This window comes from Providencia sp. M-27, assembly GCF_011077905.1.
Lineage (GTDB): Bacteria > Pseudomonadota > Gammaproteobacteria > Enterobacterales > Enterobacteriaceae > Providencia > Providencia huaxiensis.
This window is the reverse complement of the sequence record NZ_JAALBT010000003.1, coordinates 115,344-317,589: the sequence shown is the minus strand read 5'-3', so window position 1 is coordinate 317,589 and position 202,246 is coordinate 115,344. Positions and strand designations below refer to the sequence as shown.

Here is a 202,246-nt window from a genome sequence, read left to right as displayed (position 1 = left end):
CAAATGTCAGAGCCGTTATGCGCCTGTTAGGGCGCGGCTGGTAACAAAGCCTTATAGGCGCATATTAAAAACCTCCGGCTATGCCGGAGGATATTTATTAGCTATATTTATAAATCACATATTTTATTTTGTCTTGTTAGCTGAATTATTGTAATACGATAATTTCGCCATCGCGGATCACTGCTTTAGAAATAACAGTTCCATTTTCATCAAATTCGGTGAGAGTGCCAACGAGATCTCCATTTTTAAAAGTGCCAGTAATATTTGGCTTATTACTTGGAGTATTGTGGTAAATTTTAAATGGTCCTGATAATTTGCCTTGTAGCGCGGTTAATTCAACATCAATACGGCCATTTTCATGATAGTTACGGACAGTCCCATCTATCTTGCAGTTTTTTAGTTGAATTAGGGATTCTGGTTTGCCATTTTCATAATAGGTTTTGATGTATTTATCCAAGCATCCTTTAGATACCCATGCTTTGAATTTTGGCTGACCATTGTCATACTCAGTTTCAAATGCCCCTTCAGCAAGGCCTTTCGGTGCCTCTGTGGAAGGAAACTCCATCGTTTTTAACTCACTTAATTCTCCAAATTTTGAATCTGAGTTTGAATTGGAATTTGTAGAGCCTCCAAGTTGGCATCCAGAAACTAATAAAATTAAAGACAGTAATGCAACAGATTTAATTGGTTTTAGCTTGAACATGTAGCCCCTATTATTGCTGTAAAAAAATAATGTATTCAATTGCATATAAAACTATAGCCTTTTTATGACTATATATTGTGAGAATTATCCTAAACTATTTGCTTTAATGAATTATGAGCGATTTTTAGGATGTTGGAGTTGAACAAATATTGATGTTAGTCATCTTGATAATAAGGTAGTTTAGTAAGTTAATACGATTTGTATATTCAGGGAGTCATGAATGTTAGTTGTTGAAATGTTGAGTACTGGTGATGAAGTTTTGCACGGACAAATAGTTGATACAAATGCAGCTTGGTTAGCAGACTGTTTTTTTCAGCAAGGTCTCCCTTTGAGTAGCCGAACCACTGTTGGCGATAATTTAGAAAGTTTAGTAGCTACTTTTCTTGAACGTAGTTTATCTGCAGATGTTCTGATTGTGAATGGAGGGTTAGGGCCAACGAGTGATGATTTAAGTGCTTTGGCTGCGGCTAAAGCTGCGGGAGTTCCATTAGTTGAGCATTCGCAGTGGATTGAAGTTATGGAGCGTTATTTTATTGCTAGAGGGCGAGTTATGCCTGAAACAAATCGCAAACAAGCGCTACTTCCTGCCAATGCTGAATTAATTGACAACCCTGTAGGGACGGCTTGTGGCTTTTCCTTAGTTTTGAATGATTGTCTGATTTTTTTTACTCCAGGGGTACCTTCTGAGTTCAAAGTCATGGTAAATGAGCAAATTTTGCCAAGGTTACGTGCACGTTTTACTTTGCCAGAGCCGCCAATTTGTTTACGCCTAACGAGTTTTGGCCGCAGCGAAAGTAGCCTTGCGAAGCAATTTGATAGCTTACCTTTACCTGAAAATTGTGTTTTAGGTTACCGTTCTTCAATGCCTATTATTGAATTAAAATTAACAGGCCCTGCGTCACAAAAAGAGTTGATGGAGAGGGATTGGCAACTCGTGAAGCAAGGAGTAGGGGATAATTTGATATTTGAAGGTACTGAAGGTTTAGCTCAAAAAATTGGAAAATCCCTAAAAGAAAAGAAATTACATGTAGTCGTCAGTGAACAATTTAGTGCAGGGTTGTTAAGTTGGACATTAAATTCTGCAGGAATAGTCATGTCTTCCAGCCAAATCCTGTCACTTGATGCGGGACAAACATTAGAAACCCTTGTGCAAAGAGCTCAAAAAATAGCGGCTAATCATCCGTTATCTATTGTTTTAGTCGTTGGTGAATATCATGAGCAATATTTAAACGTTGTATTATCAACACCTGATAAGTGTTATGCGCAAAGAATTCACTATTTACCAAACAACCATTCACAGAAAGAAAAGCAAGAAGTCAGTGTAATGTTAATATTAGATATGCTGTCTCGTTGGTTAAATGGTCGAGAGGTTATTGGCTATTATGAATGGTTAGTACAAACTGAAACACTTATCCTTGAGAGTTAGCAGGTTATGAAGTTAAACGATTATGAGTATATTCCTGTTCTTAAAGAGAAACCGTTTCAATCGGAATTTAAGTTAATTATAACAGAATCTATTAATTGGCTTAGGTGCATATTAAAAGAAAAACTCCATAGCGTTTATGTGTATGGCAGTGTGGCAAAAGGCTGTGCAAAGCCACAACAATCAGATTTAGACCTGTGTATCATACTGTGTGATGGTCTTACTCAATTAGAGGCTACCAAACTTAATGAATTACAAATTCAATTTACGATTAATCACACCGAAGTCAGCAAAATTGATTTTGATATTGGTATTATTACGGATGTGATGAGTGAGGCTAATTTATATAGTTGGGGGTATTGGATTAAGCATCACTGCCGTTGCATTTATGGGGATGATTTAGCAACATGTTTTAGCCAATTTACCCCTTCACGAGCAATAGCCGAAGCCGTTAATGGTGATTTTGTTGATGTGCTTAATGCTTATGTCGACCAAATCAATCATTGTAATGATGACGCTGAGTTAAAGTTATTATATCGGGCGGCATCGAGAAAGCTTATTCGTTCGACTGATATTTTACGTTGGAAAAATGATAATGACTGGCCAGAAACATTATCTGAATATACACAGAAATTCGTTCAACGTTATCCAGAACGACAAAATGAAATAAATTATTTTTTATGTCAAAGTTTACAGCCTTTTGTTGATGAGCAATTCTTGGAACATTTAGTCCAGTTTATCTGCTGGTTGGATGTTGAACATTCAAATATTATTAATAAATGAGCCAATTATGGCTCATCCGGTTGTAGTGCATTAATGATGTAATTAATACTTGAAACCCCTTTCTTGCAGGCTTTGTCTTTTAAAACTGTCGGAGTTTTATCAATGGCCATTTTTACAGAAGACAATTGATCTGTGTAGGTTTGTGCTCCAATAATCTCAGGATTATTATTTAAGTATTCAATAACCTCATCGACTCTTTGATAAAATTGCTCACATGAGTCACCATCAGTTTCTAAGGCTTTTAGTTCATTAAGTGCGTTTGGAATAAGCTGCTTCGTTTGCAACTGTACTTGTTCGATATACTTCCCAGACTTTACTTGCTCAACTATAGTCATTACCTGATTTTTCATGTTAAAAAACAAAGTAATAGCTATAACTAAAGCAATGGCTAGAATAATATTGATGCTAATACTGATCCAAAGTAAGTATTTTTTCATTACATTCCTTGAGCGAAAAATAAATCTGTAATATCAATATATAGTTTAGTCTCGTGATTAATACTTGTATTTAAGATTAACACGAAAAAAAAGGTAACCGAACAATTGGCTACCTAGATTATTATAGTTGATAGAGGTTATCGAACAGTCAAAACAGAAATTTTTGAATTCTGAATAACCATCGATGCGGTTGAGCCTAAAAAATATGTGGACATGCCAGGGCGCTTTGAGCCAATAACGATTAAATCTGCTGAAATTTCTTCAGCAACACGTAAAATCTCATCCCTTGGTGTTCCCATTAAAACTTGTGCACTGTACTTATTACTAGGAATATTAAATTCTTTGATTATCTCAGCCAGCTGCTTCGTGACATTTTCATGTTCACTATCCGCTTTTTCAGCAAAACCAAACCCCATTGTGGTATAGAAAGGAACAGTAGGAATAACCGCTAGAAAATGAATGTGTGCTTTTTCATATTTAGCAAAGTATTGAATATGAGCCATAACTAATTGTGCTAAGCTTTTTTCTGTTATATCAATAGGAACCAAAATATTATTGTACATGTTTTTCTCCGGCTTTTATTTATTGAGTCCATGCAGTAATCGGGGTATTGGTTTATAAGGAGTAACTCAGTTAAATCAGTAAATGGCCTAGTTAATTAAAATAAGGTTAATTTACGTATAGGGCTTACATTATTCGGAATTTATGATAGCAGATTAATATGATAAATACTTTGACGGCGGATTCAACTTAAGCAACTTAGTGGTGTTGTTTGTAGGCTGTTTTTCATGCGCTTTGTGCTATGCAAAACTTGAGTACTTTGAATCATCATCCTCCTGTTATATGATCTATACATGGTTTGTATACATATCATATTGTTGAGGTTATTTTGGGTATCGTAAAAATTTCAGATGAACTGCATGATTATCTACGCCATGCGAGCCAGGTTATGTCCCGTTCAATTAATTCACAGGCAGAATTTTGGATTAAAATTGGTATGCAAGCTGAACTAAACCCGAATAAGACATTTACTATGTTAATCAATGAAATGTTAGAGAAAGAGTCAATTGAATTAAAAGGAAAGGTTCATGAATAATATTACAATTAAAACAGCAGAAGAAATTGAACTGATGCGTGAGTCTGGACGACTTTTGGCTAGTGTTTTCAAAATGTTGGATTCATTTATCGTACCGGGGATTTCCACGATGGAAATTAATGATAAAGTTGAAAGCTATATTGTTAATGTGCTAGAAGCAAGGCCTGCGAGTAAAGGCCAATATGGCTACCAATATGTTTTGAATACATCGTTAAATGAAGTTGTTTGCCATGGTGTTCCAAAAACAGATGAAATTTTAAAAACAAAAGACATTATTAATGTAGATATTACGCTAGAAAAAAACGGTTTTATTGCTGATTCAAGTAAAATGTATGTGATGCCTGAAGCTTCACCACTGGCACGTAAATTGGTCAAAGATACTTATGCTGCTATGTGGGAAGGTATAAAGCAAGTTAAACCAGGCGCAACGCTAGGTGATATTGGTTCTGCTATTCAACATTATGCGGAATCTAAAGGTTATAGTGTTGTGCGCGAATATTGTGGGCATGGTATTGGGCGTGAAATGCATGAAGATCCACAGGTTCTTCATTATGGCGTACGAGGAAAAGGGGTTGAATTAAAAGAAGGAATGACATTTACGATAGAGCCAATGATTAACCAAGGTGGAATGAAAATTAAAACAAAGAAAGATGGCTGGACGGTCGTAACTAGAGATAAAAAATTATCTGCACAATCCGAACATACGGTATTAGTCACTAAAGATGGATACGAAGTTTTAACATTACGTGATGAAGAAAAATAGCGTTAAAAATAGACTTTATAAGCTTGTTACCATAAAGGTAACAGGCTTTTTTTAGATTAATTTTTACTATTGTCTCAATGCTACTGCTATACGGTTAAACGCACTCATTAAACTAATAGCGATAGTTAAATCAGAAATTTGTTCATCAGAAAAATGGTGTTTTAATTCATTAAAGAGAGCATCTGATGTATTGCTGGTAGCTATATTAACGACAGCTTCGGTCCAAGCTAATGCAGCGCGCTCTAATGAATTAAAATGATGACTAACCTGCCAGCCAGCGAGTGTGTCTATTTTTTTGTTACTGACACCATTTGAACGTAATGAGCTTGCATGCATATCTAGGCAAAATGCACAGCCATTGATTTGTGAAACTCTTAAATAAACAAGCTCTATTAGTTCTTTACCTAACCCGCTTTTATCCAATGCATTTTTGCATTAAATAAGCCCTTTATAAGCTTCAGGTGATAAATTGTTATAAGCTAATCTCAGTTCGCTCATGGGGGGTTCCTTACATATTTTGTTGTCAGATGAAATGCAATGTTTGGTGCGGTTTAGTTGGAGGGTTGCGCTACTTTATTTTATAAAGAAATCAAGCTCAATAGCATTAAGTGGCATTTGTGGAAACCAATATTAGATTAGTACGACAAAAATCTATAAATTTTTGCTGAATATCGAGTGGAAGTTGGTTATCTGTAATAATATCTGTCAATTCGTCTATTTGAGCGACACGAAATAATGACCATTTACCGTATTTACTACTATCAGCAAGCATAACAGAGCGTGTAGCATTTGTTATTAGATCACGTTTTAGACCTGTTTTTTCTTCTGTTGGTGTTGTAATTCCTTTTTCTAAACTCCAAGAGTTACAACTAATGAATGCAATATCAGGATAAATGCTACGTAATAAAACACGCCCATGCTCACCAATACAAGATTGGCTACTATCGTCAATTCTTCCACCAACAATTGTGACTTCAATTTGTTTGAATTCAGAAAGAAAAAGGGCAATATGGAGGTCAGCGGTGATAACACGCAGGGGCATATGAGTGAGCTCTCGCGCTAGCTCAAGCATGGTTGTTCCTGCATCAAGTAGAACCGTGCTACCTGGTTCAATTAAACGGGCTGCCGCTTTCGCGATAGCCCGTTTCTCTCTTAGATTACGCTGGTTTTTTTCGGACGTAGTGGGCTGAACAGGAATGAAACGGTTTAGGGTTACACCGCCATGCGTGCGAGAGATAACCCCAGTTTCATCAAGTTTAATGAGATCACGCCGGATAGTGGCCGCTGACACGGATAATGCTTGTACTAGTTCCTCAACAGTGACGAGGTTATGCTGTTTAAGATACTCAAGTATTAAATCTAATCTATCCATTGTGCTCATTAGTTATACTACATTCATCGCAAGTTTAAGTGAGATGGCCATACTTTCAGGATTTGCTTTACCCGTCCAAGCAATATCAAATGCGGTTCCGTGATCGGCTGAAGTGCGCAAGAACGGAAGACCCGCAGTGATATTAACACCATCATAAAAACCTAATAATTTCAAAGGAATATGACCCTGGTCGTGATACATGGCAACAACCATATCATATTGCCCTTGATAGGCTTGTAAAAATACAGTATCTGGAGGACAAGGGCCATAAACATTAATACCTTCAGACCTTACCTGTTCTATAGCTGGTTGTAAATATACGATTTCTTCATCACCAAATAAACCATTTTCCCCAGCATGAGGATTAACGCCTGCGATCGCAATACGTGGTTTTTCATAGCCAACGCGTTTTAAAAAGTCTGATGCGATACGAGACACGGTTATGATACGCTCGCTATTTAATGTATCTAAAAATTTACGCAATGCAATATGTGTTGTGACATGGATGACTTTTAATTTTTCGGTATAAAGCACCATGGCATAATCTTTGGTATTGGTTAGCTGGGCAAGTAGTTCAGTGTGACCTGGGTAGTTGTGCCCAGCAAGGTGCAATGCTTCTTTATTTAAAGGTGCAGTGGCAATCGCTTTCACTTCACCTGCGAGAGCTAGTTCAGTCGCACGTTTAATACAACGAAATGCTAAGTCACCAGCTTGAGCTTGGACTTTCCCCGCAATAAGTGCGCTAGGGTCGGCTAGGGGTTCATCAATAATATTGATGGTATCCGCTGAAAATTGAGCTTCTTTGATATTTTGTATCACATTGATTTTTATCTGAGGAACTACCCCTGATTTAATTAATCGCTGCATTGTTGATGCACAACCGATAACAACGGCAGAGGCTCCTGCCAGTTCACCTTCTGCAAGGGATTTGACGATAATTTCTGGGCCAATACCTGCAGGATCTCCCATGGTAATAGCAACAACATTATTTTTCACAATAAATTTCCTCAATATATTTGATGGCTTCGCATAAAGTGGTTATTTGACCAAACCCTCCCGCTTTGGTGATCACGGGTAAGTCATCAATTTCACTGTCAATAAAAGTGCCGCAAGGTATACATGGCAGCACCTCAGATTGAATTCGATAACCTTTTGCTCCCAAAGTATTGGCAACCGCAATCGCAATATCTCCACCTGTTAAAAAAAGTCCCCCGATGCTGGCAACAGACAGCGTATTTAAGGTCAGCAAACTAATAAAGTCGCTGATATTTTTCCCCAATTCATTACGAGTCATACCGTAGGTATTGCATAGGTCATCAATATGATGCCTATCTTGCACATCTCGGCTGGTTCGTATGATGGTGTGTTTTTGTTGGTTTAATGTTTGACTAATTTCTTTGATGAGCGCAGCCATGTAGTTATCTTGTGTAGTGGCTGCAAGTACTTGTGTGACATCAACATCAATGACACTGGCATCACAATGTGTTTGTGCATAGTTTACCTGTTCAATTGTTGCGCTGCTCATTGAGCCAGCGACAATAAATAACGGTAGCCCTTGCTTTTTATCCATGAAAATATTCTCAGGCAATGCATTTGCAAAGCCCGCAGCTCCAACGAGTAGGCAAGGTTGATCTATTGAAAATACGGCTTCAGCAATTAGTGCTAAATCTTCATCATTTTCAGCGTCCGTGACGATGATACTGCCTTGCGTTGGCTTTTGTGCTTGTAACCATGTTGCGAATCGCCCTGAACGTATTTGGTCTAGATTCACTTCAATAACGGGCAGGGTAGTCTGCTGATGGAGAATAGTTTGGATACGTGATGAAACTATTGGTGTTTTAGGGTCAGAAGCAAATTCAGTTTCAATAAGTGCTTTTCCATGAACGAGACATTCACCATTTAACGTTACACGTCCTGCCGCAGGAATAGCTGCGGCAACAATAGCAAGTTTTAAGCCTGTTTCTGACATAATTGTCTCTATTTCTGCCCCGATATTACCGCGAAATGTTGAGTCAATTTTTTTATAAATGACAGGTTTATCCTTCTGAGATAAAAATGGTTTCAGGCTATTTCGTAGGTTTTCTGAAGCAACTTGTGCATTTAATGCGCGACTTTCTGTATTAAGCACAACGACATCAGCAAACCAAGAATGTTTTTGTGTATTATCAAGAAGTATCTCTGTGCGCGCATGCTTTTTAGCAAATTGAACACCGGTATCATTTGCCCCTGTAAAGTCATCCGCAATAACTAATAGTTTCATAAATAACTCCTTACTCTTCAGTTTGTTGGGGATGTCTTGCTTGTTGACGTTTAGCAACCCAAGAGGTCAGGATAGGGGTTAGAATAGCGGTGGTGATCACGGATGCAGCAATCAAAGGAGCCGCAGAAAGCGCAATAGCCTCTAAGGATGGGTCGGCTTGTGCGATAGCGAGTGGTGTTGCCACTGCATTTCCTGCGGTACTTGAGGCTGCAGCGCCTGCGATACCTGAACCTCCTACTAGACGGTCTGCTCGAATATTAAACCAGCCGCCAACAAACGTAGTCAGCACACCGAGCAAGATACCTGCGAGTCCACCTTGTAATAGCATTTCTAAGTTGATCCCTGCGCCTAGTGCAAAAGCGAAGAAAGGAATTAATATTGGCCCACCTTTTGTTAGAAAATCGCGCATATGTGGGTCTAGATTTCCTAAGATCATGCCAACAATTAACGGAACAAGAACCGCAACTAATGCCATTAAAGGGATATTTGCCATACCAGCTGCGCCTAGCGCAATCATGGTAAAGAAAGGCCCATCATTAAGAGATAAAATCGAGATAGCACCAACGTCTCGTTTATTACCAAACTCCCCAACTAAAGCGGCATATAAGCCACCATTTGAATTGCTCATTGCTGCAATAATTGCAACACCAGTTAAACCAAAAATCCCTTCCATTCCAAAGAGATAATCGACGCCTAGACCAAGAGCAATCGCAACGACTAGTTTTGTTAAGGTAATTGTACCTCCTTGTAATAAAGCTTGTGGCGCCGCTTTAAAACTAATTCCTGCACCCATACAAAGCAAGAATGCACCAATAAGAGCAGGGGCACCATTTTTAAACAGTGATGTTGTAAAGCCACCGATTTCGAGGGCTTGAGGAGCAAAGGTGTTGATTAGGGCACCGAGTACTAATGGCACAACCATCATGCCACCAGGTATACGTTCAATCGATTTTTTTATTTGCATGGTTTTCTCCGCCATGATTTATTTTAGTCACAATGATTATATTTAATCAATTAAAAACAACAGTGATCAAGATAGCAATAATTCCATTTACCATTAATTGAAATTTTACTCTGATTTTCATCATCATATTGGTTTAAAATAATATAAATTTGGTTTTTTGATGGGGTTAATGTTATTTAAAATGAACGAGATAGTGATTATAAATAATCATACATGTGTTTTATGATTGAAAATAAGCATTAATAATTTAAAAGGATAAAACTAGGTTTATAACAAAATTATCTGTAATGGCTCAGCGATTCATTTTTACCAAAATAGAAACAACAGATTTAGTGCTTTCAAATTTAGGAATGTTAGACTTGTAGTTAGAAAATAAGTGGTGACAATAAGGCGCTTTACTATAATTATTAATTTGATAGGGATTAACTCATGCAATTTAAATCAATGATTAAATTGGTTGTTGGCGCTGCATTACTTCTAGTTATTGGTCTCGTAGGTATTAATTCATACACTATTGTACAAGATGGCTCGGTTAAGGTGGGAACATTTTTAGGAAAAGTTGATCCAGTTGCCTATGATGCAGGTTTACATTTTCCAATTAACCCGTTTACAACGTTTGATACATACTCGACAAAAGATATCCGTGTATCACTTAAAGAACTTAGAGTACCTTCTCAAGATAAATTAAAATCTATTGTTGATATTACAGTGATGCTTCAGTTTGATGGTGCTAAAGCTCCGGTATTACGTATTAATGGTGGTACCGAAAGTGAAGCTTTAGATAAATATGTACGCCAAAAATTGATTTCAACTATTTTGGAATTTGGTAAAGATGTCGCTAATGCGCAAGATCTTTATACTGCAGATACACAAAGAAAATTACAAGAATCTATTCGTGATGCTATTCAAGGTTACGCTTCCCCTTATGGCTATACAATAAAAGAAATCATGATCCAAGATATTACTTTGCCTGAAGTTGTTCAAGAGCAAGTGGTTAATACTAAAATGCGTCAAGAGCAAATTAACCAAGCAAAAGCGGAGGCAGAAAAAGAGCGTGAATTAGCTCAGAAGAAGGTTGTTATTGCTGAAGCGGAGAGAGAGTCTGCGGAACAACAAGCCATCGCTAGAGAGCGTAATGCACAAGCAAGCTCATTTGCTATGCGCCAAGAAGCTGATGCAAAATTGTATGCTGCACAGAAAGAAGCTGAAGCTAATGCAATATTGCAACGTACTATTACCCGTGAAATGATCAATTGGAAACAGTTAGAGATTGAACAAATTAAAGCACACAAATATAAAGGTGAGGTACCTAATATTGTTGTTGGTGCAGATTACGATGGTAAAATGATTATGGATATGCGTAATAGCCAGTAATATTAATTAAAATAATTACTGTATTTAAAGCTCGTTCTATTAAGCTTGAAGTGGCACACACAAAGTTGTGTACTGTTAGTCAGCGGGTTGTATGGCCTGATTTCGATATTCAACCGGAATCAGGCCATTTAATTTATAGAATGGTACACCCAATTTTTCTATAAATTAATCGCAAGATGGTTTACCGGTACGATGATTCAACGCGCCGTTATCAATAAGGAATTTTTGCATTTCTGGAAGATTATTCTTACATGCATAAGTTAATGCACTTTGGTCATAAGAAAACATGGTCACATCATCAGTCGTTGTACTTCGGTTAATATCTGCACCTTGCGATAATAAGTATTTAACCGTTTCCATTCTATTATTACTCGCAGCTATCATGACTAATGTTTCACCATCACTTTCAATTTGTTGATTATTCAAATCTACTTCATTTTTCATTAGCTGATGGACTTTTTTTACAACATTGACATTATTACCAAGCACTGCTGATTTTAGTACGTTATATACGTCACCTGTATCGGTAGCCCAAAGATTTGCATTTTGCGATATAAGATAATCAACCATTGCTTCATCGCCAATAAAAGCAGCCCATCCCAGAGCCGTTTGGTCTAAGCTACCTGTGTCTTTGGCTTCTATATCTTGCCCCTCAGTAACCATTTGTTTTACTTTATCTAAATCTCCCTGCTTTACGGCATCAAACCATTCGGAATCGGCGCCTTCGCTAGGATTTTCATAGAAGACTCTCCAAGGTAAGCGTTCTTTATTCGCGAGTTCAAGCATCGTAGCGTAATCTGTTTTGAACTGCCTATATTTTAAAGGATTATTATTATTAATAACTTGGGCTTGAGATACTGCCCCAAAAGTAATTAATGAAAAAGCAAATATAAATTTTTTAATATACATATTGAAGCCTTGTTAATATTTGTTTAAGTATTAGTATTGAAAAATAAACGACACAAAGCAATACAAATCATACTCATTGTATTTTTATGTGGCTATTCTGGTTTATTTGAATATATTAATTTCTTGTTTTATTTATTTTACGAGCACTATTAGCGCGAAGTATTTTGTGAACTTATAGTCTAATATAATCGTGCGAAACGCCTTAAAGAGTTAGAACTACTAATAGTAATAGGATTGGTCATGATTGCGGTAAGCGCTTGTTTATTAGGTTATTGTGTAAGGTATGATGGGAAGCATCAATTATATACCCCTTTGAAAGAACTCTATGAGGATGGTCTGGTCATCAGTATTTGCCCTGAAGTTTTTGGTGGGTTACCAACACCAAGAGCATCGGCAGAAATAATGGGGGGAAATGGTGATGATGTACTCGCTGGTCGAGCTAGTGTGGTCGGTAGCGATAATGTCGATGTCACGCAGGAGTTTATTCGCGGTGCGCATATTGCATTAGAAAAAATCCAACTAATGAATGTGCGATTAGTTGTACTTAAAAGCAATAGCCCCTCGTGCGGTAGTCAGCATATCTATAGTGGCCAGTTTGATGGTAATTTAAAAGTTGGCATGGGTGTTTGTGCCGCACTATTTAAACGGCATAATATTGATATATTGGATGAAAACTCACCTGATTTAATCATGAAAATTAACGGTTATTTAGAAATATTGTAATGAAAATATCTATAGATAATCAATTTAGGGGAGGGGAGTACTGCATTAGTGAGTTTGTGCTTTATTGTTAGCTAATTGGGTGTCGTATTATGATACCTAATTGCTGTTATTGTCTGAAATTTAGTAAAAAAATAGTACTGCCTAGATAATTGTATTGTTCTTGTGCTATATCATTAGTAAATAAACTTTATGAGCTAATGCAATGTTCAATATTTCTGAGTTGATCAATGACTCTCCAATCGATTCCATTCTTTTATTTGTGATCACATTTATCTTGTTAGTTATTTCCGCTTATGTCGGTAAATATATTTTCAAGCGTAAATCAGCCCACGAAGAAGCGACAGATGATGAAGCTAAAATTATTTTAGGGGCGATTTTATCTTTATTGGGTTTATTGATAGGGTTTGTTTTATCAATTTCGATTAATGGTTATAACAACCGCCAACAAACAGAAGAAAATGAAGCTATTGCTATTGGTACAGCATACCAGCGAGCACAGCTATTGAGTACAGATGATAGAAGTAAAGCCTCACAGCTTATTCAACAATATTTGGAAGCTCGGATTGAGTTTTTTAAGTCGGGTATCAGTGACGAAAATAACCAATGGCGGATGACTTCTTTGGAGAAGCAAAGCCAGTTGTGGGAAATAGCAGTAAAGGAAGCCAGCCAAACACCAAACCCGATTGTGGCTTCTGTATTAAGTGCATTTAGTGACCTTTATCTTTCTCAACAAAAGACGATGGCAAGTTGGCGACACCAAATTCCAAATGCCACTTGGTTTTTACTGATCTTTTTTGCTATCTGTTCAAATATCCTTATTGGCTACAATATACGCGGAACAAAAGGGAAAAATTGGTTGATACTCATATTGCCTTCATTAACCACGTTGGCTCTATTTATGATTGCTGAAATTGATGTTCCTGGTGAAGGTATGATCCACGTGACACCGGATGATTTGATTTTATTACAGGAATTCTTATTTAGGGATGGTGTTTGGTTGGGAAAGTAGGGTAGCTGTAAAAAAACTCCCCGCTAGCAAATTTGCCATGGGGAGTTCTGTTTTAGCGGACGATAATGCCTAATAGAATTCCGATTGCGCCAAAGTCAGCGTCACTGAATGTAGTATTAGCAATACCAATATCCCCAAGAACAGGTAACAGGAATACGGGTAGGAAGGTAATCAATAGTCCTTGAGCGAATGCACCCAAGATAGCGCCACGACGACCGCCTGTTGCATTACCAAATACACCAGCAGCTGCACCTACGAAGAAATGGGGGACAACGCCTGGAATAATAACCGTCATATTTAATGCATATAGAACGAACATTCCCAAAACACCCGCAGCAAAACTACTTAAAAAGCCGACTAATACTGCGTTTGGTGCATATGGGAAGACCACTGGGCAGTCTAAAGCAGGTTTTGCGTTAGGGACTAATTTGTCAGAAATACCTTTAAATGCAGGGACGATTTCTGCAATAACCATACGCACACCTTGCAGGATAATGTATACGCCCGCAGCAAATGTAATAGATTGCATTAATGAGAACATGAACCAATTCTTACCACCACTGACTTCGCGAACGAAATCACCGCCTGCGAATAAGCATGTAATGATAAAAATAATGAACATGGTGAAAGAGATAGCGACAGGTGTATCTCTCAAAAATAGTAAGCTTTTCGGGACATTCATATCTTCTGTTGAATGTTCTTTATTACCGAATTTGCTTCCAATGAACCCTGCTAGGACATAAGAAATCGTTGAGAAATGGCCAATCGCAACATCATCTGAACCCGTCACTTTTTTCATGTAAGGGTGGGCAATGGCTGGGAAAAATACCATACAAAAGCCAACAATCAGTGAGCCAACAGTGACTAATAGTGTACCTTCCATTCCCGCGGTGGCTAAGATAACCGCAATCATCATGGACATGAATAAAGTATGATGCCCTGTGAGGAAAATAAATTTCCAAGGCGTTAAGCGGGCAATCAAGATATTGATTAGCATCGCAAAGAACATGATCATGGCCATTTCACGACCGAAGCTTTTTTGTGCAATAGAAACAATAGCTTCGTTATTTGGTACCACACCATTAATACCAAAAGCATGTTGGAAAATAGCTGAAAAATCACCTAGCGAGCTGACAACTAATCCAGCACCAGCACCTAAGATCACAAAACCCATGATGGTTTTGATGGTGCCTTTAATACATTCAGTTACTGGTTTTTTCTGCGCGATCAAACCAATAAGTGCGATTAAACCCACAAGAATGGCTGGCTCAGATAAAACATCCTGCATCAGAAAACGAAAAAATGACATAGTGCCTCCGCTTACATTGCACCAAGTTTTTGTAAAGCAACAGTCAGGCGTTCTTTCATTGCTACTTTATCAATCATATTTTCGAGAGCAACGATTTCGCCACCAACTTGTTGTGCAACTAATTGTTCTGCAATATCGCTTGTCCCAACAAAGATGTCACTCACAGTGCCTTTTGCAGATCCTAAATCGACATGGTCAACATCAGCGTTAACTTGCAAGTCTTTCAAGATATTTTTGATGCTCATTTCCATCATCAGACTGGTACCTAAACCATTCCCACAAACAACAGTAATTTTCATAATGTTTACCTTAATATTGAGTTTATTCGTATTTAGCGATGATTTTTAGAATGTCATCGACGTTTTCTGATTGCATGATGTTATCTACATCTTCTTGATTATCAAATAGTTCAGCTAATCTTGCGATAGCACCAATATGGCTATTGCTATCAGTTGCTGCCAATACAATTAATAATCTGATTGGGTCATTGCCTTCGGAACCAAACTCAACGCCTTGCTTAATAACGGTTAGTCCAAGAGATAGTTGGTTTACTCCGTCTTCTGGGCGTGCGTGAGGCATGGCAATACCGGGGCCTAATACATAGTAAGGGCCAATTTTTTCGTGTGATTGAATTATTGCATCAATATATCTAGGTTCGATGAATTTATTATTAATTAATGGATTACAGGCGATTTTTATCGCTTCTTGCCAATTACTGGCACTGTCGACGACTTGAATGACGTTAGGGGTCAGTAATGTCGTTAGCATCGGGTTGCTCCTGGTAGAGTGAAATTATTATCTTTGTAATGGTTGAATGAATAGTAGTGCTCTATGGTAGCGCTATCTAGTTGAATATTTCATTTTCGTGATAGCGCTATCATTTTAAGAAAATATAGCGAACAAATATGAAATGAGTACACTTGTCGGCTGATTAACAAATTCAACCTGTGGTAAGTTAACCCGAGTTGGTGATTTTTACTGTTTCTTTAGATTTAAGACAATCATATTGGCTGTTTTTAATGTATTAGTTTGAAAACACGAGAAAAAGTAAAAGTACAGGGTAAATGGCCACCAAAGATCTGAATATCTTAGGGTTAATAATAGTTTAGGCTAAGTAAAAGTATTACATGCAAAAAATACGAAAAAGAAAAAATACAGGGCGAGTCACATTGCAGGATGTCGCAAAATACGCAGGTGTTGGATCCATGACGGTATCTAGGGCTTTGCGCACACCTGAATTAGTATCCGATAAGTTACGTGAAAAAATTAATGCTGCAGTTGAAGAGCTTGGTTATATACCTAATTCAGCGGCAGGTATTTTAGCTTCAGGCCAAAGCCGTACTGTTGCTGTTTTAATTCCGTCTTTGCGTGATCATGCTAGTTCAGTTTTTCTGCAATCTTTACAAGAAGCGCTGAACAAAAATAGTTATCAAGTCGTTATTGGTAGCCATGATTACCAGCAAAAAAAAGAGTCTGAGGTCTTATCAACACTATTACAGAGCAACCCTGCAGCTTTGATTGTTTTTGGGGCGATAAACTCAGAAAGCGTTTCGAATTATTTGAAGAATTTAGATATCCCTGTGGTCAGTGTTGCGGGGGAATCTAATCATCCAGTCACGTTGAATATCAAAAGTAATGTTGGAGACGCGGTTAATTTTTTAACCAACTATATGTTACAAAAAGGGTATAAGAAGATAGGTTATATTGGTGCTCAAATGGACAGCAAAATGCAAAGTCAGCAACTAAGTGGCTGGAACCGAGCAATGCTGGCGTATAACCAAAGTGCAGACCAAAGTATTACAACTCCGTATGTTGCAACGATGGACTTTGGTCGCCAAGCAATTAGTGAGATGCTGACCCGCCAACCTGAGCTTGAAGCGGTGATTTGTAGCCATGAAATGATCGCGCTTGGTGTCATTTTTGAGTGCCAAAGGCGTTTAATTCAGATACCTAAAATGTTAGCGATTGCCTGCGTCGAAGGCTCTTCAAATTGTGATCACATCCACCCATCACTGACTTCAGTACGGATTGATTATAGTAAAATGGCTAGAGAGACAGCGAAAAGATTACAAAAATGGCTTGCTGATGCCGATTGTGATTTCATTGAACGTAAAGAAGGGGTTGTTTTCCCCTATAAATTTGAAGCAAGGCAAAGTGCTTAAATTTAATTTATCGTTATTGATCACGTTTTTTTGAATATCTTGCTTGTCCTTAGTAAATAATGGTGAATTTGCTCACTATTTCGGGGGCTGAAAAGTGGTTTTTTTTTCTCTCGAAATAAGATTGTCGGCTTGGTCACTATATCTTTTTTATTCTCTGTTAATGTATGAAAACTGCAGGTAGATGAATTCGGTTCAGCTAGGATTTTATTGAATGCTTGCACTATTTTGCCGTATTAGATATTAACAGGGGAAAATTATGAAATTACTAAAAACAGCCATCTCCAGCGCAATTTTATTTTCTTGTGGTGCGATGGCTACGATGACGGGTTCTGAAATTCTGAAGGTACAGGATGGGGGAACACCGAATAAAGTTTATACTTCAGACAAACCAACCATTAAAGTAGCCACTTATAACATTGGTAAAAATGAGTTGGCATCAGATGTCAGTGACCTTGATGGGCTGAACAAAGCGATTGCAAAAATAGATGCAGATGTGATTGTTTTAACTGAAATTGATAACAAAACAGCTCGCAGTAAAAAAGTTCACCAGCTAGAAGAAATAGCTAAAGCCAATAAGATGGATTTTGCTTTTGGTAAGGCTCTGGATTTTGATGGTGGAGAGTACGGTGTGGGAATTTTATCAAAATATAAAATCGATAAGTCTAAAGTGATTAATTTACCCTCTGGTGATGCAGAACAACGTGTTGTATTAATATCCCAGATATCAAAACCAGGCTTTGATGCGCCAATCATTGTAATGGGTACACACCTTGATTGGCAGAAAGATCCAACCATTCGCATTGGGCAAGTGCGCCATATTTTAGATGCGAGTATTGGGGATACGGATACGGGATTTGATAATATTGCGGCCTCAATAAAAATATTAGCGGGAGATTTTAATTCAACAGCTAATGAACAGCCTATCCAAGAAATTCGTTATATGTGGAACCCAGTTGAGTTAAAAGGTGTTGATTATCGTAGTTGGCCAGCTGTGAACCCAGCCATTGATATTGACCATATTTTTACATTTAAAGGCCAAGTTTGGGATGTGAAAAAAATGGAAATCCCAACGGATAGTAAAGAGTTTCAATGGTCAAATGTTAGTGACCACCTACCTATAATTGCTGAATTAGAGCTACAAGAGCAATAAATACTTAACAGAAAAATTTTCGATAAAAGGCCTCATTTAGTTTGTAGGCCTTTCCAACTGTAATGATAAGTTAATTGGCTAGTATTTTTTTCCTTTCAATATAGCGTTTTTCAGCTATGCCTAAATAATACTCAACTGTTGAGTATATCTGCTGCCGCTGCTCAGTTAATTGTTGTGATGTATCTAATGTTGCACTCGTCTGCTGTTTAAATACGGTAAGGAATTTTTGAATGCTATCGAAATGACCGACGATATTAGCATAGTAAAATTGATATACATAAGACTCTTGAGAGTGGCTTAGCTCTGTGTTGTTTTTGATGTTATTAGTTGCAAGTAATAGTAATTGAATATTTGTCATGGTTTACCCTTTTCTTTGGAAAGCAATGCTACATGAGATGGAAAAAATATTTTGTCAAATTTAGCCGGATAATTTTATGTATTGGCTAAAAGAAGCAATTCTTTCTAGGAATATTCTGTAATTTGATTTGGTGGGATATATCAAAAATTGGGAAAAAGTAGGTATATATAAGAGTCTAATGGTAAATTACTATATAGATATTGTTAGAAATTCTTATGTTTTTTGGGTTTGTTCATTATGATTAACTTTTTAATATCAAAAAATTAACATTTTAGCAATTGATTTGTTTGTTATTTTGTTTTTATTAATCAATTGGTTAAAATCTATTGCGCTTAAGGGAAAGCGGCAATTTGGCTAATTTATTCTAAAAAAAATGCAAGATAACGAGACGTTAAGAATAAAGATGGAAGATAATTTAAATCAATGTGAATATTTTCATTTAATTGAATTTAAAGTATTTTTTTGTTTTTGGCTGCGAGAGTAGGCCAAGGGGGACTTATTTGAAAATAACGAATAAATTATTAATTAATTCAAATTTACGCTTATATTGAGTTAAATCACCTACCAAGTGAGTTAATTAATATTTCGACATAACTATTATTGAATTGAATTATTTTATTACATATTCCTGCTCATTTTTGTTAAGTTATGATGAACACTTAAATCTTATTATTGTTTTCTGTTTTTGGTAAAATAATTTTTTTAATTAAAAAATACAAATTGAAACAGTTAATGTTTTAAGTACTATTTATATTCATAGTTTAATATTGACGTTTTTACTCTATTGGAGCGTGAAGTAGAGTATAAATACGGATGGTTATATAAAACTAATTGTATTTTTTTACTCTGCTGGTGGTAGCTATCGAGGGTGATAATTAGAAAAAGCAGGTCATCTAATAAGGTATTCTTATATAGATAGGGTTAACCATTATTAAAAAAATTATTATTTACTTACAACTGACTCAAGGTAACTATTTAAGTCTATTCTTGGGGCAAAATTTTTAGGTCATTTTGGTCAACTGGCTTGTTATTGAATAAATGAGAGCTTAAGAATATGAATATCATAAAGTTGCTCACAATTTTATTGTTAGCTGGGAGCTCTTTTATATTAGGAGTGACATTGAACTACTCCCCTAAACCTGATCTTGTGAAAATGGCAAAGAGTAGTGTTGAAGACTATTTATCTTTCCCAGAGTCTGCTTCATTTAGAAATGTGAAATATAATTTTATTCGTCAAACTACGGATAAGGGGGAGTTAGGTTATGTCTGTGGTGAAGTGTTTCGAATTAAAAATGCAAGGTTAGAAGGATATAAAAAATTCATTATGAAAGCGTATAGTGATAAACAAGGGAAAGTATCCTTGTCTATTCCAATGGTTGAGGGAGATTACGATTTGATGCCAAAGGAAATGGTTGATTCGCTATGGACAAGATATTGCTTTTAAAAGTGAGTTATAACACCCATCTTCTTATTGAATTAAACTTGATAGGTCATACGCGTTTTAATTAAAGAAAGCCGGTTTACGGCTTTCTTTAGTCTAAATATGGCTTGAGTGTTGTATCTACGTGATTAACCTTTTAACTCTCTAGCACATTGTTGCAAATGTAAGAAAGAGGCGAATCTTGCATCATGACGAGTCTTATAAGCGTTATTTGCTTGGTAGGTTAAGTCAATCGCACTAAATTGATCCATAGCCTGTGCGACATCCTCACAGACTTTCCCTGCAACTGCTCCAAGGATTGCAGAGCCAAGCAATACAGGCTCACTGGCTTGTGTTGAAATCACTGGGACACCACACGCATCAGCAAGTAGCTGGCGGATCAACGGGTGTTGACCAGCACCGCCACTGACAACAATATTTTCAATCGCAGCACCAGAATTTGCTTGTGCTTCAATGATTTGTCGTAATCCATAGCCAATTCCACACACACCAGCAACATAGAAAGAAAGTAAATTTTCCATGCTGTTATCCATGGTTAATCCCGCAATGACGGCTCTGGCATGAGGGTCGGCAAAAGGTGCTCGGTTCCCTAAAAACTCAGGAACTACGTGTATTTTTTCAGCTAGCTCAACAGACTGTGATGGTGAAGATGCTTTTTCTAATACTAAATCTGCTAACATAACAGGCAAAGGTTTGCCTTGCTCTTTTGCCGTGAGTTTTGCTTGTGCAAAAGCGGGATGCAAGGAAAGTAGCTGGTCAATTGCTGCGCCAGCCGCACTTTGGCCACCTTCATTTAGCCACATACCCGGTACCATTGCACTGAAATAGGGCCCCCATACACCCGGTATAAATACAGGTTCTTTGGTGGTTGTCATTGTGCATGAAGAGGTACCAAATACATATGCCATATTGGCGGTTGCATCGCCATTAACGCCAACAGTACCAATACCGCCTGCGTGAGCATCTATCATACCAGCAGCGACAGGAGTTCCTGCTAGCAAGCCCATTTGTTGGGCAGCGGCTTCAGTTAAGCCTTCACCACAAGGCGTGCCTGGTTCCACAATAAGCTGGCCAATACGTGCGAAATTTTCATCTGCCAGTTCAGATAAACCAATCTGTTGAAAGTAATCCTCATCCCAGCGTTTCTCATGGGCAAGATATGTCCACTTGCAGGTGACAGTACAGGTTGAGCGAGCTAAGGAGTTAGTCGATTTCCATGTTAAAAAATCGGCTAAATCAAAAAATTGCCATGCGTTATCATAGGATTGACGTAAATTTTCTTTTAGCCATAAAATCTTAGGCGTTTCCATTTCAGGCGAAATCTTACCGCCAACATAATTTAGAACAGGGTGTTTTAATTGATTAATGCGCTCAGCTTGCTCTGTCGCACGGTGGTCCATCCACACAATAATGTTGCGCTCAGGGTCATTCGATGGGCTAACAGTAATAGGCTGTTTATCTGAACCAATGACAACCAGTGAGCAGGTTGCATCAAAGCCAATACCTGCAACTTGTTGTGGTTTTACTGTTGATAATGCTATTGCTTGCTTGACACAATAACAAACAGCGTCCCAAATTTCGTTACTTGATTGCTCTGCAAAATTGGCATTGTCACGAAATAGCGTAATATCACGTTTGGCAGAGGCTAACATATTGCCTGACATGTCAAAGACACCTGCGCGAGCACTGCCTGTGCCAACATCGATACCAATAACGACTTTATCGTTATCTTTTATTTGTGTATGTAAATTATTCATTTTCCCTCCAAGGTGCTAACTGCAATGAATTGCGAGATGACAAGTTAGAGATCAACACTGTTTGGCACAATAACAAGGTCACGAATAGTGACATTGCGTGGGCGAGTTAACATAAATAATACGGCTTCAGCGACTTCAATCGGTTGCATTAAGCTACCATTTGCTAAGGCTTCTTCCATTTTTTCTTTTGGCCAATCATCGAGTAAGGCAGTGACAACAGGGCCGGGTAATACTGCACCAACACGAACACCATGTTCAGAGACTTGGCGGCGCGTTGAATGGACGAAGGCTTGAACAGCAAATTTTGATGCGGTGTAAATCGGTTCCCAGATCACGGGGACAACACCAGCAATTGAACTGGTGAATAATACATCACCGGATTTTTGGGCAATAAAATGAGGTAACACCGCGCGGACACAACGGAAAGCCGCATTAATGTTTAAATTTAATACCTTATCCCACACATCTGGGTCACCCTCAGCAACAGGGCCACCAATATAGGCACCGGCGTTAGCATGGAAAATATCTAAACGGCCAGCTTTTTGTAAGATGGCATCTAACATTCCATCAACTTGTTCTGGTTTCATTAGGTCGACAACTAATGGGATCGCGTTTTCACCTAATTCTTCAACAAGTTGGTTTAATCGCTCTTCTGCGCGGTCAATTAAAACGACTTTTGCGCCTGCTTTAATTAGTGTACGTGCACATTCAAGACCGATACCTGAAGCAGCTCCGGTAATTGCTGCGACTTTGTTCTCAATAGAAATGGCCATAATTTACTCCAATCGGATATTTTAGCGAGATGTAAGAATAAAAAGCGTCTGAAATTAATGAAACAGCAATGAGTCACAGGGATGGATAGGTGGCTACATGCGATGGTTGATAGTATTTATTTTGCAGTCTATCAACTCAGGCATCATCAATTTCAATGTTGCTCAATCGATGTAGCAGTATTGCGACTTTTCGACTTTGGTGTCAAGCTAGTAAAAAATGGAGATGAGAATCTGTGACAAAGATCAGACAAAATAAGAAAACAACGATCTATGACCTTGCTGAATTAGCCGGGGTTTCAGCGAGTGCAGTGAGTGCAATACTTAATGGTAATTGGCAAAAAAGGCGAATTAGTGCACAGCTTGCTGAAAAAGTGATCCGCATCGCCGAAGAACAAAATTATGCAGTCAATAAGCAAGCTAGCTTGTTGCGCAGTAATAAATCCAAAATAATCGGTATGTTAGTCCCGAAATATGACAACCGCTACTTTGGCTCTATTGTCGAACATTTTGAGGAAATGGCGCGTGAAAGAGGGCTGTTTCCAATCATTACCTGCACGCGACGTGACCCTGAGTTAGAAATAGAAGCCGCGCGCGCAATGATCTCTTATCAGGTGGATTGGTTGATTTCAACGGGGGCAACGAATCCAGATAAAATTACCGAAATTTGCCAAGCTTCGGGGGTTTCAACCTTAAATTTAGACTTACCGGGCTCGTTGGCGCCTTCGGTTATTTCAGATAACTATCTTGGTGCAAAAAATTTAACTCAACGTATTTTAAGTAAAAATAAGCCTCAAACATCAATAAATGAAGCCTTAATTTTCATTGGTGGTCGTGAACATGACCACAATACACGTGAACGTATTCGTGGGTTTATTGATGCACATAATGAAAAAGGTATCACGGTTCCACAAGAAAATATTTTGGCTTGTGGTTATGCCCCCGAAAAAGCAGAAAAAGCGCTTTCTCAGTTTTTTGAACAGAATAGTAATGATCCACAGAAAATAGTGAAATGCGGTTTATTTATTAATTCAACCATTTCATTAGAAGGGGTTATTGATTGGTTAGGTAAAAAGGGGTATATCGGTTCGCACCAACCTCATTTAGGCTGTTTTGACTGGGATCCCTTTGTTGCACTTTTAGGTAATGACATCGAAATGGTCAAACAGGATGTGCCAACGATGCTAAATCATATTTTTAAGTTGATAGATAATGAAAATAGCAAAGCACAATTAATTGAAGTGCTACCTGTGGGGGTGGTCAAAGGGTGATATCAAGAAAGTACCGCTTATCGTTGATGACCAATAAGCGGTGGGAGGTCATTATTTATTCAGTGTTGTAACCAATAATTGGTGGCGTTGGTTATAGAATTTTGTATAGGTCATATACCCAGCTAGTATGGTCGAAAGGCTGGCTGTGCCTAACAGCATAAAAGTCACCATAATCTGGTACTTAACGGCTTGTAACGGGTCAACTCCAGCAAAAATCAGCCCTGACATCATACCCGGTAAGCTGACAATTCCGACTGTTTTGGCTGAGTCCACCGTTGGGATCAGTGATGCACGAATACTGTCGCGAATTATAGATGCGGAAGCAATTTTTGGGGTCGCCCCCAAACTTAACATTTCTTGAATTTGTTGTTGCTGGCTTGAAAACCGTTGACCAAGGTTATTAAAGCATAGCCCTACAGCAATCATGGCGTTACCCGCAATCATTCCCGTTATAGGAATGACCTGCATAGGCGTAAATGCGATGGCATTGGTTAATATCAGAATTAACAATGTAAGAAATGTACCAGAGCTAATGGCTATTAATGCAGTAACATAAATTTTATCAATATATTTACTTCTTTTCTTGGCGTTCCACGCGGCATTGACGCAAATAAACATCACCAATGCAATCGTGAGCAATTCGTGATCCACTCTAAATATGTATGTTAGAATATAGCCTGCGATCAACAGTTGAATAATCGCTCGGCAAGTACTCCAGATAATATCTTTTTCAAGGGACAGTTTTTCTTTATGGCTAATAAAAATAGCCACTAGGACTAACAGGATAGAAAAGGTTAGTGATTCATTGGAAATCGTTGGTTGATGCACAGTGGTATCCTATGATTCGGTGTGGTGAACAGGAAGCGTAATAATTTCATTGGTATGAGCGATTTCATCTTGGTCATGAGTTACCCATAGCACCCCTATTTTTTTGTCACTTGCTAAATGATGAATAAATTCGTTCACTTTAATTTTATTTTCTTCATCTAGGGCACTGGTGATTTCATCTAATAGCAAGACTTGCGGAAGAAATTGTAAGTTTCGAATAAGTGACACTCGCTGTTTTTCCCCTCCAGAGAGCTCATTGATCCCTTTCTCTAAAATAGAAGGATGCAGAGAAAACAGCTGTAAATCACTGATGACTTTGTCTTTATTAAATGGCAATTTTCGGATTTGATACGGAAAAACGAGGTTGTCATACACGGTTTGCCCAAATAAAGTAGGCGTTTGAGTACAGTATGAAACCTGCTGACGATACGTCTCTGGGAGGATGGTAGTGATATCTTTCCCTTGAAACTTGATGGTTCCTTGAGTGGGGGAAATTAACGAGGCCACTATTTTTAATAAGGTACTTTTACCACAGCCAGAAGGGCCCGTAATCAGCTTAAAGTCGCCTGCCTGTAAGTTAATCTGCACATTATCAAGAATTGTTTTTTGCTCAATACTATAGCCAATGTTATTCAGTTGTAATAGCAAGTTACTTTCTTCCATATTATCAATAACCTATAAATTAAATGTGCAGTATTTAGTGTAAATGATATTCATTCCAATATCTTACTCAATAACTCACGGTTGATATTGTTCAATATCAATTTAGATATAACTAATATTATGCGCCAATTAACAGGAAAATTATAGGGGAAGAAAAAATACACTTTTGACGGGGTGTTACAACGTAAATGAATTTTTCGGAGGGTTTTCACAGTCAAAAATAAAGTACAAATATTCATTTAAATTATTATTTTGAACATATGCCCATTTAGAATTTAATGAGATATTTAATTTGAGAGATATCTCTTTTTTTTAGATGAATAATATAGAATTTAACCAGTGATAATATTATATTAATAACACCAAGTAATTTAACCTTCGCTTAATATTTTGTTGTCTCTCTAAGGCAACCCTATATTTATTTCACCTATATATTGAATATCACATCATGATATTAAGGAATTGAAATGAAAAAATTTAGTGGCTATAGCACCAACTTTTCACTCGATGGCAAAGTTGCATTAATTACAGGGGGAGCAGCAGGTATTGGTTTCGCGATTGCTCAATTGTATGTTGAAAAAGGGGCTAAAGTCGCCTTAATCGACAAGTCAGATAAAGTGATAAAAACTGCGGAAAAATTAGGGAATTCAATTGGTATTCAATGTGATATTACAAATTCTGAGGCAGTTTCTCAGATGGTAAAACAGGTTGTTGAGCATTATGGTACGTTAGATATTGTCGTCAATAGTGCAGGGATAGTCGCACTTGCTCCCGCTGAAAATTTAAGTGAATCAGACTGGGACTTAACCATGAATGTGAATTTAAAAGGGACTTTTTTGGTTTGCCAGGCTGCAGGTAATGTAATGATTAATAATGGAAAAGGGAAGATTATTAATATGGCATCTCAAGCTGGGGTGATTGCCCTAGACCAACATGCAGCCTACTGTGCCAGTAAAGCAGCGATTATTGGTTTAACCCAAGTATTAGCACTTGAGTGGAGCCCAAAAGGCATACAAACCAACGCCATTTCTCCAACGATTGTCATGACTGAACTCGGTAAAAAAGCGTGGGAAGGTAAAAAAGGTGATGAAATGAAAGAAAAAATTCCTGCAAGGCGTTTTGCGGAGCCATCTGAAATTGCCGCATGTGCGTTATTTTTGGCCAGTGATGCATCTGATATGATTACAGGTCATAATTTAGTAATTGATGGTGGTTATAGTATCCAATAAGGATATTAAATTAATAATGAATAAAGCGAGTATGGATAGGTACTCGCTTTTTTATTGTTTATGATTTTATTTAGATAAAAATAAGCCAAATAACATAGATATTATTTGGCTTGTAATAGGAAATTACAATGTAGGATAACAGATATTAATTATTGCTATATCAATTAATCATTAGGTTTTAATAATGAACGTGACATAGTAATAAGCTTTTCTACGGTAAAACCAAAATATTCAAACAATTTACTTGCAGGGGCTGATTCTCCAAAACTGTTCATTCCCATAACTAATCCATCAATCCCTACATATTTACGCCAGTAATCACTAATACTGGCTTCGATAGCAATACGATGGCGAACATGATTTGGCAAAACGCGCTGCTGGTACTCTAAGGGTTGTTGGTCAAAGGTATCTGTTGATGGCATCGAAATAACATTTACATGAAAACCTTGTTCAGTCAGTTGCTTCCATGCTTCAACCGCTAATGTGACTTCAGAGCCAGTAGCAATTAATAGTAATTCAGGCGTCTCACTATTGCTGCGCAAAATATATCCACCACGCGCAATATTAGCGAGCTGTTCGGCTGTTCGTGAATATTGAATTAGATTTTGGCGGGATAATACAAGTGCAGTTGGCTTTTGTTGATGAATGATAGCCTGTTTCCAAGCCACAGCGGTTTCTACTTGGCAACAAGGGCGCCATACCGACAAATTAGGCGTGGCACGCAGCGAAACAAGTTGCTCAACGGGTTGGTGTGTTGGGCCATCTTCACCTAAGCCAATTGAATCGTGAGTATAAATAAGAATTTGTGGCAATTTCATTAACGCAGCCATTCTCACGGCATTTTGTGCATATTCAGAGAACATCAAGAAAGTTGCCGTGTAAGGGCGAAAGCCGCCATGCAATGCAATGCCATTGGCAATGGCGGTCATACCAAACTCTCTGACGCCATAGTGAATATAGTTGCCTGAAGGTTGTTCATTAATTGGCTGTGACCCAGACCAATAAGTCAGGTTACTTGGGGCTAAGTCTGCGGAGCCACCGATTAATTCAGATAAAACAGGGCCAATAATATTGAGTGTATTTTGTGACGCTTTACGTGTAGCTATCGTTGCCGGGTTATCATTTAATTGTTGAATGAAGTTATCAATGATATCTGTAAATTTTTCAGGGAGTTGGTTGGATAATCGTTGCGTTAGTTGCTCTGCGAGTTCTGGGTATTGTTTGGCGTATTCTCGTAGTGCTTGTTCCCAACGTAATTGCTGTTCAGCACCACGTTCTAAGGCATTCCAAGGTTGGTATATTTCATCAGGGATCACAAAAGGCGGATACGTCCAACCGAGTTGTTGGCGAGTCAGTGTTATTTCATCTTGTCCGAGAGGCGCACCATGAGAATCTGCGGTACCGGCTTTATTGGGCGAACCATAACCAATCGTGGTTCTGCAGATAATGAGTGTGGGTTTCGAGGTTTGTTGGCGTGCTTGTTCGATAGCCGCTTTAATCGCAGGGCGCGAATGCCCATTAATTGATCTAATTACATGCCAGCCATAGGCTTCAAAACGCTTTGCGGTATTATCGGTAAACCAGCCTTCCACATCTCCATCAATAGAAATGCGGTTGTCATCATAAAACGCAATGAGTTTATTGAGTTTTAATGTTCCTGCTAATGAACACACTTCATGGGAGATCCCTTCCATTAAACAGCCATCACCTAAAAATGTATAGGTATAGTGGTCAACAACGGGGAACCCCGAGCGATTAAACGTGGCCGCTAGGGTTTTTTCTGCGATTGCCATACCAACCGCATTGGCAATGCCTTGCCCCAGAGGGCCAGTCGTGGTTTCAACACCGGGTGTATAACCTAATTCGGGGTGACCCGGTGTTTTGGAATGGAGTTGTCGGAACTGTTTTAAATCATCAATGGATAACTCATAGCCTGTTAAATGAAGCAAACTATAGAGCAGCATTGAGGCATGGCCGTTTGATAATACAAAGCGGTCACGGTTAGGCCAATGTGGGTCTGCGGGGTTGTGCTGTAAATAATCTCGCCAAAGAACTTCAGCAATATCAGCCATTCCCATTGGGGCTCCAGGATGGCCTGAATTGGCTTGTTGTACGGCATCTATTGAAAGAAATCGAATGGCATTGGCTAATTTATTTTGTGATTGAGTGGACATTACAAAGCTCCCAAAGTAAAAGCGCCTAAAGTAAAACTAACGTTCCCCATTTTCATACTCACTGATTCGAGCCACTTTCGGCGCTGACCGTCCCCCTTCATAATGGGAAGCTAGCCATGTATCGACAATGGTTTTAGCCAGTTCAGGGCCAATCACTCGTGCCCCAAAGGTAATAATTTGCGCGTCATTACTTTTCTGAGCTCGCTCAGCGGAGTATGTGTCATGGCACAGTGCTGCACGGATCCCTGTAACTTTATTGGCAACAATGGACATACCAATTCCGGTACCACAAATTAGAATACCGCGCTGGTGCTTACCTTGTACGATTGCAGTTGCAACCGCATGGGCAACATCAGGGTACATTTCATCTGCAACCCCTGTATTTAAGCAGTAATCAGTCACTTCAATGTTTAATGCTGCTAAGTGAGCCTTAATCAAATCTTTCATTTCAAATGCAGCGTCATCTGCGCCAATAGCAATAGATAGCATGATAGAGATCCTTATTGTTGAACAAAAGTTCATTAGTCAATCAAATGTGCTACTTAGAAAATAGGATCTTATGAACAAATAATCAATAGGTGAACATATGTTTTTATTTTTATGATGATGAATTCTGTGATCTACAGCTTCAAATTTAATTTTTTTTGCCAAAAATGTAAAAAACAGGCGTTTTAAGACGATTTCATGAGAATTTTTGCACTGAATCACACTTTCACACTCTCACTATGGGCAAGGATGAAGAAAAGAGGGTATGGTTAATTTGTATCTTCATTGAACTTATGTTCATTTTACAAACCGCCGAGGATAGAACTATGTGTGAACACTGTGATTCAAAAGCAACGATGAGCGCAGGCATTCCAGAAAAAATGAAAGCCGTGGTTGCTTATGCACCAAAAGACTACCGTTTAGAAACTGTCGATGTCCCTAAAATTAGTGAAGAAGAAATTTTGGTTCGCGTAGAAGCTTGTGGTATCTGCGCGGGTGATGTGAAGGCTTTTGAAGGTGCTCCTAGTTTTTGGGGTGATGCAGAACAGCCCGCTTATATCAAAGCGCCAATGATCCCAGGGCATGAATTTATTGGCCATGTTGTAGGCTTTGGCTCAAAAGTTGAAGGTTTTGCATTAGGTGACCGTGTTATTTCTGAGCAAATCGTACCTTGTTGGGAATGCCGCTTTTGTAAACGCGGTGAATACTGGATGTGTGAAAAACATGACTTGTATGGCTTCCAAAACAATGTGAATGGCGGTATGGCGCAATATATGAAGTTTACCAAAGAAGCCATCAACTACCATGTGCCTGTTGAGATGCCAATCGAAGATGCCATTTTGATTGAACCTTACGCCTGTTCTTTACATGCCGTGCAGCGCGCTAATGTCAAATTGGGTGATGTTGTCGTGCTTTCAGGGGCGGGAACATTAGGTCTCGGTATGATTGGAGCGATTAAAAAATCGGGTGCTGGTAAGTTAGTCGTTCTGGATTTATTTGATAAACGCCTTGAATTAGCAAAAGAATTTGGTGCCGATATCGTATTAAACCCTAAACGTGATGATGTAGACAAAATTGTCAAAGAGATGACAGAAGGTTATGGCTGTGACATTTACATTGAAGCGACTGGGGCGCCTAAATCGGTAGAGCAAGGCCTTAAGATGATCCGTAAATTAGGTACTTTTGTTGAGTTTTCTGTATTTAAAGACCCAGTGACCGTGGACTGGAGCATCATCAGTGACCGTAAAGAACTGGATTTATTAGGTTCTCACCTTGGCCCATATTGCTACCCATTAGTGATTGAAGGTATTGGTAATGGCGATTTCCCAACCAAGGGGGTTGTGACGGATATTTTACCTTTAGATAAATTTGCGGAAGGTTTTTCGATGATGGCGAAAGGCGACCCGCACATTAAAGTGGTTCTCGACCCGAACCTGTAGAGCTGTCGTGGGTTGAAAAAAAGACGAAATTAAAAATATAACGATAAAAATTGGACCTGAATAAATGTCACCCTACCAAGGCTTGTTATTCAGGTCCTAACCCAGCGAACAAGCACTGAGGTCAACAATATGATAATCAATAAACTGTCTAAAGTAACGGGGTTTTCACCAAAGTTACTACTTGGCTATTTTGGCGTCCTGATCTTTATGATGGGGGAAGGCCTAGAACAAGGCTGGCTGTCACCTTTTATAATTAGCCGTGGAATGAGTATTGAAGAATCATCATTACTATTTAGTGTGTATGGTTTTTTTGCTGCTGTCGCCGCGTGGTTGTCCGGTGTGTTGGCTGAAATTTATACCGCCCGTCGTGTGATGATTTTTGGTTTTGTGATGTTTGTCATTGGCTCGATTATTTTCTTGTCTGTTGGCTTACCGAGTAACAGCCTGTCTATCATGATCCCAACCTATGCGCTGCGTGGTTTTGGTTATCCAATGTTTGCCTATGGCTTCTTAGTTTGGGTGGCCTATGAGGCGCCAATTAAAAAACTGGGCTCTGCAGTCGGGATATTCTGGTTTGTTTATAGTGGCGGACTCGGTGTTTTAGGCGTGATGTATTCAAGTTATGCGTTGCCAGTTTTAGGTGAAATGGCAACGTTATGGAGTGGACTGATTTTTGTCACTATCGGGGCATTTATTGCTATCGCGCTTAACCGCAATAAAGCGGGAGACACAACGGACTCACCGAAAGAAAAAGTATCGCTCAGCTATGTATTTAAAGGGATCACCATCGCGTTTGAAAACCCCAAAATTGGTTTAGGTGGCATTGTTCGTACTATTAATACCTCTGCAGCGTACGGTTTTGTGATCTTCATGCCAATGTTTCTTGCTGACTTTGGTTTTTCCCGCACAGAGTGGTTACATATCTACGCGGCACTTTGGACAGTGAACATCGCTTTTAATCTGATCTTTGGTGTTGTCAGTGACCGTATTGGTTGGCGCAATATTGTGATTTGGTTTGGTTGTGTCGGCTGTATGGTTTGTACCTTAATGTTTTACTACGTGCCTTATTATTTTGGGCACAATTATACCCTGATGATGATTGCCGCTGGGTTATTCGGCGCATGTCTTGCCGGATACGTACCGCTTTCAGCCATCATGCCGAGTTTAGCGCCTGAAAATAAAGGCGCTGCAATGTCAGTCCTTAACTTAGGTGCAGGCTTAAGTACTTTTGTCGGACCTGCATTAGTTGGGCTCTTTATTAGTAGTGTTGGAGCCTTTGGCGTGATTTGGATCTTCTCAGGGCTCTATTTATTTAGTGCGATATTGATGAAATTTATTACTGTGCCGGAAGAATTACTTGAACAGACGGCAAAGATGCAGCTAACACCAGAAAATAAGTAAATGAGGGAATTATGAATAGAATCATTAATGAACCTGATCTCGTTGTTGAAGATGCGATTCAAGGTTATTTGAAAGCGCACCCTGAATATTTTGCACAAACTGATAACGCGCGCGTTCTAAAATACCCAAAAGCCCCAATACAAGGGAAAGTGGGCATTGTCACTGGTGGTGGTTCAGGTCATGAACCTGCGTTTTTAGGCTACGTGGGTGAAAACATGTTAGATGCGGTGGCCATTGGGGAAATTTTCTCCTCACCCACTGCGGGCGCTTTTTTAGACGCGTTTAAAGCAGCCGATAGCGGTGCGGGTGTTGCCTGTTTATATGGTAACTATGCGGGCGATAACATGAACGTCAAGATGGCGATGAAAAAGGCAGAAAAAGCGGGTATGCAAGTCAAAACCGTGGTTGCTACCGATGACGTCGCTTCAGCACCTGCGAGTGAAAAAGAAAAGCGCCGTGGCGTTGCTGGCGAAATTCTCATGTGGAAAGTGGGCTCTGCCGCAGCAAGCAAAGGCTATGATTTAGACGGTGTTATTAATGCAGCACAAAAAGCGATTAATAACTGCCACTCTATTGGTGTTGGGTTAACGTCTTGCACCATTCCAGCAGTGGGTCATCCAAATTTTCATATTGAAGACGGGATGATGGAGCTAGGCATTGGCCATCATGGAGAGCCAGGCATTGAAATCATGCCAATTCAATCGGCCGCGCAAATGGCACAAACCATGTTAGCGCCAATTTTAGATGATATGCAGGCAAAACAAGGTGATGAAGTTGTCGTCTTGGTTTCAGGGCTAGGTGCGACACCAGTTATGGAGCTGTACATCTACTATGCAGAGGTTGAAAAACAACTCAGTGAGAAAGGTGTGCGGATTGTTCGTAACTATGTTGGTAACTATTTTACCTCACTAGAAATGATGGGGGTCACACTGACATTAATGAAAGTGGATGATGAATTAAAAACATTGATGGATGTCCCTGCATATTCATTGGGTTTAACACAGGTTAAATAAGGAGACAATTATGCAAGTTATTTCAACGGGCAACGGCAAGGAAATTACCCTTGATTTAGTGAACATTATTGTTTCTAACCGTGAATACCTCAGTGAAATTGATGGCGCAATAGGGGATGGAGACCATGGCATTAATATGGCTAAAGGTTTTAATCTATGCGCTAAAGCAATTGCAGGCCGTGAATTATCACTCAGTGAAGGGTTTGAAGAAATTTCAGACGCCTTGATGGAAGGCATAGGTGGTTCGATGGGGCCACTTTATGGCAGCTTCTTTATGGGAATGTCAGACAGTATTTCAGGAAAAAATATGTTATCGCAACAAGATTTTCTCGATATGCTGAAAAATGGTTTATCTGAGCTGCAAGACATCAGCAGCGCGACAGTGGGTGATAAGTGCTTGATGGATACATTGATCCCTGCAGTTAATGCTTTTGAAGAGGCGACAAAAGCAGGGGAAAACTTTAAACAAGCGCTTGATGCGATGCAGGCAGCTGCTGTTGCAGGTCGTGATTCCACAGTAGATTTAGTGGCTAAAATTGGCCGTGCAAGCCGCCTTGGTGAACGTTCAAGAGGGGTATTGGATGCAGGTGCCACTTCTTGTTGTTTATTATTGTGTCAATTAGCGCAGAGTATTGAAAAACAGGATGCATTAGCTAATGCATAATTGTTTTATATAATTCTTTCGTGGATATATAGTCAAATATCATTGCTATATATCCACTCTCTTTTATAACTCACTTATTAATTGCCACTAGAAACGCTATACTAAAACCTTATCACCCTTGTTGCGATTAACACCAATAAAGAGGAAACCACTATCTTATGGATAGATCACAAACATCTTCCGAAATCGAGCTACTGACTGAAATTGCGATAGCTTATTATCGTGATGAAATTACTCAGGAAGAGATCGCCAATAAGTTTGGTATATCGCGAATTAAGGTAGGCCGCTTACTCAAGCGGGCAAAGGAAGAAGGTATTGTAGAGATCAATGTTCGCTATCATCCTATTTTTAGCACTCAGTTAGAACAACAGTTACTTTCTCGCTTCCCGATTTCCCGTGCATTGATTGCCCTCGATCATCCCGACGAAGAAGAGCAACGTTACCAAGTCGGCACTCTCGTCGCTAACTATTTATCAACAACGTTACGAGACAACATGATAGTCACGGTCGGCCAAGGTCGCAATGTTGCGGTAGTGGCTGATAGCGGTGGAGCCGTCCCTGAAAAAGATTGCCGTTTTATTTGTGGAATAGGCGGAACCCATCGCCCAGGTGATTCCATCAATGCGGATCATATCAGCCGTCGTTTAGCCAAAAAGTTTGGCGGAACCAGCGAAACCTTATACGCGCCTGCTTATGTCGAAAATAACGAATTAAAGCAATCATTTATGAAAAATGGCACCATTAAGGAAACCTTAGATCGTGCCCGTAAAGCGGATATTGCCTTAATTGGTATTGGCGATATGAATGAAGATAGCTATATGGTCAAGCTAGGCTGGTTTACACCGCGTGAAATTGTTGATGCGAGTTTGAATCAAGGGGTGATTGGCGATATCGCAGGTTATGATTTTTTCAATGCGCAAGGGCAACATGTTGATACCGTGATGAATGACCGCGTGATAGGCCTAAGTATAGACGAACTCAAGAAAATTCCTTGCGTAATAGCGATTGCCTCAGAGTCATCAAAAGCGATGGCGATTATGGGGGCCCTGCGTACGGGGGCGATTGATATTATTGCAACGAGTGCGAGTAATGTGCGGACGATTTTAAAGATGTCCCAATAGCTCGTCATACTTCAAGCCGTCGCGTTGTTGACTACGTTCATTCGCATTAGTCACATACTTGTGTATGCTCCTAATGACTCATTCACTTGTCGCCTAGCGACAACTTGAATTATTTAGAGCTATTATTTGTCATACTTCAAGCCGTCGCGTTGTTGACTACGTTCATTCGCATTAGTCACATACTTGTGTATACTCCTAATGACTCATTCACTTGTCGCCTAGCGACAACTTGAATTATTTAGAGCTATTATTTGTCATACTTCAAGCCGTCGCGTTGTTGACTACGTTCATTCGCATTAGTCACATACTTGTGTATGCTCCTAATGACTCATTCACTTGTCGCCTAGCGACAACTTGAATTATTTAGAGCTATTATTTGCCATACTTCAAGCTGTCGCGTTGTTGACGACGTATACTCAGTCATTGGTTCATTGTTTGACTATGACTCTAATTATTTAGAGTATCTATTATAAAATAGGTTTACATCACCTAATTAGTTACCTTATTATTTTTATATAAATCTTTGGGAGATGGCATTCCTCCTCATGTAAAACCGCCCGTTGAGGGCTGATGATGCCTACGTTAACCTTTTCATTTGATGGGGTACGTAGGTATTATGTGCCCTAATATAGGGCATAAATGATCTATACTCGTCATACTTCAAGTTACATGGTTGTTGACTGCACAGCACTAGCCAAATCACATACTTCTGTATGTTCATTGGACTATCTTCGCTTGTCGCCTACATGTAACTCGAATTATTTAGAGTATAACAGGGAGACTTTCCTTTCGTTTATCCCGCCAGACATTAAAGGAAGTTTCTATGTACGCCTCTTTATTTGCAATCGCGATTGGTTCTGTTCTTGGTGGATGGCTAAGATGGTTTGTTAGCCTAAGACTTAATCACCTTTACCCCAACATTCCCCTTGGTACGGTTGCGGTCAACTTAATTGGCGGCTTTGTTATTGGTTTTGCCATCTCTTACTTTGCCAATGCAAATATTAGCCCTGCCTATAAATTATTCATTGTGACGGGTTTTTGTGGCGCATTTACCACCTTTTCGACCTTTTCACTTGAAGTCTTGGTATTGATCCAAGAAGGTAAATTGGGCTTCGCCATTAGTACTATTGCCATCCATGTCATTGGCGCCTTAATATTTACCTTGCTTGGAATGTTATGCCATCACTGGCTAGCACAGGGGTGATTTATTAGCTAATAAATGATGTGCAGTAGCTTCATCGGTCACTAAACCTGTTACCCAACCACCATTCATAACGGCTTGAATGGCTTTTGTTTTGTGCGCGCCACCCGCAAATGCGATCACTGGTTTATTCGGGGAAGGGAAAAGTGGAACGCTGGTGTGCGTGTCATCTAGTGCGGTAGAAAGCCGTTCACCGTTAGCTTGGATAAAATGTCCCAATAACTCTGCGGCTACACCCTTTTCTAACAACATTTCCAATTGTTCATCCGTGACAAAACCTTCAGAATTGAGTGGGCATCCTTTGCCGACTTCACCAATACCAATAAAGGTAATATCTGCATTTAGGGCTTTTTCCGTGACTTCTTTATACACGCGATGTTGGCACCACATTGCTTTATCTTCAGGGCTATCGGCATAAAGCGGTGCAGGTAGAATGTAGTGCCGGCACTGTAATTTTTCTGCAAAACGTAATGGAATATCATAGCGTGTTGCTGAGCTATCACGAGCAATCGCACCTATTAGTGAAACACACTGGTGCTGGGCGGTTTCTAGGTAAGGAAGGGCATCAATAATACTGCGTAATGTTCTACCTGAACCGATACCAATAACTTGAGGTTTATCGGGGTCGATTAATTGCTCCATAAGCTCAGCACCGGCCACCGAAATCATATCGAGCGTCGCTTCTGTATCAAGTTGGCCTGAAGGGACAACAAAGCAATGTGTTAGGTGATACTTTTGCTGGATATCATTAGCGAGTCTTAAACACTCCGTAATCGGGTGCGTGATTTGCACCTGAACCATACCTTGTTCTTTTGCTAGTGAAATAAGGCGTTGGGCGACTTGTCTCGACAGCCCAAGTTCATGCGCAATTTCCTGTTGTGTTTTGCCTGCCACAAAATATAGCCATGCCGCACGTGCAGCTTGTTCCATTTTTTTTAATTCTTTCTGCATGGACATTCTCCTGCTGGTTTCGCTTATTGTAATTCTGGGCAATTGTTTATTAAAAGGGCAAAAGTTAATACTGTGAGCATTATCGCAGTAATTGTGATCGGATTGAAACTAAAATATAACAAACGGGCATATGCCCAAAAAAATAGCAATTATTTAATTTTAGGGTAAGGAGTCACAATGCTAAAGCAGAAATCAGTGTGGATGCACATCGGTGCTGGGTCATTTCATCGTGCTCACCAAGCGTGGTATTTGCACCGCTTGATTCAACAAGGGGATGATAGTTGGTCAATTGCCTTAGGGAATATTCGCAATGATGCGAATGCATTGCTTGATAACCTAACCAAGCAAAATGGGGAATATACCCTTGAAACAGTTTCACCTGAAGGTGAGCGCCATTATGAAAAAATCACTTCAGTGCGTAAAGTATTACATTGGGATGAGAATTTAAGCCAGTTAGTCGAACAAGGCCGTGATAAAGCAACACGCGTTATTGCTTTCACGGTCACGGAGGCGGGCTATTATTTAACCCCACAGCATGAGTTAGATGCAGAACAGCCAGATGTTAAAGCAGACTTAACGGGCAAAATGAGCACCATATATGGTGCATTAACACAAATTTTACGTGCACGTTTAGCGGCTCATGGTGAACCTGTGACCTTGTTAAATTGTGATAATTTGCGCCACAATGGCGAACGGTTTAGACACGGCTTTTTATCGTTTCTGCAATTAAAAGGTGAAACTGAGCTGTACCAATGGGTGAAAGAAAATACGCGTTCGCCGAATACCATGGTTGATAGGATCACGCCTCGCCCAACCCCAGATGTGGCTGAACGTGTAAAACAGCATACTGGTTGGGATGATAAAGCACCTGTTATGGGAGAGGCATTCATTCAGTGGGTGATTGAAGATGACTTTATTAATGGACGCCCTGCATTAGAAAATGTCGATGTAGAAATGGTTGAGTCCGTTTTACCGTGGGAAGAAGCGAAAATTCGTATTCTGAATGCGAGCCACAGTTGTATTGCTTGGGCAGGAACCTTAATTGGTTTGAGCTTTATTGATGAAAGCACCCGCCAATCTGCTATCAAACAAATGGCATGGAATTATGTCACACAAGACGTGATACCGTCATTGTCACCGAGTCCTCTCGATTTAGAACAATACCGTGATGTGGTACTTGCACGCTTTAGTAACCCTTATATTCAGGATACTAACCAACGTGTTGCCGCTGATGGTTTATCAAAAATTCCCGGTTTTATCACGCCAACACTGCAAGAATGTTATCAGCGCCAGCAGACTCCGGCTGCGACGGCTGTGCTGCCTGCTTTATTCTTCGTGTTTTTACAGCGCTGGGCTCGTGGTGAATTACCGTATGAATATCAGGATGGTGTGTTAGATGTGCCGCTATATCAAAAAATGATGAATAGCAGTGACGCATTGTCGCAATTTGTCTCAAGTGAAATGTTGTTCGGCTCACTCGCTCATTCTACTGAATTCCACGAATTGATGAGCAACACGGTTGAAAAAGTTGAAAATTGGCTCAAGTCACCTCAACAACCTCTGTAAGGAGAAAGGCGATGTACCTCGGAATTGACCTAGGCACTTCAGAACTTAAGGCTGTATTAATTAATGCTCAGGGCGAAATTGTTGCCTCAAGCCATATGGCATTAACCGTACAAAGGCCACATTCTCAGTGGGCCGAACAATCGCCAGATAGTTGGTGGGAAGCCACCAACGCGGTTGCGGCGACCTTGCGCCAAAAAGCCCCAGAAGCATGGGCAGCGGTGAAAGCGATTGGTTTATCAGGCCAAATGCACGGTGCAGTATTATTAAACAGCGAGCACCAAGTTCTTCGCGACTGTATTTTATGGAATGATACCCGCAGTGCGAAGGAGTGTGAATGGTTGATGGAAAATCACCCTGAGTTTCTAACGATTGGCGCTAATTTAGTCATGCCAGGTTTCACCGCACCCAAATTATTGTGGGTTGCACACCATGAGCCTGAAATATTCAAACAAGTTGCCAAGGTATTGCTTCCTAAAGACTATTTACGTTGGAAAATGACGGGGCAATTTACCAGTGATATGTCTGATGCTTCGGGGACATTGTGGCTGGATGTGGCTAAGCGTGATTGGTCCGATGAATTATTGGCTGCAACTAATCTAACTCGTGAACAGATGCCTTCTTTAGTTGAGGGTGCTGAACAAAGTGGTGTGTTACGGGCGGATTTAGCATCGCAATGGGGGCTGAGTGCCAATGTGATTATCGCTGGTGGAGGCGGTGACAATGCAGCCTCAGCAGTGGGCGTTGGCGCAATTAATGACGGTGATGCCTTAATTTCTCTGGGTACCTCTGGCGTCATTTTTGTGGTTAATAATCAATTACAAGCAGCACCACATCAAGGTGTCCATGCATTTGCTCATGCATTGCCAAATCGCTGGCACCAAATGAGTGTGATGTTAAGTGCTGCCAACTGTTTGCGTTGGCTTTGCCAGCTTCTTTCCACAACTGAAAATCAGCTGATGGACGAAGTGGGTCAATTGAGTGATGACCAGAAGAAGCAAGCTCCAGTATTTTTGCCTTACCTCTCAGGGGAAAGAACGCCCCATAATGACCCTTATGCAATGGGCTCATTTTTTGCGTTAAGAAATGAAACAACGCGAGCCCAGCTTGGTTATGCGGTAATTGAGGGAGTGACCTTTGCTCTGGCGGATGGCATGCAGGTTTTAACACAAACGGGAACGCAAATTAGCCGGTGTAGCTTAACAGGGGGAGGAGCGCGTAGTCCGGTTTGGGCGCAGCTGATTGCAGATGTGATTGATATACCGATTGTGACTCACCCAGCGAGTTCATCGGGGGCTTTAGGTGCAGCTCGTTTGGCATGGTTGGCAGATGGAGGCAATACAGAGATTGTGTGCCAGAAACCAGAAGTATTGAGTACTTATTTACCGCAAAAACAGTACCAAGTTTGGTTAAATCAACGGCTTGATGTTTTCCGTTTATTATACCAACAGCAAAAACAAACAAGGGAATTATTGCCACAATAGGCGAGTGTGGCGGTGTTTCCCTACACATCACCGCCACAGTTATCTCTTCGCGATTGATTAAAATAACAAAATTACAATGAGGAAACTGCAATGGAACAGAAGCAGTATTGGCTTGGTCTACCTAAGCATTTGTTCTGGGGTTTTATTGCCATCGCTATTTTTATGAGTGGTGATGGTTTTGAAATGGCTTTTTTATCGAAACATATTACTGATTTAGGGTTTACACCGGCACAATCAGCGATGGTATTTACTGTCTACGGCTTAATGGCAGCTGTTGCAGCATGGGCATCTGGCGTCGTAGCTGAAATTATCACGCCCCTAAAAGCCATGATGATCGGGTTTATTCTCTGGATTGTCATGCATGCCTTATTTATGGCATTTGGTTTAGGTATGAAAAGCTACAGTATGATGCTGTTATTTTATGGTATTCGTGGATTAGCTTATCCATTGTTTATCTATTCATTTATGATGATGTTGGTGCAAGTCATCCCTCGAGCGCATCTTGCTGCGGCTACCGGTTGGTTCTGGGCAATGTACTCGGTAGGTATTGGTGTTATCGGCAGCTATCTGCCTAGTTTCTCAATCCCAATGATGGGGGAAACAGGAACATTATGGATGGCCATCGGTTGGGTTGCACTTGGTGGTGCGATTGCGTACTTTAGCCTACGCAATGTTCCAGTTGACCGTTCTAAAGTCAATTTACCGATGAAAGATAAAATGGCCGAATTATCGCGGGCTGCCACCATTTTATTTACCAACAAAAACATCTTTATGGCGAGTTTAATCCGTATTATCAATACAATCTCATTGTTTGGTTTTGCGATTATCATGCCATTACTGTTTGTTGACCGTTTAGGGTTCACCATTTCTGAATGGTTACAGATTTGGGCTGTTTTCTTCTTTGTCACTATTTTTACGAATATTTTTTGGGGAATTGTTGGTGAACACATTGGTTGGGTTCGCCAAGTTAGATGGTTTGGTTGCCTAGGTATGGCAGTATCTAGCCTGATGTTCTATTACTTACCGGTTTATTTTGGCCATAATTTTGCGATTGCGTTAATACCTGCGATTTTATTGGGGATCTTTGTGGCGGCTTTCGTGCCGATGACAGCCGTTTTCCCAAGTATTGAACCTCACCATAAAGGTGCTGCCGTCTCAATTTATAACCTTTCCGCGGGATTAAGTAATTTTGCCGCACCCGCAATAGCCAGTTTAGTATTACCTTTCTTTGATATTGTGGGCGTTGTTTGGGCATATACAGGTTTGTATATCTTTGCAGGAATACTGACATTCTTTATTAAAGTGCCACAACCTGGGTTTGAAAATAATCGCAAAATAAAACCAGCTAAGGTAGCGACTGAACAACAAACGAGTCATTAAATTATTTTATCTATTACTCATTACGCCCCGTAGGTAGTTAATTATCTATGGGGTTTTTCTTTATTTAAATAAACTTTATTGCCAAAACAAACTAAATTGGAGAGGAAGGGGTATCATCCTTTTCAACGGCAATATAAAGAGAAACGGTTTAAAAATAAAATAAAGTAGAATATTTTCTATAAATAGAAATATTGGTCATCTTTATAAGGCGATTTTTCGTCATATTGCGATAATTATTGAAAATACAGCCATGGACAATAGAATATAATTTCATAGATTAAAAAATCAACTACAGTTGATTTGTTTATAAAAAATAACTTAAATGACATAAAATATTAACTTATAAACCTACATTTAGAGAATATTAAGGGGCTTGGCCCCTTTCAATGTTATATCTGACTATTTAGTTCACTGCATAGCTTTATTCCAAGCTGTTTAAATCCGGTTTAACTCTCTATACATCTGAATTTTCGGTGTTATGATGAATTTTGTTGCAATTTCGTGTATTTGCAGCGAAATACTCTCTATATTGGTGTTTTGTTGTGCTAAATAAAATTTATAATCTAATCCTAATTAAAATTAATAGTTTTCAATACCAAAAAATAATCTAATAAAAAAAGATAAGTGCGGGGAAAAAGTTATGTCACAGATGTTAGCTCTGTTTCTGATAGTGGGAATATTATATATCGGGGATGCTATAGCCGTTAGAACTAAGGCTTGGATCCCCTCCGTATTTGTATGCGCAGTGCTCTTTCTTTTAGGTTATTGGACTATTTTCCCGAAAGATATTGTAAGTATTGCCGGTATTCCTCAAGTAGTTGCGGTTACCTTGATGTATTTGTTAATTACAAATATGGGAACCTTATTATCGTTAAAAGAATTGTTGCGCCAATGGAAAACCATTCTTATCTCCTTAGCTGGGATTTTAGGCATCATTTTCTTAACCTTTATCATTGGGGTTGCCCTATTTGATTTAAATACTGTATTAGTTGCAGTTCCTCCGTTAGTTGGCGGTATTGTATCTTCGTTAATTATGTCAAAAGGTGCGGCTGAGGCTGGTTTAGTCGACCTTTCAGTTTTCGCTATTTTAATTTACGTCATGCAGGGGTTTGCGGGCTATCCATTAACAGCCATCATGTTAAAAAAAGAAGGGCGCCGAGTTTTAGAAAAATATCGCAATGGCCAATGGCAAGAAACCTTATCGGTAGACGGGGCAAAAGAGGTTGAAGTTAAAACGGTGGTATCTGAAGATGAAATGCCACGTATGTTCAAAAAAATCCCTAATCACTATAACACCAGCTATTTTAAATTCTTACGCTTAGCTGCGGTAGGGTATTTGGCTTATTTAGCCTCATCTTTTGCTGCTCCTTATGTGAGTATTAGCCCATTTGTGTTGTGTTTATTATTTGGTGTTATTGCCTCTTCATTAGGTTTCTTAGAAAGACAGCCGCTACAAAAAGCCAATGGCTTTGGGTTCGCTATTATGGCCTTAATGTTGTTTATCTTCGATACATTAAACCACGCGACCCCAGATATGTTATTGCGCCTAGTTTATCCGATGGTGGTGTTAATTTGCGCTGCGGTTATTGGGATGTACCTTGCATCATGGGTGGTTGGTAAAATATTAGGCGTCACCAAAGAAATGGCGTTTGCTGTTGCTCTAACAGCGTTATATGGCTTTCCAGCTGACTACATTATTACGAATGAAGCGATCAACGCGTTAACAAAAGACGAAAAGGAACGCCAAGTATTAACTAGCCATATGTTAGGGCCGATGCTAGTTGGTGGCTTTATTTCTGTGACCATGGTTTCTGTTGTATTAGCAGGTATTATGGTGGCTTATATTGTTCCAATTGCAGGGTAAAAATAATGGAAACAAGTACTTCAAGAATTCAGCGCCACTTAGAACAATTGGCAGAATATACCGCAACACCGGGTCAAGGTACTACGCGGATGAGCTACAGCGAACAAGATAAACAAGCGCGTGATTACCTAAAACAAGAAATGCGAGTCCTAGGTTTACAAGTCCGTGAAGATGCTATTGGTAATATTTATGGGCGCTTAGAAGGCCAGCAACCTGATTTGCCTGCGGTGATTGTGGGTTCTCATTTTGACTCTGTTCCTCATGGCGGGGCATTTGATGGCCCCGCAGGGATTGTCACCGGTTTGGATGTTGTCGCGCGTATTCGCGAGCAAAACTTAACACCAAAGTACCCCTTAGAAGTGATAGCCTTAGTTGAAGAAGAAGGTACCAGTTTTGGCCGCGGTTTGATGGCTTCAAGTGTAATAACGGGTTTGATTGGTACTAAAGAATTATACCAACTCAAGGATAGCCAGGGCGTGAGTGCTGCAAAGCGTATGGCAGAGGCAGGGTTCAATGCAGACAATGCATCCCAAGCTGTGCTTGACCCTAAAAAGGTTAAAGCATTTTTAGAGCTACATATCGAACAAGGCCCGGTGTTAGAACAGGCCAATGAAGATGTAGGGATCGTAGAAACCATCGTCGGTATCAGTCAGTTAGAAATTAAACTGACAGGTAAAGCTGGCCATGCAGGTACTACGCCAATGAATATGCGGGCCGATGCATTAGTGTGTGCTAGCCAAATTATCAGCCATATCCCTGAACTCGCAAAAGCGGCAGGGGATAATACAGTTGCGACCGTGGGACGTTTAGCGGTATTGCCGAATGGGGCGAATGTCATCCCAAGCGAAGTTACCTTTAGCGTTGATATCCGTTCTAAAAATGATATCGCATTACGTAAAGTGATTGAGCAAATAATTGAGTTAACAGAACAAATTAGTAATTCGTTAGCAATTTCAAGCGGTATTGTTCAGCCGTTATATGTTCAGCCAACGGAGCTCAATAGCGATATTCATCAACTGATGCAACAGCATGCCAGTGACCAAAACTTACGTTTTCGTTCAATGGTCAGTGGTGCAGGGCATGACACAATGATTTTTGCAGGTATTACTCAAACAGGGCTGATATTTGTGCCAAGCCGCAATGGATTAAGCCATCATCCAGATGAATGGACGGATTATGCACAAATTGCACGAGGGGCAGATGTGATGTTTGCTACTGTTAAGTCATTAATAGAATGCTAATTAATAAATAAGCCAGATACAGTATCTGATTGAGCAATAGGGTAAAAGGTAGAAAAATGATCAACAAAATAATTACAGCCGCAATCAAAAAACACACACCTGAAATGATTGCTTTTCGTCGTGACCTACACGCTCATCCTGAACTACCATTTGAAGAAATACGTACCACAAAACGTATTGCTGAAGAATTAGACAAAATTGGAATAGCGTATCGATTAACCGAGCCTACAGGCGTTATTGCTGAAATTAAAGGCGGTAAACCGGGCAAAACGGTAGCTTTACGAGCAGATATCGATGCATTACCCGTTTTGGAATTGAATGATTCATTAGAATATAAATCAACAATTGAAGGTAAAATGCATGCTTGTGGCCATGATGCACACACAGCGATGCTATTAACCGCAGCCAAAGCGCTGTATGAGGTGCGTGAAGAACTAGCCGGTAATGTGCGTTTAATTTTCCAACCCGCAGAAGAGATCGCCCAAGGCGCATTAGCCATGATCAAACAAGGCGCAATCGAAAATGTCGATAACGTTTTTGGCATGCACATTTGGACAACGACACCATCAGGAAAAGTGTCTTGTAATGTGGGAGGGTCTTTTGCTTCCGCTGATTTACTGAAAGTTACTTTTAAAGGTCGTGGTGGGCATGGATCAATGCCAGAAGCGACCATTGACGCTGCGGTTGTTGCTTCTGCATTTGTCATGAATTTACAAGCGATTGTGTCCCGGGAAACCTCATCTTTAGACTCAGCCGTGGTCACGATCGGTAAAATGGATGTCGGGACACGCTTCAATGTTATCGCAGAAAATGCAGTATTGGACGGTACGGTACGTTGTTTTGATATTGAAACTCGTAACCGCATCGAAGCCGCTATTCGCCGTTATGCAGAGCATACTGCGGCTATTTATGGGGCGACTGCACATGTTGATTATATCTATGGGACATTACCTGTTATCAATGAGGAACGTAGCGCGTTATTGGCGCAATCCGTGATTTCGCAAGCTTTTGGTGAGCAAGCTCTGATCCACGAAAGACCGACACCGGGCGGTGAAGATTTCAGCTTCTACATTGAAAATATCCCAGGGTGCTTTGCTCTGCTAGGCACAGGAAATGCCGAAAAGGACACTCAGTGGGCACATCATCATGGCTGCTTTAATATTGATGAAGACACGATGGCGACAGGCGCTGAGCTTCATGCACAATATGCATGGAGTTATTTACAGCAACAGGAGTTTTAATTGAGCCTGTTAATGCTATTAGGGTTAGTTGTTTTACCAATTCCGGGATTACCACTAACCCTACTGCCTATTTATTTTGGTTATTAAGATAAGTTAAGAGCGCGAATAGCGGCGAGTTGTGTGGCCGCTATTAATTATGATGAATAAAAATAGTGTCTCTTAAACGCTGTTGTTGTTCAAATCGTTGCTCTTGGTTGATCTGTGGGTCATGGGATAGCTGCATTAGCATTTCATTCATATTATGAACTGAGTTTTCATCAATCAATTGATTCACTTTTTCAACAATTTCATCATAGTAGGACATCACACAGCCTCCAATTAATATTCACTAGAGCTATCATAACGCAAAATCTATTGGTCTAGATAGGCGATTAATTCTGTTTATCGATCACCATAACTGCCATCGTATTCGGTTCTAAGGCTCGCATTATATGCGACTCATCTCCAGGGTAGTGAATATAGTCCCCAACTTGTAATTCAACAGGGTTATCCAATGGGCCGACTAATGCTCTACCAGACATAATAATGATGTGCTCGCTAACGCCACGCATATGAGGCTCTGAAATACGGTCACGGCCGGGCTGGGCAATCACAGTATAAATATCCCGTCGCGAATCAGCAGGGGCAGATGAGAGCAAAAAGGCCAAATAATTTGCGTGCTCAGCACTAACAGGTATTGCCTCCCCATGGCGGATCACTGTGATAGTTTCTTGTTTCTCTTCAATTAATCGAGCGAAAGGAATATCTAACGCGACACAAAGTGCCCATAAGGTTTCAATACTTGGGTTACCACTACCAGATTCCAATTGAGAAAGTGTCGATTTAGCGATACCCGCTTTGCGAGATAGCTCTGATAGTGATAGCCCACTTTTTTGTCTTTCACGGACAAGGGCTTTCGAAATCAACTCAATGGGAGGAGAAGGTAGATTCAATTTTAATTTCCTATTTAGATTGCACTTTATACTACGTATCGACATAATGAACGAATGTATTATATATAGAACGGTTTAGGAATGCTAACGTCAATAAGCTCAACATTAAATCATAGCACAGTGAAAAACATAGCTCTTGTCTGTTTTGCTGACTTAATTGTCGGCATTTCTTATGGCGCATTGGCGCTTTCACAAGGATTTGACTGGTGGGTACCACTCACTTTATCTATTTTAGTGCTCGCAGGGGCGTCTGAGTTTTTGTTTATTGGTGTTATTTTTGCAGGGGGAAGCCCACTTTCTGCTGCACTTGCGGGGTTGTTAGTCAATTCACGGCATATCCCTTTTAGTTTTGCGACCAGTGATTTAACGGGTAAGGGAGCAAAGTCATTACTGGGCTATCACATTATGAATGATGAGAGTGTTGTATTTGGTTTAGCTCAAGAAACTGAGTCAGAAAAACGTGCGGCCTTTTGGTTATGTGGAATAGGTATTTTACTGTGTTGGCCAATAGGTGTTGTGATAGGTGAGGTATTGGGCAGCTTTATTAGTGATACACATATATATGGGATGGATGCGATGTTTCCTGCGATTATTTTAGCGCTTTCATTACCTGCGTTATCGGATAAACGGCTTAGATTAACCGCTATTATCGGTGCAATCATTGCGGTTGCGACCACACCGATACTACCAGCAGGGATCCCCGTATTACTCGCACTATTGAGCTTGGTTATTTATATAAGGAAATAAATAATGACAAATAACCCATGGTTAATTATTAGCGGTATCTTACTGCTGGCGATTGGTACTTATTTAATGCGAGCGTCAGGCGCTTTGCTGCGCGGTCGAGCGGTACTTTCTGAAAATAGCAAAATGTTATTTTCAGCGGCAGCTATTGTTATTTTATTCTCAGTTGCGGCAACATCTACGTTATTTTCTGGTGATGAAGTTTCTGATTGGCCTAAAATTGTAGGGGTGCTAGTGGCAGGGGTACTAACGTGGTTTAAAAAGCCATTTATTATCATTGTATTGTCAGCTGCGATTGTGACTGCGTTACTTAGGTTAATTTAAGGGGTTAATTTGAGCTGGTTAATCTAAAAAAAGTTAATATGAACAATGGACTGGTCTGAGCCGTAGCTAATTGAATAGCGCTGATTTATGTAAATTATATAGTCAACAGCTAAAAATAGTGAACAGATAGGAATAGCTAGCAGATAAAAAAGTAGCCCCGACTTGAAAGGAGTGGGGCCACTGAAATTTACTCAGTTAGATCTTTTATTGTTTCAGAAGAGCCATTTTTTTGGACAGAGGCAATCCCTTTAAGCGCAGATTGCTTAGAAGCATACATTTCACTTTTAGCAATCACTTCATGATTCGCTGCTTTTAAAACGAAATAGTAAGGCTGAGCAACGTCTTTAGTGGATTTTTTTAATTCAAAATACCCCATGATAAGCTCCTGATTTTCTATTGAAAGGGTGTCAAACAAAGTGTTAATAAGTCGCAGTTATTAACAATCTGCTTGAATTAAGATTAGTCGCTATTAGGTGTTATTACTAGGGGAAAGGGTTCAATTCAGATAAACTTTTTTTCTAAAAAAAAAGCCTCTGGATACAGAGGCAATCGTAGGATATATAGAACTCTTTATTATTTAACTAAAATATCGGTTTTTTCTCTCAACAGCTATCTGGTTGTACATATCAATATAAAAGGTTTTGCCGATAACTTAATTAATATTCATTAATATTAGCTATTGATTTGCTGCTGGAGCACGCATTGGTTCCGGCGTTGGCATCGTATTCATTGCTTTAAATTCAGGGGCTTCCATCACTGTGACTTTGACCACATAGCGTTTGCCATCTTCAATTTTTGGGGTGCTATTGGCCAGTTTTTTTACAGTTTCATTTGGTGTCGTCGTTTGTTCTGTAACGCTATATACCATATTGTGGTGGTTACCCATGTGCTGACGAGGCATTTTGTGGTTAACGCCATTTGCTGCCGCAGTAAAACCGACGGTTAATAATGCTAATGCTAATAAACTGGTATTTAATTTTTTCATTTCAATTTCCTCTGTATTGGTGATGAGCAAATCATTCACCAATTCATTCTGTCTCGCAATCGCTTTTACCTCCCCTGACGGAAGCTTCATAATTACTGCATTTTTTATTCAAGCTTGTTCCATAATTTTTATAAAACAGTGGGTTAGTAGACGATAATTTACATTTTTAGACCACTTGTGCTAATGCAAGTTTCAGTGCTGGAGACATCAAAGAGGATAGTCTAGGATGGTAAGTTAGGTTCAATAAAACTCTTACAAAGTGAGTGTGTATGTCAGATAAAAAAATCCCCCTTTCTTTACTCGATCTTGCGCCAATTATTGAGGGTTCGACAGCGAAAGAGGCCTTTGCTCATTCCCTTGACATCGCCCAACTCGCAGAAAAACTGGGTTATCACCGCTATTGGCTAGCGGAACACCATAATATGACGGGGATCGCCAGCGCCGCTACGTCGGTATTGATTGGCTACCTTGCTGCGAATACGCAATCACTACGACTCGGTTCTGGTGGTGTTATGTTACCAAACCATTCACCGTTGGTGATTGCAGAGCAATTTGGCACATTAAATACACTTTACCCTGAACGTATCGACTTAGGTATCGGGCGTGCGCCAGGAAGTGACCAACGAACGATGCAAGCTTTACGCCGTCATATGAATACGGATATCGATAATTTTCCACAAGATGTGGCTCAAATTGTAAATTGGTTTGATGCAACTAACCCAGAGCCAGCCGTGCGCCCCGTTCCGGGTTTTGGTGAAAAAATTCCTGTTTGGTTATTGGGTTCAAGTTTATACAGTGCAAGGCTAGCCGCGCAAATGGGGCTACCATTTGCCTTTGCTTCCCATTTTGCCCCTGATTTATTGTTGCAGGCGCTGGATGTTTATCGTGTTAATTTCCAACCATCACAGAGACTCTCTAAGCCGTATGCGATGGTATGCATCAACATTATTGCCGCGGACACTCAACGTGAAGCGGAGTTTTTATTTACCTCGATGCAGCAAGCGTTTGTCATGTTACGTCGTGGCCAGCCTTCTCAATTGCCTGCCCCGGTCGAGAGCATGGAAAATATCTGGTCGCCTGCCGAGGAGTTTGGTGTTCAACAAGCACTAGGTATGTCATTGGTAGGGGATAAAACCAAAGTACGTCATGGGTTGGAAACGATATTGCGACAAACTCAAGCAGATGAAATTATGGTTAATGGCCAAATTTTTGATCATCAAGCTCGTTTACACTCTTTTGAGTTGGCAATGCAGGCCATGAACGAAATTATGTAGTGTATATAGTGGAATGCTTAACACCAATGCAAGGACGCATTTTCAGGCTGGGTTCAAAAAAGAGATAACCCAGAAAAATCTGGGTCATTGACGGCTAGCAAGCTATTTGTGGTTGATGAGGCTCTAAAGGGGGTAAACCATGAGCGGCACGTGCTCTATCGCAGGCCTCATTGTAAATACCATCCTGCCAAGATTGTTCGAACTCACGACACGGTGTGGGTCTTTGTGCATAAATCGAACAAGAGACACATTCACCTATCGTGCCTTCTAAGGCCTTACAGCGAGTATTTTGTTTTTGATTAGTCCCCTGCATACAACTCATAAAGGGGGTGACCTGCTCGGTTAAATGTTGGGGCACAATACCGCCTCCGCTCTCTGCTTCAGCCCAATAAAAAGAGACACGAAAATAGGCACAACACGCACCACAGCTGACACAAGGGTTATCTGAAGGATCAGTTTTTAGGATATGGACATTATTAGTCATATTAAAAAACCATAAATGATTGTTGATAAATCCCCATAGGAAATGGGGTGACGCAACACAAGCAGGAAGCTCAAGAAAACGTTGCTCAGGTTTTATTATCTTACGAAATTCCAGTTTATTGCAATGTTAATTAGCACAAAAAACTGGTTTTTTTGATATTCTCCAAGGTAAATAAAATCAGCATGTTTATAACAACGATAAAAAAAACCTGCCGAAGCAGGTTTCTAATATAGGTGACAGTTTAATTATTAAACATGTTTTAAATCTGCATCATCATTTTGATTGAATATTGCTTTATCTGTTTCACCCATCAACTGGCTGGTCACTGTACCTGCTGTCATTGAACCACTGACATTCAATGCAGTACGGCCCATATCAATTAACGGTTCAACTGAAATTAACAGGGCAACTAATGTGACAGGTAAACCCATCGCAGGCAGTACAATTAACGCTGCGAAAGTTGCACCGCCACCGACACCAGCAACACCCGCTGAACTGATAGTAACGATACCAACGAGTGTCGCTATCCATAGTGGGTCGAATGGATTAATACCCATTGTTGGCGCGACCATCACGGCTAACATTGCAGGATAGATACCCGCACAACCATTTTGACCAATTGTTGCACCAAAGGATGCAGAGAAACTAGCAATCGATTCAGGGATACCAAAACGACGTGTTTGTGTTTCAATATTCAGTGGAATACTTGCAGCACTTGAACGGCTAGTGAATGCAAAGGTTAAAACTGGGCCTGCTTTCTTAAAGAACTTAATCGGGTTCAAGCCTGTTGTCGCAACTAAAATGCCATGTACAACAAACATAATGCCTAATGCAACATAGGACGCAATAACAAAAGTTCCTAGGTTGATGATGTCATGTAAGTTTGAACTTGCTACGACTTTAATCATCAGCGCCATTACACCATACGGCGTTAAACGCATGACTAAGCGAACTAATTTCATTGCCCAAGCTTGCATAACATCAATCGCTGCTAAGGCTTTTTCACCACGTTCTTTATCGTCTTTAAACAATTGTAGTGCGGCAACACCCAGGAAGGCGGCAAAAATAACGACACTAATAATTGATGTTGGGTTTGCACCCGTTAAATCCGCAAATGGGTTTTTTGGAATAAACGATAAAATTAGTTGAGGTACGGTTAAGTCGGAAACTTTCCCAATATAGTTGCTTTCTATTGCAGATAAACGTGCTGTTTCGGATTGACCTTGAACTAAGCCTTCCGCAGTTAAGCCGAATACATTGGCAATTAAAATACCCACTAACGCTGCAATAGCGGTGGTAAATAACAAGGTGCCAATTGTTAAAAAGCTTATTTTACCTAGCGAAGATGCTTTATGTAGCCTTGCCACCGCACTTAGTATTGAAGCAAATACCAATGGCATAATCACCATTTGTAATAGCTGCACATAACCATTTCCGACAATATTAAACCACAGAATGGAGTCTTTTACCGTTTGGTGGCCACTACCATACACGAGGTGCAGTACTACTCCATAGGCAACACCGAAAACTAGGCCAACTAACACTTTTTTAGATAGGCTCCAGCCTTTAGCCCCTAGTTTTGCTAACAGTATTAGTAGTGCTACGAAGCCGAGCACATTAATAATTAGAGGAATATTCATTCCGAACTCCAAATCATATTTTTATAAGGTATGTTACTTGCCCTTTAGTCCTTATTGGTTATAAGGATTTAGTTGCTTCAAACAACTGGTTATATGTTATCAGCTGATAAAACACATTTCTTATATCAAAAAGTAATAAGATAGTATTATTCATACTTACATTATATTACAAAACTATAATTTATGTGGGGAGATATGTATCTATTTGATTATGAATATATTTTATGATCACATCAACATGACTATAAAAATCGAATTGATAACCAGCAGGTAACAAGCAGGCACAAACAGTCAAAACAATGGCGACAAAGCGTTCTCCACGTTGGCTATTTTTACCGCGGATCATGGGAAAACAAAAACGCTGGGGGAGTGGCCATAGTAACGGTACTCCCGAAGGCGTGAGCATATCGGCGACGAGATGACTGATATAACCCAATAAAAAGGCTTGGATAATATCAGCTGGGATTGCCCATTCAGAAGGTAGCCATTGATAACAAGAAATCATCAAGAGAAACCATGCAACTAGGCTATGAGTAAACCCCCGGTGCCCACACAGTTTGGATATGGGTAATGAAAAAATCCGCAGTAGTCGACCAGGAATTGAAGAAGGGTGGTCAATATCGGGCAATAATGCGCCTAATAAGGCCCCTGGAACCATGTGCAGCCAATCACCATGAGCAATCTCTGGGGTGATTTGAAGTTTATGAGCCATTATCAAAGAGGCGACGGAAAAAAGCAGATGCCCTTCAGCTGTCATGGTGGATAAAATACCATCTGTTTATCTATACAGTTGATTGGCAGTATAAAGTGTTTGAAAAGAATATGATAGTAGTAGAAAGGTAAAAAAACTCTTATTTATTAGCAGATAAGGGAAGAGTTTTATAATTTCACACAATTCCCCTACCTAAGTTAGATAGGGGAGAACACTTATTAGGCACACAAAGTGTTTTTAACGTAAATGTTCAGCTTTTAAGTCATTCAATGAGGCTAATTTGATATCCGCTAAACCAAAGCGCGGGTCATTAAAATGCTTGCTATCAGGCACCACAATTGAACGCATTCTGGCGGCTTTTGCAGAAATCATACCGTTAAATGAATCTTCTAATGAAACGCAATTGACTGGTTTAGTCAATAACTCAGCTGCTGCTTTAAGATAAACTTCAGGATGAGGTTTACTCAAAGGTAAGTCAGACGCAGAAATAACCGCAGAGAAATAGTCACGAATATCCAGAAGGTTTAATACTTTTTCCAACATATACAAAGGAGAGGCGGAAGCCAGTGCAATTTTTAAATCCATTGAACGGCAAAGTTCCATGGCATGCTGCACGCCAGGTAGAATAGGGCGAGTTTCTTCAACTAAGCCAACAACACGGTCAATGATACGTTGTGTGGCTTCTTCTTGGCTACATCCTTGCCAAGGGGAGGCGTGGTACCAAAGCTCCACCACATGGTCAATACGTAAACCTAAAGTATCAGGCAGGGTATCTGCAATTGAAACGTCGACACCCAATTGTGAAAAAATCTCAAGTTCAGCCTGTGCCCAAAACGGTTCCGAGTCGATCAGTAAACCATCCATATCAAAAATGACCGATTGGATGGGAAGATTATGGTACATGTCAAAACTCCATTCATGTCGTATCTATTAACGAAGGAGCAATGATATCAGTAAACTGACCTCAAGCGTATTACTTGAGTTAGTATTAAAACAATATTGAAGGATATTCGGACTGCATGAAGTAGAAATATCATGATAATGAATAACCACACTATTTTGATTAGTCTGAAAGTCTAAACATTGTTATCAATTATGAATTGAAATTTGGAGGCAATGAATATTTTCAGCTATGATTAGCCTTGAGAAATCATTGTAAAAACTTATCAAAAATAATAACGCTGAGGAAAAGCAGTAATGAATTACCATAATGCCAATTATGTCGCAGTCGGCAAACGTATTCTGGGTTGGGTTGTTTTTCTGTTAGCATTAATTTCGACATTGGTGTCTTTAATTAAATTGGCTGGCATGAAGGGGCTCGCAGGTGAAGGGGTCAATGCGGTCGCTAATGATTTTATTAAATTAATGGCGGAAATGACTCGTCAAACTACACCATTCCTAAATTTCTTTTGGAATAATTCACCAGTACCTCAAGTCGCTAATGGGTTTTCCGGCAGTAATATCAGTTTTATCATCATCTTTATTTTTATTTTTGTTGGGCTGGCGCTTAGTGCATCAGGTTTGCGCATGTACCGACAAATTAAGTTTATTCGTGAAAGTTTAGAAGATCACGTGATCATAGAAAAAGCAAAAGGCGTAGATATCTCGAAAGAAGAGCTTGAAGCTAAGGTGACTATTCCACGCCATACGATATTCACTCAATTTTTTCTTCTTTATTTTTGGCCAATTGTATTGGGGGTAGGGTTGTATTTTCTTCTGCGTTTCCTTAATTGGTAATTTTCGAATTTTCGTCATACTTCGAGCTGTAGCTGTGTTGGCTTCTTTCGGCTACTTGGGTCACATACTTGTGTATGCTCCCCAAGCTATCCTCAATCGCCGCCTTGCCACAGTTCGAATTATTTAGAAAATTAAATTTTTGTCGTACTCCGAGCTGTAGCTGTGTTGGCTTTTTTCGGCTACTTGGGTCACATATTTGTGTATGCTCCCAGAGATATCTTCATTTGCCGCCTACTCATAACGCAAATTATTTAGAAAATTAAATTTTCGTCGTACTCCGAGCTGTAGCTGTGTTAGCTTCTTTCGCTATTTGGGTCACATACTTGTGTATGCTCCCCGAGATATCTTCATTTGCCGCCTACTCATAACGCAAATTATTTAGAAAATTAAATTTTCGTCGTACTCCGAGCTGTAGCTGTGTTGGCTTCTTTCGGCTACTTGGGTCACATACTTGTGTATGCTCCCCAAGCTATCCTCAATCGCCGCTTTGCCACAGTTCGAATTATTTAGAAAATTAATTATTTGTCGTGCTAAATGCTAAAAAACAGGAGCTTATTTTTCGTTGAGTAGATTATCAATAATCGAGCGTGCTTGGTGGTAGCTTTGTTCGTTACCAAAGATATGGGCTTGGTTGAGTAGGTAATAGAGCTGATATATTGGCTGTCTATCTAAAAAGCCATTGGGAAGCGGCCAAACGCTTTGGTAGCCATCAATAATTTGGATCGGAAGATCTCGATATAATGGCAGCATCGCAATATCACATTCCCTATCGCCCCAATAACATGCAGGGTCATATAGCACCCCTTCAAGATTTTGAGTAATAGCACAGTTAGCTGGCCATAAATCACCATGTAATAAAGAGGGTTGCGGTTGATGCCCAGCAAGTTTGTCCTTAACAATATCGACAATTTGCTGAATATCAGCAAATACCATCCCTTTTTCAGAGGCGAGTTGTAATTGTAAGCCAATACGCTTTTCTGCAAAGAATGAATTCCAGCGCTTTTCCCAGCCATTAGGCTGCACAATTGTGCTTAGCATGGTATCAAAATCAAACCCGTAACTAGGCTGTTCTTCCCATTGATGTAAACGCGCTAATTGTTGACCAAAATGCCATGCATTGGTGTTATCGAAAGGTTTGAGAGGGAAATATTCGAGCAGAAGAAAACTGTGGTGCTTATTGCTGCCAACACCATAAACCTTAGGAACGGTTATCGTTTGGCTTTTAGCGAGCATTTCAAGTTGTTCAGCCTCTTGTTTAAATAAAGGCAAAAACTCACGCCGATTTTGTTTAATGAACACGGTGTGTTCGCCATAGTCAATTCTTAATGTATGGTGAATATCACCACCAGACAGAATGACTTTGTTACGTAGCTCCGCCTCTCCTAAGTGTTCACTTAATAAACGACACATTGCTTGCCACATGACTCACCTCGCTCTGCTTTGGTCTTCATTAATACAATACTATAGCGACAGTTTAGGAATTAACAGTGATAATTGTTTAAAAAGAAGAGGCTATCACGAAATTATAGAACAATTATCAGGTGAATAAACATTAATCTAGCCTATATTCAGCCAAATGAGAATGTTCAGATAATTTAGCCGGAGTGCAAGATCTTGACGCCATCTGTGAGCGATTTCAGGTAAACTGCAAAAAATACTTTCATACTTAAGGGGTGCTATGAACATGGATTTTCAAAAACCGCGTTGGTTAAGAGACTTACTGCGATTTATTCCACTGAAAAGCCAGTTTGTCCTATTTGGTAATGTTCGTGACCTACAAGCCAGCGAAATTGCGCCTACGGTAGTGACACCGCTGCCATTTAACCAAGCACTCTTTAATAACTTATTTCAGGCAGGATATGCCTATGTGATTACCTACACGCCACTTATTGGCTTCCAATGCGTGGCAAACCCCAAAGAAAACCCACAAGCGACTGCCACATTGATGCAAAACTTAGGTTTGCATATGGCTGATGATAAAGCCGCTGGTGGTATTGATATGCTAAATCATTTGCTGGAAAAATTTATTAACTACAAGCAGCAGCCAATTGCATTATGTATTGATTTCGCCTCTTGCTTGATTTCCCATCGCGATAATCTAACTCCGGCTGAGCACAGCTTATTTACTCGCGCTCTGGTGGTTTCTCATCAAGCCAAAGCGCGACCAACCGGGGAAAATAACCAGCCGTTCTACAATTCTATTTTTTGGATTGTGGAGAAAGAGACCGACCTGCCAGATTGGTTTTTAGTTAATAACCCACGAATAAGAGCCATTCCCGTGGCGAAGCCTGACAACCAAGTTCGTCGGGTCCTTACGCCAATGTTGCTTGCTTCCTTGGCGGATATTAATGGTATAGAACAGGCGAATAAAGACAGCTTATTTAATGATTTCATTGATGAAACAGAAGGTCTCTTATTATTAGACTTAACGGCAATAGTACAGCTTGCACGGATTGAAAATGTCCCTGTGACACGTATTAGTGATGCGGTACGGCGTTATAAAGTCGGCATAACGGAAGACCCATGGAAAAAAATTGATAAGCAGAAAATACATTACGCACCAGAGATTATTTCTCGCCGAGTGAAAGGTCAACAACACGCTGTCACCCATTTATTGGACATTATTAAACGTGCAATGACGGGAGTGGGGGGGCATAAAGGTGGTCGGCCTCGAGGCGTTTTGTTTCTAGCGGGGCCAACGGGGGTTGGGAAAACAGAGCTGGCGAAAACGGTCACTCAATTGCTATTTGGTGATGAAAGTGCCTACATCCGCTTTGATATGTCTGAATTTAGCGCTGAACATGCAGACCAACGCTTAATTGGTGCTCCTCCTGGCTATGTCGGTTATGACTCTGGTGGTGAATTGACGAATGCCATTCGTGAGAAGCCATTTAGCGTGGTGCTGTTTGATGAGATAGAAAAAGCGCATCCGCATTTAATGGATAAATTTCTACAAATTATTGATGATGGCGTATTGACCTCCGGCCGTGGAGATCGCGTCTATTTCTCGGAATCTTTGATTATTTTCACGTCAAATCTCGGTATTTATCGCTTGGATGCGAATGGTGAGCGAGTGGCGAATGTGCAACCCAATGAGCCTTTTGAAACGGTGACACGCAATGTGAAAAGTGAGATCGAACGTCACTTTAAATTAGTACTAAATAGGCCTGAGTTACTCAATCGAATTGGGGAAAATATTATTGTTTTTGATTTTATTCGCCCCGATGTGGCACAGCAAATATTCGAACAAATGGTGGACAATATTCTTTCTGGTTTGGAAAAACAATCGCTGACGATTACCATTTCCTCACAAGCCAAAGAGACGTTAAAACAACATTGCTTAGCCGATTTATCTAATGGTGGTCGAGGTATACGTAACCAATTAGAAAGCTATTTAATTAACCCGTTATCTCGTGCTGTTTTCGACCAAGATTTGCAACCTAATTCAGCTTATCAAATTGTTGAAATTGCCACAGGCGAAACCACGCAAATCACGTTAGCCGTGATGAGTAATTGATGTGGTGAATATTAGTATTTCACGGATCCATTTCCCAGTTACGGCCTTAGGCCCCGGAAAACGTATTGGTATCTGGTTCCAAGGTTGTTCATTACGTTGTAAAGGCTGTCTTTCTCCTGATACATGGCAAGTGAAAGACAATAACATCACGGTAGAACAATTGCTGGAGCAGATCACTGAGTGGCTACCGTTGGCAGATGGCATCACGATTTCTGGGGGAGAACCATTTGAGCAACCTGAAGCCTTATTCGCATTAGTTAGTGGGATTAAACAGCTAACAGACGCGGATATTTTAGTCTATAGCGGTTATCAATGGGATGACATCGAAAAGCGTATTTCACAAATGGCTCCCTGTATTGATGCCTTGATCAGTGAGCCATTCAAAGTGGATCTTCCGCAAACCCAAATGCTCAAGGGTAGTGATAATCAACAATTACATATGTTGACACCATTAGGAAAAGCACGATTTATGGCATATCAGCGCTCGACGACACCAGAAGATAAAGTACTGGATTTAGCGTTTGACGAGACTGGGCGGCTATTTTTGGCGGGTGTCCCTGAACGTAATGATATGTTGCGCCTACGTACCTTGATTGAGCAGCAAGACCAGTCTTTGCAACAACTAAAAAAATAATTAATTGGATGAATGGATGACCATGATACGTTTTTGCCCACATTGCCAAACAGAGAGACCATTAACTGAAATTTTTTGTGCGGGGCAAATTAAAACACCACAAGGAGATAATCAGTTTTGTGGTTGGGATTTAACCCTTGAAGCCATTCATGAATCTGGCTGGCGTCCTATTGATGAGCCCAATACATCGATTGAGCGTCCACAACTCAATATTGCTGAAAATAATCAAATTATTGAACAAAGAGTTTGTGTGAATGGGCATACCATGGATGAGGGGGATTTTATTTGCCTCGAATGTGGGGAAGATGCTGCGGTTGAGCCAAGCAATGCTGAGGAACAATCTCAACAACTGATAGGCAATTGGCGGCTTGAGCGACGTATAAATCAAAATGATAGTCTACGGGAGCGTTACTTAGTCACACATATTGAAAGTGAAAAAAGTGGCGTACTTACCTTATATCAAAAAGGTGAAGAACCTGATCCAACTATTTACCAAGTACTTCAATTGCTCCCAACAGACCACGTACCTGAATTTTATGAAACAGGCCGCTGGGAAAACCGTGCTTGGCATGTGACTGAATTACTGGAAGGTGGCTCACTCAGCCAATTTATTCAGCAAGGGGATTTTTGGCAACTTCATGAAGTTCCGAAATTAGTTGAGGAAATGGGGAAAGCGATAGCGGCATTTACCGAACATGGTTTGCGCCATCGCAACCTATGTCCCGCTAATTTATTGATCCGCAGCCGTGAGCCTTTAGATATCGTTGTTATTGAATATGGCTCTGCGAGTTTGTCTGAGTTTGACCTTGATATCGTGACCCCTTTGGATATTTCCCGTTATAGCGCACCAGAAACTTTAGCAGGCGGTGTAAGCGCTGCATCAGACTGGTGGAGTCTCGGGGTTATTCTATTAGAACAGCTAACCCGAGGACAGTGTTTCGCTCAAGTTCATGATAATGCGTTCTTAATTCAAGTCATGACCAATGGCATTGATTTACCTGATGATTTAGACCCTAACTTACAATTATTATTACGTGGATTACTGTGTCGGGATCGTTTTTTACGTTGGCAATGGCCACAGGTGTCAGCATGGCTAGAAGGGAAAGCCGTCCAAGCCCCACAAACCGCGATAGCAGGCTCGCCAGCTCAATACCATCAAGTCCAGTTTGCAGGTCAGCAATTTTCTCAGCCAGATACTTTTGCCATGGCTGCTGGTGAACAAGCTCATTGGGATGATGCTGTGCAATTTTTGTTACGCGGGGAGTTAACATCATGGCTCGCAAAATTTGATAATAGCCAGGAGCAGTTAAAGCAACTTCAGGGCTTTTTAGATAGTGAAAAATCGCTAGATGGATCCGTGCAAAGTGAAATTAATCAAGATATTAAGCTAACTTTAGCCTTAAAAATCCTCAACCCGAATATGCCATTTATTTATCGTGGCGAAATCATCACACCAGCGTGGTTATTAGAACAACCTATTCTTGCTTATACCCTCATTAGTGAACCATTAACTCAACATATTCAGAATATTGACCCACAACATTGGTTAGTGCAGCTCTACCACCGCCAGTGTTTAGTACGCCAACGCGCTGAACAATTGAATATATTACTCAATGAAGAAAGCTTGAAACTGTATTTGTTGATCACGTCAATAAGCCAGCTCGCTGCGCGTTGGGAATTGCTGCATAGCCAGTTTCCTGACGCTCATAACGAAAGCCTACAAGCCTTATTAGATAGACAAAATCGACAAGAAATTGATTATATTTTATTGCTAAGTGCTGATATTGGGCAATTTGTTTCACTGACCGCATTAGTCGAGCAATCTTTTGAATTAGCAAAACAAAATGATATCCACAGTTTTGATAGCGAAATAGCCAAAAACCAGCTTTTGTTACCAAGAGGGGAGCTATACCAGCTCATTAACCTCCGAGTCAGTGATTTTAAACGAATTGGGCTTCCTGAACTCGATAGTTGGGTGGATAACTTTTTATTAACGCGTCGCTTGCCATTAGAAAAAATACTCGTTTTGCTCGCTATTCCATTCGAACATTGGCAAGTCCCCGAGTCACAAAAATATGTTCTTGAAGTTCTAAGGTTTTTTACACAAAAGCTCACGTCAGTGACACAACGTGGAAACCTAGTGCGCATGCGTTTAACGCAAAATACTGGGCGAGTCGATTTAATGGAATGTGATAGCCCGGTTCGCCGTGCGAATATGCTACTCGAACACTTATTGAACCGTAAAAAAAGTGCGGTTAGCATTGATAGTGATTTATTATTGCAGCATCGGGGCGTCAATAGCCGATTACGGATCCTACAATCAGATACGCAGTTATATCAACGGGATACGGGTATTGATGGCATGTATCTTGGTTTCCCATTCTTATTATTGCACACACAGCCGAACCAAATTAAACCGCGAATAGCGCCTTTATTTTTATGGCCGGTTTCGTTGCGTACTTCTTTAGCTCAAAATAGCCCCATTCAGCTTAGTTTTGATCAGGAGCGGGGGGCAATACGCTTAAATCCAGCACTCGCAAGCTTTGCGGGTATACCTTCAGTGACTGAATGGCAAACAGTATTAGATAATTTATTATCTAAAGCGGGTTTAACCATTGAAGATATGATGGAAACACTTGCGCCTTTATTACCGATACAAGGTACGGAACTGACGCCACTTCCGTCGAACACGACCTCAATTGCAGAGAACAGTGCACAAATCTGTTGTTCAGCGGTACTCTTCCATACCTCGTTTATTGGCCAGGCGATGAGTAGCGATCTACAGCAAATTGCTGGGCTACCTATTTCCCAAACAGCCTTAGCGACAATGCTAAAAGTCTCACCGCTCAATAGCACGAGCGAAACGCAGCCAGGTAATTTACTTAACCAGTATGCGTTGTCATTGGCCGATCCATCACAAGAACAAGTTGTTCAAGCTGCACAAGCGAACACGGGGCTGCTGATTGAAGGGCCGCCAGGGACAGGGAAAAGTCAAACCATCGTGAGTTTGATTGCGGATGCAATAGGATGTCAGCAAACCGTTTTAGTGGTATGTCAAAAACCTGCGGCATTAGAGGTGGTCTATAAGCGTTTGATTGCTAATGGATTAGGAGATAGAGCGCTATATATCAGCCAAGGCCAAAGAGGCCGTGACACTATTTTGGCAGTGAGGGAGCAAATTGAGCAACTTTGGGAACAAGAAAAAAGCCAGCTCAGTGAGCGTGATTGGTCAGGAGAAAGAATTCATCTTGTTAATCGCGTTCAGCTATTTGAACGAAAATTAGACAACTACTTTCACTCGATGAATAATATCGACGAAAAGTTTCAAATTTCTTATAAACAAGTATTAACCCAATTGATTGAACTTGAAAAGCTTCCTCATTTTGATATTGATGAACAGAAAATTAAGCCATTATTAGCGCAACTTGATAGCCATACGATTGAGCAACTAACGGATGACTTGAAGTTACATGCATATACTTGGTGGCAATTGGATTATGAAAATAATGCACTAAACGCCTTAGCACAGTTTACGGTAGAAGAGCCTCAATATTTATTGTTTAATCAATCTATTACAAGGTTGATTGATACTGAAAAACAGCGTGATGAAGCTTACCAAACACAATATCAGCAAATTACGTTGACTCAATTATCGACTCATGAGCAATGGCTAATACAGCATGAAGTACAATTTAACCAATTAACGGCTGAACAATGGCGGGACTTCTCCCGTTGGTTACCTCTATTTAGCGGTGAAACGGGAAATTCCATTATTCGCCAACTTGAGCTGTTGTATCAGCGATTATTATCGATTAATGCAGAAAATATCGACCCGTTATTATTCCCTGTGTTTAGGGGGGTTGATAATCAGCATCTTGCCCAATTATCGCGAGCATTGATGGAAACAATGCAAGGGTCATGGTTACGTTTCTTGAACCCGTATTACTACCGTCGGCAAAACCAATTGCAGTCATTTATGGCAACGAGTGGCTTAGCGTCGACGACTGAAAAACAGACGTTAGTGCTTGACACCATTGGTGTTGAGCAACAATGGCGCTTACTTGAAAAAGAATTACAACCATTATATCAACAGCTTGGTCTTGAACTTCAGCCAAACCACCAGTGGCGTAGCACATTGCAACCGCTGGTCATGCAATTAAAACGAGTGGCAGATATGGCTGAGCTTCTCGCTCAGTATCCTGAACCTGTGCATTTTATAGACGCGATTATTCAGCAACAAAGAACGGGGTTTACTCATCAATGCTGTGAAATCAGAGCGGCAATAGCCAAATTACGCGCAAGAACGGAAAGCTTGAACCAACTGAGTGAGCTAGACAGTGTATTTTCACCAGAAACAGTTGAACGGTTTAAAGTGGCCGTGGCAAACGGCGAGTCATATACGGCTGAACTGGTGAAAATAGAGCAACAAAAAGAAAATTTATTGCGTTACCAATCATTTAGGTCGGATACGCAACACTTTTCACAACAGCATTGGGGGCTCCTTGTGCTATTAAAACCGGCAATCAAGCAGCTTATTGCCACTGACGGTTTCACAACGCAATGGCGAGAACAATTAGTCCAAACTGTTAACTATTACTTCTGTCTGTTCACTAAAGCGCAGTTAGTGGCAACATTGCCTGCATTAAGTACCAACCACGACCAGCTGATGTCGGATCTAGCCGAACTAGAGAATGCCCAAAGACAATTACAACAATTCAATAAATTGGCATTGACGGCGAATATAGATATCAAAATGTTAGGAAACCGCCGTGAATGGGAAGAAATTACTCGTTTAGCAGGGCCAAGAGCTCGACGTTTGAGGGAGTTTATACAAGAAGGTAGAGATATTGGGTTAATGCAACTACGGCCGGTTTGGTTAATGACACCCGATGTTGCGAGCCAAGTACTTCCACTTGAAAGCGCTATGTTTGACAGCGTAATCTACGACGAAGCCTCACAGATGCCAATTGAATTTGCATTATCGACCTTATTTAGAGCCAAACAGGCTATTGTGAGTGGCGATGAAAAGCAAATGCCGCCATCAAAATTTTTCACAGGTAAGCTAATTGAAGACGACATTGATGACGAAGACGATGACCAACAAGAATTGGCGGGAGAGCAATGGGATTATCGGCAAATCAGTGATTGTCCTGATTTATTGCATTTAGCGCGAACCGTATTACCTATTCATACATTGGATATTCATTACCGTTCTGCCTATCGAGAACTAATCAATTTCTCCAATTTTGCTTTTTATGAAAATAGGCTCAACATCCCAGCACAATTTTCTGCCAAAATGGTCAGTGAAATTAAGCCATTACAGCTTATTCCAGTTAATGGTACTTATGTTAACCAAAGCAATGAAGCTGAAGCTAACGCCATCGTGGAACATTTGGCTTCAATGTGGCAACGGCCTTTCGAGCAGCGGCCTTCTGTGGGGGTCGTCACGTTTAACCAAAAACAAGCAACATTAATTAACCAAATAATTCAATTACGTGCAGCACAGGATGAAGATTTTCTTCAGGCGTATACGCAGGAAAACCAACGCACTCATGATGACGAAGATATGTCATTTTTTGTGAAAAATGTGGAAAATGTACAAGGTGATGAAAGGGATGTGATTTTATTTTCTACCACATTTGGTCGTAATGCGCAGGGGACATTCAGGCGTAACTTCGGGGTACTAGGGCAAACTGGTGGAGAACGGCGTTTAAATGTCGCTATCACTCGTGCTCGCCAGCAAGTTGTGATTATGACATCGATGCCAATAGATGAAATTTCTGATTTATTAGCCACTTACCGCAAACCGGAAATCCCACGAGATTATTTACAAGGCTATCTGGCTCATGCATTAAATGCATGCAACCCATTGATGAAAAAAGAAAATGAAAAACTACTCCACCGCATGTGCCATACACAGTCTGCGGTTGGTAGCGAAGCACTCCCACAAAATGCGTTTGTCGATTCGGTCATGGGCTTTATTCGGCAAAGTGGCTGGCAGGTAACCACCTCAAGCCAAAATGGGGTATTCCATTTTGATGGAGTTGTTGAGGAGCAAACCAGCGGCCGTTTGCTCATCGGCATTGAATGCGACATGCCATCACACCCACTATTGAAAACAGCCCGTTCTAGGGAACTGTGGCGTAGCACTGTTCTGACGCGTGTGGTACCCGCACGCTATCGAGTGTCTATTATCGAATGGTATCAAAATCGCGATTTGGCACAGCAACAACTGCATGATGCCATTTCACAGGCTTTATTAACTTCATCACTCTCTCAAATAGAGAGCCAAAATCCGCAAGAAGGTGCGTTATGAGTTCATCGGTTCATCGTATAACTGTTAGGGAAATGAATGAAATTCAGTGCCGGCGTCAGCTTGCGGTAGCTAAACGTCGATTTAAACAGTGGCAAGTATTGGCAAATAGTAGCCAATATCATCAGTCGCGTATTGCACAAATCACGCAAGCTTATCAGCAGCTAATGGAAAATGCTGCTCAGCTTGCCACATTGTCATCACGCAATTTAAGCTTGTTGAATAACCAATTGGTTGAGTTCACTGGGACACTGAATAACGAAGTACAGGAAGTTCGTGAGCAACAACTTGAAAAACAAGCGCTATTAGCCCGGACAAAAAAACACAGAGAACATAATTTGGCTGAGTTAATCACATTGGTTCGTGAAAAATTGCCAAATGAAGCTGAACTACTTACACAATTAGTTTCGGCAAGTGAACAGGATGAAAGCCAATCTAATAAACTGATTTTTAAAGCATTAGCTATATTGAGCCAGCAATCAATGGTGCTAGCGCCAACAGCAGCGGCATTATTGGAACAGCTAAAAGCACAATCTGAAGGTGTAAAACAATTTTGGCAATCAGGCTTACCTCAAACACCGTTTGCCAAACAATGTGAACAGATCTTATTGATGATTGAAAAGCTGAAATTGATGACCTCAATTGATGATGCTCAACGTGCTGAGCAACAACTGGTTGAGCTTCGGGAGCTTAAAGAAGGAACACAGCGCCATTTACGTGCCGACTCATTGATCATGACATTGGCGGAGCAATTAAAGTTAAGCCAGCAACGCGTTGAACTTATCGATAAAATTGAACAGCTTTGTGATGAATTGGCTATTTTTGCGAGTGACGAAAATGAAGCCATGATTTCGAGTGCGTTAGCGAGTATACAATCAAGCTCGATAGAAGCGTTAACCACATGGGTCGATAAGCTAGGCAGCGCAGTGAGTATAGCCGAGCAACAAGTTGTTGCTGCTGCACAAAGGAAAACGGTCTTAGATGGGTTAGGGAAACTCGGTTATCAAGTTCAAGATACGGATGTTAAAGCATGGCTTGATGATGGCAAAGTGGTTGTCACACATCCTGCCACGCCGGGATATGGGCTTGAATTAGGCGGGAAACAAGCGCGTTTTCAAGCGCGTACAGTGGCTTTTTCTGCAGGGCGAGATAATTCACGAGACCAGGATGTTGATGCAATTTGGTGCAATCAGCACCAACAATTACAAGATATTATTGCCCAAACAGATGCGGAACTTGTTGTTGAACAGGCGATACCAGCAGGAAGTGGCGAAATGAAAGTGTATGAAACTCAATCTGAAGAGCAACGTCGCAATATAGCTGTAAACCATCCCAAAACACGCAGTAAGTAAATATGGCTAAAAAAGCTTTAGTCACATATTAGAAAATTATTTAAAATAAAAAAGCTGAATTCGTTAGGCGCGAATTCAGCTTTTTTGTTATGTCTGCCATTTATTATGCTGTATGCATACTTTGTGGGTTTGTTTGACTTCTTTTACGTGCAAGTACTAGCTTGCTATAGAGCAGGGCTATTACGAAATAAACCGCTTGAGTAACGACTATGGTTGGCCCGGTTGTCGCATTGATGTGAAAACTCAGGATAGTCCCAATAACACTCGATGTTACCGAAGCGATGATGGCGACGACGAGCATTTTGCCGAAGCTCCGACATAGAACAAATGCAATAATCCCCGGTGAGATCAGCATGGCAATAACTAAAATGATCCCAACCGCTTGCAGTGAAGCGACAATGGTTAATGCAAGTAAAGACAGTAAACCATAATGGATCAGTTTGACGGGTAGGCCAATCACACGGGCTTGGTTTGGATCAAAACAATACAGCATGAAATCTTTACGTTTCAGTAAGATAATTGCAATAGTTACCCCAGCAAATAACAGAATTTGCTTAAACTCGCTATCCGTGATCCCTAAAATATCACCAAATAAAATATGCGTAAGGTGCTGCTCGGTATCTATTTTAGCAAACATCACCAAGCCAATAGCAAACATTCCTGAGAAGACGATACCCATTACGGTATCTTCTTTTATCCGACTATTTTCTTTTAAATACCCCGTTGCGACAGCGCAGAATAAGCCAGAGGCAAACGCACCAATAGCCAAGGGAATACCTAATAAAGAGGCAATGATGATCCCGGGTAACACTGCGTGGGAAATAGCATCCCCCATGAGAGACCACCCTTTTAATACTAAAAAGCACGATAAAATGGCACACACAGTCCCACTCACAATTGCGGTGATCAAAGCTTTTTGCATAAAAGGAAATGCAAACGGAGCCATCAATAAGTCAATGAAATCACTCATGAGATGCTCCTTGTTGGTGTGATTGATGCAGCCGAGCTACTTCCTTTTTTGCTTTACGTTTTGAGGCAAAAATACCGTGTTTAGGCGCAAAGAAAAATGCTAGCAGGAAAATAATGGTTTGTAGGGTGACAATTAACCCTCCTGTAGCACCATTAAGGAAATAACTGATATAAGCGCCAACAGCACTGGTTACGGTGCCAATCGTGACGGAGATAATGAGTAAGCGTTTAAATTGGTCAGTTAATAAATAGGCGGTTGCACCTGGCGTGACGACCATTGCGATAACAAGAATAGCGCCAACTGTTTGCAAGGCAGCAACGGTACAAGCACTTAATAATGTGAAGAAAATTATTTTTAGGCGTAATGGATTCAAGCCAATTGACCGTGCGTGACTTTCATCGAAAAAAACGGCTAATAAATCTTTCCATAAACACAACAGAATAATAAATGAAACGCCGATAATAATTTCTACTTGTAATACGTCAGAATCCGCAATACCTAAAATATTACCAAAAATAATACTTTGTACATTCACAGATGTTGGGTTCAATGAAACGATCAACAAACCTGCCGCAAAAAAAGTAGAAAATATAAAGCCAATAACAGCATCTTCACGCAAACGAGTTAGATGTTTTATTAATGTCATGGCAAGTGCTGCAAGGATCCCGGTAAAAAAGGCGCCTGCCGCATAGGGTAAACCTAAAGCATAAGCACCAGCCACCCCAGGGACAACGGAGTGGGAGAGCGCATCTCCCATTAATGACCAGCCTTTTAGCATCAAATACGCTGATAAAAATGCACAGACAGCACCAACAATGGCGCTGACCCAAATGGCTTTTATCATGAAATCGTATTCAAAGGGCTGTGATAACATCTCAATCATTCGGAACCCTTAGCTTGGTTTTTTCGAACGGGAGCATCATGGTCATGACCATAGAATACAGCCGCTCTTTCATCATCGGTAATGACGGTGACAGAGCGTGGGTCATCGTCGTCATGAAGCTCTTGACCTGACAGGTTAATATGACGCAATACACCACCAAACGCGTTTTGTAGATTACGCTGTGTAAACGTGGTTTCGGTTGGGCCACTGGCTAACACCGTGCGATTGATTAAGATAACATGGTCGCAAAACTCAGGCACACTACCCAAGTTATGAGTTGAAACGAGGATCAGATGACCTTCGTCACGCAAACTACGCAGTAGGTCTATAATGGCATTTTCAGTTTTAACATCAACCCCAGTAAAGGGTTCATCAAGGAGTAAAACTTTACCTTCTTGTGCGAGCGCTCGTGCTAAAAAAACCCGTTTTTTCTGACCACCTGAAAGCTCGCCTATTTGGCGATGTTCAAGCCCTGCAAGGTCAACCCGTTCTAATGCCATTTTGACAGCATCTTTATCGGCTTGTTTAGGGATGCGAAAAAAACCCATTTTGCCATAACGCCCCATCATCACAACATCAGAAACGAGAACGGGGAAGTTCCAGTCAACTTCTTCCGTTTGTGGGACGTATGCAATCACGTTTTCTTTCAGTGCCGTTTTTATTGGCTGATCATTTAATGTCACACTGCCTGAAGATGGGGTGACAAGCCCCATAATGGTTTTAAATAGCGTTGATTTGCCACTGCCATTTACGCCAACTAAGGCACAAATAGAGCCACCAGAGATAGTAAAGCTTGCGTCGTAGATAGCGGTGTGACCATTATTATATGTTACAGTCGCATCATCGACGATAAGATTCGGGTGTTCGAATTGACTTGAATGATTCATATTACTGTGAAAATCCTTTCGCTATCGTGTCTACAGTCGTATTTAAAAGATCTATATAGGTTGGTACTGGGCCATCGGCAGTTGATAATGAGTCAACATATAATACGCCGCCGTATTTTGCCCCGGTTTCTTTACTGACTTGGCGAGCAGGCTTATCAGAAATTGTACTTTCACTGAATACCACAGGGATGTTGTATTTGCGGACAGTATCAATCACTTTTTTCACTTGTTGAGGAGAGCCTTGCTCTTCTGCATTGATTGGCCATAAATAGACTTCTTTAAAGCCGTAATCTTTCGTTAAATAGCTAAATGCGCCTTCACTTGAGACTAACCAACGTTCATTTTCTGGAATACGGTTTAAGCGTTCACGTAAAGGGGTATCAAGCTCTGCAATTTGCTGCGCATATTTTTTCGCATTGGCATTATATGTTTCTGCATTTTCAGGATCATATTTAACTAGAGCTTGGCGAATATTTTCAATATAAATTTTAGCATTAGCAGGAGACATCCAGGCATGTGGGTTCGGGTTGTCTTTATACTCACCTTCACGGATTGGCATTGGCTCAATACCTTCAGTGACTACGACAGCAGGGACATTCTTAAAGTTTTCAAAGAAACGTTGGAACCAAACTTCCAAATTCATCCCATTCCATAAGATTAAATCTGCGTCATAGGCTTTCATAATATCTTTAGGCGTCGGTTGATAACCGTGGATTTCTGCTCCAGGCTTCGTTATAGACTCGACAATTGCCGCATCTCCAGCTACATTTTGAGCGATATCTTGGATAATGGTAAAAGTGGTAACGACTTTAAATTTTTTAGCAAAAGCCGGCTGACTAAAAAAGATGACTGCTATCAAAGCAAACATGCTGGTTAGTAAAGGTGCAGATAATCGAGATACGTTCTTCTTCATAAAAGTTGACCCTGACATTATTGGTTTAGCGTTTTTTAACATACAGTTGTTAAGGTTTATAACAATTATATTTTATATCTCAACTGATAATGATTATCAATATCAATTGAGAAAAATAAACATAAAAAATGTGGAATAGCATTATTCGTCATTATGGGCTTCTAAGTCCCATGGTTATTTGTATGACTAAAACACGTCCTGAAGTAAAAGTTAAGTAAAAATTATTTTATTTTTCTTAGGATTAGTTATTCTGCCATCGGCTTCCATCGTAGAGGATTCGACAGTGAAAAAAATAATTGGCGGCACTTTTGCGCTACTGCTACTTGCAGGTTGTTCAAGCGAGCCAGATAGGCCTGTAACAAAACAGCGGATGCTAGAGCCTACAGGGCCTGTAACAGCACAAAATACGACATTCCCAAGAACGCCTTTTGATGAGTTTATTCGTGAGTCTGCGGCTCGTTACAGTGTTGATGAAGCTTTAATTAGGGCCATTATTGAGGTCGAATCCAACTTTAGGCCTGAAGTTGTCAGTAAATCAAATGCAATAGGTTTGATGCAGATTAAAGCTTCGACAGCGGGACGTGACGCATATCGTTATCAGGGAAAGTCGGGGGAGCCGAGTTCTCGTGACTTAAAAGATCCACAAAAAAATATTGATATTGGTACAACTTATATTCGTATTTTAAAGGAGCAACATCTTGCTGGAATTAGCCACCCTCAGACATTATATTATGCAACGGTTGTCGCTTATGTGAACGGGGCGGGGGCATTATTAAGAACATTTGATAATGATAAAGGCCGGGCGATTGCAATGATTAACAGCTTATCGCCGGAAGAATTTTATCAACACGTGCAAACAAAGCATCCTGCACCGCAAGCCCCACGCTATTTGTGGAAAGTTAAAAATGCTTACAATGCATTAGCGATGTCTTATTGATATTCCTTCATTAAATATGGGAGCTGCGCGACAATTTCAACGATGCCGTTGATAACAAATTGCACTCCCATACAGATTAATAAGAACCCCATCACCCGAGCGATTGCATCAATACCGCTATTACCTAACCACCTCATAATCGAAGTTGCGCCTTTTAAACCAATCCAAACGATAAAGCTTGCAATAAAAAAGGTGATAACGGGGGCGACTTTTAAAACCCATGGAGCGAAACTAACATTACCTTGTAATGATGCAGTGGAGCTGATGATCATGGCGATAGTACCAGGGCCAGCTGTACTCGGCATCGCAAGGGGAACAAAAGCAATACTAGGGGATTCTTGGCGTTTTTTGGGAACATTCGGGTCATCAAGGGCATTGGTAGTCGGGTCTTCTCCAACATCACTGCTAGGAAACAGCATGCCAAAGCCAATAAATGCCACAATTAACCCACCTGCAATTCTAAGACCTGGTATTGATATTCCAAATGTATTCATAACTAACTGGCCTGCATAAAAAGCGATAGTCATAATTGCGAACACATAAATAGAAGCCAATAATGATTGATGGTCACGCTGCTCTTTTGTCATATTAGCAGAAATACTTAACATGACCGCAATAGCAGTTAAAGGGTTGGCAAGAGGAAGTAGTAGCACAAGACCAATACCAACGGCTTGAAATAGCTCAAAAAAATTTGTCATGGAAGTTTGATTCAAGCTCCTGATTAATGTAAATAAAACACCTTATCTCAAATGATAGCAAAATTTCTTATAGATCTGTAGGTTAGCATTTATAGCTAGAGGGATACTTTATGAAAGGGGACGATTACAGTACTGATGGGTAAGAATTAATATCAACTATCATTTATTAGCTTGAAGATAATTGGAGTTGTTCACATTAACTGTGGATAACAATGGCCTTCATCTGTGAATAACTTACTTTATTTATTAAATAACAATGGGATACTGAGTTGTGGTAAAAGTATTCAATTTTTACAGGCAAAAAAAAACCTTTTTATAGGGGGATAAAAAGGTTAAGGGCATTTCGTAACAGGTTGTCTTTAAGTTGATATGGAATGTAGTATATCTGCTGCAATGTTATTTACTGATAATTTATGTAAATTCATTAAAAGAATTCAATGTAATAGGCAACCAAAGAGTAAAAAAATATGTTAAACGGAATCAACCACTTAACGTTAGCTGTAACTGATTTGGATAAAAGTATTGGTTTTTATCAATCACTACTTGGTATGAAGTTACATGCGAGTTGGAAAAAGGGCGCCTATATATCCTGTGGCGATTTATGGTTATGTCTATCATTAGATACAACTCGCCAATTTTCGTCCCCAGAAAAAACGGATTACACACACTATGCCTTTAACGTTGATGCGAAAGACTTTCTTATCGTTGTTGATCGGCTAATGCAAGCGAATGTCATTGTCTGGAAAGAAAATAAAAGTGAAGGAGATTCTTTTTATTTTCTTGATCCAGATGGCCACAAATTAGAATTACATGTAGGCGGTTTATTACAACGCTTAAAGAGCTGCCAAGAAAAACCGTATGAAGAAATGAAATTTTATTAAAAAAGTCATGGATTTCTTTACAAAGGATTTTTAATTTTAAAAATAGCTTTACGCAGAGTTGTATATCCTATTTTCAGTTAATTTTGAGTAATAGGAAAAAGAATGAAAAAACTTATAGCGACATTAGCCGGGGCGTCTATGCTATTAGTTTTGGCAGCCGCCATGTTACTAATCGTTTTTCCTCAGCAGTGGAAGCAAAGTATTTATCCGAATATATCCCAAGCCTTACCAACATCGCTCAGTGCTATTTTACCGCAGGGTTTAGCCAGTAATGATATTTGTAATAGCTTAGAGGATAACCTGCAAAGTTTTACTGATTATCTTAAAGTGAATCAGGACATTGTTGATGTTAAGGGAATGAATAGCTTAGATGAACAACTTGCCAATATTCAAACCAGAATTGATTCTATGCCCAGTGATGTGCGAAATTTAGTTTGCCAGCAAGAATATAGTAAACTAGAAGGTTTAAAGAGTGTGTTTTCCTTAAGTCCCAATAACTAATTATTTTTGTCGTTAATATCACTCCTCTATATGTTCCCCCACTCAAATTTATATATTCATTTATGGTATGTTAATAGCATCATTTTGGCTTGTAGGTAACATGATGAATATATTTAAATTACCATTATTGAATTGGTTAGTCGCTAATGGGGTAGCTGTATATTTTCTTTCCAAGCAAGGTCTTTTAGATTGGACGTTTTCTGGTTGGATGGGGATCTTAGGTATCTTAGTGGCACTTGAAAGTGTCAGTTGGGTCGCGACAAGCCTTTATTATTTTTATAAACATAAAACATCACCAAATCCTACGGTTAAGGCAACGCATTTAGTGACTAACGGGCCTTACCGATTTTCACGTAATCCAATGTATTTAGCTTTCACATCAATGAGCTTGGCTTTAGCTTTCTTCTCGCACTCTTCTTATTTCTTGATAGCGGGTTTGGTCTTTTGGTTAATTACCGACTTGTACACTATTCCGCAAGAAGAGCGATTTTTAGCGGGAAAATTCAATGAAGAGTGGGAGCGTTATCGCAAGCAGACACGACGTTGGCTATAATGACTAAAGAATTAGTCGTATCCAGTGGATCGCATTGGTATCGGCTTTCTTTCGCAAAAAAAGAGAAACTATTTCCTGCATTAGATAGCTTATTCGCCATTTAATCGGGAAGGTGTTGATTTTTCAGATGAAGAATAACAATTAGCGGCATTACGCTATCGCCATAAAATAGGTCTGTGTTATCATTAGTAGTTGAGTTACTCACGATGTAACGAAATAGGGCGCTTAAGTTGCCCATATTTGTGTACATATCTTGCATAGTGAAGTGAGAAATCGTTAGTAACGTATTGATTTATAACTTTGGAATAATCAAGCAAGTGATCTTTCGTGTGGGTCACCACTGCTGATAAGGATTTTTTAATGCCTGTTATTACTCTTCCTGATGGAAGTCAGCGTCAGTTTGACCATCCCGTTTCAGTGATGGATGTTGCTCGTGACATCGGAGCGGGTTTAGCTAAAGCCTGTATCGCGGGTCGAATTAATGGTGAACGTGTTGATGCATGTGAAATAATTGAACATGATGCAAACGTGTCCATTATTACGAGCAAGGATGAAGACGGACTCGAAATTATTCGTCACTCTTGTGCTCACCTGTTAGGCCATGCCATCAAGCAATTATGGCCAAATACGAAAATGGCGATTGGGCCTACTATCGACAATGGTTTTTACTATGATGTCGATTTAGACCACATGCTGACGCAGGAAGACTTGGAAAAGCTTGAAAAGCGTATGCTTGAGCTTGCCAAAACAGATTATGAGGTGGTGAAAAAACGTGTTTCTTGGAGCGAAGCTCGTGAAACTTTCGTTGCCCGTGGCGAAGACTATAAAGTTGAAATTTTAGATCAAAATATTAGTCAAGATGACCGCCCAGGTTTATATCATCACGAAGAATATGTTGACATGTGTCGCGGTCCACACGTACCAAACATGCGTTTTTGCCACCATTTTAAATTACAGAAAGTGGCTGGCGCATACTGGCGTGGTAACAGCGATAACAAAATGCTGCAACGTATTTACGGCACCGCATGGGCTGATAAAAAACAATTAGCAGCTTATTTATTACGTTTAGAAGAAGCAGCTAAGCGTGACCACCGTAAAATTGGTAAACAATTAGATTTATACCATATGCAAGAAGAAGCGCCGGGTATGGCGTTCTGGCATAATGACGGTTGGACAATTTTCCGTGAACTGGAAACCTTTGTACGCACTAAACTGAAGGCCTATAATTATCAGGAAGTGAAAGGGCCATTTATGATGGACCGCGTATTATGGGAAAAAACAGGTCACTGGGATAACTATAAAGATGCCATGTTCACGACTTCATCTGAAAACCGTGAATATTGTGTCAAACCAATGAACTGCCCGGGTCACGTACAGATTTTCAACCAAGGTTTGAAATCATATCGTGACTTACCATTGCGCATGGCAGAATTTGGTAGCTGTCACCGTAATGAGCCATCAGGTGCGTTGCACGGCTTAATGCGTGTGCGTGGCTTTACTCAGGATGATGCACATATCTTCTGTACTGAAGAGCAAATCTTAAGTGAAGTAACCAGCTGTATTGAAATGATTTATGATGTTTATGCAACTTTCGGTTTCGAAAAAATTGTTGTAAAACTATCAACTCGCCCTGAAAAACGTATCGGTACTGACGATATGTGGGACAGAGCGGAAGAAGATTTGGCTAATGCCCTGAAATCAAAAGGTATTGAATTTGAATACCAACCAGGCGAAGGCGCATTTTATGGTCCGAAAATCGAGTTTACACTGTACGACTGCCTTGACCGTGCATGGCAATGTGGTACTGTCCAGTTAGACTTCTTCTTGCCGGGCCGTTTAACAGCTTCCTATGTAGGTGAAAATAACGAACGTATCGTTCCTGTGATGATCCACCGTGCTGTGTTAGGTTCACTAGAACGCTTCATTGGTATCTTAACAGAAGAGTATGCGGGCTTTTTCCCAACATGGTTAGCACCACAGCAAGTGGTCGTAATGAACATTACTGATAGTCAAGCAGACTATGTTCAAGAATTAGTTAGCAAGCTGCAAAGTGTTGGCATTCGTGCGAAAGCGGACTTACGTAACGAGAAAATCGGCTTTAAGATCCGTGAACACACGCTGCGTCGCGTCCCTTACATGTTAGTATGTGGTGATAAAGAAGTTGAATCAGGTAAAGTTGCTGTACGTACCCGTCGTGGTAAAGACTTAGGTAGCCTTGATGTCAACGAATTCATGACAAAACTGCTTGAAGAGATCCGCAGTCGTCAACTCAATCAGATGGAGGAATAAGGTATTAAAGGCGGAAAAAAACTCCCAACAGCGCGTCCAAATCGTATTAACGATGAAATTCGCGCAACAGAAATCCGTGTCACTGGTTTAGACGGTGAACAACTTGGCGTAATGAGTGTGCGTGAAGGCCTCTTTAAAGCAGAAGAAGCTGGTGTCGATTTAGTCGAAATCAGCCCAAATGCCGAGCCGCCAGTTTGTCGTATCATGGACTACGGTAAATATCTTTATGAGAAGAGTAAGTCTCAAAAAGAACAAAAGAAAAAACAAAAAGTTGTTCAAGTGAAGGAAATTAAATTCCGTCCAGGAACAGACGAAGGCGACTACCAAGTTAAACTACGTAGTTTAATTCGCTTTTTGGAAGATGGTGACAAAGCTAAAGTAACACTGCGTTTTCGTGGTCGCGAAATGGCTCACCAACAGATTGGCTTAGAAGTGCTTAACCGCATCAAAACCGATCTGGATGAACTGGCATCAGTTGAATCATTCCCATCAAGGATTGAAGGACGCCAGATGATCATGGTATTGGCACCAAAGAAAAAATAATTAAGCCAGTATGGTTATAGCGAAGTATCGCTAGAGTCTAGCAGCGCTCATTTGGGCGCTGCTTCTCTGTTTTATTCGTGATGAAAAATTTTATTATTGATGAAAGTAATGCCATACCAGCTAAGGTAATCGGTATATTTAACGTCTTGTTATTTTCTTCATTAATGAATCAAAGTAATTGTGTCAAAGCGATAATTGGACTCAAAAGCCAAGTTTTCAAACAGTTCAGAATGATTTATTGCAAGAATTACTTGAGTAATCCAGCAAGAAGCATTAAAATCCGCGGTCGAATCACTTTGTCAGCGCATAGCGCATTAGGGCAAACTAAGAATATCGTACATGCGTCAAGTAGTAACTATTGAGTGACGGGTGTATTTGCTTGAGAGAAGCAAATCTCTTTATCCAATTGGAGGAATGAAGTATTAAAGGCGGAAAAAGAATCCCAACAACACGTCCAAATCGTATCAATGATGAAATTCGTGTTCCAGAGGTCCGTTTAACAGGTTTAGACGGTGAACAGTTAGGCATCATGAGCGCACGCGAAGCGCTTGAAAAAGCTGAAGAAGCAGGCGTAGACCTCGTTGAAATCAGCCCAAATGCTGAACCGCCAGTTTGTCGTATCATGGATTACGGCAAATTCCTTTATGAGAAGAGCAAATCTCAAAAAGAGCAAAAAAAGAAACAAAAAGTTGTTCAGGTGAAGGAAATTAAATTCCGCCCTGGTACAGATGAAGGTGATTATCAGGTCAAACTACGCAACCTGACTCGCTTTCTAGAAGATGGTGATAAAGCTAAAGTTACGCTGCGTTTTCGCGGTCGTGAAATGGCTCACCAGCAGATCGGTCTGGAAATGCTTAATCGCATCAAAGCTGATCTGGAAGAGCTGGCATCCGTGGAATCTTTCCCTTCAAGAATTGAAGGACGTCAGATGATCATGGTGCTGGCACCGAAGAAGAAATAATTAGGCCTGCAAGTAATATTCGTTTATAGCAATATAGATGTTATTCGCCTAATTAATTCGTAGCTAATCACAATGCGAAGTTGGAAATAAAAGAAATGCCAAAGATTAAAACTGTACGTGGCGCAGCAAAGCGCTTTAAAAAAACTGCAGGCGGTGGCTTTAAGCGTAAGCATGCAAACCTTCGTCATATTCTGACTAAAAAGTCAACTAAGCGTAAACGCCATTTACGTCCGAAAGGAATGGTATCTAAGGGCGATCTGGGTCTGGTAGTAGCCTGCCTGCCTTACGCATAAGTAAACAATTTAGTTAATTAAGATAAAAGACGATAGGAGATAGCTATGGCTCGCGCAAAACGTGGTGTAATCGCACGTGCACGTCACAAAAAAATTCTGAAGCAGGCGAAAGGTTACTATGGTGCACGTTCACGTGTTTACCGCGTAGCGTTTCAGGCGGTAATTAAAGCTGGTCAATACGCTTACCGTGACCGCCGTCAACGTAAACGTCAGTTCCGTCAACTGTGGATCGCACGTATCAACGCTGCGGCTCGTCAGAACGGTCTGTCTTACAGCCGTTTCATCAATGGCTTGAAAAAAGCTTCAATTGAAATCGACCGTAAGATCTTAGCAGACATCGCAGTTTTCGATAAAGCAGCATTCACTGCTTTAGTAGAAAAAGCGAAAGGCGCTTTAGCTTAATTGTTTGCTTGAAAAGAGGAGGGTAACTTCCTCTTTTCATTTATAGTTATTTGTGTTAATACTTTAGATACAGTCAGTTATTGAGAGTTAGTTACATGCATTCTGTTATTTTTCGTTTCTTTTTTTACTTTAGCACCTGAATATCGGGGGCTTTTGCGCGTAAATAGAAAGAAGAAATGAAAGATTACGCTAAAGCCTCCTTAGGGAGGCTTTTTTGTTTCTAGTTTTAGATTAAGTAAAGTAAAATCAGTTAAGTATTCATTCATTACCAAATGGAATGTGAAGCTTAATATATATAGTGAATAACTAGCAAAAAGACCAATTGGTCATAAAGGGGAAACAATGCCACATCTCGCTGAGTTGGTTGCACAGGCAAAAGCAGCCATTGAACAGGCCCAAGATGTTGCTACGTTGGAATCAGTGCGTGTTGAATATTTAGGCAAGAGCGGCCATTTCACACTACAGATGAAAACGTTGCGTGAACTGCCTGCTGAGGAACGTCCAGCAGCAGGGGCTGTGATAAATGAAGCTAAAGTACAGGTTCAAGATGCTCTGAACGCCCGTAAGGACGCGATGCAAGCTGAAATCCTTAATGCACGTCTGGTATCAGAAAAAATTGACGTGTCATTACCAGGGCGTCGAATGGAAAATGGTGGGTTACACCCAGTGACCCGCACAATTCAGCGAATTGAAGAATTTTTTGGCGAATTAGGTTTCTCTGTTGAAACAGGCCCTGAAATCGAAGATGACTACCATAACTTTGATGCGCTAAATATTCCTGCTCACCACCCTGCGCGTGCAGACCACGATACTTTTTGGTTTGATGCAAAACGCCTATTGCGTACGCAAACATCAGGTGTACAAATCCGTACAATGAATGGTCAACAACCACCGATCCGTATCATTGCCCCGGGTCGTGTATATCGTAATGATTATGACCAAACGCATACACCTATGTTCCATCAAACAGAAGGCCTGATTGTTGATAAAGATATCAGCTTTACCAATCTAAAAGGCACATTGCATGATTTCTTGAATAACTTCTTTGAAGAGGAAGTTCAAGTACGTTTCCGACCATCATATTTCCCATTCACCGAACCTTCAGCGGAAGTTGATGTTATGGGTAAAAATGGTAAATGGTTAGAAGTATTAGGCTGCGGAATGGTTCATCCAAATGTATTGCGTAATGTAGGTATTGACCCTGAAGTCTACTCTGGATTTGCCTTTGGTATGGGGATGGAGCGCTTAACAATGCTACGTTACGGTGTTTCTGACCTACGTGCATTCTTCGAAAATGATCTTCGTTTCCTCAAACAGTTTAAATAAGGCGGGTCTATCTCATGAAATTCAGTGAACTATGGTTACGCGAATGGGTAAACCCGGCGATCAGTAGTGAAGCATTATCTGACCAAATCACGATGGCGGGTTTGGAAGTTGATGGTGTAGATGCAGTTGCTGGCCAATTTCACGGCGTTGTTGTTGGTGAAGTGGTTGAGTGTGGTCAACACCCAAATGCAGACAAACTGCGCGTTACAAAAGTTAACGTAGGCGGTGAGCGTTTATTAGATATCGTCTGTGGTGCACCAAACTGCCGTCAAGGCCTAAAAGTTGCTGTTGCAACGGTTGGTGCGGTATTACCGGGTGATTTTAAAATTAAAGCGGCAAAACTACGTGGCGAGCCTTCTGAAGGTATGCTGTGTTCTTATTCTGAGCTGGGTATTTCTGATGACCACAGCGGAATTATTGAATTGCCTCTAGATGCCACTATCGGTACCGATATTCGTGAATATCTAAAACTTGATGATAATGCGATTGAAATCAGCATTACACCTAACCGTGCAGATTGCTTAAGTATTCTTGGGGTTGCACGTGATGTCGCTGTTATTAATAAATTAGCGTTGAATGAGCCTGCTATTAATACAGTATCCGTGACCACAAAAGACACTTTCCCAATTCGAGTAGAAGCACCTAATGCGTGCCCACGTTTCTTAGGCCGTGTGATCAAAAATATTGATGTGTCAGCGCCAACGCCATTGTGGATGAAAGAAAAGTTGCGCCGTGGTGGCGTCCGTTCTATTGACGCGGTTGTGGATATTACCAACTACGTCTTATTAGAATTGGGTCAGCCTCAACACGCTTATGATCTAGACCGTTTAGATGGTGCTATTGTTGCTCGCATGGCAAAAGAAGGGGAGAAACTGGTTCTCCTTGATGGCAGTGAAGCAACGCTAAAATCAGACACATTAGTGATTGCTGATGAATCAAAAGCACTGGGGATTGCAGGTATTTTTGGCGGTGAACACTCAGGTGTTAATACGGAAACCAAAAATATTTTATTAGAGTGTGCATTCTTCGACCCATTATCGATCACAGGTCGTGCACGTAATTACGGTTTGCACACTGATGCATCTCACCGTTTTGAGCGTGGTGTTGACCCTCAATTACAGTTTAAAGCGATTGAACGTGCTACTGCGCTAATTGTTGAGATTTGTGGTGGTGAAGTCGGTGAAATTATTGATGTAACCAGTGAACAGCATTTACCAAAAGCCGTAAATATTAAACTGACGCGCAATAAATTAGACCGTTTGATTGGTCACTTTATTGAAGATGAGTTAGTTACTGATATTTTGACGCGTTTAGGGTGCAAAGTCACTGTTTCTGCTAATACATGGGATGTTGTCGCCCCAAGTTGGCGCTTCGATATGCAAATCGAAGAAGACTTAGTGGAAGAAGTCGCTCGTGTTTATGGTTATAACAGCATCCCTGATGTGCCATTACGTGCTGATTTGACCATGACTAATCACAAAGAAGCTAACCTACCTTTAAAACGTATTAAAGCAATGTTAGTTGACCGTGGTTATCAAGAAGCAATCACTTATAGTTTTGTTGACCCTAAAGTTCAAGCTTTACTGCATCCACAACAAGATGCGTTGCTTTTACCTAACCCGATTTCTGTTGATATGTCAGCGATGCGTTTATCGTTACTGACTGGTTTATTAGGAACCGTTGTCTATAATCAGAATCGTCAACAAAATAGAATTCGTTTATTTGAGACAGGTCTGCGCTTTATTCCTGATAATCAAGCAGAATATGGGATCCGTCAGGAACCAATGCTTGCAGGGGTGATTACAGGCAATAGATTTGAAGAACATTGGTCATTAGATAAACAAGTTGTTGACTTCTTTGACTTAAAAGGTGATCTTGAAGCTGTTTTTGAATTGACTGGGAAACTAAATCAAATTACATTTAAATCTGAGGCACATCCTGCATTGCATCCAGGTCAAAGTGCTGGGATTTATCTGGAAAATGAACACATTGGCTTTATTGGTGTGGTTCACCCAGAATTAGAACGCAAACTCGATTTAAATGGTCGTACGGTGGTGTTTGAGGTTCGTAGTGATGCGATAGCACAACGTGTTATTCCTGAAGCTAAGGCGATTTCGCGCTATCCATCGAACCGCCGTGACATCGCTGTTGTCGTGCCAGAAGATGTGGCTGCTGCTGAAGTTTTAGCAGAGTGTAAAAAAGTTGGCATAAATCATATAGTTGGCATAAACTTATTTGATGTGTACTGTGGTGAAGGAATAGCAGATGGCTATAAGAGCCTTGCTATCAGTCTTGTCTTCCAGGATACCCAGCGTACTATGGAAGAAGAAGAGATCACTGCTACCGTTGATCTGTGTATTGCTGCGTTAAAACAGCGATTCCAAGCCTCCTTGAGGGACTAAACCTATGGCGCTTACTAAAGCTGAAATGTCAGAAAATTTGTTTGAAAAACTGGGTGTTAGCAAACGTGATGCTAAAGACCTTGTCGAAACTTTCTTTGAAGAGGTTCGCCTTTCCTTAGAAAATGGTGAGCAAGTAAAATTATCTGGATTCGGTAACTTTGATTTACGTGATAAAAATCAACGTCCCGGACGTAACCCAAAAACTGGGGAAGATATTCCAATTACTGCACGCCGTGTTGTTACTTTCCGCCCAGGCCAAAAATTAAAAAGCCGTGTAGAAAAAGCAACGCCGAAAGAGTAATTATATCGTTTGATATGAAAAAAGACCGCCTAGGCGGTCTTTTGTTTTTGGGTCACACAAATTGTTTTAGTTCTCTATCTATTAGCGTCGTAAGAAGTTTATTCGCGTAATCATGAAGAGCTTTTTCTTCCATCATGAATGTAGTTTGTTTCGCTTTACTTAATTTATTGAAATTATTTTCTTCATCAGCTGTTCTTTTATTTGATGACAACCCTCCGCCAATAGCTATGGCAATATTCTCTGGTTCCATTTTGTTTTCTTTTGAATGCATAGCAATTTTAACAAATAGTGGCATACAAATTTGTAGATGCAATGGTAGTTCTTGCAGCTCAGGTAATCTTTCATCCGCATTGTTTTTGGCTATCCGTAAAATTTTATCTCGCTTGTTCGGCGCCATATTTTTAACATGTTCTTTTGTTTCATTTTCTTGATGGATTGATTCCTTATATTTATTTATTAATTCTTTAAGTTTGTGTTCTTCATTTGGCTGCTTGATTAATATTTTGTTTCGTAATGCTTTAATCGCACCAGTAAGTTCATCTTGCGTCAAGTGATTATCTTCTAGTGCTTGTTGACTAAAGCTTGGGTTATTGGTGAGTTTCACTAAAAGATTAGATATCTTAGTACTAGCACCGCTCTTCCTGAAGATACCTTCTTGTTTAATATGTGTCGGGCTACTTAGTAAATCAAAAATCATCGTATTCATGGAATGAAATTCTGTTTTTTTATCCTCGGGTACGCCAGGATACTGGTTGATTAATTTCTGATTATTTAAGTAGATCCTTTCGGCATCACAAGCCTCTTTTTTAACTGGGCTATGGTTTGACAAATTACTTGTTTTAAGTTCGCTGTATTTCTGGGGCTGCTCAGTATGAGTTGGCACAAGATGTTGATTTACAGAGTTGGCAGGGGGGGGGTTATTGACAGATAGTGGTAAGCTTGTAGTATTTTTAACGTATACTGGGTTATCTATAATCTCAATTTTGTCAAACATATGTCTTAGCATGAATGTGAATTTTTGATAAGTAGATATAAAAAAATTCATTCCTGTATTTTTAATGGCCTTTATCGAATGAGTAAAAGACGTATTTTTTCTTTGCTCAGACGATTGTGCTTTATTAGGGGGTATAGTATTTGCATCATTATTTATTTTAGAAAAAATCATATGTATTACTCCAAAGTAAAAAAAATCAAAATGAGTTTAGATTCATTCATATGCTATCTCTTACATAAAAAGCTATAATTCCTTAACCTAATGAAAAAACATTTATTATCATGATAACTAACCAACTGGAGCGTTTGAAAAAAATACAGAAGGTAACAGATTTACGCTTGATTATTATGGTGGTTATCAGTCTGTGTATCGTATCCGTTTTTTACCTTTGTGTTGGGGAAATATGGTATTGGCCAAACCAATTGGTAGGGGAAAGTGCCCAGCTTTTTGTTTGGCAAATTCGTTTTCCGCGCCTATTAGCCGTGATAATTGTCGGTGCTTCTCTTGCAGTCACAGGCGCTATCATGCAAGCCTTATTTGAGAACCCATTAGCCGAACCAGGATTATTGGGAGTAAGCAATGGTGCGGGTGTTGCTGTGGTATTTACGGTACTATTGTCTTCAGGCGTGACGCATTATTGGCTATTAAGTATTAGCTCAATTATGGGAGCACTATTTTTTACTTCCATATTGCTCTATTTTGCTCGTCGTAAGAACTTGAATAACTCCAGTTTATTGCTTGTCGGTGTTGCACTCGGTGTGATTAGTGGTGCCTGTATGACATGGATGGTGTATATGAGCAGTAATCTTGATTTGCGACAGTTATTGTATTGGATGATGGGAAGTTTTAGTGGGATTGGTTGGCATCAAATTGGCCTTGTTATTGGCTGTTTACCATTTTTAATTTGGGCACTTTTTCAAGGAAATATACTAAATTATCTTTCATTGGGAACGGTACAAGCCTATCAATTAGGTATCTCAATTCATAAATGGCGCGTTATATTAATTATTATTAGTGGTGTATTAATTGGTCTTAGTGTGGCGATAGCGGGGGCAATAAGTTTTATTGGTTTAGTTATTCCTCATATATTGAGATTAAGCGGTTTAACAGATAACCGCGTATTATTAATTGGTTCTGCTGTGGCGGGGGCGTTAGGGTTATTAACTGCAGATTTACTGTCTCGGTTATTAATTGCCAATGCTGAAGTTCCTATTGGTGTTATTACGGCAACGCTAGGGGCACCGATATTTATTTTCTTGTTAATTCGTCACCAACAATGGCGGTAAAAGTGATGGATAATAAACTGATTATTGATATTAAAAATATTACCATCGATACTCGACTAGTTAATGTTTCAACTCAAGTCCTGGCTGGACAACAAATTCATCTATTGGGTGCTAATGGTGCGGGGAAAAGTACATTGCTAGCTGCAATAAGTGGCTATTTACCTGTGGATGGCGATATTTTAATAGGTGGAAAAAGTATACGGCAGTATCGTATTGCTCAATTGAGCCAACAACGTGCTTATCTTTCACAGTTGGTTAACTCCCCCCCTATACTTAAAGTTTTTCAATATGTTGCCCTGTTTTCGCCTAACACAATATTTTCTACAGGTATTTTTGAACGATTATGTACAGACTTTCAACTCACATCACTATTAAGTAAGCCTATTAGCCAACTTTCTGGTGGAGAATGGCAGAGAGTTCGAATTATAGCTGCATTTTTGCAGGTCTGGGACAGCCAGCAATGCGAAGGAAAATTTATATTATTGGACGAGCCAACCAATAATTTAGACATTATTCAGCAATCAATGCTTGATAAATGGATTAAATATTTTTGTGATTGCTTAGGAACCGTTATAATGAGTGGTCATGACCTTAGTCATTCGTATAAAAATGCATCTTGTATTTGGATGATGAAACAAGGGCAGTTAGTTGTAATAGGGAAACCAGAGTGCGTCATGACAGAAAAAAAATTATCTGACATATTTATGTCTGAAATTAAGTTAGCGCACAGCACATCTCACCGAGTATGGCAGGTTATAAATTTAGTCGATGCGCAATGAGTTGTTTGTATCACACCTTTTTGCATGATAATACCGCAATGTTTGCAGGTGTTGAGGTTCGGTTAAAGTATAATTAACTAGAATATTCTATTCACAATGAAAACTAGGCTATAAACAATATGAGCAATTTCTTACCATTTTCAAAACCGGCAATTGGTGATGAAGAGGTCAAAGCAGTAGAAAACGTTCTGCGTTCAGGCTGGATAACAACGGGCCCACAGAATCATCAGCTAGAAGACGATTTTTGTAAGCGCTATGGCTGCAAACATGCAATTGCATTGTCATCAGCAACAGCAGGTATGCATGTTGTATTAATGGCATTGGGTATTGGTCCTGGTGATGAAGTTATTACACCTTCTCAAACTTGGGTGTCAACAATCAATATGATTGAGTTGCTTGGGGCAACACCTGTCATGATTGATGTTGATCGCGACACACTGATGATCCAACCTGAAACGGTGGAAAATGCGTTAACGGAAAAAACCAAAGCAATTATTCCAGTACACTATGCTGGGGCACCTTGTGATTTAGACGCGTTACGCTTAATTGCTCAAAAAGCGGGTGTGGCTTTAATCGAAGACGCTGCGCATGCCGTTGGTACACGATATAAAAACGAGTGGATTGGTGAAAAGGGAACGTCTATTTTCTCATTTCACGCGATTAAAAACGTGACCTGTGCGGAAGGTGGGTTAGTTGCAACAGACGACGATGAGCTCGCTCAGCGTGTGCGCACACTTAAATTCCACGGCCTAGGCGTTGACGCATTTGATAGGCAAATGCAAGGCCGCAAACCACAAGCTGAAGTTGTTGAGCCCGGTTTTAAATATAATTTGTCTGATATCCATGCCGCAATAGCCGTAGTGCAGTTATCACGAGTAGAGCAATTGAATCAGCGTCGTGCTGAGCTTACGGCTCGTTATCGTGAGTTACTGAAAAACTCCCCTTTACAAATGTTGAGTGTCCCTAGTTACTCACATTTACATGCGAATCACTTATTTATGGTACGTGTTGATAAAGCCGAATGTGGCATTGATCGCGATACATTCATGGAAAAATTGAAAGAGCATGATATTGGAACAGGGTTGCATTTTCGCGCTGCACATACTCAAAAATATTATCGCGAAAAATATCCTGAATTAGTTTTACCAGAATCAACATGGAATAGCGCCACATTGTGTTCGTTACCTTTATTTCCCGATATGACTGATGCAGATGTTGAACGGGTTGTTAAAGCTGTAGAAGCAGTTCTTTTGGAGTCAAAATAGTGTCACACGCAGATGAATTTGATGAGATTAAAAAAGTCTCAGTAGTAATCCCTGTCTATAATGAAGAGCAGAGCTTACCACAGTTATTGGAACGTACTATTAAGTCATGTAAACAATTAACTCAATCCTATGAATTAATTCTAGTTGATGATGGTAGTAGCGATCGTTCAGCACAAATGCTTACAGAAGCAGCGGAAAATCCTGACAACCACGTCATTGCAATTATTTTAAACCGCAATTACGGTCAACATTCTGCTATTATGGCGGGCTTTAACCAAGCTGATGGCGACTTAGTGATTACTTTGGATGCAGACTTACAAAATCCACCAGAGGAAATCCCACGTTTAGTCCAAACTGCAATGCAAGGTTATGATGTAGTTGGTACGCGCCGTGCGAATCGCCAAGACTCTTGGTTTCGCAAAACAGCCTCTAAAATGATTAATGCGATGATCACGAAAGCAACTGGGCGTTCAATGGGCGATTACGGTTGTATGCTTCGTGCATACCGTCGTCATATCATTCAAGCGATGTTGCAGTGCCATGAAAGAAGTACATTTATTCCTATTTTAGCAAATACATTTGCACGTAGAACTATTGAAATTGATGTAGCGCATGCAGAACGTGAGTTTGGTGATTCTAAATACAGCTTTATGAAGCTGATTAATTTAATGTATGACTTATTAACTTGCCTAACTACGGCACCACTGCGTTTATTGAGTGTTGTCGGAAGTGTTATCGCGATTGGCGGTTTTTTATTAGCGGTATTGTTAATTGCATTGCGTTTAATTTTTGGCGCAGAGTGGGCTGCAGATGGCGTATTCACTCTGTTTGCAGTACTCTTTATGTTTATTGGTGCGCAATTTGTTGCCATGGGGCTACTGGGCGAATACATCGGTAGGATCTACAATGATGTGCGCGCGAGACCTCGTTATTTTATTCAAAAAGTCGTTGGAGCAGATGCGAAATCCGACAAAAATCAGGAAGAAGACTAATGAAAGCTATTGTTTTTGCCTATCATGATATTGGCTGCGTAGGGCTAAAAGCGCTTGAAAAAGCAGGTTTTGATATCCAAGCAGTGTTTACACACACTGATGACCCAAATGAAAACCACTTTTACTCCTCAGTTGCGCGTTTAAGTGCTGACATGGAACTTCCTGTTTTTGCGCCTGAAAACGTTAATCACCCATTGTGGATTGAACGTATTCGCGAAATGAAACCCGATGTCATTTTCTCTTTCTACTATCGTGATATGTTAAGTGAAGAGCTGTTAGCTATCGCGCCTAAAGGTGCGTTTAATCTACATGGCTCATTGCTACCTAAATATCGCGGCCGTGCACCTATTAATTGGGCATTATTAAAAGGTGAAAGCGAAACAGGTGTAACCTTACATAAAATGGTCGCTAAGGCAGATGCTGGCGATATCATTGCTCAAGAAAAAGTGGTTATTACCGATACAGACACTAGCCTGACTTTACATGCGAAAGTCCGTGAAGCAGCGGAAGTTTTATTGGATAAAACACTGCCATTAATCGAAGCAGGTAGTTACAAAGCCGTTGCACAAGATGAAAGCCAAGCAACGTACTTTGGTCGTCGTACCGCTGAAGATGGCTTGATTAACTGGAACAACAGCGCAAAAGAAGTTAACTGCTTGATTCGTGCAGTGACTGAACCTTATCCAGGTGCGTTCACTTATTTAGGTGCACGTAAAATGGTTATTTGGCGCGCACGCGTTTTAGATGACAACCAAGGTAAACCGGCAGGTACGGTACTTTCGAGTGACCCACTGCGTATCGCTTGTGGCCAAGGTGCTATCGAAGTTGTTAGCGGTCAAAGTGAGACCGGTTTATATATGCAAGGTAACCGCCTTGCTAACGAAATGGGGATTGTGACTGATGTCCGCGTTGGTGCGAAACCAACAGCACAAGTTAAGCGTCGCACACGTGTTCTTATTTTAGGTGTGAATGGCTTTATTGGTAACCATTTAACAGAACGCCTGTTAAAAGATGGTAACTACGATATCTATGGTATGGATATCGGCTCTTCTGCAATTGAGCGTTTCATTGGTAACCCACGTTTCCACTTTATTGAAGGTGACGTTAGCATCCATACAGAATGGATTGAATACCACATCAAAAAATGTGATGTTATTCTCCCTCTGGTTGCGATTGCGACGCCAATTGAATATACCCGTAACCCACTACGCGTTTTCGAATTAGACTTTGAAGAAAACTTGAAAGTTGTACGTTACTGCGTGAAATATAACAAACGTATCATCTTCCCATCGACATCTGAAGTTTATGGTATGTGTGATGATAAAGAGTTTGATGAAGATGAGTCACGTTTAATTGTTGGTCCAATCAATAAACAACGTTGGATTTACTCAGTTTCTAAACAATTACTTGACCGAGTGATTTGGGCATACGGTGCGAAAGAAGGTTTGAAATTCACCTTATTCCGTCCATTCAACTGGATGGGACCTCGCTTAGATAGCTTGAATTCTGCACGTATTGGTAGCTCACGTGCTATTACTCAGTTAATTCTAAACTTAGTTGAAGGCTCGCCAATTAAACTGGTTGACGGCGGCGCACAAAAACGTTGTTTTACAGATATTAAAGACGGCATCGAAGCATTGTTCCGTATCATCGAAAATAAAGATGGTAAATGTGATGGCCAGATCATCAATATCGGTAATCCAACAAATGAAGCGAGTATTCGTGAATTAGCAGAAATGTTGTTGGAAAGCTTCGAAAAACACCCACAACGTGGAAAATTCCCTCCATTTGCGGGCTTCCGTGAAATCGAAAGCAGCAGCTATTATGGCCAAGGGTATCAAGATGTTGAACACCGTAAACCAAGTGTTGAAAATGCACGTCGTTTACTTGATTGGGTTCCAACTATCGATATGAAAGATACCATTGAAGAAACATTAGATTTCTTCTTACAAGGTGCAGTTGAAGAGTTAGGTAATAAAGACTAATGAAAAAAGTTGGCTTGAGAATTGATGTGGACACCTACCAAGGTACTTTAAAAGGGGTTCCACAGTTACTCAAAGTGCTCAAAGAGCATAATATTCAGGCCAGCTTTTTCTTCAGTGTAGGACCCGATAATATGGGGCGCCATTTATGGCGCCTTTTGCGTCCTAAATTTCTGTGGAAAATGCTTAGGTCGAACGCAGCATCCCTTTATGGGTTAGATATCTTATTAGCGGGCACAGCATGGCCGGGTAAAAAAATTGCTAAGGATTTAGGCTACTTGATGAAACAAACTTTGGATGCTGGCCATGAAGTTGGCTTACATGCATGGGATCATCAAGGTTGGCAGGCTAAAGTTGCCAAATGGAGCAAATCACAGCTGACTGAGCAAGTTAAGTTAGGTGTTGATGCGTTAGAGCAAGCCATTGGGCATCGTGTGACTTGTTCGGCCGTTGCTGGTTGGCGAGGTGATGAGCGAGTGTTAGAAGTTAAACAAATGTTTAACTTTGACTACAATAGTGATTGTCGTGGTAAATATCCATTTAGGCCAATTTTAGCCGATGACTCACTTGGGACAGTTCAAATCCCTGTCACACTGCCGACTTACGATGAAGTTGTAGGAACAGTCGTGAGTGATGACGCATTTAATGATTTTATTCTTCAAGCAATTAAAGAAGATCAAGGCGTTCCAGTTTATACTATCCACACAGAAGTGGAAGGAATGTCCAAATCGGAACAATTTTCACAATTATTGGAACGAATTACTCAAGAAGAAATCCAATTCTGTACATTAAGTGAATTACTGCCAGATGATTTGAATTCATTGCCAAAAGGGCGTGTGGTGAGGGCACCATTCCCCGGACGTGAAGGCTGGTTAGGCTGCCAAGAAGAGGAATAAGCAACCTATGTTGAATAACCGAGCGAGCAAAGTAGGAGCCTCTCTGCTGGCTCTTTTTTTTATCTTAACCTATTTGTTGCCGTTAGATAGCCGTTTACTTTGGCAACCAGATGAAACACGATATGCAGAAATTAGCCGTGAAATGTTACAGCGTGGAGATTGGGTTGTTCCTTACATGCTGGATGTGCGTTATTTTGAAAAGCCAGTAGCAGGTTACTGGATAAACAATATTAGCCAAATGATCTTTGGTGAAACTAACTTTGCTGTTCGTTTTGGTTCGGTTTTTTGTATTCTTCTTAGTGCATTACTTGTCTATCGTATGGCAAAAATGATGTGGCGTAATAACCACGTTGCTTATGTTGCAAGCCTCATTTATATCTCGATGTTCTTAGTATTCTCCATCGGGACCTACAGTGTGCTCGACCCAATGTTGTCCTTATGGATAGCAGCAAGTATGTTTTGTTGCTTATGGGCAATGAAGTCGAGGGAAGTCAAATCTAAATTAGCGGCATGGCTTTGCCTTGGGCTAGCATGTGGCATGGCATTTATGACTAAAGGCTTCTTAGCCCTCGCTATTCCAGTGATTGTCATGCTTCCTGTCACAATCTACCAAAAGCGGTTCCTTGAGTTACTTAAGTATGGGCCTCTCGCAATCATTTCTGCGGTTATTATCAGCTTGCCATGGGCCTTAGCAGTTGCAAAACAAGAGCCTGATTATTGGCATTATTTCTTTTGGATTGAGCACATTAAGCGTTTCACGGCAGATGACGCTCAGCATATAGCACCGTTTTGGTATTATATTCCAATTATTATTCTTGGTGCGATCCCATGGGCAGGCTTGCTACCGGGTGCGATCATGAAAGGCTGGAAAGAACGGAAATCTAGCCCTGATATGTTTTTCTTGCTGTGCTGGTTTGTTGTCCCAGTCATCTTTTTCAGTATTTCCCGTGGTAAATTACCCACGTATATGTTGCCGTTTATGGCACCACTGGCATTGCTTATGGCGAAGTATGGGGTTGACTGCGTTCGTAATGGTAAAATGAACGCATTGAAAGCCAATGGGATCATTAATGTTGTATTAGGAATTGCAGCTGTTATAGCGGTAATTGTCGTGAGCACGGTGATCAAAAAGCCACTGTACGAACCTGATGAATGGTCAAAAATGGTATTGGGGGTTGTGGCATTTTCTATCTGGGCGATTATTGGTTACCTATGTACAGTATTAAATGCAAAGTATTGGCTATGGGCAGCATCATGTTCTTTAGCTGTAAGCTTGTGTATTGGTAGTGCTCTACCGAACAACACCATTGATTCTAAACTGCCTCAAAACTTTATTCATCAAAATCATGATCTACTGATGAATAGCAAATATTTGATGGCGAGTAATGTTGGGGTCGCAGCAGGCCTTGCGTGGGAAACGCAAAATTCCAATATCTATTTATACAATAGCAGTGGAGAGCTAAGGTATGGTTTGGAATACCCAGATAGCCAACATCGCTTAATTAAACCAGATCAATTTGCACAGTGGTTAGAAAAAGCACGCAAAGAAGGGCAGGTAACCGTTGTCTTTTTATTAGGCCGTAAAGAAGGGTTACCGGACATTCCTAAACCAGATGAAGTCATTAAAAATTCACGTATGGCGATTGTGGTATACCATCAACAATGATTGCACAACTATTGCTGTTATTGCTGGTTAGCGTTTTGACCTGTGTTGGGCAAGTGGCTCAAAAGCAAGCCGTCGTCAATTGGCAGAGTAATAAAACCAATAAAACAGCATCAGCCCTTCGGTGGCTGGTGCTGGCAGTTTTCATGCTAGGACTTGGCATGTTGTTTTGGCTGAAATTATTGGAAACCATGCCGTTGAGTATTGCTTATCCAATGCTAAGTATTAATTTTGTATTAATTACACTAATTGGCCAGTTTGTGTATAAAGAGCAAACAGGGCTTAACCACTGGTTGGGGGTTGTGGCCATTATGTTTGGTATTTTGCTAATGAGTATCAGCGTATGAATAAGGGGTATTTATGGGTGATTGGCAGTGCGTTATTAGTCACAGTCGCTCAACTGAGCTTAAAAGCAGGGGTAGTTGAACTACCCTCATTCACACTTGGCTGGCATTGGCTACAATTTGATTGGTTACTCGCTAATATTGCTAGTTTAGGAATTATTTTTTTAGGGTTAGTTTGTTATGCGTTATCGATGTTATGTTGGCTATTAGCATTAAAATACATAGCATTGAATAAAGCTTACCCGCTTATTAGCCTAAGCTATGTTTTTGTTTATTTATTAGCAGTTTTCTTACCTTGGTTTAATGAACCCGCTACAGGGTTAAAGGCCACTGGTATTGGCTTTATTTTATTAGGGGTATGGCTAATTAGCCGGCCCAATAAATCATCAAGTGATAGAACAGAATAATTTCTTAGTTGCTTATATTATCGTCATCACGCACTATAATATAAGCAAGTTATCGTAATGAGATAGATAAATAAGGTGCTTTATGGTTATTAAAATACAACACCTACCACTATTACTGTGTTTAGTTTTAATTGGTTGTGCATCAACGCCTGTTAAAAGAACGCCACCACCACCGTTAAAAACACAGTTATCAGATCCAATCATGACGATAGCACAATTAAAAGACCAGCTAGAGCAGTGGTATGGCACGCCTTATCATTATGGTGGAATGAATCAAAACGGTGTCGATTGTTCCGGCTTTGTCTATCGCACATTTAATGATCGCTTCGCCATTCAACTACCTCGCACAACGGTGGATCAAACTCAATTAGGCACACGTATTGATAAATCTGATTTGATGCCAGGGGATTTAGTCTTCTTTAGGACGGGCTCAGGAGAGAATGGGCTACATGTGGGTATTTACGATACCGATAATACATTCATTCATGCGTCAACGAGTAAAGGGGTGATCCGCTCATCAATGGATAACGTTTATTGGCGAAAAGTGTTTTGGCAGGCAAGGCGCATCTAAATTCACTATTTTATTCAGTGATTATGTTATCTTAAGAGCAAGTTTTGTTTTAAGGATAACTTAATGTCAACAGTACGTTTACTCATCTCTGGATCCTACGACCCTTGGTTTAACCTTGCGGTTGAAGAAACTATTTTCCGACAAATGCCAACTGACCAACGTGTTATGTTTCTCTGGCGAAATGCTGACACGGTAGTTATAGGGCGTGCGCAGAATCCGTGGAAAGAGTGTAATACTCGAAAAATGGAAGAAGATAATGTCCGTTTAGCCCGGCGTAGCAGTGGCGGTGGCGCTGTTTTTCATGATTTAGGTAACACGTGTTTTACGTTTATGGCAGGAAAGCCGGAGTATGACAAAACGGTTTCTACACAAATTATTGTTGATGGGCTAGCACTTGTCGGTATTAACGCAGAAATATCAGGTCGTAATGATTTAGTCTTAGATACTGAAAGTGGCCCACGAAAAATTTCGGGTTCTGCATACCGAGAAACGAAAGATAGAGGTTTTCACCATGGAACCTTACTGATTAACGCAGATTTAGGTCGCTTAGCAAATTACCTGAATCCAGATCCTAAAAAATTACAGGCAAAAGGGATCACATCTGTACGTTCTCGAGTGGCTAATTTATCTGAGCTTGTCCCCCATATCTCTCATGAAATTGTTTGCGAAGGAATCATTAAGAGTTTTTTTAATTACTTCGGTGAAACGGTCGAAGCAGAGTATATCTCCCCTGAAAAATTACCTGACTTGCCAAATTTTGCAGAAACCTTCGCTAAACAAAGTAGTTGGGAGTGGAATTTTGGACAAGCACCCGCTTTCTCTCACTATTCTGATACCCGTTTTCCTTGGGGAGGAATTGAGTTTCATTTTGATATCGAAAAAGGTGTGATAAATCGCTGCCAGTTTTTTACAGATAGCTTAGACCCATCCCCTTTGGAGTGGTTAAGTGAGCAATTATCGGGTAAAGCCTATCAAACAGAAACGATACGCTCTTTGAGCAAAGAGATGGCCGTTAAATGGCCACAATTGCAGGAGCAGTTAGCTGATTTGGAAAACTGGCTAGTCCATGAGTTAAGTTAAAAAAAGAGCCGATATAATCGGCTCAGACTGGCGACAAACATTTATGTTTAGCGGCAGTCTAATAGGTTATTGAAAATAAAAGAGGAAAATCAATTTGTTGATTTTCGACTGATAACACAAAGCGGGAAAAATCACACTTTTATCTCGCTTTGTCAACAACCTTGAGCCGATATAATCGGCTCAGACATAGACTACAAAATTGCAAATAACTAATAGGAAGGGACGTTCTAAAATAATCAGTTATGACAGCTACAAGTCATAAAGTTTTTGCATTCAGGTAATTCACCCGATTGGCGAAATTTTGCAGGCGTTGTATCAAAGTGCTTTTTAAAGATACGGGTAAATGTTGCCTGTGAACTGAAGCCATATTGCAATGCGATATCAAGAATAGGTAAGTTGCCTTCACGTAATGATTTGGCCGCTTCTAATAAACGACGTTTACGGACGTATTCGCCAAGCGTGCAACCTTTCATTTCTTTGAAAACACGCTGTAAATGCCATTTTGAATAACCGCTTTTATCGGCAATTGTGTCGATTTTGATGCCTTCATTGCGCTGCAACTGGCTTTCAAGCCATTTAACAATATCGTTGACTACACTTTCTGACATATTTACCTCCTACTCAAGTAGGCTATTGTTCATTAATAACTAATAATAACTCACGAAATTAGGGTCTATTCTTCCTGTTTTTCCGATATATCGATAGGCTAAACGTGCGGTTTTTTAATGAGAATAACTATCAGTACAATAGATGTTGAAAAAATTAACATTTTAAACATTCATCATTGTATGTTTAAAATTGTTTTAATTCAAGTGATTATATTCTTTTGGTGTTTTGTTTAGGTGATGACAAGACAGACGTCTTATTACGTTCAAGAAAATTGATTAAGCCATTCGAAATTATTAACCAAGTAAATAATTGAAAAATTATTGTTTCATTTATAATCATTTTTCTATAACAATAAACAGGAAATTCCGAGGTAATTGTTTTGGTGGGAGAAGACCATAATTGTATTTCGGGGAGTAATAATCAATAGAATACGGTAAGTATGATGTACTATACTCGTCATATTTCAAGTTGCAGCGTTGTTGACCTCGCTCAGCTCGCCGGATCACATACTCATGTATGCTCATCGGTCTCTCTTCACTTGTCGCCTAGCTGCAACTCGAATTATTTAGAGTATATGTGAGTAGTAGACAATTATGTTATTTCTATACCGCAAAAGCGGTTTATGTTGTTGCTATGAATAAATCAGGTAAAGGGTTCTATGGCAAATTTCATCTCTAGCTTAATCCACTATCTCTGATAGGAAAGGATCCAGAAAATTACCATTAGAAGCCCGTTTATCTTTTTATTATTCTTTTATCAAATACGTGATATAGAAAGAATTTGTTTGCTCCATTCTATTTGTTCTGGTGTGCCTTCTATGCGCTGGCCATACATTTGAATAATTTGGTTACCTTGGGTATCAAAGACCTCAAGGCTTGTTACAAAGCCATCTTTAGTTGGCTTACGTGTGACCCAGCACTCAGAAATGCCGCTTTCAATGAGATGAAGTTTAAAGTTTGTACTTGAAATATTTAACCAATCAGTTTGAGAGCTTTCAACAGAGAGTGATGATAGTTCATTTATTTTTCCTGTAAATATTTGCACGCATCCACGGTTTCCTACAAAGAGCATCACTTCATTTTGTGCTTGGTATGCAAGGGAAAGCAGATCAGATAAGGCCGTTGAAGGTACTTGCCATGCTAATTCTTTGCTAACTACACGAAAAACTTGCTGACGACTTAAATTGTGTTTCTTTAATATGCCAAAAAACTGATGAACATTTGTCATCTCACGCCATTGTTGTTCTAATTGAGAGGCGAGTTCTTCGCTGATTTTCTGTTCTGAAAATGGCGGAATTGTTTTAGGTTCGATAGGCGGATTTTCTGATGTGTTGTAGCGTTCTATTATGGCTTGCCAAGCAGCGATATCCGTGTTGTCGGTGGAAAAGACTTTGTGTAAAGAATCACCATATTTATCGAAAAATTGAATACTGTGGCGAGTTCCCTCTGGCGTTTCTTCAGTGAGTGCAAAAATTGAACTCCACTGCGCAAAGAACATACGTAAGTCTAATGCTTTAGGGTTTAGAAATAGCCCACCATGGCTGCTAAATTTCGGGTTATTATATGCGCCCGTTTGAATACTAACAGCATACTGATTGCGAGTGATCCCTATAGCTTTCCCTATCGTGGTTAAACCTTGCAAGATATCAACGGGTTTGCTGACCAATCGTTGAACATTATCTTTACCGACACGACAATGAATTAACTGGGCTTCAGATACGCCAAGTAAGGCCGCTATTTCTTGGGAGTGCTTATGAGTGTACGTTTTTTTAGCTTGTAGGTAATCATGATAGAGGTTTGAATTCACAAATTTTTCCTTTTTTCCTTAATGAAATGACAAGACACAGTGAAGCGTTATCAACTGATTTATTTTTATACTGTTGATAAAATGAATAAAATCAGTTGATAACATGTTTTTTTACTACTTAACTACCAGTTGTAATTCATGTTGATATAAAAGTTTCGGCCTTCTTGAGGAACTCCCATTGAAGAAACATACGGCTTATCAAATGCATTTTTCATTGTGAGAGTTGAACTTAATCCTTTAATGAACTGATCTGCTTGGTAATTCACATAAAAATCATGAATGCTATAGCCAGCATGCTGAATGACTTCTTTATGATAACGATCTAAACCTTGGCCTGATTTGTGATGCCACTTTTTATATTTATCATTACCTTGAAGTTGCGTTCTTGCAGAGAATTCCCCTATCCAACCTAGAGTAAAGCCAGTACTAGCAACCGGTACATTGAATCGAGTCGTTAGTGTTTCAGGGCGTATAGACGAAAGAGAATAATGAGAGCCGTCTTCTCTACCTGTGGTTTTATTGTGATTGATATTTAATTCAAACCACGGTGTTCTGTAGCTTATAAAGTTATCGATGCCATAAATGGATGCGCTGGGGATATTGATATAATAAAGTTCATCGGGGAACCATTGGCCATACCTTGGCGTATAGAGGCCTTCAAGGGCAATATGGTTTTTAGATTTGGTCTTAAAGTAGGTTGAACCAAATTGAAGGTCGCTATTATCAATAAGTACCCCATCAAAACTGAATTTTACGCCTGTTTCGAGGGTTTTATTCGTTTCTGGAAGTAAATCAGGCGATGGGCGAAAGTTCGAGGAAGTGCCAAAAAAGGGTATAGTGAAATGGTTTGAATTGTTATAAAGCTCGGACATACGTGGGGTACGGTATGCTTCAGCGTATGATGAAAAAAGATTGAGCCAATGGGTTGGAGTAATACTAACAGCCATACGGGATGACAAGTTGGTATGTTTACTTTCAGGGAAATTATCCCTCGATGCACGGTATTGTGTAAAGCGCGTTCCAATTGATAAAGTTAACGGTAATTGATGCAATGTCATGTCATTGACCAACCAGCCTGACATGTTGTCGAGTTCTGCCGGTGGATAACTTATTGCATACTGATTCGACGTTTGCTTTTGCTGATAATATTCGAAACCACTTTGAATATGATGATTTACCCAGTTATACATAGGTAACGTGAAGCTATTAGTAAATTTAGTCCCATAGGTATATTGATTTCGCGCTTCAGAGCCATACTCTTTTGGTTTGCTCTTGACCTTAATTGTATCAGTTTGATCTAAATATAAATCTGTATAATAAACATCCCACTGAGCTTGCCAATTTATCTCATTTTTGGGTGTAAAAAATTGGCTAATGGCAATATCTCGCTGATGGCTTTGCCTTTCATGCGGTGTATTTGGATATCTATTTTTTTCTGAAGGTTTAGCGGGTTGTTTTACCCCTAAACTGTTGTTGCGGTATTCTTTTAATTGTAACGTCAAGTTATATGAAGGGTGGGCAAGCCAACTACTTTTGAGCATCCAGTTGCTTAGCTGTTCAGTATTATCAACTTCTTCAAATTCGGGTGAGCCGAGTAGGTACTTTTTACGTTGACTATAGCTGAATAGGGTATCCGTTGATTCAGTTCTGCCCAACAGCGTTGCACCTGCATAGTAACCGTGGTCATTACGGTTAATACCGCTGAATACCTGGCCACCGAGTTTTTGCCCTGGCTTTAATATGTCAGCTGCATTTATTGTTTTGAATGAGACAACTCCAGCTAATGCACCGCCGCCATGATGTACAGATGATGCGCCTTTATGGACGTAGACTTTTTTTATTAAGGTGGGGTCAATAAATGTGGCTTCATATAAGCCGGAATAAAAGTCTTGGGTGATATTATCAACAGTGACTTTAACACCTCGTGAATCATAACCTCGCATTTGAATGCCCTGGCCATAAGTGCTATTGGAACCAGAAACAAATACCCCAGCTTGGCCTTTTAGTAAATCTAAGGCGGATGTTGCAGATTGATATTCAGGTGCTTTTGCATCAATTACATCGACTTGTTCTGCTACAGCGATATTCTCTAAACTAAGAGGTGAGGTAGAAACGTGAATAATGTCGCGGGTATCCGTTTTTGACATTGCTTTTGGAGTCGATGAATTTTCAGCCAAGACTGTGTGGCTAAACCCGGTCATTACGACAGTAGCAGTAAGAGCTGAGAGTGATATTCTATGATTTTGATGGAGTGATGCAGGCATCGATTTAAACAGCATAGGAAATCCTTTCCTTTGGTTTCAGAATTTGCTGGCTGCCTGGATAAGTTATCTGGGTGGCATGCAATGAGTATTTGTACAGCGTATTTGTTTATTTGAACTAGTTGGCTCTGTAATGTTGCAGCGAATAGCAAGGGCTAGGCTACGGGTTACCTGACGGATAAATTAGTTCGTAGTGAGAATTATTATCGTTAGTGAGAGGTGGGTCAAGAATTTTTTAGATTAAAATGCTGTTTTTGTTTAAATGATTAAATTATTATATCGTTTTGGTTATATTTAAATGATAATTATATTTATTATAAAATATAAAAGCCCTTTAGTTTTTACTTCACTAAAAGGCTTATTGTAAGAAATAGATTGGCGTTATTAAGCTTATTTGAAGCGTGACTCAACAGCTTGAGCAAGAATTTCAATAAGTTGTTCGGTATCTTCCCAACCAAGACATGGGTCGGTAATAGATTGGCCATAAACTAACGGTTGGTCAGAAACCACTTTTTGTGTGCCTTCAACTAAGAAGCTTTCTGCCATCACTCCACTGATAGCGGTCGAGCCATCTTTTATTTGCTCCGCAATATCTCGTGCAACTTCGAGTTGGCGACGATGAATTTTTTGACAATTACCATGGCTGAAATCGACCACTAAATGCTCTGGTAATTCAAATTTACGTAGTTTGTCGCAAGCTGCGGCTAAGTCACCGGCAGTGTAATTAGGCTGTTTACCGCCACGCATAATTATATGCCCATGCGGGTTACCACTGGTTTGGTAAATCGTCATTTGCCCGTTTTTATCCGGTGATAAAAACATATGCTGTGCTTTTGCCGCTCTTATCGCATCAATAGCAATATTTATATTACCGTCAGTCCCATTTTTGAAACCAACAGGGCAAGACAGTGCGGATGCCATTTCACGATGGATTTGGCTCTCTGTTGTACGGGCTCCAATAGCTCCCCAACTAATGAGGTCTGCAATATATTGTCCAGTAACCATATCAAGAAATTCGGTTGCTGTAGCTAGCCCTAATTGGTTAACTTCAATCAGTAACTTGCGTGCTAAGCGGATGCCTGTATTGACTTGGCAAGAATTGTCGAGGTTAGGGTCTGAAATTAACCCCTTCCAGCCAACGACAGTACGCGGTTTCTCAAAGTAAGTTCGCATGACAATTTCTAAACGGTCTTGATGACGTTCTCTTAATACATTTAATTTTTTCGCGTATTCAATAGCGGCATCGATGTCATGAATCGAACAAGGGCCGACAATGACAAGTAGACGAGGGTCTTCACCAGATAGAATCTGTTCAATTCGTTTACGTGACGTTGTCACGTTGTCAGCAACTTTTTGGGAAATAGGAAATTCATCAGCGAGAGTTTGTGGGGTAATTAAGCTATCCACTCTCGCAGTACGTAATTCATCAGTTTTGTGCATTTTCTTTCTCAAAAAACTTTAATAGGCATATGCCCTATAAGTGATTAAGATCACAATAAACGAATGTGGCTTAATTTCAACCTCCAACTTAGCAGGAATGAATATTTTTTTTATTAGTATTGATTAAAATATTCGTCTTTGTAAGCCCATGGTATCAATCACTTTTGCAGAAATCTCTTCAACAGAATAGTTCGTTGTATTTAAGTAATTGATTTTATTTTGTCTAAATAAAGCTTCCACTTCCGCTATCTCAATACGACATTGCCTGATGGATGCATAACGGCTATTTTCACGGCGCTCTTCACGAATGGCCGCTAACCGTTCAGGGCTGATAGTTAAACCGAATAACTTATGAGTATATGGGCGCAACGCTACAGGTAACTGTAAGTTATCCATATCATCAGCCGTGAATGGGTAGTTTGCGGCTTGGATACCAAATTGCATCGCTAAATAGAGACTTGTTGGCGTTTTACCACAACGTGAAACACCAATAAGTATCACTTGGGCTTGGTCTAAATTACGTAAAGAAATCCCATCGTCATGAGCTAGAGTGTATTCAATGGCAGCTATACGTGCATCATATTGATTCATATTCTGCATAGACAAACCATGAGTTCGATTGAGTTTCGGCTCGGGTTCTAGGCCAACTTCCTTTTGAATTGGGGCGACTAAACTTTGGACGATATCTTGGCAAAATCCGGCACTTTGGGTGATGATTTGCTTTACTTCAGGGGAGATAATCGAATAGAACACTAAAGGGCGCAACTGGGTTTCTTGGAAAATAATATCAATTTTTTGTTTAATTTCCTGGGCGCGGGCTTCGCTTGTCACAAACGGCAGAGTATAAGAAATAAATGACAGAGGAAATTGAGAAAGTACGGCGTGTCCCAAAGTTTCAGCGGTGATTGCTGTCCCATCAGAAATAAAAAAAACAGTGCGTTGAACTTGGCTTGCCATATTATTCATTGTTCCTAATTCGGTCATCATTATTCGTCTCTTATTGTATTTATCACTGGATATTGGGAGATATTATCTTTGTTTAAAGTTTAAAAATTAGTTTGTAGGGGGAACTATAGCCATTTTTTGAACGATTTTTAGAACAAAAAAGTTTTCTTCAGTGATGGAACGATTCACCAGTCCATCTTCTCTTATCGTCTGTGCTAGTCTATTTCACGAGGCGAATTTTCGCCAACGAGATTTTTTACGATTTGTACTCTGTCACTAAATTGCTATAAAAGGATCGCTTTCAATGTCCACAAATGGCCTCACTCCGTGTAATGTACTTTGGTATAACCAATTAGGGATGAATGATGTTGACCGTGTAGGAGGCAAAAATGCTTCTCTCGGTGAAATGATCACTAACTTATCTGATCTGGGAGTATCCGTACCTAACGGTTTCGCGACAACCGCACAGGCGTTTAATGATTTTCTGGAGCAGAGCGGTGTAAATCAGCGCATTTATAACCTGCTAGATGAAACGGATATTGATGATGTGAACCAACTGGCTGTAGCAGGTGCTCAGATCCGTCAATGGGTGATTGATACCCCACTGACGAAGGAGTTGGAACAAGATATTCGTGATGCATTCGCGCAATTGTCAGAAGGTGAAGCGGAAGCCTCATTTGCTGTCCGTTCATCGGCAACCGCTGAGGATATGCCTGACGCTTCGTTTGCAGGGCAACAGGAAACATTCCTTAACGTTCAAGGGATAGACGCAGTATTAGTTGCGATCAAACACGTTTTTGCTTCACTGTTTAATGACCGTGCGATTTCATATCGTGTTCACCAAGGTTATGACCACCGCGGTGTAGCGTTGTCCGCGGGCGTTCAACGTATGGTACGTTCAGATTTAGCCTCATCGGGTGTTATGTTTACGATTGATACTGAATCGGGTTTCGACCAAGTCGTATTTATCACCTCTGCGTATGGTTTAGGTGAGATGGTGGTGCAAGGCGCTGTGAACCCAGATGAATTTTATGTTCATAAGCCAACACTAACCAATAACCGTCCCGCGATTGTGCGTCGTACACTGGGCTCTAAAAAATTACAAATGGTGTATGCCAACAGTAAAGAGCACGGTAAACAAGTACAAATCGAAGATGTGCCAGAAGCGCTACGCAATCGTTTCTCTTTAACTGATCTCGAAGTGGAAGAGCTTGCACGCCAAGCTATACAGATTGAAAAGCACTACGGTCGCCCAATGGATATTGAGTGGGCAAAAGATGGTCATAATGGGCGTTTGTATATTGTCCAAGCAAGGCCAGAAACCGTTCGCTCTAATCAACAAGTGATGGAGCGTTATCAATTAAAACAACAAGGACAAGTTTTAGTTGAAGGACGTGCAATTGGTCATCGTATTGGTTCTGGGGTTGTTAAAGTCATTCATAACTTGAGTGAGATGGATAGAATTCAGGCCGGTGATGTACTCGTTACCGATATGACTGACCCTGATTGGGAACCTATCATGAAAAAAGCCGCTGCGATTGTCACAAATCGTGGTGGACGTACCTGCCATGCCGCAATTATTGCTCGCGAATTAGGTATTCCAGCTGTTGTAGGATGTGGTGATGCAACTGACCGTTTGCACGAAGGCCAAGAGGTGACCGTTTCTTGTTCGGAAGGTGATACGGGCTTTGTGTATGAAGGAAAACTGGCGTTTGAAATTCACAGCTCTGAAGTGAGTGATATGCCAAATCTAGATGTCAAAATCATGATGAACGTCGGCAACCCTGACCGTGCATTTGATTTTGCTTGCTTACCTAATGAAGGCGTGGGTTTAGCGAGACTTGAGTTTATCATCAATCGTATGATTGGTGTTCACCCAAGAGCGCTGCTGGAGTTTGATAAGCAATCTCCTGAGCTACAAGCAGAAATTCGCCAAATGATGGCAGGTTATGATGACCCAATTGAGTTCTATATTGGCAAATTAACCGAAGGAATTTCGACTCTAGCCGCGGCTTTTTGGCCAAAACGCGTTATTGTTCGTCTATCTGACTTCAAGTCAAATGAATATGCCAACTTAGTCGGTGGGGATATTTATGAGCCTGAAGAAGAGAACCCAATGCTAGGTTTCCGTGGTGCTGGCCGTTATGTGTCTGACAGCTTCCGCGCCTGTTTTGCATTAGAGTGTGAAGCGGTTAAACGTGTTCGTAATACTATGGGTCTAACGAATGTTGAAGTCATGATCCCATTTGTGCGGACAGTTGCACAAGCGGAGTCAGTGATAGCAGAACTGGCGAAACATGATTTAAAACGTGGTGAAAACGGCTTAAAAGTCATTATGATGTGTGAAATACCATCAAATGCTTTACTGGCTGACCAATTCCTCGAACATTTTGACGGTTTCTCTATCGGTTCGAATGATATGACCCAGTTAACATTAGGCCTTGATAGGGATTCAGGTGTTGTTTCTGAATTATTCGATGAACGAAACGATGCAGTTAAAGCGATGTTATCCATGGCAATACAAGCTGCAAAACGCCAAAATAAGTATGTAGGTATTTGTGGTCAAGGGCCATCCGACCATCAAGACTTCGCCCAATGGCTGGTCGATGAAGGTATTGATAGCTTATCTTTAAACCCTGATACTGTCGTACAAACGTGGCTAACAATAGCTGAAAATCAATAGTTATCTCGTTTATTAATTATCAGGCTGAATGTGAATTACATTCAGCCTTTGCATTTACTTGATTAAAACTGCCTATTATAGAAATTGATAAATACTATTATAAGTAGATTAATATTAAACAGTTCTGGATAACTGTCCGCATAATACTTTTTAGGTATAAGCTAAGCGTAAATAAAATATAATTACTCTCATTGTGAGTATTAAGTTTTAAAAGGATAGTATACCCTAAATAAGTGTAACGAAGATTAATTAATTATATAACGCTAAAGGAGTAAGATTACTGATAATAATGTCAGAAATTGATGTTAATCAATAATTATAAGCTGATATTCTGATTGGGACATGAATAGTATTCATATTAAATTAAGATAAAAAAAAAGCCTATCATGGGCTGACAGGCAAAGACTACACACAGCAATTCAGTTAATAAAACCACGCCTAAAAGGGGATGGCATAGCTTTGTAGATCTATATGATTGAATAATCAAATGTTAAACTATTCATATTATACAATCATTAAGAACACTCTCAATATTAATATTAATCATTGTTACTTAAAGAGAATTAATTCAATAGATTTATGTTAACATAAATTAGCCTAAATACTAACGTTAGAATGTTAAATATTGTTTCTAAATATTAATGAAACGGGATTTATTAAGTTAGCAGGCATGTATTGCTTGAACATGCCTGCAACTAATTAGTGGTATGCTACTTTTTAATCAAAAACTCTTCTTCTAGAAACTTTTCAGTTTCTGTTAAGTCTTCATTTGGAACCGCGACTTCGTTCATCCAAGCTTTTAGTAAGCTATATGAAACTGCTAATACAACTGGACCAATAAACAAACCAATCATACCAAATGATAGGATCCCACCAATAACACCAATAAGGATCAGAACCATTGGTAAGTCTGCACCCATTTTAATTAACCATGGGCGTAGAACACCATCCATGGTAGCAACAACAGCGGCCCATATCGCAAGAATAATTCCCCAGGTTGTATCACCCGTCCAAAACAGCCAAATGACAGATGGCACCATGATGAGTAGAGGCCCCAACTGTGCCACACAGCAAATAAACAATAAGACAGTCAAAATTGCCGCATAACCGATACCTGACAGGGCGAGGCCAATTCCACCGACTATGGCCTGAATTAGCGCAGTCACGACGACACCAAGGGCAACAGCTCGAATAGATTGTGCTGCTAATACGACGGCAGCATCCCCACGGATCCCTGCGAGACGAACAGCAAAGTGACGTATGCCAACCATGACAGATTCGCCTTTAAGGTAGAGCAAGCCACTAAATAGCAACATTAGCATCAAGTGAAAAATAAATCTTCCTGCGCTAATGGCCTGCGTGGCAAACCACCCCGCAGCTTGGCCAAAGTAGGGTTGAATTTTAGCCAGTAAAGCATTACCACCACTAGCGACTAAACTATGCCACGCATAGTAAATTTTCTCACCGACCATTGGGATGGTATTTAGCCATTCTAAATCAGGTAATGTTAGGCTTGACGGTGATTTGGCTAAATCAATGAGTGGGGTGCTATTTTCAATAATACTGCCGATTAGAATACCTAATGGGATAACGAATAGCAGTAATATAAGAAGAACCATCACTAATGCCGCTAGCCAGCGCTTGTGCCATAAGCGAGCTTCTAGTCTTAATAATAGTGGCCAAGTAGCAATGACCATCATTCCAGCCCATACAAAGCCAAGAATAAATGGATTAAGTACCCAAAAGCAGGCTGCTATCATTAAAACGATGGATAATAGGCCGAAAATAAGTTTGGGAAGATCCAAGCGTTTTTGCGATTTTTCCATTAATGATTGATCCTTTACAAATGAAAATTCTGCGTGTGTGGCAAATTTTTAGGTGAAAATAACGTAATTATTTTTCACGGTTAAAAAAAACAATATTGTGGTATGGTTCATGATGGCAATGTCATCAGCGGCTGTACTGTCTTTACAGGCTGTGAGGGTAATTCATCATAGACCTCAGACACTATTGTGCAACTTAAAATAAAGATAGTACATAACGAGTAATGCGAACACTAAACAACAAGAGTCATCGTTAATAATGATCCCGCGTATATCAGAAGCTCCTCATCTTAGTCATTTAGTCATTGAGTTCTTGCATGAGCTACAAGAACAGGGTTTTACTGGGGATAACGGCACCAGCTATGCTGAGCGTTTATCCATGGCGACAGACAATAGTATTTACCAATTATTACCTCAAGCGGTTGTGTTTCCACGTTCGAGTGCAGACGTACAAATTATCACTCGCCTTGCAGGGCAAGCAAAATTTCGTGAGCTTAGCTTTACACCTCGGGGAGGGGGAACGGGAACCAATGGGCAATCCTTAACCGAAGGGATTGTTGTGGATATGTCCCGTTATATGAACCGCATTCTAGAAATAAATCCAGAGCAAGGGTGGGTTAAAGTTGAGGCTGGGGTTATCAAAGACCAATTAAATCAATACCTCAAACCTTACGGTTATTTCTTTTCACCTGAATTATCCACTAGTAACCGAGCAACATTAGGTGGGATGATCAACACTGACGCATCAGGCCAAGGCTCATTAGTTTATGGAAAAACGTCTGATCACGTATTAGGCGTCAAAGCCATGGTGTTAGGTGGGGAATGCCTAGATACACGCGCTATGCCTATCGAACTCGCCCAAACGATTGCGTCAGAAGATTCTACGGTGGGACGCATTTATAAAATGGTGTTAGAACGCTGTTTAGAACAACGTTCATTAATTGAAGAAAAATTTCCTAAGTTAAACCGTTTCCTAACTGGTTATGATTTACGTCATGTATTTAATGATGCATTAACTGAATTTGACCTTACCCGTATTTTGACTGGGTCTGAAGGGTCTTTAGCTTTTATTACCGAGGCGACACTGGACATTACACCTTTGCCAAAAGTACGGCGCTTGGTAAATGTAAAATATGACTCTTTTGAGTCCGCATTGCGTAATGCACCTTTTATGGTTGAAGCGAAAGCATTGTCTGTTGAAACCGTGGATTCAAAAGTACTTAACTTGGCAAAAGAAGACATCGTTTGGCATTCCGTCAAAGCCTTAATTACGGATGTGCCAAATAAAGAGATGTTAGGGTTAAACATCGTTGAATTTAGTGGTGACGATGAAGATGAAATCAATCAATTGACTGAAAGCTTGTGCCAACGCTTAGACGAATTAATGGCGAATAATCAAGCCGGAGTGATTGGCTATCAAACTTGCCATGATCTTGAAGATATTACGCGTATTTATAATATGCGTAAAAAAGCGGTTGGGTTGCTGGGGAATAGTAAAGGCGCAGCGAAGCCAATCCCATTTGTTGAGGATACCTGTGTTCCTCCTGAGCATCTTGCTGACTATATAGTAGAATTTCGTGCATTATTAGACAGTCATAACTTGAATTATGGCATGTTTGGCCATGTAGATGCAGGTGTCTTACATGTTCGTCCTGCACTTGATATGTGTGATCCGCAACAAGAAGTATTGATGAAACAAATTTCTGATGAAATTGTGGCATTAACCGCGAAATACGGTGGACTACTGTGGGGGGAGCATGGGAAAGGTTTCCGTGCACAATATAGCCCTGAATTTTTTGGTGATGTGTTATACGCTGAACTGCGTAACATCAAAGCCGCTTTTGACCCCGATAACCGCTTGAATCCAGGTAAAATTTGTCCACCTGCGGGGCTGGATGCACCGATGAAGCAGGTTGATGATATCAAGCGAGGAACGTATGACCGGCAAATTCCAGTCCAAATGCGCCAAGAATTCCGTGGTGCAATGGAGTGTAATGGCAATGGGCTGTGTTTTAATTTTGATGTGAAAAGCCCGATGTGCCCGTCGATGAAGGTGAGTGGTCAACGAGTCCATTCCCCGAAAGGCCGCGCGACACTTGTTCGCGAATGGTTAAGGTTACTAGCGGAACAAGGCATTACACCAGAACACCTTGAAAAAGGTATAACACAAAGCCAACCATCATTGCGTGGTCTTATAGAGAAAACACGTAATACTTGGCGTGCGAAGCAAGGCGATTATGACTTCTCTCATGAAGTGAAAGCATCAATGGCAGGGTGCCTTGCCTGTAAAGCCTGCTCAACGCAATGCCCGATCAAAATTGATGTCCCTTCATTTAGAGCGAAATTTTTAGCGCTGTACCATGGGCGCTATTTACGTCCTATTCGGGACCATATTGTTGCAAACGTTGAAGCGAGTGCGCCATTACTTTCCAAAGTACCGGGGGTATTTAATTTCTTTTTACGTCAACCGATGGTGCAAAAATTGAGTCAACACACGATTGGCATGGTAGATTTGCCGTTGTTTTCTCAACCAACGTTGAAACAAGAACTTTCAGGACATGCCGCGGTTTCTGTCACGCTTGAGCAACTTGAAAGTATGACGAGTTCACAGCGTGAAAAGTATGTGCTGGTGGTTCAAGACCCTTTTACCAGTTATTACGATGCCAAAGTAGTGGCAGATTTTGTCCGCTTAATCGAAAAATTAGGCCTTAAACCTGTATTGTTACCGTTCTCACCGAATGGAAAAGCACAACACATCAAAGGTTTTTTAGCGAAATTTGCGAAAACAGCGCGTAAGACTGCGGACTTTTTAAATCGAGTGGCAAAGTTACAGTTGCCAATGGTCGGTGTTGACCCTGCACTGGTACTTTGTTACCGCGATGAATATCATGAAATTTTAGGCAAAGAGCAGTGCCAATTTACGGTGATGTTGGCACATGAGTGGTTAATGACATTGCCTGAACCACACAATGTGCAAACGGCTTCGGCACAACCGTGGTATTTTTTCGGTCATTGTACGGAATCAACGGCTTTACCTAATAGTGCGAACCAATGGGCTGCGTTATTTGCTCGCTTTGGGCAAACATTGAATAATGTTAGTGTTGGCTGTTGTGGCATGGCAGGGACTTATGGACACGAAGTGGCCAATCTTCAAAATTCAAAAGGTATTTATGACTTATCGTGGAAAGGCGCGATGTCTTCTTTGCCTAAAGATCGCTGTTTAAGTTCAGGTTATTCTTGCCGTAGCCAAGTTAAGCGAATGGAAAATGTATCGATAAAACATCCGATTCAAGCCCTGTTGGAGATAGTTTAATGATTTGGAAACGTCAATTTAATTTGCAGCAACTCGATGAAATGTCAAAAACCTGCATGTTAGGGCATCTCGGTATTGAAATCACGGCAATTGGAGATGATTATTTAGAGGGAATAATGCCTGTTGATCATCGTACCAAACAGCCTTTTGGGTTATTGCATGGCGGCGCTTCTGTTGTGTTAGCCGAATCTTTGGGTTCAATTGCGGGTTATATGTGCTCGGAAGGGGAACAAAAGGTGGTCGGGTTGGAAATCAATGCCAATCATGTTCGTGCTGCTCGCTCAGGGGTTGTGAGAGGTATTTGTAAACCGATTCATTTAGGACGTCGCCAGCAAGTGTGGAATATTGAAATTTTCAATGAACAAGGCAAATTGTGTTGTACTTCTCGCCTGACAACTGCGGTATTATTTGAATAATAACCATTCTAACTGTAGGGTTTTTTGGCTAATCAAAGGCTAAAATGCCCTATAAAACCCTTGTATTTATGTGGTTTTATGACCGTTCTTTCTATAAATTCATTTTTATCAAGTTAATTAAGTTGTATAATAAATGCACCTTTATTAATTTGTGTCATTTAAGTGTATTATTTAGTACAAATTTAAATAAAAAATACAACTCTATTTATTTATTGCTTATCAATGAGTTAGACTTGTTTTTCTAGGGCGTTGTTTGTTTTTTAATCTAGTAGTGAGCAAGAAAAGAGCTAAAATAGCTATAACCTCTTAAAACAAATGGTTGAAGTCAATTAGCTAATCATTACCATAGGGTAGGCAGAGTTAATCTCTTGATAACAGGCTGAAAAGCCATAAGAAATGTGGGGTCAATATGACTGACGGTGTAGAGACATTTTCATTTGATGAAAACAATTGGCAGGGAGTTAACCTGACACAAAGCGCTGCAAAACAAATCAAAAAATTGATGGTGCAAAACCCAAACACAAAAGGGCTTTCACTCGGCGTAAAACAGTCTGGCTGCGCAGGTTTCGGTTATGTGTTTGAGATGATCGAAAACCCAACAGACCAACACCTGTTATTTGAACTCGATGGCGCACACCTTTATGTGCCAAAAGAAGCAATGCCATTTATTGATGGCACAGTCGTTGATTTTGTCCAAGAAGGGCTGAATCAAATTTTCAAATTTAATAACCCGAAAGCCCAACATGCCTGTGGGTGTGGTGAAAGCTTCGGCGTTTAACATGTGAAGTCAGATTATGTCACAGAGCAATGTAGAAGTTGGCGATGATGTTCAAAGCTGGCTTGATGACCAGCGTTATAAAGAAGGCTTCTTTACTGAAGTCGCAACTGATGAAATGGCGAAAGGTATCAACGAAGATGTGATCCGTGCCATTTCAGCAAAACGTAATGAGCCTGAGTGGATGCTTCAATTCCGTCTTGATGCCTTTAATCACTGGAAAGGCATGGAAGAACCTCATTGGCTGAAAGCGAATTACCCAAATCTCGATTATCAGGACTACAGCTATTATTCTGCGCCATCTTGTGGCTCATGCGATGATACTTGTGGTTCGCAAACTGGTGCGACACAAGGCACTGGTGTGGCTGAAACCAATAACTATTTAACAGCTGAAGTTGAAGAAGCCTTTAACCAGTTGGGTGTTCCTGTCCGTGAAGGGAAGGCCGTTGCGGTTGACGCAATTTTTGATTCGGTCTCGGTATCAACAACTTACCGTGATGACCTCGCGAAACATGGGGTGATTTTCTGCTCATTCAGCGAAGCTATTCAAGAGTACCCTGAACTGGTACAGAAGTATCTAGGGTCAGTCGTTTCGAGCCATGATAACTTTTTTGCTGCATTGAATGCGGCAGTGGCTTCAGATGGCACATTTGTGTATATACCAAAAGGCGTACACTGCCCAATGGAGCTATCAACGTATTTTAGGATCAACGCAGCCAAAACAGGCCAATTTGAGCGTACGATTTTAATTGCCGATGAAGGTAGTTATGTCAGCTATATCGAAGGGTGTTCTGCACCTGTTCGTGATAGCTATCAGCTCCATGCAGCGGTTGTTGAAGTGATTATTCATAAAGATGCTGAAGTTAAATATTCAACTGTCCAGAACTGGTTCTCTGGTGGGGATAGCGAAGCGGGTGGGATCCTGAACTTTGTGACTAAACGCGCATTGTGTGAAGGTGAAAATTCAAAAATGTCATGGACACAGTCAGAAACTGGCTCTGCCATCACATGGAAATACCCAAGCGTCATCCTTAAAGGGGACAACTCAGTCGGTGAATTTTACTCCGTTGCCTTAACAAACGGCAATCAGCAAGCGGATACCGGAACGAAAATGATCCATATCGGGAAAAATACCCGTTCCACGATCATTTCTAAAGGTATTTCTGCGGGTAAAAGCCAAAACAGCTATCGCGGTTTAGTGAAAATTTTACCAAGTGCACATAATGCTCGTAACTTTACCCAATGTGACTCTATGTTAATTGGTACACAGTGTGGTGCACATACTTTCCCATATGTGGAAGTGAAAAATAATACGGCACAGCTCGAACATGAAGCAACAACCTCACGTATTGGGGAAGACCAGTTATTTTACTGTTTACAACGTGGTATCAGCGAAGACGATGCAATTTCAATGATTGTAAATGGTTTCTGTAAGGATGTGTTCTCGGAGCTTCCATTAGAATTTGCCGTAGAAGCACAAAAATTACTGGCGATCAGCTTAGAGCACAGCGTTGGCTGATCCTAATCGAGTTTATTTGCGCTAAAGCGCTAAAGGCATGTAAATATGTTAAGTGTTAAAGATTTACACGTGAGTGTAGAAGGTAATGAGATTTTAAAAGGGTTATCTCTGGAAGTAAAACCAGGGGAAGTTCATGCCATCATGGGGCCAAATGGTTCAGGTAAAAGTACATTATCAGCCACACTTGCTGGCCGCGAAGAGTATGAAATTGATAGCGGTGAAGTGACGTTTAAAGGTAAGGACCTGTTTGAATTAGATCCCGAAGAGCGTGCAGGGGAAGGTGTTTTCCTCGCATTTCAATACCCAGTCGAAATTCCAGGGGTCAGTAACCAATTTTTCTTGCAAACAGCCGTTAATGCGGTCAGAGAATATCGTCAGCAAGAAGCATTAGATCGTTTCGATTTCCAAGATTTTATTGAAGATAAAATTAAATTATTAGAAATGCCAGAAGATTTACTTGCTCGTTCTGTCAACGTAGGTTTCTCCGGTGGTGAGAAAAAACGCAATGATATCTTGCAGATGGCAGCTCTAGAACCTCAATTGTGTATCCTCGATGAAACTGACTCCGGTTTAGATATTGATGCACTGAAAATTGTGGCTAACGGGGTGAATTCATTACGCTCGCCAGAGCGTTCATTCATCATCGTCACCCACTATCAGCGTATTTTGGATTATGTAAAACCTGACTTTGTCCATGTGTTATATCAAGGGAAAATCATCAAATCAGGTGATTTCAGTTTAGCGAAAAAACTGGAGGAGCAGGGTTATGGCTGGCTTATTGACCAACAGTGAAAGAGCACAAAAACGTGCAGAAGTTGCGAAGCTTAATGAGCAAGCAATGTCACGTTTTTCTGAATTATTTGAGCAACGACACGGTGTAAACTCCCAACATGCTAAAACGCATTGGGAAATGGCAAAACAAGTTGGCTTACCTGCGTTCCGCCATGAAGATTGGCACTATACACCACTAAATACGGTACTTGAGGCTCAGTACCGTTTTAGCGACAGTGATATTGAAGCAAAAGAGTGTGAAGCATTGGCTCTGCCAATTGACGCATATCGCCTTGTTTTAATTGATGGGCGTTATAGTTCAGCACTAAGCTCCATTGATATGGGGCCATTCCAAGTGTCTTTGCTTGATAACCAAGACTTGCTGCCTTCGCCTGTAAATAGTGAGATTTTCTTGCATTTAACAGAAAGCTTGGCGGTACAACCGTTAGTTGTTTATCTTGCAGCAAATAAAATAGCAGAGAAACCATTGTATTTGCTGAATATCTCCACGGGTAGCAACGATAAGCAGGCCACGAATATTAGCCAGTATCGCTACCATTTAACGTTAGATGCAAATAGCAAAGCCCAAGTCATTGAGCATTATGTTAGTTTGAATGACCAAATGCACATGACTGGCAGCCGTTTAACAGTTGAAGTCGGTGATAACGCAGACTTTAGTCACTTTAAGTTAAATGTTGAAAATAGTCAGTCTCAGCATTTTGCTCACAATGATATTGTTATTGGTCGCGATAGCCGTGTGAAAAGTACGAGTTTTTTACTTGGCGCATTATTAACGCGTAACCATACAAGTGCTCGCCTTGATGGTGAAAATACTGAGTTTGAACTTAACAGTATATTGCTGCCTAAAGGCAATGAAATTGCAGATACGCGTACGTATTTAGAGCACAATAATAGCTACTGCAATAGTCGCCAATTACATAAAGTCATTGCAATGGATAGCAGTAAAGCTGTCTTTAATGGCATGATTAAAGTGGCACCGAACGCATTAAAAACGGATGGCCAAATGACTAACAACACATTGTTGTTAGGTGAAAAAGCAGAAATTGATACCAAGCCTCAGCTTGAGATTTATGCTGATGACGTAAAGTGTGGTCACGGTGCAACAGTCGGTCGTATTGATGACGAACAGTTGTTCTATCTGCGTTCAAGAGGAATTGAGGGGAAAGCAGCAAAACATATGATTATTATTGCATTTGCTGCAGAACTTACAGAATCTATTGAATCGGAAGAATTAAAACACGCTGTGATGGCAAACATCCGCCAGCGCTTAGCGGAGGTTTAATATCCATGCCATTCAATGTCGCATCAGTCAGGCAGGATTTTCCTGCCTTATTTCAGTCAGTCAATAATCATCCGCTGGTCTATTTAGATAGCGCAGCAAGTGCGCAAAAGCCTTTGCAAGTTATTGAAAAAGAAAGTGAGTTTACACTACATCAATATGCCGCGGTTCACCGCGGTATACATACTCTTAGTGCAAACGCGACGACAATGATGGAAGAAGTTCGTCAAAAAGCAGCGGCTTTTATTCATGCCGCTTCAAATGAAGAAATCGTGTTTGTCAAAGGTACGACGGAAGGCATTAACCTTGTTGCAAACAGTTTTGGCCGGAAGTATTTCCATGAAGGGGACAATATTGTCATCACTGAAATGGAACACCATGCGAATATTGTACCTTGGTATATGTTAGCTGAGGAAATTGGCTTTGAAATCCGTGTTATCCCAATTTCCGATGATGGTAGGCTGCAATTAGATGTATTAAATGATGTCATTGATTCACGTACGCGATTGCTGAGTTTTACACATATCTCTAATGTATTGGGAACAGTTAATCCCGTACAGGAGATAATCAAGCAAGCACGAGCAATTGCTGCCTCAAAAGGCAGTGAAATCACGGTATTGGTCGATGGTGCGCAAGGTGCAATGCATCAGCGGGTTGATGTGCAAGCCTTAGACTGTGATTTTTATGTGTTTTCAGGTCACAAGTTATATGGCCCGACAGGTATTGGTATCCTTTACGGTAAAAAAGCTATTTTGGATATGATGCCACCATGGGAAGGCGGTGGGGCGATGATCCGCCAAGTTAGCCTGACCAAAGGGATCACTTTTGCTGATGCACCATGGCGCTTTGAAGCAGGAACACCGAATGTAAGCGCAATTATTGGTTTAGGGGCGGCATTCGATTATTTAAATGCACTAAATTTATCTGATGTATTTGCTCATGAAGCTGAAGTGATGGCTTATGCGTCTAAGAAATTACAAGAAATACCTTCAATTATATTATATGGCAATGACCAACGGGAAGGTGTTCTGGCCTTCAATCTAGGCCAGCACCATGCTTATGATGTGGGGTCTTTTCTTGATAGGTATGGCATTGCAATCCGTACTGGGCATCACTGTGCTTTACCATTAATGGAACATTACCAAGTGCCCGCTATGTGCCGTGCTTCTGTGGGGATATACACGACTAAGGAAGAAGTTGATTCCTTATTCAATGCGTTACAGCGCATCAAAAAATTGTTAGGCTAAGCACATAAGAAACACATAGTAAAGGAAATGAGCATGCCCGCATTACCCGATGAAAATAAGTTATTACGTAATTTCTCTCGCTGCCAAGACTGGGAAGAACGCTATCTTTATATGATAGAACTAGGAGGGCGTTTACCTGAACTCTCTGCGGTGCAAAGAAGCGATAATAATTTAATCGCCGGTTGCCAAAGCCAAGTGTGGATTGATATGCAAAAACAAGCAGACGGTACCGTTACGTTTGCCGGTGACAGCGACGCTGCGATCGTTAAAGGGTTAGTTGCTATTGTGATCATTCTTTTTCAAGGTAAAACTGCCCAACAAATATTAGCACTGGATGTTAAGTCATTTTTTGAGCAATTAGCATTGGAGCAGCATTTAACACCTTCACGTACTCAAGGCTTAAATGCAATGATCCGTACGATTTTATCGCGCGCGGCACAGTTCGTGTGATCCTACCGAGGGAGCGTTATGCTCCCTTACCTATATTTTACTTCTTGGGTATTATTCTTTATCTGAGTAATCCATTAAAGCCATCGTGTTTAACTATATCTAACTATATCTAACTATATCTAACTATATTTAACCATCATAAAAAGACTGACTTCATATTAATACTTAATAAAAATATTTATTTAGTATTAAAGATATGAAAGATAGTTGCTATTATGAACAATAATTATTGAATTATTGTAAGAACATTATTTTCCTTGGAGTAGATATGAAAAGAGTTTTGACGGTGGCAAGTTTGTTTGTCATGAGCGCCTTATTAGCGCCAGCTCAAGCAAAAGAATACCCATTACCTGACAGTAACACTCGTCTTATCGGGGAAAATTACACGTATATCGTCCCCAATGATGGGCGGCCGTTGGAGGCCATTGCCAGTGATCACCAAATTGGCCTACTTGGTATGCTTGAGGCAAATCCAGGAACAGACCCGTATCTTCCCGAAGCGGGTAAAGAACTTATCATTCCAGCACAAATGCTATTACCGTCGACACCAAGAACGGGAATTGTGATTAATCTGGCTGAGCTACGTTTATATTACTACCCAGCGAACAGCGAAGAAGTGATTGTTTACCCTATAGGTATTGGCCAATTAGGTCGTGATACACCTGAAATGGTAACTTCAGTAAGCCAATCAATTAAAGATCCAACATGGACGCCAACGGCGAACATCCGTAAAAATTATGCTAAAGAAGGTATAACGCTTCCTGCAGTCGTTCCAGCAGGTCCTGAAAACCCAATGGGTTTGTATGCATTACGACTAGCATATGGGCGTGGTGAATATCTGATTCACGGTACTAATGCAGATTTTGGTATTGGTATGCGGGTGAGCTCCGGTTGTATTCGTTTACGTCCTGATGATATTGAAGCCTTATTTAAGACGGTACCAAAAGGAACTCGTGTTCAAGTTATTGATCAGCCCGTAAAATACTCCAAAGAAACGGATGGTAGTTATTACATTGAAGTACATCAGCCATTGTCACGGACAAACAGTGATGATCCTCAAACCATGCCAATCAAGCTATCTGACGATTTCAAGCGTTTTCTAGAGAATGAAGGGGTTGATAAGGCATTAGTAGAAAAAGAGCTAGCAAGGCGTTCTGGTATGCCTGTGCGTGTGAATAATGATCAGGGCAACAGTATCCCTGAAAGTGAAACACAACATCAAGGTTTAGTGCCTATTGAGCCGTTCTCTATTTCACAGCCTGAACCTATCTATGATGGTAAAGTTGGTGCTTTGTTACCTGCGAAATACCGTTCTTCTGTTGTAACTCAATAATCCTGACAAATAATAAGGGCCTATTTTCATAGGCCCTCATAAATACTATTAGCTTCAAAGAAGCGTCGTATCAGCTAGATAACGACCAAATTGAACTTATTTTTTGTAAGTACGAACTTGGTTATCTAAACGCTGGTTAGCGCGCGCTGCTTCTTCTTGAGCTGTCTGTACGTCAGAACGCAGAGACTGAACGTCGTTGCTCAGTTGATCAACTTTACCATTCAGAGTTTGCACGTCTGAAGAGAGTTTTTGCACTTCAGTGCTGTTAGAACAACCCGCTAGTAATGCTGAAGCTAATACGATAGAGCCCAGTACAATTTTAGTACGAATCATTATTTTACCCTCTAGATTGATTTATCTTGAAAATATAAAAAAGCAAGTCACCAAACAATAGAGCTAAGCTTGTTATCTTAAAGCTTGCTATATCCCTTTAAAACAACCTAATGAAAATTAGGGTATGGCACTTACTATGTCTTATGCTAGTACTAAATATAAAGTTTTGCTAGAAATACTTTATATTTAGTACTAGGAAAAAGGAGAAAAATTTAAATTAAGATTAATAAAGGTTGTTATTTGACCAATCTGAGCGTGTTTTATGATATTACTCTTAAATCGCGATAAGATATTTACTAGAGAAAAGGAAATAAAGGAATAGTTACATCAAGGCAGCACTTAATGTTAAATCTAAATAAAGAGGCCGATAGCTAAAATAGTCACTATCGGCCTCTAGAAGACAATTAAAAATTAAAGTACATGAACTGAAGATGTGTTGGTTGTACCGCTTTGTACTAATGCACCAGAAACCATCACAACAGCATCACCAGAAACCGCTAAACCACTTTCTAGCGCTGCGCGTTTACCTTCACGGTAAAAATCATCTGTGGATGTAAAACCACCGACAATCATTGGGATCACACCTTTGACTAACAGTAACTGGCGTGCAGTTTCTTCATTGGTAGTCAATGCTAGGATTGGTGCTGTAGGGAAATATTTACGTACAGATTTAGCCGATTTACCACCGTAGGTTGCAACAACGATCAATGGAACATCTAATTTTTCAGACATTTCCACAGCACCACGACATACAGCTTCAGTGACACGTAAGCGTTGGCTTGGTTTTTGGTTATCAATGCGAGTTTGCATGACACGGTCTGTACGCTCACAGATAGTTGCCATAATGGTAACGGCTTCTACTGGATATTTACCTTTAGCACTTTCACCAGACAGCATAACTGCGTCTGTGCCGTCTAAAATAGCGTTGGCAACGTCGCCTGCTTCTGCGCGGGTAGGGCGTGGGTTTTTGATCATTGAATCTAACATTTGCGTTGCAGTGATCACGACTTTGCGTGCTGCGACACATTTTTCAATCATCATTTTTTGTGCAAAAATAACTTCTTCAACAGGGATCTCAACGCCTAAATCACCACGAGCAACCATGATGCCGTCTGAAGCTTCTAAAATCTCATCAAAATTATTTAAACCTTCTTGGTTTTCAATCTTAGAAATAATTTGGATGTTCTCGCCACCATGTTTTTTCAGGTGAGCACGAATTTCTTCAACATCAGAGCGCTTACGGATAAAAGAAGCAGCAACAAAATCAACACCTTGTTCGCAACCAAAGACTAAGTCTTCTTTATCTTTTTCAGCTAACGCTGGAAGGCCAATTGAAACGCCTGGCAGATTAACCCCTTTTTTCTCACCGAGGTCACCGTTATTTAAAACTTCACAAACGACTTCAGTAGCAGTGACATTAGTCACTTTCATGCCAATTAAGCCATCATCAACTAATACAGTATTACCAACTTTTAAATCTGAAGTTAAGCCTGCATAGGTCACTGCAACTTTATCTTTGTTACCTACAACTGAAGTGTCGGTAGTGAATGTAAAAGTTTGACCCGCAACGAGAGAAACGTCGTTACCACCTTCCAATTTCATGGTGCGGATTTCAGGACCTTTAGTATCTAACAGAATAGCTGCTTGTTTACCCGTTTTTGCACAAACAGAGCGAAGGTTTTTGATACGTTGACCATGTTCTTCATAGTCACCGTGAGAAAAATTGAGGCGCATGACGTTCATGCCAGCATCAAGAAGTTGAGTCAGTTTTTCTTCTGATTCGGTTTTTGGACCGATAGTACAAACAATTTTGGTTTTTTTCATGGCAGTCTATCTAATGTTATAAAGGAAATCGGAATTGCCGCCGATGCTTAGTACATTTAATAAATCGTGCGCATGAAAAATTTTGTTGCGCAACTCATTTATAAGAATAGGCGACAGTCTGGTGTTTAATGCATTTTTACACTTAAATTTGTCACATTTTGATTCTTATTATAGTGTAGATGACAAATTGAATTAAAGCTAACGTATTGATTTGCTACTGTTGAAACCTTTCAGCCAGCGCGAGTATTATAGACAACAAAAAACTGTGAGACAAATCAAATTTTATAAAATTAAAAGAAGAGACCGTTCAGATCAAAAATTCAGTTAATATTAAGTCATTTAATTTGTTGCGCAACAAGGTAAGGGAATAATAATAGACAATCAAGAGAAATTTTAGCGGGTGGGAAGATAAATAAAATGGTGCGTCCGAGTAGACTCGAACTACCGACCCCCACCATGTCAAGGTGGTGCTCTAACCAACTGAGCTACGGACGCACTGAGAAACTTGGCTTGTGTTAATTTGAAATGGTGCGTCCGAGTAGACTCGAACTACCGACCCCCACCATGTCAAGGTGGTGCTCTAACCAACTGAGCTACGGACGCGCTGAAAATTAACATTGTGTTCACTAGAAATGGTGCGTCCGAGTAGACTCGAACTACCGACCCCCACCATGTCAAGGTGGTGCTCTAACCAACTGAGCTACGGACGCATTTAAAAGTTATCTAGGTGACAACGGGGATGAATATTAACGTTATGAGGTTCATCTGGCAAGGGGAAAATGTATTTTCGTGATAGTTTGCTCGTATTTAAAACTATCTGGTGCGAAATACATCTTCCCCCATAATAAAAAGCTTAAAAAACCGTCAATTAGCGGGCAGAGCGAAGTAGAATAACATCCTCTGTTTGCTTATGGATCCACATAATCCGTGTCGCCATTCCTACTGCTGCTGCGCTTAAACCAATAATAAAGCCAATCCAAAAGCCTTTAGGTCCCATGGCCGGTGCGATAATATCAGTTAATGCTAAGATATAACCGGAAGGTAAGCCAAGTAACCAATATGCCGTGAAGGTAATAAAGAAAATAGAACGTGTATCTTTATAGCCACGTAAAATTCCCGCACCAATAACTTGCACAGAGTCTGAAAGCTGATAAATAGCGGCATATAGCATTAAACTACTCGCTAAAACAACCACCTCTGGGTTTTTGTTATACATCATCGCAATTGGCTCACGGAAGACCGCGGTGAGAACTGCGGTAAAACAAGCGACCATTAAGCCAACAGCAATACCAGTATAAGATGAAACTTTAGCGGCTTCAGTTGAGTTCTGCCCTAAGTTATAACCTACGCGAATGGTTGCTGCTATTCCTAATGATAATGGGAACATAAACATCACAGAACTGAAATTCAACGCAACTTGGTGACCAGCTACTGCGACAACACCTAATGGGGCGACTAGCAGTGCAACGACAGCAAATAAAGTGACCTCAAAGAAAAGTGCCAGACCAATAGGGGTACCTAATACGATAATTCGCTTTAAGATTAATGGATTTGGCGATGTGAAAGAGAGTGTAGGGCGAATATCGCGCTGCGCAGTAGCACGTTTCACATACCATCTCATCATCAGACACATAGCCCAATACACTGATGCAGTGGCGACACCACAACCCACACCACCTAAAGCAGGTGCACCAAAGTGACCATAAATAAAGATATAGTTAATAGGAATATTAATCATTAGGCCAAGAAAACCAATCACCATCCCCGGTTTGGTTTTTGAAAGCCCTTCACATTGGCTACGATACACTTGATAAAATAAGTAGCCCGGTGCTCCCCACATAATGGCATGTAAAAAACGGACAGACTTATCCGCCAATTCTTTATCAATATGGGGCATATTGCTAATAATAAGCTGGCTATTATAAAGAAGGCACATAATGCCTAAGGCTAAAAGTAGCGCTAACCATAGCCCTTGTTGAATTTGGTCGCCAATTAAGTTACGACGGCCTGACCCATTCATTTGTGCAACGATTGGGGTTAACGCCATCAAAATGCCTTGGCCAAAAAGAATAGCTGGCAGCCAGATGGAAAAACCAACTGCAACTGCGGACATCTCAATTTCACTAACACTTCCAGCCATAACGGTATCCACAAACCCCATTGCAGTTTGTGAAAATTGAGCTAAAACGATAGGAATACCAAGTGCCAACAAGCTACGCGCTTCTGTAAAATATTTCTGCACGCATACACCTTTGTAATAAAAGCAAGTAAGAGGAAAAAATTAGAAAAATAAATGAGTTACTAAAATCTCATTGATTATTAAAAACCGCTCATTCTATCCCTTTTCTATATGGATTCCAATAATGATATGGTAACAAACTATAAAAGAGCATTTTAGAACCTAAAATATTGCTAAATACTAGGTTTATTATCGCTTTGTTTACCACTCAAATAGGATAGATCTCTAAAAATTCTGATGTAAACTGAGTCTATTAATCCACTACACTGAGAATCATTATGTTTACAGGCATTGTTCAAGCGACTGCTCCTATTATTGAAATTACAGAAAGAGCCAACTTTCGAACTCATGTAATGAAATTTACCCCAGAATTACTTAAAGGTTTAGAAACAGGGGCTTCCGTTGCACATAATGGTTGTTGTTTGACGGTAACAAACATTGACGGTGAAAGAGTCAGTTTTGATCTAATCAAAGAAACTCTAAGATTAACTAACTTAGGGGAATTACAAGAAGGTGATGTTGTTAATATCGAACGCGCCGCAAAATATGGTGACGAAATTGGTGGCCATGTTGTTTCTGGGCATATTATGACAACAGCTGAAATTAGTAAAATTTTTACATCTGAAGATAACCACCAAATTTGGTTGTCAATTCATGATAAGGCTTTGATGAAATATATTTTGCATAAAGGCTTTGTGGCGATTGATGGTATCAGTTTAACGGTGGGTGATGTAATCAATAATCGGTTTTGTGTCCATCTTATCCCAGAAACATTAGAAAGAACAACACTAGGTAAAAAACGTTTGGGTGATAAAATAAATATTGAGATAGACCCTCAAACGCAGGCAATTGTTGATACGGTTGAACGCGTTTTAAATCAAAAAGAACAAGAAAAGTTATTACAGCAAGCAGAAGAGTTGGCTAATGTAGCGAAAACAGAGTGAATAGGCATAAAAGCTAGCAATTGCGTTATTTATGTTAAAGATAAATAGCGATATAAGCAATCAGGTAGGCTATAGCAATGGTAGTTTATGCTATAGCCTGAATAAAGCATGGTTGGATTTTGTTTATTGAATGTAGGTTATGGAGTTCTATTAAATAAAGAAGGTTAAAATTGCTTAAAAAATACAATGAGCTCTAGTTTTCATTATTAATAGATCATTTTTCACTAAAATTGACAGAAAAGCTAGCGTTATCACGTTCAATTGCTTCAACTAATCGCTTGAAATGCGGGCTGTTTTTATGCATCTCTAATGCCTGAGTGTCTTCCCATTCCTCGAAAACAATGTAACCATTTTCTTTAGCCATAAGATCATATTGAATGCATCCTTTCTCTCGGCGGCTTAGTTTTGCTAAGTCACGAACGATTTCTTTCGTTAAATACCCATCCGTCCTTTCTGTTGTAATTTGGGCATACACAACAATACTCATTCCGTTCTCCTTATGTATTAAGAACTATCTTAATGGGTACTTAGTTTTTGTATTGTAAAAAAGCGAATAACTCGATTTTAAAAATGCCGACGGCGTCATAGTAAAGTATCTTTTAAAATCACGGTAAAAGTGGGATTGATCATAATAGCCTGTTTCAAACCAACGGTAGGTATCTGGTTCTACTACCATACTTTTTAAAACGTGCTCTAAGCGGAAATTGATCTGGTATCTTTTGGGCGTAATACCGTATTCTTTTAAAAACTCTTTTTGAATGACTCGGAGGTGTAAACCTGTCTCTTCGGCAATTTCAGTGATTTTTTTAGTTGGGTTACGATATAGCAACTCTAAAATTTCATCTGTGAAATGAGACTTTTTCTTGGCTTTTGTCCTATTAAAGCAATCCAACAACTCTTTGAATGAAGAATTAGCTAAAGCTTCAAACCAACGGTCTTTCCATATGTCATTCAGAGCGATGGGTTCATCAGTATAATTTAGTGTTCTTTGAGGCAGAAGAAAACGCAATGCATCATGACGAATACGTAATACCATGACTTTTGAATCATTAGGGCTAGCGGTAAATGTATTGACTCTAGGAATAATGAGTTGATAAGGGTCTACGACTGAGTTGCTTTCAGTTGTCATCTGAAATGTATCTGATGAAACCCAGATTTCAGCACCCGTTCCAGGAAAAATTTTAATTGCCTCTGTAAACTCTTTGATTATTAAAATAGAGCTAACAAAGGATTTCAATTCATCTGGTGGATAATACTGTTTTAACATCATTCTTGAGCACTCATTATTTAATGTCGCAATGATAACGTTTTTTAACAAAAAAATTAACCATGAAATATCTATATCTTAGTAGATAACAAAATAAAAGCCTTATTTATTAGTGAAATCCGCTTTGAATAAAGAAACGTGATAAGAAAGTTCAGGTTTTGTGAGCTAAGAATAATGGGCGATATAGAAAAATACTTAATAAGTATTACGGTATAGTCACAAGTGCTATACACTGGAAGACGTTTTTCTTGAATTTATTAAATAACAATCATGCCGATAAAATACGGCATGATTGATTCGATAAACTACATTTTATGAATTCGCCTGGCAGTCGACCTGCTCAAGAGTTTGACTGTTTTTTTTTGTCACAGCGTTGCATAAAATAACCAATAGCCATTGGGATAATTGTAACTGCCATTACACCAGTTGTGGCTAACAATGGGTCGAAGGGCAGGGCAGAAACAAGCAGGCTTGCTAAAAAACATAGGCCTAACTGTAAAGCATTTTGCAACGCAGCTGCTTTACCACTCGCACTAGGAAATGTATTTAGTGCTTTGGATACTGCGATAGGATAAGAGGCCCCGTTCATTGCCGCCATAAAGCAGAATGGGATCAATATCATGGTTAATGATGGCGTGGTATAGATGGCCATGATGAATAAAATAGACATGCTTACCGCGTAACCAATCAGTAACAATGGAAATAACGCTTCTGCACGAATTTTTGCTAATAAAATACGGCAGCCATATCCACCAACAATAAAGGCTAAAGTTTGTGGAATATAACTCAGACCAATATCAGCAGGGTTGAATCCCATGTTACGTAAGATAAAAGGTGACCCTGTTAACCAAGCAAAGAAACCCGCACTACAGGATGCATAAACCAGCACGTTACCGCTGAAAACAGGGGAACTGAGTAAGTTTGAGAAAGAAATCTTAGCCTGCGGTTGGCTGTCATCAGTGATTGTTTTAACTGAGACATTTTTCAAAAAGAGTGTTGGTAATAAAAGTAATATGCCCACAGCCATTAGGATCAGGAAAATTGCTTCCCATGTTTGGTGCTCTAGAACCCATGCACCTAATAATGGCGCTAAAGCAGGGGATAGCGCGACTAGCGGCATAATAGAAGCAAAGACTTTTTGGGTATTTGCTTCATCATAGCGGTCGATAACAAGCGCTTGCCATAAAACCGCAGCGGAGCAGACACCAACCGCCTGTAAAAAACGTAGAGTTAACAGCTGTGTTGCGGTTTCTACCCAATAAATGGCTAAGCTACTTATAATGAAAATAGTTAAGCCCACAATGAGCACAGGCTTACGGCCAAGTTTGTCTGATAATGGCCCCCACAACAGTTGAGCGAAGGCAAAACCAGCTAAAAATATACTGAGAGAAGCACTGATAGCGCCTTCAGATGTATGCAAGGTGTTTTGCATAGCACCAAATGCAGGTAAATACATATCAATGGCTAAAAACCCTAGCATGCTAAGTCCTGCAAGGTAAACCATAAAACCAGGGGAATTTTTTTTCACAGTATTCGACATAATTATTACTTATCTGATATTTAAAAAAATGTTAATGATGACTCCATTGTATAGGCTATTTTTTTAGGTTGTGAAACGGTAATATTTGGATCTTGCTATCAAAATTTTTGAAAGGAGAAGTTATGTGGTCTGCGCATGCACTCGAAGTGATTGATGCAGTTGCTCGAACTGGGAGCTTTAGTGGTGCTGCTGAAGAATTGCACCGTGTACCTTCTGCAATCAGTTATACCGTAAAGCAAGTTGAAGAATGGCTTGCGGTTCCTCTATTTGAACGCCGACATCGTGATGTTGTTCTGACAGAAGCAGGAGCGATATTTATTAAGGAAAGCCGTTCTGTTATCAAAAAAATGACAGATACCCGGCATCAGTGCCAGCAAGTTGCAAATGGCTGGCGCGGGCAATTTAGTATTGCCGTTGATTGCATTGTTAAACCTCAAAGGACGGAACAGTTAATTATTGATTTTTATCGTCATTTTCCTGATATTGAACTTTTTATTCATCCAGAAGTGTTTAATGGAGTGTGGGATGCACTGGCTGACGGGCGCGTAGATGTTGCGATTGGTGCGACTCGAGCGTCCCCGATAGGTGAAAGATACAGTTTCCGTGATATGGGGTTTATGCCGTGGATGTGTGTCGCAAGTCCGGAACATCCATTAGCAAAAATAGGTGAAAAACTGACTGATGACCAAATGAGAGAGTATCCGAGTTTGTGCCTTGAAGATACCTCTCGTAACCTTCCCAAACGTGATACTTGGGCACTTGATAACCAACGTCGGCTTGTCGTGCCTTACTGGGAAAATGGTCTAGCTTGTTTAGTTAACGGGTTATGCGTTGGAATGGTACCTGAGCATCGAGCAGCTCCGCTTTGTGAAAAAGGCCAATTGGTTGAGCTAGCATTAGCCCAGCCATTTCCACCCAGTCCTTGCTGTTTAACTTGGGTGGAAAATAACACATCACCCGCGCTCCGTTGGTTATTAGATTACCTTGGCGATAACGAAACGCTCAACGCAGAGTGGCTTTCAACTTAACTATTTGTCTTATCGACGGTAATCGATAAATGGACCGTCAGCGACAGAACGACGTTCTACAAGGCGAGGGTGGACTTCAATTGTTTGAGCATCTTCGCGCTTATTTACGATACGATCGAGCAGCATAGTGAAGGCCATTTGGCCTAAACGCTCTTTTGGTTGGTGGATAGTGGTCAATGCTGGGGTAAAATAGCGCGCATTTCGTACATTATCATAACCAATGATTGAAATGTCTTGTGGAACACGTAGCCCCATTTCATCAGCCGCACAAATGGCTCCCATCGCCATGATATCGCCGCCACAAAATACCGCGGTAGGGCGTTGTTTATGGCTTAAAATTTGCATCATTGCTTTATAACCAGACTCAGGTTCGAAATCACCTTGCACTATCCACTGGTCTCTCAGTGTGATCTTTGCCTCTTCCATTGCTTTTTTGAAGCCTGTTAAGCGGCCGATACCGGTGTTTCTTTCAAGCGAACCTGGGATCACACCAATATCACGGTGCCCACGATCAATTAAATAGCGGCCTGCAAGGTACCCACCATGGAATGAATTATCAATAATACTGTCTGTAAAATCACCTCGGGAGGTTCCCCAATCCATCACCACCATTGGGATATTGCGATAATCTTCAAGCATACTAATTAACGTATCTGGATATTCAGAACACATCACGAGTAGGCCATCAACGCGCTTTTGCGCTAACATTTGCAAATACGCTTTTTGTTTTCCCAAATTATTATGGGAATTACAAAGTATAAGCGTGTAACCTTTTTCATAACAACTATTTTCAACTGATTCAATGACTTCCGCAAAGTAAGGCGCTTCACTTGAGGTTGCGAGTAAACCAATCGACTTTGTATGATTAACTTTTAAACTACGGGCAACTGCACTCGGTGAATAATTGAGCTCTTTAATTGCAGCCCAGACCGCTGTCTTAGTATCATCGGCCACAAAGCGCGTTTTATTAATAACATGGGATACAGTCGTGGTAGATACGCCAGCGCGTTTCGCCACATCTTTAATCGTTGCCATGGGGAAAAAAAACTCCTGACCAATAACCGGTCTCAATAAGAATTCTTGTTAAAAAATTACCTGCATATTGATGCATTGATCCTTTGCTGGCAATAATTTAGCGATTTGTTGTCGATTTTGTCTGATCTAGCGCAAAAACGAAAGAAATAATTGATGTTATAACATGTGATATAGACACTAGTTTTACTTTTTTGGATATGTATACTTAATAACCTTAATTATTGCATGGTTATTTGTTAATTCAATTACATTAGAATGAGAGGAACTCATGGATACAGATGTTAAATATGGATTGCTTGCTGCATTGGGCTCATTAGCAATGATTATCTTTCTTGCTGCACATATTTTCTGATTTTATTTCAGCCTCAAGTAGGGTGAAATAAAAGGGCGAGTGTATCTCGCCCTTGTCTATTTATGCTTTGTTTCAATACTTGCTAGGTGACTATGCTAAGTTTTCTTCCACAAATTTCCAGTTAACCAGTGCCCAGAAGTTTTCTAAGTATTTAGGGCGGGCGTTGCGGTAATCGATATAGTAAGCATGCTCCCAAATATCAACGGTTAACACGGGTTTATCATCACCAGAAATTGGGGTCGCAGCATTCGATGTATTTACGATTGCAAGGCTACCATCTGCTTTTTTCACTAACCAAGTCCATCCAGCACCGAAGTTTTTGGTTGCTGCATCAGTAAACTGAGCTTTAAATTCAGCAAAAGAACCGAATGCTTTATTAATAGCTTCCGCAACTTTTCCTGTCGGCTCGCCACCAGCGTTTGGCGCTAAGCAATTCCAATAGAAAGTGTGGTTCCAAACTTGTGCCGCGTTGTTAAAAACCCCTGCTTCAGAAGTTTTGATTATTTCTTCTAAAGATTTTCCTTCAAAGTTAGTACCTTTGATGAGGTTATTTAAGTTAACAACGTATGTGTTGTGGTGTTTACCATAGTGATATTCTAAGGTTTCTGCAGAGATATAAGGTTCTAAAGCATCTTTTGCATACGGTAAAGCGGGTAGTTCAAATGACATTGCGTACTCCTTGATTGCTTTTATATCAAAATACTCAGGGTGTTTGCTCTTAAAGTGAGCGAAATAATATGTCACAGCTTATCATTAGAGTTTCGCCTATTGGCGATATGATACTTAATATATTAATGATAGCACGATCAACCTTACAAAGGTAAGGTAATGAGACGACTAAGATGCTAACAGATAAATAGAGAAATTACAGATAAAAATCATATAGATATTGTAGGTGAGGAACCTAAGCACATTAAATTTCAGTTCTTACTTAGAAATAGCTACTTGTTTGACTTAGGTAAAGAGAAGATAGAAAAGGTGCCTTTTTACTTTTTGGGATGCTATAGTAATGCCCCTATAAAACTGGCATATTGTATGAAACAATTCAGTTTCTTATTATATCAGTCAATCAGTCAATGTATTCTGTTAAGTTGCGGTAGACTCTCAGTTACCGGCTGACTGCAAAACCTGCATCTTTGTTTTAAGGAAGTTAAAAAATGACAACTATTGAAAGAATTGAGCGCCAAATTAAAGAAAACCCAATTTTATTATATATGAAAGGCTCTCCTAAACTTCCGAGCTGTGGTTTTTCTGCTCAGGCAGTACAAGCTCTGTCTTCTTGTGGTGAACGTTTTGCCTATGTTGATATCTTACAAAATCCAGATATTCGTGCGGAATTACCAAAATATGCAAATTGGCCAACTTTCCCTCAACTGTGGGTTGATGGTGAGCTGGTCGGTGGCTGTGATATCATCATGGAAATGTTCCAGCGTGGTGAGCTTCAATCTCTAATTAAAGAAACGGCTGATAAATACCGTTCAGCAGATGAAGCTAGTGCAGACTGAATTAAGCCATAATTAAAAGACTGAAAAACCGTATTTGGTGAAAGCATTGATGACTTTCTACTAAACACGGTTTTTTTTATGTCATGACTATTGATAAAAAGATTATTGAGAGTCTTCAATAATTGGCCAACCACCCAATTTCTTCCACTTATTAACAATTTCGCAAAATAGCAGAGCCGTTCGATTCGTATCATACAAAGCGCCATGAGCTTGTTTGCCATCAAATGGGATACCTGCGGAAACACACGCTTTTGCCAAAATGGTTTGACCAAATACTAAGCCACTTAATGCCGCTGTATCAAAGGTTGCAAATGGATGGAAAGGATTACGTTTTAAACCTGCTCGTTCGGCAGCATTCATGACAAAGCTGTGATCAAAATTTGCGTTATGAGCGACAATAATTGCGCGATTACAATCTGTATTCTTCATGCCCTTGCGGATGACTTTGAATATCGCATGAAGAGCCTCATATTCGCTAACAGCACCGCGTAGAGGGTTAGTTGGATCAATTCCCGTGAAGGCAAGAGCGGATGGCTCAAGATTTGCGCCTTCAAAAGGTTCTACATGAAAATGTAATGTTTCATCCATGGAGAGCCAGCCGTCTTTGTCCATTTTTAAGGTGATGGCAGCAATTTCTAACAGGCCGTCAGTTTTTGCATTAAACCCACCTGTTTCAACATCAATAACGACAGGATAGTATCCCCTGAAGCGGTTCACTAGGGCATTTGGATTGTTTTTTTCAGACATTAGGACTTTCAGTTTTAGTTTTCTGGTTGGGTGACATTATGCCAAAACCAGTAAAAATTTGCAGGTAAACGGTGATAAAAGTTTAGGCGATGAGTTAGGCGCCTAAACTTTTAAATTATATCGCTAATTAATGGCCTAGGCCTTTACTTGCGCTTTTGTTTTCGATCAGCTCAATTTTATAGCCATCTGGATCTTCGACAAATGCAATCACAGTTGTTCCACCCTTAACAGGGCCCGCTTCACGAGTTACGTTACCACCCGCACTACGGATATCATCGCACGTTTTTGCAACATCATCGACGCCTAAGGCGATATGACCATATGCGTTACCCATGTCATATTGGTCAACACCCCAGTTATAGGTTAACTCTATGACAGCGCCTTCACTTTCATCGCTGTAGCCAACAAATGCGAGAGAGTATTTATACTCTGTGTTTTCACTGGTTCTTAATAAGCGCATGCCTAACACTTTTGTGTAAAAGTCGATAGAACGCTGCATATCAGTAACACGTAACATAGTATGGAGTAAGCGCATTTTTAAACCTCTTGGAATCAGCCTGAATCGATTTACCTATTAATATAACGTGCTTAAATTAATAAATACAATGATTACAGTTTGTTTTTTGAACAAATAATGGTAATACTCATTTCTAGGAGTATATCATACATTTATGGTGATTTTTTCTTTTGAAGGGGAAAGTTATGGCTGAACAACTTGAATTTTTTGAGATCCCCAGCCCTTGTCGTGGTATTTGCCAAAGTAATGAACAAGGCTATTGTCGAGGTTGTTACCGCACTCGTGATGAACGCTTTAACTGGTTAAAATTTTCGGATAGTGAAAAACGAAATGTCCTTCGTTTATGTCACCAACGTTATTTAAGAATATTAAATAAAAAAATAGCTCAAGAGAAAACCATCGATACACAACAACAACTTTTCTAGTCTCCTGTTTAAAAATAATGATAAAAAAATCAAATGTTTTATTTTTAATGAAAATTAATTCATAATAAATTATTAGCATGCTATTTATTTCCGAGTTTATATTTCAATGAAATTTTATTTATTCAAAATTATTATAGATTAAATTTAAATGACTGTAATTAACATGATTTTAAGATTAACTATATTTGTTTGTTTTTTAAAGGTTTATGTGACATTGTTTTTTTTATTGTTATTCATGACTGCTATAAGAGCTAAAATAGATAGATCAAAAAGGAGAGTGCGGCTATTCTTATTAATAAGATAATTGATAGGTTATCTTATTAAGCTTAGGTTGAGAAAATGTATGAATCAACGACATATTAATTAGAGTTATATCGCATAATAAATCAGCTGTTGTAACTAGATATAGGTATTTAATAGCTAATATATAAATAAAAAGTTGTAAGTATAAAGGGAAATTAATATATAATTCAAAAAATAATATGAAGATGGTATATTTTTTTGACATTATAATTATATAAAGGAGGGTAAATTGGAATCACAAATTGGGACAGAGTTATCACGTGTTGTTCGCATGTGGAGAGCATTAATCGACTATCGTTTGAAGCCTCTTAAACTTACACAAACACATTGGGTTACATTGCATAATATAAGTCAACTACCGCCTGAGCAATCTCAAATACAGTTAGCAAAAGCGATTGGTATTGAACAGCCTTCACTAGTAAGGACTCTAGATCAGTTAGAGGAAAAAAAGCTTATTTCCAGACATACTTGTACAAATGATAGGAGAGCTAAAAGGATAAAGTTAACGGAAGAATCTGAACCCTTTATTAAAACGGTAGATCAAGTCATAAACAATACGCGTATAGAGATATTGAACAATATTAGTAAAGATGAACTTTATCAATTATCACAGTTACTTATGAAACTTGAAAAAAATATTTTAAGATTACAAAATGATTCTTGATATGAAAATAATATACCTAACTAATAAATGGTGTGCTAATCATTAAACTAGCAATTAAGTAATCGGGCTATGTAATTTGTATGATGGTGATATAGGAATAGGTCAATGGAAATAATAATTACACCCAGTTATGATTCTTGATAAGTCATTACCTTTAAATATAATTAATACTGTTAATTATATTTACCTACGGTATTTCTAATTGTTAGCTGGCTAATTTATTAGTGCGTATTAATTAATAATAAACGATTTATTAAAGGGGGAAAGTTAAGTGCCTTTTTGAGCTCGAAAGCAAGGCATTTATTTGTAAGCAAGAAACTGTATTACCTAAAAGCTATGTATGATAAATATAAAATATAATTATATATCATAAAGTAACTATATTATTCAGCAATATTATTTTAAGGCATACTCACCGGCATTGGCCAGTGAGTATGCCTAATTTCGTATCGTAAGATTACCGAGGAGACACAGTCACTGTATTTCCGCTATTTGCAATCATAACACGTTGGCCATTACGGAAGGTGCTAGGGTCTTGTTTTTGAACAACAACAATGTTTTTGCCGCTATCGAGGCGGATCTCTAATTGAACACCTTGGCTTCTATTTAATGCGCCTTGAGCTTCCTGACCGGCTAAACCACCGGCAATAGCACCTGCAGCTGTTGCTAATGTGTTACCTGTACCACCACCGATGGTGTTACCTAATAACCCACCAAGAACAGCACCACCAATTGCGCCAATTACGTTACCGTCTTCACCAGCTTGAATAGTCACAGGGCGAGCATTCAGAACAGTACCATAAGTCACAGTCTGTACCTGTTTCGCATCCTTGGCAGAAATAGTATCACCAGAAAGCGTACTGGTATTGACACAGCCTGATAAGGCTGCAACTGCTACAACACCTACAAAAACTTTCTTAAGCATAAGAACTCCTATGAGATTTGCTGTCTGTGGCACTAACATAGCATCGTATATTTGTTTTCACCATAAATACAACAAGTATCAAAATAATGGTATTAAAAAGCGATGGTTAGATTACCGATTCTGATTTAAATAGAGCGTAAACACTAGGTAAAATATCTCAAATTCGTGATTATTTCATTCAATAAGGCACTCTTTGTTAAATATTCACATAGGGTAGTCAATTCATGAGCATCATTTCGCACAAGTTGCCAAACAGGGTAAGGCTTTAAACTTTAACTGAAGCGCGAAACAGTTATGCTGAGCTGATCAATGCATTATGTACCATAATATTGAAAATGAAAATTTCAGACATTAAAAAACGACTTTTTTATTTGGTTTGTCTAGCAATTTTTAGTTTTAAAGTACTTATTTATTATTCCTGCGAAGCGCTCCGAGAAATTGCATCGAATTGTTGACAAAATTTGTCATCAAAGCACAATCTTTTGTAGCTGAATATTGTAAAGTTAATGTGCACTCTGAAGGAACAAGAATAATGATGAAATCGGGTCGTTACATAGGCGTTATGTCAGGAACTAGCCTAGATGGTGTTGATGTCGTTCTTGCCGCAATCAGTGACAAATTTGTCGCAGAGCAATCCAGTTTGAGTGTTGCGTTTCCCATCGAGTTAAAAAAACGAATTCTAGATATATGCCAAGGGCAGGCAACAACGCTATCAGAGGTTGGTAAAATTGATAGAGAGCTTGGCTCTTTATATGCAGATGCGATAAACCAACTTCTTATTCAAACAGGGCTAACAGCCGAAGATATCATTGCGATTGGTTGTCACGGTCAAACTGTTTGGCACGAACCTGATGGCGAACAGCCTTTTACTATACAGTTAGGTGATAACAACCGTATTGCAGCTTTAACAGGGATCACAACGGTAGGGGACTTTCGCCGAAGAGATATGGCTTATGGTGGGCAGGGAGCGCCTTTAGTTCCCGCATTTCACTTAGCTGTTCTAGGGCATTCTACAGAAAAGCGAATTGTACTGAATATTGGTGGAATTGCTAATGTGACAGCTTTATTACCAGGGGCTTACGTCAAAGGCTACGATACAGGACCGGGAAATATGTTAATGGATACCTGGAGCTGGCGTATCCAACAAAAAGCATTCGATAAAGATGGTGAATGGGCAAGTCGTGGTCAAGTTAACCATGTATTACTAAAAGCCATGTTAAGTGACCCATATTTTAGACGTTCCTCGCCGAAAAGTACGGGGCGTGAATATTTTAACATGCAATGGTTAGAACAGCGTTTAGTTCATTTTCCATCAATCTCAGCGGATGATGTGCAAGCAACTCTGTGCGAATTGACTGCGGCCTCTATCGCAGAGCAAGTATTACTATGTGGTGGTTGTGAGCGCTTAATAGTCTGCGGTGGTGGAGCAAAGAATACTTTTTTAATGCAACGAATGGCCGCTTTGCTCCCGGGAACTGAAGTGGCGCCAAGTGATAAGTTTGGTTTAAGTGGGGATGATATGGAAGCTTTAGCATTTGCATGGCTAGCAGCACGAACGATATCAGGTCTTCCTGGAAATTTGGCATCCGTTACTGGAGCAAGTCAAGAAACTGTGCTTGGGGCAATATACCCTAAAAATACCGATAAAAAATAACAGTGGTGAAGGATATAAAAATGAACGAGCTAGGTGAAATAGATCTTGCATCGGTACGTCGTGAATACACCAAAAGTGGGTTGAGGCGTAATGACTTAACACCAAACCCACTGACGCTTTTTGAACTATGGATGAAGCAGGCATGTGAAGCTCGATTGAGTGATCCAACAGCCATGTGTGTTGCTACTGTAGATGAAACCGGGCAGCCCTACCAACGTATTGTACTATTAAAACATTTTGATGATAAAGGCTTGGTATTTTATACCAACTTAGGTAGTCGAAAAGCACAACATTTAGAGAAAAATAATAAAATTAGCCTACATTTTCCATGGTATCCATTAGAGCGCCAAGTTAATTTCACTGGGGTTGCTGAGCGTTTGAACCCTATTGAGGTTGTCAAATATTTTCATAGTAGGCCGAAAGACAGCCAGATTGCAGCATGGGCATCAGCGCAATCTTCTAAAATTTCAGCGCGTGGTATTTTAGAAGGGAAATTTTTAGAACTAAAACAAAAATTTAAGAATGGCGATGTCCCATTACCGAGTTTTTGGGGGGGGTATCGAGTGGTATTTGATAGTGTTGAATTTTGGCAAGGTGGGGCGCACCGTCTACACGACCGTTTTTTATACCAGCGAGAAGGCGATAGCTGGAAAATTGATAGATTAGCCCCTTAGGATCATGTTTTTTAGCTGGCACTTAATTGATATGCGCTTTATGCTATAGCTTCATTTAAGAAAATTGACAAATTACACTGGTGAGTTTTTGACAAGCCTCTCAAACTTACTGGTCATTCAAACTAATATAGATAGACAAAATACAACTGATGGAGTCATTGATGTCTAGCAATAACCTGATTAAACAATTGCAAGAGCGGGGCCTCGTTGCCCAGGTAACGGATGAGGATGCGTTAGCAGAGAGACTGGCGCAGGGCCCTATCTCTCTCTATTGTGGCTTCGATCCTACCGCAGATAGCTTGCATTTGGGACATCTGGTTCCTTTGCTGTGTTTAAAACGATTCCAACTAGCCGGGCACAAGCCTGTGGCGTTGGTAGGTGGCGCAACGGGCCTTATTGGCGATCCGAGCTTTAAAGCTACTGAACGTAAATTAAATACCGCAGAAACCGTTCAAGAGTGGGTAGGAAAAATCCGTAACCAAGTTTCACCGTTTTTAAGTTTTGATTGTGGTGATAACAGTGCACGCCTTGCTAACAACTATGATTGGTTTGGCAAAATGGATGTACTGACTTTCTTACGTGATATTGGTAAGCACTTTTCTGTTAACCAAATGATTAACCGTGAGTCTGTTAAGCAACGTTTAAATCGTGATGACGTTGGTATCTCTTTTACTGAGTTTGCCTATAATCTTTTACAAGGTTATGACTTCGCAAATATGAATAAAGAGATGGGTGTAGAACTGCAAATCGGTGGTTCTGACCAATGGGGTAACATCACTTCGGGTATCGATTTAACTCGTCGCTTACACCAAAACCAAGTATTTGGTATGACGGTTCCTCTGATTACTAAAGCAGACGGTACTAAATTTGGTAAAACTGAAGGTGGCGCAGTTTGGTTAGACTCCAAAAAAACCAGCCAATATAAATTCTACCAGTTCTGGATCAACACGGCAGACGCTGACGTTTATCGCTTCTTAAAATTCTTCACATTTATGGAAATAGATGAAATTAATGCACTGGAAGAAGAAGACAAAAATAGTGGTAAGGCGCCTCGAGCTCAATATGTATTAGCGGAATTGGTTACTAAACTAGTACACGGTGAAGAAGGGCTAGCAGCAGCGAAGCGTATCACAGAAAGCTTATTCTCTGGTGCAGTATCTGATTTAACTGAAGCTGATTTTGAGCAATTAGCTCAAGATGGTATGCCTTGCATTACATTAGAAGCAGGCGCTGATTTACAGCAAGCCTTAGTTGATTCAGAGTTGGTTCCTTCTCGTGGGCAAGCAAGAACGGCTATTAGCTCTAATGCGGTATCTATTAATGGCCAAAAACAAACAGAGCCAATGTATGTATTCTCTGATGCAGACCGTTTGTTTGGTCGTTATACATTGATCCGTCGTGGTAAGAAAAACGACTGTTTAATTAATTGGAAATAGCTCTGACTAACCTTTGTAATATCAGCCCGGAATTTTCCGGGCTATACTCGTCCTATTTCAAATTGCATAGGTGTTGATTGCGCTGAGTTCTCCGCATTACATACGGATCTACGCTCGTCGGGTCATCTTGCCATGTTACTTACATGCAATTCGAATTATTTGGAGTATATTCATATTTGCAACGGGTAATCACTGATTTCTCTTCATTCGACATAACAATTCTTTGGGTTCTCAATGAAAAGCGTATTATCAATTCAATCCCATGTTGTTTTCGGCCATGCAGGAAACAGTGCCGCCGCATTTCCTATGTGCCGGATGGGCGTAGATGTGTGGCCACTTAATACCGTACAATTTTCGAATCACACACAGTATCCACAATGGACTGGAAGTGTTTTTCCTGCCCAGCACTTAACTGATATCGTTGATGGATTAGCTAAAATCCATAAATTAGAGATTTGTGATGCTGTATTAAGCGGTTATATCGGCTCAGCTGAGCAAGGAGATGATATCCTTGCGATCGTGAAAAGAGTGAAGGCAGCCAACCCGCAAGCCCTCTATTTTTGTGACCCAGTAATGGGGCATCCTGAGAAAGGTTGCATTGTGGCACCTGGTGTTGCTGAATTCCTTTGTGAGCGAGCGCTGGCCGCTTGTGATGTCATCGCACCAAATTTACTAGAGTTAGAAACATTAACGAGTAGAACAATTAAAAGTGTAGAAGAAGCCGCTCAAGCTGCTCGCGAATTGTGTCACAAAGGCCCTAAAATTGTTCTTGTTAAGCATTTAAGTCGTGCAGGGTATCGTGCTGATCGTTTTGAAATGATCCTTGTAACAGCAGAGCATACTTGGCATGTTAGCCGTCCTCTCGTTGATTTTGGTGAAAAGCAACCTGTCGGTGTTGGTGATTTAACCAGTGGTTTAATGTTGGTTAACTTATTGAAAGGTGAGCCCTTAGATAAGGGGCTAGAGCATGTTGCAGCAGCGGTATATGAAGTGATGATAAAAACCAAAGAAATGGGCGAGTATGAGTTACAGCTCGTTGCGGCTCAAGACAAAATGGTTAATCCTGAACATAATTTCTGTGCAACACAATTAGATTAAATTGATTTGTCTTATCGAAAATAGCGCTCTATTGGAAGAGCGCTATTTTACCGATTAAATTAAACCTTCCGCTTTTAATGCATCTTGAACATTAGGGCGTTTAGCGATTTTAGCAATGAAATCTTGCAGGTGAGTCAGGCTAGTTAAATCAAGCCCTACGTGTTTTGCCCAGTTACTCACAGTGAATAAATAGGCATCTGCGACACTAAAAGTATCACCAGCAAAGAAAGCTTGCTTAGCGAGTACGCTATCAACATACTCAAATTTATTAAACAATACCTTACGTACAGTATCTTTATACTCTTCTGGCGTTCCTGGTGTGAATAAAGGTGAGAAAGTTTTATGGAGTTCTGTCGAAATAAAATTCAAAGCTTCTAACTGGTGATAACGTTTCATCGAACCTGGAAGCGCGATTAGGTTACGATCTGGTTTTTGATCTGCAATATATTGAACAATAATTGCACCTTCTGTAAGTTGTTCACCATTATCCAGCACTAAAGTGGGTACTTGACCTTTCGGGTTTATCGCTAAAAAGTCTTCACCTTTCTCTGTTTTTTTCTCTTTTATATTCACTCGTTCAATACTGAAATCTAAACCAGTTTCACGCAGAATGATGTGGGGAGAAAGTGAGCAAGCACCGGGAGCGTAATATAATTTCATCATAAAACTCCTAAATTATTGAGTTAGCATTCATATGGCAGATAAACACATATCACTTAAGTATATCATCACTTTCTGTTAACGAATTGCCATCAAGTGTGAGTTAAAAAATAAAACCCAAAATCGGACTGAAATTATCGTTAATATAAACAAGCAGAGTACAACCAGTGTTTAAAACTATAAATGATAAAAATACATAAATCTAAGATAGTTACCTTATGTAAGGAAATACTATTTTGTTAAACTCCTCGCCTTGTCTTATGAAAAAAATAAACCGAATAATAAGTAACAGGTGAGTAAATAAATGACCAGCTTGTGTCAAAAATTGAATTTTTTAGGAAAACTAGACCAAATTTTAATGGCTCATCAGCCAAATAAGAGCCATGGGATTAAACGTTTTCTATTAGAGTTTTGGTTTTTCGGTTTAATTAATGCTCGTTCCTGTTTATTCGCTGGATTTTTCTTTTTAGCACTATTCTTGGTACCCGCTAAAGGGCTAATTGGCATACCTCGCTATGATGTGCTACTAATTTTTGCGGTTATTTTTCAAGGATTGTTGGTTTGGTCAAAACTAGAAACTTGGGATGAATTAAAAGCGATTTGTGTTTTTCATTTAGTCGGTTTTATGATGGAACTGTTTAAAACATCAGCAACAATTGGTTCATGGCAATACCCGGATGAAGCCTACACAAAACTTTGGGGGGTTCCTTTATTTACTGGCTTTATGTATGCGGCAGTAGGGAGCTATATCATTCAGTCTTGGCGGTTTTTTAAAGTAAGAATTGAACACTACCCACCTTACTGGATGGCAACAGTAGTCGCTCTGGCTATTTATATTAATTTTTTTAGTCATCATTATATTGATGATTATCGCTGGTATTTAGCTGCATTTATTATGGGATTGTATGCACGTAGTATGGTTTTTTATACTCCGCTTGATAAAGAACGAAAAATGCCATTATTGCTCGCATTTATGCTAATTGGCTTTTTTATTTGGCTGGCTGAAAATTTTGGGACATTTTTTGGTGTTTGGCAATATCCAAACCAAATTGGTGCTTGGTCAATGGTACATGCAGGTAAGTGGGGGGCCTGGTCACTGTTAGTGATTGTTACCTTTACAATTGTTGTACATCTTAAACATATTAAAGCCAATGTGACGATAGCACGTTAATATTGGGGGCAGTTTTCTCGAATATAAACATCAAAACGGGTAAAGCCATCGATAGGTATTAGCATTTCGTCGCGTTTAAAATGGGAACTTAGGATATCCATTACGCGGCGAACTTCCTGTTGTGGGTTTTGATCTAAAATAGCGTCGATGACGCCCTCACGTAACATTTGTATGCGTCTATCTGATAATTCATGAGTAATTAATGTGACTGCATTATGTAATTGAGGACGTCAGCCTTGAAAATCAAGCGATGAAGGAGCTTTTCGTAAAAGAAGTTGGTAGTGACTGAAAAGAAGTCCTGTACTCAGGCTTTAAAAGAGGCCGGTTTATCAGTCATTAAAGCGTGCCAATTAACCTCATTTCCATGGGCAACATTTATCGTCAGCCGCTAAATTGGGGTGAAAGAGATCGTGTTGTAATTGATGCTATTCAATCTGTTTTAGAGAAATCACCACAATCTGGATTCTTGGAAAAGCTATTTTCGACTACGATTCTTTAATCATAAACGAGTGTATCGCGTTTATTGTCGATTAGAATTGAATCTGAAACTATAAGTTAAAAAGGTACTTCCGATGCGTGAAAAAAGACCATTAGTAATTGAAAAAACTAATATTCAATGGGCATTGGATTTTATGCACGACAGTTTATATTGCGGCAAGCGCTTCAGAACCCTCAATATTATTAATGAAGGAACACGTGAATGCTTAGCGATCGAGGTTGATACATCATTACCGGCTGAACGTGTCATCAGGGTGCTTGAACGTTTAAAAGCCGAAAGAGGGTTGCCGAAATAGATCCGAGTCGATAATAGCCCTGAACTTATTTCAGTTAACTTATTGAATTATTGTGAAGATAACCAAATTTCGTTGTGCCATATTCAACCTGGAAAACCGCAACAAAATGGGTTTATCGAGCGTTTTAATGGTTCGTTCCGTCGTGAATTTTTAAATGCGTATTTATTTGAATCGTTGAGCCAAGTTCGAGAATTAGCGTGGTTTTGGCTGCAAGATTATAACCAAAATCGAACTCACGAAAGTTTAAATCACCTTCCACCGGAGGCCTATCGTAAACAGTTAGAAAACTCTAAGTTGGTGTGTCTTAATTAAAGGGGAGTGGACAATGTACGAAAAATTATCCGCTATACGCGCAAAAAATGAGGAGTTCGTTCTGATACCTCAGACATCAGACTTTCTGACCATGAATGTTGTTTCCATACTCTCCCATATGTTGGTTAGGATTAAAATTCCTAACCATCTAGACGTTATAAAAATTAATTGCTTAAAAATTTAAATAACCACATTGACAATTTTACCCTTAACCAAAATTACCTTTTTTACAGGCTTATCAGCTATCCACTTTTTAACTTTCTCATTTTCAAGTACTAGGGGGGTTACAGATTCCTCTGACGCATCTAAATCAAAAGTGATATTTGCACGAACCTTTCCGTTAATCGAAATCGGGTAGCAATAATTAACTTTCTTAAAATTAGCTTCATTGAAAATAGGCAGAGCCTGCTCAAAAATATTACCGGTTTGTTTTAAAGCACCCACCCATAGCTCTTGCGTTACATATACGATAAAGGGAGATGCTATAATTGCTAACGGGGTAAGAATTTCGCATTTATGACACTTCTCTTTTATTAAACCATTGACACATATCATTAAAGCAGCAATAGCAGTGTTGTGATTTAGCTTTTCTATATCCTCAGAAACTTTTTTTATAGCAACATGCAATAGTTCTAACTCAGATTGAGTTGCTGCCTCTTGAACAACCTTTGATATCCCTGTTTCAGTTTGGTAAATAGATATAAACCTTTTCAAAAAACGACTTAAACCATCAATACCACTAATTGACCATGGCTTTGACTGCGTAATCGGACCAAGATACATCTCATACATTCTGAAAACGTCTGCACCATAGACACTAATAACATCATTTGGGTTAGTGACGTTGTGCTTTGATTTAGACATTTTCTCTATTTTGTGTTCACAAAGAAATGTATCGCCATTAAAAATAAATTCGGAATCTAAAAAGTCTACTCTCCAGGCTCTTAGCTTATCTACTAAGACAGTTGAGCCATCAACAAGATCGCTACTAATATGAATTTGGGAAGTTATGTAGTTATCACTAATGTCTGACGATACATACTTGTTTTCACCCACGACTCTATGAATTAATGCTGATTTACCCTCGATCATTCCTTGGTTAACAATTTTTTTAAATGGTTCTTCAAAAGATACACAACCTAAATCGTACAAAAACATATTCCAGAATCGAGAGTAAAGAAGGTGTCCTGTTGCATGCTCGCTTCCACCCATGTACAAATCAACACTAGCCCAATAGTCAGAGCTATTTCGTGAAGCAATTTCCGTATTACAATCAGGTTCCATGTATCGTAAAAAGTACCAACTAGAACCTGCCCATCCAGGCATCGTAGACAGTTCGTAGGGGTACTTTCCTTTGAATAACCAGTCTGCAGCGTGACCCAATGGAGGCTGGCCAGTAGAAGTGGGCTTATAATTTTCAACCTCAGGTAGTACTACAGGGAGCTCTGACACAGGAACTAGTTTCGGAATACCATCATCGTAATATACTGGAATTGGCTCCCCCCAATATCGTTGCCTACCAAAAACGGCATCTCGCATCTTGTAGCTTGTCTTTTCATTACAGATGTTTGCTTTAAGCAGTTTATTAAGAATATTTTTCTTACCTAGAAAAGTTTTCATTCCTGTAAACTCTAGAGAATTAACTAAGGTGTTAGACTCATCGATAACAGTAACTTGCTCTAGGCCGTATTTATTTGCAAAACGACGATCTCTATCATCGTGAGCAGGTACTGCCATAACTGCCCCAGTCCCATACGTAGCAATAACGTAATCTGCTACCCAAACAGGAACCTGTTTACCATTTATCGGGTTTATAACCCAAGAACCTGTAAATACACCATTCGTATTGTTTAAATCGGCTAATCGATCTCGCTCACTTCGCTTAGAGTTTAAACTTAAGAACTCTGTGACTGCATCAACATGATCGGGCGTAGTAAATTCATCAACCAATGGAGACTCGGGAGAGACAGCTAGAAAAGTTACTCCACAAATAGTTTCTACTCTTGAGGTAAATACCTCAATATGATTTTGAACACCATGAACTTTAAAGTTCACCGCCACGCCTTTTGATTTGCCTATCCAGTTTCTTTGGAGTTCTTTTAACGACTTAGGAAAATCTAACTTATGTAAATTATCAAGTAAACGATCTGAATAAGCGGTAATCCTCAGCATCCATTGCTTCATGCTTTTTCTTTCAACAGGAAAGCCTCCACGCTCAGAATATCCATTAATGACTTCGTCATTAGCCAATACAGTCCCAAGTTTTGGGCACCAATTAACTAATGCTGAAGATAGATAGGCAAGGCGGTACTCCATAAGAATATCCAATCGTTCTTTCTCATTAAACGCCTCCCATTCGTGGCGAGAGAACTGAGTCACACCAGACGAGTTAATACCGTTAGAGCCGTTAAGTTCAAATAATTGTATTAAGTAATTAATTGGTTTTGCTATATTTTCCGTAAAGTCATACCAAGAATCAAACAACTGACAAAATATCCATTGAGTCCACCTGTAATAGTCAGGAGAAGATGTTCTGATTTCTCGCTTGGGATCAAGTGACAACCCCATCCGATCCAACTGACTTTTGAACATTGTAATATTTTTGTTGGTAGTTTTTTTCGGGTGCTGCCCAGTTTCAATAGCATACTGCTCTGCTGGCAAACCAAAGGAATCAAATCCCATACAGTGGAGGACATTGTAACCTTGCAATCTCTTAAAGCGACTAACAACATCTGTTGCGATATAGCCCAGCGGGTGACCTACATGTAAACCGGAGCCTGAAGGATAGGGAAACATATCCAAGCAATAATACTTTGGCTTTGATGAGTTAATTGAAACTGAATACGCGTCTGTTTTAGACCAATGCGAATTCCATTTTTTTTCTATTTCTGAATAGTTCATTAAGTTACAGTTTCCTATACGCTACAGGGAAAGGTCTTGTCTGGAAATAGACTCGGTTATAAACCAGACGGGTAAAGCAAGTTTTTTTGTGCCATATTTAAAAATCGAATCACTAGATTTGTTGTGGCGCTTCGAATACCTGATGTAATCAACTAACTTTTTATATTTCTCATACACTCTATCGTAAGCACGAGATAGTCCAGAGACGAAATCAGTATTATGCAAGTTTTGAAGCTCTCTTGTTGACAAATACCTTTTTGTAATATTGAGGATAGAGTTTAATGAAACGGCATTAATAATACATTGATACATTAAGCTATTAAGTGCGCCTCTTAACACAGAACTTCTTTTACTGCGACCCTCACAAACTCCTAGGTGTAACAAATACACAGAAACCATAAGACTATCTAATAACTTTCTGTTATTTGGTATCAGTGAGTGATCGCCCCCCATCTCACTGATAGTATATTCAAAGGGCGAGTCAAAATAATTTAAGCGTGCTAAAAGTGTTTCCAAACCAAAGCCAAATTCAAAACCTACTGTTTCTTTGTTTAAATTTAACTGAATGATATTTCCTATATCTTGAAATTCGTCATTTATATCATTGTAAATAGCAATTGTTGCACCAACCCCTGATAGACCAGCAACTCCATAACTCCAGTTATAATATGATTCATCTCTACTGTTTAGTTCGAAACAAGCTGATGAGAATTCGTTTTCTATTAATCTATTCCACTTTATGGAGCTTGATGTTCTTATTCTAAAAGCGGACTCAGGAACCATTAAGCCGTCAAAGAAAAATGTCTTAATAAAATCTAGCATGCTAACCAGTGAGTTTTCATCTCCTAGCAATCCTAATTGCGAAAATACACTCATATATTTGAGTTCTTCACTAGGATCGCTGTAAGTTTTGAGGTTATTGGCTCTAATACATTCCTGAATAATGTAAATTGTTTTTTCGGGAAGGGCTTGAGAAAGAACGGCATCCTTAAAACCAGCGATTGTAGAGTTTGCAAATAACAAGGTTTGGTCGTCGATTAGTAACTTTGCTGGTATACCTTTTCTCATGCCATCAAGTTCAGCTTTATGACAAAAAATTCCCAACACCATCTCTTTCGAATATTCGCTACTAATCATGATATTACCTTACACAATCCCTTGTGTATAACTTTAAAATCTACACTTATTGACTCTTCCAAATACCACATATCACGAAGTAAATCTGTAGTATTTCCTACCAAAACGAATTTAGCGAGGGCTTTGTCTTCCCAAAATTCTTTGTTATACTCCTCGCCAACTTCAATAGAAGTCGACCATGTGACGCTATCCGGCAAACGGTTTAACCCACTGACAGCTTCAATTTGAAGATGCCTTCTTTCTTTTATAGGAAGCACAATCCACGAGAAAGTTTCAGTAGCATTTCGCTTTATCGAAAGATAACCAGCGGAACTTGTTGTTGTTTTTATCCCTAAATCTATTTTTAATGATTCTTCATTAAGATCTATTCCGTAAAACACCTTAATTGCAGGAACAATAGCAGCTCCACCAGGTCGAGCTGCTATCTCTAACAGCTGGATTGGATCAGAATTGTGAGCAAATGCTTCTAAATGAAAAACAACATCGTTGGTGCCAATGCTTGCCAATACTTTGTTGGCAAAATCGATGACATTTCTTTCAGTATTCTCACCAGTTATCTGAATTGAGGACATTGGGGTGTTTTTACTTATCCACGACATGCAGTCATAAACATATTTGCTAGCACAGATAAACTTAAGTTCTCCATCTCTATAGAGTCCATCAATATGTATAATTTCACCTGCAATTTTATTTTCGATAATATAATCCAGTTTATTTTCATTCATATCATCGATAGCCTCAAGCAGATCGCTTTCATTATCAATAAATGAAACAAATCGGCTGCCTGCTTGAGAGCAGGGCTTAATTACTAACGGATAATCATCATTACAAAAAATACTAGTTCGAAAGGTACTATCTGCTACAGTAGGAGAAAAGTAGTTACATTGCTTCAGAAGGCGAGCTGAACATATTCGATCTCTCATTACAGCTTTGTTTCTAAAAGGTATTATGTCACTAACACTTCTTCCGGGAATCTTTAAGCTTTCCCTTACTTTGCTCGCTACTAACAGTGTGTATTCAGAGCTACCTATAACAAAATCTATATTGCCATATTTAGACTCGACATCTCGACATATTGAAGTAATTTCTTCTTCTTTTTTATCATATTCTTCTATATCAAATGTAGCGGGAAACTCAAGAATATATTCAACAACATCAATATCACCCCATTCACGACATCGACCTATGTAAAACAGACGACTGTCTGCCGGAAAAAGTGCATAGTTAACATAAGAATCACCAATAATTATTACATTAATCATTGATATGGCCTTTTTGTGGTATAACTACTGAATGTGAATACAAGTCGAATAGGAGTATCAACAAACCTGCCACCGCGATGAATCAACCCTTGCCCTAGGAACATATCTTGATAATCTGTGTGACCACCTCTAATGTGAGCAACAAACTCTTTGTTACGAGGATCAATAGACTCGCCCATTTCTCCCTTTAGTAATAACCACATGCCATCACCTACAACTTCAAATTTTTTCGGATCAATCATTGCTAATGAATCGTGTGTTGCAATTGAATTATCCACAAAGAACTCTCTATTTACATTTGATTCATCTAAATACAATGCCCCTTCACCATAGAAAGTTTTAGTCAACGTAAGCGAAGAAGAGTCTCTATGATACAAATTACTTACAGACGGATGTTCTTTCTCTATATATTTTTCATCTACGATCCTTAATGAGGCCAAATTAAAGTCTATCGAGATAACTGAGGCTAGGCTTTTAATAGCTAAAGTTAATTCATGAATATTATGTTTATCTTTTTAATAGTTATAAAGCTTATGAAGACGCCTATAATAAAAGCCAACTGGATATAAAAGACAGTGAATTCGTTAAAATAACCACTATTAAGGTCCAGTTCACCAACGATTAAGTAAAATGTATTAATAGTAAAAACTGCACACATATAAACTAAAATCGCAATTGTTGGGATCTTCTTAAAAACAGCGTAAATCCTAGTGTAATTAGGCCGTTCAAGCGAGCCATGACCACCTATGTACATATAAAAAATAATTAAAAGCAATGATGCGAGGTAAACGGTAGTAATAAAGGAAGGGGTAGATAGATAGCTCAAAACTGAAACTAAGGTTAACGTTATGATATTAATATATATAAGCAATCTGGACGATGCTTTAGGCTTACTTTCTGATTTAGACACCTCGCCTATAGCAAATATTATACTAGTGGACGCTATCAAGCCAGACAAAAAAATATCCACATATCGTGTTAAATATAATTCATTATGTGACAATATTATTACTAATTTAATTAATGATGAAATTAATACTACATGTGACAAACTATTTCTTATAAATAAAAACAATGCAATACAGACTGAGCCTAAAAAAAACACCTGTAATATAATTTGATTGGTTATTTCACCATACATATATGAAAAATAAATCAAAGAGGTTGCTGCATGAGCTGACAATAAAGAGCACAATAACTCTCTTAACTTCATACTTAATTTCATAAAGAGTACCTATTCCATGAAAATCTCAGTTATTACCTGAAATTAGGGAGCGAATTCTAACAATAAGGTTAGTAGTAATTTTTATAATTTCATTAATTCTTAAATAATAATTTGCCAAATTCATAGAAACTATACGACATACAATGAAAATAGTGTTAAGATATAATTATTATATTATTATATTATTATATTATTATATTATTATATTATTATATTATTATATTATTATATTATTATATTATTATATTATTATATTATTATATTACTTCTACCAAATACCCTATTTATCAAACCCTGTTAATCAATTCAGGTATACTATTGAACAAAAATATCTTGTGCAATATAAAAGCATCATTTATTCCACTGTTGATGCATAAACGATACAATCATCACAAAAATTTAAATAAGATAACAATCTCATTACCTGGAGTAATGCCCATTTTAGCTATGCTGATTGCTGATTTCAGGTGTATGGGGCTAAGTATGTAAATGCGGTAATGTAGGTTTGTGCTTTTTTATGAGGGACTAACTATGAGTCGTTTGACTATTGATATCACTGAGCAGCAACATCAAAGCCTTAAAGCACTTGCAGCATTACAAGGGAAGACGATCAAACAGTATACTCTGGAGCATTTTTTTCCCAATGAGGATGAGCAGGCATGTCTGACGCTTAAAACTTTATTAGAGCCTCGTATTAATAATGGTCTGACAGGTTTAGTTTCAACAAAATATATGGCAGACGAACTGGCAGAGGGACGAGTTTGATAAATTACATTCTGACTACAGAGACTGAGAACGATGTACGAAAAATTGTATCCGCCCAATTAACCCACGAGGCAGCATGGCTAGTGCTTGAAGCTCCAAGGGAGCAGGTACTCGATATCGGGCGTCTTTTTCATGGTGTCGGTTATACCCTTTATATGCCATTACTGCTTGGTACATAAGACTTTATTATCGATTATATCATTGTAAAATCGTATATTTTAACCAATTGATGGCCGATAATCGTGAAGCCAGAAAGCAGTCTATCAAGTTCGCATTGAGTGAGAGCAAACACCGTTTTTTTCTCTTTTGAACGCCACGGGTACTTGGCTTTTTCAAGGCGTTTATTCCAGAGTGCGAAGCCTGTTTTATCCCAGTACAATATTTTTATTTTGTCACGCTGTTTATTAGTGAATAGGAACAAAGCGCCACGAACAAGCGGTAAGTCAGTGTCACTTTCGATGATGGCAGCCAGACCGTTGATCGATTTTCTAAAATCACTACATTCACGGTAGAGGTAAATCTCGGGCGCATTGATCAGATGATTCATGACAGGGCTCCGATGAGGTCGGCAAGATAGGCTACAGGCGTATCTTGTGGAGTAATAAGCTTAATCTCATTGACACCAAGTGTCATACTGGGCGCGGGGATATGAGCTACCTGGAATGCAGTTTTTTTCGGCAATTTCTGCTTTTACAAACCTTGAAGGGTTATAGCTTGCTTAAGCCGCTGAGGTTTGGCATAAAACGAGGATGGGTTAAGTTCGTTGAGCTTGCAAAATACGAGCTGTGACAACGACCTCAATTCAGATTGATCAATAAGTTTTTGTTATTCTTGATTGGTGTGTTGTTTTACCATTTCAACTCTCCTTGAGGTTGGAGAACTGATTTCATTGTTAGGGCTGGATGATTAAAATGCTGGGTTCATGGTGTGCTTACGGGAAGTTTAGTGGATTACGATCAAAATATCGCGGGAGCTTATCCTGAATAAGTTTATTACCAGATAAAAAAATAAAGAGGGCAGATTAGTACGCTGTTCCTCTTTATCTTCTGAATATAACTAATGCCAGTGACGAATTACAAGTCTTGCCGCCAAGCATCAATCGACAAGGGTTCACCGAAGTGACTTTCAATTAACCGGCGGGTAACGTCGTGGAGAGGGGCGGCTAAAACTTCTGCGGTATTACCACGCTCAACAACTTCGCCTTTATCCATGACAAGCATTTTATCGCTGACGTGCTTCATCATCCCTAAGTGCTGGGTAACATAGATAAATGCAATATCTTGTTTTGCTTGTAAATCTAGCATTAAATTGATGATTTGCGAGCGCATAGACATGTCTAACGAAGCCAATGCTTCATCAGCAATAATAATCTCGGGTTGTAGAATAAGTGCTCTTGCCAGTGCAATACGCTGTTTTTGCCCTGATGCTAACATATGCGGATAGTATTCAGCGTGGTCAGCAAGTAACCCGACTTGGCGAAGTGTTTGAATAATGCGCCTTTCACGTTCTATACCAGTCAAGTCAGTGTTTAATTTTAAAGGGAGTTCAAGCGTTTGACCAATACGTTGTCTTGGATTTAGGGATGTACTTGGATCTTGGAAAATCATGCGAACACGCTGACAACGGTAGCTATAATCGCCAAAATTTAGGCGTTGACCACGAATGAAAATATCGCCGCTGGTGGGTTCAACAACACCTGATAACATCCGTGCAAGCGTTGATTTCCCTGAGCCATTGGCACCAATAATAGCTAATGTTTGGCCTGCCTGTAAGTTAAAGCTAACGGGCTTAACAGCTTGCAATTCGTGCCGATGAAATAGGCCTTCACGAAAACGGAAAGTTTTAGTGAGATTACGGACTTCAAGTAAAGTTTCCATTTAAGATTGCTCCTCGGTGTTTAGCGGGTAATGGCAAGCAACGAGGTGGCCTTTAATATTGCGCAGTTGAGGCGCATTGATACAAGTGCGTTGTGCATAAGGGCAACGGGGGCCAAGGCGGCAACCAATAGGCAAATGCTCAAGAGAAGGAATTGCTCCGGGTAACGTATTTAATCGTCCTTTGTGGGGAAGAGGGCTTTCAAAATCAGGGATTGAGCGGATCAACGCTTGGGTATAAGGATGGCGTGGCCGTTGCAGAATATCTTCAGGTGTTGCGCTCTCAACCGTTTGCCCACAATAGAGTACGTTAATGCGATCAACAAGTTTTGACATCATTTCCATATCATGGCTAATGAGCAAAATCCCCATATTATTGTTTTGATTTAATTTATCCAATAAACGGAAAATTTGTGCCTGAGTGGTAGACTCCATCGCATTGGTAGGTTCGTCAGCGATTAATAACCGTGGTTGGTTAGCTATCGCAATCGCTATCATGACTTTTTGACATTCACCATCGGTGAGTTCATAAGGGTAACTGCGCATGATATCTTTATGATCTTTTATCCCCACACGGTGTAACAGTTCTATCGCACGGCGTTTACGCCAATTAAAACGCTGCCACCAGCGGCCTTTATAAGTCCAACCTGGGATTGATTGGATAAGCTGTTTGCCGATATCAGCGGCAGGGTCGAGGCAAGACTGGGGTTCTTGAAATATCATAGAGATATTATGGCCAATTAACTTGCGACGTTTACGTGGGCTGAGTTTTAGTAAGTCAATGTCTTGAAATCGAAAACGGTCGGCTTTTACACGAATGTTATCTTTAGTTACGCCACAGATAGCTTTCGCAATTAGGCTTTTCCCAGAGCCTGATTCGCCAACTAAACCTCGGATTTCCCCTTCAGATAATGTCATGGATACGCGATCAACAGCTTTGACTGGGCCATTGGCAGTCATAAATTCGATAGTTAAATTGCGGATGTCTAGTAGTGGCATTATTCAACTCCCGCGTTGATGGCACGGTGTAGCCCATCCCCTAAAAGGTTAACGAAAAGTACGCTTATCATGATAGCAACACCGGGTAAGATAACCGTCCAGGGAGCAACGTAGATAAGTTCTAAAGTATCTCCTAGCATGGCGCCCCATTCAGAAGATGGAAGTTGTGCACCTAAATCAAGGAAACCTAAAGCGGCAATATCTAAAATGGCAATTGAAAGTGCCCGAGTTAGTTCAGTTACGAGAATAGGGGTGATGTTTGGTAGTACGGTATACCATAAAATAAAAATGTTTGAAGCGCCATCAAGGCGTGCGGCAACAATGTACTCTTTATCTAACTCATCATGAACAGCGACATAAATGGTTCTTACCATCCGTGGAATTAATGCAAGGCAAATGGCGAGCATCGCATTTTGTAGGCTAGCGCCCATAAATGCGACGACAATAATAGCCAGTAATAAAGACGGAATTGACAGTAATGTATCGAGTATATGGTTGAAAATTGCAGATTTTAATCCACGAGTCATCCCTGCTAAGCAGCCCAGAACTAACCCTATCAGTGTTGCTACCAATGTGACTAAAATAGCCGCACCAAACGTTGATTTAGTGCCAATTAATAGCCGACTCAGAATATCGCGGCCAAGGTCGTCAGTCCCAAAGAAGAAAGCAACATCACCATAATGTGACCAAGATGGTGGTGTTAATTGGTAACCTAAAAACTGTTGATCTAGTGCATAAGGCGCTAGGTAAGAGCCAACAAAGCATAAAATTAATAAAACTAACACACCAACAAATCCCACCATAGAAACCACATCTGATGAGAAGATATTCCATACCACACGTGTTGGGGATGGCATTTTTTGTTCACGATAAAAATTATCTGAGGACATACCAATCCTTATGTTTTAATGGGTCCATCATGGCGCCTAAAATATCAGACAACACATTTACAGTAATCACTAATGCGCCAATTAGCATTACGCCAGCAGAAATTGCGGAGTAGTCTTCTTGGCGGATTGCTGTCACTAACCAACGGCCAAGCCCCGGCCAGTTAAAAACGAGTTCGGTTACCATAGTTAGTGTCAACATGGTGGAGAACTGTAACCCAAGTTTAGGAATAATTGGGGGGATGGCATTATGGAAAATATGGCGACGAATGATTTTAATTCGTGAAAGCCCTCGAATAGCGGCCGCTTTGATATAATTTTCACTGGCGATTTCTTCGGTGCTATTGCGTACTAACCGAATAACCTCTGTTGTAGGCGCCAGCGCCAAAGTAAGAACAGGTAACACCATGTGTTCAAGTACATTGATAATCATATCCTTACGATAGGGCGAATCAGAAAGCCATGCATCAACTAAGGCAAAGCCAGTCACTGTTTTTAAATTATATAAGAGGTCAATTCGACCAGATACAGGTAGCCAGCCTAGATGTAATGAGAAAAAGAGGGTTAAGACTAGGGCGAGTACAAATACAGGGACAGAAAATCCTAATAAAGCAAAAACACTGATAGCAATATCTGCGGGTTTGTTACGCCAAAAAGCAGCAATGATACCCAGTGGTATACCTGTCGTTAAAGCAAAAATAAACGCTAAAATGCACAATTCCATTGTTGCAGGGAATGTATCTCTTAATTGTTCGCTGATGGGTTCCCCGTTGATACTTGAAACACCAAAATCAAAATGGAGTAAGCCTTCAAAATAAAAAATGTAGGCGTCAATAAGTGAGGCGCCACTCAATGGGGCATTGGGCGTAAAATAGCTTAAGCTAAAGCTGACTAGCGATAAGAAGAACACCGTGACTAATAAAAGTAAAAAACGACGCAGTGAATAAATAATCATGGTTGCTGCCTCTGTTTTTTCGGAGAAACTTTCTCAGCCTGTTCCATTTCTCGATACACACCAGCAAATGAGGTATTACCAAACGCACTGATCATTAGCCCTTTTATATCATAGCGGTAGGCTTGTAAACGTAAAGAATAGGCAAGCGGTAAGACGGGTAAATCTTCCCCTAAAATTTGCTGTGCTTGGTGGTAGTAATCTATACGTGCGGCTAATTGTTGCGTCAAGAGTGCCTTATGCAAGATTTCATCAAAGGCGGGGTTACACCAATGGCTTAGGTTGGTTTGGGAACCAATTGCCGCACAACTCAGTAGCGGACGGAAAAAACTGTCTGGGTCATTACTGTCAGTTGTCCAGCCCGCTAATGTCATATCATGGCTTCTATCCATTAATTGGTTTTCTTGGAATCGGCCTTCGACAGAACGGATATTCATAACAATACCCACCTGTGCCAAGTCCGCTTGAATAAGCTCAGCCATCTTAAGTGGGCTTGGGTTATATGATTGAGAGGCGATTGGCACCCATAAATCTAATTTTAGATTTTCTAATCCCATCTCTTTGAGCATTTGTTTGGAAAGCTCGGGATTATAATCGGTGATCTTTGCTTGGTTGTCATAAGCCCATGATGCTCTGGGTAAAATAGACGCGGCTGTTTCTGCTGTACCATAATAGATTGACTGCATAAGACGCTCATTATTAATTGCATAAGCAATGGCTTGGCGCACTTTTAGTTTATCTAAAGGGGGTTTACTGGTATTAAATGCGAGGTAGGCAATATTCATCCCAGAGCGCATAGAAATCCGCAAGCGTGGGTCATCTCGTAATACTTTTAATTGGCTTGCTGCAGGGTAAGCTAGAACATCACATTCCCCTGTGAGTAATTTCGAAATACGGCCAGTTCCTCCGGCTCCCATATCAACAACCACTTCTTCCATACGTGGTAATCCCTTCCAGTAGTTATCATTTCTGAGGAGCCTAACGAATTGCCCGGCTTGGTAGTCATCTAAATGAAATGGACCCGTACCTACAGGCCGCCAATCGATCAGCTCTTGGCGATTGATACTTGAAAGGTAATCGGCATACTCGGATGAAAGAACAGGAGCATAGTGGGTTGCCAAGTGCCATAAAAAAGACGCATCAGGTGAGTTCAAGCGGAACTCTACTGTATGGTTATTTATTTTACGTATGCTTTGGACACTGTTGGCAAACTGTAAGCTATCAAAATAAGGGTAACGCCCCCCATTAATATAGTGATAAGGCTGGTTTACCTCAAACATGCGGGAAAAACTAAACACAACATCATCGGCATTCATATTGCGCGTTGGTGTAAACCAAGCTGTGTTTTGGAATTTAACATCTTTACGCAGGTATAAACGATAAGTTGCACCATTATCGAGAACTTCCCATCTTGCGGCCAGTTCTGGAACCAAGCGATAGGTAAATGGGTCAACATCTAACAGGCGATCATAAATTTGAGCACCTAGAGGGTCGACAATCAGCCCGCTACTGACTAGCTGTGGATTAAATGTGGTAACAATCCCATTTACACAGTAAATAAAACCTTTTTGGCGTATGTCTGCAGGGACCTCGTTAGCCACAATATCGGTAAAGCGCTCTTGGTTATTAAGCGCTTGTGCAGACACAGATATGATAAATAAAAACCAAAGAGTTAATAGGCGCATACCACTGACATCGTTAACTAGAATTCACCTATTGTAGCGTAAAAATGGCGGGACAGGGTATAAGCAAAATTTAGCCAAACAAAGTTTAAAAATTAAGCAAAAAAGGAAGGTGTTAGTATAATGATTAACTTAAATTATTATACTAATCATTGAAGTATGTCTTAATGAGAAAAAATCTCATTAAAAAGCTTTGCAAATGACACTGATAACGATTATCATTCGTTTTGTCACTTAAGCTAAGTGCTTATGTAGACAAGGCATGACATTGCTCACATTGCTTCCAGTGTTTTATTTAATAGCCAGCTTGGGTGCTGGCTTTTTTTTATATAAAAATAATGGAGCCTGTTTTACATTGTTTTTTGCTATTACTCTAAACCCACATAGTGTAGGTCTTCATCGGTCACTTTACCTTGGAGAGTACAAAAGAAACGAACAACACCTCTTTGCTCATCTTTTTCAATAATCAGCATTTTTTCAGCAGCATTCGGGTCTAAGTTGTAGTCTTGCGTTGCGTATTCGTTAAATACCCATTTACCCTGCAAGTTGTGGCGGATCATCGGTGAGTAGATGTAAGTATTTCCCACCTTTATAATAGCAATCTTTGATGAAGTATAGCGGACAACCTCTTCGAGGCTTTGAGTGGTTTCAAATCCCCAAAAATAGTATTGACCACGTAAGCCTAAATAGGAGAAGTCATCATATTTATCAAAATTACTATAGCTAACAAAAAAACGGTTAAAAGTAACAATACCTGTTGGTGAAAAGTTGAGATTAACAGAAATTTGTTCGCCGTCACCTAATTGCCTATTTTTCAATCTGTTAGATACATCGTTTAAAACGGGGTACTCTTTTATTTTCTCGAAAAAAGCAGCGTCACAGTAAGAAAATGTTCTCATCAATGATTCCGCATAGACTACAGGAGATAACCCTAGAAGAAAAAAGGTGATAGCGAGTATATTTATATTCTTCATAATAGGCTCCTCATATAATAAAAATCATATTAATAGAGATATCATATAAATATATTTCGCACAGTAGTTAAATATGACAAGGTGTAAAAATAGTTTAATAATTTAATATTATTATTAATTAAATATAGACTTAAGCATGGATGTTTAATTAACTAAATGTGCTGAATATCCATGACATTTATATATAATGGTCAGTAGAAATGACTAGTTATCATTGTTTTGTTATTTTTAACTCATTGGGTGCGTAAGTTGAGGTAATAACTATTTATTTTTTAATTTTATTTAATATGTTGATATTTAATGATTTTATTTGTTTTATCTATATTCTTTATCGGATTTCATTAGTTGGGGATAATAAAGAATTCTTGAAACTAAAATATGGAACTGGAAATATTTAGTAATAAAGATAAGACAATATATTTAATTTTTACTTCTTAAGTATAATACAGTAGTCCAAACAATAAACTTGTATTTTTTGGACTGTCAGTTATTAAATTTCAATATTTATTTGATGTTTTTTTATTAACCCCCGCAGTTGGTCATAGCTTAATGATAACCGTTGTGCAGCTTTACGTTGATTAAAATGGCAATCAGTTAGTGCTTTTTCTAATAACGCTTTTTCGGATTGCTGTTGCCACTGACGTAAATCACAAGGTAATGAAGGCAATATTGCCTTTTGTTGCTGGGTAGGTTGTGAGGGCAGAATATTTGGTGATTCATGTAATTCAGCGAGTTTTTCGCCAAATGGGTTAAAAATAATATTATCAACGGGCTCTGCTCGGTTTCCATGGCGGTATACTGAGCGCTCAATGACATTTTTTAATTCGCGTACATTACCTGGCCATGGGTAGTGTTGCAGGGCCTGTTGGGCATGTTGTGTAAAGCCTGTAAAGTGTGAACGCTTTAATTCACCACACATTAAAATGGCAAAATGTTCTGCTAACAATAAGATATCAGGCTGTCGTTCACGTAGTGGGGGAAGGCGAATGACATCAAAAGCCAGCCTATCTAAGAGGTCAGCTCGAAAACGGCCCTGTTTGGCAAGTTCGGGTAAATTGGCATTTGTGGCACAGATTAAACGCACATCTACGTGTAAAGCTTGGCTTCCACCGACTCGCTCAAGTTCGCCATACTCAATGACCCGTAAGAGTTTCTCTTGAACTGACATAGGTGCTGTAGCAAGTTCGTCAAGAAAAAGAGAGCCTTTATCTGCTCGTTCAAAGCGCCCTTGATGGCGTTTTTGAGCACCTGTAAAAGAGCCTGCTTCATGTCCAAATAATTCAGAATCCAGCAAATTCTCATTGAGTCCGCTGCAATTGAGAGAGATAAAAGCTTCTTGCCAGCGTGGAGAGAGGTAATGAAGTCTATCTGCGATAAGTTCTTTACCTGTGCCACGTTCACCGATAACCAAAACAGGCTTATTGAGTTGTGCGAGTTCAGAGGCTTGTTCAAGTACATCGAGAAAATTACTTGAAACGCCAAGAATAGGTTCATTGGTTTCTTTCATGGTTTTTTTCACCAATAGTTGGTCTAAAATGCCGATAATTTAACTATAGACTAAAATGATTTTCAGGGGAAGCTTATAATTATTCTCTTTAAAATCATATTAATATGAATTAATTTAAAAGTTGGCACGCGAATTGCTATTTTAAATATGTGAATAGCAATTGCTAAATACAGCAACATGCGAATTGTTGTTAGACTTACGGAGCGTCAGGTATGGGTTGGAAGCCAAATCAGGTCGAGGCGCTACAGAATGATTAAATCCATCAAGGGGATATAAATAATGGGTATTTTTTCACGTTTTGCCGATATCATTAATGCAAACATCGCTTCTTTGTTAGACAAAGCAGAAGATCCGCAAAAAATGATCCGTCTGATGATCCAGGAAATGGAAGACATGTTAGTTGAAATACGTTCAACATCAGCACGTACTTTAGCAGAAAAGAAAGGTTTAGAGCGTCGCATTGAAATGGGCGAAAAACAAGTTGCTGATTGGCAAGAAAAAGCAGAATTAGCGCTGGTGAAAGATAAAGAAGACTTAGCGCGCGCCGCACTGATTGAAAAGCAAAAAGTGAGTGCGATGGTCGATACCTTAAAACATGAGCTGATAATTGTTGATGAAACCTTGACTCGCTTGAAAGGTGAAATCACAGAATTAGAGAACAAACTGCAAGAAACTCGTGCGAAACAACAATCAATGGTTGTTCGTATGGAAGCAGCACAGTCTAGTCGTAATGTACGTCGCCAATTGGATAGCGGCAAACTAGATGAAGCAATGGCTCGTTTTGAACAGTTTGAACGCCGTATAGACCATATGGAAGGCGAAGCTCAAAGTTATGGTATTGGTAAACAAAAATCGCTGGATCAACAGTTTGCAGAGTTAAAAGCAGACGATGAAATAAGCGCGCAATTAGCAGCGCTTAAAGCTAAAATCAATAAAGATCAGTAATAGTTATTTTGATGCACTGGTACGTTAGCCATATCGTATCAGTGCCATAGATAGGTTAACCATATGTATAAGGATATGTGATGGGCTACGTTTTTCTGTCTCTCGTATTAATCATTTTTCTCATTTTTATTCTGCCTATTTGGCTGTGGTTACATTACAGCAAAAAAAATAGTGGGCAGGGGAGTCAGCTAACTGAAAATGAAGTACAACGTTTAATGCAATTAGCAGAGCAAGCATCACAGATGCAACAACGCATTAAAACGCTTGAAGATATTTTGGATGCAGAACACCCAAATTGGAGGCAAAAATAATGACTCAATTTCGCAACCGCAAACTTTATCGTTTAACGGATAGACGTGTGTTCGGTGGTGTGTGTTCGGGTATTGCTGAGTACTTAGAACTTCCGGTTGCTTTGGTCAGAGCATTAGCCGTATTGGCCTTATTTGTAAGCTTTGGAATTACATTGATTTTATATATCGTGATGTGTTTTGTCGTAGAAACGGCTCCAAGTGGCTACCGTTCACAGCAAGATATTGGCCCAGAAGTTAGCAGCTTGATTAACCAAATCGATACACAATTAAAATCAGGTGAAATGAAGCTACGCCAAATTGAAAGATATGTTACATCAGATACTTATACAGTGAACAGTAAATTTCGAAATCTATAACAAATCGTATCGCCATCACATGATAAGGGATTAGGTTTTAAAACCAAATCCCTTTTGTTTTTTATCAATAAGTGAGTGAAGTATGGCAAATAACGTTCTTTATCGAATCAAAAAATTTGCAAAAAAACGTCTTCTGCAAAAAGGCATTCGACTAGCAGTAGTGTTGCTTATTTCTTATAGTCCTGCCGGGGCCGTAGGAAGAATAATTAAATTATTGACGAGTAAATGGTTGCTTAATGTACTCATTAAACGGTTAACCTAATACAGTTTGTTTTATGCTAAATTATAGTACGCAATATGACGTAAAATGGGTTTAAATTGAAAGGATAAGTCTTGGGAGGAGCATGAAACGACTGCACAGTGAATTAACCGATTTGATGAATAGAAGTGTTGATCGTCATGTTAGGCTCGCAGTAACAGGGCTTAGCCGCAGTGGAAAAACCGCATTTATTACTTCATTGGTCAATCAACTATTGAATGTGAATGCGGGCGCGCGGCTCCCTCTGTTTTCTGCTGCGCGTGATAAGCGGTTGTTAGGGGTTAAGCGGATACCTCACCGTGATTTGTCGGTACCTCGTTTTGCGTATGATGATGGGATTGCATCACTTTATGGGGAGCCACCACAATGGCCAACACCAACAAGGGGTGTAAGTGAAATACGCCTTAAATTGCATTACCGTTCAGAAGACTCTTTTTTACGTCACTTTGTCGATAACTCATCATTGTATTTAGAAATTGTCGATTACCCCGGTGAATGGTTGTTGGATTTACCCATGCTAGATTTAAATTATTTAGCGTGGTCTGAGCAAATGAACACCTTAATAAAGGGAAAACGCGCGCATTTGGCCCACTCGTGGCTGGCATTGTGTGAGAAATGTGACCCCTTAGCCCCAGTCGATGAAAACTTACTCGCTGAGATTGCCGCTGCCTATACCCAATATCTAGTGGAGTGTAAGGCCCAAGGCCAACATTTTATCCAACCTGGCCGCTTTGTTTTGCCTGCTGAATTAGCTGGAGCGCCCGCACTACAGTTTTTCCCATGGCCTAATGTGGCTAAATATGGCGATAAAAAGCTCGCACAGGCAGGCAAAAACACCAATATTGGTGCATTGCAGCAACGCTATCAATATTATTGTGAACATGTCGTAAAAGGCTTTTATCGTGATTATTTCCAACGCTTTGACCGGCAAATTGTTTTAGTTGATTGTTTACAACCCTTAAATAGTGGGGTTGATGCTTTTAATGATATGAGAATGGCATTAACACAATTAATGCGCAGTTTTCATTATGGAAAGCGCACATTACTGAGGCGTTTATTTTCGCCATGTATTGATAAATTACTCTTTGCGGCGAGCAAGTCAGACCATGTAACACCAGACCAACATGCAAACCTAGTGGCTTTGTTGCAGCAGTTAGTGCAAGAGGCGTGGCAGCATGCTGCATTTGAAGGGATCAGCATGGATTGTGTGGGTTTAGCGTCAATACAAGCAACCGAAAGTGGCCTTGTGGATTACAAAGGTGAAAAATTACCTGCATTAAAAGGGGATCGGCTAAGTGATGGCCAACCGTTAATGTTTTATCCAGGAGAGGTGCCAAAACGATTGCCTAATGAACAATTTTGGCAAACACAAGGTTTTCAATTTGAAGATTTCAGACCAAGGCCAACGCCAATGGATCAACCATTGCCACATATTCGTATGGACAGTGCGCTTGAATTTTTGTTGGGAGATAAACTGAAATGAATGAACCCTTAAAACAGCGTTTAGATTTCGCTGAGAATAGTGAAAATAATACGAAAGAATCGCTAAAAAAAGCCCAAGTTTTTGATGAACGAGAGCTCGAAAAATTTACCCCAGTCTCTCTGGAAACAGAGCAGGACAGCCAAGAGGGAGAGGTTGAAAGCCTGATTAACGAAGCGCTAAAACCAAAACGGAGTTTTTGGCGGAAATTAGTTGGTGCGGCCGCGGGGATTTTTGGTGTCAGTGTCGTTGCTCAGCTTGGCGTTTGGATCCACCAATCATGGGTAACACAAGATTGGACGGCATTAGGTGTCGCCGCTGCGGGTGGCTTAATCGTCGTAGCGGGTGTCGGGTCAGTTGTTGGCGAATGGCGGCGGTTGTATCGCCTAAGAGCGCGTGCGGAGGAGCGGGATTTTGCTCGCGAATTATTGCACAGCCATGGCATGGGGCAAGGAAAGGTTTTTTGTGACAAACTGGCAAAGCAATCTGCGTTATCAATGCAGCATCCAGCGATTGTTAATTGGCAAGCCACTCTCCATGACTCTCATAACGATAGAGAAGTTGTTGAATTATATAGCCGAATGGTTCAGCCTATTCTTGACGAACAGGCTCGTAAAGAGATTAGTCGTTGTTCCGCAGAATCGGCCATTATGATTGCTGTGAGCCCGTTAGCGCTGGTGGATATGGCATTTATTGCTTGGCGAAATATTCGTTTAATTAATCGGATCGCGGCAATCTATGGTATTGAGCTCGGTTATTACAGCCGAATTAGGCTGTTTCGTATGGTGCTGATTAATATTGCCTTTGCTGGGGCATCTGAATTAATTCGTGAAGTGGGGATGGACTGGTTATCTCAAGATATTACCGCAAGGCTATCAACACGAGCAGCACAAGGTATTGGGGCTGGTTTGTTAACTGCGCGTTTAGGTATTAAGGCCATGGAGTTATGTCGACCGCTACCTTGGATTGAAAACAAGCCACGTTTAGCCGATTTTCGCCATCAGTTAATTGGCCAATTGAAGAATGTTATTCCAAGTAAAAAAGAAAAAGTGTAGAGAAACATCGTTGGCAGGGTGAGTTGACAGTTTTTACTCACTCTGCAGCATCATTTGTTGATTAATGTTTTTATTGTCATTTCAAGTCACAAAAAATTGAGAAAAGCTGTGATTTTATTTGTTGATGGCTACAAAGCTTACAGGCTGTCAACAATTTGTGACACAAACACTGTATTCCCTTAATGTTTAAAGCTAAAATACCTTCATTCTCTCGGCTTTTTTTGATAAAGGTTTCTATCCATGCGCCTCGAAGTGACCTGCCAAGACCGTATCGGTTTAACGCGTGAATTACTTGATCTGTTAGTCCTACAAAATATTGATTTGAAAGGTATTGAAATATCTCCCCAACGTAGGATTTACCTAAACTTTACCCCTGTGGATTTTCAGGTATTCAGCACATTGATGGCAGAAATACGGCGTATTAATGGCGTTATTGATGTTCGCCGGATTTATTTTATGCCATCAGAAAGAGAGCATAAAGCGGTTTGGGCATTATTGAACTCATTTCCAGAATCTGTTTTGTCTATTGACAATAAGCTAAATATTGAGTTGGTTAATCCAATGACATTGCAATTATTTGGCTATGATGAGGCAAAAATTAGAGAAAAAACCTTTTCTCAGTTAGTTGGCAACCAAGGGCTAGCACGTTGGTTTGAACGAGAGTTACCCGAAGCTTATACAGAAAAAGTCGTGATTAAAGGCCAAGACTACTTGATGCAAGTGACGCCTATTATTTTGGCAGATGAAAATGGCAAATTCCATTGCACAGGAGCCGTATTATTATTGAAATCGGCTGAGATTTTAGATAAGCAACGTCAACAAGTCGTCGAAGTGGATGGCAGCGGTTTTGAACAAATTATTGCAGTTAGTCCTGTCATGGCAAATGTCGTTGAACGCGCTAAACGCGTTGCTATGTTGGATGAACCATTATTACTTGTTGGTGAAACGGGGACAGGGAAAGATATCCTAGCGAAAGCTTGTCATTTGCATAGCGCTCGAGGAAAAGAACCATTTTTAGGTTTAAATTGTGCTTCGATGCCCGACGATGTTGTGGAAAGTGAATTATTTGGTTATGCGGCAGGTGCGTACCCAAATGCAGTTGAAGGCAAAAAAGGTTTTTTTGAACAAGCAAACGGTGGAACGGTGTTGCTTGATGAAATTGCTGAAATGTCGCCACAAATGCAAATTAAGTTGTTACGTTTTTTAAATGATGGAACATTTAGGCGTGTAGGGGAAGAGCGGGAAGTTAAGGTTAATGTCCGTGTAATTTGTGCAACCCAGAAAAATTTACCTGAATTAGTTGCAGAAAAAAAATTTAGAGAAGATCTTTATTATCGTTTAAATGTACTCACATTAACTATCCCACCATTACGTGAACGTAAAGAAGATATTTTGCCGCTAACGAAAACATTTGTAGGCAGTTTTTCAAAAGAGCTTCATATTGCTGAACCTAAATTGGCACCTTCGCTGATAGAATATCTAAGTAGCTATTCTTGGCCGGGTAATGTAAGACAACTAAGAAATGCGCTTTATCAAGGGTTAACCCAACTTAATGGCAATATATTAGATGCAGAGAATATCCAATTACCTGATGTAGTAAATCCTCCTGCACTGGCTTTAGATTCACTCAATGGCTCTTTAGATGAAATAACTAAACGCTATGAAGCGTCAGTCTTAGCACGTTTGTATCGTGATTATCCGAGTACCCGCAAATTAGCCAAACGTTTAGATATTTCTCATACGGCAATTGCCAATAAATTGAGAGAATATGGCCTCAATACGAAAAAAGAGCAAAACTAAATTAAATGAATAAAAGGATAACTCGCGTATTAGCGACAATAGGGTTGGTTTTAAGTGGCTCTTGCATTGCGATAACAATACCAGATCATGGTTTGAGTAAGTATTGCCAAGATGTAGTGCGTACAATGGATGAGGTTTATGAGAATGGGGCGCTGACTCAATGTTATTTTAAAGACTTATCTTTATTAGAGGCCTACACACAATATAGAGCCTTATTAATTGATGGAAAACAATTTCTTATTGAGAATTTAGAGAACAACCGGAATATTGAAATGCCTTGCCCATCGGAGGGATGTATTGCTATTCGTTACCATTGGAATGGTGATCAAAACTTGAAAATTGAACAAGAATTTGCTGGGGGAGAAACTCATCTCCAGTTTGTTCAAGATAATAAAGGGACAGCTCTCGAAATTATTCAATATCCTGATTAGTACTACTTGATGGCCCGATAGAGTAAGCAACAGAAGTGAATATTGGGCTTTTTCAAAGATATTGCTGCCTATCTTTTATTATTTATCTTTTATCTCGCGTTTAATATAGCAAAACCCTACTAATACTATTGCTAATTGGTGAATTTTCCTGCTATATAACAAAGACAGCTACTGTTTTAGGGTACCGTAATCTCATCTGATGGGTTTCAGCCTACAAGGAGTTGCCATGGACCAATTCACGATTAATTTTGTTGTAAATCGTAAGTTACGCGAATACATGAGCCAGAGTCATTATAAAAATGATATGTTTGAGTCTGCAGCTTCAGCTGCCGAACTTTATCTAATGAATAAAGCCGCAGTAAAATACTTAACGAAGAAAAACCGGTTTACGTGGGAGGCATTGGTAAAAAATGGCCATAAGCCTCGAGATCTTATTATTGATATTTTGACATCTTGTTGCCCCGTAACTCAGGACCAAGCCTTAAAAGTATTGAGCACGCTCTCTCATACTTTGATCTCTATAATGAGTGACAATAAGCTATTTGCGAATGTTGTTAATGCGAAGAACCACCAGCCGTTGTATTGGGCCCATGTGGATTAGTGTGGTGTTTATATTGGTGAATGAAGCGGGAAATTCCCGCTTCATTATTAATGGTAGTGAATTAAATGATATGAGAAGCTTATTTTAAGCTATTTAATGCACTATCGTAATCAGGTTCTTCAGTAATTTCAGGAACTAATTGGCTATAGATGACGTTGTTGTTTTCATCTAAGACAACAACTGAGCGTGCGTTAAGGCCTTTTAATGGGCCACTAGCGATAGCAACACCGTAGTCATTAGCAAATGAATCGCTACGGAAAGAAGATAGCGTAACGACATTATCTAAACCTTCTGCACCGCAAAAGCGGGCTTGTGCGAAAGGTAAATCCGCCGAAATACATAATACTACAGTGTTATCTAAATCATTCGCTAGTTGGTTAAATTTGCGAACCGAGGCAGCGCAAACACCGGTGTCTACACTTGGGAAAATATTTAAAACTTTACGTTTACCTTCATAAGTTTCCAGCGTTGCTTCGCTGAGATCTTTGGTGACAAGGGTAAGGGGTTTAGCTTTAGAGCCCGCTTGTAAAAATACACCATTAACTGTGATGTCATTACCTTTTAATTTAACTGTCTGTGTCATGAATTTTTCTCCCGTTCATAAAGTGAGCCACTGTTAACTTAATCTATCTTCTAATAAAAAAGCTTTGCGATTAAAGTTTTTTTAATGGGCAGTTACACAGTGCTGAGTTTTACATTTTTACTAATGACCAAGTTTTATACAGAAATCTTATCTCTTACCTTGAGCCCTACAGGGGGAGAGCTAGGCAACATTACATTCTTTTTATTACAGTAAGCTGCATCATCATATAACAACTAAGCATTTATCAATGCTTGCGCTTTTTGTGATGCACGCTTTTAAATTGCCTAATGAAGTGTAACAAAAGAAATTCTGTCTGTATTGGTTTCTTGAGTCATTATTTAGTTATCGGAAATGTGGTAAGGATATGCTAGTTTATTATTCTATAGTACGAATATTAGCTCATGTATATTTAGACCGGTAAATCAACTAATTACACAGGAAATGTGGATTTTTGAAATATGAAAGCATATGATGAATTAAGATAAACTACAGAATAATTCAGTTGTATTGCTGTTTGATACTACCTAAGTTAAGTATGTTTTTTACTCTATAACCTTATGTTTTTTATCGCTATATGAGTATTCGGCTCAAATAATAATTTACCTAAATGAAACTTAATAAGTAAATGCAGTAGTGTTGTTAATAATAGTATCTTCACGTGAAATCACTTAACTCAGCTTTTAGTTAACCTTATTTATATTAACAAGATAGAAAATACAATGCATAAACGTTCATTTACATCTTTAACTGTTTTGATTTCTTCAATTTTATTTACTACACCAGCTATTAGTGCGGTGATACCTACGGGCACAGTTTTAGCTGAAAACCAAGAGGTTACACGTCATTTAAAGGATGAACCTGCGTCTTTGGACCCAGTAAAATCGGTGGGGTTAACGGAAGCGCAAGTCATGCGTGACTTATTTGAAGGGCTGGTTAACCAAGATGACCATGGCAAGCCAATTGCAGGGGTAGCTCAAAGTTGGAACACGGTAGATAACCGTATTTGGACTTTTACACTGAGGTCGGATGCTCAATGGTCAAACGGTGACCCTGTCACGGCTCAGGATTTTGTGTATAGCTGGCAACGACTTGTTTCACCAGGAACATCATCACCGTTTGCTTGGTTTGCAGCATTAGCCGGTATTAATAATGCGCAAGATATCATTGATGGAAAATTACCCGCTGATCAGCTAGGTGTTGAAGCGGTTGATACGCGTACATTAAAGGTTACTTTAAATAAGCCAGTACCTTATTTCCCGTCATTGGCGGCTAATTTTAGTTTATTTCCTGTTCATCAAGGAACGGTTGAAAAGTTTGGTAATGAGTGGATAAAAGTAGGAAATCTAGTCGGGAATGGTGCCTTTGTTTTATCTGATAGAGTGGTTAATGAGAAAATTGTTTTAGTTCCAAATAAATATTATTGGGACCATAAAAATACCGTTATTACCAAAGTAACATTTATCCCGATTAACCAGGAATCTCATGCAACAAATCGTTATTTAGCAGGTGACTTGGATATTACCGAATCATTTCCAAAACAACGTTATCAAAAATTATTGAAAGATATTCCTAATGAAGTGTTTACACCAGACCAATTAGGGACTTATTACTATGCTTTTAATACCCAACGGGCACCAACAGATGATGTCCGTGTCAGAAAAGCTTTATCTATGGCAATTGACCGCCAATTAATTGCGAATAAGGTATTAGGCACAGGGGAAAAACCCGCAAATTATTTTACGCCTGATGTTACCGATGGCTTTAAGCCTGAAAAAGGGCTTTACAATAGCTATTCACAAAAAGAATTAGACCAGCAAGCGAAAGTATTATTACAACAAGCCGGCTTTGGTCCAAATCAACCGTTAGAGTTAACACTATTATACAATAGTTCAGAAAACCATCAGAAAATTGCGATTGCAATTGCCTCTATGTGGAAGAAAAAACTAGGGGCTGAGGTCAAATTAGTTAATCAAGAATGGAAAACCTATATAGATAGCCGCAATACAGGAAATTTTGATGTTATACGAGCGTCATGGATAGGTGATTTTAATGAACCTTCAACATTCCTATCACTACTCACTTCCCAACATAGTGGTAATATACCAAAATTTAATAACTCAATATATGATGATATTATCGCATCAGCGAGTATTGAAACAAATGCGCAATTACGCAACCGCTATTATAATAATGCGGAAGCAATCATTGCGGAAGAAGCTCCAATTGCACCCATTTACCAATATACCAATGCACGCTTGATTAAGCCTTGGTTGAAGGGGTATCCGATCAACAACCCTGAAGATGTCGCTTATAGCCACAGTTTTTATATTATTAAACATTAAAATAGGTGTTCAGCCTGTACAAGGTGCGGGCTGTTTTTTCTGAATGGAAGAAAAAAGCTCCTTCCTCTGGAGAATGGGAAGGAGGACCAAAAAAGGAATAAACACTACCCTTATATAATAAAAAAATCATCGTGAACTTTATTGTTCGTTTGTGTCAATTATGTGATTTTCTTTAGCAAATATGGCGATATTTTGTTACTTGTAAGACCACCTCAATTTTATGGTTGTTTATCTTTTTTTTTGTAGTTCAATCTAGTGATGACTAATGCGTCTTTTGAAAAAATTGCAAAATTTTAGCTGTTCGATTACAAATATCATATGTAAAAAAAAGGGAGATATTGCATGGGGTTGATTTATGGTTCGTTATTCCAACACTCAAATCCGGTACATGCATTTCAGTTAAATGGAGATGGTGGGTTGCTTCCCATCGACGTGAATGCCAGCGCGAATCAGCAGTCTCCGTTCTGGCTTCATTATGACTATAAGGATCCGCAAAGTTTTAATTGGATCCAGCAATCAGATCTCTTCAATGAACAGGTGAAGTCTGCTTTATCCGGGCATTCAGGACGTTGGAGATTGATCCGTGTTGGTGATGGTATTTTATTAACATTGCAAACATTAAATACTAATGCGGGCCAACGGCCTGAGCAATTAATTGCATTTAGAGTATTTATTAATAACCGAATAATTATTTCTAGTCGTCATCGAAAAGTAAATTCCTTAGATCCTGTTATTGATGACTTAAATCAGGGAGTAGGCGCGCAAAGTACGGGTGATTGGTTAGTTGAGGTTGCTGATTCTATTACAGATGAAATAAGTGATTTTACTGATTCTTTGCATGAGCGTTTAATTGATATGGAAGATTCCATATTAAATGGCGAAATTCCTGATAGAGGGGAATTTGCATTACTTCGTAAACAAATTATTGTGATCCGCCGTTATATGGCCCCGCAAAGAGATATGTTTTCCCGTTTGACAACGGAAAAATTACTTTGGTTAGATGAAACGGATCGCCGTCGAATTCAAGAAATTTCTGACCGATTAGGGCGTTGTATTGAAGATCTCGATGGTTTTATTGCCCGTACAGCGATTATTTCTGACGAGATAACGAATATGATGACTGAAATGATGAACCGGCGTATTTATACAATGTCATTAATGGCCATGATATTCTTACCAACAACATTTTTAACGGGTTTATTTGGTGTGAATTTAGGGGGGATCCCCGGTAATGAATTTCGTTTTGCCTTTAGTGTATTTTGTGTTTTATTAGCCGCCTTGATTGGAACTGTATTGTGGTGGCTAAGAAAAAGCCGATGGCTCTAATATTGATGACTTATTTGTTATAACCGGACCTAGTTTGAGATAAATCAATAAAACTACAGAGGTTTTAGTGCAGTATTAGTCCTGCAGGTGAATGCAACGTTGAGCGATGAACGTTGTGCTCCATAATTGTAGTTTTTCTCATATTGAGTTCTTATACAGAATAATTGACCACTGTAATGCCGATGTAATTTACATCGGCTTTTTTTTGCATTAAATCCGAGTAAAAAATAACCTCCAAACGAGGAGGTTATCAACATACATTATTTTACTTCAATAATATCAAGACGTTCTGCTGAAAAATCAGGTTTGTCATCTTCATCTATAAATGGCTGGAGAGGTAGTTCTTCTTTGTCAAACGCAAGATCACCGCCATTGATAACGTCATCTCCATGAGAAATATTTTTGAAGTCGAATAACTCGGTATCACATAGATGAGACGGAACAATGTTTTGAGTGGCGCGGAACATGGTTTCGATTCGGCCTGGATAACGCTTATCCCAATCACGTAGCATCTCTTTAATAACTTGACGTTGTAGGTTTGGTTGAGAGCCACATAGGTTACATGGAATAATCGGGAACTCTTTAGCCTGCGCAAAACGCTCAATATCTTTTTCCCGACAGTAAGCCAGTGGGCGAATAACAATGTGCTTTCCGTCATCACTCATCAATTTAGGTGGCATACCTTTTAACTTACCGCCATAAAACATATTTAAGAACATGGTCTGTAAAATATCATCACGGTGGTGACCAAGCGCAATTTTAGTTGCGCCTAACTCAGTTGCTGTACGATACAAAATTCCACGACGTAAACGTGAGCACAGTGAGCAGGTTGTTTTCCCTTCTGGAATTTTTTCTTTTACGATCCCATAGGTATTTTCTTCAACAATTTTGTACTCTACACCAAGGTTATCAAGGTATGCAGGTAAAATATGCTCAGGGAAACCGGGTTGCTTTTGGTCCAAATTAACTGCAACTAATGAAAACTGGATAGGGGCACTTTTTTGCAAACTTTGCAGTATGGAAAGCAGCGTGTAACTATCTTTACCTCCAGACAAGCAAACCATTACCCGGTCACCGTCTTCTATCATGTTAAAGTCAGCGATTGCTTGGCCAACATCACGGCGAATTCTTTTTTGCAACTTGTTTAAGTTGTACTGTTCTTTATTTGTCGTCATTCTATACTGTTCTATTACTGGGGGGTTATATTGCTGATAGATAACTGTACATTCGGCTTTTAAATTATTATTGTTCTATGTTTAAAGCCTAATCAGCGAGATTTATAAAAAGAAGCCCATGATAGCAGAACCTGAGGGAAGAGTGATACCAGTTCGTTCAAAGAGGTGAAAATCGGAGCCCACTCACCGTTATTAGAGTCACATAAACTTAACGTTTTCTATCCGTTGATGGTATGCCTCCAGTTTTAGCTTTAAACTCTCAAGTCCCCGTGACAACACGCTCTGTAGGTAATGACGTATTAATTCCAATTGCTAAACATTCGCGGGTTCCTTCATCAATAATATTGAGTGCTCTAAAGTGTTTGTTGCAATATAAACTGTTGTGCATGAAACCCAATGACCATTGAATAATCGAACTTTTTTCAACATGACCTCTGCAATGGTTATGGTAGAGGATCTAATTATAGTTGTCTTATTTTTGGGGGAATGGACAATTACTTTTATTTTAGATATAGAATAAACAATTTTTCAATTACCATCGTTCATTTTGTTAATTTTATAAAGTATATCTTTTTTATATTAGAAAAACACAACTATATTGTGTCCTACTTATTCTTATATAGTATAAGTAGGATTAATAATGAATAAGAAGTAAGAAATAAAAAATTTTATCTACTGGTGATTTTTATATATTCATCAATAAATGGGAATATTAGTAACTTAATAAACTGTTAATCACGGTAGGAACTATATTGGCATTATAGGACCTATATTTGTGACTCTTAGATAGAACATGTTTTCCATTTTTAATTATCAGGCTTTTCAATTCAGAGGAAATAATAGCGAGATGGAGTGAGTGTGTTATTACAGGGTTATAAGAATTTAATGCTGTAATAACAATAAGATATTGAATAGAAATGTTAGCTAATTAACGCTCTGACTTATTTGTAAAAAGAGAATCTTTGATTTTTAAATTTAGTTTATAAATGCGATGCGATTCACATTTTAAGTGTTATGTATCAAAAAAAAACAAAACAGATGTGTTTATTTGAATTATTATGTTTTTGCACGCTTGGGTTTTGAACTATCAATATAACTATAAACTAAATGTAAATGCTTAAATTCATATTTTAAAGCAGGAACATATGTTGAAACTAAAATTTAAGTTTCTTTGTTTTAAATTGGTGGGTTAAGGAGATATTAAATCAACTAATCATGATTAAAATCTATTAATGTGGTGATATTTATGAAATATCTTATATTCTTTTTTAGTCTAATTTTTGTTTTTCTTATAGCGTATTTACTTAGTTTTAGTAAAAAAAACATAAAACATAAGCTTCCATCAATACTAATATTGCTAACATTGGAGTTTATTGTTGCAGCTATTATGCTGAATACTACAATTGGGCTTGCTACTCTTGACGGTATAGCATCAGGTATTCATTATATAATTAATTATGCTAATAAGGGGATTGATTTTGTTTTTGGCGATATAAGCAGTAAAACCTCTATGGTGTTTGTTGTTGTCGCTCTTTTACCTTTGATTTTTATTTGTTCGATAATTGGTATACTTAAATATATCGGCGCCTTAGACTTAATTATTAATACTATAGGTTTTCTAATTAACAAAATATCTAAAGTCGGAAAGTTAGAGTCTTTCGCTGCTATTAGTGCGGTGATAGTCGGAATGATGCCTGCTTATGTATCAATTAAAGATTATATCCCAAGGCTATCTAAAGCACAGATGTATACTATTGCTGCATGTACTGTCTCAACAGTAGATATTGCATTGCTAGGCGCGTATACACAAATGGTTGAGCCACGCTATGTTTTTATAGGTGTTAGTCTCAACTTCTTTAGTACTTTTATTATTGTTTCTATTATTAATCCAAGTGAACCCACAGATATTGCAAGTTGTCCTTTGGGGGCAAATAAAGGTGAAAGGGGTTCATTTTTTGAAGTGTTGACAGATCACATGCAGGATGCCTTTAAGCTTATTCTTGCAATTGTTCCTATAATTATTGGTTTTGTCGCCTTAATTAGTATGTTGAACGATGTTTTTTTAAATATTTTAGGAATTAGTTTTCAAGGAATTCTCGGCTATATTTTTTCGCCTTTAGCTTTTATTTTGGGTAGTTCATGGGATGAAAGTGTTAATTTTGGAACAATTATAGCAACTAAAATTTTATCGAATGAGTTTGTTGCTATGATTGACTATATGAAATTAACAAACATTACACCACGAACGGATGCAATTATGTCCGTATTTTTAATATCATTTGCAAATTTCGGTTCTATCGGAATGATTATCGGTTGCGTCACAAGTATAAGCCGAGAACATGGAAAAATGATTGCATCAAATAGTTTTAGATTGATTGTTGGCTCAACTTTAGTCAGTTGTTTATCAGCGACGATTGTTGGTATTTTTGTATAAAATATAAATAAAGGAGTAATAAAATGCACAAAATAATAATAGACTGTGATCCTGGTGTAGATGATGCAGTTGCTATTTTTTTAGCCTTAGCTTCTCCAGAAATAGAATTAATAGGCATAACCACCGTTGCAGGGAATGTTGAATTAGAAAAGGTTCACAGTAATGCACGACAATTACTTGCATTAGCCAATAGGCAGGATATTCCTTTAGCTAAAGGTTGTGAACGCCCACTAATGTCTAAAAGTGGGAGTAAAACTCATGTTCATGGTACTGATGGTCTAGCTGGAGTATTGCTTCCCGCATCAGATTATCAAAATTATTCTGGTCACGCCGTAGATTTTATTATTGATACGGTAATGTCAAATCCAGGTGAAATAACATTATGCACAATGGCTTCTCTTACTAATATTGCAGTCGCTATCATCAAAGAACCAAAATTAGTCGATAATGTAAAAGACATTGTAGTCATGGGAGGAGCTGCATTTACACAGGGGAATATAACGCCAGCTGCTGAGTTTAATTTTTATGTGGACCCCCATGCTGCTCATATCGTTTTTGATAGTGCACGACATATTACTATGCTTGGTCTGGATGTAACAAGTAAGGCTGATATAAGAGCTGGTTTGTGTAGTCCTTTGGAAAAAGGTGGCCTCATCGCTCAGACTGTTGCTGAAATGTGCCGAAGATATGCAGAGTTTGACCCATTTCTCCATGATCCCTGCGTTATCGCATACCTCATTAAACCTGAGATTTTTTCAGGTGTTGACGGTTCAATTACTATCGAATATGAGTCTAATAAATTATTCGGTCATAGTTTTGCTTACACATCTACCACCATTAATCATGACCCAAAAGCTAAATATAATGAAGCTAAATGTAAAATTATTACTGACGTTGATACATCGAAATTAATATCTTTAATTACAGAACGTATCATAACTCTTTGAGGTAAAGAGTAGCAATTGGAATCTAAGTTGACATTTATTTAAAATAAAGAGACTTATTATGGATACTGACTCAGTAATTAAGTGATTGTTTGGCCAATACCTTGGAGAATTATTTTCTACAGTTTATTTAAGTTGTGGCATTCTCTTGTTGATAGATAATTGTACATTCTGTTTTTAAGCTATTATTGTTATATACTTAAAGTCTAATCAGCGAGATTTATAAAAAAGTGGAAAATATATTGGGAGTGGTACCTTCTTTATAATCTTTATCTTATTGTTTAAGCAATAAGAAGAACTTAATATATAAGAAAATACGGAGGACATATGCCAGCAGCTGACCCTATTGAATTGGTTTCTTCTTTACTAGCTAGTACCATTAAAATGGTAATTACGCCAACAGAATATTTTTTTCAAAGTAGTGCTATTGGGGATGCTATTTATATAAGCTTGTTATTTTTTAACTAAAAATGATGAAAGTATCATCACAATGAGGCTAATCTGATACACATGAAGGAAGTACTCGCTTCCTTCATGGTGGAAAGTCATACGGGGATACTAACGAGGTAATTCATCACACAATTTTTGTAAAGTAGTTAAAAATTTACCCACATGGAAACCATCACAAACAGCATGATGTACTTGTACTGCTAAGGGAAGCCATATTTTATTATTTTCACTATAGTATTTCCCCATAGTAAAAATAGGAGTGAAAGCGTTAGTAATATCTGCAATATTTAGATTAAAGCTATCGAATGAAACCCAAGGCAAAGATGATACATAGAATACATTTTCAATTTGCTGTGATTGAGGCTGCAAATTGAGATTATCTTTATGTAATGCTAGTTGCTGGTGATAGTTCTCCATAAACACTGCCATTTCTGAAGAGTACTCACACCATAAGGAAGAAAAAGTTTCAGTATCTTTATGAAAGATAGTAAAGCTGGGGTTAACTTCATCCCACAAAATAAGCTCACCATTTCTTTTGGCAAATCTAAATTCTTTATAGGTATTAGCTACCCGTGATAATAAATAAATTACCGAGGGGTAAAATTCATATCCATTTGAATTTATATGCTTTTTAAAGTTGGTAATATCTATTTTCGTTGTTAAACTAAACCCACAATTTATGGTCTTTTCGTAGGTGTTGTAATGTTCCTTACGTAACCATGTCTCTATATTAAATTTAGTATAGTTCATAATTTATCCTTCTAATAAGTTAATGTGATTGTTATTAGAAGGGGAACTTCTCTGTTTTCAATTGATTCATAATGATTTTTTATATTATGTTGAAGTTATACTTGTATTTTAACTAGCCTACTTTTGTTTGTCGAGGTCTCTAATTTAACTCCTTCAATGCAAGGCACAATTTGCGTGATAGCACCATGTATTCATACACATGATTGTGCGTTGACGTAAGTATCAAAGAAAGTTTTGATATCTATATTGAGTATTTTAGATAGTACCATTAGGTGCTCAATAAATATGGAGAGAGTCCCATCTTCATATTTTATGTATGATTTTTCAGGGATAGATATTAATTCTGCCATTTCTTTTGTCGTAATTTGATGTTCTATACGCTTTTGCTTAATGAGTTCACCGAGTACTGCATTGCCAACATTATTTTTATTCATAGTAACCTGTTATAAGTTTGGTTTTGGTTTTTTTATTATCTTAGATGGAAATTAATATTCAATGGGTAATAATCTGTAAGTTTAAGAGGGAATAAACCTAAGTTCTTAAGATTAAAAATAAATTTCATAAGGTATAGTAAATAATTATAAAGTAACATTGTTGTGTTTTATAATCTAAAGGTGAAGGTTAATAGATATGAAATTCTATTTAATGGCATAAAATACAATTTTCCACTTAATGATATGTTAATTTTGATACAGTTATTTAACAGAAACTATCTTTAACAATAATCATTAAAGACAGAATCTATTGTTCGTTAATATTGATTAAACAGACAGCGCGAGTTCTACAGCTTTTTGAGCATGAATAGCGGTGGTGTCAAATATTTCTACTGTTGTATCATTTTGATTAACAAGTAATGTTATCTCAGTGCATCCTAAAATGATACCTTCAGCACCACTTTCTACTAGGGATGCCATTATACGCTGGTATTCTTTTCTAGATTCATCATTGATTTTCCCTAAACAGAGTTCATTATAAATAATATCATGAACTATTTTTCTATCTTTTTCGCTGGGTATTAATACATTCAAATTAAAATTATCAATTAACCTTTGTTTATAGAAAGGTTGTTCCATAGTAAAAGCAGTACCTAAGAGCCCAATTTTTTTAATACCCGATTGTATAATGCGTTCACCTGTTGCATCGGCTATATGTAATAAAGGAAGACCCGTTTGAGACTCAATGCGTGGTGCGACTTTATGCATGGTATTGGTACAAAGAACAAGAAAATCAGCACCTGCAAGCTTTAAACGATCTCCTGCATCAGCTAAACATCGTGCTGCTAAATCCCATTGCCCGCTAGATTGATACTGTTCTATTTCAGCAAAATCAACACTATATAAAACAATTTTAGCAGAATGCAAGCCACCTAGCTGTTGTTTTATGCCTTCGTTAAGCTGTTGGTAGTATAGTAATGTTGATTCCCAACTCATACCACCAATAAGGCCTATTGTTTTCATTCTTTGCGTTCCTATTATTGTGTCGTTTTCTTACTATACTGATTGCCTACAAAGAAAAACAAGAGAAACGAGGTAAATTTCTCTAGATGATTAAGGGGAGAAAACAGTTGTAATATTAAACACAATTTAACATTACATATCAAAGGGTTTTTGTATTTAACTTATTGAGATAAAAAAAGGATAAATATAGAAAATTTTACGTTTTAAAGATGGATTTAAATTGATATCTGGTTATTATCATAATGAACATTATTTCTACAAAATTGGTCATATATGGTGATAATAAAAATGAATTTCTTCAAAGTAATCATTGCAATACTTATTTTTGGTGCTGCATTTCTGTTAGGAGCACTATATATGAAGCCGACCCAATTGAGCTTAGTTGAGCAGGTGAAAAAGAATGTTTATGATGTTTTAGCGTATCCACAAGCCGCAAAATTTAGAAATATTGAATATCATTTTTCTCGCTACACAGCGGATAATGGTAAGGTGGGTTATGTTTGTGGGGAGGTTTATCGATATAAAAATGATAAGCCTGATGGATTCAAGCGCTTTATTGTTAAATCGTATACTAATGATGAAGGCCGCATGGATATTTCAATTCCCTTTATTGACGGAGGGCATGAAATACTATTGCCAGAACAAGTTAATCAAATTTGGAATGATAAATGTTCGAGTCCTGCTTCACCACTAGAGTAAGGAATTACGTGTGCTAATATTTTTATAGCACACGTTTTAGGTTACTTTTCGTGGCCTAGGCTAGACGATATATTTCAATACAGTGGGGCAGGTGGCCATTTTTTGGGACTATTTTGTAAGAATATAGATTTAAATAGTTTTTCAAGGAAATTGAATATAATTTTTGAATAAATAGAGAAATACCACAGATCACATAGTAACGCCGTGAAACTAATAAATAAAACTGGATTATATATTACTAGCTTAGTGTTATACTAAAGATGTTACACTTTGTTTTGTTATTATTATGAAACAAAAAGAAGCCTTTGTGGTCAACGATGACTATATTTTTTGATGTTCATTTTTTAATGAATTTTTAATTTAGTAGTTTAAGGAGTCGATAATGGTTAGTAATAATAATGCACGTCGTTTGTTAGGTATGCCTTATAAATTAAGCCGCTCTAAAAAAAACATACGTGTTTCGCTGAGTTCTAAAGATAATTCCACAGTTGCAGTGCAAAAGAATAAAGCGACAGAAAAGAAGACATATCATTCAGTAACTGTTTTTTACCCAGAATATGTTATTAGTTAATTGAATGAATGTAACCCTCTAGTACTCACTAGGGGGTTAAAGTTATTTAATCAGAACTGGAATTTTCTTATTAAATTACATTATCTCATTTCAATATTCCCCATATGAGTCATTGCCTGAGTTTTCTATTATAAAAATTAACAGTAGTCATAAAATAGATTAAGCGATATTATTCGCATTAATTAAAAACTAAAAAGAAAGATGGCTATCAGGTGTTGTAGAATGAAATTTTTTTGTTACCTACTATTTTTATTTTGTTTCTCTCTTTTAGGGTGCTCTACTCAGTTTAAATCCGATGAAGAAACTAACCGTTTAAAATTTAATATTCAACACGCAAATACGGTTCCTATTAAGGACTCTGTAGAGACCTTGGCTGTTTCTGATATGTTGCCAGGTGATATTCTTTTATCATCTGCTACAGGGTTAAATTCATGGGGAATTCGGTTATTTAGTATTAGCGGGGTAAGCCACGCATCTATTTATCTGGGTTTGGGGGAGGTTGCTGAATCTGTTGGAAGTGGGGTTAGGATCATTACGTTAGACCAAGCAGTGAAGGATTCTAATAACATGGTAGTGTTGAGACAAGCTGGTTTAACATCATTACATGCAGAAAAATTACGCGAATTTTCAGTTCAAAATAATGGAAATAAGTATAACTATAAAGGTATTGTGATGATTGCTCCTTGGATGATCACAAAAAGAGTATGTGAACTTCCATTAATTGGTGAAACGATACGTAATTTTTGCTTAAAAACATTAGCGACAGTTCAATTAGGCGATGATATAGACCAAGCTAATGGTTTCTTTTGTTCACAGTTTGTCTTAGATGCTTATAAGTATGCGGGTATTCCTTTGTTTGAGGGGAATTCATCATGGATAACACCTGCGGATATATTACATATGCGTACAGGTGATGTACCGACTTTCATGCCAACTCAACGTTTATCGTATGTTGGACATTTGAAATCATGGAGCTTTAGCAGTGCAATACGCAGAAAATAGTGTGTAATTAAACTAAAAAAAAGGCCAACATATAAAGTTGGCCTGCTAAACTGGAAGCAATGTGAGCAATGTCGTTTGTGATAAACCTGAGTGATTTACTCAAGTATTCACGAAGTAAAAGATAACCATTCTCATTTAAGAAATCAACCCCTTTTTTTATGTAGTTAATTCTTTCCTTTTTTTGCCTCAATACGTTTTTTATTTATAAAAAACAATGTATTGTAGCTTTAACTCTAATGAAAATTACTTTTCGAACAAAAAATTTTTAAAAAAAAACACATTAATGAGATTATTCTTCCTGAGATTAATCATTAATAGGCGTGTTTATGATGCGAAAATTAAAGGTAGGTGTAGTCGGCTTAGGAGCTATTGCACAAAAAGCGTATTTACCAATCTTAACTAGAGAGGAAAACTGGGAGTTGATTGGCGCTTTTTCGCCTAATCAATTGAAGGCAAAACTGATTTGTGACAGTTATCGTATTCCTCTGTTTAGTAATATTGATGCACTTGCACAGCAATGTGACGCTGTTTTTGTTCATAGTGCGACGAAAAGCCATTTTGAGGTAATCAAGCGGCTATTAGATGCAAACGTTCATGTCTATGTTGATAAGCCATTGACTGAGTTAACGGAACAGTCTGAGCAATTAATTGAATTAGCAGCGCGGCGCCAGAAAATGTTAATGGTTGGATTTAACCGCCGCTTCTCACCGTTTTATATGTCAATTAAACAAGATATTAAAAAAATCAGGTCTATTCGTATGGATAAACACCGTATGGACAACGTAGGGCCGAGTGACGCTAGATTTACTTTATTAGATGATTATTTGCATGTCGTTGATACTGTATTATGGATAGCGCCAAATCATGCAGAGTTAATCAGTGGTAGCATTCATAAAACAAATGCTGACGAGTTGTTTTATGCAGAGCACCATATGCAAGCGGGTCACTGTTGGATAACAACATCGATGCATCGCAAAGCAGGAAGTCAACAAGAGCAACTTATTGTGATTGCAGAGGACAGTATTCATCAAATAACCAATATGAACCACTGGTGGAGTGAAAATGTGGTTGGTATTAGTGAGAAAAAACCCGCTAATTGGGATTCAATTTTAGTTCAACGCGGTTTTGATGGCGCAATTCGTCACTTTGTTGATTCTATTTCAAATCAAACTCAACCGTTGATCAGTGGTGAAGAGGGCTTGAAAGCCCAACGCATGGTTGAACAAATGATATCTACAGCGAATAAAGTCAGCGATTAATTATGTGATAGGGTAACCGTAATTATCGACTCTATTAAACGTTAAAATTTTGGTATCTCATGATGATATAGGAACACTGGATGATACATTTACAAGAAAGCTCTGACGTATTATTTGTTGCAGGGTTTGGCCCGATAGTGACTGACTATAATAAAAGCCATTCTTTTTATCTTGAGTTGTTAAAGCTACCTTTAAAGCCAATAGAAGAAGGGAGCCAATATTTAACTTGCGAACAAGAAGGGCTTGAAGGAGTTAAACATTTTGCACTTTGGCCTATAGAACAAGCAGCCCAGTCGTGTTTTAGGCAAAGTGAATGGCCTGAAAATATACCGATACCACAAAGTTGGATGGAATTTGAGGTTGTTGACATCGAAAAAATCACGGACAGTTGCCTTAAGGACGGTTATATCTTATTAGTTAATAACCGAATGGAGCCTTGGGGACAAACAGTAACAAGGTTATTAAGCCCAGAAGGTATGTTAGTTGGTTTAACGGTGACGCCATGGCTAAGAGAATAACCTGCTTTTATTTGTAGCTAGAGATCTCATTTATCTTTGTGGATAAGAGACATTTATTAGTAATTGTTTATAATTTTGTTGTAGAACTTCATTTTAACTATTTTTAGGAGGGGTTATGTATAAAACGATTCTGGTCCCTATCGATTTAACAGAAGATGAATTAACCAGTAAAGCCGTTCGTCATGCAGTTAATCTAGCAAAACAATCGGGTGCTAAAATTCATCTTATTCATGTTTTACCCATTTCCTCAGCAATTATTAATGCGTACGCTTTAGGTTACATGGAAATAAAAGACCGTGCGACAGTGAAAGCAGAAGAAGACATGAAAATGTTAATGGATTCAATTGATTTACCTCACGATGACGTTAGTTATACGATAACGTTTGGTTCTCCACGAGATGAAGTGATTAATACAGCAAAAGACATTAGTGCAGATATTATTGTCATCGGCTCTCGTCGCCCAAATATTACAACTCATCTTTTAGGGTCAACTGCCGCAGGTATCGTGCGTTACGCGGAGACATCAGTGTTGGTTGTACGTTAATAAGTTAATAATTAGAGGAGAGCCTGCTCATAGGGTAGGTTCTTTTTTATTTCATTATTGGTATTTCCAATTTTATTAGCTTTATCACTCAAGTTGATTGATCTTACTTATAACAAGGTGAGTTTGAGTCAGTATGGAAAAGTTTTCGCAAGAATTACTGCGTGTTGAACACTTTGTTCTGAGAGTTTTGCGTTTTTATTTACTCGGACTTTTGATTTTTTTTCTTGGGTTATTACCCGGTATCATCGGTTTTTATGTTATTGAAGGCCACTCAGCTGTTGAGTCAATGCTTAATGCGTTGTCTATGTTGAGTGGACAAGCTATTGAGCCGGCTCCTATTACACGAGGAGGTCGTTTCTTTATCGCTATTTATGGTTTATTTTTACAAAGCGTTTTTATTATCAGTATTGGATTAATTGTAACTCCTTTCATTCATCGCATTTTGCATAAATGGCATTTAGAAGAATAATTTTTTGTTGTAATAGTAAGGGGCTTCACAGCTTTTTTAGTGTAGTAAGACTATACTTTGAAAGACTAAAAGGAAAATATTCACCCGCTACGCCTAATAATTAAGTTGTAAAAATACACAACAATACAACTTGAATAAAAATCTAAACATAATTAATAAGGGGCATCATATGTATCAAACAATTTTGGTTCCCGTGGATATATCTGAAGATGTATTAACAGATAACGCATTAAAACATGCTATTTATTTAGCAAAAATCTCAAATGCGAAAATTCACTTATTTCACTCAGTTCCAGATGTTTCAAGATTTTCAATGAGCTACAGTTATCATTATGATTTATTGTCTTCATTTGCTAAAAAAGCTCTTGAGCGTTCAGAAGAACAGCTAAAAGAAATCATTGAAAAAATTGATTATCCGTCAGATAAAATCTCTTATAAGGTTGAGTTTGGCTCACCACGAGATAAAGTTTTATCAGAAGCTGAGGCAATTGATGCTGACCTTATTGTTATCGGCTCACGCAATCCAAGTATTTCAACGCATTTATTAGGTTCAAATGCTTCAGGGATTGTGTCCTATGCGAAGATCTCGGTACTTGTCGTTCGATAAAATAAAAATAGCCTGCTAGGCAGGCTATTTTTTTGTCTATTAAGAGCGAATAAACCTAGGGGGTTTTAACCGCTTCTTTGGCTTGCTCAATTGCTTTAAGTGCTTGGCTGCAAGCTTGCTCTTGTGCATCATCAGGGTAGCTAGCAAGGGCTTTTTTCGCTTCTTCTAGTTGAGACTTCATTAATGCAATCTGTTCACCTGCATTGGCTTCATCTTTATATTGTTCTTCGGCTTGCTTAACAAGGTCGTTCATTTCTTTGAAATAAGTATCACAGGTTGCACCTGCATTTGCATTAAATGCAGTGAAAGCCATTAATAGACTAAATGCAATCGGAAGAGTTTTTTTCATCGTATTTTCGCTTTCAAAATTCATAATATCGTCAGAATAACACCCCATATTCAAAAACGCACTATTCGAACACGTGAATGTTTTTAACTGATAAGTTTTTTCTACATATTGAGAATATTCCTGTTGGTCACTAACGACAATAGCATAATTTGCAAAATACAAATGATAATCATTCTTGACTGAGTGCAATGTAAAAGTGTACATTTAAGTACACTTTAAATAATGATAAAGAAAGAGATGATTATGATGAATAAAAATATGATAAAAACAGAAAATTGGCCGATCTGTGAGATGAATATATTTCCCTCTACTATGGATGAAACACGTTTGTGGTTAGAAGAGATGGATATGTTATTGGCGAGAAGAAATGAATTTGTCTTGATATACCCGCCAGTGGTTAAAAAAGAAAAACCATCATCAGAAGATATGCAAAGTATGAAATATGTGCGTCGTTGGTTAAAAGACACTAAAGAAGCGATGGAACAGCATTGTCGCGCCCTAGTTATTACGTTACAACCCGATGGCCGAGATAAAGAGGAGATGGAACGCATGGCACCTATGCTGTCTGCGTTATATGGCCCTCAGGTTTTAATCGCAGCGGATGGAACAACAGCAAAAGAGCAGGCCCAATCAGTTTTAGCCTAGTTGATTGTGTGTTTACTGATTTTACGGATATAGCTGGCGATGATATCAACAGACATAGCAATTTGCTGTTGAATAAATTCATCGCTGGGCTTGAAATCAGCAATACAGAAAGTGGTGATAAAGACATCCGCTTTTAGCATTTCTAGGTAACGCGAAGAAATACTTAATAATGTTTTTTCATCCACTTTAACATCAGGAAGTAAAGCTAATTTTTGTGTTAATAAGCGATAGCTTTTTACTGGGCCTTGCTCAAAAAACGCGTGCGTTATTTCAGGGAAACGGTTGTATTCACCTAATATTAACCGATATAACCCAATGGATTCAGGCTTAAGTACATTTAATAAAAATCGAGAGCCATAAAAAGAAAGTATAGACTCAATCGTATCTAATGGGGGCATTTTTTCATCAGGTTCTTGAAAAATATCATCAATCATAGATGCAATAACAGCGGCAAATAACCCTTCTTTATCCCCAAAGTTTTTATATAAAGTTGTTCGAGAGCCCCCAGCTCTTTCAATAATCATATCCAATGTTGCGCCTTCAAACCCATATTGCAGAAAAATTTCAGTTGCCGCAGCGATCAAAGCCTGTTGACGACGTCGGCCTTTTGGGGTTTTAGCTGTAAGAGGGTTATTCATGAATGGTTAATCCTGCTATTTGTCTTCAAATAAGAAAGTAACATAACAAATTTTACTGAAATAGTTTAAATCACGTGACCTCAATCATAGATTTACCTGAAAGAGATCATCATTTAAGCTGATATTTGTCTTTATGATATTTATAAAGATTAACATGTTTAGGATGATATCTGAATGGTTGTCATAATGTTGGGGGCAAGATGACAGAGCATGCATTAAATGAACAAAAAATAGACCAAAATGATCCCGTTAATCAGCAACGTGAAGTAACTCGGCTCTGTATTGAGTGTGGTTTATTGTTATTGCAACATGGTGCTGAAAGTATGCTCGTCGAACAATTGACGACTCGTCTGGGAATTGCGCTTGGGGCAAGTCAAGTTGATAGTGCTATCTCATCTAATTCATTGGTTTTAACCACTATAATTGATGGCCGTTGCTTAACGTCAACGCGACGTATTATTGACCGTGGTATAAATATGCATGTTGTTACTGAAGTTCAGCATGCAGTAATTTTAGTTGAACACCATTTATTAGACCGAAAACAATTACAAAAGAAATTATCATCAATTAAACCGTTACGTTATCCTCGATGGTTAATGGTTTTGATGGTGGCTTTATCTTGCGCTTGTTTCAGCAAGTTGAATGGAGGAGGGTGGGAGAGTGCGTTAATTACATTTTTAGCCAGTGGTTGTGCAATGTATGTTCGGCAAGTATTAACCTCCCATCAAATGAACCCGCTAATTAATTTTTGTATTACTGCGTTTGTCGCGACAACCGTTTCCGGCTTATTACTGAAAATACCGTATTTGGCGGTCACAGAAACGATTTCGATGGCTGCCAGTGTATTGCTTTTAGTTCCAGGCTTTCCATTAATTAATGCAGTCGCGGATATGTTTAAAGGGCATGTTAATACAGGATTAGCGCGCTGGACAATGGCGAGCCTTCTTACTTTGGCTACCTGCATTGGCGTTGTATTAGCAATGACAGTCTGGGGTTTAAAAGAATGGGCATAGAATTTCTATTCTCTTTATGTGAGAAAATGCCATTAGCCGCTATACCGGCCGCGGGGTTTGCGATGGTATTTAATGTGCCTGTAAGGGCATTGAAATATTGCGCCTTATTAGGTGCTATTGGCTATGGTTTTAGAATGATACTGATGACACTCGGCTTGCAAATTGAGTGGGCAAGTTTTCTTGCGGCAATTTTAATTGGTATTATTGGTATTCAGTGGTCGCGTTGGTGGTTAGCCCATCCTAAAGTGTTTACTGTTGCCGCCGTGATCCCAATGTTCCCAGGTATTAGTGCCTATATTGCAATGATTTCAGTAGTAAAAATATCGCAATCTGGTTATGACCCTGAATTAGTTGAGGTCTTAGTGACTAATTTCTTAAAGGCCTCCTTCATTGTTGGAGCTTTGTCTATTGGTATTTCTTTACCTGGTTTATGGTTATATCGCAAAAGACCAAGTGTGTAATTTTTAAGGGATGGCTTACGGGTATTCCTGCTATATCCGTAAGTCATACCTTGCTCTTTTACTAATAAGAGTTAGAAATTCTATTAAAGCTGCATAAATTCTGATGTGGTGGTGAACTATAAAATTGAGTCATCGCTGATATCATTAATGCTACTATTTGATTAGAATATGTGATATTTCTTCTTATGCATTAATGTGTTAGAGGAAAAACTAACGCATTCATTTAAATTCTTCGCATATATTCTTATTAGTGGTGTTATTTTGAAACAATTTAGCTTGTCCAAATATTATCAATTCGTTTTTTCGGTTCTATTATTTATTTTTTCTGCTTTTTCATTTTCTGCACCAAATTCATTTACTGAAGCCAAAATGCTGAGTAAAACTCAGGTTTATGCAGATCAAAACCACCAAGGTGAGGGAACAATATACTGCGGCTGCCAGTGGGAATGGGTAGGAAAAAGCGGGGGGAAAGTCGATTTAGCCTCTTGCGGCTATCAAGTGCGTAAACAACAGAACCGAGCTGAACGTATTGAATGGGAGCATATTGTTCCTGCATGGGTGTTTGGTCATCAAAGACAATGCTGGCAAAAAGGGGGGCGAAAAAACTGTGTGTCTAGTGACCCTATTTTTGGCCGAATGGAAGCAGATATGCATAATTTAGCGCCTTCTATTGGTGAGGTGAATGGTGATAGAAGCAACTTTAGTTTTGGGCAATTACCTACTAATACGCCGTACCCATACGGAATGTGCCGCAGCCGAGTTGATTTTAAACAAAAAGTCTTTGAACCAAGGAATGAGGCTAAAGGGCAAGTAGCCCGAGTATATTTCTATATGCATGACCGTTATAACTTGTCTATGTCACGTCAACAGCAACAGTTATTGATGGCGTGGGATAATAAATATCCTCCAACGTCTTGGGAAATCAAGCGAGATAATCGAATCGCTAAAATTATGGGGCATCATAACCCATTTGTGACAGGGGAGAAAAAATGGAGTTTAAACCATAAAAATGGCGCAGAGGGAGTTAATGTTTCTCCAGTTTCATCTTTGATTCAGACTAAGATAATAGAAAATAAATCTATTGTACCAGATGCGATTGAAATTAAAGGGAATCGTAATTCAAAAAAATATCATTTTTCACATTGCGCTAGCTTCAATACCATTGCCGATAAAAATGCAGTTATTTTCACTAATGAACAAGCAGCTAAAGCCGCAGGTTTTGAGTTAGCGGGAAATTGTAAAAGACGCTAATTATCTTGTAAGCCACAGTAGTTAATTCACTGATTACTGTGGTTTTATTTCTTGTTTTTATGCGTGATAACGAAAATCTTTAATAAACTTCTAAAATTTTGTTGGAAAAATGTTGCATTATTAAAAAAAATGACGCTATATTTAAAGCAAATGAAAACTGCAATAAAAACATGGACTCATTGAGGTACAAAAAATATTGTAGTTTGTCATATTACTGTCATATAGATTCATTAGTTTAAAAGTATCGCTGCTACAGGAGAAACTAATGGGAAATACGTGTTTATTCACACGAATTCGAAGCCGGTTATCACTCCATCATGAAATTTCCATGGTGAGATTGGTAACCGGTTTTTTTATTAGCCGACTTATGGCACCAAGTTACAGCCACAATCGATATTTGACCATTAACTTTGAGCTTGAAGGGAGCTCCTCTCTGTTTGGAATAGTCCGTCATTTGAATTGACATCACTGATACCGGGAAGGGTTAATACTATGAGTAGACAGAAAGCTGCAACAAAGGTACGTCGTGAAATGAAACGTTCATCACGTAAAGAGCGTTCAGGTCGTTTTGTTATCAATAACGTCGCATCATTTGCTGAATATACAGGCATTGAAGCTATCGGTATGGCAAAAGAACGTCGTGATGAATCCCCTATATTACCCAGAAATGAAGCTCAAAAACTCTATATTAATTCCATTAAACATAAGCAACTCATTTTTGCGAATGGTGAAGCGGGTTGTGGTAAAACCTATATCAGTACTGCACTGGCGGCTGATGCGTTAATTCATAAAGATATCAATAAGATTATTGTAACAAGGCCCGTTCTTCAAGCGGAGGAAGATCTTGGTTTTTTACCGGGTGATATGTCAGAAAAATTTGCGCCGTACTTTCGCCCTGTTTATGACGTATTGGTGAAAAGACTGGGGGCATCCTTTTTGCAGTATTGTTTGCGTCCTGAAATTGCCAAAGTGGAAATAGCGCCATTTGCTTATATGCGAGGCCGAACATTTGAAAATGCTGTCGTGATATTAGATGAAGCTCAGAATGTTACCGTCACTCAAATGAAAATGTTTTTAACTCGGCTTGGTGAAAATGTGACGGTGATTGTCAATGGTGATGTGACCCAGTGTGACTTGCCTGAAGGTGTGTCCTCAGGGTTAGCTGATGCATTACAACGTTTTAGTAGTGATGAAATGGTATCAATGGTGAACTTTACTATTGAGGATTGTGTGAGGTCACAATTGTGCCATAAAGCATTGCTGGCCTATAACGATTGATCAAGATATTCATTAATCCTATGCCCTACGATTTGCTTGCAGGGCATAGGTTAAATTATAGGGACAACTGACTAGTGGTAGAGCATTTCATGTACGATTTGCTCATCGGTAAGAGTATATGGGTAATAGGTTGGCCAATTTTCTAGCTGGCTTAATAATTTTTCCTGGGATTCATTTCCCATATACAGGTGGAAATGCCCTGAAGTCTGAGGCTCAATAATATGGTCACTAAATTGGATAAATTTAGGCGCTTTTGAGTTTGCATCTTTGCATTCAAACAAGTAACGAACACCTTTTTTCCCTGAAGTATAGTGCAGAATTTTGTAACCCGCGTAGTCATATTTACAGCTGCTTACGTTCCCGTTTTGGGTAAATTCAATAACATCATTTTCAATGCCAATACTGTTAACATCAGTGGCATAGCCTTTTTTATAATATTCACGATACTCTTCAACCGTTTTGTCTTTATTTTTCTTGGCCTTACTTTCTAGAACCTCATCAAGCTTTCCATTTAATAGCAATGGATTCACAGATTCCCAGATGCCTTGCCAATCACTAAGAGATCTATCTTTGACATCAGTATCCTCAAAAATCCCTTTTGAAGCTTGTAGCGCTTTCTCTGATTGTGGATGGGAATGACTATGTGAGCCATGAGCAACAGCGGTATAACTAGTGAGCGCTAATGCAATATAAAGACTAGTTTTTAAAATTGCCATTTTGTACACAGTGGTTTTCCTATTTTTGTAGTGAATATAAAGATTATAAAAAACCATTATGTTATAACATAACATTTGATGGTATGAAAAGTATTTTAGGGAGTTTATTGTTGGGGAAAATAATGGCTAATAATTTGATGAAGGTAGGCAAGATCAGGAAATAAGTTCGCTTATTAGCATTTATAGACCAACAAGCGAACTAAATATTTGAATTGAAGTTAATCGTCAGGGTTATCCATTACAGCATGGCGCTCATGATGGTAACCTTCCTCATCATAGCCATATCGCCAATAAGGGATTGCATAGATATCATCACGGCCAAAACCTTTTTCACGACGAATATAACGACGCAGATCACGAATAATTTGGTCTTCACCCGCAATCCAGAAAGCGCAGTCGCTGCTTGGGATCTCCCAAGACTTAAACGTGCTAATCAATTCAGCGGTTTTGGTGATATCACCACAAACCCAAATCACTTCAACTTGTTCAGGTTTTTTCAGTTCTCTTACGTCTTTTGGGTTATCTAACCGTAGTACAACTTTGCCTTGGGCATTCGCTGGCATTTTCTCTAATAATGCGGCGATAGCGGGTAGGGAACTTGAATCACCAGCCATAAAGTAGTGTTGCCTTGCAGGCAATAATGGGTCTGGGCCACCTGGATTGGTAATACCCATCCAATTTCCGGGCTTTGCATCCCGAGCAAATAGATATGCAGGGCCAGTTGCGCCATCGTGCATAGCAAATTCAATATCTATCTCGCTAACTTCTGGACGGATGGCTCTGACGGAATAAGTACGAACAAATGGGCGAGGTTTGTCTTCTGGCCAGCTACGGCCTTCTTTACTTAGGATAGGGAGTGCGGGCTGGCTGATTAAATCAGGGGCTAAAAATATTTTCAGATGCCCACCTTCACAATCTGTTGGGTATGTATTGAGTCTTTCACCTGTGAAAGTAATACTACGAATAGATGGGCTGATATCGGTAATGGATTTAACTTGAATAAGCTGTGGTGGAGCCGGGCGATAGATGTTTTTTTCAACAGGTTGTTCAGTGGCCACGGACGATCTCCTTTATTAATGATAATTTTATTATATGGTAATTATTATTATTATCATTATCATGAATAAATTTGTAAGTTGCAACCGCTAGTGAGTGATTGGGGGCGGATATTTATGAAGAGAGATTTTTCAGCAGAAGATAGGGCAACTCACAGTGATGAGCCATTGATTTTAATAAAAATGCCGTATGACTTTTAGTCTACGGCATATAGAAAAGTTAATTACTTCACTTTCATTCCAGCGGCGGTCATCATCAATTTAAATACTGACGAAAATGCAAACAATGCGAGTACACTTCCGAACCAGATGATAGCCATCCAACCGAGTTTTTTCCACCAAGGAGAGGCACTCACGCTATCAGTGGTAGCCTTGCTCTGGGGTAATTTTTCCTCTGAAGACATAGTAACTCCAATAGGTATAAACCAAAATAACAGGAATGATGAATAACGCACCGACTAACATAAAGCCTAAACTTTCGGATGGGCCTGCGGCATCACGGAAACTGACTGCGGGTGGAATGAGTGTCGGCCAAATACTGATGCCTAAACCAGTAAACCCAAGGAAAATTAACATTAAAGCCGCTAAGAATGGCACGCTATCGAACCGTTGGCGCTTAGCACTTTTTAGGATCAACCAAGTACAGCCTAATACCAGTAATGGAACCGGTAAGAAGAAGAACAGATTTGGCAGGGTGAACCAACGCTCAAAGACTGCGTCATTTAACATTGGGGTCCAGAAGCTGATCACTGCTATGACCGCTAACATCAGTAATGTTAATGGCCGTAGGACACGATACATGGTGCTACGTAAGTGGCCCTCCGTTTTCATGATCAACCAACCACAAGCTAATAGCGCATAAGCAACGACGAGGCCAAATCCGCAAAACAGTGGGAAAGGTGAGAACCAATCGAAATAACCACCCATGTAAACACGGTTTTCCACATGGAAGCCTTGGATAAAGGCACCAACTACCACACCTTGAACAAAGGTGGCAAAAATTGAACCCCAAATAAAGGCGTGATCCCAATGGCGGCGGTGTGATTCATCCGCTCTAAAGCGAAACTCAAAGGCGACACCACGGAAAATCAAGGCCAATAACATGAAAGTTAATGAAATTGACAACGCATCAAGGACAATCGCATAAGCGAGAGGAAAAGCACCAAATAGTGCAGCCCCACCTAAAACCAACCAAGTTTCATTGCCATCCCACACAGGGGCAACGCTATTCATCATCAGATCACGGTCTTGGCTGTCTTTTAGCGCAGGGTAAAGGATCCCGATGCCTAAATCGAACCCATCCATAACAATATACATCAACATACTAAATACGATGATGACAAACCAAATGAGAGGTAAATCAATGCCCATGAGCTGCGTCCTCCGCGATGCCTTTACGAATTAATTTCATCATGTACATGTAGCCGATACCGAACACCCCACCGTAAACCACAAAGAAGGCGATTAAACTGATACTCATGTGCATTTCACCATGTGCACTGACTGCATCAGAGGTTCGTTGTAGCCCATAAACAACCCATGGCTGTCGGCCTATTTCTGTTGTAAACCAACCCGCTAAAATGGCAATCAAACCAGAAGGAGCCATGACGAACATAAAGCGTAGGAAGGTTTTGGATTCATACAGGTTTTTACGATAACGTAGCCATAAACCCCAGACTCCAGCCGCGATCATTAATAAGCCGAGCCCGACCATTACGCGGAATGACCAAAACACCATAAACACGTTAGGCCTATCTTCTGGCGCGTATTCTTTTAACGCAGGCACTTGTTTGTCGATACTGTGGGTTAAAATCAGGCTTGCTAAATAAGGGATTTCGATAGCAAATTCTGTTTTTTCTTTTTCTTGGTTTGGTATACCAAATAAGATAAGCGGAGTGGCTTCTCCAGGTTTATTTTCCCAGTGACCTTCCATTGCAGCCACTTTAACAGGTTGATGTTTAAGTGTGTTTAGCCCATGAGCATCCCCGATTAAAGCTTGAACTGGGGCTAAAATCAAAATCAACCACAGGGACATGGAAAACATTTTTTTCATGGCGCTGGACTTGTTGCCTTTGAGCAAGTGCCAAGCCGCAGATGCACCAATAAAAAATGCTGCCGCAAGGAATGCTGCGGTGGTCATATGCAACAGGCGGTAAGGGAAAGAGGGGTTGAAGATAACCGCAAACCAATTAACGGGAACAATGCGCCCATCAATAATTTCAAAGCCTTGTGGTGTTTGCATGAAACTGTTGGAGGCTAGGATCCAGAACGTGGAAATAATCGTTCCCAACGCGACCATGCAAGTGGCGAAAAAATGTAATTTTTCACCTACACGGTTCATTCCAAATAGCATAACACCAAGGAAACCGGCCTCTAAGAAGAATGCGGTAAGCACCTCATAAGTGAGAAGCGGCCCTGTAATACCCCCTGCAAAATCTGAGAAAAAGCTCCAGTTAGTGCCGAATTGGTATGCCATGACCAAGCCAGAAACAACGCCCATTCCGAAGTTGACGGCAAAAACTTTTGACCAAAAATGGAACAGTTTTATATAGTCTTCATCACGAGTTTTAAGCCATAAACCTTGTAGCACCGCAAGGTAACTTGCCAGCCCAATAGTAATGGCGGGAAAAATAATATGAAACGAGACCGTAAAAGCGAATTGTATACGGGCAAGTTCCAGCGCAGTTAGTCCAAACATATTGACCCCTGAGTGGATATGTTAATGGCACGCAATATTTAACGTTCTGATGAGAGCAATTGAGGCGCTAATCCTTAGCAAAAGGAATTGCTCACAACGGAGTGCAAAATAACCGCAACCCAACGAAAAATTTTTTGTGCTTATAGTTAAAAAAAGTCAGGTGAATGTGTGGATAAGTAGAACATGAGACGATAAACTATAATAGTAACAATTATTGGGATATTAACTATAACAGTTGAGGCGGCTATGACGAGATACGAACAATTAGCAGCGCAAATTCGTCAGCAAATTGAAGACAATATCTGGCAAGTGGGCGACAGATTACCTTCATTGAGGGAAAGTGTTAAACAGTCAGGCTTAAGTTTAATGACTGTAGTACAAGCATACCAGTTGCTTGAAAGCCAAGGGTGGGTCGTTGCTCGCCCGCAATCAGGGTATTACGTGGCAAACCGTAATAACGCATTTGCTGCCGCTAAAGGAGGAAAAGGGCTACATTTGAATGAAAATGTAGAGATTAACGCCTCTATTTTTGGTGTCCTACAGGCTTGTAAGGACCCGAATATTATCCCATTTGGCTCCGCATTTCCAGAGCCTGCCTTATTGGATGACCCAAAACTTGCGAAGTCTCTTGCGTCTGTCGCTAGGCGTTTATCTAAATTTAATACACCAGCTAATTTGCCACCTGGTAATGAACAACTGCGCCGTAACATTGCTCAGCGCTATGCAACTCAAGGGATCCATGTCGCTCCCGATGAAATCGTGATCACAGCAGGGGCAATGGAATCTTTGGTTCTGAGTTTACAATCGGTGACTCAGCCCGGGGATTGGGTGGTTATCGAATCTCCTGCATTCTATGGTTCACTTCAGGCAATTGAGCGGTTAAAACTTAAGGCGATAGCCATTAAAACAGACCCGCTATTTGGTATTGATCTTGACGCATTAGAGGATATTGCGAGCAAATATCCAATTAAAGCCTGTTGGCTAATGACGCATTATCAAAATCCATTAGGCGGAACGATGCCGCAAACAAACAAAAGACGTCTGGTAGATATCCTTAATAAGCATCAAATTACTTTAATTGAGGACGATGTCTATGGGGAACTTTATTTTGGCAGTAAACAGCCGATACCTGCCAAGGCACTAGACACCAAAGGTAATTTCTTTCATTGTTCTTCATTTTCAAAATGTTTAGCCCCGGGGTATCGCGTGGGTTGGGTGGCCGCCGGCCAACACGCGACAAAAATTCAACATTTACAAATGATGAGCACCGTTTCTGCTAGCGTTCCTACGCAATTAGCTATTGCGGAGTACTTATCATTAGGGGGATATGACAGTCACCTGCGTAAACTGCGTTTAACAATGGAGCAACGTCAGCACCAAATGTTGAGTGCAATAGCAAAATACATGCCTCCATCAGTAAAAGTGAATACACCAAAAGGTGGGTATTTTTTATGGTTAGAATTTGAGCCACCATTTAATGCTATTCGTTTATATCAGCTCGCATTAAAAGAGGGGATCAGCATCGCACCTGGCAGTATGTTTTCCACAAGCGACCAGTTTAATCATGCATTTCGCCTTAATGCATCGTTTACATGGAATGAGAGGGTGGAAGAAGCAATGAAAACATTAGGCCGCTTATGTCACTTTTTAATCAACGAGAGGCGTGATTAGTCACATTATCGTTGCTAATTCATTGCTTAGAAAGATTAACTTTGCGAATCTAAGTATAAATCTAAATGTATTAGCAGCAACAGATGGGAGGTAATGTGAAAATAAAATGTTTTGATATAAAGGAGTTACCTATCCTGAATTGGCATGATGGTGCGGGGACTAGCCAAGAAGTATTTTGCTGGCCTGTTGCATCAGACTATTCATTACGCGCAAGTATTGCAACCATCGAGCAAGATAGCTATTTAAAGCGCTATGCAGAAGGCGAAAGGCTGGTGGTATTGTTGAATGACCAGCCTCTTCTTTTAACTGATACCAAAGCGTTTGAGTGCCGGCTTGAACGCGCTGGTGACCATGCTCAATTTTCAGCTCAGCAATTTTGCGCAATAAAAGTCTTACAGCCATCAGTTCAGTTAATGAATTTTATTTTTCGAGGTGATCGGTGGGGGGCTAAAAGTTATTTCATCACTGAAGATTATAAATTACCCGCCAACCAAGCGGGATTAGTCTACGTACTAAAGGGTGAATGGGACATTTCAGGGGCAAATTGCCATCTTCTGGCCCAAGGACAAGGCGCGTGGTGGTTACCTGATATCGGTGAAGGAGAGATTAAACCACTTAGCACCGATAGCAAGTTGATCTGGATTGAATTATTACCTCGCTAACTGGTCGCTAAACCAATAGCCGCTAGTGTTAGCATGCCACCAGCAACACCTTCGGTTATACGGCGTTTTTTATCATTATAAGCGCGCTTATTATGCATGGATGCAAATAGTGCACCTATCACACCGTAGATCACGACACATGAAAGTATAAAAGTGGCTGAGAGTATCAAGGACTGAACGGCGACACTTTCTGTCAGCTTAATGAAGTTTGGTAAAATAGCGAAATACACCAGTAGCCCTTTAGGGTTAAGGAAGCTAGTCAGAAAGGCTTTACCTACTACCGCTTTTGTCGACACAGTTTGAATTTTTAGCTCCCCAGCTCTCATCGCAGATAACACCATCCGAGCAGCAAGATAAGTGACATAAGCGACGCCAACCCATTTAATGGTGTAGAAAATCATGGGGGATGCTGCAACAATTGCGGCTAAACCAAGCGCAGCTAGGATCGCATGTGCCCCATAGCCCAGTATAATACCTAAATTAGCTTTCAAGGCCGCTGAGGTTCCTCCCGATAATCCTTGTGCAGAAATAAACAGAATATCTGGGCCTGGTGTGCATACCAAGGGAATGACGGTTGCGCTAAATAAGAGTAAGGTCTGTAACTCCATTTTAATTCCTCATTGTTGTTCGTCGTTATTTCACGCAACTGGCCAGTAGCGATAAAATTATAGCGATAATCCAATGATATTGGATTTTTTTATTGCTTTAAAACAAACAAAAATTGGTATTTAATATCATTAATTAATATAAAATTGAGGTTGAATGCCAATGAAGCAAACTGAACTAAAACTGGATGCTATTGATAGACGGATCTTACAAGTTTTACAAAGAGATGGAAAAATTCAGAATATTGAATTAGCGAAAGAAGTCGGCCTTTCTCCGTCTCCTTGCTTACGTCGCGTGAAATTGCTTGAAGAAGCTGGGGTTATCAAGCGTTATGTGGCGGTGCTGGATGGGAGTAAAATTGGAGCGGGTCTTTCTTTATTTGCACGTATTTGGTTTAAAACACAAGATGCTAAGACCATCAACCAATTCGTTGAAGACATTAAACAGATGCCTGAAGTTGTAGAATGCCATCTAATGGCAGGGGAATGTGATGCATTGATCCGCATTGTGACACAAGACTTAGCTTCTTATCGTCGTTTTCATGCAGACCATTTAACACAAATTAGTAGCATTCAGAGTATTAAGACGGAGGTGCCAATGGAAACGGTGAAAGTCACTTATGCTTTGCCGCTTTAGAATAGTGACTCGGTTTTATTTATTAGAAATAATTATTTTTATAAGACAAAATTAATTAAATAATACAAAAAATGAATAAATAATTAATTTTTGAATTTCAATTTTACAAATTGAAATATTATTACGTTATTTTTAATATTGATGGATTAGTTTGATTCTCTTTTTTAGATTATTATCTAACTGGTTATTTTATTTTTATATAACGATTTGTTTATTTGATGAGATAACTCTTATATGTTCACAACGCTGTTGAGTAATAGCTTACTCATGACGAAAGTGCTATCTAATTAGTTGATATGTAAATAATGAAAGGGAAGTTTTTTTGATCCTGCGCAACATCACTTCACGTTAATTACTTATACTGTTAATAATCCAAAATTAAAATAATGCGAATATTTCTTATTTAAAAAATATTTTCAATTTAATCGGTAACGATGTGAGTCTTTATAAGCATTTTTCTAATTGTCACAGGTATTGTAATACCCGTCTATTAATTGATTATTTGTGATCTGAGTCTAATTGAAAATTCACCGAATAATAGAAATTATTTTCTCATAAATTTAAGGAAAATTTATGATTTATCCTATTACTGATAGAACAATATCTACAGTAAATAATCAAAAATTTAAGCGTTATGCTATCCGCTATTTAGATATTGAACAGCAAACACAGCAGGCAATTATAGAATATGGCCTCAATTTTGAAGCGCCTTTTGAACAGCAACGTGAGATTGAACAACTCAAACTAGATATAAAAAGTAAAGGCGCAATTTTTGCGAACAATGGAAAAAGTATACATTGTAATTGGCTATCAAGTGCTTGCGTACAATGTCGTACAGGAGAAGGGAGCCACACAACATTTTTGTCCTTAAAATGCCATCGCGATTGTTACTTTTGTTTTAACCCAAATCAAGAAAACTATCAGGAATTTCAACAGGAAATGCGTGATGCTATTGGGGAAGTTGACGCAATAGCAGAACAAGGTTACCCACTTACCCATATCGCGCTAACCGGGGGGGAGCCTCTACTTTTTCGCCAAGAAAGTATCGCATTTTTCCAAGCAGTCCAACAGAAATTACCTCAGACTCATAGCCGGTTGTATACAGCCGGTGACCCATTAGACCGAAATACCGCATTGGCTCTAGCGAAAGCAGGCCTACAAGAAATCCGCTTTAGTATCAAAATTGATGATCCTACAGAACGGATCACCAAAGTTTTACACCGTATCGCCTTAGCACGTGAGATTTTTCCATCAGTAATGGTGGAGATGCCTGTCATCCCCGGAACAGAAAAGCAGATGTATCAGTTACTTACTCAGCTTGATGATATTGGAATTGACGGTATCAATTTATTAGAGTTTTGTTTCCCACTAACAAATAGTGAAGCCTATCAATCTCGAGGGTTCAGGCTTAAAAACCCACCTTATGAGGTGTATTACAACTATTGGTATGCAGGTGGGTTAGCTGTTGCACAGAGTGAATTAGCCTGCCTTCGAGTTCTCAAATTCGCACTAGAAAATCAATTGTCTCTTGGGGTGCATTACTGCTCTTTAGAAAATAAACATACCGGGCAGGTATACCAAAACAATGCTTTTTTTGAAAACAATGAACAAATAATAGGAAAGCATTATTTTTTTTCCTCTCAGGATTATTTTTTTAAAAGTGCCAAAGTCTTTGGTGACGATTGTGAAAAGGTGGCAGTTTTACTGACACACGCTGGTGTTTCTTATCATCAAGAATTACTGCATGGATTTTTGCAGTTTAATCCTGAGGCAATTGGCTTATTAACCCCACTAGGCAAAATACCTATCGCATTGACTTCCCACATTATTGAGCCCGATGAACAGGGAAATCCTGTAATTAAAGAAGTCCGAATTGAACTTACAACACCAACTGAATTTTTACTGACAGACCTGCAGGGAAATATTTATGACTAATGACGACCAAATTGTAGATTTTCTGTATGCACGTCAATTTGCTTATGACGTACTACGACGTTTGTTTATGGAAGAACCAACGCCTGAGCTATTAAATTATTTGAGAGACTCGGGGTTACTGTTATTTCCTTGTGATGAAGTATTACCCGCGATGAAAAACGCGATAAATGGCATGCATAAAGACTTAAATACGAGGCAGTTACAAGCCAACAACGATGATTTCGAAAATTTGCATTGGGACTTTACTCGCTTGTTTATAGGCCCAGAAGCCCCGCCAGCATCGCCATGGGAATCAACTTATGTTTCTCGTGACAAACTGCTATTTCAAGAAAGTACGTTAGCAGTGAAGTCTTTTTATGAACAGTATGACGTTTATTTGCCAGAAGGTGATATGGAAGCCGCTGACCATATTGGCTATGAGTTAGATTTTATGTGGCATTTAAGTCTGCGCATTACTGAGCTTATTGACAGCGAAACAGACCCTATTGATTGGCCCAAAGTGAACGCGTTATTACTCGGGTCTGCAACATTCTTGAATACCCATTTACTGGCTTTTATAACGCCGTTTTGCCGTTCAATGCATAACCACGCAGAAACATTATTCTATCGTCAATTAAGTTCATTACTTGAGCTTTTTTTACGTAATGATATTAAAAAAATCAATGAGTTAGTAAATTTATAATAATAAAACAAAATGAAGAGGTAAGAGCAATGTCAGAAAGACAGAAAATAGCCTTAAGTCGCCGTTCATTTATAGCATGGACATCAGCGGCGTCAGTGATGGCTACGTTACCGCTGAGTAAGCAATTACATGCGGCAACACCAGAGGAAGAAAAAGCGGTTGTGCAAGCTACTGACGCAGTCACTCAAGGAAAATGGAAGCCTGTGGCCTGCTGGCACAACTGTGGGGGCCGCTGTGTCAATAAAGCATTGGTGGTTGATGGCGTCGTTGTTAGGCAAAAAACCGATGATGTGGTTGCCGACTCCCCTGATTTCCCACAGCAACGAGGTTGTTTGCGCGGACGTTCACAACGTAAACAAGTCTTTGGCGCGGACCGGTTGAAATATCCAATGAAGCGTAAAGGTTGGGCTCCCGGTGGTGGGGATAAAAGCTTACGAGGACGAGACCAATGGGTGCGCATCAGTTGGGATGAAGCATTAGATATTGTGGCATCAGAATCGAAACGTATTAAAGAAAAATATGGTCATGAATCGATTTGGATCACTGGTGGTAACGGCGTTGAAATCCAAAGCGTTTATGCAAAGGCTGGTGGATTTGTTGGCGATTGGGGAACAACCTCATGGGGCGCATGGTTTGAAACGCCCGCTCATTTAGGATTACTTGAAGGGTTTTATACCTTTGGTACCAATGACCGTTTTGATATGCGTAACTCCCAGTTAATTGTGATGTGGGGAGCTAACCCTGCATGGAGTAGCCCAGGCAGCCCAACCTATAATTATTATCAGGCGAAAAAAGCGGGGGCACGCTTTATTAGTATTGACCCAAGTTATACGACTACAGCGGAATTAATGGATGCAGATTGGTACCCCATCAACCCAGGTACTGACCATGCTTTAGCTCTGGGTATTATGTCTGCGTTATTAGAAATGGACAGCCCTGACAACCCATTGATTGATTGGGATTTCCTGCGCCGTTGTACAGTTGGTTTTGATGAAAGTAATATGCCAGCAGGTGCAGATCCGAAAGGGAACTTCAAAGATTATCTATTAGGTACCCATACGGGAGAGCCAAAAACACCAGAGTGGGCCTCTAATATTTGCGGTTTGTCAGCTAGCGACATTCGTACATTAGCGCGTGAAATCGGGGGGACCAACCGAGTTGCATTACTTACAGGTTGGGCTCCTGCACGAATTCATAATGGTGAAGGATGGGTACAAGCATTCTCAACATTAGGCTTTATGACTGGCCATATGGGAAGGCCTGGCCGCATGACTGGCGTAAGCTGCCACTATGCTGCGGGGAATAATGGAACTCGTTTAGTCATGGCGGGGGCAAGTGGCTTGCCGTCAGTACCAAACCCAGTTAGCTTGAAAATTAACCACAATGAGCTTAACCGTGCATTACTAGAGAAAAAATTCCGCCAACGTGGTGTGGGGGATGTCGATACAAATATCCAAATGATCATTCATCCATTCAATGCCACGTTACAAACACGAGCCAATATTGCGCAGAGCGTTGAAGCTTATCGTAAAGATGTGGAACTGGTTGTGACTGCAGCTTATGTTCCACATACCTGTGCGAAATATTCGGATATCGTCTTACCCGTGACCACGGAGTGGGAACGTGAAGGAACCATATTAAATCCAAGTAATCGTGAAGTTATTATAGCTGCAGTGAATGTGACACCACCACTTTATGAAGCAAAAAGTGACCAGTGGATCGCCAAAGAGATAGGTAAACGCCTTGGTGTTAATGTCGATGAAGTTTTTCCTATTTCTGAAAAGCAACAATTCTTCAATAAACTCAATGGTGCAACGATTATTGGTGAAGATGGTAAGACAACTGAGCCATTAATCACAGTAACTCAAGCGGATATTGATGAATGGCAAGTAACAGGTAAGCCACAGCAAGGCCGAATTACCCTCAATGAATTCCTTACTGTTGGGAAATATCAAGTAAAACGCACTTCTGATGATAACTATAGTTATATTGCCTATGAAGATTTTATTCGCGATCCTCAAGCCAATCCACGACCAACACCGAGTGGCAAATTCGAAATTTATTGTGAAACATTAGTCGAAAAAGCCGATGAATGTGGCTGGACTAAATTACCGCCAATTCCTGAATATATCCCGTCTGCAAGCGGTTATGAAGCAAGTTTTAATGATTTCTCGAAGAAGGAAAAAGGGGATTATCCATTCCAAATCTATAATCCGCACTACTTACGCCGCTCTCACAGCACGCTTGATAATGTGCCTTGGTTACGTGAACAGTGGCCAAGCCCAATTTATATCAATGCGTCTGATGCGAAACGTTTAGGTATTAAACACGGTGAAACTGTATTGATAACAAGCCCTCAAGGGAAGATTGTACGTCCTGCGTTAGTGACACAAACGATGAAGCCTGGTGTTGTGGCGCTACCACACGGTAGTTGGACAAATGTTGATGAAAAAACAGGGATAGATATGGCGGGAGCCGACAATACGCTAACCATTCAAGTCCCTACAGGGCTTGGTACATCAGGGTGGAACACGATGCTATGTAATATCGAAAAATGGCATGGTGACCAGTTAGTTCCAGATGCTGTAATTCCACAGCGTATTATATTTTAGGGGGCAATAAGAAATGGATAAACAAGTCGGATTTTATATTAATGTTGCCACTTGCATTGGTTGTAAAACCTGTGTTGTTGCATGTAAAGACAAAAATGACCTTGAGGTCGGGCGCAACTTTCGCCGTGTGTATGATATTGAGGTAGGAGAGTATCCACGTCCTCGGACTTGGCACTTGTCTATTGCCTGTAACCATTGTGATGACCCGCAATGTGTAAGCCATTGCCCTACCACCGCAATGCACAAACGAGAAGAAGATGGTGTTGTATTAGTTGACCATGATAAATGTGTTGGTTGCCGTTATTGCACATGGGCTTGTCCATACGAGGCACCTCAGTTCGATGCCAGTATTGGTATGATGACCAAGTGCGACACTTGCCTTGATCTCCGTGAAAAAGGGGGGAATCCAATGTGTGTTGATTCTTGCCCTATGCGTGCGATTGAATTTGGCCTAATTAGCGAATTACGTAAAAAATATGGCTCAAATGCAGATATCGCAGGGTTACCTAGTTCAAGTATTACCAAACCGAACCTTGTTGTCGGTACAAAAGGATAAGGAGAATTATCATGCATGAATTTCCGTTGGTGATTTTCACCTTATTTATGCAAGCTTCTGTGGGGTGCTTGCTCGTTACATTAGTATGCTATTTTCGTGTGCTTGAAGGCGGAAACAACCTACAAAGTGTCCAGTTTATCAAATTGCCTATTTTAGCCAGTTTTGTTCTGGGTTGTGTTGGGTTGTTGGGTTCATTATTTCACATGGGTAACCCGCTACACATGTTTTATACCATGCTGCATGTGTCTACTTCATGGATGAGCCGTGAAGTGTGGGCAACTGCAATTTATATGGCGCTATTATTTTTCAGTGTCGCGCTGCTATTGCTGAAACAAAAAGCGAATGCGCTGCTACTATTGCTTAGCGCGTTAGCCGGTATCATCTATATGTACGCAATGTCAGCCTTATACGCTAACACCTTGTTTAACCTATGGAATGGCTTATTTACCTACGCCAGTTTTTTTGGTGCGGTATTACTAGTTGGTGGTGTGGTAGCTGCATTACTACTGGTAGGTTCTTTGCGCCGCGATGGTAAAGAAGAGCAATTAAAACGAGTGGTTAAAATTACGCTAGGTATTGGTGTTATTGGGATCTTACTGATGCTGCTGGGCGCATTATCTCTTCTTGGAAACATGGGAGAGCCTATCTATATGGGAATGACACCGCGTGAACTCCCAGATGGTTTAGTGAATTTAAGTATTGTTAGGGTCATACTTGTTGCATTGGGTATTGTATTTGTGGGCCGTTTACTGTGCTCAAAAAAGGGGCACGCTGTGAATGCAACATTCGTCATGTCACTGGCAACACTCTGTATTTTTGTTGGTGAAGGCGTTGGCCGAGTGGTGTTTTTCTCTCTAGGCGGTTAATTCCTTTAGAGACAAAATGATATTTGCCTCTAATTATATAATGTTTACCAATAATGTGAACCGAGGGATCTCCCTCGGTTTTTTAGTTCTCTACACTCTCAATAAATCAATAACCCTTTATATAATAAGGGATTAAATCAGTGTAATTTCAAAATAAATAGTAAATTAAGTTGATTGTTTGTAATGATTATAATTATCATTATCTCTCTTAATCTCTTTTATTGCTTATTTCTTATGAATTTAAAAACTAGCAAGCTACTCATTCCATTAGCAATTTCAGCGGCATTAGCGCCTTATCATGTATTTGCTGTTGATAATTCAAAAAATGATCAGATTACAGTTACAGGCAACTGGCTTGAAAATACTGAAGATGGTGAGGTGGTATTTAATCACCCAGGTGCGCGAACAGTAAAAAACCAACAACAAATCAAAGAATCAGGCAGTGAAACCATTGCGGATGCATTGAAAGGGATACCCGGTGTACAGGTACGAGAAAGTAACGGGACTGGTGGGAGTGATGTTTCCTTGAATGTTGGGGTTCGTGGGTTAACCTCACGTCTTTCACCTCGCTCAACGATTTTACTCGATGGTATGCCACTAGCGGCAGCGCCTTATGGCCAA

At 39.5% G+C, this 202,246-nt stretch carries 191 protein-coding genes, 3 tRNA genes, 3 pseudogenes, 1 riboswitch and 1 other annotated feature (1 of these 199 running past the window's edge); of the genes and pseudogenes, 114 read left to right on the top strand and 83 right to left on the bottom strand.

What is annotated here, in order from left to right; translation table 11 throughout:
* Positions 1-145 precede the first annotated feature (145 nt).
* Positions 146-703 carry a toxin-antitoxin system YwqK family antitoxin gene (locus G6Q48_RS07400; protein WP_102139267.1) on the bottom strand — a complete coding sequence of 186 codons (558 nt, stop codon included), beginning with the start codon at positions 701-703 and terminating at the stop codon, positions 146-148.
* A 220-nt stretch (positions 704-923) separates the two neighbouring features.
* Here G6Q48_RS07400 and G6Q48_RS07395 point away from each other — a divergent pair, with 220 nt between their 5' ends.
* Together G6Q48_RS07395 and G6Q48_RS07390 are read left to right on the top strand one after the other, a co-directional pair.
* Positions 924-2,129, top strand: a complete 1,206-nt coding sequence (locus tag G6Q48_RS07395) for a nicotinamide mononucleotide deamidase-related protein YfaY (RefSeq protein WP_166265401.1) — start codon at positions 924-926, stop codon at positions 2,127-2,129.
* A gap of 6 nt (positions 2,130-2,135) precedes the next feature.
* A complete protein-coding gene (locus G6Q48_RS07390; RefSeq protein ID WP_166265398.1) occupies positions 2,136-2,909 on the top strand; it encodes a nucleotidyltransferase domain-containing protein in 774 nt (257 codons plus the stop codon).
* 5 nt (positions 2,910-2,914) lie between these two features.
* Here the strand turns inward: G6Q48_RS07390 and G6Q48_RS07385 are convergent, their stop codons facing one another.
* Both G6Q48_RS07385 and G6Q48_RS07380 read right to left on the bottom strand, forming a co-directional pair.
* On the bottom strand, positions 2,915-3,346 hold the full coding sequence (locus G6Q48_RS07385; RefSeq protein WP_102139264.1) for a DUF5339 family protein: 432 nt from the start codon (positions 3,344-3,346) through the stop codon (positions 2,915-2,917).
* Between the two features lie 137 nt (positions 3,347-3,483).
* A complete protein-coding gene (locus tag G6Q48_RS07380) occupies positions 3,484-3,909 on the bottom strand; it encodes a universal stress protein (protein WP_166265395.1) in 426 nt (141 codons plus the stop codon).
* Positions 3,910-4,235: 326 nt separating this feature from the next.
* On the opposite strand from G6Q48_RS07380, the gene G6Q48_RS07375 reads away from it, so the two are divergent.
* Both G6Q48_RS07375 and map read left to right on the top strand, forming a co-directional pair.
* Positions 4,236-4,442: a ParD-like family protein gene (locus tag G6Q48_RS07375; protein ID WP_004910200.1), complete on the top strand. Its 207-nt coding sequence runs from the start codon at positions 4,236-4,238 to the stop codon at positions 4,440-4,442.
* Positions 4,435-5,205, top strand: coding sequence for a type I methionyl aminopeptidase (map, locus tag G6Q48_RS07370; RefSeq protein ID WP_166265392.1), 771 nt, complete (start codon positions 4,435-4,437; stop codon positions 5,203-5,205). Before G6Q48_RS07375 ends, map begins: the two co-directional genes overlap by 8 nt.
* A gap of 66 nt (positions 5,206-5,271) precedes the next feature.
* On the opposite strand, the pseudogene G6Q48_RS07365 reads toward map, so the two are convergent.
* From G6Q48_RS07365 to G6Q48_RS07345, 5 genes and pseudogenes are all read right to left on the bottom strand, one after another.
* Positions 5,272-5,703, bottom strand: a pseudogene (locus G6Q48_RS07365) (carboxymuconolactone decarboxylase family protein).
* Positions 5,704-5,809: 106 nt separating this feature from the next.
* The gene (locus G6Q48_RS07360) at positions 5,810-6,586 is read right to left on the bottom strand and encodes a DeoR/GlpR family DNA-binding transcription regulator (RefSeq protein ID WP_442959088.1); all 777 of its coding nucleotides are present in this window, start codon (positions 6,584-6,586) and stop codon (positions 5,810-5,812) included.
* 3 nt (positions 6,587-6,589) lie between these two features.
* The gene (locus G6Q48_RS07355; RefSeq protein WP_036958696.1) at positions 6,590-7,546 is read right to left on the bottom strand and encodes a D-threonate 4-phosphate dehydrogenase; all 957 of its coding nucleotides are present in this window, start codon (positions 7,544-7,546) and stop codon (positions 6,590-6,592) included.
* Positions 7,547-7,562: 16 nt separating this feature from the next.
* The gene (gene dtnK, locus G6Q48_RS07350; protein ID WP_166265386.1) at positions 7,563-8,837 is read right to left on the bottom strand and encodes a D-threonate kinase; all 1,275 of its coding nucleotides are present in this window, start codon (positions 8,835-8,837) and stop codon (positions 7,563-7,565) included.
* Positions 8,838-8,847: 10 nt separating this feature from the next.
* On the bottom strand, positions 8,848-9,801 hold the full coding sequence (locus tag G6Q48_RS07345) for a 2-keto-3-deoxygluconate permease 1 (RefSeq protein ID WP_096863928.1): 954 nt from the start codon (positions 9,799-9,801) through the stop codon (positions 8,848-8,850).
* Between the two features lie 429 nt (positions 9,802-10,230).
* Here G6Q48_RS07345 and G6Q48_RS07340 point away from each other — a divergent pair, with 429 nt between their 5' ends.
* The gene (locus G6Q48_RS07340; RefSeq protein WP_004263460.1) at positions 10,231-11,175 is read left to right on the top strand and encodes an SPFH domain-containing protein; all 945 of its coding nucleotides are present in this window, start codon (positions 10,231-10,233) and stop codon (positions 11,173-11,175) included.
* A 165-nt stretch (positions 11,176-11,340) separates the two neighbouring features.
* On the opposite strand, the gene G6Q48_RS07335 is transcribed toward G6Q48_RS07340, so the two are convergent.
* Positions 11,341-12,084, bottom strand: a complete 744-nt coding sequence (locus G6Q48_RS07335; RefSeq protein WP_166265383.1) for an ankyrin repeat domain-containing protein — start codon at positions 12,082-12,084, stop codon at positions 11,341-11,343.
* A 240-nt stretch (positions 12,085-12,324) separates the two neighbouring features.
* Between G6Q48_RS07335 and G6Q48_RS07330 the strand changes: the two genes are divergently transcribed.
* Positions 12,325-12,807: a DUF523 domain-containing protein gene (locus G6Q48_RS07330; protein ID WP_102139257.1), complete on the top strand. Its 483-nt coding sequence runs from the start codon at positions 12,325-12,327 to the stop codon at positions 12,805-12,807.
* 202 nt (positions 12,808-13,009) lie between these two features.
* Positions 13,010-13,816 (top strand): bestrophin-like domain, encoded by an 807-nt coding sequence (locus G6Q48_RS07325; RefSeq protein WP_166265380.1) that lies wholly within the window; start codon positions 13,010-13,012, stop codon positions 13,814-13,816.
* A 52-nt stretch (positions 13,817-13,868) separates the two neighbouring features.
* Here the strand turns inward: G6Q48_RS07325 and G6Q48_RS07320 are convergent, their stop codons facing one another.
* The 3 genes from G6Q48_RS07320 to G6Q48_RS07310 are packed head-to-tail and all read right to left on the bottom strand — an operon-like array spanning position 13,869 to position 15,893.
* A complete protein-coding gene (locus tag G6Q48_RS07320) occupies positions 13,869-15,125 on the bottom strand; it encodes a PTS ascorbate transporter subunit IIC (protein ID WP_036958647.1) in 1,257 nt (418 codons plus the stop codon).
* Between the two features lie 11 nt (positions 15,126-15,136).
* Positions 15,137-15,424: a PTS sugar transporter subunit IIB gene (locus G6Q48_RS07315; RefSeq protein ID WP_102139255.1), complete on the bottom strand. Its 288-nt coding sequence runs from the start codon at positions 15,422-15,424 to the stop codon at positions 15,137-15,139.
* Between the two features lie 22 nt (positions 15,425-15,446).
* Positions 15,447-15,893, bottom strand: coding sequence for a PTS sugar transporter subunit IIA (locus G6Q48_RS07310; RefSeq protein ID WP_166265377.1), 447 nt, complete (start codon positions 15,891-15,893; stop codon positions 15,447-15,449).
* A gap of 359 nt (positions 15,894-16,252) precedes the next feature.
* Here G6Q48_RS07310 and G6Q48_RS07305 point away from each other — a divergent pair, with 359 nt between their 5' ends.
* Positions 16,253-17,287, top strand: a complete 1,035-nt coding sequence (locus tag G6Q48_RS07305; protein ID WP_102139253.1) for a LacI family DNA-binding transcriptional regulator — start codon at positions 16,253-16,255, stop codon at positions 17,285-17,287.
* Between the two features lie 256 nt (positions 17,288-17,543).
* Positions 17,544-18,437 (top strand): endonuclease/exonuclease/phosphatase family protein, encoded by an 894-nt coding sequence (locus G6Q48_RS07300; protein WP_166265374.1) that lies wholly within the window; start codon positions 17,544-17,546, stop codon positions 18,435-18,437.
* A 70-nt stretch (positions 18,438-18,507) separates the two neighbouring features.
* Here the strand turns inward: G6Q48_RS07300 and G6Q48_RS07295 are convergent, their stop codons facing one another.
* The gene (locus G6Q48_RS07295) at positions 18,508-18,795 is read right to left on the bottom strand and encodes a hypothetical protein (protein WP_102139251.1); all 288 of its coding nucleotides are present in this window, start codon (positions 18,793-18,795) and stop codon (positions 18,508-18,510) included.
* 1,114 nt (positions 18,796-19,909) lie between these two features.
* Between G6Q48_RS07295 and G6Q48_RS07290 the strand changes: the two genes are divergently transcribed.
* A complete protein-coding gene (locus tag G6Q48_RS07290) occupies positions 19,910-20,239 on the top strand; it encodes a hypothetical protein (RefSeq protein ID WP_229597600.1) in 330 nt (109 codons plus the stop codon).
* Between the two features lie 125 nt (positions 20,240-20,364).
* On the opposite strand, the gene G6Q48_RS07285 is transcribed toward G6Q48_RS07290, so the two are convergent.
* Positions 20,365-21,972, bottom strand: a complete 1,608-nt coding sequence (locus tag G6Q48_RS07285; protein ID WP_242685790.1) for an FGGY-family carbohydrate kinase — start codon at positions 21,970-21,972, stop codon at positions 20,365-20,367.
* A gap of 65 nt (positions 21,973-22,037) precedes the next feature.
* A complete protein-coding gene (locus tag G6Q48_RS07280; RefSeq protein WP_102139248.1) occupies positions 22,038-22,766 on the bottom strand; it encodes an SDR family oxidoreductase in 729 nt (242 codons plus the stop codon).
* Positions 22,767-22,999: 233 nt separating this feature from the next.
* Here G6Q48_RS07280 and G6Q48_RS07275 point away from each other — a divergent pair, with 233 nt between their 5' ends.
* Positions 23,000-24,034 (top strand): LacI family DNA-binding transcriptional regulator, encoded by a 1,035-nt coding sequence (locus G6Q48_RS07275; protein ID WP_102139247.1) that lies wholly within the window; start codon positions 23,000-23,002, stop codon positions 24,032-24,034.
* Positions 24,035-24,085: 51 nt separating this feature from the next.
* Here the strand turns inward: G6Q48_RS07275 and fetB are convergent, their stop codons facing one another.
* On the bottom strand, positions 24,086-24,862 hold the full coding sequence (gene fetB, locus G6Q48_RS07270) for an iron efflux ABC transporter permease subunit FetB (RefSeq protein WP_166265368.1): 777 nt from the start codon (positions 24,860-24,862) through the stop codon (positions 24,086-24,088).
* 9 nt (positions 24,863-24,871) lie between these two features.
* The gene (gene fetA, locus G6Q48_RS07265; protein ID WP_102139245.1) at positions 24,872-25,525 is read right to left on the bottom strand and encodes an iron efflux ABC transporter ATP-binding subunit FetA; all 654 of its coding nucleotides are present in this window, start codon (positions 25,523-25,525) and stop codon (positions 24,872-24,874) included.
* Between the two features lie 467 nt (positions 25,526-25,992).
* Between fetA and G6Q48_RS07260 the strand changes: the two genes are divergently transcribed.
* On the top strand, positions 25,993-26,754 hold the full coding sequence (locus tag G6Q48_RS07260; RefSeq protein ID WP_166265365.1) for an SDR family oxidoreductase: 762 nt from the start codon (positions 25,993-25,995) through the stop codon (positions 26,752-26,754).
* A gap of 164 nt (positions 26,755-26,918) precedes the next feature.
* Here the strand turns inward: G6Q48_RS07260 and tkt are convergent, their stop codons facing one another.
* Both tkt and rpiB read right to left on the bottom strand, forming a co-directional pair.
* Entirely contained in the window at positions 26,919-28,928 is a 2,010-nt protein-coding gene (tkt, locus tag G6Q48_RS07255) for a transketolase (RefSeq protein WP_166265362.1), read from the bottom strand.
* Between the two features lie 36 nt (positions 28,929-28,964).
* On the bottom strand, positions 28,965-29,417 hold the full coding sequence (gene rpiB / locus G6Q48_RS07250) for a ribose 5-phosphate isomerase B (protein WP_102139242.1): 453 nt from the start codon (positions 29,415-29,417) through the stop codon (positions 28,965-28,967).
* A 323-nt stretch (positions 29,418-29,740) separates the two neighbouring features.
* Here rpiB and G6Q48_RS07245 point away from each other — a divergent pair, with 323 nt between their 5' ends.
* From G6Q48_RS07245 to crcB, 6 genes are all read left to right on the top strand, one after another.
* On the top strand, positions 29,741-30,853 hold the full coding sequence (locus G6Q48_RS07245) for an MDR/zinc-dependent alcohol dehydrogenase-like family protein (protein ID WP_004910265.1): 1,113 nt from the start codon (positions 29,741-29,743) through the stop codon (positions 30,851-30,853).
* A gap of 129 nt (positions 30,854-30,982) precedes the next feature.
* Positions 30,983-32,254 carry an MFS transporter gene (locus G6Q48_RS07240; RefSeq protein WP_102139241.1) on the top strand — a complete coding sequence of 424 codons (1,272 nt, stop codon included), beginning with the start codon at positions 30,983-30,985 and terminating at the stop codon, positions 32,252-32,254.
* A gap of 11 nt (positions 32,255-32,265) precedes the next feature.
* A complete protein-coding gene (locus tag G6Q48_RS07235) occupies positions 32,266-33,267 on the top strand; it encodes a dihydroxyacetone kinase subunit DhaK (protein WP_102139240.1) in 1,002 nt (333 codons plus the stop codon).
* A gap of 10 nt (positions 33,268-33,277) precedes the next feature.
* The gene (dhaL, locus tag G6Q48_RS07230; RefSeq protein WP_166265359.1) at positions 33,278-33,931 is read left to right on the top strand and encodes a dihydroxyacetone kinase subunit DhaL; all 654 of its coding nucleotides are present in this window, start codon (positions 33,278-33,280) and stop codon (positions 33,929-33,931) included.
* Positions 33,932-34,089: 158 nt separating this feature from the next.
* A complete protein-coding gene (locus G6Q48_RS07225) occupies positions 34,090-35,052 on the top strand; it encodes a sugar-binding transcriptional regulator (protein ID WP_004910275.1) in 963 nt (320 codons plus the stop codon).
* Between the two features lie 517 nt (positions 35,053-35,569).
* A riboswitch (Fluoride riboswitch) is annotated at positions 35,570-35,639 on the top strand.
* 236 nt (positions 35,640-35,875) lie between these two features.
* Complete coding sequence (crcB, locus tag G6Q48_RS07220) at positions 35,876-36,256, top strand: fluoride efflux transporter CrcB (protein WP_102139238.1); 381 nt, start codon at positions 35,876-35,878, stop codon at positions 36,254-36,256.
* Here crcB and G6Q48_RS07215 read toward each other — a convergent pair.
* On the bottom strand, positions 36,242-37,204 hold the full coding sequence (locus G6Q48_RS07215; protein ID WP_102139237.1) for a sugar-binding transcriptional regulator: 963 nt from the start codon (positions 37,202-37,204) through the stop codon (positions 36,242-36,244). The genes crcB and G6Q48_RS07215 overlap by 15 nt on opposite strands.
* Before the next feature lie 177 nt (positions 37,205-37,381).
* Between G6Q48_RS07215 and dalD the strand changes: the two genes are divergently transcribed.
* The 6 genes from dalD to G6Q48_RS07185 all read left to right on the top strand — a co-directional run bounded on the left by dalD (position 37,382) and on the right by G6Q48_RS07185 (position 45,977).
* Positions 37,382-38,770, top strand: coding sequence for a D-arabinitol 4-dehydrogenase (gene dalD, locus G6Q48_RS07210; RefSeq protein WP_166265356.1), 1,389 nt, complete (start codon positions 37,382-37,384; stop codon positions 38,768-38,770).
* 11 nt (positions 38,771-38,781) lie between these two features.
* Complete coding sequence (xylB, locus tag G6Q48_RS07205; RefSeq protein WP_166265353.1) at positions 38,782-40,251, top strand: xylulokinase; 1,470 nt, start codon at positions 38,782-38,784, stop codon at positions 40,249-40,251.
* Positions 40,252-40,341: 90 nt separating this feature from the next.
* The gene (locus G6Q48_RS07200) at positions 40,342-41,631 is read left to right on the top strand and encodes an MFS transporter (protein WP_102139234.1); all 1,290 of its coding nucleotides are present in this window, start codon (positions 40,342-40,344) and stop codon (positions 41,629-41,631) included.
* A 640-nt stretch (positions 41,632-42,271) separates the two neighbouring features.
* Complete coding sequence (locus G6Q48_RS07195; protein ID WP_102139233.1) at positions 42,272-43,495, top strand: hypothetical protein; 1,224 nt, start codon at positions 42,272-42,274, stop codon at positions 43,493-43,495.
* Between the two features lie 5 nt (positions 43,496-43,500).
* Positions 43,501-44,736, top strand: a complete 1,236-nt coding sequence (locus G6Q48_RS07190; protein WP_166265350.1) for a Zn-dependent hydrolase — start codon at positions 43,501-43,503, stop codon at positions 44,734-44,736.
* Between the two features lie 56 nt (positions 44,737-44,792).
* Positions 44,793-45,977 (top strand): amidohydrolase, encoded by a 1,185-nt coding sequence (locus tag G6Q48_RS07185; protein WP_102139231.1) that lies wholly within the window; start codon positions 44,793-44,795, stop codon positions 45,975-45,977.
* Positions 45,978-46,107: 130 nt separating this feature from the next.
* On the opposite strand, the gene G6Q48_RS07180 is transcribed toward G6Q48_RS07185, so the two are convergent.
* Together G6Q48_RS07180 and G6Q48_RS07175 are read right to left on the bottom strand one after the other, a co-directional pair.
* Positions 46,108-46,281, bottom strand: coding sequence for a DUF2526 family protein (locus tag G6Q48_RS07180; protein ID WP_166265347.1), 174 nt, complete (start codon positions 46,279-46,281; stop codon positions 46,108-46,110).
* 67 nt (positions 46,282-46,348) lie between these two features.
* A complete protein-coding gene (locus G6Q48_RS07175) occupies positions 46,349-46,954 on the bottom strand; it encodes a helix-turn-helix domain-containing protein (protein WP_442959087.1) in 606 nt (201 codons plus the stop codon).
* A gap of 36 nt (positions 46,955-46,990) precedes the next feature.
* On the opposite strand from G6Q48_RS07175, the gene G6Q48_RS07170 reads away from it, so the two are divergent.
* Positions 46,991-47,656, top strand: coding sequence for an AzlC family ABC transporter permease (locus G6Q48_RS07170; protein ID WP_102139326.1), 666 nt, complete (start codon positions 46,991-46,993; stop codon positions 47,654-47,656).
* A 3-nt stretch (positions 47,657-47,659) separates the two neighbouring features.
* Positions 47,660-47,977 (top strand): AzlD domain-containing protein, encoded by a 318-nt coding sequence (locus tag G6Q48_RS07165; protein WP_166265341.1) that lies wholly within the window; start codon positions 47,660-47,662, stop codon positions 47,975-47,977.
* 187 nt (positions 47,978-48,164) lie between these two features.
* On the opposite strand, the gene G6Q48_RS07160 is transcribed toward G6Q48_RS07165, so the two are convergent.
* The gene (locus G6Q48_RS07160) at positions 48,165-48,353 is read right to left on the bottom strand and encodes a YegP family protein (RefSeq protein ID WP_004263611.1); all 189 of its coding nucleotides are present in this window, start codon (positions 48,351-48,353) and stop codon (positions 48,165-48,167) included.
* Positions 48,354-48,653: 300 nt separating this feature from the next.
* Positions 48,654-49,052 carry a hypothetical protein gene (locus G6Q48_RS07155; RefSeq protein ID WP_239979490.1) on the bottom strand — a complete coding sequence of 133 codons (399 nt, stop codon included), beginning with the start codon at positions 49,050-49,052 and terminating at the stop codon, positions 48,654-48,656.
* Between the two features lie 179 nt (positions 49,053-49,231).
* On the opposite strand from G6Q48_RS07155, the gene G6Q48_RS07150 reads away from it, so the two are divergent.
* Entirely contained in the window at positions 49,232-50,236 is a 1,005-nt protein-coding gene (locus G6Q48_RS07150; RefSeq protein ID WP_102139227.1) for a luciferase-like monooxygenase, read from the top strand.
* Between the two features lie 94 nt (positions 50,237-50,330).
* Here G6Q48_RS07150 and G6Q48_RS07145 read toward each other — a convergent pair whose 3' ends face one another.
* From G6Q48_RS07145 to hxpB, 4 genes are all read right to left on the bottom strand, one after another.
* Positions 50,331-50,720, bottom strand: a complete 390-nt coding sequence (locus G6Q48_RS07145) for a YkgJ family cysteine cluster protein (protein ID WP_102139226.1) — start codon at positions 50,718-50,720, stop codon at positions 50,331-50,333.
* A gap of 248 nt (positions 50,721-50,968) precedes the next feature.
* Positions 50,969-52,360, bottom strand: a complete 1,392-nt coding sequence (locus G6Q48_RS07140) for an L-cystine transporter (RefSeq protein ID WP_125890927.1) — start codon at positions 52,358-52,360, stop codon at positions 50,969-50,971.
* Positions 52,361-52,541: 181 nt separating this feature from the next.
* A complete protein-coding gene (locus tag G6Q48_RS07135; RefSeq protein WP_166265338.1) occupies positions 52,542-53,117 on the bottom strand; it encodes a metal-dependent hydrolase in 576 nt (191 codons plus the stop codon).
* Positions 53,118-53,309: 192 nt separating this feature from the next.
* On the bottom strand, positions 53,310-53,975 hold the full coding sequence (gene hxpB, locus G6Q48_RS07130; protein WP_166265335.1) for a hexitol phosphatase HxpB: 666 nt from the start codon (positions 53,973-53,975) through the stop codon (positions 53,310-53,312).
* 294 nt (positions 53,976-54,269) lie between these two features.
* On the opposite strand from hxpB, the gene G6Q48_RS07125 reads away from it, so the two are divergent.
* A complete protein-coding gene (locus G6Q48_RS07125) occupies positions 54,270-54,809 on the top strand; it encodes a YniB family protein (protein WP_102139224.1) in 540 nt (179 codons plus the stop codon).
* Positions 54,810-55,361: 552 nt separating this feature from the next.
* Here the strand turns inward: G6Q48_RS07125 and G6Q48_RS07120 are convergent.
* The gene (locus G6Q48_RS07120; RefSeq protein ID WP_102139223.1) at positions 55,362-56,231 is read right to left on the bottom strand and encodes a fructosamine kinase family protein; all 870 of its coding nucleotides are present in this window, start codon (positions 56,229-56,231) and stop codon (positions 55,362-55,364) included.
* Positions 56,232-56,493: 262 nt separating this feature from the next.
* Between G6Q48_RS07120 and G6Q48_RS07115 the strand changes: the two genes are divergently transcribed.
* Genes G6Q48_RS07115 through G6Q48_RS07100 form a run of 4 tightly spaced genes read left to right on the top strand, consistent with a single transcriptional unit; the run spans position 56,494 to position 66,625 of the window.
* Positions 56,494-58,326, top strand: coding sequence for an AAA family ATPase (locus tag G6Q48_RS07115; RefSeq protein WP_242685787.1), 1,833 nt, complete (start codon positions 56,494-56,496; stop codon positions 58,324-58,326).
* A 1-nt stretch (position 58,327) separates the two neighbouring features.
* Positions 58,328-58,960 (top strand): 4Fe-4S single cluster domain-containing protein, encoded by a 633-nt coding sequence (locus G6Q48_RS07110; RefSeq protein WP_207393021.1) that lies wholly within the window; start codon positions 58,328-58,330, stop codon positions 58,958-58,960.
* A 16-nt stretch (positions 58,961-58,976) separates the two neighbouring features.
* Entirely contained in the window at positions 58,977-65,276 is a 6,300-nt protein-coding gene (locus G6Q48_RS07105; RefSeq protein WP_166265329.1) for an AAA domain-containing protein, read from the top strand.
* Entirely contained in the window at positions 65,273-66,625 is a 1,353-nt protein-coding gene (locus G6Q48_RS07100; protein WP_166265325.1) for a hypothetical protein, read from the top strand. Before G6Q48_RS07105 ends, G6Q48_RS07100 begins: the two co-directional genes overlap by 4 nt.
* 103 nt (positions 66,626-66,728) lie before the next feature.
* On the opposite strand, the gene G6Q48_RS07095 is transcribed toward G6Q48_RS07100, so the two are convergent.
* Genes G6Q48_RS07095 through G6Q48_RS07080 form a run of 4 tightly spaced genes read right to left on the bottom strand, consistent with a single transcriptional unit; the run spans position 66,729 to position 70,278 of the window.
* Complete coding sequence (locus G6Q48_RS07095; RefSeq protein WP_096863947.1) at positions 66,729-67,595, bottom strand: metal ABC transporter permease; 867 nt, start codon at positions 67,593-67,595, stop codon at positions 66,729-66,731.
* Complete coding sequence (locus G6Q48_RS07090; protein WP_166265322.1) at positions 67,588-68,478, bottom strand: iron chelate uptake ABC transporter family permease subunit; 891 nt, start codon at positions 68,476-68,478, stop codon at positions 67,588-67,590. The genes G6Q48_RS07095 and G6Q48_RS07090 overlap by 8 nt, the downstream gene beginning before the upstream one ends.
* Positions 68,475-69,365 (bottom strand): manganese/iron ABC transporter ATP-binding protein, encoded by an 891-nt coding sequence (locus tag G6Q48_RS07085; RefSeq protein ID WP_102139218.1) that lies wholly within the window; start codon positions 69,363-69,365, stop codon positions 68,475-68,477. Before G6Q48_RS07085 ends, G6Q48_RS07090 begins: the two co-directional genes overlap by 4 nt.
* Before the next feature lies 1 nt (position 69,366).
* The gene (locus G6Q48_RS07080) at positions 69,367-70,278 is read right to left on the bottom strand and encodes a metal ABC transporter substrate-binding protein (protein WP_102139217.1); all 912 of its coding nucleotides are present in this window, start codon (positions 70,276-70,278) and stop codon (positions 69,367-69,369) included.
* Positions 70,279-70,561: 283 nt separating this feature from the next.
* On the opposite strand from G6Q48_RS07080, the gene G6Q48_RS07075 reads away from it, so the two are divergent.
* Positions 70,562-71,215 carry a transglycosylase SLT domain-containing protein gene (locus tag G6Q48_RS07075; protein ID WP_102139216.1) on the top strand — a complete coding sequence of 218 codons (654 nt, stop codon included), beginning with the start codon at positions 70,562-70,564 and terminating at the stop codon, positions 71,213-71,215.
* Here the strand turns inward: G6Q48_RS07075 and G6Q48_RS07070 are convergent.
* A complete protein-coding gene (locus G6Q48_RS07070; protein WP_102139215.1) occupies positions 71,209-71,913 on the bottom strand; it encodes a MarC family NAAT transporter in 705 nt (234 codons plus the stop codon). The genes G6Q48_RS07075 and G6Q48_RS07070 overlap by 7 nt on opposite strands.
* Before the next feature lie 467 nt (positions 71,914-72,380).
* Here G6Q48_RS07070 and fos point away from each other — a divergent pair, with 467 nt between their 5' ends.
* The 12 genes from fos (at position 72,381) to ihfA (ending at position 82,365) form a co-directional block, all read left to right on the top strand.
* Entirely contained in the window at positions 72,381-72,794 is a 414-nt protein-coding gene (fos, locus tag G6Q48_RS07065) for a fosfomycin resistance glutathione transferase (RefSeq protein WP_102139214.1), read from the top strand.
* A 102-nt stretch (positions 72,795-72,896) separates the two neighbouring features.
* Positions 72,897-73,295: a hypothetical protein gene (locus G6Q48_RS07060; RefSeq protein WP_102139213.1), complete on the top strand. Its 399-nt coding sequence runs from the start codon at positions 72,897-72,899 to the stop codon at positions 73,293-73,295.
* Between the two features lie 103 nt (positions 73,296-73,398).
* A complete protein-coding gene (locus G6Q48_RS07055) occupies positions 73,399-73,848 on the top strand; it encodes a methyltransferase family protein (protein WP_166265440.1) in 450 nt (149 codons plus the stop codon).
* 360 nt (positions 73,849-74,208) lie between these two features.
* The gene (thrS, locus tag G6Q48_RS07050; protein ID WP_102139211.1) at positions 74,209-76,137 is read left to right on the top strand and encodes a threonine--tRNA ligase; all 1,929 of its coding nucleotides are present in this window, start codon (positions 74,209-74,211) and stop codon (positions 76,135-76,137) included.
* 3 nt (positions 76,138-76,140) lie between these two features.
* On the top strand, positions 76,141-76,680 hold the full coding sequence (gene infC / locus G6Q48_RS07045) for a translation initiation factor IF-3 (RefSeq protein WP_102139210.1): 540 nt from the start codon (positions 76,141-76,143) through the stop codon (positions 76,678-76,680).
* A gap of 421 nt (positions 76,681-77,101) precedes the next feature.
* A complete protein-coding gene (infC, locus tag G6Q48_RS07040; protein WP_071524539.1) occupies positions 77,102-77,641 on the top strand; it encodes a translation initiation factor IF-3 in 540 nt (179 codons plus the stop codon).
* A 95-nt stretch (positions 77,642-77,736) separates the two neighbouring features.
* Positions 77,737-77,934, top strand: coding sequence for a 50S ribosomal protein L35 (rpmI, locus tag G6Q48_RS07035; protein WP_004263702.1), 198 nt, complete (start codon positions 77,737-77,739; stop codon positions 77,932-77,934).
* A 45-nt stretch (positions 77,935-77,979) separates the two neighbouring features.
* Positions 77,980-78,336: a 50S ribosomal protein L20 gene (gene rplT, locus G6Q48_RS07030; protein WP_004263714.1), complete on the top strand. Its 357-nt coding sequence runs from the start codon at positions 77,980-77,982 to the stop codon at positions 78,334-78,336.
* An 89-nt stretch (positions 78,337-78,425) separates the two neighbouring features.
* Positions 78,426-78,555, top strand: a sequence feature (Phe leader region).
* The gene (gene pheM / locus G6Q48_RS23175; protein ID WP_136134757.1) at positions 78,432-78,476 is read left to right on the top strand and encodes a pheST operon leader peptide PheM; all 45 of its coding nucleotides are present in this window, start codon (positions 78,432-78,434) and stop codon (positions 78,474-78,476) included. (Overlaps the previous feature by 45 nt.)
* Positions 78,556-78,678: 123 nt before the next feature.
* Positions 78,679-79,662: a phenylalanine--tRNA ligase subunit alpha gene (gene pheS, locus G6Q48_RS07020; protein ID WP_102139209.1), complete on the top strand. Its 984-nt coding sequence runs from the start codon at positions 78,679-78,681 to the stop codon at positions 79,660-79,662.
* A 14-nt stretch (positions 79,663-79,676) separates the two neighbouring features.
* Positions 79,677-82,064 carry a phenylalanine--tRNA ligase subunit beta gene (gene pheT, locus G6Q48_RS07015; protein ID WP_166265319.1) on the top strand — a complete coding sequence of 796 codons (2,388 nt, stop codon included), beginning with the start codon at positions 79,677-79,679 and terminating at the stop codon, positions 82,062-82,064.
* A 4-nt stretch (positions 82,065-82,068) separates the two neighbouring features.
* Entirely contained in the window at positions 82,069-82,365 is a 297-nt protein-coding gene (gene ihfA / locus G6Q48_RS07010) for an integration host factor subunit alpha (RefSeq protein WP_004263721.1), read from the top strand.
* Between the two features lie 52 nt (positions 82,366-82,417).
* Here the strand turns inward: ihfA and G6Q48_RS07005 are convergent, their stop codons facing one another.
* Positions 82,418-83,530, bottom strand: a complete 1,113-nt coding sequence (locus G6Q48_RS07005; protein ID WP_166265316.1) for a RhoGAP domain-containing protein — start codon at positions 83,528-83,530, stop codon at positions 82,418-82,420.
* 113 nt (positions 83,531-83,643) lie between these two features.
* On the opposite strand from G6Q48_RS07005, the gene btuC reads away from it, so the two are divergent.
* From btuC to G6Q48_RS06950, 11 genes are all read left to right on the top strand, one after another.
* Positions 83,644-84,645, top strand: coding sequence for a vitamin B12 ABC transporter permease BtuC (btuC, locus tag G6Q48_RS07000; RefSeq protein ID WP_166265437.1), 1,002 nt, complete (start codon positions 83,644-83,646; stop codon positions 84,643-84,645).
* 5 nt (positions 84,646-84,650) lie between these two features.
* On the top strand, positions 84,651-85,424 hold the full coding sequence (locus G6Q48_RS06995; protein WP_242685786.1) for a vitamin B12 ABC transporter ATP-binding protein BtuD: 774 nt from the start codon (positions 84,651-84,653) through the stop codon (positions 85,422-85,424).
* Positions 85,425-85,543: 119 nt separating this feature from the next.
* Positions 85,544-86,689, top strand: coding sequence for a UDP-4-amino-4-deoxy-L-arabinose aminotransferase (gene arnB / locus G6Q48_RS06990; protein ID WP_166265310.1), 1,146 nt, complete (start codon positions 85,544-85,546; stop codon positions 86,687-86,689).
* Positions 86,689-87,681: an undecaprenyl-phosphate 4-deoxy-4-formamido-L-arabinose transferase gene (gene arnC / locus G6Q48_RS06985; RefSeq protein WP_102140636.1), complete on the top strand. Its 993-nt coding sequence runs from the start codon at positions 86,689-86,691 to the stop codon at positions 87,679-87,681. The genes arnB and arnC overlap by 1 nt, the downstream gene beginning before the upstream one ends.
* Positions 87,681-89,666, top strand: a complete 1,986-nt coding sequence (gene arnA, locus G6Q48_RS06980) for a bifunctional UDP-4-amino-4-deoxy-L-arabinose formyltransferase/UDP-glucuronic acid oxidase ArnA (RefSeq protein ID WP_102140637.1) — start codon at positions 87,681-87,683, stop codon at positions 89,664-89,666. Before arnC ends, arnA begins: the two co-directional genes overlap by 1 nt.
* Positions 89,666-90,559, top strand: a complete 894-nt coding sequence (arnD, locus tag G6Q48_RS06975) for a 4-deoxy-4-formamido-L-arabinose-phosphoundecaprenol deformylase (RefSeq protein ID WP_166265307.1) — start codon at positions 89,666-89,668, stop codon at positions 90,557-90,559. Before arnA ends, arnD begins: the two co-directional genes overlap by 1 nt.
* Before the next feature lie 7 nt (positions 90,560-90,566).
* A complete protein-coding gene (gene arnT / locus G6Q48_RS06970; RefSeq protein ID WP_166265304.1) occupies positions 90,567-92,225 on the top strand; it encodes a lipid IV(A) 4-amino-4-deoxy-L-arabinosyltransferase in 1,659 nt (552 codons plus the stop codon).
* Complete coding sequence (gene arnE, locus G6Q48_RS06965) at positions 92,222-92,569, top strand: 4-amino-4-deoxy-L-arabinose-phosphoundecaprenol flippase subunit ArnE (protein ID WP_102140640.1); 348 nt, start codon at positions 92,222-92,224, stop codon at positions 92,567-92,569. Before arnT ends, arnE begins: the two co-directional genes overlap by 4 nt.
* Complete coding sequence (arnF, locus tag G6Q48_RS06960) at positions 92,566-92,973, top strand: 4-amino-4-deoxy-L-arabinose-phosphoundecaprenol flippase subunit ArnF (RefSeq protein ID WP_102140641.1); 408 nt, start codon at positions 92,566-92,568, stop codon at positions 92,971-92,973. The genes arnE and arnF overlap by 4 nt, the downstream gene beginning before the upstream one ends.
* 82 nt (positions 92,974-93,055) lie before the next feature.
* Positions 93,056-93,544: a C40 family peptidase gene (locus tag G6Q48_RS06955; RefSeq protein ID WP_166265301.1), complete on the top strand. Its 489-nt coding sequence runs from the start codon at positions 93,056-93,058 to the stop codon at positions 93,542-93,544.
* A gap of 63 nt (positions 93,545-93,607) precedes the next feature.
* The gene (locus tag G6Q48_RS06950; RefSeq protein WP_166265298.1) at positions 93,608-94,624 is read left to right on the top strand and encodes a lipoate--protein ligase; all 1,017 of its coding nucleotides are present in this window, start codon (positions 93,608-93,610) and stop codon (positions 94,622-94,624) included.
* Between the two features lie 236 nt (positions 94,625-94,860).
* Here G6Q48_RS06950 and G6Q48_RS06945 read toward each other — a convergent pair whose 3' ends face one another.
* From G6Q48_RS06945 to ppsR, 5 genes are all read right to left on the bottom strand, one after another.
* Positions 94,861-95,232 carry a helix-turn-helix domain-containing protein gene (locus tag G6Q48_RS06945; protein WP_004910390.1) on the bottom strand — a complete coding sequence of 124 codons (372 nt, stop codon included), beginning with the start codon at positions 95,230-95,232 and terminating at the stop codon, positions 94,861-94,863.
* Positions 95,233-95,989: 757 nt separating this feature from the next.
* Positions 95,990-97,039 carry a ChuX/HutX family heme-like substrate-binding protein gene (locus tag G6Q48_RS06940; RefSeq protein WP_166265295.1) on the bottom strand — a complete coding sequence of 350 codons (1,050 nt, stop codon included), beginning with the start codon at positions 97,037-97,039 and terminating at the stop codon, positions 95,990-95,992.
* A gap of 122 nt (positions 97,040-97,161) precedes the next feature.
* Positions 97,162-99,318 (bottom strand): TonB-dependent receptor domain-containing protein, encoded by a 2,157-nt coding sequence (locus G6Q48_RS06935; RefSeq protein ID WP_166265292.1) that lies wholly within the window; start codon positions 99,316-99,318, stop codon positions 97,162-97,164.
* A gap of 372 nt (positions 99,319-99,690) precedes the next feature.
* Positions 99,691-100,740, bottom strand: a complete 1,050-nt coding sequence (locus tag G6Q48_RS06930) for a 3-deoxy-7-phosphoheptulonate synthase (protein ID WP_102140646.1) — start codon at positions 100,738-100,740, stop codon at positions 99,691-99,693.
* Positions 100,741-100,863: 123 nt separating this feature from the next.
* Positions 100,864-101,727 carry a posphoenolpyruvate synthetase regulatory kinase/phosphorylase PpsR gene (gene ppsR / locus G6Q48_RS06925; protein ID WP_102140647.1) on the bottom strand — a complete coding sequence of 288 codons (864 nt, stop codon included), beginning with the start codon at positions 101,725-101,727 and terminating at the stop codon, positions 100,864-100,866.
* Positions 101,728-101,989: 262 nt separating this feature from the next.
* Here ppsR and ppsA point away from each other — a divergent pair, with 262 nt between their 5' ends.
* Complete coding sequence (gene ppsA / locus G6Q48_RS06920; RefSeq protein WP_102140648.1) at positions 101,990-104,368, top strand: phosphoenolpyruvate synthase; 2,379 nt, start codon at positions 101,990-101,992, stop codon at positions 104,366-104,368.
* A 710-nt stretch (positions 104,369-105,078) separates the two neighbouring features.
* On the opposite strand, the gene ydiK is transcribed toward ppsA, so the two are convergent.
* Positions 105,079-106,194, bottom strand: coding sequence for an AI-2E family transporter YdiK (gene ydiK, locus G6Q48_RS06915; RefSeq protein WP_166265289.1), 1,116 nt, complete (start codon positions 106,192-106,194; stop codon positions 105,079-105,081).
* A gap of 256 nt (positions 106,195-106,450) precedes the next feature.
* Here ydiK and ydiJ point away from each other — a divergent pair, with 256 nt between their 5' ends.
* The 9 genes from ydiJ (at position 106,451) to G6Q48_RS06870 (ending at position 117,315) form a co-directional block, all read left to right on the top strand.
* Positions 106,451-109,504 carry a D-2-hydroxyglutarate dehydrogenase YdiJ gene (gene ydiJ / locus G6Q48_RS06910; RefSeq protein WP_166265286.1) on the top strand — a complete coding sequence of 1,018 codons (3,054 nt, stop codon included), beginning with the start codon at positions 106,451-106,453 and terminating at the stop codon, positions 109,502-109,504.
* Positions 109,504-109,920, top strand: coding sequence for a 1,4-dihydroxy-2-naphthoyl-CoA hydrolase (menI, locus tag G6Q48_RS06905; RefSeq protein WP_166265283.1), 417 nt, complete (start codon positions 109,504-109,506; stop codon positions 109,918-109,920). The genes ydiJ and menI overlap by 1 nt, the downstream gene beginning before the upstream one ends.
* A 409-nt stretch (positions 109,921-110,329) precedes the next feature.
* Positions 110,330-110,698: a Fe-S cluster assembly scaffold SufA gene (gene sufA, locus G6Q48_RS06900; protein ID WP_102139709.1), complete on the top strand. Its 369-nt coding sequence runs from the start codon at positions 110,330-110,332 to the stop codon at positions 110,696-110,698.
* A gap of 16 nt (positions 110,699-110,714) precedes the next feature.
* A complete protein-coding gene (gene sufB, locus G6Q48_RS06895) occupies positions 110,715-112,214 on the top strand; it encodes a Fe-S cluster assembly protein SufB (protein WP_102139708.1) in 1,500 nt (499 codons plus the stop codon).
* A gap of 45 nt (positions 112,215-112,259) precedes the next feature.
* Complete coding sequence (gene sufC, locus G6Q48_RS06890) at positions 112,260-113,006, top strand: Fe-S cluster assembly ATPase SufC (RefSeq protein WP_004263776.1); 747 nt, start codon at positions 112,260-112,262, stop codon at positions 113,004-113,006.
* Positions 112,981-114,288 (top strand): Fe-S cluster assembly protein SufD, encoded by a 1,308-nt coding sequence (sufD, locus tag G6Q48_RS06885; RefSeq protein ID WP_166265280.1) that lies wholly within the window; start codon positions 112,981-112,983, stop codon positions 114,286-114,288. The genes sufC and sufD overlap by 26 nt, the downstream gene beginning before the upstream one ends.
* 5 nt (positions 114,289-114,293) lie before the next feature.
* Positions 114,294-115,532 (top strand): cysteine desulfurase SufS, encoded by a 1,239-nt coding sequence (gene sufS / locus G6Q48_RS06880; protein WP_166265277.1) that lies wholly within the window; start codon positions 114,294-114,296, stop codon positions 115,530-115,532.
* A 33-nt stretch (positions 115,533-115,565) separates the two neighbouring features.
* Positions 115,566-115,982 (top strand): cysteine desulfuration protein SufE, encoded by a 417-nt coding sequence (sufE, locus tag G6Q48_RS06875; RefSeq protein ID WP_102139705.1) that lies wholly within the window; start codon positions 115,566-115,568, stop codon positions 115,980-115,982.
* A 268-nt stretch (positions 115,983-116,250) separates the two neighbouring features.
* Positions 116,251-117,315, top strand: coding sequence for a L,D-transpeptidase family protein (locus tag G6Q48_RS06870; protein WP_166265274.1), 1,065 nt, complete (start codon positions 116,251-116,253; stop codon positions 117,313-117,315).
* 96 nt (positions 117,316-117,411) lie between these two features.
* Here the strand turns inward: G6Q48_RS06870 and G6Q48_RS06865 are convergent, their stop codons facing one another.
* The 6 genes from G6Q48_RS06865 to G6Q48_RS06840 all read right to left on the bottom strand — a co-directional run bounded on the left by G6Q48_RS06865 (position 117,412) and on the right by G6Q48_RS06840 (position 121,714).
* Complete coding sequence (locus tag G6Q48_RS06865; RefSeq protein WP_004263789.1) at positions 117,412-117,648, bottom strand: major outer membrane lipoprotein; 237 nt, start codon at positions 117,646-117,648, stop codon at positions 117,412-117,414.
* Positions 117,649-118,059: 411 nt separating this feature from the next.
* Complete coding sequence (pykF, locus tag G6Q48_RS06860; RefSeq protein ID WP_166265271.1) at positions 118,060-119,472, bottom strand: pyruvate kinase PykF; 1,413 nt, start codon at positions 119,470-119,472, stop codon at positions 118,060-118,062.
* A 418-nt stretch (positions 119,473-119,890) separates the two neighbouring features.
* Positions 119,891-119,967, bottom strand: a tRNA-Val gene (locus tag G6Q48_RS06855).
* 31 nt (positions 119,968-119,998) lie between these two features.
* Positions 119,999-120,075: transfer RNA gene (locus G6Q48_RS06850), tRNA-Val, on the bottom strand.
* Between the two features lie 30 nt (positions 120,076-120,105).
* Positions 120,106-120,182, bottom strand: a tRNA-Val gene (locus G6Q48_RS06845).
* 158 nt (positions 120,183-120,340) lie between these two features.
* Positions 120,341-121,714 carry an MATE family efflux transporter gene (locus G6Q48_RS06840; RefSeq protein ID WP_102139702.1) on the bottom strand — a complete coding sequence of 458 codons (1,374 nt, stop codon included), beginning with the start codon at positions 121,712-121,714 and terminating at the stop codon, positions 120,341-120,343.
* Positions 121,715-121,989: 275 nt separating this feature from the next.
* Between G6Q48_RS06840 and G6Q48_RS06835 the strand changes: the two genes are divergently transcribed.
* The gene (locus G6Q48_RS06835) at positions 121,990-122,655 is read left to right on the top strand and encodes a riboflavin synthase subunit alpha (RefSeq protein WP_102139701.1); all 666 of its coding nucleotides are present in this window, start codon (positions 121,990-121,992) and stop codon (positions 122,653-122,655) included.
* A 214-nt stretch (positions 122,656-122,869) separates the two neighbouring features.
* Here G6Q48_RS06835 and G6Q48_RS06830 read toward each other — a convergent pair whose 3' ends face one another.
* From G6Q48_RS06830 to punC, 3 genes are all read right to left on the bottom strand, one after another.
* A complete protein-coding gene (locus G6Q48_RS06830; protein WP_102139700.1) occupies positions 122,870-123,142 on the bottom strand; it encodes a putative quinol monooxygenase in 273 nt (90 codons plus the stop codon).
* A gap of 24 nt (positions 123,143-123,166) precedes the next feature.
* The gene (locus G6Q48_RS06825; RefSeq protein WP_242685785.1) at positions 123,167-123,925 is read right to left on the bottom strand and encodes a helix-turn-helix transcriptional regulator; all 759 of its coding nucleotides are present in this window, start codon (positions 123,923-123,925) and stop codon (positions 123,167-123,169) included.
* Between the two features lie 337 nt (positions 123,926-124,262).
* A complete protein-coding gene (gene punC, locus G6Q48_RS06820; RefSeq protein WP_166265268.1) occupies positions 124,263-125,462 on the bottom strand; it encodes a purine nucleoside transporter PunC in 1,200 nt (399 codons plus the stop codon).
* 122 nt (positions 125,463-125,584) lie between these two features.
* Here punC and punR point away from each other — a divergent pair, with 122 nt between their 5' ends.
* Positions 125,585-126,490, top strand: coding sequence for a DNA-binding transcriptional activator PunR (gene punR, locus G6Q48_RS06815; protein ID WP_102139698.1), 906 nt, complete (start codon positions 125,585-125,587; stop codon positions 126,488-126,490).
* Between the two features lie 9 nt (positions 126,491-126,499).
* Here punR and purR read toward each other — a convergent pair whose 3' ends face one another.
* Together purR and sodB are read right to left on the bottom strand one after the other, a co-directional pair.
* Positions 126,500-127,525, bottom strand: a complete 1,026-nt coding sequence (purR, locus tag G6Q48_RS06810; protein ID WP_166265265.1) for an HTH-type transcriptional repressor PurR — start codon at positions 127,523-127,525, stop codon at positions 126,500-126,502.
* Between the two features lie 442 nt (positions 127,526-127,967).
* Positions 127,968-128,546, bottom strand: a complete 579-nt coding sequence (sodB, locus tag G6Q48_RS06805) for a superoxide dismutase [Fe] (RefSeq protein ID WP_102139696.1) — start codon at positions 128,544-128,546, stop codon at positions 127,968-127,970.
* A 488-nt stretch (positions 128,547-129,034) separates the two neighbouring features.
* Between sodB and G6Q48_RS06800 the strand changes: the two genes are divergently transcribed.
* Positions 129,035-129,382: a Grx4 family monothiol glutaredoxin gene (locus G6Q48_RS06800; RefSeq protein ID WP_102139695.1), complete on the top strand. Its 348-nt coding sequence runs from the start codon at positions 129,035-129,037 to the stop codon at positions 129,380-129,382.
* A gap of 102 nt (positions 129,383-129,484) precedes the next feature.
* On the opposite strand, the gene rnt is transcribed toward G6Q48_RS06800, so the two are convergent.
* Positions 129,485-130,129 carry a ribonuclease T gene (gene rnt, locus G6Q48_RS06795; protein ID WP_102139694.1) on the bottom strand — a complete coding sequence of 215 codons (645 nt, stop codon included), beginning with the start codon at positions 130,127-130,129 and terminating at the stop codon, positions 129,485-129,487.
* 127 nt (positions 130,130-130,256) lie between these two features.
* Positions 130,257-130,664 (bottom strand): lactoylglutathione lyase, encoded by a 408-nt coding sequence (gene gloA, locus G6Q48_RS06790; protein WP_036958666.1) that lies wholly within the window; start codon positions 130,662-130,664, stop codon positions 130,257-130,259.
* A 167-nt stretch (positions 130,665-130,831) separates the two neighbouring features.
* Between gloA and G6Q48_RS06785 the strand changes: the two genes are divergently transcribed.
* On the top strand, positions 130,832-131,071 hold the full coding sequence (locus G6Q48_RS06785; protein WP_102139693.1) for a DUF1289 domain-containing protein: 240 nt from the start codon (positions 130,832-130,834) through the stop codon (positions 131,069-131,071).
* A gap of 532 nt (positions 131,072-131,603) precedes the next feature.
* On the top strand, positions 131,604-132,038 hold the full coding sequence (slyA, locus tag G6Q48_RS06780; protein WP_094961765.1) for a transcriptional regulator SlyA: 435 nt from the start codon (positions 131,604-131,606) through the stop codon (positions 132,036-132,038).
* Between the two features lie 457 nt (positions 132,039-132,495).
* On the opposite strand, the gene G6Q48_RS06775 is transcribed toward slyA, so the two are convergent.
* Positions 132,496-132,963, bottom strand: coding sequence for a glycine zipper 2TM domain-containing protein (locus tag G6Q48_RS06775; protein WP_036958672.1), 468 nt, complete (start codon positions 132,961-132,963; stop codon positions 132,496-132,498).
* A 532-nt stretch (positions 132,964-133,495) separates the two neighbouring features.
* Between G6Q48_RS06775 and anmK the strand changes: the two genes are divergently transcribed.
* The 4 genes from anmK to pdxY all read left to right on the top strand — a co-directional run bounded on the left by anmK (position 133,496) and on the right by pdxY (position 137,825).
* Positions 133,496-134,617, top strand: coding sequence for an anhydro-N-acetylmuramic acid kinase (gene anmK, locus G6Q48_RS06770; RefSeq protein ID WP_207393018.1), 1,122 nt, complete (start codon positions 133,496-133,498; stop codon positions 134,615-134,617).
* 20 nt (positions 134,618-134,637) lie between these two features.
* Positions 134,638-135,291, top strand: a complete 654-nt coding sequence (pdxH, locus tag G6Q48_RS06765) for a pyridoxamine 5'-phosphate oxidase (protein WP_166265262.1) — start codon at positions 134,638-134,640, stop codon at positions 135,289-135,291.
* Positions 135,292-135,452: 161 nt separating this feature from the next.
* A complete protein-coding gene (gene tyrS, locus G6Q48_RS06760) occupies positions 135,453-136,727 on the top strand; it encodes a tyrosine--tRNA ligase (protein ID WP_102139691.1) in 1,275 nt (424 codons plus the stop codon).
* A gap of 234 nt (positions 136,728-136,961) precedes the next feature.
* Positions 136,962-137,825 carry a pyridoxal kinase PdxY gene (pdxY, locus tag G6Q48_RS06755; RefSeq protein WP_102139690.1) on the top strand — a complete coding sequence of 288 codons (864 nt, stop codon included), beginning with the start codon at positions 136,962-136,964 and terminating at the stop codon, positions 137,823-137,825.
* A gap of 54 nt (positions 137,826-137,879) precedes the next feature.
* Here pdxY and gstA read toward each other — a convergent pair whose 3' ends face one another.
* A complete protein-coding gene (gstA, locus tag G6Q48_RS06750; RefSeq protein ID WP_166265428.1) occupies positions 137,880-138,485 on the bottom strand; it encodes a glutathione transferase GstA in 606 nt (201 codons plus the stop codon).
* Positions 138,486-138,789: 304 nt separating this feature from the next.
* Here gstA and G6Q48_RS06745 point away from each other — a divergent pair, with 304 nt between their 5' ends.
* Positions 138,790-139,656, top strand: a complete 867-nt coding sequence (locus tag G6Q48_RS06745; RefSeq protein ID WP_166265259.1) for a DUF817 domain-containing protein — start codon at positions 138,790-138,792, stop codon at positions 139,654-139,656.
* On the opposite strand, the gene G6Q48_RS06740 is transcribed toward G6Q48_RS06745, so the two are convergent.
* Positions 139,653-139,823, bottom strand: a complete 171-nt coding sequence (locus tag G6Q48_RS06740; protein WP_166265256.1) for a hypothetical protein — start codon at positions 139,821-139,823, stop codon at positions 139,653-139,655. The two genes, G6Q48_RS06745 and G6Q48_RS06740, sit on opposite strands and share 4 nt — an antisense overlap.
* 59 nt (positions 139,824-139,882) lie before the next feature.
* On the opposite strand from G6Q48_RS06740, the pseudogene G6Q48_RS06735 reads away from it, so the two are divergent.
* A pseudogene (locus G6Q48_RS06735) lies at positions 139,883-140,762 on the top strand (integrase core domain-containing protein); the annotation flags it as partial.
* A 180-nt stretch (positions 140,763-140,942) separates the two neighbouring features.
* On the opposite strand, the gene leuS reads toward G6Q48_RS06735, so the two are convergent.
* From leuS to G6Q48_RS22775, 4 genes are read right to left on the bottom strand one after another with little or no spacing between them, the layout of a single operon-like run.
* Positions 140,943-143,663, bottom strand: coding sequence for a leucine--tRNA ligase (leuS, locus tag G6Q48_RS06730; RefSeq protein ID WP_166265253.1), 2,721 nt, complete (start codon positions 143,661-143,663; stop codon positions 140,943-140,945).
* A 21-nt stretch (positions 143,664-143,684) separates the two neighbouring features.
* Positions 143,685-144,800, bottom strand: coding sequence for a hypothetical protein (locus tag G6Q48_RS06725; RefSeq protein WP_166265249.1), 1,116 nt, complete (start codon positions 144,798-144,800; stop codon positions 143,685-143,687).
* On the bottom strand, positions 144,797-146,062 hold the full coding sequence (locus tag G6Q48_RS06720) for an ATP-grasp domain-containing protein (RefSeq protein ID WP_166265246.1): 1,266 nt from the start codon (positions 146,060-146,062) through the stop codon (positions 144,797-144,799). Before G6Q48_RS06720 ends, G6Q48_RS06725 begins: the two co-directional genes overlap by 4 nt.
* Complete coding sequence (locus G6Q48_RS22775) at positions 146,059-146,502, bottom strand: hypothetical protein (protein WP_166265243.1); 444 nt, start codon at positions 146,500-146,502, stop codon at positions 146,059-146,061. Before G6Q48_RS22775 ends, G6Q48_RS06720 begins: the two co-directional genes overlap by 4 nt.
* A 1,316-nt stretch (positions 146,503-147,818) precedes the next feature.
* Here G6Q48_RS22775 and G6Q48_RS06710 point away from each other — a divergent pair.
* Positions 147,819-148,052: an antitoxin gene (locus G6Q48_RS06710; RefSeq protein WP_166265240.1), complete on the top strand. Its 234-nt coding sequence runs from the start codon at positions 147,819-147,821 to the stop codon at positions 148,050-148,052.
* Positions 148,049-148,231 (top strand): hypothetical protein, encoded by a 183-nt coding sequence (locus G6Q48_RS06705; protein ID WP_166265237.1) that lies wholly within the window; start codon positions 148,049-148,051, stop codon positions 148,229-148,231. Before G6Q48_RS06710 ends, G6Q48_RS06705 begins: the two co-directional genes overlap by 4 nt.
* A gap of 14 nt (positions 148,232-148,245) precedes the next feature.
* Here the strand turns inward: G6Q48_RS06705 and tnpB are convergent, their stop codons facing one another.
* The 8 genes from tnpB to pspF form a co-directional block, all read right to left on the bottom strand.
* On the bottom strand, positions 148,246-148,599 hold the full coding sequence (gene tnpB, locus G6Q48_RS06700; RefSeq protein ID WP_166265234.1) for an IS66 family insertion sequence element accessory protein TnpB: 354 nt from the start codon (positions 148,597-148,599) through the stop codon (positions 148,246-148,248).
* Between the two features lie 526 nt (positions 148,600-149,125).
* Positions 149,126-149,929, bottom strand: coding sequence for a putrescine export ABC transporter ATP-binding protein SapF (gene sapF, locus G6Q48_RS06695; RefSeq protein ID WP_102139687.1), 804 nt, complete (start codon positions 149,927-149,929; stop codon positions 149,126-149,128).
* Entirely contained in the window at positions 149,930-150,925 is a 996-nt protein-coding gene (sapD, locus tag G6Q48_RS06690) for a putrescine export ABC transporter ATP-binding protein SapD (RefSeq protein ID WP_004910464.1), read from the bottom strand.
* Complete coding sequence (gene sapC / locus G6Q48_RS06685) at positions 150,925-151,815, bottom strand: putrescine export ABC transporter permease SapC (RefSeq protein ID WP_102139686.1); 891 nt, start codon at positions 151,813-151,815, stop codon at positions 150,925-150,927. The genes sapD and sapC overlap by 1 nt, the downstream gene beginning before the upstream one ends.
* Positions 151,802-152,767 carry a putrescine export ABC transporter permease SapB gene (sapB, locus tag G6Q48_RS06680; RefSeq protein WP_102139685.1) on the bottom strand — a complete coding sequence of 322 codons (966 nt, stop codon included), beginning with the start codon at positions 152,765-152,767 and terminating at the stop codon, positions 151,802-151,804. The genes sapC and sapB overlap by 14 nt, the downstream gene beginning before the upstream one ends.
* Entirely contained in the window at positions 152,764-154,449 is a 1,686-nt protein-coding gene (gene sapA, locus G6Q48_RS06675) for an ABC transporter substrate-binding protein SapA (RefSeq protein ID WP_102139684.1), read from the bottom strand. Before sapA ends, sapB begins: the two co-directional genes overlap by 4 nt.
* Before the next feature lie 365 nt (positions 154,450-154,814).
* Entirely contained in the window at positions 154,815-155,420 is a 606-nt protein-coding gene (locus G6Q48_RS06670) for a hypothetical protein (RefSeq protein WP_166265231.1), read from the bottom strand.
* Between the two features lie 490 nt (positions 155,421-155,910).
* Positions 155,911-156,927, bottom strand: coding sequence for a phage shock protein operon transcriptional activator (gene pspF / locus G6Q48_RS06665; protein ID WP_166265228.1), 1,017 nt, complete (start codon positions 156,925-156,927; stop codon positions 155,911-155,913).
* A 279-nt stretch (positions 156,928-157,206) separates the two neighbouring features.
* Between pspF and pspA the strand changes: the two genes are divergently transcribed.
* The 8 genes from pspA (at position 157,207) to G6Q48_RS06625 (ending at position 164,165) form a co-directional block, all read left to right on the top strand.
* Positions 157,207-157,872, top strand: a complete 666-nt coding sequence (pspA, locus tag G6Q48_RS06660; protein WP_004263893.1) for a phage shock protein PspA — start codon at positions 157,207-157,209, stop codon at positions 157,870-157,872.
* Positions 157,873-157,952: 80 nt separating this feature from the next.
* A complete protein-coding gene (gene pspB, locus G6Q48_RS06655; protein ID WP_004263897.1) occupies positions 157,953-158,183 on the top strand; it encodes an envelope stress response membrane protein PspB in 231 nt (76 codons plus the stop codon).
* Positions 158,183-158,539, top strand: coding sequence for an envelope stress response membrane protein PspC (gene pspC / locus G6Q48_RS06650; protein ID WP_004263899.1), 357 nt, complete (start codon positions 158,183-158,185; stop codon positions 158,537-158,539). Before pspB ends, pspC begins: the two co-directional genes overlap by 1 nt.
* 344 nt (positions 158,540-158,883) lie before the next feature.
* On the top strand, positions 158,884-160,281 hold the full coding sequence (locus G6Q48_RS06645; protein WP_102139680.1) for a YcjX family protein: 1,398 nt from the start codon (positions 158,884-158,886) through the stop codon (positions 160,279-160,281).
* Positions 160,278-161,333, top strand: a complete 1,056-nt coding sequence (locus G6Q48_RS06640; protein ID WP_166265225.1) for a YcjF family protein — start codon at positions 160,278-160,280, stop codon at positions 161,331-161,333. Before G6Q48_RS06645 ends, G6Q48_RS06640 begins: the two co-directional genes overlap by 4 nt.
* 240 nt (positions 161,334-161,573) lie before the next feature.
* Positions 161,574-163,133 carry a transcriptional regulator TyrR gene (gene tyrR, locus G6Q48_RS06635; protein ID WP_166265222.1) on the top strand — a complete coding sequence of 520 codons (1,560 nt, stop codon included), beginning with the start codon at positions 161,574-161,576 and terminating at the stop codon, positions 163,131-163,133.
* Positions 163,134-163,138: 5 nt separating this feature from the next.
* The gene (locus G6Q48_RS06630; RefSeq protein WP_166265219.1) at positions 163,139-163,564 is read left to right on the top strand and encodes a hypothetical protein; all 426 of its coding nucleotides are present in this window, start codon (positions 163,139-163,141) and stop codon (positions 163,562-163,564) included.
* A gap of 226 nt (positions 163,565-163,790) precedes the next feature.
* Complete coding sequence (locus G6Q48_RS06625; RefSeq protein WP_102139676.1) at positions 163,791-164,165, top strand: ATP-binding protein; 375 nt, start codon at positions 163,791-163,793, stop codon at positions 164,163-164,165.
* A 79-nt stretch (positions 164,166-164,244) separates the two neighbouring features.
* On the opposite strand, the gene tpx is transcribed toward G6Q48_RS06625, so the two are convergent.
* Complete coding sequence (gene tpx, locus G6Q48_RS06620) at positions 164,245-164,748, bottom strand: thiol peroxidase (RefSeq protein WP_102139675.1); 504 nt, start codon at positions 164,746-164,748, stop codon at positions 164,245-164,247.
* Positions 164,749-165,467: 719 nt separating this feature from the next.
* On the opposite strand from tpx, the gene G6Q48_RS06615 reads away from it, so the two are divergent.
* Together G6Q48_RS06615 and zntB are read left to right on the top strand one after the other, a co-directional pair.
* The gene (locus G6Q48_RS06615) at positions 165,468-167,090 is read left to right on the top strand and encodes a peptide ABC transporter substrate-binding protein (RefSeq protein WP_166265216.1); all 1,623 of its coding nucleotides are present in this window, start codon (positions 165,468-165,470) and stop codon (positions 167,088-167,090) included.
* A 342-nt stretch (positions 167,091-167,432) separates the two neighbouring features.
* Entirely contained in the window at positions 167,433-168,416 is a 984-nt protein-coding gene (gene zntB, locus G6Q48_RS06610; protein WP_102139674.1) for a zinc transporter ZntB, read from the top strand.
* A 260-nt stretch (positions 168,417-168,676) separates the two neighbouring features.
* Here zntB and ttcA read toward each other — a convergent pair whose 3' ends face one another.
* On the bottom strand, positions 168,677-169,591 hold the full coding sequence (ttcA, locus tag G6Q48_RS06605) for a tRNA 2-thiocytidine(32) synthetase TtcA (protein WP_166265212.1): 915 nt from the start codon (positions 169,589-169,591) through the stop codon (positions 168,677-168,679).
* Between the two features lie 271 nt (positions 169,592-169,862).
* Positions 169,863-170,000: pseudogene (locus tag G6Q48_RS06600) on the bottom strand (IS3 family transposase); the annotation flags it as partial.
* Positions 170,001-170,837: 837 nt separating this feature from the next.
* Between G6Q48_RS06600 and G6Q48_RS06595 the strand changes: the two are divergent.
* From G6Q48_RS06595 to G6Q48_RS06585, 3 genes are all read left to right on the top strand, one after another.
* Positions 170,838-172,025, top strand: coding sequence for a NupC/NupG family nucleoside CNT transporter (locus G6Q48_RS06595; protein ID WP_231068364.1), 1,188 nt, complete (start codon positions 170,838-170,840; stop codon positions 172,023-172,025).
* Between the two features lie 23 nt (positions 172,026-172,048).
* Positions 172,049-172,972 carry a nucleoside hydrolase gene (locus G6Q48_RS06590; protein ID WP_102139671.1) on the top strand — a complete coding sequence of 308 codons (924 nt, stop codon included), beginning with the start codon at positions 172,049-172,051 and terminating at the stop codon, positions 172,970-172,972.
* Between the two features lie 324 nt (positions 172,973-173,296).
* Complete coding sequence (locus G6Q48_RS06585; RefSeq protein WP_166265209.1) at positions 173,297-173,437, top strand: hypothetical protein; 141 nt, start codon at positions 173,297-173,299, stop codon at positions 173,435-173,437.
* Between the two features lie 90 nt (positions 173,438-173,527).
* On the opposite strand, the gene catA is transcribed toward G6Q48_RS06585, so the two are convergent.
* The 3 genes from catA to G6Q48_RS06570 form a co-directional block, all read right to left on the bottom strand.
* Complete coding sequence (gene catA / locus G6Q48_RS06580; protein ID WP_166265206.1) at positions 173,528-174,169, bottom strand: type A chloramphenicol O-acetyltransferase; 642 nt, start codon at positions 174,167-174,169, stop codon at positions 173,528-173,530.
* A gap of 191 nt (positions 174,170-174,360) precedes the next feature.
* On the bottom strand, positions 174,361-174,603 hold the full coding sequence (locus G6Q48_RS06575) for a helix-turn-helix domain-containing protein (RefSeq protein WP_102139669.1): 243 nt from the start codon (positions 174,601-174,603) through the stop codon (positions 174,361-174,363).
* A 327-nt stretch (positions 174,604-174,930) separates the two neighbouring features.
* On the bottom strand, positions 174,931-175,626 hold the full coding sequence (locus G6Q48_RS06570; RefSeq protein WP_166265203.1) for an aspartate/glutamate racemase family protein: 696 nt from the start codon (positions 175,624-175,626) through the stop codon (positions 174,931-174,933).
* A 288-nt stretch (positions 175,627-175,914) separates the two neighbouring features.
* Between G6Q48_RS06570 and G6Q48_RS06565 the strand changes: the two genes are divergently transcribed.
* The 8 genes from G6Q48_RS06565 (at position 175,915) to G6Q48_RS06530 (ending at position 181,295) form a co-directional block, all read left to right on the top strand.
* Positions 175,915-176,325 (top strand): hypothetical protein, encoded by a 411-nt coding sequence (locus G6Q48_RS06565; protein ID WP_181489840.1) that lies wholly within the window; start codon positions 175,915-175,917, stop codon positions 176,323-176,325.
* Between the two features lie 382 nt (positions 176,326-176,707).
* A complete protein-coding gene (gene sra / locus G6Q48_RS06560) occupies positions 176,708-176,896 on the top strand; it encodes a stationary-phase-induced ribosome-associated protein (protein ID WP_102139667.1) in 189 nt (62 codons plus the stop codon).
* Between the two features lie 201 nt (positions 176,897-177,097).
* Positions 177,098-177,898 (top strand): YaeF family permuted papain-like enzyme, encoded by an 801-nt coding sequence (locus G6Q48_RS06555; RefSeq protein ID WP_256372925.1) that lies wholly within the window; start codon positions 177,098-177,100, stop codon positions 177,896-177,898.
* Positions 177,899-178,227: 329 nt separating this feature from the next.
* Positions 178,228-179,157: a Gfo/Idh/MocA family protein gene (locus G6Q48_RS06550; RefSeq protein WP_166265425.1), complete on the top strand. Its 930-nt coding sequence runs from the start codon at positions 178,228-178,230 to the stop codon at positions 179,155-179,157.
* An 80-nt stretch (positions 179,158-179,237) separates the two neighbouring features.
* Complete coding sequence (locus tag G6Q48_RS06545) at positions 179,238-179,675, top strand: glyoxalase (protein WP_102139665.1); 438 nt, start codon at positions 179,238-179,240, stop codon at positions 179,673-179,675.
* Between the two features lie 115 nt (positions 179,676-179,790).
* A complete protein-coding gene (locus tag G6Q48_RS06540; protein WP_102139664.1) occupies positions 179,791-180,219 on the top strand; it encodes a universal stress protein in 429 nt (142 codons plus the stop codon).
* 133 nt (positions 180,220-180,352) lie between these two features.
* A complete protein-coding gene (locus tag G6Q48_RS06535; protein ID WP_102139663.1) occupies positions 180,353-180,688 on the top strand; it encodes a hypothetical protein in 336 nt (111 codons plus the stop codon).
* A 169-nt stretch (positions 180,689-180,857) separates the two neighbouring features.
* Positions 180,858-181,295 (top strand): universal stress protein, encoded by a 438-nt coding sequence (locus G6Q48_RS06530; protein WP_102139662.1) that lies wholly within the window; start codon positions 180,858-180,860, stop codon positions 181,293-181,295.
* Between the two features lie 55 nt (positions 181,296-181,350).
* On the opposite strand, the gene G6Q48_RS06525 is transcribed toward G6Q48_RS06530, so the two are convergent.
* Positions 181,351-181,644: a DUF5339 family protein gene (locus G6Q48_RS06525; RefSeq protein ID WP_036958707.1), complete on the bottom strand. Its 294-nt coding sequence runs from the start codon at positions 181,642-181,644 to the stop codon at positions 181,351-181,353.
* A gap of 243 nt (positions 181,645-181,887) precedes the next feature.
* Here G6Q48_RS06525 and G6Q48_RS06520 point away from each other — a divergent pair, with 243 nt between their 5' ends.
* A complete protein-coding gene (locus tag G6Q48_RS06520) occupies positions 181,888-182,289 on the top strand; it encodes a hypothetical protein (RefSeq protein WP_231068363.1) in 402 nt (133 codons plus the stop codon).
* On the opposite strand, the gene G6Q48_RS06515 is transcribed toward G6Q48_RS06520, so the two are convergent.
* On the bottom strand, positions 182,286-182,927 hold the full coding sequence (locus G6Q48_RS06515; protein ID WP_102139660.1) for a TetR/AcrR family transcriptional regulator: 642 nt from the start codon (positions 182,925-182,927) through the stop codon (positions 182,286-182,288). The two genes, G6Q48_RS06520 and G6Q48_RS06515, sit on opposite strands and share 4 nt — an antisense overlap.
* Before the next feature lie 200 nt (positions 182,928-183,127).
* Between G6Q48_RS06515 and G6Q48_RS06510 the strand changes: the two genes are divergently transcribed.
* The 4 genes from G6Q48_RS06510 (at position 183,128) to phoH (ending at position 186,930) form a co-directional block, all read left to right on the top strand.
* A complete protein-coding gene (locus G6Q48_RS06510; protein ID WP_102139659.1) occupies positions 183,128-183,940 on the top strand; it encodes a threonine/serine ThrE exporter family protein in 813 nt (270 codons plus the stop codon).
* Positions 183,931-184,401 carry a threonine/serine exporter gene (locus tag G6Q48_RS06505; RefSeq protein WP_166265197.1) on the top strand — a complete coding sequence of 157 codons (471 nt, stop codon included), beginning with the start codon at positions 183,931-183,933 and terminating at the stop codon, positions 184,399-184,401. Before G6Q48_RS06510 ends, G6Q48_RS06505 begins: the two co-directional genes overlap by 10 nt.
* A 318-nt stretch (positions 184,402-184,719) precedes the next feature.
* Entirely contained in the window at positions 184,720-185,652 is a 933-nt protein-coding gene (locus tag G6Q48_RS06500) for an endonuclease (RefSeq protein ID WP_242685789.1), read from the top strand.
* 492 nt (positions 185,653-186,144) lie between these two features.
* Positions 186,145-186,930, top strand: a complete 786-nt coding sequence (gene phoH, locus G6Q48_RS06495) for a phosphate starvation-inducible protein PhoH (RefSeq protein WP_166265191.1) — start codon at positions 186,145-186,147, stop codon at positions 186,928-186,930.
* A gap of 71 nt (positions 186,931-187,001) precedes the next feature.
* On the opposite strand, the gene zinT is transcribed toward phoH, so the two are convergent.
* The 5 genes from zinT to G6Q48_RS06470 all read right to left on the bottom strand — a co-directional run bounded on the left by zinT (position 187,002) and on the right by G6Q48_RS06470 (position 191,399).
* The gene (gene zinT, locus G6Q48_RS06490) at positions 187,002-187,646 is read right to left on the bottom strand and encodes a metal-binding protein ZinT (protein ID WP_166265422.1); all 645 of its coding nucleotides are present in this window, start codon (positions 187,644-187,646) and stop codon (positions 187,002-187,004) included.
* A gap of 218 nt (positions 187,647-187,864) precedes the next feature.
* Entirely contained in the window at positions 187,865-188,704 is an 840-nt protein-coding gene (locus tag G6Q48_RS06485; RefSeq protein ID WP_166265188.1) for a siderophore-interacting protein, read from the bottom strand.
* Positions 188,705-188,925: 221 nt separating this feature from the next.
* The gene (locus G6Q48_RS06480; protein WP_306821397.1) at positions 188,926-189,057 is read right to left on the bottom strand and encodes a DUF2474 domain-containing protein; all 132 of its coding nucleotides are present in this window, start codon (positions 189,055-189,057) and stop codon (positions 188,926-188,928) included.
* Between the two features lie 4 nt (positions 189,058-189,061).
* Positions 189,062-190,072 (bottom strand): cytochrome d ubiquinol oxidase subunit II, encoded by a 1,011-nt coding sequence (gene cydB / locus G6Q48_RS06475; protein ID WP_166265185.1) that lies wholly within the window; start codon positions 190,070-190,072, stop codon positions 189,062-189,064.
* The gene (locus G6Q48_RS06470) at positions 190,062-191,399 is read right to left on the bottom strand and encodes a cytochrome ubiquinol oxidase subunit I (RefSeq protein WP_166265182.1); all 1,338 of its coding nucleotides are present in this window, start codon (positions 191,397-191,399) and stop codon (positions 190,062-190,064) included. Before G6Q48_RS06470 ends, cydB begins: the two co-directional genes overlap by 11 nt.
* 246 nt (positions 191,400-191,645) lie before the next feature.
* On the opposite strand from G6Q48_RS06470, the gene G6Q48_RS06465 reads away from it, so the two are divergent.
* Positions 191,646-193,070 (top strand): aminotransferase-like domain-containing protein, encoded by a 1,425-nt coding sequence (locus G6Q48_RS06465; RefSeq protein ID WP_102139651.1) that lies wholly within the window; start codon positions 191,646-191,648, stop codon positions 193,068-193,070.
* A gap of 95 nt (positions 193,071-193,165) precedes the next feature.
* Positions 193,166-193,732, top strand: a complete 567-nt coding sequence (locus G6Q48_RS06460; protein WP_232368186.1) for a HutD/Ves family protein — start codon at positions 193,166-193,168, stop codon at positions 193,730-193,732.
* On the opposite strand, the gene G6Q48_RS06455 is transcribed toward G6Q48_RS06460, so the two are convergent.
* On the bottom strand, positions 193,729-194,340 hold the full coding sequence (locus tag G6Q48_RS06455; RefSeq protein ID WP_102139649.1) for a LysE family translocator: 612 nt from the start codon (positions 194,338-194,340) through the stop codon (positions 193,729-193,731). The genes G6Q48_RS06460 and G6Q48_RS06455 overlap by 4 nt on opposite strands.
* A gap of 154 nt (positions 194,341-194,494) precedes the next feature.
* Here G6Q48_RS06455 and G6Q48_RS06450 point away from each other — a divergent pair, with 154 nt between their 5' ends.
* The 7 genes from G6Q48_RS06450 to G6Q48_RS06420 form a co-directional block, all read left to right on the top strand.
* Complete coding sequence (locus G6Q48_RS06450; protein WP_195698617.1) at positions 194,495-194,974, top strand: Lrp/AsnC family transcriptional regulator; 480 nt, start codon at positions 194,495-194,497, stop codon at positions 194,972-194,974.
* Between the two features lie 573 nt (positions 194,975-195,547).
* Complete coding sequence (locus tag G6Q48_RS06445; RefSeq protein WP_166265176.1) at positions 195,548-196,909, top strand: radical SAM protein; 1,362 nt, start codon at positions 195,548-195,550, stop codon at positions 196,907-196,909.
* Positions 196,902-197,591: a TorD/DmsD family molecular chaperone gene (locus tag G6Q48_RS06440; protein WP_166265173.1), complete on the top strand. Its 690-nt coding sequence runs from the start codon at positions 196,902-196,904 to the stop codon at positions 197,589-197,591. Before G6Q48_RS06445 ends, G6Q48_RS06440 begins: the two co-directional genes overlap by 8 nt.
* A gap of 29 nt (positions 197,592-197,620) precedes the next feature.
* Positions 197,621-200,203, top strand: coding sequence for a molybdopterin-dependent oxidoreductase (locus G6Q48_RS06435; RefSeq protein ID WP_166265170.1), 2,583 nt, complete (start codon positions 197,621-197,623; stop codon positions 200,201-200,203).
* Positions 200,204-200,216: 13 nt separating this feature from the next.
* Positions 200,217-200,759 (top strand): DMSO/selenate family reductase complex B subunit, encoded by a 543-nt coding sequence (locus G6Q48_RS06430; protein WP_004264054.1) that lies wholly within the window; start codon positions 200,217-200,219, stop codon positions 200,757-200,759.
* 11 nt (positions 200,760-200,770) lie between these two features.
* Positions 200,771-201,625 carry a dimethyl sulfoxide reductase anchor subunit family protein gene (locus tag G6Q48_RS06425; protein WP_102139645.1) on the top strand — a complete coding sequence of 285 codons (855 nt, stop codon included), beginning with the start codon at positions 200,771-200,773 and terminating at the stop codon, positions 201,623-201,625.
* A gap of 234 nt (positions 201,626-201,859) precedes the next feature.
* A protein-coding gene (locus tag G6Q48_RS06420) for a TonB-dependent receptor family protein (RefSeq protein ID WP_102139644.1) crosses the window boundary here: on the top strand, positions 201,860-202,246 show its 5' end (the start). 1,737 nt of this gene lie beyond the right edge of the window; 387 of the gene's 2,124 nt are visible here — the first part of the coding sequence; its start codon is at positions 201,860-201,862; its stop codon lies off the right edge, out of view.

What these genes read in the sequence shown, in the direction of transcription:
- G6Q48_RS07120 (WP_102139223.1), bottom strand. Translation starts at nt 56,231, where the DNA reads ATGTGGCAAGCAATGTGTCGTTTATTAAGTGAACACTTAGGAGAGGCG.
- G6Q48_RS07115 (WP_242685787.1), top strand. Translation starts at nt 56,494, where the DNA reads ATGGATTTTCAAAAACCGCGTTGGTTAAGAGACTTACTGCGATTTATT.
- G6Q48_RS06530 (WP_102139662.1), top strand. Translation starts at nt 180,858, where the DNA reads ATGTATCAAACAATTTTGGTTCCCGTGGATATATCTGAAGATGTATTA.
- arnB (WP_166265310.1), top strand. Translation starts at nt 85,544, where the DNA reads ATGAGCAATTTCTTACCATTTTCAAAACCGGCAATTGGTGATGAAGAG.
- sapC (WP_102139686.1), bottom strand. Translation starts at nt 151,815, where the DNA reads ATGTCCTCAGATAATTTTTATCGTGAACAAAAAATGCCATCCCCAACA.
- purR (WP_166265265.1), bottom strand. Translation starts at nt 127,525, where the DNA reads ATGGCAACGATTAAAGATGTGGCGAAACGCGCTGGCGTATCTACCACG.
- G6Q48_RS06945 (WP_004910390.1), bottom strand. Translation starts at nt 95,232, where the DNA reads ATGTCAGAAAGTGTAGTCAACGATATTGTTAAATGGCTTGAAAGCCAG.
- G6Q48_RS07400 (WP_102139267.1), bottom strand. Translation starts at nt 703, where the DNA reads ATGTTCAAGCTAAAACCAATTAAATCTGTTGCATTACTGTCTTTAATT.
- G6Q48_RS07360 (WP_442959088.1), bottom strand. Translation starts at nt 6,586, where the DNA reads ATGAGCACAATGGATAGATTAGATTTAATACTTGAGTATCTTAAACAG.
- G6Q48_RS06930 (WP_102140646.1), bottom strand. Translation starts at nt 100,740, where the DNA reads ATGCACAAAACTGATGAATTACGTACTGCGAGAGTGGATAGCTTAATT.
- tnpB (WP_166265234.1), bottom strand. Translation starts at nt 148,599, where the DNA reads ATGAATCATCTGATCAATGCGCCCGAGATTTACCTCTACCGTGAATGT.
- pdxH (WP_166265262.1), top strand. Translation starts at nt 134,638, where the DNA reads ATGAACGAGCTAGGTGAAATAGATCTTGCATCGGTACGTCGTGAATAC.
- G6Q48_RS06640 (WP_166265225.1), top strand. Translation starts at nt 160,278, where the DNA reads ATGAATGAACCCTTAAAACAGCGTTTAGATTTCGCTGAGAATAGTGAA.
- G6Q48_RS06725 (WP_166265249.1), bottom strand. Translation starts at nt 144,800, where the DNA reads ATGATTAGTAGCGAATATTCGAAAGAGATGGTGTTGGGAATTTTTTGT.
- fetA (WP_102139245.1), bottom strand. Translation starts at nt 25,525, where the DNA reads ATGGAAGAAAGTAACTTGCTATTACAACTGAATAACATTGGCTATAGT.
- G6Q48_RS07240 (WP_102139241.1), top strand. Translation starts at nt 30,983, where the DNA reads ATGATAATCAATAAACTGTCTAAAGTAACGGGGTTTTCACCAAAGTTA.
- G6Q48_RS06645 (WP_102139680.1), top strand. Translation starts at nt 158,884, where the DNA reads ATGAAACGACTGCACAGTGAATTAACCGATTTGATGAATAGAAGTGTT.
- G6Q48_RS07245 (WP_004910265.1), top strand. Translation starts at nt 29,741, where the DNA reads ATGTGTGAACACTGTGATTCAAAAGCAACGATGAGCGCAGGCATTCCA.
- G6Q48_RS07225 (WP_004910275.1), top strand. Translation starts at nt 34,090, where the DNA reads ATGGATAGATCACAAACATCTTCCGAAATCGAGCTACTGACTGAAATT.
- G6Q48_RS07260 (WP_166265365.1), top strand. Translation starts at nt 25,993, where the DNA reads ATGAAAAAATTTAGTGGCTATAGCACCAACTTTTCACTCGATGGCAAA.
- G6Q48_RS06550 (WP_166265425.1), top strand. Translation starts at nt 178,228, where the DNA reads ATGCGAAAATTAAAGGTAGGTGTAGTCGGCTTAGGAGCTATTGCACAA.
- dalD (WP_166265356.1), top strand. Translation starts at nt 37,382, where the DNA reads ATGCTAAAGCAGAAATCAGTGTGGATGCACATCGGTGCTGGGTCATTT.
- G6Q48_RS07335 (WP_166265383.1), bottom strand. Translation starts at nt 12,084, where the DNA reads ATGTATATTAAAAAATTTATATTTGCTTTTTCATTAATTACTTTTGGG.
- G6Q48_RS07090 (WP_166265322.1), bottom strand. Translation starts at nt 68,478, where the DNA reads ATGATTGAGATGTTATCACAGCCCTTTGAATACGATTTCATGATAAAA.
- G6Q48_RS07125 (WP_102139224.1), top strand. Translation starts at nt 54,270, where the DNA reads ATGAATTACCATAATGCCAATTATGTCGCAGTCGGCAAACGTATTCTG.
- G6Q48_RS07355 (WP_036958696.1), bottom strand. Translation starts at nt 7,546, where the DNA reads ATGGGAGATCCTGCAGGTATTGGCCCAGAAATTATCGTCAAATCCCTT.
- G6Q48_RS07380 (WP_166265395.1), bottom strand. Translation starts at nt 3,909, where the DNA reads ATGTACAATAATATTTTGGTTCCTATTGATATAACAGAAAAAAGCTTA.
- sodB (WP_102139696.1), bottom strand. Translation starts at nt 128,546, where the DNA reads ATGTCATTTGAACTACCCGCTTTACCGTATGCAAAAGATGCTTTAGAA.
- sapB (WP_102139685.1), bottom strand. Translation starts at nt 152,767, where the DNA reads ATGATTATTTATTCACTGCGTCGTTTTTTACTTTTATTAGTCACGGTG.
- sapF (WP_102139687.1), bottom strand. Translation starts at nt 149,929, where the DNA reads ATGGAAACTTTACTTGAAGTCCGTAATCTCACTAAAACTTTCCGTTTT.
- G6Q48_RS06465 (WP_102139651.1), top strand. Translation starts at nt 191,646, where the DNA reads ATGACGAGATACGAACAATTAGCAGCGCAAATTCGTCAGCAAATTGAA.
- G6Q48_RS07080 (WP_102139217.1), bottom strand. Translation starts at nt 70,278, where the DNA reads ATGAAGAAGAACGTATCTCGATTATCTGCACCTTTACTAACCAGCATG.
- ydiK (WP_166265289.1), bottom strand. Translation starts at nt 106,194, where the DNA reads ATGGAAAAATCGCAAAAACGCTTGGATCTTCCCAAACTTATTTTCGGC.
- G6Q48_RS06470 (WP_166265182.1), bottom strand. Translation starts at nt 191,399, where the DNA reads ATGTTTGGACTAACTGCGCTGGAACTTGCCCGTATACAATTCGCTTTT.
- tpx (WP_102139675.1), bottom strand. Translation starts at nt 164,748, where the DNA reads ATGACACAGACAGTTAAATTAAAAGGTAATGACATCACAGTTAATGGT.
- G6Q48_RS07100 (WP_166265325.1), top strand. Translation starts at nt 65,273, where the DNA reads ATGAGTTCATCGGTTCATCGTATAACTGTTAGGGAAATGAATGAAATT.
- pheT (WP_166265319.1), top strand. Translation starts at nt 79,677, where the DNA reads ATGAAATTCAGTGAACTATGGTTACGCGAATGGGTAAACCCGGCGATC.
- zinT (WP_166265422.1), bottom strand. Translation starts at nt 187,646, where the DNA reads ATGGCAATTTTAAAAACTAGTCTTTATATTGCATTAGCGCTCACTAGT.
- G6Q48_RS07185 (WP_102139231.1), top strand. Translation starts at nt 44,793, where the DNA reads ATGATCAACAAAATAATTACAGCCGCAATCAAAAAACACACACCTGAA.
- pspC (WP_004263899.1), top strand. Translation starts at nt 158,183, where the DNA reads ATGACTCAATTTCGCAACCGCAAACTTTATCGTTTAACGGATAGACGT.
- G6Q48_RS06445 (WP_166265176.1), top strand. Translation starts at nt 195,548, where the DNA reads ATGATTTATCCTATTACTGATAGAACAATATCTACAGTAAATAATCAA.
- sra (WP_102139667.1), top strand. Translation starts at nt 176,708, where the DNA reads ATGGTTAGTAATAATAATGCACGTCGTTTGTTAGGTATGCCTTATAAA.
- G6Q48_RS06630 (WP_166265219.1), top strand. Translation starts at nt 163,139, where the DNA reads ATGAATAAAAGGATAACTCGCGTATTAGCGACAATAGGGTTGGTTTTA.
- G6Q48_RS07055 (WP_166265440.1), top strand. Translation starts at nt 73,399, where the DNA reads ATGAATATATTTAAATTACCATTATTGAATTGGTTAGTCGCTAATGGG.
- anmK (WP_207393018.1), top strand. Translation starts at nt 133,496, where the DNA reads ATGATGAAATCGGGTCGTTACATAGGCGTTATGTCAGGAACTAGCCTA.
- G6Q48_RS06440 (WP_166265173.1), top strand. Translation starts at nt 196,902, where the DNA reads ATGACTAATGACGACCAAATTGTAGATTTTCTGTATGCACGTCAATTT.
- arnE (WP_102140640.1), top strand. Translation starts at nt 92,222, where the DNA reads ATGATTGCACAACTATTGCTGTTATTGCTGGTTAGCGTTTTGACCTGT.
- G6Q48_RS06745 (WP_166265259.1), top strand. Translation starts at nt 138,790, where the DNA reads ATGACCAGCTTGTGTCAAAAATTGAATTTTTTAGGAAAACTAGACCAA.
- gloA (WP_036958666.1), bottom strand. Translation starts at nt 130,664, where the DNA reads ATGCGCTTACTCCATACTATGTTACGTGTTACTGATATGCAGCGTTCT.
- G6Q48_RS07295 (WP_102139251.1), bottom strand. Translation starts at nt 18,795, where the DNA reads ATGACAAATATTCAATTACTATTACTTGCAACTAATAACATCAAAAAC.
- tkt (WP_166265362.1), bottom strand. Translation starts at nt 28,928, where the DNA reads ATGTCCACTCAATCACAAAATAAATTAGCCAATGCCATTCGATTTCTT.
- arnT (WP_166265304.1), top strand. Translation starts at nt 90,567, where the DNA reads ATGTTGAATAACCGAGCGAGCAAAGTAGGAGCCTCTCTGCTGGCTCTT.
- G6Q48_RS07175 (WP_442959087.1), bottom strand. Translation starts at nt 46,954, where the DNA reads ATGTCGATACGTAGTATAAAGTGCAATCTAAATAGGAAATTAAAATTG.
- G6Q48_RS07305 (WP_102139253.1), top strand. Translation starts at nt 16,253, where the DNA reads ATGCAAAAAATACGAAAAAGAAAAAATACAGGGCGAGTCACATTGCAG.
- G6Q48_RS07390 (WP_166265398.1), top strand. Translation starts at nt 2,136, where the DNA reads ATGAAGTTAAACGATTATGAGTATATTCCTGTTCTTAAAGAGAAACCG.
- G6Q48_RS06535 (WP_102139663.1), top strand. Translation starts at nt 180,353, where the DNA reads ATGGAAAAGTTTTCGCAAGAATTACTGCGTGTTGAACACTTTGTTCTG.
- G6Q48_RS07320 (WP_036958647.1), bottom strand. Translation starts at nt 15,125, where the DNA reads ATGTCATTTTTTCGTTTTCTGATGCAGGATGTTTTATCTGAGCCAGCC.
- rnt (WP_102139694.1), bottom strand. Translation starts at nt 130,129, where the DNA reads ATGTCTGAAAAAAACAATCCAAATGCCCTAGTGAACCGCTTCAGGGGA.
- G6Q48_RS06430 (WP_004264054.1), top strand. Translation starts at nt 200,217, where the DNA reads ATGGATAAACAAGTCGGATTTTATATTAATGTTGCCACTTGCATTGGT.
- punC (WP_166265268.1), bottom strand. Translation starts at nt 125,462, where the DNA reads ATGTCGAATACTGTGAAAAAAAATTCCCCTGGTTTTATGGTTTACCTT.
- G6Q48_RS07310 (WP_166265377.1), bottom strand. Translation starts at nt 15,893, where the DNA reads ATGCTAACGACATTACTGACCCCTAACGTCATTCAAGTCGTCGACAGT.
- map (WP_166265392.1), top strand. Translation starts at nt 4,435, where the DNA reads ATGAATAATATTACAATTAAAACAGCAGAAGAAATTGAACTGATGCGT.
- G6Q48_RS06525 (WP_036958707.1), bottom strand. Translation starts at nt 181,644, where the DNA reads ATGAAAAAAACTCTTCCGATTGCATTTAGTCTATTAATGGCTTTCACT.
- dhaL (WP_166265359.1), top strand. Translation starts at nt 33,278, where the DNA reads ATGCAAGTTATTTCAACGGGCAACGGCAAGGAAATTACCCTTGATTTA.
- G6Q48_RS06625 (WP_102139676.1), top strand. Translation starts at nt 163,791, where the DNA reads ATGGACCAATTCACGATTAATTTTGTTGTAAATCGTAAGTTACGCGAA.
- ppsR (WP_102140647.1), bottom strand. Translation starts at nt 101,727, where the DNA reads ATGATGACCGAATTAGGAACAATGAATAATATGGCAAGCCAAGTTCAA.
- ydiJ (WP_166265286.1), top strand. Translation starts at nt 106,451, where the DNA reads ATGATCCCGCGTATATCAGAAGCTCCTCATCTTAGTCATTTAGTCATT.
- G6Q48_RS07095 (WP_096863947.1), bottom strand. Translation starts at nt 67,595, where the DNA reads ATGAGTGATTTCATTGACTTATTGATGGCTCCGTTTGCATTTCCTTTT.
- G6Q48_RS06720 (WP_166265246.1), bottom strand. Translation starts at nt 146,062, where the DNA reads ATGATTAATGTAATAATTATTGGTGATTCTTATGTTAACTATGCACTT.
- G6Q48_RS06450 (WP_195698617.1), top strand. Translation starts at nt 194,495, where the DNA reads ATGCCAATGAAGCAAACTGAACTAAAACTGGATGCTATTGATAGACGG.
- G6Q48_RS07340 (WP_004263460.1), top strand. Translation starts at nt 10,231, where the DNA reads ATGCAATTTAAATCAATGATTAAATTGGTTGTTGGCGCTGCATTACTT.
- G6Q48_RS06775 (WP_036958672.1), bottom strand. Translation starts at nt 132,963, where the DNA reads ATGCTTAAGAAAGTTTTTGTAGGTGTTGTAGCAGTTGCAGCCTTATCA.
- sufE (WP_102139705.1), top strand. Translation starts at nt 115,566, where the DNA reads ATGCCCGCATTACCCGATGAAAATAAGTTATTACGTAATTTCTCTCGC.
- G6Q48_RS06435 (WP_166265170.1), top strand. Translation starts at nt 197,621, where the DNA reads ATGTCAGAAAGACAGAAAATAGCCTTAAGTCGCCGTTCATTTATAGCA.
- G6Q48_RS07170 (WP_102139326.1), top strand. Translation starts at nt 46,991, where the DNA reads ATGCTAACGTCAATAAGCTCAACATTAAATCATAGCACAGTGAAAAAC.
- G6Q48_RS07235 (WP_102139240.1), top strand. Translation starts at nt 32,266, where the DNA reads ATGAATAGAATCATTAATGAACCTGATCTCGTTGTTGAAGATGCGATT.
- hxpB (WP_166265335.1), bottom strand. Translation starts at nt 53,975, where the DNA reads ATGTACCATAATCTTCCCATCCAATCGGTCATTTTTGATATGGATGGT.
- G6Q48_RS07200 (WP_102139234.1), top strand. Translation starts at nt 40,342, where the DNA reads ATGGAACAGAAGCAGTATTGGCTTGGTCTACCTAAGCATTTGTTCTGG.
- ttcA (WP_166265212.1), bottom strand. Translation starts at nt 169,591, where the DNA reads ATGACGACAAATAAAGAACAGTACAACTTAAACAAGTTGCAAAAAAGA.
- G6Q48_RS06515 (WP_102139660.1), bottom strand. Translation starts at nt 182,927, where the DNA reads ATGAATAACCCTCTTACAGCTAAAACCCCAAAAGGCCGACGTCGTCAA.
- G6Q48_RS06800 (WP_102139695.1), top strand. Translation starts at nt 129,035, where the DNA reads ATGACAACTATTGAAAGAATTGAGCGCCAAATTAAAGAAAACCCAATT.
- cydB (WP_166265185.1), bottom strand. Translation starts at nt 190,072, where the DNA reads ATGGGCATTGATTTACCTCTCATTTGGTTTGTCATCATCGTATTTAGT.
- G6Q48_RS06585 (WP_166265209.1), top strand. Translation starts at nt 173,297, where the DNA reads ATGCCAGCAGCTGACCCTATTGAATTGGTTTCTTCTTTACTAGCTAGT.
- G6Q48_RS07180 (WP_166265347.1), bottom strand. Translation starts at nt 46,281, where the DNA reads ATGTCCTACTATGATGAAATTGTTGAAAAAGTGAATCAATTGATTGAT.
- sapD (WP_004910464.1), bottom strand. Translation starts at nt 150,925, where the DNA reads ATGCCACTACTAGACATCCGCAATTTAACTATCGAATTTATGACTGCC.
- pheS (WP_102139209.1), top strand. Translation starts at nt 78,679, where the DNA reads ATGCCACATCTCGCTGAGTTGGTTGCACAGGCAAAAGCAGCCATTGAA.
- G6Q48_RS07150 (WP_102139227.1), top strand. Translation starts at nt 49,232, where the DNA reads ATGTCAGATAAAAAAATCCCCCTTTCTTTACTCGATCTTGCGCCAATT.
- arnF (WP_102140641.1), top strand. Translation starts at nt 92,566, where the DNA reads ATGAATAAGGGGTATTTATGGGTGATTGGCAGTGCGTTATTAGTCACA.
- G6Q48_RS06870 (WP_166265274.1), top strand. Translation starts at nt 116,251, where the DNA reads ATGAAAAGAGTTTTGACGGTGGCAAGTTTGTTTGTCATGAGCGCCTTA.
- G6Q48_RS07160 (WP_004263611.1), bottom strand. Translation starts at nt 48,353, where the DNA reads ATGGGGTATTTTGAATTAAAAAAATCCACTAAAGACGTTGCTCAGCCT.
- G6Q48_RS06510 (WP_102139659.1), top strand. Translation starts at nt 183,128, where the DNA reads ATGACAGAGCATGCATTAAATGAACAAAAAATAGACCAAAATGATCCC.
- G6Q48_RS07145 (WP_102139226.1), bottom strand. Translation starts at nt 50,720, where the DNA reads ATGACTAATAATGTCCATATCCTAAAAACTGATCCTTCAGATAACCCT.
- sapA (WP_102139684.1), bottom strand. Translation starts at nt 154,449, where the DNA reads ATGCGCCTATTAACTCTTTGGTTTTTATTTATCATATCTGTGTCTGCA.
- G6Q48_RS06825 (WP_242685785.1), bottom strand. Translation starts at nt 123,925, where the DNA reads ATGATGTTAAAACAGTATTATCCACCAGATGAATTGAAATCCTTTGTT.
- tyrR (WP_166265222.1), top strand. Translation starts at nt 161,574, where the DNA reads ATGCGCCTCGAAGTGACCTGCCAAGACCGTATCGGTTTAACGCGTGAA.
- G6Q48_RS06670 (WP_166265231.1), bottom strand. Translation starts at nt 155,420, where the DNA reads ATGAAGAATATAAATATACTCGCTATCACCTTTTTTCTTCTAGGGTTA.
- G6Q48_RS07195 (WP_102139233.1), top strand. Translation starts at nt 42,272, where the DNA reads ATGTCACAGATGTTAGCTCTGTTTCTGATAGTGGGAATATTATATATC.
- ppsA (WP_102140648.1), top strand. Translation starts at nt 101,990, where the DNA reads ATGTCCACAAATGGCCTCACTCCGTGTAATGTACTTTGGTATAACCAA.
- pspF (WP_166265228.1), bottom strand. Translation starts at nt 156,927, where the DNA reads ATGAAAGAAACCAATGAACCTATTCTTGGCGTTTCAAGTAATTTTCTC.
- G6Q48_RS06740 (WP_166265256.1), bottom strand. Translation starts at nt 139,823, where the DNA reads ATGTTACGTGAGGGCGTCATCGACGCTATTTTAGATCAAAACCCACAA.
- leuS (WP_166265253.1), bottom strand. Translation starts at nt 143,663, where the DNA reads ATGAACTATTCAGAAATAGAAAAAAAATGGAATTCGCATTGGTCTAAA.
- arnD (WP_166265307.1), top strand. Translation starts at nt 89,666, where the DNA reads ATGAAAAAAGTTGGCTTGAGAATTGATGTGGACACCTACCAAGGTACT.
- pspA (WP_004263893.1), top strand. Translation starts at nt 157,207, where the DNA reads ATGGGTATTTTTTCACGTTTTGCCGATATCATTAATGCAAACATCGCT.
- G6Q48_RS06935 (WP_166265292.1), bottom strand. Translation starts at nt 99,318, where the DNA reads ATGCTGTTTAAATCGATGCCTGCATCACTCCATCAAAATCATAGAATA.
- phoH (WP_166265191.1), top strand. Translation starts at nt 186,145, where the DNA reads ATGAGTAGACAGAAAGCTGCAACAAAGGTACGTCGTGAAATGAAACGT.
- ihfA (WP_004263721.1), top strand. Translation starts at nt 82,069, where the DNA reads ATGGCGCTTACTAAAGCTGAAATGTCAGAAAATTTGTTTGAAAAACTG.
- G6Q48_RS07215 (WP_102139237.1), bottom strand. Translation starts at nt 37,204, where the DNA reads ATGCAGAAAGAATTAAAAAAAATGGAACAAGCTGCACGTGCGGCATGG.
- xylB (WP_166265353.1), top strand. Translation starts at nt 38,782, where the DNA reads ATGTACCTCGGAATTGACCTAGGCACTTCAGAACTTAAGGCTGTATTA.
- sufD (WP_166265280.1), top strand. Translation starts at nt 112,981, where the DNA reads ATGGCTGGCTTATTGACCAACAGTGAAAGAGCACAAAAACGTGCAGAA.
- G6Q48_RS07070 (WP_102139215.1), bottom strand. Translation starts at nt 71,913, where the DNA reads ATGACAAATTTTTTTGAGCTATTTCAAGCCGTTGGTATTGGTCTTGTG.
- arnA (WP_102140637.1), top strand. Translation starts at nt 87,681, where the DNA reads ATGAAAGCTATTGTTTTTGCCTATCATGATATTGGCTGCGTAGGGCTA.
- G6Q48_RS06545 (WP_102139665.1), top strand. Translation starts at nt 179,238, where the DNA reads ATGATACATTTACAAGAAAGCTCTGACGTATTATTTGTTGCAGGGTTT.
- thrS (WP_102139211.1), top strand. Translation starts at nt 74,209, where the DNA reads ATGCCTGTTATTACTCTTCCTGATGGAAGTCAGCGTCAGTTTGACCAT.
- G6Q48_RS06540 (WP_102139664.1), top strand. Translation starts at nt 179,791, where the DNA reads ATGTATAAAACGATTCTGGTCCCTATCGATTTAACAGAAGATGAATTA.
- G6Q48_RS07395 (WP_166265401.1), top strand. Translation starts at nt 924, where the DNA reads ATGTTAGTTGTTGAAATGTTGAGTACTGGTGATGAAGTTTTGCACGGA.
- G6Q48_RS06455 (WP_102139649.1), bottom strand. Translation starts at nt 194,340, where the DNA reads ATGGAGTTACAGACCTTACTCTTATTTAGCGCAACCGTCATTCCCTTG.
- G6Q48_RS06575 (WP_102139669.1), bottom strand. Translation starts at nt 174,603, where the DNA reads ATGAATAAAAATAATGTTGGCAATGCAGTACTCGGTGAACTCATTAAG.
- menI (WP_166265283.1), top strand. Translation starts at nt 109,504, where the DNA reads ATGATTTGGAAACGTCAATTTAATTTGCAGCAACTCGATGAAATGTCA.
- G6Q48_RS07085 (WP_102139218.1), bottom strand. Translation starts at nt 69,365, where the DNA reads ATGAATCATTCAAGTCAATTCGAACACCCGAATCTTATCGTCGATGAT.
- G6Q48_RS07155 (WP_239979490.1), bottom strand. Translation starts at nt 49,052, where the DNA reads ATGAAGCTTCCGTCAGGGGAGGTAAAAGCGATTGCGAGACAGAATGAA.
- G6Q48_RS06565 (WP_181489840.1), top strand. Translation starts at nt 175,915, where the DNA reads ATGAATTTCTTCAAAGTAATCATTGCAATACTTATTTTTGGTGCTGCA.
- G6Q48_RS07385 (WP_102139264.1), bottom strand. Translation starts at nt 3,346, where the DNA reads ATGAAAAAATACTTACTTTGGATCAGTATTAGCATCAATATTATTCTA.
- punR (WP_102139698.1), top strand. Translation starts at nt 125,585, where the DNA reads ATGTGGTCTGCGCATGCACTCGAAGTGATTGATGCAGTTGCTCGAACT.
- G6Q48_RS07325 (WP_166265380.1), top strand. Translation starts at nt 13,010, where the DNA reads ATGTTCAATATTTCTGAGTTGATCAATGACTCTCCAATCGATTCCATT.
- catA (WP_166265206.1), bottom strand. Translation starts at nt 174,169, where the DNA reads ATGAACTATACTAAATTTAATATAGAGACATGGTTACGTAAGGAACAT.
- G6Q48_RS06830 (WP_102139700.1), bottom strand. Translation starts at nt 123,142, where the DNA reads ATGAGTATTGTTGTGTATGCCCAAATTACAACAGAAAGGACGGATGGG.
- G6Q48_RS06865 (WP_004263789.1), bottom strand. Translation starts at nt 117,648, where the DNA reads ATGATTCGTACTAAAATTGTACTGGGCTCTATCGTATTAGCTTCAGCA.
- G6Q48_RS06555 (WP_256372925.1), top strand. Translation starts at nt 177,098, where the DNA reads ATGGCTATCAGGTGTTGTAGAATGAAATTTTTTTGTTACCTACTATTT.
- G6Q48_RS06785 (WP_102139693.1), top strand. Translation starts at nt 130,832, where the DNA reads ATGGCTGAACAACTTGAATTTTTTGAGATCCCCAGCCCTTGTCGTGGT.
- tyrS (WP_102139691.1), top strand. Translation starts at nt 135,453, where the DNA reads ATGTCTAGCAATAACCTGATTAAACAATTGCAAGAGCGGGGCCTCGTT.
- G6Q48_RS07165 (WP_166265341.1), top strand. Translation starts at nt 47,660, where the DNA reads ATGACAAATAACCCATGGTTAATTATTAGCGGTATCTTACTGCTGGCG.
- G6Q48_RS06995 (WP_242685786.1), top strand. Translation starts at nt 84,651, where the DNA reads ATGGATAATAAACTGATTATTGATATTAAAAATATTACCATCGATACT.
- G6Q48_RS06710 (WP_166265240.1), top strand. Translation starts at nt 147,819, where the DNA reads ATGAGTCGTTTGACTATTGATATCACTGAGCAGCAACATCAAAGCCTT.
- G6Q48_RS07345 (WP_096863928.1), bottom strand. Translation starts at nt 9,801, where the DNA reads ATGCAAATAAAAAAATCGATTGAACGTATACCTGGTGGCATGATGGTT.
- G6Q48_RS06955 (WP_166265301.1), top strand. Translation starts at nt 93,056, where the DNA reads ATGGTTATTAAAATACAACACCTACCACTATTACTGTGTTTAGTTTTA.
- dtnK (WP_166265386.1), bottom strand. Translation starts at nt 8,837, where the DNA reads ATGAAACTATTAGTTATTGCGGATGACTTTACAGGGGCAAATGATACC.
- G6Q48_RS07060 (WP_102139213.1), top strand. Translation starts at nt 72,897, where the DNA reads ATGAAAAAACTTATAGCGACATTAGCCGGGGCGTCTATGCTATTAGTT.
- gstA (WP_166265428.1), bottom strand. Translation starts at nt 138,485, where the DNA reads ATGAAATTATATTACGCTCCCGGTGCTTGCTCACTTTCTCCCCACATC.
- G6Q48_RS07315 (WP_102139255.1), bottom strand. Translation starts at nt 15,424, where the DNA reads ATGAAAATTACTGTTGTTTGTGGGAATGGTTTAGGTACCAGTCTGATG.
- G6Q48_RS07300 (WP_166265374.1), top strand. Translation starts at nt 17,544, where the DNA reads ATGAAATTACTAAAAACAGCCATCTCCAGCGCAATTTTATTTTCTTGT.
- G6Q48_RS06425 (WP_102139645.1), top strand. Translation starts at nt 200,771, where the DNA reads ATGCATGAATTTCCGTTGGTGATTTTCACCTTATTTATGCAAGCTTCT.
- sufC (WP_004263776.1), top strand. Translation starts at nt 112,260, where the DNA reads ATGTTAAGTGTTAAAGATTTACACGTGAGTGTAGAAGGTAATGAGATT.
- sufS (WP_166265277.1), top strand. Translation starts at nt 114,294, where the DNA reads ATGCCATTCAATGTCGCATCAGTCAGGCAGGATTTTCCTGCCTTATTT.
- G6Q48_RS06590 (WP_102139671.1), top strand. Translation starts at nt 172,049, where the DNA reads ATGCACAAAATAATAATAGACTGTGATCCTGGTGTAGATGATGCAGTT.
- G6Q48_RS07280 (WP_102139248.1), bottom strand. Translation starts at nt 22,766, where the DNA reads ATGGCCATTTCTATTGAGAACAAAGTCGCAGCAATTACCGGAGCTGCT.
- fos (WP_102139214.1), top strand. Translation starts at nt 72,381, where the DNA reads ATGTTAAACGGAATCAACCACTTAACGTTAGCTGTAACTGATTTGGAT.
- crcB (WP_102139238.1), top strand. Translation starts at nt 35,876, where the DNA reads ATGTACGCCTCTTTATTTGCAATCGCGATTGGTTCTGTTCTTGGTGGA.
- sufA (WP_102139709.1), top strand. Translation starts at nt 110,330, where the DNA reads ATGACTGACGGTGTAGAGACATTTTCATTTGATGAAAACAATTGGCAG.
- zntB (WP_102139674.1), top strand. Translation starts at nt 167,433, where the DNA reads ATGGGGTTGATTTATGGTTCGTTATTCCAACACTCAAATCCGGTACAT.
- sufB (WP_102139708.1), top strand. Translation starts at nt 110,715, where the DNA reads ATGTCACAGAGCAATGTAGAAGTTGGCGATGATGTTCAAAGCTGGCTT.
- rplT (WP_004263714.1), top strand. Translation starts at nt 77,980, where the DNA reads ATGGCTCGCGCAAAACGTGGTGTAATCGCACGTGCACGTCACAAAAAA.
- G6Q48_RS06835 (WP_102139701.1), top strand. Translation starts at nt 121,990, where the DNA reads ATGTTTACAGGCATTGTTCAAGCGACTGCTCCTATTATTGAAATTACA.
- G6Q48_RS06505 (WP_166265197.1), top strand. Translation starts at nt 183,931, where the DNA reads ATGGGCATAGAATTTCTATTCTCTTTATGTGAGAAAATGCCATTAGCC.
- G6Q48_RS07105 (WP_166265329.1), top strand. Translation starts at nt 58,977, where the DNA reads ATGACCATGATACGTTTTTGCCCACATTGCCAAACAGAGAGACCATTA.
- G6Q48_RS06615 (WP_166265216.1), top strand. Translation starts at nt 165,468, where the DNA reads ATGCATAAACGTTCATTTACATCTTTAACTGTTTTGATTTCTTCAATT.
- G6Q48_RS06520 (WP_231068363.1), top strand. Translation starts at nt 181,888, where the DNA reads ATGATGAATAAAAATATGATAAAAACAGAAAATTGGCCGATCTGTGAG.
- pspB (WP_004263897.1), top strand. Translation starts at nt 157,953, where the DNA reads ATGGGCTACGTTTTTCTGTCTCTCGTATTAATCATTTTTCTCATTTTT.
- G6Q48_RS06595 (WP_231068364.1), top strand. Translation starts at nt 170,838, where the DNA reads ATGAAATATCTTATATTCTTTTTTAGTCTAATTTTTGTTTTTCTTATA.
- rpmI (WP_004263702.1), top strand. Translation starts at nt 77,737, where the DNA reads ATGCCAAAGATTAAAACTGTACGTGGCGCAGCAAAGCGCTTTAAAAAA.
- G6Q48_RS06950 (WP_166265298.1), top strand. Translation starts at nt 93,608, where the DNA reads ATGTCAACAGTACGTTTACTCATCTCTGGATCCTACGACCCTTGGTTT.
- G6Q48_RS06570 (WP_166265203.1), bottom strand. Translation starts at nt 175,626, where the DNA reads ATGAAAACAATAGGCCTTATTGGTGGTATGAGTTGGGAATCAACATTA.
- pdxY (WP_102139690.1), top strand. Translation starts at nt 136,962, where the DNA reads ATGAAAAGCGTATTATCAATTCAATCCCATGTTGTTTTCGGCCATGCA.
- G6Q48_RS07140 (WP_125890927.1), bottom strand. Translation starts at nt 52,360, where the DNA reads ATGAATATTCCTCTAATTATTAATGTGCTCGGCTTCGTAGCACTACTA.
- G6Q48_RS07135 (WP_166265338.1), bottom strand. Translation starts at nt 53,117, where the DNA reads ATGACAGCTGAAGGGCATCTGCTTTTTTCCGTCGCCTCTTTGATAATG.
- rpiB (WP_102139242.1), bottom strand. Translation starts at nt 29,417, where the DNA reads ATGCTATCTATTGCTATTGGCGCAGATGACGCTGCATTTGAAATGAAA.
- G6Q48_RS07190 (WP_166265350.1), top strand. Translation starts at nt 43,501, where the DNA reads ATGGAAACAAGTACTTCAAGAATTCAGCGCCACTTAGAACAATTGGCA.
- G6Q48_RS07330 (WP_102139257.1), top strand. Translation starts at nt 12,325, where the DNA reads ATGATTGCGGTAAGCGCTTGTTTATTAGGTTATTGTGTAAGGTATGAT.
- pykF (WP_166265271.1), bottom strand. Translation starts at nt 119,472, where the DNA reads ATGAAAAAAACCAAAATTGTTTGTACTATCGGTCCAAAAACCGAATCA.
- G6Q48_RS07005 (WP_166265316.1), bottom strand. Translation starts at nt 83,530, where the DNA reads ATGATTTTTTCTAAAATAAATAATGATGCAAATACTATACCCCCTAAT.